This window comes from Modestobacter sp. VKM Ac-2984 (assembly GCF_026967985.1).
In the GTDB taxonomy this organism is placed as follows: Bacteria; Actinomycetota; Actinomycetes; order Mycobacteriales; family Geodermatophilaceae; genus Modestobacter.
The window spans coordinates 114174-342923 of the sequence record NZ_JAPVBJ010000004.1 but is presented as its reverse complement, the minus strand read 5'-3'; the positions used below and the strand labels follow the sequence as shown (position 1 = coordinate 342923).

Annotated in this window: 218 protein-coding genes and 5 tRNA genes (2 of these 223 running past the window's edge); 74 read left to right on the top strand and 149 right to left on the bottom strand. The window is 74.1% G+C overall.

Features of this window, described 5'->3' with window-relative positions; genetic code table 11:
- Together tsf and rpsB are read right to left on the bottom strand one after the other, a co-directional pair.
- On the bottom strand, positions 1-74 hold the 5' end (the start) of the coding sequence (tsf, locus tag O2W16_RS11410; protein ID WP_269158939.1) for a translation elongation factor Ts. Its footprint begins 742 nt before the window's first position; 74 of the gene's 816 nt are visible here — the first part of the coding sequence; its start codon is at positions 72-74; its stop codon lies beyond the left edge, outside the window.
- 126 nt (positions 75-200) lie between these two features.
- Positions 201-1232: a 30S ribosomal protein S2 gene (rpsB, locus tag O2W16_RS11405; RefSeq protein ID WP_269158938.1), complete on the bottom strand. Its 1032-nt coding sequence runs from the start codon at positions 1230-1232 to the stop codon at positions 201-203.
- Positions 1233-1571: 339 nt separating this feature from the next.
- Between rpsB and O2W16_RS11400 the strand changes: the two genes are divergently transcribed.
- On the top strand, positions 1572-2096 hold the full coding sequence (locus O2W16_RS11400) for a M23 family metallopeptidase (RefSeq protein WP_269158937.1): 525 nt from the start codon (positions 1572-1574) through the stop codon (positions 2094-2096).
- Positions 2097-2131: 35 nt separating this feature from the next.
- Positions 2132-2665, top strand: coding sequence for a DUF4262 domain-containing protein (locus O2W16_RS11395; protein ID WP_269158936.1), 534 nt, complete (start codon positions 2132-2134; stop codon positions 2663-2665).
- Positions 2666-2757: 92 nt separating this feature from the next.
- On the opposite strand, the gene whiG is transcribed toward O2W16_RS11395, so the two are convergent.
- The 15 genes from whiG to rpsP form a co-directional block, all read right to left on the bottom strand.
- Positions 2758-3555 carry an RNA polymerase sigma factor WhiG gene (whiG, locus tag O2W16_RS11390; RefSeq protein WP_269158935.1) on the bottom strand — a complete coding sequence of 266 codons (798 nt, stop codon included), beginning with the start codon at positions 3553-3555 and terminating at the stop codon, positions 2758-2760.
- A gap of 47 nt (positions 3556-3602) precedes the next feature.
- Entirely contained in the window at positions 3603-4562 is a 960-nt protein-coding gene (locus O2W16_RS11385; protein ID WP_269158934.1) for a tyrosine recombinase XerC, read from the bottom strand.
- A gap of 81 nt (positions 4563-4643) precedes the next feature.
- Positions 4644-5849 (bottom strand): DNA-processing protein DprA, encoded by a 1206-nt coding sequence (gene dprA, locus O2W16_RS11380; protein WP_269158933.1) that lies wholly within the window; start codon positions 5847-5849, stop codon positions 4644-4646.
- Entirely contained in the window at positions 5846-7366 is a 1521-nt protein-coding gene (locus tag O2W16_RS11375) for a YifB family Mg chelatase-like AAA ATPase (protein WP_269158932.1), read from the bottom strand. Before O2W16_RS11375 ends, dprA begins: the two co-directional genes overlap by 4 nt.
- Complete coding sequence (locus O2W16_RS11370) at positions 7366-7746, bottom strand: YraN family protein (protein ID WP_269158931.1); 381 nt, start codon at positions 7744-7746, stop codon at positions 7366-7368. Before O2W16_RS11370 ends, O2W16_RS11375 begins: the two co-directional genes overlap by 1 nt.
- A gap of 133 nt (positions 7747-7879) precedes the next feature.
- The gene (locus O2W16_RS11365) at positions 7880-8200 is read right to left on the bottom strand and encodes a DUF2469 domain-containing protein (RefSeq protein WP_036339823.1); all 321 of its coding nucleotides are present in this window, start codon (positions 8198-8200) and stop codon (positions 7880-7882) included.
- The gene (locus O2W16_RS11360; protein ID WP_269158930.1) at positions 8197-8961 is read right to left on the bottom strand and encodes a ribonuclease HII; all 765 of its coding nucleotides are present in this window, start codon (positions 8959-8961) and stop codon (positions 8197-8199) included. Before O2W16_RS11360 ends, O2W16_RS11365 begins: the two co-directional genes overlap by 4 nt.
- A 235-nt stretch (positions 8962-9196) precedes the next feature.
- Positions 9197-9907 carry a response regulator transcription factor gene (locus tag O2W16_RS11355; protein WP_269158929.1) on the bottom strand — a complete coding sequence of 237 codons (711 nt, stop codon included), beginning with the start codon at positions 9905-9907 and terminating at the stop codon, positions 9197-9199.
- Between the two features lie 184 nt (positions 9908-10091).
- Positions 10092-11153, bottom strand: a complete 1062-nt coding sequence (gene lepB, locus O2W16_RS11350) for a signal peptidase I (RefSeq protein WP_269158928.1) — start codon at positions 11151-11153, stop codon at positions 10092-10094.
- 135 nt (positions 11154-11288) lie between these two features.
- Positions 11289-11645 carry a 50S ribosomal protein L19 gene (gene rplS / locus O2W16_RS11345; protein ID WP_269158927.1) on the bottom strand — a complete coding sequence of 119 codons (357 nt, stop codon included), beginning with the start codon at positions 11643-11645 and terminating at the stop codon, positions 11289-11291.
- A 160-nt stretch (positions 11646-11805) separates the two neighbouring features.
- Entirely contained in the window at positions 11806-12306 is a 501-nt protein-coding gene (locus tag O2W16_RS11340) for an NUDIX hydrolase (protein WP_269158926.1), read from the bottom strand.
- Entirely contained in the window at positions 12303-13049 is a 747-nt protein-coding gene (trmD, locus tag O2W16_RS11335; protein WP_269158925.1) for a tRNA (guanosine(37)-N1)-methyltransferase TrmD, read from the bottom strand. The genes O2W16_RS11340 and trmD overlap by 4 nt, the downstream gene beginning before the upstream one ends.
- Positions 13046-13558 (bottom strand): ribosome maturation factor RimM, encoded by a 513-nt coding sequence (gene rimM, locus O2W16_RS11330; RefSeq protein ID WP_269158924.1) that lies wholly within the window; start codon positions 13556-13558, stop codon positions 13046-13048. Before rimM ends, trmD begins: the two co-directional genes overlap by 4 nt.
- Positions 13559-13605: 47 nt before the next feature.
- Entirely contained in the window at positions 13606-13842 is a 237-nt protein-coding gene (locus O2W16_RS11325) for an RNA-binding protein (protein ID WP_014742367.1), read from the bottom strand.
- A 3-nt stretch (positions 13843-13845) separates the two neighbouring features.
- Entirely contained in the window at positions 13846-14373 is a 528-nt protein-coding gene (gene rpsP, locus O2W16_RS11320; RefSeq protein ID WP_269158923.1) for a 30S ribosomal protein S16, read from the bottom strand.
- 154 nt (positions 14374-14527) lie between these two features.
- On the opposite strand from rpsP, the gene O2W16_RS11315 reads away from it, so the two are divergent.
- Positions 14528-14962 (top strand): VOC family protein, encoded by a 435-nt coding sequence (locus tag O2W16_RS11315; RefSeq protein ID WP_269158922.1) that lies wholly within the window; start codon positions 14528-14530, stop codon positions 14960-14962.
- Here O2W16_RS11315 and O2W16_RS11310 read toward each other — a convergent pair.
- The 8 genes from O2W16_RS11310 to O2W16_RS11275 form a co-directional block, all read right to left on the bottom strand.
- Complete coding sequence (locus O2W16_RS11310; RefSeq protein WP_269158921.1) at positions 14896-15261, bottom strand: ribonuclease E inhibitor RraB; 366 nt, start codon at positions 15259-15261, stop codon at positions 14896-14898. The genes O2W16_RS11315 and O2W16_RS11310 overlap by 67 nt on opposite strands.
- Before the next feature lie 7 nt (positions 15262-15268).
- Entirely contained in the window at positions 15269-17017 is a 1749-nt protein-coding gene (locus tag O2W16_RS11305) for a proline--tRNA ligase (RefSeq protein WP_269158920.1), read from the bottom strand.
- Between the two features lie 47 nt (positions 17018-17064).
- Entirely contained in the window at positions 17065-18159 is a 1095-nt protein-coding gene (locus tag O2W16_RS11300) for an amidohydrolase family protein (protein ID WP_269158919.1), read from the bottom strand.
- A gap of 4 nt (positions 18160-18163) precedes the next feature.
- Entirely contained in the window at positions 18164-19735 is a 1572-nt protein-coding gene (ffh, locus tag O2W16_RS11295) for a signal recognition particle protein (protein ID WP_036339798.1), read from the bottom strand.
- A 183-nt stretch (positions 19736-19918) separates the two neighbouring features.
- Positions 19919-20110 (bottom strand): hypothetical protein, encoded by a 192-nt coding sequence (locus O2W16_RS11290; protein ID WP_269158918.1) that lies wholly within the window; start codon positions 20108-20110, stop codon positions 19919-19921.
- A 95-nt stretch (positions 20111-20205) separates the two neighbouring features.
- Positions 20206-22617, bottom strand: a complete 2412-nt coding sequence (locus O2W16_RS11285; protein WP_269158917.1) for a [protein-PII] uridylyltransferase — start codon at positions 22615-22617, stop codon at positions 20206-20208.
- A gap of 104 nt (positions 22618-22721) precedes the next feature.
- On the bottom strand, positions 22722-23060 hold the full coding sequence (locus O2W16_RS11280; RefSeq protein WP_091066026.1) for a P-II family nitrogen regulator: 339 nt from the start codon (positions 23058-23060) through the stop codon (positions 22722-22724).
- Entirely contained in the window at positions 23057-24406 is a 1350-nt protein-coding gene (locus O2W16_RS11275) for an ammonium transporter (RefSeq protein ID WP_269158916.1), read from the bottom strand. Before O2W16_RS11275 ends, O2W16_RS11280 begins: the two co-directional genes overlap by 4 nt.
- Positions 24407-24783: 377 nt before the next feature.
- Here O2W16_RS11275 and O2W16_RS11270 point away from each other — a divergent pair, with 377 nt between their 5' ends.
- Genes O2W16_RS11270 through O2W16_RS11255 form a run of 4 tightly spaced genes read left to right on the top strand, consistent with a single transcriptional unit; the run spans position 24784 to position 27356 of the window.
- Positions 24784-25494, top strand: coding sequence for an energy-coupling factor ABC transporter permease (locus O2W16_RS11270; RefSeq protein ID WP_269158915.1), 711 nt, complete (start codon positions 24784-24786; stop codon positions 25492-25494).
- Positions 25491-25826 carry a PDGLE domain-containing protein gene (locus tag O2W16_RS11265; protein WP_269158914.1) on the top strand — a complete coding sequence of 112 codons (336 nt, stop codon included), beginning with the start codon at positions 25491-25493 and terminating at the stop codon, positions 25824-25826. Before O2W16_RS11270 ends, O2W16_RS11265 begins: the two co-directional genes overlap by 4 nt.
- A 1-nt stretch (position 25827) precedes the next feature.
- Positions 25828-26610: a cobalt ECF transporter T component CbiQ gene (gene cbiQ, locus O2W16_RS11260; RefSeq protein WP_269158913.1), complete on the top strand. Its 783-nt coding sequence runs from the start codon at positions 25828-25830 to the stop codon at positions 26608-26610.
- Positions 26607-27356: an energy-coupling factor ABC transporter ATP-binding protein gene (locus tag O2W16_RS11255; RefSeq protein WP_269158912.1), complete on the top strand. Its 750-nt coding sequence runs from the start codon at positions 26607-26609 to the stop codon at positions 27354-27356. Before cbiQ ends, O2W16_RS11255 begins: the two co-directional genes overlap by 4 nt.
- A gap of 97 nt (positions 27357-27453) precedes the next feature.
- Here O2W16_RS11255 and ftsY read toward each other — a convergent pair whose 3' ends face one another.
- On the bottom strand, positions 27454-28665 hold the full coding sequence (ftsY, locus tag O2W16_RS11250; protein WP_269158911.1) for a signal recognition particle-docking protein FtsY: 1212 nt from the start codon (positions 28663-28665) through the stop codon (positions 27454-27456).
- Between the two features lie 39 nt (positions 28666-28704).
- Here ftsY and O2W16_RS11245 point away from each other — a divergent pair, with 39 nt between their 5' ends.
- Positions 28705-30366 carry an alkaline phosphatase D family protein gene (locus tag O2W16_RS11245; protein WP_269158910.1) on the top strand — a complete coding sequence of 554 codons (1662 nt, stop codon included), beginning with the start codon at positions 28705-28707 and terminating at the stop codon, positions 30364-30366.
- Positions 30363-31136: an endonuclease/exonuclease/phosphatase family protein gene (locus O2W16_RS11240; protein WP_269158909.1), complete on the top strand. Its 774-nt coding sequence runs from the start codon at positions 30363-30365 to the stop codon at positions 31134-31136. Before O2W16_RS11245 ends, O2W16_RS11240 begins: the two co-directional genes overlap by 4 nt.
- A gap of 34 nt (positions 31137-31170) precedes the next feature.
- Here the strand turns inward: O2W16_RS11240 and smc are convergent, their stop codons facing one another.
- The 12 genes from smc to O2W16_RS11180 all read right to left on the bottom strand — a co-directional run bounded on the left by smc (position 31171) and on the right by O2W16_RS11180 (position 43923).
- A complete protein-coding gene (smc, locus tag O2W16_RS11235) occupies positions 31171-34737 on the bottom strand; it encodes a chromosome segregation protein SMC (RefSeq protein ID WP_269158908.1) in 3567 nt (1188 codons plus the stop codon).
- Between the two features lie 188 nt (positions 34738-34925).
- On the bottom strand, positions 34926-35117 hold the full coding sequence (locus O2W16_RS11230) for a hypothetical protein (protein ID WP_269158907.1): 192 nt from the start codon (positions 35115-35117) through the stop codon (positions 34926-34928).
- Between the two features lie 148 nt (positions 35118-35265).
- Positions 35266-35541, bottom strand: a complete 276-nt coding sequence (locus tag O2W16_RS11225) for an acylphosphatase (RefSeq protein ID WP_269158906.1) — start codon at positions 35539-35541, stop codon at positions 35266-35268.
- Entirely contained in the window at positions 35538-36416 is an 879-nt protein-coding gene (gene mutM / locus O2W16_RS11220) for a bifunctional DNA-formamidopyrimidine glycosylase/DNA-(apurinic or apyrimidinic site) lyase (protein ID WP_269158905.1), read from the bottom strand. Before mutM ends, O2W16_RS11225 begins: the two co-directional genes overlap by 4 nt.
- A 3-nt stretch (positions 36417-36419) precedes the next feature.
- Positions 36420-37238: a ribonuclease III gene (rnc, locus tag O2W16_RS11215; RefSeq protein WP_269158904.1), complete on the bottom strand. Its 819-nt coding sequence runs from the start codon at positions 37236-37238 to the stop codon at positions 36420-36422.
- 16 nt (positions 37239-37254) lie between these two features.
- Positions 37255-37434: a 50S ribosomal protein L32 gene (gene rpmF / locus O2W16_RS11210; RefSeq protein ID WP_081975594.1), complete on the bottom strand. Its 180-nt coding sequence runs from the start codon at positions 37432-37434 to the stop codon at positions 37255-37257.
- A 2-nt stretch (positions 37435-37436) separates the two neighbouring features.
- Positions 37437-38162: a YceD family protein gene (locus tag O2W16_RS11205; RefSeq protein ID WP_269158903.1), complete on the bottom strand. Its 726-nt coding sequence runs from the start codon at positions 38160-38162 to the stop codon at positions 37437-37439.
- Between the two features lie 144 nt (positions 38163-38306).
- A complete protein-coding gene (locus tag O2W16_RS11200) occupies positions 38307-38996 on the bottom strand; it encodes a hypothetical protein (RefSeq protein WP_269158902.1) in 690 nt (229 codons plus the stop codon).
- Positions 38993-39478, bottom strand: a complete 486-nt coding sequence (gene coaD, locus O2W16_RS11195; RefSeq protein ID WP_269158901.1) for a pantetheine-phosphate adenylyltransferase — start codon at positions 39476-39478, stop codon at positions 38993-38995. Before coaD ends, O2W16_RS11200 begins: the two co-directional genes overlap by 4 nt.
- Positions 39475-40029: a 16S rRNA (guanine(966)-N(2))-methyltransferase RsmD gene (rsmD, locus tag O2W16_RS11190; protein ID WP_269158900.1), complete on the bottom strand. Its 555-nt coding sequence runs from the start codon at positions 40027-40029 to the stop codon at positions 39475-39477. The genes coaD and rsmD overlap by 4 nt, the downstream gene beginning before the upstream one ends.
- Positions 40030-40096: 67 nt before the next feature.
- Complete coding sequence (gene recG, locus O2W16_RS11185; protein ID WP_269158899.1) at positions 40097-42298, bottom strand: ATP-dependent DNA helicase RecG; 2202 nt, start codon at positions 42296-42298, stop codon at positions 40097-40099.
- Positions 42298-43923 (bottom strand): DAK2 domain-containing protein, encoded by a 1626-nt coding sequence (locus O2W16_RS11180; RefSeq protein ID WP_269158898.1) that lies wholly within the window; start codon positions 43921-43923, stop codon positions 42298-42300. Before O2W16_RS11180 ends, recG begins: the two co-directional genes overlap by 1 nt.
- Positions 43924-44133: 210 nt before the next feature.
- Here O2W16_RS11180 and rpmB point away from each other — a divergent pair, with 210 nt between their 5' ends.
- A complete protein-coding gene (gene rpmB, locus O2W16_RS11175; RefSeq protein WP_036339964.1) occupies positions 44134-44325 on the top strand; it encodes a 50S ribosomal protein L28 in 192 nt (63 codons plus the stop codon).
- A gap of 136 nt (positions 44326-44461) precedes the next feature.
- On the opposite strand, the gene O2W16_RS11170 is transcribed toward rpmB, so the two are convergent.
- From O2W16_RS11170 to O2W16_RS11160, 3 genes are read right to left on the bottom strand one after another with little or no spacing between them, the layout of a single operon-like run.
- On the bottom strand, positions 44462-45088 hold the full coding sequence (locus O2W16_RS11170) for a cytidylate kinase-like family protein (RefSeq protein ID WP_269158897.1): 627 nt from the start codon (positions 45086-45088) through the stop codon (positions 44462-44464).
- Entirely contained in the window at positions 45076-45609 is a 534-nt protein-coding gene (locus O2W16_RS11165; protein WP_269158896.1) for a GNAT family N-acetyltransferase, read from the bottom strand. The genes O2W16_RS11170 and O2W16_RS11165 overlap by 13 nt, the downstream gene beginning before the upstream one ends.
- Positions 45593-46633 (bottom strand): thiamine-phosphate kinase, encoded by a 1041-nt coding sequence (locus O2W16_RS11160; RefSeq protein ID WP_269158895.1) that lies wholly within the window; start codon positions 46631-46633, stop codon positions 45593-45595. The genes O2W16_RS11165 and O2W16_RS11160 overlap by 17 nt, the downstream gene beginning before the upstream one ends.
- Before the next feature lie 122 nt (positions 46634-46755).
- Here O2W16_RS11160 and O2W16_RS11155 point away from each other — a divergent pair, with 122 nt between their 5' ends.
- Both O2W16_RS11155 and O2W16_RS11150 read left to right on the top strand, forming a co-directional pair.
- Positions 46756-46989, top strand: coding sequence for an Lrp/AsnC ligand binding domain-containing protein (locus tag O2W16_RS11155; RefSeq protein ID WP_014742398.1), 234 nt, complete (start codon positions 46756-46758; stop codon positions 46987-46989).
- Between the two features lie 5 nt (positions 46990-46994).
- Positions 46995-47612, top strand: coding sequence for a DUF3515 family protein (locus tag O2W16_RS11150; RefSeq protein ID WP_269158894.1), 618 nt, complete (start codon positions 46995-46997; stop codon positions 47610-47612).
- Positions 47613-47679: 67 nt separating this feature from the next.
- Here the strand turns inward: O2W16_RS11150 and O2W16_RS11145 are convergent, their stop codons facing one another.
- The 6 genes from O2W16_RS11145 to O2W16_RS11120 all read right to left on the bottom strand — a co-directional run bounded on the left by O2W16_RS11145 (position 47680) and on the right by O2W16_RS11120 (position 54846).
- Complete coding sequence (locus O2W16_RS11145; RefSeq protein WP_269158893.1) at positions 47680-48327, bottom strand: hypothetical protein; 648 nt, start codon at positions 48325-48327, stop codon at positions 47680-47682.
- Positions 48324-49487, bottom strand: a complete 1164-nt coding sequence (locus tag O2W16_RS11140; protein WP_269158892.1) for a D-alanine--D-alanine ligase family protein — start codon at positions 49485-49487, stop codon at positions 48324-48326. Before O2W16_RS11140 ends, O2W16_RS11145 begins: the two co-directional genes overlap by 4 nt.
- A gap of 10 nt (positions 49488-49497) precedes the next feature.
- Positions 49498-50658 carry a cystathionine gamma-lyase gene (locus O2W16_RS11135; protein ID WP_269158891.1) on the bottom strand — a complete coding sequence of 387 codons (1161 nt, stop codon included), beginning with the start codon at positions 50656-50658 and terminating at the stop codon, positions 49498-49500.
- Positions 50659-50697: 39 nt separating this feature from the next.
- The gene (locus O2W16_RS11130; RefSeq protein WP_269158890.1) at positions 50698-51693 is read right to left on the bottom strand and encodes an NAD(P)H-dependent glycerol-3-phosphate dehydrogenase; all 996 of its coding nucleotides are present in this window, start codon (positions 51691-51693) and stop codon (positions 50698-50700) included.
- Between the two features lie 187 nt (positions 51694-51880).
- Complete coding sequence (locus O2W16_RS11125; RefSeq protein WP_269158889.1) at positions 51881-53425, bottom strand: amidohydrolase; 1545 nt, start codon at positions 53423-53425, stop codon at positions 51881-51883.
- Positions 53422-54846, bottom strand: coding sequence for a serine hydrolase domain-containing protein (locus O2W16_RS11120; RefSeq protein ID WP_269158888.1), 1425 nt, complete (start codon positions 54844-54846; stop codon positions 53422-53424). The genes O2W16_RS11125 and O2W16_RS11120 overlap by 4 nt, the downstream gene beginning before the upstream one ends.
- Positions 54847-54974: 128 nt before the next feature.
- Between O2W16_RS11120 and cofC the strand changes: the two genes are divergently transcribed.
- The 3 genes from cofC to O2W16_RS11105 are packed head-to-tail and all read left to right on the top strand — an operon-like array spanning position 54975 to position 58643.
- Complete coding sequence (gene cofC, locus O2W16_RS11115; protein WP_269158887.1) at positions 54975-55604, top strand: 2-phospho-L-lactate guanylyltransferase; 630 nt, start codon at positions 54975-54977, stop codon at positions 55602-55604.
- 14 nt (positions 55605-55618) lie between these two features.
- Positions 55619-57691: an RNA degradosome polyphosphate kinase gene (locus O2W16_RS11110; RefSeq protein ID WP_269158886.1), complete on the top strand. Its 2073-nt coding sequence runs from the start codon at positions 55619-55621 to the stop codon at positions 57689-57691.
- A gap of 10 nt (positions 57692-57701) precedes the next feature.
- The gene (locus tag O2W16_RS11105) at positions 57702-58643 is read left to right on the top strand and encodes an NUDIX hydrolase (RefSeq protein WP_269158885.1); all 942 of its coding nucleotides are present in this window, start codon (positions 57702-57704) and stop codon (positions 58641-58643) included.
- A gap of 64 nt (positions 58644-58707) precedes the next feature.
- Here the strand turns inward: O2W16_RS11105 and leuD are convergent, their stop codons facing one another.
- On the bottom strand, positions 58708-59313 hold the full coding sequence (gene leuD, locus O2W16_RS11100; RefSeq protein ID WP_269158884.1) for a 3-isopropylmalate dehydratase small subunit: 606 nt from the start codon (positions 59311-59313) through the stop codon (positions 58708-58710).
- Positions 59314-59318: 5 nt separating this feature from the next.
- Complete coding sequence (gene leuC / locus O2W16_RS11095; protein WP_269158883.1) at positions 59319-60743, bottom strand: 3-isopropylmalate dehydratase large subunit; 1425 nt, start codon at positions 60741-60743, stop codon at positions 59319-59321.
- Between the two features lie 88 nt (positions 60744-60831).
- Here leuC and O2W16_RS11090 point away from each other — a divergent pair, with 88 nt between their 5' ends.
- From O2W16_RS11090 to O2W16_RS11080, 3 genes are read left to right on the top strand one after another with little or no spacing between them, the layout of a single operon-like run.
- Positions 60832-61494, top strand: coding sequence for an IclR family transcriptional regulator (locus O2W16_RS11090; RefSeq protein WP_269158882.1), 663 nt, complete (start codon positions 60832-60834; stop codon positions 61492-61494).
- Positions 61495-61535: 41 nt separating this feature from the next.
- Positions 61536-62051: a helix-turn-helix domain-containing protein gene (locus tag O2W16_RS11085; RefSeq protein ID WP_269158881.1), complete on the top strand. Its 516-nt coding sequence runs from the start codon at positions 61536-61538 to the stop codon at positions 62049-62051.
- A complete protein-coding gene (locus O2W16_RS11080; protein WP_269158880.1) occupies positions 62048-62851 on the top strand; it encodes a M23 family metallopeptidase in 804 nt (267 codons plus the stop codon). Before O2W16_RS11085 ends, O2W16_RS11080 begins: the two co-directional genes overlap by 4 nt.
- Before the next feature lie 77 nt (positions 62852-62928).
- Here O2W16_RS11080 and O2W16_RS11075 read toward each other — a convergent pair.
- From O2W16_RS11075 to O2W16_RS11025, 11 genes are all read right to left on the bottom strand, one after another.
- Positions 62929-63001, bottom strand: a tRNA-Glu gene (locus O2W16_RS11075).
- Between the two features lie 148 nt (positions 63002-63149).
- Positions 63150-63222 (bottom strand) — tRNA-Glu (locus tag O2W16_RS11070).
- A gap of 44 nt (positions 63223-63266) precedes the next feature.
- Positions 63267-63338, bottom strand: a tRNA-Gln gene (locus tag O2W16_RS11065).
- Between the two features lie 85 nt (positions 63339-63423).
- Positions 63424-64497 carry a CPBP family intramembrane glutamic endopeptidase gene (locus O2W16_RS11060; RefSeq protein WP_269158879.1) on the bottom strand — a complete coding sequence of 358 codons (1074 nt, stop codon included), beginning with the start codon at positions 64495-64497 and terminating at the stop codon, positions 63424-63426.
- Positions 64498-64742: 245 nt separating this feature from the next.
- Complete coding sequence (gene gltX, locus O2W16_RS11055; RefSeq protein WP_269158878.1) at positions 64743-66227, bottom strand: glutamate--tRNA ligase; 1485 nt, start codon at positions 66225-66227, stop codon at positions 64743-64745.
- Positions 66224-67033: a fumarylacetoacetate hydrolase family protein gene (locus O2W16_RS11050; RefSeq protein WP_269158877.1), complete on the bottom strand. Its 810-nt coding sequence runs from the start codon at positions 67031-67033 to the stop codon at positions 66224-66226. The genes gltX and O2W16_RS11050 overlap by 4 nt, the downstream gene beginning before the upstream one ends.
- 90 nt (positions 67034-67123) lie before the next feature.
- Positions 67124-68755, bottom strand: coding sequence for a benzoylformate decarboxylase (gene mdlC / locus O2W16_RS11045; protein WP_269158876.1), 1632 nt, complete (start codon positions 68753-68755; stop codon positions 67124-67126).
- A 2-nt stretch (positions 68756-68757) separates the two neighbouring features.
- Complete coding sequence (locus tag O2W16_RS11040) at positions 68758-69726, bottom strand: ABC transporter substrate-binding protein (RefSeq protein ID WP_269158875.1); 969 nt, start codon at positions 69724-69726, stop codon at positions 68758-68760.
- Between the two features lie 46 nt (positions 69727-69772).
- A complete protein-coding gene (locus O2W16_RS11035; protein ID WP_269158874.1) occupies positions 69773-70633 on the bottom strand; it encodes an ABC transporter ATP-binding protein in 861 nt (286 codons plus the stop codon).
- Positions 70633-71421 (bottom strand): ABC transporter permease, encoded by a 789-nt coding sequence (locus O2W16_RS11030; protein WP_269158873.1) that lies wholly within the window; start codon positions 71419-71421, stop codon positions 70633-70635. Before O2W16_RS11030 ends, O2W16_RS11035 begins: the two co-directional genes overlap by 1 nt.
- Before the next feature lies 1 nt (position 71422).
- Entirely contained in the window at positions 71423-72256 is an 834-nt protein-coding gene (locus O2W16_RS11025) for an ABC transporter permease (RefSeq protein ID WP_269158872.1), read from the bottom strand.
- Between the two features lie 222 nt (positions 72257-72478).
- Here O2W16_RS11025 and O2W16_RS11020 point away from each other — a divergent pair, with 222 nt between their 5' ends.
- Positions 72479-73285, top strand: a complete 807-nt coding sequence (locus O2W16_RS11020) for an IclR family transcriptional regulator domain-containing protein (protein ID WP_269158871.1) — start codon at positions 72479-72481, stop codon at positions 73283-73285.
- Between the two features lie 9 nt (positions 73286-73294).
- Here the strand turns inward: O2W16_RS11020 and cimA are convergent, their stop codons facing one another.
- From cimA to serA, 3 genes are all read right to left on the bottom strand, one after another.
- Positions 73295-74911 (bottom strand): citramalate synthase, encoded by a 1617-nt coding sequence (gene cimA / locus O2W16_RS11015; protein ID WP_269158870.1) that lies wholly within the window; start codon positions 74909-74911, stop codon positions 73295-73297.
- A gap of 232 nt (positions 74912-75143) precedes the next feature.
- Complete coding sequence (locus O2W16_RS11010; RefSeq protein ID WP_269158869.1) at positions 75144-76163, bottom strand: 3-isopropylmalate dehydrogenase; 1020 nt, start codon at positions 76161-76163, stop codon at positions 75144-75146.
- A 142-nt stretch (positions 76164-76305) separates the two neighbouring features.
- The gene (gene serA / locus O2W16_RS11005; protein WP_269158868.1) at positions 76306-77907 is read right to left on the bottom strand and encodes a phosphoglycerate dehydrogenase; all 1602 of its coding nucleotides are present in this window, start codon (positions 77905-77907) and stop codon (positions 76306-76308) included.
- Between the two features lie 160 nt (positions 77908-78067).
- Between serA and O2W16_RS11000 the strand changes: the two genes are divergently transcribed.
- A complete protein-coding gene (locus O2W16_RS11000) occupies positions 78068-79108 on the top strand; it encodes a hypothetical protein (RefSeq protein WP_269158867.1) in 1041 nt (346 codons plus the stop codon).
- 61 nt (positions 79109-79169) lie between these two features.
- On the opposite strand, the gene ilvC is transcribed toward O2W16_RS11000, so the two are convergent.
- From ilvC to O2W16_RS10965, 7 genes are all read right to left on the bottom strand, one after another.
- Entirely contained in the window at positions 79170-80195 is a 1026-nt protein-coding gene (gene ilvC, locus O2W16_RS10995; RefSeq protein ID WP_269158866.1) for a ketol-acid reductoisomerase, read from the bottom strand.
- 71 nt (positions 80196-80266) lie between these two features.
- Positions 80267-80791, bottom strand: coding sequence for an acetolactate synthase small subunit (gene ilvN / locus O2W16_RS10990; protein ID WP_036340025.1), 525 nt, complete (start codon positions 80789-80791; stop codon positions 80267-80269).
- 2 nt (positions 80792-80793) lie between these two features.
- Positions 80794-82752: an acetolactate synthase large subunit gene (locus O2W16_RS10985; protein WP_269158865.1), complete on the bottom strand. Its 1959-nt coding sequence runs from the start codon at positions 82750-82752 to the stop codon at positions 80794-80796.
- 248 nt (positions 82753-83000) lie between these two features.
- The gene (locus O2W16_RS10980) at positions 83001-85790 is read right to left on the bottom strand and encodes a putative bifunctional diguanylate cyclase/phosphodiesterase (RefSeq protein WP_269158864.1); all 2790 of its coding nucleotides are present in this window, start codon (positions 85788-85790) and stop codon (positions 83001-83003) included.
- On the bottom strand, positions 85787-88426 hold the full coding sequence (locus O2W16_RS10975; protein ID WP_269158863.1) for a putative bifunctional diguanylate cyclase/phosphodiesterase: 2640 nt from the start codon (positions 88424-88426) through the stop codon (positions 85787-85789). The genes O2W16_RS10980 and O2W16_RS10975 overlap by 4 nt, the downstream gene beginning before the upstream one ends.
- An 87-nt stretch (positions 88427-88513) precedes the next feature.
- Complete coding sequence (gene ilvD / locus O2W16_RS10970; protein WP_269158862.1) at positions 88514-90265, bottom strand: dihydroxy-acid dehydratase; 1752 nt, start codon at positions 90263-90265, stop codon at positions 88514-88516.
- A 13-nt stretch (positions 90266-90278) separates the two neighbouring features.
- On the bottom strand, positions 90279-91256 hold the full coding sequence (locus O2W16_RS10965) for a bile acid:sodium symporter family protein (protein WP_269158861.1): 978 nt from the start codon (positions 91254-91256) through the stop codon (positions 90279-90281).
- A gap of 123 nt (positions 91257-91379) precedes the next feature.
- Here O2W16_RS10965 and O2W16_RS10960 point away from each other — a divergent pair, with 123 nt between their 5' ends.
- Positions 91380-92207, top strand: a complete 828-nt coding sequence (locus O2W16_RS10960) for a helix-turn-helix transcriptional regulator (protein ID WP_269158860.1) — start codon at positions 91380-91382, stop codon at positions 92205-92207.
- 45 nt (positions 92208-92252) lie between these two features.
- Positions 92253-92615, top strand: coding sequence for a PH domain-containing protein (locus tag O2W16_RS10955; RefSeq protein WP_269158859.1), 363 nt, complete (start codon positions 92253-92255; stop codon positions 92613-92615).
- Positions 92616-92672: 57 nt separating this feature from the next.
- On the opposite strand, the gene O2W16_RS10950 is transcribed toward O2W16_RS10955, so the two are convergent.
- Positions 92673-93638 (bottom strand): 2-hydroxyacid dehydrogenase, encoded by a 966-nt coding sequence (locus O2W16_RS10950; RefSeq protein WP_269158858.1) that lies wholly within the window; start codon positions 93636-93638, stop codon positions 92673-92675.
- A 65-nt stretch (positions 93639-93703) separates the two neighbouring features.
- Here O2W16_RS10950 and O2W16_RS10945 point away from each other — a divergent pair, with 65 nt between their 5' ends.
- Positions 93704-94855 carry a PQQ-dependent sugar dehydrogenase gene (locus tag O2W16_RS10945; protein WP_269158857.1) on the top strand — a complete coding sequence of 384 codons (1152 nt, stop codon included), beginning with the start codon at positions 93704-93706 and terminating at the stop codon, positions 94853-94855.
- 25 nt (positions 94856-94880) lie between these two features.
- Here the strand turns inward: O2W16_RS10945 and gatB are convergent, their stop codons facing one another.
- Genes gatB through gatC form a run of 4 tightly spaced genes read right to left on the bottom strand, consistent with a single transcriptional unit; the run spans position 94881 to position 98423 of the window.
- Positions 94881-96389 carry an Asp-tRNA(Asn)/Glu-tRNA(Gln) amidotransferase subunit GatB gene (gene gatB, locus O2W16_RS10940; protein ID WP_269158856.1) on the bottom strand — a complete coding sequence of 503 codons (1509 nt, stop codon included), beginning with the start codon at positions 96387-96389 and terminating at the stop codon, positions 94881-94883.
- Positions 96386-96598: a hypothetical protein gene (locus O2W16_RS10935; protein ID WP_269158855.1), complete on the bottom strand. Its 213-nt coding sequence runs from the start codon at positions 96596-96598 to the stop codon at positions 96386-96388. Before O2W16_RS10935 ends, gatB begins: the two co-directional genes overlap by 4 nt.
- Positions 96595-98127 (bottom strand): Asp-tRNA(Asn)/Glu-tRNA(Gln) amidotransferase subunit GatA, encoded by a 1533-nt coding sequence (gene gatA / locus O2W16_RS10930; protein ID WP_269158854.1) that lies wholly within the window; start codon positions 98125-98127, stop codon positions 96595-96597. The genes O2W16_RS10935 and gatA overlap by 4 nt, the downstream gene beginning before the upstream one ends.
- Positions 98124-98423 carry an Asp-tRNA(Asn)/Glu-tRNA(Gln) amidotransferase subunit GatC gene (gene gatC, locus O2W16_RS10925; protein WP_269158853.1) on the bottom strand — a complete coding sequence of 100 codons (300 nt, stop codon included), beginning with the start codon at positions 98421-98423 and terminating at the stop codon, positions 98124-98126. Before gatC ends, gatA begins: the two co-directional genes overlap by 4 nt.
- A gap of 214 nt (positions 98424-98637) precedes the next feature.
- Between gatC and O2W16_RS10920 the strand changes: the two genes are divergently transcribed.
- Positions 98638-99282 (top strand): ACT domain-containing protein, encoded by a 645-nt coding sequence (locus O2W16_RS10920; RefSeq protein WP_269158852.1) that lies wholly within the window; start codon positions 98638-98640, stop codon positions 99280-99282.
- A 26-nt stretch (positions 99283-99308) separates the two neighbouring features.
- Here the strand turns inward: O2W16_RS10920 and ligA are convergent, their stop codons facing one another.
- Together ligA and O2W16_RS10910 are read right to left on the bottom strand one after the other, a co-directional pair.
- A complete protein-coding gene (ligA, locus tag O2W16_RS10915; RefSeq protein WP_269158851.1) occupies positions 99309-101492 on the bottom strand; it encodes an NAD-dependent DNA ligase LigA in 2184 nt (727 codons plus the stop codon).
- A gap of 69 nt (positions 101493-101561) precedes the next feature.
- Positions 101562-102854, bottom strand: coding sequence for a DUF222 domain-containing protein (locus O2W16_RS10910; protein ID WP_442928908.1), 1293 nt, complete (start codon positions 102852-102854; stop codon positions 101562-101564).
- A gap of 50 nt (positions 102855-102904) precedes the next feature.
- Here O2W16_RS10910 and O2W16_RS10905 point away from each other — a divergent pair, with 50 nt between their 5' ends.
- Positions 102905-103300: a hypothetical protein gene (locus O2W16_RS10905; protein ID WP_269158850.1), complete on the top strand. Its 396-nt coding sequence runs from the start codon at positions 102905-102907 to the stop codon at positions 103298-103300.
- 9 nt (positions 103301-103309) lie between these two features.
- On the opposite strand, the gene O2W16_RS10900 is transcribed toward O2W16_RS10905, so the two are convergent.
- The 8 genes from O2W16_RS10900 to O2W16_RS10865 all read right to left on the bottom strand — a co-directional run bounded on the left by O2W16_RS10900 (position 103310) and on the right by O2W16_RS10865 (position 111617).
- A complete protein-coding gene (locus O2W16_RS10900; RefSeq protein WP_269158849.1) occupies positions 103310-104368 on the bottom strand; it encodes a methionine synthase in 1059 nt (352 codons plus the stop codon).
- A 41-nt stretch (positions 104369-104409) separates the two neighbouring features.
- The gene (gene mnmA / locus O2W16_RS10895; RefSeq protein ID WP_269158848.1) at positions 104410-105507 is read right to left on the bottom strand and encodes a tRNA 2-thiouridine(34) synthase MnmA; all 1098 of its coding nucleotides are present in this window, start codon (positions 105505-105507) and stop codon (positions 104410-104412) included.
- 1 nt (position 105508) lies between these two features.
- Positions 105509-106699: a cysteine desulfurase family protein gene (locus O2W16_RS10890; protein ID WP_269158847.1), complete on the bottom strand. Its 1191-nt coding sequence runs from the start codon at positions 106697-106699 to the stop codon at positions 105509-105511.
- 198 nt (positions 106700-106897) lie between these two features.
- Complete coding sequence (locus O2W16_RS10885) at positions 106898-107860, bottom strand: electron transfer flavoprotein subunit alpha/FixB family protein (protein WP_269158846.1); 963 nt, start codon at positions 107858-107860, stop codon at positions 106898-106900.
- A gap of 46 nt (positions 107861-107906) precedes the next feature.
- Positions 107907-108686, bottom strand: a complete 780-nt coding sequence (locus O2W16_RS10880) for an electron transfer flavoprotein subunit beta/FixA family protein (protein ID WP_269158845.1) — start codon at positions 108684-108686, stop codon at positions 107907-107909.
- A gap of 117 nt (positions 108687-108803) precedes the next feature.
- Complete coding sequence (locus O2W16_RS10875) at positions 108804-109913, bottom strand: PLP-dependent cysteine synthase family protein (RefSeq protein ID WP_269158844.1); 1110 nt, start codon at positions 109911-109913, stop codon at positions 108804-108806.
- A gap of 43 nt (positions 109914-109956) precedes the next feature.
- Complete coding sequence (locus O2W16_RS10870) at positions 109957-110742, bottom strand: enoyl-CoA hydratase/isomerase family protein (RefSeq protein WP_269158843.1); 786 nt, start codon at positions 110740-110742, stop codon at positions 109957-109959.
- A 74-nt stretch (positions 110743-110816) separates the two neighbouring features.
- Entirely contained in the window at positions 110817-111617 is an 801-nt protein-coding gene (locus O2W16_RS10865) for an ABC transporter ATP-binding protein (RefSeq protein ID WP_269158842.1), read from the bottom strand.
- A 63-nt stretch (positions 111618-111680) separates the two neighbouring features.
- Here O2W16_RS10865 and glgX point away from each other — a divergent pair, with 63 nt between their 5' ends.
- On the top strand, positions 111681-113825 hold the full coding sequence (gene glgX, locus O2W16_RS10860) for a glycogen debranching protein GlgX (RefSeq protein WP_269158841.1): 2145 nt from the start codon (positions 111681-111683) through the stop codon (positions 113823-113825).
- 177 nt (positions 113826-114002) lie between these two features.
- On the opposite strand, the gene O2W16_RS10855 is transcribed toward glgX, so the two are convergent.
- Positions 114003-114971 (bottom strand): FHA domain-containing protein, encoded by a 969-nt coding sequence (locus O2W16_RS10855; protein ID WP_269158840.1) that lies wholly within the window; start codon positions 114969-114971, stop codon positions 114003-114005.
- A 155-nt stretch (positions 114972-115126) separates the two neighbouring features.
- Positions 115127-117682: an alpha-glucan family phosphorylase gene (glgP, locus tag O2W16_RS10850; RefSeq protein ID WP_269158839.1), complete on the bottom strand. Its 2556-nt coding sequence runs from the start codon at positions 117680-117682 to the stop codon at positions 115127-115129.
- A gap of 154 nt (positions 117683-117836) precedes the next feature.
- Here glgP and O2W16_RS10845 point away from each other — a divergent pair, with 154 nt between their 5' ends.
- The 5 genes from O2W16_RS10845 (at position 117837) to O2W16_RS10825 (ending at position 127966) form a co-directional block, all read left to right on the top strand.
- On the top strand, positions 117837-119843 hold the full coding sequence (locus O2W16_RS10845) for an alpha-1,4-glucan--maltose-1-phosphate maltosyltransferase (RefSeq protein WP_269158838.1): 2007 nt from the start codon (positions 117837-117839) through the stop codon (positions 119841-119843).
- A 100-nt stretch (positions 119844-119943) separates the two neighbouring features.
- A complete protein-coding gene (gene treS / locus O2W16_RS10840; protein ID WP_269158837.1) occupies positions 119944-121821 on the top strand; it encodes a maltose alpha-D-glucosyltransferase in 1878 nt (625 codons plus the stop codon).
- The gene (locus O2W16_RS10835; protein ID WP_269158836.1) at positions 121821-123188 is read left to right on the top strand and encodes a maltokinase N-terminal cap-like domain-containing protein; all 1368 of its coding nucleotides are present in this window, start codon (positions 121821-121823) and stop codon (positions 123186-123188) included. Before treS ends, O2W16_RS10835 begins: the two co-directional genes overlap by 1 nt.
- A 55-nt stretch (positions 123189-123243) precedes the next feature.
- Positions 123244-126324, top strand: coding sequence for a 1,4-alpha-glucan branching protein GlgB (gene glgB, locus O2W16_RS10830; protein ID WP_269158835.1), 3081 nt, complete (start codon positions 123244-123246; stop codon positions 126322-126324).
- Between the two features lie 205 nt (positions 126325-126529).
- On the top strand, positions 126530-127966 hold the full coding sequence (locus tag O2W16_RS10825) for a hypothetical protein (RefSeq protein WP_269158834.1): 1437 nt from the start codon (positions 126530-126532) through the stop codon (positions 127964-127966).
- Between the two features lie 47 nt (positions 127967-128013).
- Here O2W16_RS10825 and O2W16_RS10820 read toward each other — a convergent pair whose 3' ends face one another.
- The 3 genes from O2W16_RS10820 to O2W16_RS10810 form a co-directional block, all read right to left on the bottom strand.
- Complete coding sequence (locus O2W16_RS10820) at positions 128014-129006, bottom strand: tetratricopeptide repeat protein (protein ID WP_269158833.1); 993 nt, start codon at positions 129004-129006, stop codon at positions 128014-128016.
- Between the two features lie 69 nt (positions 129007-129075).
- Positions 129076-130767 (bottom strand): acyl-CoA mutase large subunit family protein, encoded by a 1692-nt coding sequence (locus tag O2W16_RS10815; RefSeq protein WP_269158832.1) that lies wholly within the window; start codon positions 130765-130767, stop codon positions 129076-129078.
- A 48-nt stretch (positions 130768-130815) separates the two neighbouring features.
- Positions 130816-131325, bottom strand: a complete 510-nt coding sequence (locus O2W16_RS10810) for a MarR family winged helix-turn-helix transcriptional regulator (RefSeq protein WP_269158831.1) — start codon at positions 131323-131325, stop codon at positions 130816-130818.
- Between the two features lie 159 nt (positions 131326-131484).
- On the opposite strand from O2W16_RS10810, the gene O2W16_RS10805 reads away from it, so the two are divergent.
- A complete protein-coding gene (locus O2W16_RS10805; RefSeq protein ID WP_269158830.1) occupies positions 131485-132357 on the top strand; it encodes an endonuclease domain-containing protein in 873 nt (290 codons plus the stop codon).
- Between the two features lie 92 nt (positions 132358-132449).
- Here O2W16_RS10805 and O2W16_RS10800 read toward each other — a convergent pair whose 3' ends face one another.
- The 3 genes from O2W16_RS10800 to O2W16_RS10790 are packed head-to-tail and all read right to left on the bottom strand — an operon-like array spanning position 132450 to position 136182.
- Complete coding sequence (locus tag O2W16_RS10800) at positions 132450-133925, bottom strand: phytoene desaturase family protein (RefSeq protein ID WP_269158829.1); 1476 nt, start codon at positions 133923-133925, stop codon at positions 132450-132452.
- A 23-nt stretch (positions 133926-133948) separates the two neighbouring features.
- Positions 133949-134980, bottom strand: coding sequence for a methylmalonyl Co-A mutase-associated GTPase MeaB (meaB, locus tag O2W16_RS10795; RefSeq protein ID WP_269158828.1), 1032 nt, complete (start codon positions 134978-134980; stop codon positions 133949-133951).
- Positions 134977-136182 (bottom strand): acetyl-CoA C-acetyltransferase, encoded by a 1206-nt coding sequence (locus O2W16_RS10790; RefSeq protein WP_269158827.1) that lies wholly within the window; start codon positions 136180-136182, stop codon positions 134977-134979. The genes meaB and O2W16_RS10790 overlap by 4 nt, the downstream gene beginning before the upstream one ends.
- A 216-nt stretch (positions 136183-136398) precedes the next feature.
- On the opposite strand from O2W16_RS10790, the gene mce reads away from it, so the two are divergent.
- From mce to O2W16_RS10765, 5 genes are all read left to right on the top strand, one after another.
- Complete coding sequence (gene mce / locus O2W16_RS10785) at positions 136399-136851, top strand: methylmalonyl-CoA epimerase (RefSeq protein WP_269158826.1); 453 nt, start codon at positions 136399-136401, stop codon at positions 136849-136851.
- Between the two features lie 100 nt (positions 136852-136951).
- Positions 136952-138283: a crotonyl-CoA carboxylase/reductase gene (ccrA, locus tag O2W16_RS10780; protein ID WP_269158825.1), complete on the top strand. Its 1332-nt coding sequence runs from the start codon at positions 136952-136954 to the stop codon at positions 138281-138283.
- A 78-nt stretch (positions 138284-138361) separates the two neighbouring features.
- On the top strand, positions 138362-139723 hold the full coding sequence (locus O2W16_RS10775; RefSeq protein ID WP_269158824.1) for a hypothetical protein: 1362 nt from the start codon (positions 138362-138364) through the stop codon (positions 139721-139723).
- Positions 139724-139803: 80 nt separating this feature from the next.
- Complete coding sequence (locus O2W16_RS10770; RefSeq protein ID WP_269158823.1) at positions 139804-140664, top strand: DUF4397 domain-containing protein; 861 nt, start codon at positions 139804-139806, stop codon at positions 140662-140664.
- A 10-nt stretch (positions 140665-140674) separates the two neighbouring features.
- Complete coding sequence (locus O2W16_RS10765; protein ID WP_269158822.1) at positions 140675-141313, top strand: class F sortase; 639 nt, start codon at positions 140675-140677, stop codon at positions 141311-141313.
- 64 nt (positions 141314-141377) lie between these two features.
- Here the strand turns inward: O2W16_RS10765 and O2W16_RS10760 are convergent, their stop codons facing one another.
- From O2W16_RS10760 to nucS, 3 genes are all read right to left on the bottom strand, one after another.
- Entirely contained in the window at positions 141378-141632 is a 255-nt protein-coding gene (locus O2W16_RS10760) for a hypothetical protein (protein WP_269158821.1), read from the bottom strand.
- 72 nt (positions 141633-141704) lie between these two features.
- Positions 141705-143486 (bottom strand): 3-hydroxyacyl-CoA dehydrogenase family protein, encoded by a 1782-nt coding sequence (locus tag O2W16_RS10755; protein WP_269158820.1) that lies wholly within the window; start codon positions 143484-143486, stop codon positions 141705-141707.
- Between the two features lie 137 nt (positions 143487-143623).
- Positions 143624-144310, bottom strand: coding sequence for an endonuclease NucS (gene nucS, locus O2W16_RS10750; RefSeq protein ID WP_269158819.1), 687 nt, complete (start codon positions 144308-144310; stop codon positions 143624-143626).
- A gap of 98 nt (positions 144311-144408) precedes the next feature.
- On the opposite strand from nucS, the gene O2W16_RS10745 reads away from it, so the two are divergent.
- From O2W16_RS10745 to O2W16_RS10725, 5 genes are all read left to right on the top strand, one after another.
- Positions 144409-145329, top strand: coding sequence for a hypothetical protein (locus tag O2W16_RS10745; RefSeq protein WP_269158818.1), 921 nt, complete (start codon positions 144409-144411; stop codon positions 145327-145329).
- Positions 145330-145513: 184 nt separating this feature from the next.
- Positions 145514-146164: a DedA family protein gene (locus O2W16_RS10740; protein WP_269158817.1), complete on the top strand. Its 651-nt coding sequence runs from the start codon at positions 145514-145516 to the stop codon at positions 146162-146164.
- A 4-nt stretch (positions 146165-146168) separates the two neighbouring features.
- Entirely contained in the window at positions 146169-146900 is a 732-nt protein-coding gene (locus O2W16_RS10735; RefSeq protein WP_269158816.1) for a YqjF family protein, read from the top strand.
- Positions 146901-146979: 79 nt separating this feature from the next.
- Entirely contained in the window at positions 146980-148161 is a 1182-nt protein-coding gene (locus O2W16_RS10730; RefSeq protein ID WP_269158815.1) for a sensor domain-containing phosphodiesterase, read from the top strand.
- Between the two features lie 55 nt (positions 148162-148216).
- A complete protein-coding gene (locus O2W16_RS10725) occupies positions 148217-149284 on the top strand; it encodes a Gfo/Idh/MocA family protein (RefSeq protein WP_269158814.1) in 1068 nt (355 codons plus the stop codon).
- A gap of 22 nt (positions 149285-149306) precedes the next feature.
- Here O2W16_RS10725 and O2W16_RS10720 read toward each other — a convergent pair whose 3' ends face one another.
- From O2W16_RS10720 to O2W16_RS10710, 3 genes are all read right to left on the bottom strand, one after another.
- Positions 149307-149552, bottom strand: coding sequence for a helix-turn-helix domain-containing protein (locus tag O2W16_RS10720; protein ID WP_269158813.1), 246 nt, complete (start codon positions 149550-149552; stop codon positions 149307-149309).
- Positions 149552-150046, bottom strand: coding sequence for a DUF2975 domain-containing protein (locus tag O2W16_RS10715; RefSeq protein ID WP_269158812.1), 495 nt, complete (start codon positions 150044-150046; stop codon positions 149552-149554). The genes O2W16_RS10720 and O2W16_RS10715 overlap by 1 nt, the downstream gene beginning before the upstream one ends.
- A 66-nt stretch (positions 150047-150112) precedes the next feature.
- The gene (locus O2W16_RS10710; protein ID WP_269158811.1) at positions 150113-152128 is read right to left on the bottom strand and encodes a methylmalonyl-CoA mutase family protein; all 2016 of its coding nucleotides are present in this window, start codon (positions 152126-152128) and stop codon (positions 150113-150115) included.
- A gap of 113 nt (positions 152129-152241) precedes the next feature.
- Here O2W16_RS10710 and O2W16_RS10705 point away from each other — a divergent pair, with 113 nt between their 5' ends.
- Entirely contained in the window at positions 152242-152562 is a 321-nt protein-coding gene (locus O2W16_RS10705) for a hypothetical protein (protein WP_269158810.1), read from the top strand.
- 1 nt (position 152563) lies between these two features.
- On the opposite strand, the gene murA is transcribed toward O2W16_RS10705, so the two are convergent.
- A complete protein-coding gene (gene murA, locus O2W16_RS10700; protein WP_269158809.1) occupies positions 152564-153859 on the bottom strand; it encodes a UDP-N-acetylglucosamine 1-carboxyvinyltransferase in 1296 nt (431 codons plus the stop codon).
- Positions 153860-153946: 87 nt separating this feature from the next.
- Between murA and O2W16_RS10695 the strand changes: the two genes are divergently transcribed.
- Positions 153947-154564 carry a cob(I)yrinic acid a,c-diamide adenosyltransferase gene (locus O2W16_RS10695; protein ID WP_269158808.1) on the top strand — a complete coding sequence of 206 codons (618 nt, stop codon included), beginning with the start codon at positions 153947-153949 and terminating at the stop codon, positions 154562-154564.
- Positions 154565-154586: 22 nt separating this feature from the next.
- Here O2W16_RS10695 and O2W16_RS10690 read toward each other — a convergent pair whose 3' ends face one another.
- The 23 genes from O2W16_RS10690 to argS all read right to left on the bottom strand — a co-directional run bounded on the left by O2W16_RS10690 (position 154587) and on the right by argS (position 179060).
- On the bottom strand, positions 154587-154991 hold the full coding sequence (locus O2W16_RS10690) for a DUF2550 domain-containing protein (RefSeq protein WP_269158807.1): 405 nt from the start codon (positions 154989-154991) through the stop codon (positions 154587-154589).
- Between the two features lie 50 nt (positions 154992-155041).
- Complete coding sequence (locus tag O2W16_RS10685; RefSeq protein WP_269158806.1) at positions 155042-155431, bottom strand: F0F1 ATP synthase subunit epsilon; 390 nt, start codon at positions 155429-155431, stop codon at positions 155042-155044.
- Between the two features lie 212 nt (positions 155432-155643).
- Positions 155644-155892 (bottom strand): hypothetical protein, encoded by a 249-nt coding sequence (locus O2W16_RS10680; RefSeq protein ID WP_269158805.1) that lies wholly within the window; start codon positions 155890-155892, stop codon positions 155644-155646.
- A gap of 293 nt (positions 155893-156185) precedes the next feature.
- Positions 156186-157631 (bottom strand): F0F1 ATP synthase subunit beta, encoded by a 1446-nt coding sequence (gene atpD / locus O2W16_RS10675; RefSeq protein ID WP_269158804.1) that lies wholly within the window; start codon positions 157629-157631, stop codon positions 156186-156188.
- Between the two features lie 90 nt (positions 157632-157721).
- Positions 157722-158690: a F0F1 ATP synthase subunit gamma gene (locus O2W16_RS10670; protein WP_269158803.1), complete on the bottom strand. Its 969-nt coding sequence runs from the start codon at positions 158688-158690 to the stop codon at positions 157722-157724.
- Positions 158691-158692: 2 nt separating this feature from the next.
- Entirely contained in the window at positions 158693-160330 is a 1638-nt protein-coding gene (atpA, locus tag O2W16_RS10665) for a F0F1 ATP synthase subunit alpha (protein ID WP_269158802.1), read from the bottom strand.
- Between the two features lie 65 nt (positions 160331-160395).
- Positions 160396-161226, bottom strand: coding sequence for a F0F1 ATP synthase subunit delta (locus tag O2W16_RS10660; protein WP_269158801.1), 831 nt, complete (start codon positions 161224-161226; stop codon positions 160396-160398).
- Positions 161226-161834, bottom strand: coding sequence for a F0F1 ATP synthase subunit B (locus tag O2W16_RS10655; RefSeq protein ID WP_269158800.1), 609 nt, complete (start codon positions 161832-161834; stop codon positions 161226-161228). Before O2W16_RS10655 ends, O2W16_RS10660 begins: the two co-directional genes overlap by 1 nt.
- A gap of 55 nt (positions 161835-161889) precedes the next feature.
- Positions 161890-162120 carry an ATP synthase F0 subunit C gene (gene atpE, locus O2W16_RS10650; RefSeq protein ID WP_014377627.1) on the bottom strand — a complete coding sequence of 77 codons (231 nt, stop codon included), beginning with the start codon at positions 162118-162120 and terminating at the stop codon, positions 161890-161892.
- Between the two features lie 112 nt (positions 162121-162232).
- Positions 162233-163060, bottom strand: a complete 828-nt coding sequence (atpB, locus tag O2W16_RS10645) for a F0F1 ATP synthase subunit A (protein WP_269158799.1) — start codon at positions 163058-163060, stop codon at positions 162233-162235.
- A gap of 334 nt (positions 163061-163394) precedes the next feature.
- Positions 163395-163865 (bottom strand): hypothetical protein, encoded by a 471-nt coding sequence (locus tag O2W16_RS10640; RefSeq protein ID WP_269158798.1) that lies wholly within the window; start codon positions 163863-163865, stop codon positions 163395-163397.
- Positions 163862-165112, bottom strand: a complete 1251-nt coding sequence (locus tag O2W16_RS10635) for a glycosyltransferase family 4 protein (RefSeq protein WP_269158797.1) — start codon at positions 165110-165112, stop codon at positions 163862-163864. Before O2W16_RS10635 ends, O2W16_RS10640 begins: the two co-directional genes overlap by 4 nt.
- A 3-nt stretch (positions 165113-165115) precedes the next feature.
- Positions 165116-166423, bottom strand: coding sequence for a serine hydroxymethyltransferase (glyA, locus tag O2W16_RS10630; RefSeq protein ID WP_269158796.1), 1308 nt, complete (start codon positions 166421-166423; stop codon positions 165116-165118).
- A gap of 346 nt (positions 166424-166769) precedes the next feature.
- Positions 166770-167411: an L-threonylcarbamoyladenylate synthase gene (locus tag O2W16_RS10625; RefSeq protein ID WP_269158795.1), complete on the bottom strand. Its 642-nt coding sequence runs from the start codon at positions 167409-167411 to the stop codon at positions 166770-166772.
- A 14-nt stretch (positions 167412-167425) separates the two neighbouring features.
- A complete protein-coding gene (gene prmC, locus O2W16_RS10620) occupies positions 167426-168277 on the bottom strand; it encodes a peptide chain release factor N(5)-glutamine methyltransferase (protein WP_269158980.1) in 852 nt (283 codons plus the stop codon).
- Positions 168278-168291: 14 nt separating this feature from the next.
- Entirely contained in the window at positions 168292-169371 is a 1080-nt protein-coding gene (prfA, locus tag O2W16_RS10615) for a peptide chain release factor 1 (RefSeq protein WP_269158794.1), read from the bottom strand.
- Positions 169372-169494: 123 nt separating this feature from the next.
- Entirely contained in the window at positions 169495-169725 is a 231-nt protein-coding gene (gene rpmE, locus O2W16_RS10610; RefSeq protein WP_269158793.1) for a 50S ribosomal protein L31, read from the bottom strand.
- A gap of 180 nt (positions 169726-169905) precedes the next feature.
- Entirely contained in the window at positions 169906-172272 is a 2367-nt protein-coding gene (gene rho / locus O2W16_RS10605) for a transcription termination factor Rho (protein ID WP_269158792.1), read from the bottom strand.
- Between the two features lie 234 nt (positions 172273-172506).
- The gene (gene thrB, locus O2W16_RS10600) at positions 172507-173472 is read right to left on the bottom strand and encodes a homoserine kinase (protein ID WP_269158791.1); all 966 of its coding nucleotides are present in this window, start codon (positions 173470-173472) and stop codon (positions 172507-172509) included.
- 15 nt (positions 173473-173487) lie between these two features.
- Positions 173488-174579, bottom strand: a complete 1092-nt coding sequence (gene thrC, locus O2W16_RS10595; RefSeq protein WP_269158790.1) for a threonine synthase — start codon at positions 174577-174579, stop codon at positions 173488-173490.
- A gap of 37 nt (positions 174580-174616) precedes the next feature.
- On the bottom strand, positions 174617-175912 hold the full coding sequence (locus tag O2W16_RS10590; protein ID WP_269158789.1) for a homoserine dehydrogenase: 1296 nt from the start codon (positions 175910-175912) through the stop codon (positions 174617-174619).
- The gene (gene lysA / locus O2W16_RS10585; protein ID WP_269158788.1) at positions 175909-177402 is read right to left on the bottom strand and encodes a diaminopimelate decarboxylase; all 1494 of its coding nucleotides are present in this window, start codon (positions 177400-177402) and stop codon (positions 175909-175911) included. The genes O2W16_RS10590 and lysA overlap by 4 nt, the downstream gene beginning before the upstream one ends.
- Positions 177399-179060 (bottom strand): arginine--tRNA ligase, encoded by a 1662-nt coding sequence (gene argS, locus O2W16_RS10580; protein WP_269158787.1) that lies wholly within the window; start codon positions 179058-179060, stop codon positions 177399-177401. The genes lysA and argS overlap by 4 nt, the downstream gene beginning before the upstream one ends.
- 213 nt (positions 179061-179273) lie before the next feature.
- Between argS and O2W16_RS10575 the strand changes: the two genes are divergently transcribed.
- The 3 genes from O2W16_RS10575 (at position 179274) to O2W16_RS10565 (ending at position 181030) form a co-directional block, all read left to right on the top strand.
- Positions 179274-180086, top strand: coding sequence for a DUF3105 domain-containing protein (locus O2W16_RS10575; protein ID WP_269158786.1), 813 nt, complete (start codon positions 179274-179276; stop codon positions 180084-180086).
- 37 nt (positions 180087-180123) lie between these two features.
- On the top strand, positions 180124-180837 hold the full coding sequence (locus O2W16_RS10570) for a DUF305 domain-containing protein (RefSeq protein ID WP_269158785.1): 714 nt from the start codon (positions 180124-180126) through the stop codon (positions 180835-180837).
- Between the two features lie 121 nt (positions 180838-180958).
- Positions 180959-181030: transfer RNA gene (locus tag O2W16_RS10565), tRNA-Arg, on the top strand.
- Between the two features lie 78 nt (positions 181031-181108).
- On the opposite strand, the gene O2W16_RS10560 is transcribed toward O2W16_RS10565, so the two are convergent.
- The 3 genes from O2W16_RS10560 to O2W16_RS10550 form a co-directional block, all read right to left on the bottom strand.
- Positions 181109-182746, bottom strand: coding sequence for an ABC-F family ATP-binding cassette domain-containing protein (locus O2W16_RS10560; RefSeq protein ID WP_269158784.1), 1638 nt, complete (start codon positions 182744-182746; stop codon positions 181109-181111).
- 59 nt (positions 182747-182805) lie between these two features.
- Complete coding sequence (locus O2W16_RS10555) at positions 182806-183828, bottom strand: adenylate/guanylate cyclase domain-containing protein (RefSeq protein WP_269158783.1); 1023 nt, start codon at positions 183826-183828, stop codon at positions 182806-182808.
- Positions 183829-183912: 84 nt separating this feature from the next.
- Positions 183913-184320, bottom strand: coding sequence for a universal stress protein (locus O2W16_RS10550; RefSeq protein ID WP_442928907.1), 408 nt, complete (start codon positions 184318-184320; stop codon positions 183913-183915).
- Between the two features lie 324 nt (positions 184321-184644).
- On the opposite strand from O2W16_RS10550, the gene O2W16_RS10545 reads away from it, so the two are divergent.
- From O2W16_RS10545 to O2W16_RS10520, 6 genes are all read left to right on the top strand, one after another.
- The gene (locus O2W16_RS10545; RefSeq protein ID WP_269158781.1) at positions 184645-185562 is read left to right on the top strand and encodes an ATP-binding cassette domain-containing protein; all 918 of its coding nucleotides are present in this window, start codon (positions 184645-184647) and stop codon (positions 185560-185562) included.
- On the top strand, positions 185562-186329 hold the full coding sequence (locus tag O2W16_RS10540) for an ABC transporter permease (protein WP_269158780.1): 768 nt from the start codon (positions 185562-185564) through the stop codon (positions 186327-186329). Before O2W16_RS10545 ends, O2W16_RS10540 begins: the two co-directional genes overlap by 1 nt.
- Positions 186330-186370: 41 nt before the next feature.
- Positions 186371-187198 carry an ankyrin repeat domain-containing protein gene (locus O2W16_RS10535; RefSeq protein WP_269158779.1) on the top strand — a complete coding sequence of 276 codons (828 nt, stop codon included), beginning with the start codon at positions 186371-186373 and terminating at the stop codon, positions 187196-187198.
- A gap of 184 nt (positions 187199-187382) precedes the next feature.
- Complete coding sequence (locus O2W16_RS10530) at positions 187383-191339, top strand: multifunctional oxoglutarate decarboxylase/oxoglutarate dehydrogenase thiamine pyrophosphate-binding subunit/dihydrolipoyllysine-residue succinyltransferase subunit (RefSeq protein ID WP_269158778.1); 3957 nt, start codon at positions 187383-187385, stop codon at positions 191337-191339.
- Positions 191340-191356: 17 nt separating this feature from the next.
- Entirely contained in the window at positions 191357-191542 is a 186-nt protein-coding gene (locus tag O2W16_RS10525) for a DUF6104 family protein (protein WP_269158777.1), read from the top strand.
- 68 nt (positions 191543-191610) lie between these two features.
- Positions 191611-192315 carry a metal-dependent hydrolase gene (locus O2W16_RS10520; RefSeq protein WP_269158776.1) on the top strand — a complete coding sequence of 235 codons (705 nt, stop codon included), beginning with the start codon at positions 191611-191613 and terminating at the stop codon, positions 192313-192315.
- A gap of 9 nt (positions 192316-192324) precedes the next feature.
- On the opposite strand, the gene O2W16_RS10515 is transcribed toward O2W16_RS10520, so the two are convergent.
- Positions 192325-192702, bottom strand: a complete 378-nt coding sequence (locus O2W16_RS10515; protein WP_269158775.1) for a S26 family signal peptidase — start codon at positions 192700-192702, stop codon at positions 192325-192327.
- A 50-nt stretch (positions 192703-192752) separates the two neighbouring features.
- On the opposite strand from O2W16_RS10515, the gene sodN reads away from it, so the two are divergent.
- The 6 genes from sodN (at position 192753) to O2W16_RS10485 (ending at position 197388) form a co-directional block, all read left to right on the top strand.
- Positions 192753-193157: a superoxide dismutase, Ni gene (sodN, locus tag O2W16_RS10510; RefSeq protein WP_269158774.1), complete on the top strand. Its 405-nt coding sequence runs from the start codon at positions 192753-192755 to the stop codon at positions 193155-193157.
- Between the two features lie 151 nt (positions 193158-193308).
- Entirely contained in the window at positions 193309-194541 is a 1233-nt protein-coding gene (locus tag O2W16_RS10505) for a PP2C family protein-serine/threonine phosphatase (protein WP_269158773.1), read from the top strand.
- Between the two features lie 76 nt (positions 194542-194617).
- A complete protein-coding gene (locus O2W16_RS10500; protein ID WP_269158772.1) occupies positions 194618-195283 on the top strand; it encodes a phosphatidylserine decarboxylase in 666 nt (221 codons plus the stop codon).
- Between the two features lie 11 nt (positions 195284-195294).
- The gene (gene pssA / locus O2W16_RS10495; protein WP_269158771.1) at positions 195295-196092 is read left to right on the top strand and encodes a CDP-diacylglycerol--serine O-phosphatidyltransferase; all 798 of its coding nucleotides are present in this window, start codon (positions 195295-195297) and stop codon (positions 196090-196092) included.
- A complete protein-coding gene (locus tag O2W16_RS10490) occupies positions 196089-196580 on the top strand; it encodes a GNAT family N-acetyltransferase (protein WP_269158770.1) in 492 nt (163 codons plus the stop codon). Before pssA ends, O2W16_RS10490 begins: the two co-directional genes overlap by 4 nt.
- Positions 196581-196605: 25 nt before the next feature.
- Positions 196606-197388 carry an HAD-IIA family hydrolase gene (locus tag O2W16_RS10485; RefSeq protein WP_269158769.1) on the top strand — a complete coding sequence of 261 codons (783 nt, stop codon included), beginning with the start codon at positions 196606-196608 and terminating at the stop codon, positions 197386-197388.
- Positions 197389-197444: 56 nt separating this feature from the next.
- Here O2W16_RS10485 and O2W16_RS10480 read toward each other — a convergent pair whose 3' ends face one another.
- Positions 197445-197927, bottom strand: a complete 483-nt coding sequence (locus tag O2W16_RS10480; protein ID WP_269158768.1) for a hypothetical protein — start codon at positions 197925-197927, stop codon at positions 197445-197447.
- A gap of 89 nt (positions 197928-198016) precedes the next feature.
- On the opposite strand from O2W16_RS10480, the gene O2W16_RS10475 reads away from it, so the two are divergent.
- On the top strand, positions 198017-198982 hold the full coding sequence (locus O2W16_RS10475; RefSeq protein WP_269158767.1) for a diacylglycerol/lipid kinase family protein: 966 nt from the start codon (positions 198017-198019) through the stop codon (positions 198980-198982).
- A gap of 288 nt (positions 198983-199270) precedes the next feature.
- Positions 199271-199522 carry a WhiB family transcriptional regulator gene (locus tag O2W16_RS10470; protein WP_269158766.1) on the top strand — a complete coding sequence of 84 codons (252 nt, stop codon included), beginning with the start codon at positions 199271-199273 and terminating at the stop codon, positions 199520-199522.
- Positions 199523-199650: 128 nt separating this feature from the next.
- Here O2W16_RS10470 and O2W16_RS10465 read toward each other — a convergent pair whose 3' ends face one another.
- Positions 199651-201132 carry a sensor histidine kinase gene (locus O2W16_RS10465; protein WP_269158765.1) on the bottom strand — a complete coding sequence of 494 codons (1482 nt, stop codon included), beginning with the start codon at positions 201130-201132 and terminating at the stop codon, positions 199651-199653.
- A gap of 88 nt (positions 201133-201220) precedes the next feature.
- On the opposite strand from O2W16_RS10465, the gene O2W16_RS10460 reads away from it, so the two are divergent.
- Complete coding sequence (locus tag O2W16_RS10460; protein ID WP_269158764.1) at positions 201221-201715, top strand: GNAT family N-acetyltransferase; 495 nt, start codon at positions 201221-201223, stop codon at positions 201713-201715.
- Between the two features lie 7 nt (positions 201716-201722).
- On the opposite strand, the gene O2W16_RS10455 is transcribed toward O2W16_RS10460, so the two are convergent.
- Positions 201723-201947 carry a biotin/lipoyl-binding carrier protein gene (locus O2W16_RS10455; RefSeq protein WP_269158763.1) on the bottom strand — a complete coding sequence of 75 codons (225 nt, stop codon included), beginning with the start codon at positions 201945-201947 and terminating at the stop codon, positions 201723-201725.
- Positions 201948-202050: 103 nt separating this feature from the next.
- On the bottom strand, positions 202051-203103 hold the full coding sequence (locus tag O2W16_RS10450) for a biotin carboxylase N-terminal domain-containing protein (RefSeq protein WP_269158762.1): 1053 nt from the start codon (positions 203101-203103) through the stop codon (positions 202051-202053).
- 252 nt (positions 203104-203355) lie between these two features.
- Here O2W16_RS10450 and O2W16_RS21675 point away from each other — a divergent pair, with 252 nt between their 5' ends.
- Positions 203356-203430, top strand: coding sequence for a 50S ribosomal protein bL37 (locus tag O2W16_RS21675; RefSeq protein WP_014742531.1), 75 nt, complete (start codon positions 203356-203358; stop codon positions 203428-203430).
- Between the two features lie 79 nt (positions 203431-203509).
- Here the strand turns inward: O2W16_RS21675 and rsrA are convergent, their stop codons facing one another.
- Complete coding sequence (gene rsrA, locus O2W16_RS10445) at positions 203510-203893, bottom strand: mycothiol system anti-sigma-R factor (protein ID WP_269158761.1); 384 nt, start codon at positions 203891-203893, stop codon at positions 203510-203512.
- The gene (locus tag O2W16_RS10440; protein WP_269158760.1) at positions 203890-204582 is read right to left on the bottom strand and encodes a sigma-70 family RNA polymerase sigma factor; all 693 of its coding nucleotides are present in this window, start codon (positions 204580-204582) and stop codon (positions 203890-203892) included. Before O2W16_RS10440 ends, rsrA begins: the two co-directional genes overlap by 4 nt.
- Before the next feature lie 232 nt (positions 204583-204814).
- On the opposite strand from O2W16_RS10440, the gene ybaK reads away from it, so the two are divergent.
- Complete coding sequence (gene ybaK / locus O2W16_RS10435; RefSeq protein WP_269158759.1) at positions 204815-205294, top strand: Cys-tRNA(Pro) deacylase; 480 nt, start codon at positions 204815-204817, stop codon at positions 205292-205294.
- 3 nt (positions 205295-205297) lie between these two features.
- Here the strand turns inward: ybaK and O2W16_RS10430 are convergent, their stop codons facing one another.
- Both O2W16_RS10430 and O2W16_RS10425 read right to left on the bottom strand, forming a co-directional pair.
- On the bottom strand, positions 205298-206851 hold the full coding sequence (locus O2W16_RS10430; protein ID WP_269158758.1) for a fused MFS/spermidine synthase: 1554 nt from the start codon (positions 206849-206851) through the stop codon (positions 205298-205300).
- A gap of 20 nt (positions 206852-206871) precedes the next feature.
- Positions 206872-207618 (bottom strand): SOS response-associated peptidase, encoded by a 747-nt coding sequence (locus O2W16_RS10425; protein WP_269158757.1) that lies wholly within the window; start codon positions 207616-207618, stop codon positions 206872-206874.
- A 142-nt stretch (positions 207619-207760) separates the two neighbouring features.
- Here O2W16_RS10425 and O2W16_RS10420 point away from each other — a divergent pair, with 142 nt between their 5' ends.
- The 4 genes from O2W16_RS10420 to rsgA are packed head-to-tail and all read left to right on the top strand — an operon-like array spanning position 207761 to position 212040.
- The gene (locus O2W16_RS10420; protein WP_269158756.1) at positions 207761-209230 is read left to right on the top strand and encodes an NAD-dependent succinate-semialdehyde dehydrogenase; all 1470 of its coding nucleotides are present in this window, start codon (positions 207761-207763) and stop codon (positions 209228-209230) included.
- A 55-nt stretch (positions 209231-209285) separates the two neighbouring features.
- A complete protein-coding gene (locus O2W16_RS10415; protein ID WP_269158755.1) occupies positions 209286-209741 on the top strand; it encodes a YdeI/OmpD-associated family protein in 456 nt (151 codons plus the stop codon).
- Positions 209738-211027: a 3-phosphoshikimate 1-carboxyvinyltransferase gene (gene aroA / locus O2W16_RS10410; RefSeq protein ID WP_269158754.1), complete on the top strand. Its 1290-nt coding sequence runs from the start codon at positions 209738-209740 to the stop codon at positions 211025-211027. Before O2W16_RS10415 ends, aroA begins: the two co-directional genes overlap by 4 nt.
- Positions 211024-212040 (top strand): ribosome small subunit-dependent GTPase A, encoded by a 1017-nt coding sequence (gene rsgA / locus O2W16_RS10405; RefSeq protein WP_269158753.1) that lies wholly within the window; start codon positions 211024-211026, stop codon positions 212038-212040. The genes aroA and rsgA overlap by 4 nt, the downstream gene beginning before the upstream one ends.
- An 84-nt stretch (positions 212041-212124) precedes the next feature.
- Here rsgA and O2W16_RS10400 read toward each other — a convergent pair whose 3' ends face one another.
- Together O2W16_RS10400 and O2W16_RS10395 are read right to left on the bottom strand one after the other, a co-directional pair.
- Positions 212125-212856, bottom strand: a complete 732-nt coding sequence (locus O2W16_RS10400; protein ID WP_269158752.1) for a peptidase E — start codon at positions 212854-212856, stop codon at positions 212125-212127.
- Positions 212857-212858: 2 nt separating this feature from the next.
- Positions 212859-213395, bottom strand: a complete 537-nt coding sequence (locus O2W16_RS10395) for a DUF2087 domain-containing protein (RefSeq protein WP_269158751.1) — start codon at positions 213393-213395, stop codon at positions 212859-212861.
- A gap of 52 nt (positions 213396-213447) precedes the next feature.
- Between O2W16_RS10395 and O2W16_RS10390 the strand changes: the two genes are divergently transcribed.
- The gene (locus tag O2W16_RS10390) at positions 213448-213630 is read left to right on the top strand and encodes a DUF2795 domain-containing protein (RefSeq protein WP_166755145.1); all 183 of its coding nucleotides are present in this window, start codon (positions 213448-213450) and stop codon (positions 213628-213630) included.
- A 61-nt stretch (positions 213631-213691) separates the two neighbouring features.
- On the top strand, positions 213692-214495 hold the full coding sequence (hisN, locus tag O2W16_RS10385; protein ID WP_269158750.1) for a histidinol-phosphatase: 804 nt from the start codon (positions 213692-213694) through the stop codon (positions 214493-214495).
- A 39-nt stretch (positions 214496-214534) separates the two neighbouring features.
- Here the strand turns inward: hisN and O2W16_RS10380 are convergent, their stop codons facing one another.
- From O2W16_RS10380 to O2W16_RS10370, 3 genes are all read right to left on the bottom strand, one after another.
- Positions 214535-214720, bottom strand: coding sequence for a hypothetical protein (locus O2W16_RS10380; RefSeq protein ID WP_269158749.1), 186 nt, complete (start codon positions 214718-214720; stop codon positions 214535-214537).
- Between the two features lie 101 nt (positions 214721-214821).
- On the bottom strand, positions 214822-216210 hold the full coding sequence (locus tag O2W16_RS10375; RefSeq protein ID WP_269158748.1) for an FGGY family carbohydrate kinase: 1389 nt from the start codon (positions 216208-216210) through the stop codon (positions 214822-214824).
- Positions 216211-216298: 88 nt separating this feature from the next.
- On the bottom strand, positions 216299-217000 hold the full coding sequence (locus O2W16_RS10370; protein ID WP_269158747.1) for a GAF and ANTAR domain-containing protein: 702 nt from the start codon (positions 216998-217000) through the stop codon (positions 216299-216301).
- Between the two features lie 354 nt (positions 217001-217354).
- Between O2W16_RS10370 and O2W16_RS10365 the strand changes: the two genes are divergently transcribed.
- Positions 217355-218761, top strand: coding sequence for a cystathionine beta-synthase (locus O2W16_RS10365; protein ID WP_269158746.1), 1407 nt, complete (start codon positions 217355-217357; stop codon positions 218759-218761).
- The gene (locus O2W16_RS10360) at positions 218758-219903 is read left to right on the top strand and encodes a cystathionine gamma-synthase (RefSeq protein ID WP_269158745.1); all 1146 of its coding nucleotides are present in this window, start codon (positions 218758-218760) and stop codon (positions 219901-219903) included. Before O2W16_RS10365 ends, O2W16_RS10360 begins: the two co-directional genes overlap by 4 nt.
- Before the next feature lie 70 nt (positions 219904-219973).
- Here O2W16_RS10360 and map read toward each other — a convergent pair whose 3' ends face one another.
- A complete protein-coding gene (gene map, locus O2W16_RS10355; RefSeq protein ID WP_269158744.1) occupies positions 219974-220531 on the bottom strand; it encodes a type I methionyl aminopeptidase in 558 nt (185 codons plus the stop codon).
- Positions 220532-220789: 258 nt separating this feature from the next.
- On the opposite strand from map, the gene O2W16_RS10350 reads away from it, so the two are divergent.
- Both O2W16_RS10350 and O2W16_RS10345 read left to right on the top strand, forming a co-directional pair.
- On the top strand, positions 220790-221053 hold the full coding sequence (locus O2W16_RS10350; protein ID WP_269158743.1) for a helix-turn-helix domain-containing protein: 264 nt from the start codon (positions 220790-220792) through the stop codon (positions 221051-221053).
- 71 nt (positions 221054-221124) lie between these two features.
- Entirely contained in the window at positions 221125-221988 is an 864-nt protein-coding gene (locus O2W16_RS10345) for a glycosyltransferase family 2 protein (RefSeq protein ID WP_269158742.1), read from the top strand.
- A 4-nt stretch (positions 221989-221992) separates the two neighbouring features.
- On the opposite strand, the gene O2W16_RS10340 is transcribed toward O2W16_RS10345, so the two are convergent.
- From O2W16_RS10340 to O2W16_RS10305, 8 genes are all read right to left on the bottom strand, one after another.
- Positions 221993-222181: a ferredoxin gene (locus tag O2W16_RS10340; RefSeq protein WP_269158741.1), complete on the bottom strand. Its 189-nt coding sequence runs from the start codon at positions 222179-222181 to the stop codon at positions 221993-221995.
- Positions 222178-223452 (bottom strand): cytochrome P450, encoded by a 1275-nt coding sequence (locus O2W16_RS10335; RefSeq protein WP_269158740.1) that lies wholly within the window; start codon positions 223450-223452, stop codon positions 222178-222180. The genes O2W16_RS10340 and O2W16_RS10335 overlap by 4 nt, the downstream gene beginning before the upstream one ends.
- Before the next feature lie 72 nt (positions 223453-223524).
- Entirely contained in the window at positions 223525-224397 is an 873-nt protein-coding gene (locus O2W16_RS10330; protein WP_269158739.1) for a polysaccharide pyruvyl transferase family protein, read from the bottom strand.
- 42 nt (positions 224398-224439) lie between these two features.
- A complete protein-coding gene (locus tag O2W16_RS10325; RefSeq protein WP_269158738.1) occupies positions 224440-224727 on the bottom strand; it encodes a GNAT family N-acetyltransferase in 288 nt (95 codons plus the stop codon).
- 49 nt (positions 224728-224776) lie between these two features.
- Positions 224777-225940, bottom strand: coding sequence for a galactokinase (galK, locus tag O2W16_RS10320; RefSeq protein ID WP_269158737.1), 1164 nt, complete (start codon positions 225938-225940; stop codon positions 224777-224779).
- Entirely contained in the window at positions 225937-227082 is a 1146-nt protein-coding gene (gene galT / locus O2W16_RS10315; protein ID WP_269158736.1) for a galactose-1-phosphate uridylyltransferase, read from the bottom strand. Before galT ends, galK begins: the two co-directional genes overlap by 4 nt.
- A 122-nt stretch (positions 227083-227204) precedes the next feature.
- Positions 227205-227281, bottom strand: a tRNA-Met gene (locus O2W16_RS10310).
- A 49-nt stretch (positions 227282-227330) separates the two neighbouring features.
- A protein-coding gene (locus tag O2W16_RS10305) for a DEAD/DEAH box helicase (protein ID WP_269158735.1) crosses the window boundary here: on the bottom strand, positions 227331-228750 show its 3' portion. Its footprint extends 746 nt past the window's final position; only the last 1420 of its 2166 coding nucleotides appear in the window; its start codon lies off the right edge, out of view; its stop codon occupies positions 227331-227333.

Below are 228750 nucleotides of genomic sequence, written 5' to 3'. Positions count from 1 at the left end.
TTCTTGGAGTCCATCATGCCGGCGCCGGTGGCGTCACGGAGACGCTTCACGTCGGCTGCGGTGAAAGCAGGCATGTCACTTCCTCTGATCGGTGGTGGTGCGGGGCGCGGACCCCGCGAGTGGAGGTGCCGGCCGGCGGCCGGACAGACGGCGGCGCCGCCACTCCCCGCACTCAGGCGGGGAGCAGCGGCGCCGACCGGTCAGCCGTTCTCGGCGCCCTGGGTACCGGTGGACTGGTCACCGGTGGCGGGGACGCCCTCGACCGGGGCGACCTCGTTGGCCGTGACGGCCGGCGGGTCGGCCGGGGTCTCGGGCAGCTCAGTGGCCGCAGCCGGAGCGGCCTCGGTGGCCACGGCGTCGGTTGCCACGGCGTCGGTTGCCACGGCGTCGGTTGCCACGGCCGGGACGGCCTCGGCAGCCGGGGTGGCGGCGTCAGCGGCACCACCGGTCAGCAGCTCGCGCTCCCAGTCGGCCAGCGGCTCGCCGCCGCCCACGGCCGGGGCCTCGGCGCCGTCCTCGCCACGGCCGGCGTTGGCCTGCGCGGCCGAGCGGGCCATCAGGCCCTCGGCGACCGCGTCGGCGATGACGCGGGTCAGCAGCGCGGTGCTGCGGATGGCGTCGTCGTTGCCCGGGATCTTGTAGTCGACCTCGTCGGGGTCGCAGTTGGTGTCGAGGATCGCGACGACGGGGATGCCCAGCTTCCGGGCCTCACCGACGGCGATGTGCTCCTTCTTGGTGTCCACGATCCAGACGGCGCTGGGCACCTTCTGCATGTCGCGGATGCCGCCGAGGGAGCGCTCGAGCTTGGCCTTCTCGCGAGAGAGGACCAGCTGCTCCTTCTTGGAGAGGCTGACCAGCGCGCCGGTCTGCTCGAGGTCCTCGAGCTCCTTCAGGCGGGCCAGACGCTTGTAGACCGTCTGGAAGTTGGTGAGCATGCCGCCCAGCCAGCGCTGGTTCACGTAGGGCATGCCGACGCGGGTCGCCTGCTCGGCGATGACCTCCTGCGCCTGGCGCTTGGTCCCGATGAACATGATCGAACCGCCGTGGGCGACGGTCTGCTTCACGAACTCGTAGGCCTGGTCGATGTAGCCCAGCGTCTGCTGGATGTCGATGATGTAGATGCCGTTGCGCTCGGTGAAGATGAACCGCTTCATCTTCGGGTTCCAGCGACGGGTCTGGTGCCCGAAGTGGACTCCGCTGTCGAGCAGGTTCTTCATGCTGACGACTGCCACGTGGCGCCGCCTTCCTTCTCGTGCGCGGGCGGCCAGGGGCCACGCCGCGCTGCTCGGTTGTCGCGGACGCACCGGGAGGTGCGCCGCCCTGGTGTCCAGCCGCGCCACCGAACCCGCCGGAGGAGGCGGGACCGAGGTGACGACTGCCCCGCTGAGCTCGCCAGGTGCACGAACAGCGGGAAGAGGACACGCGAAGTCGATCCGCCGGAGGCGGACCGCATCGATCAGCATACGCCCTGGGCAACCGCCGTCCGACCGGGTCGTCCCCAGCGGCCCTCGGCCTCCACAGGCGCTGGCTCCCACCGGTCCGGGACGCGCTCCGGCGGCACCCTCCTGTGGGTGTCCACACCCCGCGCCGTCCTCGCCGCACTGGTCGTCGCCGGCCTCCTGACCGGCGTCCCCGCAGCGGCGGCTGCTCCGGGCCCGTCCCCCGCGGGGTCCGGGCCACCCGCCGCGCTCTGGACCTGGCCGCTGTTCGACGCGCCCACGGTCAGCCGGCCCTTCGACGCCCCCGACACGCCGTACGCGGCCGGACACCGGGGCGTGGACCTGGCGAGCACGGTCGGCGAGCAGGTGCTCGCTGCCGGCGACGGGGTGGTGGCCTTCGCCGGGACGGTCGCCGGCCGGCCGGTGGTCAGCGTCGACCACACCGACGGGCTGCGGACGACGTACGAGCCGGTCAGCCCGGGGGTGGCCGCGGGTCAGCCCGTGGCCCGCGGCTCACCGCTGGGCGTGCTGGTGGCCGGGCACGCCGGCTGCCCGGTGGACGCCTGCCTGCACTGGGGCCTGCGTCGCGGGGACACCTACCTGGACCCGCTCCTGCTCCTGCGCCCGCCACGGGTGCGGCTGCTCCCGTGGCACTGACCCCGCGACGGCTGGGACGGCGCTACCGTCCGGGCGTGCGTTGGCGACGGAAGAAGGCCCCCGAACAGCCCATCGAGCAGCCGGCACCGGACCAGCAGGCCGCGGAGCAGGACGCCGGCCAGGTGCTGGCGGACCTGCAGCGGGTGGTCGACCGGTTCGGCTGGGCGGTGCTGCACGGCGGCGGGGGCAGCCCCGGTGACCCGCGGTGGTCGCACACCGTGGGGTTGACCGCGCTCGGCCACCCCGAGGTGATCGTCGTGGGCCTGCCGTTCCCGGCCGGGGAGAAGTACCTGAACCTGGTGGGCGAGGCGGTGCGCGGCGGTGCCCGCTTCGGCCCCGGCGCGGCCACGACCGGGCTGACCGACGCGGACTCCCCGGTGGTCTTCCTGGCGGTCGAGGACACCGCACGGCTCGCGGTCGCCGAGCAGTTCTACGGCTCCATCGAGGTGCTCCAGCTCGTCTGGCCGGACTCGACCGGCCGGCTGCCCTGGCAGGAGGGCCACCGCAACCCGCCGGAGGCCCAGCCGCTGCTGGGCCCGCTGCCGGGCGCGGAGCCGACCGGCGACTGAGCCGGCTCCCCCGCCGTCCCCGGCCCGTGCCCTGGACCAGCGCACGGTCTGGGGACGAGCAGCAGGGTCCCGCGAGCGGGACCCGAGCTCGGTCAGGCGATGTCGGCGAGCTTGGTGCGCAGGTGCAGCACGGCCTTGGTGTGCAGCTGGCAGATCCGGCTCTCGGTCACCCCGAGCACCCGGCCGATGTCGGCCAGGGTCAGGCCCTCGAAGTAGTAGAGGCTGACGACGACCTTCTCCCGCTCGGGGAGCTGCTCGACCGCCCGGGCCAGCAGCTGCCGGGCCTCGCCGTGCTCGGCCATGGCCTGCGGGTCCAGGGCGCTGGTGTCCTTGAGCGTGTCACCCAGACGCGGCGCGGAGCCGTCGTCGTCCACGAGCAGCTCGTCGAGGGCGACGACGTTGACCAGGGACAGCTGGCCGAGGAACTTGCGGACCTCCTCGACGTCCATGTCCATCTCGTCGGCGACCTCTTCGTCGGTCGGGCTCCGCTGGAGCTTGGCCTCCAGAGCCGCGACCGTGCGCTCGTACTGCCGGGCCTTCATCCGGACCGAGCGGGGGATCCAGTCCGTGGACCGGAGCTCGTCGATGATCGCGCCGCGGATCCGGGCCATCGCATAGCTCTCGAACTTGATCTCCCGCTCGGGCTCGAACCGGGTGATCGCGTCGATCAGCCCGAACGTCCCGTAGGAGACCAGGTCGGCCTGCTCCACGTGCGCCGGCAGCCCGCTGCCCACCCGGCCGGCCACGTACTTGACCAGCGGCGCGTAGTGCAGGATCAGCCGGTCGCGCAGCCCGGTGTCCCGGTCCTGCACGTACCGCGACCACAGCTCGATCACGTGGGCGTCAGGGTCCTCACTCGCACCGACCTGCCGGACCGTCGCCTCAGACACCTGCACTCCCCCGCTCGAACTCTGTTGTCCATGCACCGACGCCGTCCTCATGCCCGGGGATGGGCGCGGGCGTGGACCGCCCGGAGCCGCTCGACGGTCACGTGCGTGTAGACCTGCGTCGTGGCGAGGCTAGCGTGGCCCAGCAGCTCCTGGACGCTGCGCAGGTCCGCGCCGCCCTCCAGCACGTGCGTTGCCGCCGAGTGGCGCAGCCCGTGCGGGCCGATGTCCGGGGTCCCCGGCGCGGCGGCGACGGCCACGTGCACCACCCGGCGCGCCTCCCGCGGGTCCAGCCGGCCGCCGCGCACGCCGAGGAGGAGCGCGGGGCCGCTGCTGCTCGTCGCCAGCACCGGGCGACCGCGGGCCAACCACGCCTCGAGGGCGTCGGACGCCGGGGCGCCGAAGGGCACACTGCGCTCCTTGCGGCCCTTCCCCAGCACCCGCAGCAGGCGGCGGCCGCGGTCCACGTCGTCGACGTCGAGCCCGACGAGCTCGCCGACGCGCATCCCGGTGGCGTAGAGCAGCTCGAGGACGAGGACGTTGCGCGACCGCAGCGCCGCCTCGGCCGGGGTCTCCTCCTCGGCAGACGGGCGCGCCGCCTCCTCGAGCACCGTCCGGGCCTGGTCGGCGCCGAGCACCCCGGGCAACGTGCGGTGCGCGCGCGGGCTGGCCAGTCGCAGCCCGACGTCCTCGGCCACCTGCCCGCTGCGGCGCAGGTGGGCGGTGAACGACCGCGCCGACGCGGCCCGGCGCGCAGTGGTGGACCGGCTGTCCCCCCGGGTCCGTCCGTGGGCCAGCCAGCTGCGCAGCGTGGCGAGGTCCAGGTCGGCGACCGTCCGGCCGCTGCGCCGGGCCAGGTGGTCCAGCAGCGAGACGACGTCGCCGACGTAGGCGCGGACGGTGTGCTCGGAGAGGTCCCGCTGGAGGCGCAGGTGCTCCTCCCAGCCCGCCAGGGACTCCTCGAGCGCCGGCGGCAGGGCAGCGCGCAGCTCTGCGGTCCCGGTGGCCATGGGCGCAGCGTCCGTCGGCGGAGCGGGCCGGTCAACCGGGCGCGCCGCAGACCGGGGGTCGCGATCTCCCGGCAGACGACGTCACCCGGCCGGCTCACCCTTCCTCGACTGCCGACGCACCCGCCAGCCGGTGCCGGTCCACTCGACGAGGTCGGCGAGCTCCAGCGCCGGCAGCACCCGCAGCACGTCGACCACCGAGCACCCCGCGACCGCGGCCAGCCGTTCCGGCGGCACACCGACCCGGACCGGGCAGGCGTCCAGCACCCGCCGGGCGACGTCGGACAGCGAGTCACCCGGTGCGCTCGCCCGCTCCACCGGTGGAGCCAGGTCCTCCCCCACCCGGCCCACCGCCTCCAGCACCTCGGCCGCCGAGGTCACCAGCGCCACGGGGCGCTCGACCTCCCGCAGGAGCTGGTGACACCCCACCGACATCGCGCTGGTCACCGGGCCGGGAACGGCCATCACCGCCTTGCCGAGCTCCCGCGCCCGGTTGGCGGTGGCCTGGGCGCCGGAGCGGGCGGCCGCCTCGACCACCACGGTGCCCCGGGTGAGGGCGGCGATCAGCCGGTTGCGCACCAGGAACCGGTGCCGCAGCGGCGCGCAGCCCGGCGGCCACTCGCTGACCAGCAGCCCCTCGTCGAGGACCCGGGCGAACAGCGCCGAGTGCGCACCGGGGTACACCCGGTCGACCCCACACGCCAGGACGGCGACGGTCGGCGCCTCAGCGGCCAGCGCACCTCGATGTGCCGCGGCGTCGATGCCGAACGCGCCACCGGAGACGGTCGTCCAACCCCGCTCCCCCAGCCCGTGCGCCAGCTCACCGGCCACGTGCTCCCCGTAGGCCGTCGAGGCGCGCGACCCCACCAGCGCGACCGACCGGTCGACCAGCCCGGTCAGCGACGCTGCGCCGCGCACCCACAACGCCAGCGGCGGCACCAGCGTGCGCGTGCGGTCCGGCTGCCGGCCGTCCACCAGCCCGCGCCCGTCCTCGGTGGCCAGCGTCAGGCAGTGCAGCGGCAGCGCCGGCCACTCCGGGTCCTCGGGCACGACCAGCCGGCCCCCGCACCGGTCCGCCCGGTGCAGGTCCTCCAGGCTGGTGTCCTCTCCCGCCCGGGCCCCGGCCACCGCCTGGACCTCGGACGGGGCCGCACCGGCCTGCAGCGCGGCGGCCGCGGCGACCGGACCCGACTGCTCGACGAACCGCCAGGCCGCCACCGAACCCGGCTCCACGGCCCGGGACAACCACGCCCGCGCCCGCCGGACCTCCGGGTCGACGTCCCCGCTCATGCCGCCGCCCGCTGCAGCCGCATGCCCAGCGCCTCGGCCACCTGGTCGGTGCCGGGCACGGCCAGGCCGGCGAGGTCGGCCAGCGTCCAGGCGACCCGCACCACCCGGTCGAAGCCGCGCACCGAGATCGACCCGCGCTCCAGCGCCCGCTCCGCCAGCGCGAGCGCCGCGCGCGGCACCGGCCAGCGCTCCCGGAGCAGCCGCCCCGGGACCTGGCTGTTGAGCGCCAGGCCGCTGCCGGCCAGCCGCTCGGCCGCCACCGCCCGTGCGCCCTGCACCCGCGCGGCGACGGCGGCGGTCGACTCCGGCGCGCCCAGGCCGTCCAGCCAGGCGGCCCGGGTCACCGGCGGCAGAGTCACGCGCAGGTCGATCCGGTCCAGCAGCGGCCCGGACAACCGCGACTGGTAGCGCCGCCGTTCCAGGGCACTGCAGGTGCAGGCCGTGTCACCGGCCGCGCTGGCACAGGGGCAGGGGTTGGCGGCCAGGACCAGCTGCGCCCGGCACGGGAACGTCGCCGAGCCGTTGGCCCGGTGGATGGTCACCGTCCCGCGTTCCAGCGGCTGGCGCAGCGTGTCCAGCACCGACCGGGGGAACTCCGGCGCCTCGTCCAGGAACAGCACGCCCCGATGGGCGCGGCACAGGGCACCCGGGCGGATCTGGCCGGAGCCGCCGCCGACCAGCGCGGCCATCGTCGCCGAGTGGTGCGGCGCCTCGAACGTCGGCCGGGTCACCAGCGGGGCGCCGGGCGGGAGGGTGCCGGCGATGGAGGCGATGGCGGTCACCTCGAGGGCGGCGTGCTCGTCCAGCGGGGGCAGCAGCCCGGGCAGCCGTTCGGCGAGCATGGTCTTGCCGGCGCCCGGCGGGCCGCTGAGGAACAGGTGGTGGCCACCGGCGGCGGCCACCTCGACCGCCCGGCGTCCTGCGGCCTGCCCCACCACGTCGGCCAGGTCGGGCCCCGGTGGCGCCGGGGACGCCGCTGCCCGGACGTGCGGCAGGAGGGGCGCCTTCCCGGCGAGGTGGGCGACCACCTGGCGCAGGCTGCCGGCCGCCAGGACGGCGATGCCCTCGACCAGGCCTGCCTCGTCGGCGTTCTCCTGCGGCACCACCACCTCGCGATGACCGGCGCGCGCGGCGGCCAGCACGGCCGGCAGCACCCCACGGACCGCGCGCAACGACCCGTCCAGCCCGAGCTCCCCCAGCAGCACCAGCTCCCGGACGGCGTCCGCGGGCACCACCCGCGCACCGGCGAGGACGGCGACGGCCAGGGCGAGGTCGAACCCGCTGCCCTGCTTGGGCATCGCCGCCGGCGACAGCCCGATGGTCACCCGGCGCAACGGGAACTCGTGCCCGCTGTTGAGCAGCGCGGCCCGCACCCGGTCCACCGACTGGCGCACGACGGCGTCGGGCAGCCCGACCAGCGCCACGGTCGGCACCCCCGGCGCCAGGTCGACCTCCACCTCGACCATCGCCCCCTGGACGCCGGCCAACCCCACCGACCAGGTCTGCGCGAGCGCCATCAGAACGCGTTCCGCAGGTGTGTCACCCGGGCCGGCCCGGAGGACGGGACGTGCACCCCGACGACGTCGAAGCGCAGGTCCGGGGCGTGCTGGTCGTGGGCCGCCAGCCAGGCACGGGCGAGCACCCGCAGCCGGCGGCGCTTGCCGGCGGTCACCGCCTCGGCCGGGTGCCCGAAGCCGGTGCCGGTGCGGGTCTTCACCTCGCAGAACACCAGCGCCTGACCGTCTCGGGCGACGACGTCGAGCTCGCCGTCGCGGCAGCGCCAGTTGCGGTCGAGGACCTGGAAGCCGGCGTCGATGAGCGCCCGGACGGCGACCCGTTCGCCGTAGGCGCCGAGGGCGGCGCGGTGGCCGGGCGGGGACTTCTGCGGATTCGGCACCCGTCGACCGTCGCCGCCGCGGGCCGGCCGGACCAGGGCCTGCCCCGGTCTGTGGACGGAGGACACCGCTGTGGACGGCGGCCGGCGCACCCGCCTCAGCGCCGGCCGGTGTCCCCGGGGAGGGGGAGGTGGATCAGGGCAGGCGCGGGTTGTCCGGGAGCTCCAGGTCCGGCTTGTCGAGTTCCTCCACGTTGACGTCCTTGAACGTCACCACCCGGACGTTCTTCACGAACCGGGCCGGGCGGTACATGTCCCACACCCAGGCGTCGGAGAGGGTGAGCTCGAAGAACACCTCTCCCCCGGCGTCACGCACCTGCAGGTCGACGCTGTTGGCCAGGTAGAAGCGCCGCTCGGTCTCCACGACGTAGGAGAACTGGCGGACGATGTCCTTGTACTCGCGATAGAGCTGCAGCTCCATCTCGGTCTCGTACTTCTCGAGGTCCTCGGTGCTCATCGCGCGTGCTCCATAGGTGCCGGGGACATCAGTGCCGCGGCCGGGGCTCCGGGCGGCACCGGTCCATCATCGTGCATGCCCCCCACCACCGGCAGGGGTGGCGTCCGGGCGGCGTGTGCGGCCCGGGCCCGCGCGACGTTGACGAAGCGCATCCGGTGCTCCGGGCAGGGCCCGTGGTCGTCGAGGGCGGCGCTGTGCGCATCGGTGATGTAGCCCTTGTGCTCGGCGAAGCCGTACTGCGGGAAGCGCCCGTCCAGCTCCAGCATCGTCCGGTCCCGGGTGACCTTGGCCAGCACGGAGGCGGCTGCCACGCAGGCCGCCACCCGATCCCCCTTCCACACCGCGAGCGACGGCTGGGACAGGCCGCTGACCGGGAAGCCGTCGGTGAGCACGTAGTCGGGGCAGGGCTCCAGCACCCGGACGGCGCGGCGCAACGCCTCGATGTTGGTCACGTGCATGCCGCGCGCGTCGAGCTCACCGACCGGGATGGCGACCACCGACCAGCAGACGGCGCGGTCGACGACCTCGGCGTAGACCTCCTCCCGCGTGGCGGCGTTGAGGAGCTTGGAGTCGGCCAGCCCGGGCACCCGCCCGCGGCGACCGGCGGGGAGCACGCACGCCGCGGCCACGAGCGGACCGGCGCAGGCGCCGCGGCCGGCCTCGTCCGCACCGGCGATGGCGGCGAACCCCCGGCGGCGGAGCGATCGCTCCATCGCCCAGAGGTCGTCGGTGGGGTCTGCAGCACCAGGTCGAGCGGCCATCGCCTGCCGACCCTACGTCGCCCCGCCGCCCCCTGGAGGACCCCCGGCGAGTCCGGGCCGGTCGGACCCTGGGAACGCACCACGAGCCGATCCCTGGGGGAACAGGGACCGGCTCGGGGCGGCTGGTCAGCGGCGCGGACGCCGGCCCGACCGGCCTTGCCGGAGCGGAGTCCGTTCCGGCGGTCCATCCGGCCCGGGCCCTCGGGGGCGCGGACCGTGGTCGTACCGGTGGAGGTCACACCTCGGCGGTGGCCTCGGTGAGCCGGTGGGCCCCGCAGGAGCAGCCCGGGTTGCGCGCCGAGAGCACCAGGGAGACCGCGTGCGCCCGGTCCCGGGCACCCAGCTTGCGCAGGATCGCCTTCACGTGGGACTTCACCGTGTCCTCGGAGATGAACAGGTTCTTCCCGATCGCCCGGTTCGACTGCCCCTGGATCAGCTCGTCCAGCACGTCGGACTCCCGGCGGGTCAACGGCACCTCCGGGGTCAGCTCCCGCGACACCTGCTCCGCCGCCCCCTCACCGCGACGGATCTGCGGGTCCACCACCGTGCGCCCGGCCCGCGCAGCCAGCACCGCCCAGCCCAGCAGCGTCGGGGAGGTGTTCATCAGCAGGTAGCTGCGCACCCCGGCCGCCAGCGCCTCGTTCACCACACCCGGGTCCTCCGAGGTCGCCAGCGCCACCACGGCCAGCTGCGGGAACCGGCGACGCAGGTCCCGGACGGCGTTCAGGGTGGCCGCCCGGCCGGTGCCCAGCTCCACCACCACCGCGTCCGGGCGGGCGGACTCGGCCAGGGTCAGCGCGCGACGCGGCTCCCCCGGGGTGCCCACCGCCTGCATGCCGGCGGTCTCGTTGATCATGCCGACCAGCCCACGGCGCAGGACCGGGGCGTCGGCGAGGATCAGGACGCGGGTGACGCCGCGGGGGGTGCTGGCCAGGGGGGTAGACACGGGTGACTCTCCGTTCGAAGTCCGGTGACTCTCTGCTTGTCCATCGGACGAGTGAACGGAGAGCTTGAGCAACTTCTCGAGAAGAGTGCCGAAACGCGCACAGATCATGCCGAACCCAGCGGGACAGCTGGGCGGTGCACCCACGGCGCGGCGGCTCGACGACCACCTCCCGTGAGCCCCCGGTTCAGTCGGTCTGCGACTCCCGGCCGGGCCGGGTCTGAGCCGGGCGCCGGACCCGGCGCCAGCCGGTGCGCGGCGGACGACGGGACGGCCCGGTCAGCCGGGCGCCGCGGGAACGGTGCCGCCGGCGCCAGGCGGTGAGCGGCAGAGCGCCACCGAGCCCCAGCAGGTAGGGGGCCGCCAGCGCTGCGGTGTCCTGGACCGGTGTCGGCTCCGGCCCGACGGCGCCCGCCGCTTCGACCTGGCCCGGCTGGATGTCGGGGCTGTCCAGCAGGGTGAAGCGGTCCAGCGGCCACACGACCAGGGCCGCCTTGCCGATGACGTCGTCGACGGCGATGGTGCCGGCGTACTGGTCGTCCATGTGCTGCTTGGAGTCGGCCGAGGCCGAGCGGTGGTCGCCCATCACCCAGAGCCGCCCCTCGGGCACGGTGACCGGCCGGAACTCCCGCCCACCTGATCCACCGGTGTTCAGCGGGGAGTCCTGGTAGATGTAGGGCTCGTCGAGCGGCTCACCGTCGACCAGGACCCGCCCCTGCGGGTCGCAGCACTCGACGGTCTGGCCCTCGGTGGCGATGACCCGCTTGACGTAGTCGTCCTCGCTGGGCGGGGCCACGCCGATCGCCCGGCCCAGGGTCAGGGCAGCACCGGTGAACCAGTTGGTGGGCTCCTCCACGGCGATCTCCGGGGACCAGGTGTCCGGCCCCTGGAACACCACGATGTCGCCCGGCTCGGGCTCGCCGAACCAGTAGGGCACCTTGTTGACCAGCACCCGGTCGCCGGTGCAGCCGGTGCAGCCGTGCAGCGTCTGCTCCATCGAGCCCGACGGGATGAAGAACGCCTGCACCAGGAAGGTCTTCACCAGCAGGGCGAGCACGAAGGCGATGACCAGCAGCACCGGCAGCTCGCGCAGCAGGGACCCCTTCGTGGCCTGCTCGCGGCGGCGGCCCCGGCCGGCGGCCGCCGACCCGGTCGGGGCCGTTGCGTCGGCGGCGGTGGTGTTCTGGTCGGCGGAGGGACGCCCGGCATCGCCGGCGTCAGCGGCTTCAGCGGGCCCGTGCGTGCTCATCGGCACCAGCGTACGGTCCGCCGTCCGGCGCGTCCGGTGAACCGCTCAGCGGCCGGGGCGGCGGTACGGACAGCCCCACGAACGCGACCGGGCCGGCTGCGAGTGCAGCCGGCCCGGTCGTGGAATCGCTGGAGGTCAGCGGTTGACGACCTCGCGCTTCTCCTTGATCTTGGCTGCCTTGCCGCGCAGCTCGCGGAGGTAGTACAGCTTGGCCCGGCGGACGTCACCGCGGGTGAGCACCTCGATCTTCTCCACGACCGGGGTGTGCACCGGGAAGGTGCGCTCCACGCCGACGCCGAAGCTGACCTTGCGGACGGTGAAGGTCTCGCGGATCCCGCCACCCTGGCGACGGATGATCACGCCCTGGAAGACCTGGACACGCGCGCGGGTGCCCTCGATGACCCGCACGTGCACCTTCACGGTGTCCCCGGGCCGGAAGGTGGGGATGTCGTCGCGCAGCGACGCGGCGTCGAGGGCGTCCAGGGTGTTCATCGCAGCAGTCCTCAGTCCTAGCGGGAAAGTCGTCGTGGTACGGGCAGCGGTGTCCCGGTGCATCCGTACCGGGTGGCTGCGCTCCACGACCCGGTCCGGGTGCGGAGCCACCGTCGGGGTGAACCGACGGCCTGCAGCAGCTCACTACTGTGCCACACCTTCAGTCGATGATGCGTGGCGGCCCTGTCCACAGGCCGTGGAGCACTCTCGGCAGCGCCGCCGCGAGGTCCCGGGGCGCGAACGTCTCCGTGCTGTCGGCGATCTCGTCCAACGACCACCACCGGTGCGGCTCGTCCAGCTGCCGTTCGAGCTCGGTGCGTCCGCTCACGTCGACGTCGTGGACCACGTCGCGCAGCACGAAGAAGGTCTCCCGGGAGTCCAGCAGGGTGTCGCCCCACCGGCCCTGCCAGCGGCGGAGCCACACCGGGCCCTCCAGCACGGCCGGGTCGACCAGCAGGGCGGTCTCCTCGGCCAGCTCCCGCACGGCCGCCGCCCGCAGGTCCTCGCCGTCCTCGACGCCACCGCCGGGGGTGAACCAGTACTCCACGTCGCCGGGTCCGCTGCGCGGCTGCAGCCCGCGCCCACCGAACAGCAGCACCCGCTGCCGGCGGTCGAGCACCAGCACCCGGGCCGACGGGCGGACCCAGACGCCGGGGGTCACGCCTGGGGGTCCGCGTCCAGCGCCGTCCGGTCCGCGGCGGTCAGCGCCCCGTCCGGCAGCCCGGCGAGCAGGTCGGGACGGCGGTCGGCGGTGCGGCGCAGCGACTCGGCGCGCCGCCAGCGGGCGATCGCCGCGTGGTCACCGGAGAGCAGCACCGGCGGCACCTCGTGCCCGCGCCAGCTCCCCGGGCGGGTGTAGGACGGGCCCTCCAGCAGCCCGTCGGCGTGCGAGTCGAACTCGACGGACTCGGCGTTGCCCACGACCCCCGGCAGCAGCCGGGTGACCGCCTCGACCATCACCAGCACCGCAGACTCCCCACCGGCGAGCACGTAGTCGCCGATCGAGACCTCGGAGACCGGGCCGCCCTCGGCGGCCCAGTCGGCGACCCGCTGGTCGATCCCCTCGTAGCGGCCGCAGGCGAAGACCAGCCCGGGCTCGGTGGCCCACTGGGCGGCGACCGCCTGGGTGAACGGGCGGCCGGCCGGCGTGGGGACGACGAGCCGGGTGCCGGGAGGACGCACGGCCTCCAGCGCCCTCCCCCAGGGCTCCGGGCGCATGACCATGCCCGGCCCCCCGCCGTAGGGCGAGTCGTCGACCGTGCGGTGGACGTCGTCGGTCCACTGCCGCAGGTCGTGGACGCCGACGGAGACCAGGCCCCTGGCCGCCGCCTTGCCCAGCAGCGACTGGCCCAGCGGGGCGAGGTACTCGGGGAAGATCGTCAGGACGTCGATCTGGAACGTCACAGGTCGAGCAGCCCCTCGGGCGGGTCGATGACCAGCCGACCGGCGGCGAGGTCGACGGTGGGGACGATCGCGGCCACGAACGGCACCAGGAGCTCGCCGCCCTCGGGACGGCGCAGCACGAGCAGCTCGGTGCCCTCGTGCCGGACGCCGGTCACCTCACCGACCGGGGAGCCGTCGGGCAGCACAGCGGCCAGCCCGACCAGCTGGTGGTCGTAGAACGAGTCGGGGTCCTCCAGCTCCGGCAGGGCCGCGACCGGCACCAGGAGCATCGTGTTCCGCAACGCGTCGGCCGCCTCGCGGTCGGCGACCACGGTGCCGTCCGGCATCAGCAGGGTGAGCAGCAGCGTGCCGCTGTGCCAGCGGGCTGCCTCGATGGTCAGCGGCCCGCGCGTGGCGGGCTCGGTGAGCAGCGTGGCACCCGGGGTGAACCGCAGGTCGGGGTCGTCGGTGCGCACCTCGACGGTCACCTGACCACGGACACCGTGGGGTCGGCCGATGCGGCCGACCACCACGGTGTCGGTGGACTGCGGGGTGGCGCCGGAGGCGCCGGGAGTGCTCAGCGCCCGTCGGTGTCGACGACGTCGACCCGCAGGCCGCGCCCACCGACACCGGTCATCACCTGGCGCAGCGCCTTGGCGGTGCGCCCGCCACGGCCGATGACCTTGCCGAGGTCGTCGGGGTGCACCCGGACCTCGAGGGTCTTGCCGCGCCGGCCGTTGACCAGGTCGACCACGACGTCGTCGGGGTTGTCGACGATGCCCTTGACCAGGTGTTCGAGCGCTTCTTCGAGCACGTCTTACTCGGCGGTCTTCTCGGCCGCGGCGGGCTCAGCCGCAGCCGGCTCGGCTGCCGGGGCCTCGGTTGCGGGCGCCGCCTCGGCGGCGGGCGCCTCCTGCTCTGCGGCAGCAGCCTGGGGGGCGTCAGCAGCCGCGGCCTTGGGAGCGGCCTTCTTCTTCGGCGTGGTGGCCTCGGCGGACGGCTCGTTCATGGCGGCCCGCGCGGCCTCCTCGTAGATGGCCTTCTTGTCGGCCTTGGGGGCCGCGACCTTCATGGGGGCCGGAGCCGGCTCGCCCTTGAACTTCTGCCAGTCGCCGGTCACCCGGAGGATGGCCCGCACGGCCTCGGTCGGCTGGGCGCCGACGCCGAGCCAGTAGGCGGCGCGCTCGCCGTCGACCTCGATGAAGGACGGGTCCTCCTTCGGGTGGTACTTGCCGATCGTCTCGATCGAACGACCGTCCCGCTTGGTGCGGGCGTCGGCGACGACGATGCGGTAGTACGGCGCGCGCATCTTGCCCAGGCGCATGAGCTTGATCTTGGTGGCCACGAGTGTGGTGTGCTCCTCGAACGTGTGTGGTTGCTCGCCGGACGGACGCGTGGGGGTACGCCGGGGCGGAGCGCTGGACACGGGCGGGGATGGTGAGAGGGCCGCCCACCGCCGTGTTCGACAGACCATGATGCCAGACGCCAGGAGGAACGCGATGCCCAGCACCGGACCGCTGCACCACGTGGAGCTGTGGGTGCCGGACCTGGGCCGCGCCGAGGCCTCCTGGGGGTGGCTGCTCACCGCACTCGGCGCCGTGCCGTTCCAGGAGTGGGATCGGGGGCGGTCGTGGCGCTGGGGCGAGGACGGCACGTACGTGGTGGTGGAACAGTCACCGGCGCTCACCGGTGACCAGCACGAGCGACGAGCCCCCGGCCTCAACCACCTGGCGTTCTGGGTGGACGGCGACCTGGACGCGCTGGTCGCCGAGGCGCCCGCGCACGGCTGGCGACTGCTCTTCCCCGACCGGCATCCCTTCGCCGGCGGCCCGGAGCACCGGGCCGCCTACCTGGAGGACGCCGACGGCTACGAGGTGGAGCTCGTCCCCTCGGCGCCCCCGGGGGGCACCAGGAAGCCGCCCCAGCCGTCGTAGCGGCCACCGTGCCGGTCGACGATGCCCACGACCTCCCGGGTGAAGGCGGCCGCCGTCCCGTGGTCGACCGCGGTCATCGCGCTGAACTCGAGCCAGACCGTGAACAGCCGGCGGTACAGCCCGTCGACCCGGTAGCCGGCGGCGGTGAGCTCCTCCCCGGCCGCGGTGGCCGCCGACCGGGACCGGAAGGCGGCCAGGTGGTCGATCGGCCGGGGCGCGTGCACCTGGTCGCCGTGGCCGAGGTTGGCCTCGACCGTTTCGGTCGTGCGCCGGAGCTGGGAACCCAGGTCGCTGCGCACGACGGGGTCAGCCGCGGACGGCGGCGAGCACGGCGCCGGCAGCCTCGGCGACCGGCACCTCGGTGCGCTCACCGGTGGCCCGGTCCCGCACCTCGATGACGCCCTCGGCCAGACCGCGCCCGACCGTCACGATCGTCGGCATGCCGAGCAGCTCGGCGTCCTTGAACTTGACCCCGGGCGAGACCTTCGGCCGGTCGTCGTAGAGCACGGTCAGCCCGGCGGCGACCAGCTCCTCGGCCAGCGACTGCGCCGCCTCGAACACTGCGGCGTCCTTGCCGGTGGCGACCAGGTGCACGTCGGCCGGCGCGATCTCCCGGGGCCACACCAGGCCCAGCTCGTCGTGCGTGGACTCGGCGATCGCGGCCACCGCACGGGAGACCCCGACGCCGTAGGAGCCCATGGTGACGGTCACCAGCTTGCCGTTCTCGTCGAGCACCTTGAGGTCGAGCGCCTCGGCGTACTTGCGGCCCAGCTGGAAGATGTGCCCCATCTCCACGCCGCGGGCGAGCTCGAGCGGCCCGGAGCCGTCGGGGGCGGGGTCACCGGGCAGCACCTCGGCGGCCTCGATGACGCCGTCCCAGCTGAAGTCACGGCCGGCGACGAGGTCGAACACGTGCTTGCCGGGCTCGTTGGCCCCGGTGATCCACCGGGAGCCGGGGACGACGCGGGGGTCGACCAGGAACCGGATGCCGGACTTCCCCTCCGCACCGAGGACCTGCGGCCCGATGTAGCCCTTGACCAGGTCGGGGTGGGCGGCGAAGTCGGTGAACGGCTCGACCTCGGCCGGGGCGAGCTGCGCCTCCAGGCGCTTGGTGTCGACCTCGCGGTCGCCGGGCAGGCCGATCACCAGCGGCTCGCGGGTGCCGTCGGGGTGCACCAGGGTGACGACGACGTTCTTCAGCGTCGAGGCGCCGGTGTGCCCGGCCTCGGGGAACAGCTCGTTCGCCGCCGCGACCAGCGTCTCGATGGTCGGGGTGTCGGGGGTGTCCTCGACGTGCGCCTCGGGCAGTCCGTCGAACGGGATCGACTCGGGGACGACGGTCGAGACGGCCTCGACGTTCGCCGCGTACCCGCCGGGTGAGCGGACGAAGGTGTCCTCGCCGATCGACGTCGGGTGCAGGAACTCCTCGCTCTTGGACCCGCCCATCGCACCGGACATCGCCGAGACGATCACGTAGTCCAGGCCCAGCCGGTCGAAGATCCGGATGTAGGCGGCGCGGTGCGCGGCGTAGGAGGCGTCCAGCCCGGCATCGTCCACGTCGAAGGAGTAGCTGTCCTTCATGGTGAACTCGCGGCCGCGGAACAGCCCGGCCCGGGGCCGCGCCTCGTCCCGGTACTTGGTCTGGATCTGGTAGAGCGAGACCGGCAGGTCCTTGTAGGACCCGTAGAGGTCCTTCACCAGGAGCGTGAACATCTCCTCGTGGGTGGGGCCGAGCAGGAAGTCGTTGCCCCGCCGGTCCTTGAGCCGGAAGAGGTTGGGCCCGTACTCGGTCCAGCGGCCGGTCGCCTCGTAGGGCTCCCGCGGCAGCAGCGCCGGGAAGTGCACCTCCTGGGCGCCCATCGCGTCCATCTCCTCGCGGACGACGCGCTCGACGTTCCGGAACACCCGCCAGCCCAGCGGCAGCCAGGTGAAGCCACCCGGCGCAGCCCGCCGGATGTAGCCGCCCCGAGCGAGCAGCCGGTGGCTGGGGACCTCGGCGTCGGCGGGGTCGTCACGCAGGGTGCGCAGGAACAGGGAGGACATCCGAAGGAGCACGGGAGGAGTCTCCCAGGCGTCCGCGGGACGCCGTCCATCGGTTTGGCTCAGGCGACGACGACGCCGCGGAGGACCATCCGCTGCGGTCGCTGCAACGTGTCGAGGTCGGCCCGTGGGTCGGCCTCGTAGACCACCAGGTCGGCCGGGGCCCCCTCGGCGATGCCCGGCAGGCCCAGCCACTCGCGTGCACCCCAGGAGCCGGCGGCCAGCGCGGCCTCGGCGGGGAGCCCGGCAGCGTGCAGCGCCCGGATCTCGTCGGCGATGACGCCGTGGTCGATCCCCCCGCCGGCGTCGGTGCCGGCTAACACGGGGACGCCGGCCTCGAACGCCGCGCGCACCACGGCTCCGGAGCTCGCGTACAGCCGCCGCATCGTGGAGGCGTAGGAGGGGAACTTGGCCTCCCCCGCGGCGGCGAAGCCGGGGAAGTTCTCCACGTTCACGAGCGTGGGGACGACGGCCGTGCCCCGGCGGGCCATCTCCCCCACCAGCTCCTCGGTCAGCCCGGTGCCGTGCTCGATGCAGTCGATCCCCGCACCGATCAGCCCGGGCAGCGCGTCGGTGCCGAAGGTGTGCGCGGTGACCCGGGCGCCCTCCTCGTGAGCGGCGGCGATCGCCGCGGCCAGCACGTCGTCCGGCCACTCCGGCGCGAGGTCACCGACGCCGCGGTCGATCCAGTCACCCACCAGCTTCACCCAGCCGTCGCCGCGCTGGGCCTGCACCCGCACCTCGGCCACGAGGTCGGCCGACTCCCGCTCCACCGCGAGCCCGGGGATGTAGCGGCGGGGTGCCGCGATGTGCCGGCCGGCGCGGATGACGCGGGGCAGGTCCGGGTGCTCGTCGAGCACCCGGGTGTCGACCGGGGACCCGCAGTCGCGCAACGCCAGGACCCCGGCGGCCCGCTCCTGGAGCGCCTGCTCGCGCAGGTCCTCGACCCCGGTCGCGTGCACCCCACCTCCGCCGATGCCGACGTGGCAGTGCGCGTCGACCAGGCCGGGCAGCAGGAAGCCACCGCGGCTGACCGTCTCGGCGCCGGAGACCGGCTGGAAGGTGATCCGCCCCTCGCTGACCCAGAGATCGCGGTGCTCGCCCTCGGGGAGGACGACGCCGGACAGGTGCAGGACAGGCGCGACAGCGGTGGTCACCGGCTCAGCGGCCCTGCTGGTCCTTGAACTGGCTGAAGTCCAGCTTGCTCAGGTCGGGCATCGCCTGACCGGGCGGCAGACCGGGCACCCCGCCCGGCATCCCGCCGGGCAGCTGACCGGGCGCCCCGCCCATGCCACCGGGGGCACCGATCGGCCGGCGGGCCGGGCCGCCCTTCTTGCCGCCCTTGCCCTTCTTGCCCTTGCCGCGTGCCTGCACCTGGTTCTGCCGGCCGCGCTGCTTCTTCGACATCGGGCCCATGCCCGGCAGGCCCATGCTGCCGGCCATCTGGCCCATCATCTTCTGCGCCTGGGCGAAGCGCTCCAGCAGGTGGTTGACGTCGGTGACGCTCATCCCCGAACCGTTCGCGATCCGCACCCGGCGCGAGGCGTTGATGATCTTCGGGGTGGCGCGCTCGGCCGGGGTCATCGACCGGATGATCGCCGCGGTGCGGTCCAGGTCCCGCTCGTCGACCTGCGCGAGCTGCTCCTTCATCTGCCCGGCGCCGGGCAGCATGCCGAGCAGGTTCGCGATCGGGCCCATCTTGCGGATGGCCATCATCTGCTCGAGGAAGTCCTCGAGGGTGAAGCCCTCGCGGCTGGCGAGCTTGCCGGCCATCTTCTCGGCCTGGTCGGCGTCGAAGGCCTGCTCGGCCTGCTCGATCAGGGTCAGCACGTCGCCCATGCCGAGGATGCGCGAGGCCATCCGCTCGGGGTGGAAGACGTCGAAGTCGGCCAGCTTCTCACCGGTCGAGGCGAACATGATCGGCTGGCCGGTCACGTGCCGGACCGACAGCGCAGCACCACCGCGGGCGTCACCGTCGAGCTTGGTGAGGACGACGCCGGAGAAGCCGACGCCCTCCTGGAACGCGGTCGCCGTGGTGACGGCGTCCTGCCCGATCATCGCGTCGACGACGAACAGCGTCTCGTCGGGCTGCACGGCGTCCCGGATGCCGGCGGCCTGGGCCATCAGCTCGGCGTCGATGCCCAGCCGGCCGGCGGTGTCGACGACGACGACGTCGTGCTGGGTGCGGCGGGCGTGGTCGATGGAGTCCCGCGCGACGGCGATCGGGTCGCCCACGCCGTTGCCCGGCTCCGGCGCGTAGACGTCGACGCCGGCCTGCCCGGCCACCACCGACAGCTGCTGCACCGCGTTGGGCCGCTGCAGGTCACACGCGACCAGCAGCGGGGTGTGCCCCTGGGCCTTGAGCCAGCGGCCGAGCTTGCCGGCCAGGGTCGTCTTACCGGCGCCCTGCAGGCCGGCCAGCATGATCACCGTGGGCGACTGCTTGGCGTAGCGGATCCGGCGGGTCTCCCCGCCGAGGATGCCGACCAGCTCCTCGTTGACGATCTTGATGATCTGCTGCGCCGGGTTCAGCGCGGAGGAGACCTCCGAGCCGCGGGCCCGTTCCTTGACCGCGGCGATGAACGAGCGGACGACGGGCAGCGCGACGTCGGCCTCGAGCAACGCGATGCGGATCTCCCGCGCGGTCGCGTCGATGTCCTCGTCGGAGAGCCGGCCCTTGCCGCGCAGACCGGTGAAGACCTTGTCCAGGCGGTCGGAGAGGGTCTCGAACACAACACGTCCTCAGGCAGTCTGGCGTGCAGCCACCGGCCGGCCCACCAGGGAGTTCAGCGGGCCGAGCGGCACGGCTCGGGCTCCCGGGGCCACCCCGGGGCCGTCACGCCACTGCTCCCAGCGTAATGGCCCCTCGGCTGTGGCCCGCTAGGAAGTCGTGCGGGGTGCGGCGGAGAGCCCTCCTCAGGCCGCACGGTGCCAGGTCACGGCCACCGGACGGTGCACGTCGCCGCTGACCAGGGCGGTGCCGCAGGCGGTGCACGCCCACTCCGGGCACGCCCCGCCGTCCTCGGTGTGGCCGTCGACGCACTCCGGCTGCTCGAAGTCGGTGACGTGCTCGCACGTGGGGCAGGGCCACTGCTGGAGATCGGTCACGATCGCATCCCCTCTCGTCTCGGCGCCGGTCGTCGGGAGCGGGCTCCCGTCCGGCACCTCGAACGTCTCACGGGGGTACGACAGATCTGCGGACCTCAGCCGGACGGCGTGTCCCGCTTGACGCCCGGCCCGCCGGCCGTCGGGGCCGGGCCCGCCGCCTCGGGCGCGAAGCCGCGGGCGGCGGACACCAGAGCTGCCTCGATCTGCCTGCGTCGGCCGGCGTCCATCGTGGCGCCGCCGGGGTCGCAGACGTAGAACGAGTCGAGGGCGTCGGCACCGAGGGTCTCGATCCGTGCGGACGTCACGTCCAGTCCCTGCTCGGCCAGCGCCGAGGTCAGCCGGTAGAGCAGGCCGGCCCGGTCCCCGGCACGGACCTCCACGATGCTCGAGGCAGCGCCGTCCACCTCGTTGTCGTACCAAGAGATCCGCGGCCCCGCGGCACGGTCGCCGTGCTGGCGGTAGTCGATCTCCCGCTGCCGCAGCCGGTCGTCCAGGGGCAGCGTCCCCTCCAGGGCGGCGCGGACGCCGTCGGCCAGGATCTCCGGCACCGGCGCCCGGCCGAACCGCGGCCGCACGGCGAACACCGACGTCGCCCGGCCGCCCTCGACCGTGATGCTGGCCGCCCGGACGTCGAGCTGGTTCAGCGCCAGCACACCGGCGCACCGGCTGAACACGCCGGGCCGGTCCGGCCCCAGGAACGTCACCTGCTGACCGTCGGCCACGTCCTGCACGCCCACCGAGATGCGCTCGCCCTCCCCCGCCGCTCCCGTGCCCGAGGAGCTCACCTGCGGGACGGTCGGCACCAGCACCGGCCCGGGCGCCGGGGCGGCCACCAGGTGCGCCCGCACCCGGGCCACCAGCGCGGCGACCAGGTGCGCCTTCCAGGGTGACCAGGCCGAGCTGCTGGTCGCCGCGCCGTCCGCCTGCGCCAGCGCGTGCAGCAGCTCCAGGAGGGCGGTGTCCCGGCCGATCGTCTCGGCGACCCGGTCGATGGTGGCGTGGTCGTCGATGTCCCGCCGGGTGGCGGTCGCCGGCAGCAGCAGGTGGTGGCGCACCATCGCGGCCAGCGTGGCGACGTCGGGCGGCGAGAAGCCCATCCGGGTCGCCACCGCCGCGGCGATCGGCTCCCCGACGACGCTGTGGTCACCGGGCCAGCCCTTGCCGATGTCGTGCAGCAGGGCGCCGACCAGCAGCAGGTCCGGCCGGTCGACGTCCCGGGTCAGCTCGGAGGCCGCGGCGGCCGCCTCCACCAGGTGCCGGTCGACGGTGAACCGGTGCCACGGGTGCCGCTGCGGCAGCGACCGCACCCGGTCCCACTCCGGCAGCATCCGGGCCAGCAGGCCCTCCTGGTCCAGCTGCTCGATGACCGGGACGGCGCTGCGACCGCTGGCCAGCAGCCGGAGGAAGGACCAGCGGACCTCCGCGGGCCAGGGCTCCGGCAGCGCCGGCGCGTGCACGGCCAGCACCTTGAGCGTGTAGGGCGACAGCAGGAGGTCCGCACGAGCGGCCGCGGCGGCACCGCGCAGCACCAGGCCCGGGTCCACGGCCGGCCGGGCGTCCCGGGCCAGCACGACCTCGTCGCCCTGCCGGACCAGCCCCTCGGCCAGCGGTTCGCGCCGGACCCGTCGGTACCGGGCCCGCGGACGCCGCACCAGGGAGGCGTCGACCCGCCGCCAGGTCTCGTCCGCGACGAAGGCGAGCCGGCGCCCGGCCAGGCTGACCCGGCGCAGCAGCACGTCGTCGTCGGCCAGCCCGAGCGCCTCGGCCACCGCCGCCTGCTCCTGGCGGACCAGGGCGTCGCCGGCGCGCCCGGTGCTGCGACGCAGGGCGTCCCGCACGTCGAGCAGGAAGTCGTAGGCCTCACCGGCGTCGGCCGGGGGCTCGTCGGCCAGCTGGGCCGCGGCCAGCGCCCGCAGCACCTGGCCCTCACGCAGCCCGCCGTAGGCCTCCTTCAGGTCGGGCTCCAGGAGGAACCCGAGCTCCCCGACCAGCCGGGCCCGCTCCCGGCGGAGGTCGCGCAGCTGGGGCAGCAGCCGGCCGGCGTGCTGCCGCCAGGAGCCGAGCGTCGCCGTCCGCAGGCCCCCGGTCACCTCCGGGTCGCCGGCGACGTGCCGTGCGTCGAGCAGGCCGAGGCCCGCCTTGACGTCCTCGGCGGCCACGGAGACGGCCTCGGACACCGTCCGCACGGAGTGGTCCAGCCGCACCCCGGCGTCCCAGATCGGGTACCAGAGGGCGTCGGCAAGCGCCGCGACCTCGGCCCGGCCGTCGTGCACGAGAACCAGGTCCAGGTCGCCGTGCGGGGGCAGCTCCCGGCGGCCGAGGCTGCCCACGGCCACCAGCGCGACGCCGTTCTCCGCCGGCTCGGCCGGCGGACCGCCCCGGCGTCGGGTGGCTCGCGGCGTCCCGGCGAGCGCCTCGGCCAGCAGGCCGGCCAGCCAGTCGTCGAACGCCTGCACCCGCTCTGCGCGGGGCAGTGCGGTCAGGGCGGCGAGGTCGAGCACGGGCACCTCTCGGTCGTCCTGCGGGGAGAGACGGCGTCGGCCGGGGCAGCGGGTCTCCCCGCCACCCCGGCCGACGTCAGGTCACCAGGCCGGCGTCAGAGCGCCACCGGTCAGAGCGCGTCGGCGCCGCGCTCACCGGTGCGGACCCGGACGATCTCGTCGATCGTGGTCACCCACACCTTGCCGTCACCGATCTGGCCGGTGGAGGCGGACTCGACGACCGCGTCGACGACCCGGGCCGCGTCGTGCTCGCTGACGACGACCTCGATCCGCACCTTCGGCACGAAGTCCACCTGGTACTCCGCACCGCGGTAGACCTCAGTGTGGCCGCGCTGGCGACCGAACCCCTGCACCTCGCTGACGGTCAGACCGGCGATGCCGATCAGCTCCAGGGCGTTCTTGACGTCGTCGAGCTTGAACGGCTTGACGATGGCGGTGACGAGCTTCATGCCTGGCTCCCTTCCGTGTTGCGCGCCTCGGCGCGTGCCTGTCCACCCAGGGGCGCAGTGCTGCCACCGCCGCCCAGGGAGGCGAAGTCGTACCCGGACTCAGCGTGCACCACGGTGTCGATGCCGGTCACCTCGTCCTCCTCGGTGAGCCGGAAGCCGATCGTCTTCTGGATGAGCCAGCCGATGACCAGGGTGAGGACGAAGGAGTACGCCAGCACCGCGAGGGCACCGACGACCTGGCGCCACAGCTGGTCGACGCCGCCGCCGTAGAAGAGGCCGTCCACGCCGGCCGGCGCGGCCGCCGTGCCGACGAAGCCGATCAGGATGGTGCCGACCAGGCCACCGACCAGGTGGACACCGACCACGTCGAGCGAGTCGTCGTAGCCGAACCGGAACTTCAGCCCGACGGCCAGGGCGCAGAGCGCACCGGCGACGGCGCCGACGGCGATCGCCCCGAGCGGCGAGACCGCCGAGCAGGCCGGGGTGATCGCGACCAGCCCGGCCACGACACCGGAGGCACCGCCCAGCGAGGTCGAGTGACCGTCGCGGATCTTCTCCACCAGCAGCCAGGCGAGCGTCGCGGCGCCGGTGGCGACCAGGGTGTTCACCCAGGCGACGGCGGCGGTGTTGTTGGCGGCGAGGGCGGAGCCGGCGTTGAAGCCGAACCAGCCGAACCACAGCAGCCCGGCGCCGATCATCACCAGCGGCAGGTTGTGCGGCCGCATGGCGTCCCGGCCGAAGCCGCGGCGCTTGCCCAGGACCAGGGCCAGCGCCAGACCGGCCGCACCGGCGTTGATGTGCACCGCCGTGCCGCCGGCGAAGTCGATCGCGGCCAGTTCGTTCGCGATCCAGCCACCGGTGTGGGTGACCACGCCGTCGTCGTCGGTGAGGGTGAAGTCGAAGACCCAGTGCGCGACCGGGAAGTAGACGACGGTGGCCCAGATGCCGGCGAAGACCATCCACGAACCGAACTTGGCCCGGTCGGCGATGGCACCGGAGATCAGCGCGACGGTGATGATGGCGAAGACGGCCTGGAAGCCGACGAACGCCATGGTGGGCAGGCCGCCCTCCTCGGTGGTCAGGTCCTCCATCAGGCCGGCCAGGCCGAAGAACTCGGTCGGGTCGCCGAGCAGCCCCAGTCCGACGTCGTCGCCGAAGGCGAAGGAGTACCCGTAGAGGACCCACAGCACGCTGATCAGGGCCAGCGCGCCGAAGCTCATCATCATCATGTTCAGCACGCTCTTGGCGCGGACCATGCCGCCGTAGAAGAGCGCGAGACCTGGCGTCATCAGCAGCACGAGTGCGGCGCTGGTGAGGATCCAGGCGGTGTCGCCGGTGTTGACCACGGCAACCTCCTGAGGGTGTCGTCGGCCATCGGCCGCAAGCGGGGGCCCCGAGGGGCCTCGGGCGAGCCACCGCCGGAGGAGGCGGTGCGGAGAAGACGGTGCCGACACCGTGTTTCCGACGACGGCGTGGACGTGTTTCGCCGCGGTGAACTCCCCAGCGCGTGTCGGCCGGTTGTGTTCCGGACGTGTTGCCGACGCACCGCCCGCCCCGGTGATGTGTCAGCGGGCGTGCGCTCGGTCACGTCACCGGCCGTTCACGTGGGCTTCTTGCGAGCAGTGTGCAGGTGCCAACAAGGTGCAATAAGCTCGCCGGGCGCCCGACCGCGGCACCCGTCACCGGCCGCGCAGCTCAGTAACCCGAGGTCCCGGAGGTCCGTGTGCACGTCCCCGATGGCTTTCTCGACGCCACGACCAGCACCGGTACCGCCGCGGTCGCGGCCGCCGGCGTCGCCCTGGCGCTCCGCGGTTCGCGCCACGAGCTCGACGAGCGCACCGCCCCGATGGCCGGGCTCACCGCGGTCTTCGTCTTCGCGGTGCAGATGATGAACTTCCCGGTCGCCTTCGGCACCAGCGGCCACCTCATGGGCGGTGCGCTGGCCGCGGTCCTGGTCGGCCCGTGGACGGCGGTCCTGTGCCTCACCGTCGTCCTCATGGTGCAGGCCCTGGTCTTCGCCGACGGCGGCCTCACCGCCCTCGGCACGAACGTCACCCTGCTCGGCCTGGTGGCGATCGGCGTCGGGTACGGCGTGTTCCGCGGGTTACGAGCCGTGCTGCCGGCCACCCGCACCGGACTGCTGGCCTCCGCCGGGGTGGGCGCCTTCCTGTCCGTGCCGGTGGCCGCCCTGGTGTTCGTCGGCCTGTTCGGCCTGGGCGGGGTCGCTGACGTCGCGCTCGGGCCGGTCACCGCGGCCATGGTCGGTGTGCACCTGCTGATCGGTCTGGGCGAGGCGGTCATCACCGTCGCCGTCCTCGGCGCAGTGCTCACCGTCCGCCCGGACCTGGTCCGCGGCGGCCGCCACCTCCTGCGGGCCAGGGAACTGGCCCCCCGCCCGGACCTGGCCGGCGCGACCGCGGTGGACGCCCGATGACCCGCACCCGCACGTTCGTGCTGATCGGGACGGTGCTCGCGCTGCTCATCGCCGGCGTGGGCAGCTGGTACGCCAGCTCCGCACCCGACGGGCTGGAGGCCACCGCCGAGGAGCAGGGCTTCGGTTCCACGGCCCGGGACAGCGCGGCCGCCGACTCGCCGCTGGCCGACTACACCGCTTCCTGGATCGGTGACGACCGACTCTCCGGCGGCCTGGCCGGGGTCATCGGCGTGCTGCTGGTGCTGGCGCTGACCAGCGTCCTGGTCCTGCTGGTGCGCCGACGCCCGGCCGCGGACGACGCGGCCCCGCGGGCCGACGCCCCCCGGCGCTGACGTGGGCGCAGGACACGGCGGGGCGCTGGCCGCGGCCTACGTGCCCGGCGACAGCCCGGTGCACCGGCTGGAGCCGCACACCAAGCTGGTCGCCGTCCTCGGCTTCGCCCTGGTGGTCGTGGCGACCCCGGTGCACGCCGGCTGGGCCCCGCTGGCGTACGCCGGTTTCCTGCTCCTGCTGCTGACCGTGGCGGGCGTGGCCCGGGTGCGGCCGGGCCGGCTGCTGCGGGGCCTGGTGGTGGAGGTGCCGTTCGTCCTGTTCGCCGTGCTCCTGCCGTTCGTCTCCCGAGGCCCGCGCACCGACGTCCTGGGCCTGTCGTTGTCGGAGAGCGGGCTGGCCGCCGGTGGCAGCATCCTGGCCAAGGCGACCCTGTCGGTGCTGGCCGCGACACTGCTGGCCGCGACGACCGACGCCCGGGCCCTGCTGCGCGGGCTGGAGCGGCTGCGGCTGCCCACCGTGCTGGTGCAGATCCTCAGCTTCATGATCCGGTACACCGACGTCGTCGGCGGTGAGCTGCGCCGGATGCAGGTGGCCCGGGAGTCCCGGGGGTTCCGCGGCCGGCACCTGGGTGCGCTCAAGGTGCTCGGCCCGGCGGCCGGCTCGCTGTTCATCCGCTCCTACGAGCGTGGTGAGCGGGTGCACCTGGCGATGCTGTCCCGGGGGTACACCGGGCGACTGCCCGCCGGACCGATCGCAGTGGCCGGCGGGCGCGCGTGGGCGACCGCGCTCAGCCTCCCCCTGGCCGCGGTCGCCGTGCTGGCCGGGGGTTCACTGCTCGGGTGAGCACCCCCCTCCCCTCGCTGCTCGTCGACGACCTGGCGTTCGCCTACCCCGACGGGCACCAGGCGCTCTACGGCGTCGACCTCCGGTTGGAGCCCGGTGAGCGGGTCGCGCTGCTCGGGCCCAACGGGGCGGGCAAGACGACGCTGGTGATGCACCTCAACGGCATCTTGCGCGGCGGCCGCGGCCGGGTGGAGGTCGCCGGGCTGCCGGTCGAGGACCGGAACCTGCAGGAGGTGCGGCGCCGGGTCGGCATCGTGTTCCAGGACCCGGACGACCAGCTGTTCATGCCCACGGTCGGCGAGGACGTCGCCTTCGGCCCCCGCAACCTCGGCCTGCTCGAGGCCGAGGTCGCCCGGCGGGTGGCCGACGCCCTGGCCGCGGTCGACATGGCCGACGCCGTCGACCGCCCGCCCCACCACCTCTCCTTCGGCCAGCGCCGGCGGGTCGCCGTCGCCACCGTGCTGTCGATGCAGCCGGAGGTCCTGGTGCTCGACGAGCCCAGCAGCAACCTCGACCCGGCCGGGCGGCGGGAGCTGGCCGAGGTGCTCCAGGCACTGTCGATCACGCTGCTGATGGTCACCCACGACCTGCCCTACGCCCTGCAGCTCTGCCCCCGGTCGGTCGTGCTGGACGGCGGGGTCGTGGTCGCCGACGGCACGACCCGGGAACTGCTCGCCGACCCGGAACTGCTCGCCGCGCACCGACTGGAGCTGCCCTTCGGCTTCGACCCCCGCGCCGTGGGCTGAGCAGCTCCGGTCAGGCGTTCCCGACGACCACATGGGTCGGGCTGCCGCCGCGGTCCGCTCCTCGGTCGCTGGCGCTCCCTGCGATGCTCCCCCGGCGTCAGGCGTTCCCGACGAGGGCCTCGGCGAAGGCCTCCGGCTCGAACGGCGCCAGGTCGTCGGGCCCCTCCCCCAGCCCGATCAACTTCACCGGGATGCCCAGCTCACGCTGGACGGCGACCACGATGCCGCCCTTGGCGGTGCCGTCGAGCTTCGTGAGGACGACGCCGGTGACCTCGACCGCCTCGGTGAACACCCGGGCCTGCACCACCCCGTTCTGACCGGTGGTGGCGTCGAGCACCAGCAGCACCTCGTCGACCGGCCCGTGCTTCTCCACGACCCGCTTGACCTTGCCGAGCTCGTCCATCAGGCCGGACTTGGTGTGCAGCCGCCCGGCGGTGTCGATCAGGACGGCGTCCACCTCGGCCTCGGTGCCGGTGCGGACCGCCTCGAAGGCGACCGACGCCGGGTCACCGCCCTCGCGACCGCGGACGGTGAGCACCCCGACCCGCTCGCCCCAGGTCTCCAGCTGGTCGGCGGCGGCGGCGCGGAAGGTGTCGGCGGCCCCGAGGACGACGCTCTTGCCGTCGCCCACCAGCACCCGGGCGATCTTGCCGACCGTCGTCGTCTTCCCAGCGCCGTTCACGCCGACGACCAGGACCACGGCGGGGCGCCCCTCGTGCCGGGAGGTCCGCAGCGTGCGGTCCAGGTCCGGGCCCAGGACGGCGGTGAGCTCCTGCACGACCAGGTCGCGCAGCTGCGTGCCCGAGGCGGTGGCCAGCACGAGGCTCTGGGTGCGCAGCCGGGACACGATCTCGGTGGTGGCGGCGACGCCGACGTCGGCGGCCAGGAGCGTCTCCTCGACCTCCTCCCAGTCGTCCTCGGTGAGCTTCTCCCGGGCCAGCACGGTGAGCAGGCCGCGGCCCAGCGAGGACTGCGAGCGGGCCAGCCGGGAGCGCAGCCGGACCAGCCGGCCGGCCGAGGGCGGTGGGGTCTCGAAGACCAGGCCGGGCTCCGGCTCCGCCGGCGGCAGCTCGACGACGACGTCCGGCTCGGGCCCGGTCGGCGCCGGAGGAGCCGGAGGCCCGGTGTACTGGTCGGCCGCGGTGGCGCCCGACGTCGGGTCCGGGGCGATCGGCGGGCGGGTGAGCGTGGTGCCCCGCCCGGCGTCGGAGTCCAGCCGGGTGGTGCGCCGGCCACGGCCGACGAGCAGACCGATCCCGGCGATCAGGGCGACGACGAGGATCGCGATCGCGATCAGCACGAACTCCATGCCCACAGTCTCCCAGGATCATGGGGCAGGCTGTGCCCCATGCCCGAGACCGCCGGCGACCGACCGCTCCTGCTGCTCGGGCCGCTCCTGCGCCACGTCGACCCGGTGTCGGCCACCGTCTGGGTGGAGACCGACCGCGCCTGTGACGTGACGGTGCTGGACCAGCGGACCCGCACGTTCTGCGTCAACGGCCACCACTACGCCCTCGTGGTCGTCGAGGGCCTGGAGCCGGGCAGCACCACCCCCTACGAGGTGCACCTGGACGGCCAGCAGGTCTGGCCACCGGCGCACGCCACCACCCCGCCGAGCCGGATCCGGACGGCCGGGCGCCCGGGCCCCTTCCGGCTGGCCTTCGGCTCGTGCCGTTACGCCACGCCCACCTCCGTCGACGTCCGTGACGCCATCCCGCCGGACGCGCTGGACAGCTACGCCCGCCGGCTGCTGGACCTGCCCGAGGACCAGTGGCCCGACGCCCTGGTCCTGCTGGGCGACCAGGTCTACGCCGACGAGGTGACCCCGGCGACGAAGGAGTGGATGGCCTCCCGCCGGGACCTGTCCCAGCCGCCGGGTGCCCAGGCCGCGGACTTCGAGGAGTACAGCCGGCTCTACGCCGAGTCCTGGGGCGATCCGCAGGTCCGGTGGCTGCTGGCGACGATCCCGTCCTCGATGGTCTTCGACGACCACGAGATGATCGACGACTGGAACACCTCGGCCGCGTGGCGCGCAGAGATCACCCCGACCGACTGGTGGCGGAAGCGGATCTGCGGCGGGCTGGTCAGCTACTGGATCTACCAGCACCTGGGCAACCTGTCGCCGAAGGAGCTGGCGGAGAACGAGACCTGGCAGGCGATCCAGCAGCGCGCCGACGGCTCGGACGACGCCGGGCCGATGCTCGACGAGATGGCCCGGGCCGCCGACACGGAGCCGGAGACGGTCCGCTGGAGCTACGTGCGGCACTGGGGGTCGACCCGGCTGATCATGGTCGACACCCGGGCGGGCCGCGGGCTGGAGGAGCACAACCGCAAGATTGTCGACGACTTCGAGTTCGACTGGGTCGACGCCGCGGTGCGCCGGTCGGTCGAGGACGGCGTCGAGCACCTGCTCATCGGCACCTCGCTGCCCTGGCTGCTGCCGCACTCGGTGCACGACATCGAGCGGTGGAACGAGACGCTGTCGGTCCGTCACCACGGCAACCCGCTGGGCCGGTTGATGGAGAAGCTGCGGCAGGCGGCGGACCTGGAGCACTGGGCGGCGTTCGGGCAGTCCTTCGAGCGGCTGGGCCGGACCCTGGTGGCCACGGCACGCGGCGAGCTGGGGCACCCGCCGGCCACGGCGCTGGTGCTGTCCGGCGACGTCCACCACGCCTACGCAGCCGAACTGGTCAACCCCGGCGACCTGGACACCCGGGTGCACCAGCTGACCGTGTCGCCGCTGCACAACCAGGCGCCGCACGCCATCGAGATCGGCTTCAAGGTGGGCTGGAGCCGGTGGGCCCGGGTGCTGACCGGTGGGCTGCGGGCGCTGGCCAGGGTGGAGACCAGCCCGCTGCGGTGGCGCAAGCAGGCCGGCCCCTTCTTCGGCAACGAACTGGGCGAACTGGTGCTGGAGGGCCGGGACGCCCGGTTCCTGCTCTGGGCCACCAGCCGCGACGACGACGGCACCGAGCACTTCACCCAGGTGCTGGACACCCGACTGTCGTGACCGGACCCGTGCCGGTGCGGTTGGTCAGCTTCAACGTCCACCACGGCGTGGGGGGCGACGGCCGGCACGACCTGCCCCGGCTCGCCCGGGTGCTGGCGGCTGCCGACGCCGACGTCATCTGCCTGCAGGAGGTCGACCGGCACTTCGGCGACCGCAGCGAGCACGTCGACCAGGCGCTGCTGCTGTCCCGTGGGCTGGGCATGGAGCTGGCGTGGGGGCCGTCGATCGACGAACCGGGCACCGGCAGCGGACGCCGCCAGTACGGCAACGCGGTGCTGTCCCGACTGCCGGTGCTGGGCTCGGAACTGCACCGGCTGCCCGGGCAGGGTGAGCCGCGCACTGCGTTGCGGGCGCAGGTGCAGCTGGCCGACGGGGTGCTGGCGGTGACGACGACGCACCTGTCCAGCCGGTCGGCGGACGACCGGGCCGCGCAGGCCGCCGCGGTCGCCGCGCTGCACACCGACCCGGGGACGGCGGCCGTGCTGGTCGGCGACCTGAACGCCGACGCCGACGCCCCGGAGCTGGCGGTGCTGCGCGAATACCTCAGCGACGCCTGGGAGCTGGCGGCCGACCGCAGCGACCAGGCCGGGCGCTTCTCCGGGCACGCCCGCCAGGGGCTGACCCACCCGGCCAGCCGCCCGCGGGTGCGGATCGACCAGGTGTGGGTGTCCGCGGGTGTGACGGTGCGCGGCGCCCGGGTGCTGGACAGCGCGGGGGCGTCGGACCACCACCCCCTGCTGGTCGACCTGGCCGTGCCGTCGACCAGCTGACCAGGCCCGCCCGCCGCCCAGGCCGGCCCGCCGACTACGCCGGCTCGAGCTCGCGCAGCCGCTGGCTGATCACACCGGTGATGCCGTCGCCGCGCATGCTCACCCCGTAGAGGGCGTCGGCGATCTCCATCGTCCGCTTCTGGTGGGTGATCACGATCAGCTGCGAGGTGGCGCGGAGCTGCTCGATCAAGGTGAGCAGCCGGCCCAGGTTGACGTCGTCCAGCGCCGCCTCGACCTCGTCGAGGACGTAGAACGGAGAGGGCCGGGCGCGGAAGATGGCGACCAGCAGCGCCACGGCGGTCAGCGACCGCTCGCCACCGGACAGCAGGGACAGCCGCTTGACCTTCTTGCCGGGCGGCCGGGCCTCCACCTCGACGCCGGTGGTCAGCAGGTTCTCCGGGTCGGTGAGGAAGATCCGCCCCTCCCCGCCGGGGAAGAGGGTGGCGAAGACCTGCTCGAACTCCCGCTGGGTGTCGGCGAAGGCCTCGGCGAAGACCTGGTGGATGCGCGCGTCGACCTCGCGGACCACGGTGAGCAGGTCGCGGCGGGTGGCCTTGAGGTCCTCGAGCTGGGTCGCCAGGAAGGTGTGCCGCTCCTCCAGGGCCGCGAACTCCTCCAGGGCCAGCGGGTTGACCTTGCCCAGCGCGGCGAGGTCCCGCTCGGCGCGGGCGGCCCGGCGTTCCTGGGTGCCGCGGTCGTAGGGCACCGGCTGGGGCTCCGGCTCCCCCGCCGCCTCCGCCGCGGCCAGCTGCGCCTGGGTCGGGGCGACCGGCGCGGCCGGCCCGTACTCGGCGAGCAGGGTCGGCAGGTCGACGCCGTACTCCTCGGCCGCCCGGGACTCCAGCGCCTCGATCCGCAGCCGCTGCTCGGCGCGGGCCACCTCGTCGCGGTGCACCTCGTCGGTGAGCCGGTCGAGCTCTGCGGTGTGCTCCCGCACGCGGGCCCGGACCACCAGCAGCTCGGCCTCCCGACCGGTGCGTGCCTCGGCCAGGGCGTCCCGCTCGGCGGCCGCGCGGGCGAGGGAGGTCGCCAGGTGGGTCAGCGCCTCCTCCGCACCGGCCCGCACCTCCGCAGCCACCCGGGCGCCCCGCTCGCGGGCCACCCGGGCGGCCGCGGCCCGCTCGCGCGCCGCCCGCTCCTGCCGTGCCTGCCGGCGCAGCGACTCGGCGCGGCCGGCCAGCGACCGGGCCCGCTCCTCGGCGGTGCGCACGGCCAGCCGGGCCTCGGTCTCCGCCTGCCGGGCGGCGTTCGCCTCGGCGCGCAGCTGGTCGCGCTCGTCGGTCGAGGGCTCCTCCTCCATCGGCGCGGTCTCGGCTGCCGCCAGCCGCTCCTCCAGCTCGACCAGCCCGGCCACGGCCTGCTCGCGCGCCTGCTCGGCCCGCACCCGGGCGGCGTCCAGCCGTTCGGCCTCGGCCACGGCGGAGCGCGCCGCGGCACCGAGCTCGGCCAGCTCGGCGGCGGCCGCGGACCGCGCCCGGTCGCCGGCCTGCCGGGCGGTGAGCGCGGCGTCGACGTCGGCCGAACGGGCCGCGGCGTCCTCGCGGGCCCGGGCCAGCTCCTCGGCCAGCCCGGCGGCGTGCGCGGTCGCCCGGTCCAGCTCGGCGGCGGCCTCGTCGACACGCGCACGCACCTCCAGCCCCGAGGGCGCGTTCGCCTGGCCCCCCACCGACCAGTCGGCGCCCAGCAGGTCACCGGTGTCGGTGACCGCCCGGACCCGGGGGTGGGTGCGCACGAGGGAGACGGCGGCCGGCAGGTCGGGGACGACGGCGACCCGCTCCAGCGCCCGGGCCAGCGCGGGGGCGAGCTCGGCGGGGGCCGCCACCAGGTCGAGGGCCCACCGGGCGCCGGCGGGCAGTTCGGGCCAGCCGTCCCGTGAGACGGCCGGGAGCCCACCGGTCACCAGCAGGCCCGCGCGGCCACCGTCGGTGCTCGCCAGGTGGGTGAGCACGGCGGCCGCCTGCTCGACCCCATCGACCACGACGGCGTCGGCCAGCCCACCCAGGGCAGCGGCCAGCGCGACCTCCGCCCCGGGCTGGACGGCCAGCCGGTCGGGCACCGGACCGAGCACCCCGGGCAGCCCCGCGGCGAGCACCGCGGCGGCGCCGTCGGCCGGGGCCAGGCCCAGGGCCAGGGCGTCGCGGCGGGCCCGCCAGCCGGCCCGGTCCCGTTCGGCGGCGCGTTCAGCCGCGGTCAGCTCGGTGACCGCCCGGGCGGCCGCGGCGTGTGCGGTGACGGCGGCGGCGTGCTCGGCAGCCAGCCCCTCGTCGCCGCCGGCGTCCGCGCTCAGCTCGTCGCGCCGGGCCTCCAGCCGGTCGGCGGCCACCTGGGCGCGGTCCGCGGCCTCGGTCGCGGCGGCAGCGAGCCGCTCGATCTCGGCCTCGCCGGCCGCGGCTCGGGACCGGCCCGCAGCCACCTGCCCGGAGAGCCGGGCCAGCTGCTCACGCCGGTCGGCCAGCGCGCGGGCGGCGGCGACCAGCGCACGCTCGGCCTCGGCCAGCGCCGTCTCGACCTCGCCGCGGACGGCGACGGCGGTGGCCAGCCGGGCCCGCTCGGCCTCCAGGGAGGCGGCCAGCTCCCGCTCGGTGGCATCGACCCGGTCGGCCTCGGCGTCCAGCTGGTCCGGGTCCCGGCCACCGGGCGCGGCGGCGGGGACGGCGGCCAGGTGCCGGTGCCGTTCGGCAGCGAGCTGGGCCACGCTGCGGAACCGCTCGGCGAGGGTGGACAGCCGGAACCAGCTGTCCTGGGCCGCGGCCAGCACCGGGGCGTCGGCGGCGAGCTGCCGCTCCAGCGCCGACTCGCTGCCGGCGGCCTCGCCCAGCGCCGCCTCCACGGTGGCCCGCCGAGCGCGGGCGGCGGTCTCGTCGGCGATGTCGGCGTCCAGTGCGTCGCGCAGGTCGACCAGGTCGTCGGCGAGCAGCCGGAGCCGGGCGTCGCGCAGATCGGCCTGGACCCCGGCGGCACGGCGGGCGACCTCGGCCTGGCGGCCCAGCGGCTTCAGCTGGCGGCGCAGCTCGGCGGTCAGGTCGCCGAGCCGGTCGAGGTTGGCCTGCATCGCGTCGAGCTTGCGGAGCGCCTTCTCCTTGCGCTTGCGGTGCTTCAGGACGCCGGCGGCCTCCTCGACGAAGGCCCGCCGGTCCTCCGGGCGGCCGGACAGCACGGCGTCCAACTGCCCCTGGCCGACGATCACGTGCATCTCCCGGCCGATGCCGGAGTCGCTGAGCAGCTCCTGGACGTCGAGCAGCCGCACCTTGTCGCCGTTGATCTCGTACTCGCTCTCCCCGGAGCGGTACATGCGGCGGGTGATCGAGACCTCGGTGTAGTCGATCGGGAGGGCGCCGTCGGCGTTGTCGATCGTGAGGGTGACCTCGGCCCGGCCCAGGGCCGGGCGGCCGGCGGTGCCGGCGAAGATGACGTCCTCCATCTTGCCGCCGCGCAGGCTCTTGGCACCCTGCTCGCCGAGGACCCAGGCGATGGCGTCGACGACGTTGGACTTGCCCGACCCGTTGGGGCCGACGACGGCGGTGATCCCCGGTTCCAGGCGCAGCGTCGTCGGCGACGCGAAGGACTTGAAGCCCTTGAGCGTCAGGCTGGACAGGTGCACGGTGGAGAGGCTCCCGGGGAGGTACGACAGTCCTGCTCAGCGCAGGGCGGCCCCATCCTCACCCACGACACGCCGATCGCCCCTCCCGCTGTGCACGGGAGAGGTCCCTGGGATCAATGGGGCTCTTCCGGCCTCGCTGCAGGGGCCCGCCGCGAGCTTGCGAGCGGTGGGGGCAGCGAGGTCCTTCTTCAGGCGAGGACGGCGTCGGCCGACTCGTGGGCCATGGTGAGCAGCTCGCGGGCGATCGCCGCGTCGCGCTCCTCGCGGAGGACGGCGAGCTGCGCCTCGAGCCGGCGCACCTTCGCCCGCAGGGCGGCGTTCTCCTCGGCTGCTCGCAGCTCGTGGGGAGCGACGACGGAACCGAACAGGGCCTTGGCCATGGCTCAGCGGCCTTTCACTGCAGGAGGAGGTCCCGTCGCACCGCCGGGGGGCGGTCTGCGCGGGCTGGTGTCCTCAGGGTGACACCAGCTCCGACGTGGGTCAACGGCAGTACGGCGACGCCACCGTGTCGGGGGGATGTCGTCTTCGTCACCTGACGGTGAAGTCCGGCACCGCCTGCACGTCGTCGTCCCGGTGCTCCACCGAGGTGACCGAACCCGGGGCCCGCGGCCCGGAGAGCTCGGCGAGCACGGCGCGCACGTCGTCGTCCGGGCCCTCGAGGACGACCTCCACCCGGCCGTCGGGGAGGTTCGTCGCCGACCCGGTCAGGCCACGCCCGGTCGCCGCCTGCCGCACGAACCAGCGGTACCCGACGCCCTGCACCTGCCCGTCGACCAGGGCGACCACCCGCCGGGGCGCGCTCATCGGGCCGGACGGGGACGCGGGCGGGGCTGGCACTGCGGGCAGCTGTAGCTGGAGCGGTTCATGAACGACTCCCGGCGGATCGGGGTGCCACAACGGGGGCACGGGCGGTCGACCTGGCCGTACACGGCCAGGTGCCGGGAGAAGTACCCGCTCTGCCCGTTGACGTCGACGTAGAGCGAGTCGAAGGAGGTGCCGCCCTGCGCCAGGCTCTCGCCGAGCACATCCCGGACGCCCTCCAGCAGGTCGCTGACCTGGGCGCGGGTGAGCTTGTCGGTCGGCCGGGCCCCGTGCAGCCGGGCCCGCCACAGCGACTCGTCGGCGTAGATGTTGCCGACCCCGCCGATCAACGTCTGGTCCAGCAGTGCCCGCTTGACGTCGGTGTGCCGGCGGCGGAGGGCCGCACTGAAGGCGTCGACGTCGAACCCGGGGTCCAGGGGGTCGGTGGCGATGTGCGCCAGCCGCGCCGGGAGGCCGTCGGCCGGGGCCTCCTCCACCGCGAGCCCGCCGAAGGTCCGCTGGTCGACGAAGCGCAGCTCGCGGCCGCCGTCGGTGAACCGGAACCGGGCCCGCAGGTGCACCTCGTCGGGCTCGTCGGGCTTCTCGACCAGCAGCTGCCCGCTCATGCCCAGGTGGGCGACGAGGGCCTGCCCGGACGGCGCACCGTCGGGCTCGGCCAGCGGCAGCCAGAGGTACTTGCCGCGGCGGTGGGCGGCGGTGAGCGTCCGGCCGGTGAGCGCGGCGACGAAGTGGTCGGCCCCCTCCAGGTGCCGGCGCACCGCGCGGGGGTGGTGCACCTCGACCTGGCGGATCGTCCGGCCGGCGACCCAGCGCTCCAGTCCGCGGCGGACGACCTCGACCTCGGGCAGCTCCGGCACGACTCAGTCCTGCGTCGGTCCGCCGTCGGCCGACAGGGCGTGCCAGGCCGTCTCGGCGGCCTCCTGCTCGGCGGCCTTCTTCGTCCGACCGGCACCCGAACCGCGCACCTCGCCGGCCAGCAGCACGGCGGCGGTGAAGGTCTTGGCGTGGTCGGGGCCGTCGTCCTCGACCTCGTAGACCGGTGCGCCCAGGCCCAGGGAGGCGCCGAGCTCCTGGAGGCTGGTCTTCCAGTCCAGGCCGGCCCCACGGGTGGCCGACTCGGCCAGCAACGGGTCGAAGAGCCGGTGCACGACCGCCGAGGCGGTCTCCAGCCCCAGCCCGAGGTGGACCGCACCGATCAGCGCCTCGAGCGCGTCGGCGAGGATCGAGTCCTTCTCTCGGCCGCCGGTGGCCTGCTCACCCCGGCCCAGCAGCAGGTGGGGGCCGATGCCCCCCTCGCCCAGGGACCGGGAGACGCGGGCCAGCGAGGTCATGTTGACCACCGAGGCGCGCAGCTTCGCCAGCTGACCCTCGGGCAGGTCGGGGTGGCTGCGGTAGAGCTCGTCGGTGACCACCAGCCCGAGCACCGAGTCGCCGAGGAACTCCAGGCGCTCGTTGGTGGGCAGCCCACCGTTCTCGTAGGCGTAGGACCGGTGGGTCAGCGCCAGCCCGAGCAGGTCGCCGGGCAGCTCGAGGTCCAGTGCCCCGAGCAGCCAGCGGGCCGCCCGTTCGGCGTGTGCGGCACCGCCGGCGGGCACACGACCACCGGCGTCCTCGGCCCTGGGCTCCCCGGGGTGGGAGCTCAGCACCGAGGACGCCGGTGTGCCGGTCGGCTGCGCCACGCTCGAGCCGCGCAGGTCAGACCGAGAGGACCTGGCGGCCGTCGTGCTGGCCGCAGGTGGGGCACGCCTGGTGCGGCGGCTTGAGCTCACGGCAGGCCGCGTTGGGGCAGGGCGCCAGGGTGGGGGCCGTGGCCTTCCACTGCGACCGGCGGGCGCGGGTGTTGCTCCGGGACATCTTCCGCTTCGGAACGGCCACGGTCAGTTCTCCTCTGGGTTGGTGCGGTTGGTGGACCCCGGCTGGGGTCCGGCCGCGCTGTCGGTCGGATCGGCACTGTCGGCCGTCTCGGTGAAACGGGCGGCGAGCCCGGCCCACCGGGGGTCGAGCGCCTCGTGGGAGTGGTCGGCAGGGAGGTCGTCGAGCCGCTCGCCGCAGTCGACGCACAGGCCGGCACAGTCGGGCTGGCAGGTGGGCGACAGCGGGAGGGTCAGGACGACGGTGTCACGGACCAGCGGCGCCAGGTCGAGCCGGTCGCCGTCGATGCGGCGCACCTCGTCCTCGCCGCTGGTGGCCTCGGTGGTGCTGCCCGCGTAGGCGTAGAGCTCCTGGACGTCGAGTTCGACGGTGTCCTCGACCGGGTCGAGGCAGCGGGCGCACTGGCCGGTGACCGGGAGCTCGACCTGGCCGGTGACCAGGACGCCCTCCATCACCGACTCCAGGCGGAGGTGGAGCTGGACCGGGGCACCCTCGGGGACGCCGATCATCTCCACGCCCCAGCCGGCCAGGGCCGGGAGGGTCTTCTCCCACTCACGCATCGAGCCGGCGCGGCGGCCGAGTTCCCGGAGGTCGATCTTCCAGGCCTTCTCGGCGGCCTTCTCGGCCGGCGTGGGGAGCGGCTTGTCGACGGGGTCGCCGACCGGGCGCCGGGCGTCGGTGGACGCAGCGCCGGAGGACGGCCCCGTGGAGCGCGCGGAGGAAGCAGGCATGTCGGTACTCGTCGTCGTCGAAGGTGGGGGTGCCCGGCGGGAGGCCCGCGCCGGACGAGCACGCAGGACGGCAGCAGCCGGACAGACGTCCAGCCTACCCGATCCCTCCGTCCACACCTCCCGGTCAGGGGTGGGGCGGACCGGTCACGGGCTGCGGAGGTTGTCCCGGGCCTTCTCCACCGAACGTGCCATGTGCGCCAGGGTGTTCCCGAAGTCGGCCAGCCGGCTGTCGACGTAGTCGTCCACCTCGGCCCGCATCCGGGCCACCTCGGCCGCCGTCTGGGCGCCGAGCTCGTCGGCCCGGTCGACGGCGGTCCGGTAGACCTCGGTCTCGGTGAGCAGCCGCTCGTGCTCGACCTGACCCGCGGCGATCAGCTCGGCCCGCTGCTCCTGCCCGTCCCGCACCAGCTGGTCCCGCAGCCGGCGGGCCTCGACGAGCAGCTGCTCGGCCTCCTCCTCCGCGCCGGCGATCAGCTCGTCGGCCTGGGCCTGCGCCTCGGTGAGGATCTCGTCCCGCTGGCGGCGGGCGGTGCCGACCAGCTCCTCCCGCTGCCGGCGGGCGGCGACGACCACCTGCTCGCTCTCGCTGCGGGTGCGGCCGGTGAGCCGCTCGGCCTCCGCCTGGGCCTGCTGCAGGATCTCGGCGCGCTGCTCGACGATCGCCCCGGCCTGCTGGACCTCCTCGGGCAGGTTCTCCCGGAGGTCGTCGAGCAGGTCGAGCAGGTGGTCGCGCGGCACCATGCAAGAGCTGGACATCGGCACGCTGCGGGCGTTCTCGATCACCGTCGTCAGCTCGTCGACGGTCTCGTAGAGCCGGTACACGACCTCCGTCACGACTGCCTCCCCTTCGACTGGGCCACCAGTCGGTCGTTGACCGCCTTGGGCACCAGGGACGACACGTCGCCACCGAAGCGGGCGATCTGCTTGACCAGGCTGGAGGACAGGTGCCCCACCTGGGGTGCGGTGGGCACGAACAGGGTCTCGACGGCGGCGAGCTCCCGGTTCATCTGGGCCATCTGCAGCTCGTACTCGAAGTCGCCGACCGCCCGCAGGCCCTTGACGATGACCGGGATCTGCTGGGCCAGGCAGTAGTCGACGAGCAGCCCTTCGAAGCTGTCGACCGTGACGTTGGGCAGGTCGACGACAGCCTCACGCAGCAGCGCCATCCGCTCGTCGACGTCGAAGAGGCCGGCCTTGCCGGGGTTGACCAGCACCGCGACGACCAGCTCGTCGTACAGGCCGGCGGCGCGCGCGATCACATCGACATGGCCGTTGGTGACCGGGTCGAACGAACCGGGACAGACCGCTCGCCTCACGACAAGCGACCGTACCGGAGCACCGCCTCTCCGTACCGCCGATCACGCAGTCCGTCGAAGGGTGTCGGCCACGGGAAGGTCTTCTCGCGGCTGGACCGCTCCACCACCACGACGGCGTCCGGGGCCAGCCAGCCGTTGCCGGCCAGCGCCTCGAGCACGCCGAGCACCTCCTCGACCGGGGCGGCATAGGGCGGGTCGGCGAACACCAGGTCGAACTCCGCCGGCGCCGGCGCGGCCACCACGGTCTGGACGCTGCCCTGCACCACGCGCGCCCCGCGCAGGCCCACGGTCTCGATGTTGCCGCGCAGCACCGGCAGCACGCCGGCACCGGACTCCACGAAGACCGCCTCGGCCGCGCCGCGGGACAGCGCCTCCAGCCCGAGCGCCCCGGAGCCGGCGTAGAGGTCCAGCACGCGGGCGCCGTCGAGGTCCAGCAGCGAGCCGAGGGAGTTGAACAGCCCCTCCCTGGCCCGGTCACCGGTGGGGCGCACCCCGGCCCGGGGCACCTTGAGCCGACGGCCGCCGGCCACGCCGGCGATCAGCCGGGTCATCGGGGGCTCACGCCGGTCGGCTCCGTTCCGGGGCCGGCCTCGGACGGGCTGAGCCAGGACTGCTGCGTCATGCCTTCTCCAGGTAGGTGGCGCGCTCGTCCAGCGCCAGGGCGGCGACGGCGGCGGCCAGCTCAGGGTGGTCGGCGAGCCCGCGGCCCTGCTCGACCAGCGTCGTGGCCTCGACCCGGGCCTCGGCGATCAGTGCCTCGTCGTCCAGCAGGGACAGCAGCTTCACGTTCGACCGGCGGCCGGACTGCGCCGCGCCCAGCACGTCGCCCTCCCGGCGGGTCTCCAGGTCGAGCCGGGCGAGGGCGAAGCCGTCGGTGGTCGCGGCGACCGCGGCCAGCCGCTGCCCGGTCGGGGAGGTGCTGGGCGCCTCGGTGACCAGCAGGCACAGCCCGGCGTGCTTCCCGCGGGCCACCCGGCCGCGCAGCTGGTGCAGCTGGCTGACGCCGAACCGGTCGGCGTCCATCACCACCATCACCGTGGCGTTGGGCACGTCGACCCCCACCTCGACGACGGTGGTGGCGACCAGGACGTCGACCTCCGCGGCGGCGAAGGCCCGCATCCGCGCCTCCTTCTCCTCCGGCGGCATCCGGCCGTGCAGCACCTCCACCCGCAGCGCCGACAGCGGACCGGCACGCAGCCCCTCGGCGACATCGAGGACCGCGAGCGGCGGGCGCTTGTCGCTGGTGCCGCCCTTCTCCTCCGGCGGCGGTGCGCCGTCCGCGTCGTCCGGCCCGTCGTCGCCCTTGCCGCCGTCCTCGAGGTCGCCGATCCGGGGGCAGACGACGTAGATTTGTCGGCCGGCCGCCACCTCCTCGCGCACCCGCGCCCAGGCACGGTCCAGCCAGGCCGGCTTCTCCCCCACCGGCACGACCGAGCTGGACACCCCGCCACGGCCGGCCGGCAGCTGGCGCAGCGTGGAGGTCTCCAGGTCGCCGTAGACGGTCATCGCCACGGTGCGCGGGATCGGGGTGGCCGTCATGACCAGCACATGCGGCGGCCGGGTGCCCTTGGCGCGCAGCGCGTCCCGCTGCTCCACCCCGAACCGGTGTTGCTCGTCGACGACGACCAGCCCGAGGTCGGCGAACTCCACGCCCTCCTGCAGCAGCGCGTGGGTGCCCACCACGATGCCCGCGCTGCCGTCGGCGACCGCAGCCCGCGCCTCGCGGCGGACGGCGGCCTTCTGCGAGCCGGTGAGCAGTGTCACCCGGGTGCCCTCCGGGTCGCCGTCGAGCTCGCCCGCGCGCCCCAGCGGACCCAGGATCGCGGCCAGGCTGCGGGCGTGCTGCGCGGCGAGCACCTCGGTGGGCGCGAGCAGCGCGGCCTGCCCGCCGGCGTCGACGACCTGGGCCATCGCCCGCAGGGCGACGACCGTCTTCCCGGAGCCGACCTCGCCCTGCAGCAGCCGGTTCATCGGCTGCTCGCGGGCCAGCTCGGCGGCCAGCTCCTCGCCGACCTCGCGCTGGCCGTCGGTCAGGGAGAACGGCAGGGCCGCGTCGACCGCGTCCAGCAGCCCGCCGCGGCGCCCCGGTCGGGCGATGCCGGGCTCCAGCGCGGCGGCCCGGCGACGGGCGGCCAGCGTCGCCTGCAGCACCAGCGCCTCGTCCCACTTGAGCCGCTCGTCGGCGGAGTCGACCTGCTCCTGGTTCTCCGGCCGGTGCTTCTGCCGGAGTGCGGTGGCCAGGTCGACCAGGCCGTGCCGCTCCCGGACCGTCGCCGGGATCGGGTCGTCGAGCAGCTGCTCCAGGGAGTGGGCGTCGTCCAGCAGGAGCTTGACCGACTTCTGGATGACCCAGCTGGAGACGTCCTTGCTCGCCGGGTAGAGGGGCACCAGCGCCCGAGCCCAGTCGTCGTCGTCCCCGGTGATGATGTGGCAGTCGGGGTGGCTGAACTGCTTGTCCCCCCGCCACAGACCCACGGTGCCGGCGAACAGCCCCCACTCGCCGACGTCGAGGTGCGCGTGCCGGTTGTTGAAGAAGACCAGCCGCATGCTGCCCGCGCCGTCGCCGACGGTCACCTCGGTGAGCGTGCCGCGGCGCTGCTGCATCCGCCGGGTGCTGACGCTCTTCACCTGCGCGAGCACGGTCACGCGGTCGCCGACCTCCAGGCCGTCCAGCCGGGTCATCTCCCCGCGCCGGGCGTAACGGCGGGGGTAGTGCCGCAGCAGGTCGCGCACCGTGTGCAGCGCCAGCTGCTCGGCCATCACCTTCGCCGTCTTCGGGCCGAGGACCCGGGTCAGCGGCGTGTCCATGGAGATCGCCACTACTCGACCCCGATCAGCAGGGGCACGGCCCCGGCGCCGCCGGCGTAGCGGACCACCTCGACCGTCGGGTGCACCGCGGAGAGGTGGGCGCAGACCGCGTCGCCGAGGGCGGGCTCCTCCCCCACGACGACGGTGGCCATCTCCCCGCCGGCCGACAGCAGCCGGTCCAGCAGGTCGCGGGCGACGGTGACCTGGTCGGCGCCGATGACCACGACGTCGCCCTCCGCGCTGCCCAGCACGTCCCCGGGGGCGCAGCGGCCGGCCGAGGTGAGCGCCTCCTGCTCGGCGACGGTCACCTCCGCCCACCGGGTCGCGGCCGCGGCCTCGGCCATGGCGATGACGTCGTCCCCGAAGCGGCGGGCCGGGTCGGCGACGGCGAGCGCCGCCAGGCCCTGCACGGCCGACCGGGTCGGGACGACCACGACGTCCCGCCCCTCCTCGCGCGCCCGGTCGGCGGCGCAGGCGGTCACCGCGGTGACCTCCCAGTGGTTGGGCAGCACGACGACCTGCTCGGCCCCGGTGTCCAGCACCGCCTGCAGGACGGCGTCCTCGTCGACCGCGTCGACCGGTGCGGTCAGCACGGTGACGCCCTCGGCTCCGAAGAGCTCGGCGAGCCCGGCGGAGCAGGCCAGCGCGAGCACGGCGCGCACGCCCGCCGCGGCGGCCGGCGCCCGCACCGGGGCCAGCGGGGTCACCGAGATCCGGTGCGGCCGCCCCGCCTCGATCCCCGCCTCTACCGCGGCGCCGACGTCGCTCACGTGGACGTGGACGTTCCACTCCCGGCCGCCCGGGGTGTCGACGCCGACGACGACCAGGCAGTCGCCCAGCTCGGCCAGCCGCGCCTGCAGCCGGGAGACGGCGGCCTCGTCGGAGTCGGCGAGCAGGAACTGCACCTCGCTGCCCGGCCCGGGGGCGGGCGCAGCCGGCACCGGCCACGGTGACCGGCGGGGCCGGGCGGGCCGCCCGTCCAGCGGCGCGCGGACCGGCGTCGTGCCGGTGACCGTGCCGACCAGCGCATCGAGCACCAGGCACCAGCCGGCTCCCCCGGCGTCGACCACGCCGGCGTCGCGCAGCGCGGCCAGCTGGCCGGTGGTCGCCCGCAGGGCGGTGAGCGCACCCTCCGCGGCTGCCCGGACGACGTCGGCCAGACCGGCCTGCCCGGCGGCGACGGCGGCGGTGGCCGCATCGGCGCCGGCCCGGGCCACGGTGAGGAAGGTGCCCTCCTCCGGATCGGCGACCGCGGCGTAGGCGGTGCCGGCGGCCGAGGCCAGCGCCTCGGCGAGCACCGGCCCGTGGACGTGCTCGACGTCGGCCAGCCCGTCCGCGAGCCCGCGCAGCAGCTGGGCCAGGATCGCCCCGGAGTTGCCGCGCGCGCCGAGCACGGCGCCACGGGCCAGCACGTCCCAGGCGGACTCGGTGCCGTCGGCGCCGGTCAGCGCCGCGTGCGCGGCCTGGGCGGTCATCAGCAGGTTGGTGCCGGTGTCACCGTCGGGGACGGGGAAGACGTTCAGCTCGTCGAGCCGGCCACGCGCCTGCGTCAGCGTGTCGACGACGGCGGAGCTCCATCGGCCGACCGCGGCCTCGTCCAGCGCCTCCAGCACGTGCGGCAGGGTACCGGGGGCCACCGACACGACCGGGTGCCCACGACCTTCCCGCCCCCGCCCGGCCCCGAGGGACGGGGCGGTCCGACACGGCTCGCGGGCACCGGCTACAGTGGTCTCCAGTTGTGCGTGGCAGGACCATGCCCTGGGCTCCCGCCCGGGTCTCCGCCGCGCACTGCGACCTGACTTCAGGACCTGACTTCAGCTGGACCAATTCTCTGGGAGTGATCGACCGTGGCTGCCGTGTGCGATGTGTGTGGCAAGGGCCCCGGTTTCGGCATGTCGGTGTCGCACTCGCACCGCCGCACGCCGCGCCGTTGGAACCCGAACATCCAGTCCGTCCGCGCCGCGCTGACCGGTGGCGGCCGCCAGCGCATGAACGTCTGCACCTCGTGCATCCGCGCGGGCAAGGTCGCTCGGGCCTGAGAAAGGACCCCGTACCCCCCACGGTTCGCAAGCTCACCGCGGGACCCTGCAGGGGGCCGAAAAGCCTGGCAGTGCTGAGCTGAGAAGACCCCGGAGGTCCTGAGGACCTCCGGGGTCTTCGGCGTTCCCGACCGGCTCAGTGGCCGATCCCCCGCGCGCGGGCCGCGGCGACCACCAGGTCCACAACGGTGGCGTACGGCAGCGCGGTGCTGTCGACGACGAGGTGGTAGTGCCGGGCCTCCGCCGGGTCGCAGCGGTAGAAGTGCCGCACGTAGGCCGTCCGTGCGGCGTCGGCGGCCTCCTGCTCCCGGCGCACCTCCTCGACGGGCCCGCCGAGGTGTTCGACCGCGGCCGCCAGCCGCCGCTCCGGCGGCCCGTCCAGCCGGACGTGCAGGACGTCGGGCCGGTCGCGCAGCACCATCGCCCCCGCGCGCCCGAGCACGACGCCCCCGGACCCCGCCGCGATCTCGGTCACCACCCACTCGGTCTGCTGCCGGTAGGCCCGCTCGTCGGGCAGCGAACCGGTGGGCAGCACCCCGCCCACCGGGTCGGGCATCGTGCCCAGCGAGCTGACCAGCCGCCACAGCCCGCGGGCGATGGTCTCGTCGTTGGCCTCGGCCTCGGCCACCGGGACCCCGAGCCGACCGGCCACCTGCGCCGGGATGACCCGGTCGTGGAAGGGCAGGCCGAGCCGTTCGGCCACGGCCGGGGCGATCTCGGCGCCGCCGGCCCCGAAGGACGCCGAGAACGTCACGACGCCCATGCGTCCTCCTCCGCCACCGGCCGGTCGGCGACGAGCTCCTTGCCGAGGAAGACCGCCTCCGGCGAGTCCGCGTAGATGCCGTAGCCGGCCACCGGGGTGTAGCCCGCCCGGTCGTAGAGCGCCAGGGCCTCGGGCTGCCGGTCACCGGAGTTCAGCAGCAGCCGCACGGCCCCGGCCGCGGCCGCGGTGCGCTCCAGCTCGGCCAGCACCTGCGCGGCCAACCCCCGGCGCCGGAAGCCCGGCTCCACGTACATCCGCTTGAGCTCGGCCACCCCGTGCCCGTGTGCCCGCCAGCCACCGCAGCCGGCCGGTACCCCGTCGACCTCGGCGACCAGGAACAGCCCCAGCGGCGGGGAGAACTCGCCCGGGTCGACCACCGCGTCGTCCCGGCCGCCGTACCGGACGACGTACTCCTGCTGCACCCGCTCGATCAGGTGCTGCGCCACCGGGTCCGCGTAGCCGACGACGCGCAGCTGCGCCGGCCCGGACGCGACCCCCGGGACCTCAGCCGAAGTGGACATGCCCCGCACCCTCCCCCAGCTCCTCGGCCACCCGGGCCGCGGGGACCCCGTCCACCTGCACGCCGGGCCCGTCGCCACCGCTGGCGTGCACCGCGCCGACCACCGTCCAGCCGGGCGGCAGGTCGGTGCCGGCCGGGAAGGTCGCCACCAGCGCATGGTCCTCACCGCCGGTCAGCACCCACGCCATCGGGTCCCCACCCAGCGCCGCCGCGACCTGCGGCAGCGGCCCGGCGGGGTCGACGAACGCCTCCTGGAGCGCGGCCCGGTCCAGGTCGATCAGCACCCCGCTGTCGGCGGCCAGGTGACCGGCGTCGGCGAGCAGCCCGTCGCTGGTGTCGCACATCGCGGTGGCCCCGGCGTCCGCGGCGGCGGGGCCGGCGGCGTAGGGCGGCGTCGGCCGGCGGTGCGCGCGCACGGCGGCGATCGGTGAGGAGAAGCCCCGGCGCAGCACGGCCAGCCCGCAGGCCGACCAGCCCAGTCGCCCGGCGACGGCGACGACGTCCCCCGGACGGGCGCCGCTGCGCAGCACCGGTGCCCGACCACCCAGGTCGCCCAGCGCCGTCACCGACAGCACGACCGCCTGGGAGTCCGGCGCACTGGCCGAGGTGTCCCCGCCGACGACGGCGGCACCGAAGGGGGCGCACTCGGCGGCCATCCCGACCGCGACGTCCTCCAGCCAGGCGGTCGGGGTGCCCGCCGGGCAGGCGAGCCCGACCAGCAACGCGGTCGGCACGGCGCCCATGGCGGCGATGTCGGCCAGGTTCGCGGCGGCCGCCTTGTGCCCGACGTCCTCGGCGGAGGACCAGTCGCGGCGGAAGTGCCGCCCCTCCACCAGGACGTCGGTGCAGGCGACCACCCGGCCGTCGGGGGTGCGCAGCACCGCGGCGTCGTCGCCGGGGCCCACGTCGGCCACCGTGGCGGCGCCGGAGCGGGCCACGACCCGGCCGATGACGGCGAACTCCCCGACCGCGCCGACGCTGTCGTCCGGGTCCGGCTGGAGGCCCAGGGGGCGGGGCCGAGTCATCGGTCACTCCCCCCGGCTGGGGTACGTTGCCGATCGGCCCGCTGCTCGGCAGGCCGGTCGCACCCCCCGCCGCTGCCGACGTGGCAGCCGGCGTCGAGGCACTGCCCGAGGAAGGTCAACCCGTGGTCCACGCCTACATCTTGATCCAGACCGAAGTCGGCAAGGCAGCCGCGGTCGCCGCGAGCATCAGCGAGATCGCCGGCGTGACCAAGGCCGAGGACGTCACCGGCCCCTACGACGTCATCGTGCGCGCCGAGGCGAACACGGTCGACGAGCTCGGCCGGCTGGTGGTGGCCCGGGTGCAGTCCGTCGACGGGATCACCCGCACGCTGACCTGCCCCGTCGTCAACCTCTGAGCCGCTTGAGCACCCCCGCGCCCGACCAGGCCACCCCGCCGCCCGCGGACCCGTTGCGGCGGGCGGCGCTGATCGCCACCGCCGTCCTGGTGCCGCTGGTCGTCGTGCTGCTCGTGCTGGTCAACGTGGTCGGCCGCAGCACCGAGGCCGAGGAGGAGCCGGACGCGGTCGCGGAGATCTCCGGCACCAGCTCGGCGCCCCGCGCCGAGCTGCCGGCGCTGCCCGTCGACACCCCGGACATCACCCCGGAGGCCGATCTCGCCTGCCCGGCGCTGATGAGCCAGCTGCCGCTCGAGCTGGCCGAGGAGACCTCGCGCCGGGTCGACTCCGACAGCCCCTTCGCCTACGCCTGGGGCGACCCGGCGACCGTGCTGATCTGCGGCGCCGAGCCGCCGGCCGGCTACGTCGTCGGCGGCCCGCAGACGCTGCTGGTCTCCGGCGTGGAGTGGTTCGTCGACACCACCGACCCCGACGTCTACGTGTGGACGACGGTCGACCGCAACGTCCCGGTGCAGGTGCGGGTGCCGGCCAGCTCCGACAGCGCCGCACCCACCGCGTTGAGCCCGCTCATCGCCGGCGCGATCCCCTACACCGCCCCGACCCCGGCCCCGCTGCCCGACTGAGGAAGGACCCCCGTGCCCCCCGCCACTCGCAAGCTCGCGGCGGGACCCTGCACGGGGGCCAGCTCGATCACTCGGGGAGCCGGTCGAGCTGAGCGGTGGTGACCGCCTCCAGCTCGCGGCGCGCCGCCTCGGGGGTATCGGCGACGGCTGCGACCGCGACGGTGAAGACCCCGGCCGAGCACCACGCGAAGACCGCCGGGCCGGACATCTTGGTCTCGGGCGCCGGGTCGTCCTGGGCGAGCAGCACACAGTCGTCCGGCAGCCCCCCGGGCGAGCGGTCCAGGTCGCCGCCGTAGTGCTCGGCGTCGTTGCGGGCGAGGTCGTCGGCGTAGGTGACCGCGCCGGCCGGGTCGGCGAACTGGTCGATGAAGACGCTGGTCAGCTCCTCGCCCGACCGCCAGAAGCGTTCCCAGCCGCGGGTGTACCCGTAGTCGGCGAGCACCTCCTGCTGGCGCTGCGCGTCCTCCCCGTACCGGGCGACGTCGTCGATCGTCTTCTCCCCCGCCGGCGGGTCCAGCTCGTCGTCGGACACCCGTGGCAGCCCGGAGGGCACCTCCTCGACCAGCAGCGCCTCCAGCTCGGCCGCGCTGGTCGGGGTCGCCACCGACGCCGCCGCCTCCGGTACCGGCTCGGCGTCGGAGGACGCGCAGCCGGTGCACACCGGGGAGACGAGCAGCACTGCGGCCGCGGCGCCCCGCCGCAGCCGGGAGGTCATCCGGCGCCCAGCACGGCGCCGTCCCGCAGGCTGCCGTCCGGGACCCGGCCGGCCAGGGCGCTGGCCACCAGCCGGTCGACCAGCTCCGGGTAGCTGACCCCGGAGGCGGCCCACATCCGCGGGAACATCGAGATCGGGGTGAAGCCGGGCATCGTGTTGACCTCGTTGACGACCCACCGGTCGGCACCGGTCGCCGGGTCGGTGGTCAGGAAGAAGTCGACCCGGGCCAGGCCGGCACAGTCCAGGGCCAGGTAGGCCCGGCGGGACGTCTCCTGCACCGCCCGGACCTGCTCGGGGGTGAGGTCGGCGGGCACGTCGAACTCGACGGCGTCCTCGAGGTACTTGGCGTCGAAGTCGTACCAGTCGGTGCCCGGCCGCAGCCGGATCTCCGCCGGCAGGCTGACGTCGGGCAGCCCCGCGCCGGGCGCGGCGAGCACCCCGCACTCGATCTCCCGGCCGGGCACCGCGGCCTCGACCACCACCTTCGGGTCGACCGCGGCCGCCGTCGCGACGGCGGCCGGGAACTGCGCCCAGTCGGTGACCTTGGTGATGCCGATGCTGGAGCCGGCGCGGGAGGGCTTGACGAAGACCGGCAGCCCGAGCCGGGCCCGGGCCGCCTCGTCCAGCAGCGCCGGGTCGGCGCAAAGCGCACCGGAGGCGTCGCGCAGCACCACGTGGTCACCCTGCGGGATGCCGGCGGCGGTGAGCAGCTTCTTGGTGAACTCCTTGTCCATCGACGCAGCGCTGGCGAAGACCCCGGAGCCGACGTAGGGCAGCCCGGACATCTCCAGCAGGCCCTGGATGGTGCCGTCCTCGCCGTAGGCGCCGTGCAACACGGGGAAGACGACGTCGACCTCGGTGAGCCGGCCGATCGCCTGCCCGGCGTCCAGCACCGCCAGCCCCCGGCCGGCCGGGTCGCCCACGAGCGACACCGCGGTGCCGTCGACGACCTCGGGCAGCTGCCCGTCGTCGATGGCCAGGGCCTTGCCGTCGTGCAGCAGCCAGCGGCCGTCCCGGGTGATGCCGACGGGCACCACCTCGTACCGCGCCGGGTCCAGCGCGGCCAGCACGCTCCCGGCCGACACGCAGGAGATCGCGTGTTCCGCGCTCCGCCCGCCGAAGACGACAGCGACCCTGGTCTTGCGCGCCTTCCCGGTCATCGCGCCGACCCTAGCCGAGGGTCCCGAGCGCGGAAGTCAGGTCGGCCACCAGGTCGGCGGTGTCCTCGATGCCGCAGGAGAACCGCACGAACCCGGCCGGGACGGCGTCCCCGCCCCACTGTGCCCGCCGGTCCACGGTGGTGTGGATGCCACCGAAGCTGGTCGCGGCCGCGATCAGCCGGCTGCCGCGCACCAGGCGGGCCACGGCGGCCTCGTCGGCGAGCTCGGCGGAGACCACGCCGTTGGGGCGCAGCATCTGCCGGGTCGCCAGCGCGTACGACGGGTCCTGCGGCCGCCAGGGCCACCGGACGCCGCTGACCGCCGGGTGCCCGGCCAGCAGCTCCGACAGCGCGGCCGCGTTGGCGGCCTGCCGGGCCAGCCGCAGGTCCAGGGTGCCCATCGACCGGTGCGCCAGCCACGCCTCGAACACCCCGGGGGTGTTGCCGGTGGTCTTGCGCCAGGCGGCGATCCGGGTGTGCAGCTCCCGGCCGCGCTCGGTGCGGGCCGTGCTGACGTGCCCGAGCAGGACGTCGCTGTGCCCGGTGAGGGCCTTGGTGTCCGAGCCCACGGTGACGTCGGCACCCAGCGACAGGGGGCGCTGCCCGATCGGGCTCGCCGTGGTGTTGTCCACCACCAGCACCGCGCCGGAGGCCTGGGTGGCCCGGGCGACGGCGGCGATGTCGCAGACGTCCAGCTGCGGGTTGCTGGGGGTCTCCAGCAGCACCAGCCGCGCCCCGTCGAGGTCCCCGCGGGCGGCGACGTCCTCGATCTCCAGGGTGGGCACGAGCTGCACCTGCACGCCGAAGCGGGCCAGCTCGTCGCGGGCGAGCACCCGGGTCGCGTAGTAGCCGTCCGCCGGCAGCACGACCCGGTCGCCGGGGCCGACCAGTGCCAGGACGGCGGAGCTGATCGCCGCCATGCCCGTGGCGAAGGACAGGCAGTCGCCGCCGTCCAGCTCGCCGACCGCACGTTCGAACACCCGCAGCGTCGGGTTGTCCGGGCGGGCGTAGCCGTCGGCGCCCTGCCAGCCGGGGGCCTCGTCCCCGAGGTGGTACGGCGCGGCGAAGACCGGCGACGGACGCAGGGGGGCGCCCGGCACCGCCGGGTCGTCACCGGCGTGGACCAGCCGGGTGCCGTCGCCGAGGTCGGCGGGCAGGTCAGGAGTGGTCACGGACGGTCCTCCACGGGTGTGCGACGGCGCCCCGGGGAGCTACTCCGGCTTGGCCTCTCGGGACATCATCTCGCGCACCATCTGGGCGGCGGACTCGCCCTCGTGGCAGACCCGGACCACCGCCTCGGTGATCGGCACGTCGACCCCGTGGGCGCGGGCCAGGTCCAGCACCGAGCGGCAGCTCTTCACGCCCTCGGCGGTCTGCTTGGTGATCTGCTCGGCCTCGGCGACCGACATCCCCTGGCCGAGGTGCTCACCGAAGGTGCGGTTGCGCGACAGCGGCGAGGAGCAGGTGGCCACCAGGTCGCCCAGCCCGGCCAGCCCCGCGAAGGTGGTGACGTCGGCACCGAGCGCGATGCCCAGCCGGGCGGTCTCGGCCAGACCGCGGGTGATCAACGAGGCCCGCGTGTTGTCACCGAAGCCGAGGCCGGCGGCGACCCCGCAGGCCAGCGCGATCACGTTCTTGACCGCACCGCCCAGCTCGCAGCCGACCAGGTCCGGGTTGGTGTACGGCCGGAAGTAGCGGGTGTGGCAGGCCGCCTGCAGCGCTGCGGCCCGGTCGGCGTCCACGCAGGCGATGACCGTGGCCGAGGGCTGCTCCTCGGCGATCTCCCGGGCCAGGTTGGGCCCGGACAGCGCCGCCACCCGGTCGGCGCCGGCGCCGGTGACCTCGCAGATCACCTCGCTCATCCGCTTGGTCGTGCCGAGCTCCACGCCCTTCATCAGCGACAGCAGCGAGGAGCCGGCGGGCAGCAGCGGCGCCCAGCCGGTGAGGTTGGCCCGCAGCGTCTGGCTGGGGACGGCCAGCACGACGACGTCGGCACCGTCGAGCGCCTCGGCCGCGTCGCCGGTGGCCCGCACCGCGTCGGGCAGCCGCACGCCCGGCAGGTAGTCGGCGTTCTCGCGGGTCGCGGTGATCGTCGCGACCAGCTCGGGACGGCGGGCGTGCAGGGTCACCGAGCACCCGGCGTCGGCGAGCACCTTGGCGAAGGTGGTGCCCCACGAGCCGGCGCCCAGCACGGCGGCGCGGGTCATGCGGCGGCCCCGGTACGTGGGGCGGGCACGGTGGCCGCGCGCGGTGACAGGTGCTCGGACACCGGGCCCCCTTCCGTCTCGTGGCCCGCCGGCGCTGCACCGACGACCCAGCCCATGATCGTGCCCCCCGGCCCGGATCGGCCGGCACGCGCCCCCGGGTGTCGGGCGGCGACCTCCCGCGCGCCCGTCAGCCGAGCCCGGGTGCGCGGTGGGTGAACCGGCCGCCGACCAGGGTGGCCAGCACCTGCGTCGCCCGGAGTCCGTCGGCACCGTCCCGGGCGAGGACGGTCGCGGGCGGCTCCGCCACGACCACCAGGTCGGCCACGTCCCCGACCCGGACGACGCGGCGTCCACCACTGGCCGCGGCCAGTGCGGTGTCCAGGTCCAGGTGCTGCTCGGGGTGCCAGGCCGGGCGGTCGTCCAGGGACCGGTGGACGGCGCTGGCGATGCCGTCCCAGGGGTCCAGCGGGGCCACCGGCGCGTCGGACCCCAGCACGATCTCTGCCCCGGCGTCGACCAATGACCGGTAGGGGAAGGCCCGCGCCGTCCCCTCGGCCCAGTGCTGGTCGGCGGCATCCCGGTCGTCGAGGGCGTGCCGGGGCTGGACGCTGGCGACCACACCGAGCTGGGCGAAGCGCGGCAGGTCCGCGTCGTGCACCTGCTGGGCGTGCTCGATCCGGCCGGTGCAGCCGGCGGCGGCGAACCCGTCCAGGGCGACCGCGGCGGCCCGGTCGCCGATGGCGTGCACGGCGAGGTCCAGCCCGGCCGCGGCCCCCCGGCGCAGCAGCCGCTCCAGCTCGGCCGGCGGGGTGCGCAGCACCCCGTGCGCGTCCTCCCCCGCCGCCCCCGGGTAGGGGTCGTGGCAGAAGGCGGTGCGGGTGCCGAGCGAGCCGTCGACGAACACCTTCAGCGGGCCCATCCGCACCCGGTCGGCGGCGACCGGGTCGCTCACCCCGGGCAGCGGGTCGCCGCTGCGCAGCCCGGCGGCGATCGCCTCCTCCAGCCGGTCGATCCAGACCCCGGCCCGCACGCGCAGCGCAGGACCGCCCTCCCGCAGCCCGGCCCGCCGGGCCCAGGAGCTGACCAGGTCCCCGTACTCGAGGTCGACGACGGAGGTGAGGCCACGCGCCGCCGCCACGACCATGGCGTCCAGCACCCAGCCGTCCAGGACGGCCGGGTCGACGCGGGCGGCCCGGGCCACGACGTCCATCGCCTCCTGCTCCAGCACCACCCCGGTCGGGTCGCTCAGGCCGAAGCGCCGCGTGGCGGCGGTGTTCGCCCAGGTGGTGTGCAGGTCGCCGCTGACCAGGACGACGCTGGTGTCCGGCGGCGCCACCCCGGCCAGGGCGTCGTCCAGGACGGCGGCGGTGGCCGGCTCGGCCCACAGCGCGTCCCGGAAGCCGTGGCCCAGCACCACCGCTGCCGGTGCGGGCGGCGCGGCCTGCAGCGCGGCGGCCATCAGGGCGGCGGCCTCCTTCGCCGACTGCGCCCCGGAGACGTCGACCCGCCGCTGGGTCGCGGCCCACTGCTCCAGGTGGGTGTGCGCGTCCTGCAGGCCGGGCAGCAGCACGGCGCCGGCCAGGTCCACCACCTCCAGCGGGACGGGGAGCCGGTCGAGCCCCGGGGCACCGGAGGACAGGTCGTCGGCGATCGCCCGCACCCGCCCCTCGGCGACCAGGACGTCGCGGGTCCGGCCGTCCAGCCACGCCGACCGCAACAGCAGGGCGGTCATCGGCCGGCCCCGCCGGCGCGGACCTGGGCGGCCCGCTGGGCCCGGAAGACCTCGGCCGGCCAGGCCGAGATGCCACCGAACCGCACCGCGGCGGCGGTGCCGTCGTCGGCCCAGGTGTACTCCACCGTCTCCCCGGCCGCACCGAACCCGGCGACCGCCTCCTGGCGCAGCGTGTCCGGGCCCTCCACCGTGAGCTCGAGGTGGTCCTCCGCCGGCTCGGGGGCGCCGGGGTGCAGCAGCACCAGCCGGCCGCCCAGCAGCGCGACGTCCGTGGCCCCCCAGAGGTTCACGAAGCGGCCGGCGTAGCGGGCCAGCTCCGCCGCCGGGCGCTGCGGCTCCCCGGCAGGCGCGGCCAGCGCCAGGTCGAGGAGGCCGAACAGGCCACGGGCCAGCACGTCGGCCGGCCCGTCCACGGCGTTGGTCAGCACGGTCACGACGACCTGGGCCTCCGGGTCGATCCAGGTGCGGGTGATGTGCCCCGGGAAGCCGCCGCTGTGCCCCACCAGCCGGCGTTCCCCGACCGTCCGCAGGTCCAGGCCCAGCCCGTAGTGCCGCGGCGGGGCGCCGTGCGCGCGGATCTCGGACTCCGGCCGGCGCATGAGCCGCTTGGTGTCCTCCCGCAGCAGCCGGGTGTCGCCGGTGGTCAGGGCCGTGCCGAAGACGGTGAGGTCGCGAGCGGTCGACCAGAAGCCGGTCGCGGCGGCCATCGCCCGGGTGTCCACGGCCGGGATGGTCAGCCGGGTGTCGTCCCCGTCCAGCAGGCCGGTGTGCCCGGTGGCGTGCTCGCCGGCCCGGGCCGGGTCCCACTCCGGGCCGGTGTCGGCCAGGCCCAGGGGGTCGATCACCGCACGCTGCACGTGCTCGGCGTAGGAGGTGCCGGTGACCGCCTCGATCGCCGACCCGAGCAGCGAGTAGCCGATGTTGGAGTACTTGAAGTGCTCGTTGCGCCCGAGGACCGCGCCCTCCTCGACCGCGATGCGCAGCAGCAGCTCCGCGTCCGGGAAGGGCCGGCCCAGCTGCCAGTGGTCGTTGTCCCGGCCGTCCCGGATGACCCCGCCCTGGTGACCGAGCAGTTCCCGCACGGTGACCACGGCGAGCGCCGACCCCTCGAGCGCCGGCACCCACTGCCCGATCGGGTCGTCCAGCCGCATCCGCCCGGCCTCGACCAGCTGCAGCACCGCGGTGGCGGTGAAGGTCTTGGAGTGCGAGGCGATCCGGAACAGGTGGCCGGGGGTCAGCGGCGCCCCGCTGTCGGAGTCGGCGACCCCCAGCGCGCTGTCCAGCACCAGCTCGCCACCGACCCGGACGGCGGCCTGCACGCCCGGCACCCGCAGCCGACGGCGCTGGTGCTCCAGCCACGACTCCAGGTGGCCCGCCGCGGCGGCGGCGACCTCGGCGGTGCGGTCGGGGGTGGTGCTCATCGACGCGGGCTCCTCGGGGCCGGAGGACTGTGGTGGGGGGAGCAGATCACCTTCCCCGGTGACCGGTGCAGCGGCCCCCCGCCACCGGCCGTGCACCTCACCCGGACCCGGTGTGTTGAGCTTGACCGGTGCAGCGGTGGTCGGTCGTCGTCCCGGCCAAGCGGCTCGCCGCGGCGAAGACCCGGCTGGCACCGCTGACCACCGGCACCCCGGCCGTGCACGAGGAGCTGGTGCTGGCCCTGCTGGGCGACACCGTGGCCGCGGCGCTGGCCAGCCCCGCCGTCGGCCTGGTGCTCGTGGTCACCGACGACCGGCAGGCCACGGCCGTGGTCACCGGCCTGGGCGCCCGCGCGGTCGAGGACCGGCCCGGCCGCGGCCTCAACGCCGCGGTGGAGCACGGTGCCCGCGTCGCCCGGGCCGCCGGCGCCGGCCCGCTGGCCGCGCTGCACTCCGACCTGCCCGCCCTGCGGACCGACGAGCTGTCCGGCGCGCTGGCCGAGGCGGCCGGCCGGCCACGCAGCTTCGTCTCCGACACCGCGGGCACCGGGACGACGCTGCTGGCCGTGTCCGCCGGGGAGCTCGACCCGCGCTTCGGGCCCGGGTCCGCCGCCGCCCACACCGGGAGCGGAGCGGTCTCCCTGACCGGGGCCTGGCCCGGGCTCCGTCAGGACGTCGACACCCCCGCCGACCTGGCGGCCGCCCGGCAGCTCGGGGTCGGGCCCCGGACGACGGGGTTCCTCTCCTCCACCGCCAGGTGAGGCAGGATCGACCCGTGCCCGCTGCCTCTCCACCGCTGCCCGCCGACCGCTTCCTCAATCGCGAGCTCTCGTGGCTGGACTTCAACTCCCGGGTCCTCGAGCTGGCCGAGGACGACGCGCTGCCGTTGCTCGAGCGGGTCAAGTTCCTGTCGATCTTCGCGAGCAACCTCGACGAGTTCTACATGGTCCGCATCGCGGGGATGAAGCGGCGGCAGAGCACCGGGCTGACCGTCCGCTCCCCCGACGGCCTGACCATCCGGGAGCAGCTGGCCCGGGTCACCGAGCGCACCCAGGACCTGGTGCACCGGCACGCCAGCGTCTTCGACAAGGACGTCGCCCCGCGGCTGGCCGAGCAGGGCATCCGGATCATCCACTGGTCGGACCTGGCCGAGGCCGACGCGATGCGGCTGCGGGAGTACTTCCGGGACCAGGTCTTCCCCGTGCTCACGCCCCTGGCGGTCGACCCCGCGCACCCCTTCCCCTACATCAGCGGGCTCTCGCTGAACCTCGCCGTCTCGGTGCGCGACCCGGACACCGGCGCCCCCCGCTTCGCCCGGATCAAGGTGCCCAACAACGTGCCGCGCTTCATCCCGATCGGGGCGAGCACGCACAGCACGGACGCCGAGGCGGTGTTCCTCCCGCTGGAGGACCTGATCGCGGCCCACCTCACCGCGCTGTTCCCCGGCCTGGACGTCATCGACCACCACCTGTTCCGGGTCACCCGCAACGCCGACCTGGAGGTCGAGGAGGACCGCGACGAGGACCTGCTGCAGGCCCTCGAGCGGGAGCTGGCCCGGCGCCGGTTCGGTCCGGCCGTGCGGCTGGAGGTCACCGAGACGATGGACCCGCAGATCCTCGACGTCCTGGTGCACGAGCTGGAGATCAGCCCGGCCGACGTCGTCTCGGTGCCCGGGCTGCTCGACCTCGGGTCGCTGATGGCGCTCTACGACCTGGACCGGCCCGAGCTCAAGGACGAGCCGTTCGTCCCGGCCACGCACCCCCGGCTCAGCGAGGGCGAGACCCCCAAGAGCGTGTTCGCCACGCTGCGGGAGGGGGACGTGCTGGTGCACCACCCCTACGACTCCTTCGCCACCAGCGTGCAGCGCTTCATCGAGCAGGCCGCCGCCGACCCGCACGTGCTGGCGATCAAGCAGACGCTGTACCGCACGTCGGGTGACTCCCCGATCGTCTCGGCGCTCATCGAGGCGGCGCAGGCGGGAAAGCAGGTCGTCGTCCTGGTCGAGATCAAGGCCAGGTTCGACGAGGAGGCCAACATCAGCTGGGCCCGCTCGCTGGAGCGCGCCGGCTGCCACGTCGTCTACGGGCTGGTCGGCCTGAAGACCCACTGCAAGACCGCGCTGGTCGTCCGGATGGAGCACGGCGTCATCCGCCGGTACTGCCACATCGGCACCGGCAACTACAACCCGAAGACCGCCCGGATCTACGAGGACCTCGGCATCCTCACCGCCGACCCCCGGGTGGGCGCGGACCTCACCGACCTGTTCAACACCCTCACCGGCTACTCCCGGCAGACCACCTACCGCTCGCTGATGGTCGCCCCGCACGGGATCCGCACCGGCCTGGTGGAGAAGATCCGCCGCGAGGCCCGGCACGCTGCGGAGGGCAAGCCCTCGGGCATCCGGATCAAGGTGAACTCGCTGGTCGACGAGCAGATCATCGACGCGCTGTACGAGGCGTCGCTGGCCGGAGTGCCGGTGGAGCTGGTCATCCGCGGCATCTGCGCCCTGCGCCCCGGCGTGCCCGGGCTGAGCGAGAACATCCGGGTCCGCTCGATCGTCGGCCGGTTCCTGGAGCACTCCCGGGTGGTCAACTTCGCCAACGACGGTTCACCGGAGTGGTGGCTGGGCAGCTCCGACCTGATGCACCGCAACCTGGACCGGCGGGTCGAGGTGCTGCTCCGGGTCAACGACCCGGCGGCCGCCCGCCAGCTGAAGCGCATGTTCGACGAGGCGATGGCCCCGGACGTGCGCAGCTGGCAGCTGGCCGGCGACGCGACCTGGACCCGCACCGGTGAGCGCGACAACCAGAAGGAGCTGCTGGCGCTACGGGGTGAGAACGCTGGCTGAGGACGACCGGTTGATCCCCGCCGCCGGCGGCGTGGTCTGGCGCACCGGGGACGGCGGCGCGGTCGAGACCGCGGTGGTGCACCGGCCCAAGTACGACGACTGGTCGCTGCCCAAGGGCAAGCTGGACGCCGGTGAGCACCCGCTGGTCGCCGCCGTCCGGGAGGTCGGCGAGGAGACCGGCCTGCAGGTGGCCGTCGGCCGGCGCAGCGTGCAGACCCGGTATGCGCACCGGCTGGGCCCCAAGCGGGTCGACTACTGGGTCATGGAGGCCGTCGGCGGGGCGTTCGCCCCCAACGACGAGGTCGACGAGCTGCGCTGGCTGCCGGTGGCCGAGGCCGTCGAGCTGGTCAGCCACAGCCACGACCGGGCGGTGCTCGAGGACCTCGCCCGCACCGACGCGCCCCGGTCGCCCCGGGTGCTGCTGGTGCGGCACGCCTCGGCCGGCGACCGGTCGGACTGGGAGGGCCCGGACGACCAGCGCCCGCTGGACCGGCGGGGCCGCGCGCAGGCCGCGACGCTGGCCGCCGTCCTGCCGGTCTTCGGGCCGACCCGGCTGCTGGCCGCCCCGCCGGTGCGCTGCGGGCAGACCCTCGCCCCGCTGGCCCGCGAGCTCGGGATGACCGTCGGGACGGTGCCCGAGCTGGGCGAGGAGGGGTTCGACGCCGACCCGCAGGCCGGCGTCGAGCTGGTGACCCGACTGCTGGCCGACGCCGACGCGGACGGCCCGGTGGTCATCTGCAGCCAGGGCGGCGCCATCCCCGCGGTGCTGCTCGCCCTCGGGGTGCGGTGGCACGGCACCGCTGGGGCGCTGTGGCCGCCGTCGGCCAAGGGCAGCGTGTGGGCGCTCGGCGGCCGGCCCGGTGCCCTCGTCGCCGACTACTACCGCGACTTCAGCGCCGACCCCGCGGCCCCGGCCGGCACGCTGACGCCGAGCGCCGCCGGCCGGAGCTGACCCAGGCCCCCTCTCAGGGGCCCGCCCCGAGCCTGCGAGGGGTGGGGGGAGAGGGGGTCCTTCGTCAGGCGGGGAGCGCCGGCAGCGAGCGGGGCAGCCAGGACGGGCGCTGCGCCTCGAACGTGGTGATGTCGTCGAGGTGCCGCTCGGTGAGGCCGACGTCGTCGAGCCCCTCGAGCAGCCGCCAGCGGGTGTAGTCGTCGGTCTCGAACGGCACCGTGACCGAGCCGTAGGTGACCTGCTCAGCCCGCAGGTCCACGGTCACCGGGGTGGCCGGGTCCGCCTCGATCGCGGCCCACAGCGCCTCGACGTCCGGCTCGGTCATCAGCACGGTGAGCAGCCCGGACTTGGTCGAGTTGTTCTTGAAGATGTCGGCGAACCGGGAGCTGATCACCACCCGGAAGCCGCCGTCCAGCAGGGCCCAGACCGCGTGCTCCCGGGAGGAACCGGTGCCGAAGTCCGGCCCGGCCACCAGGATCGAGGCGCCGGCGTACTGCGGCTGGTTGAGCACGAAGTCCGGCTCGTTGGTGCGCCAGGCGACGAACAGGCCGTCCTCGAACCCCGTGCGGGTGATCCGCTTGAGGTACTCGGCCGGGATGATCTGGTCGGTGTCGACGTTGCTGCGCCGCAGCGGGGCGGCGGTGCCGGTGTGCGTGGTGAAGGCGTCCATGTCGGTCAGACTCCCGCGGGGATCGAGGCGTCGGGCAGGTCGGCGGGCGCGGTGAGCCGGCCGGTGAGCGCGGTCGCCGCGGCGACGGCCGGGGAGACCAGGTGGGTGCGCCCGCCCTTGCCCTGCCGGCCCTGGAAGTTGCGGTTGCTGGTGGAGGCCGAGCGCTCACCCGGCTTCAGCTGGTCGGGGTTCATGCCCAGGCACATCGAGCAACCCGCGCCCCGCCACTCGGCGCCGGCGTCGAGGAACACCTGGTCCAGCCCCTCGGCCTCGGCCTGCAGCTTCACCTGCACCGAACCGGGGACGACCAGCATCCGGGTGCTGGCGTCGACGTGCTTGCCCTTCAGCAGGGCGGCGGCGACCCGGAGGTCCTCGATCCGGCCGTTGGTGCACGACCCCAGGAAGACGGTGTCGACGTCGATCTCGCGCAGCGGGGTGCCAGCGGTCAGGCCCATGTACGCCAGCGCCGACTCGGCGGCCAGCCGCTCGTTCTCGTCGGCGATCGTGGCCGGGTCGGGCACCGCGGCGTCGATCGGCAGCCCCTGGCCCGGGTTCGTGCCCCAGGTGACGTAGGGGGTGAGTGAGGCCGCGTCGATGTGCACCTCGTGGTCGAAGACGGCGTCGTCGTCGGTGGTGAGCGTCGACCAGTGCGCGACGGCGGCGTCCCAGTCAGCGCCCTGCGGGGCGTGCGGGCGGCCCCGCAGGAAGTCGAACGTCGTCTGGTCGGGGGCGATCAGCCCCGCGCGGGCGCCCGCCTCGATCGACATGTTGCAGATCGTCATCCGGGCCTCCATCGACAGCCCCCGGATCGCGCTGCCCCGGTACTCGATGACGTGCCCCTGGCCGCCGCCGGTGCCGATCTGGGCGATGACGGCGAGGATGACGTCCTTGGCCGAGACGCCCGGGGGCAGCTCGCCGTCGACGGTGACCGCCATCTGCTTGGCCGGCAGCTGCGGCAGCGTCTGGGTGGCCAGCACGTGCTCGACCTCGCTGGTGCCGATGCCGAAGGCCAGCGCGCCGAAGGCGCCGTGGGTGGAGGTGTGGCTGTCGCCGCAGACAATGGTCATGCCCGGCTGGGTGAGGCCCAGCTGCGGGCCGATGACGTGCACGATGCCCTGGTCGCGGTCGCCCATCGGGGCCAGCCGGATGCCGAACTCGGCGGCGTTGCGCCGCAGCGCGTCCACCTGGGCCCGGCTGATCGGGTCGGCGATCGGCGACAGGATGTCCAGCGTCGGGACGTTGTGGTCCTCGGTGGCCATGGTGAGGTCCGGCCGGCGCACGGTGCGCCCGGCGGCCCGCAGCCCGTCGAAGGCCTGCGGGCTGGTCACCTCGTGCACGAGGTGGAGGTCGATGTAGAGCAGATCGGGCTCTCCCGCCGTCCGCCGGACGACGTGCTGCTCGTACACCTTCTGCGCCAGGGTCCTGCCCACGGGGTCCTCCTCGTTGCCATCTCACATGTTGGGATGCGAGTATTGCTGCGTGGGACAGCCTAACCCCGTCGCGGTCCTGGACAAAGCCGTGGCCATCCTCCGCGCGGTCTCGGCCGAGCCGGCCAGCCTCGCGGAGCTGGTGGCCCGCACCGAGCTGCCGCGGGCGACCGCGCACCGGCTCGCCACGGCGCTGGAAGCACACCGGCTGCTGCGGCGGACCGACACCGGGACCTGGGCCCCCGGCCCGGCGCTGGCCGAGCTCGGGCGGGGCGGTGTCGACCTCGGCGACCTCGCTGGTCGACACCTGGCGGTGCTGCGCGACAGCACGGGTGAGAGCGCCCAGTTCTACGTCCGGGACGGCGGCAGCCGGGTGTGCATCGCCGTCGCCGAGCGCGCCAGCGGGCTCCGCGACACCGTGCCCCTGGGCGCACGCCTCCCCCTGACCGCCGGGTCCGCGGCGCACGTGCTCCTGGCCTTCTCCCCCGCCGAGGAGGTCACCGCCCTGCTGCCGGCGGCCAGCTTCACCGCCCGCACCCTGCTCGACGTCCGCCGCCGCGGCTGGGCGCACAGCGTCGCCGAGCGGGAGGCCGGGGTTGCCTCGCTGTCCGCCCCGGTGCGCGACAGCACCGGCGGCGTCCTGGGGGCCGTCTCGATCTCCGGGCCGGTCGAGCGGCTGGGCCGCCGCCCCAGCACCGAGGTGGTCGCCGCCGTCCTGGACGCCGCCGTGGCGATCTCCCGCGCCGCCCGCTGACTCGATTGTTCGTTGGTACGTAGTTACGTATCATCGGACGGGTGGACGACGCACGGCTGACCCGGATCGAGGAACGGCTCGCGGCGATCGAGGAACGGCTGGGCCACCCGCCGACCGACCGCCCACCCGGTCCCCCGACACCGGAGCGGTTCTGGTTGCTGCAGGCACTGGCCGCCGAGGCGGCCGAGCTGCCGGGCGGTGCGATCGCCTACGGCGGCCAGGTCCGCCTGCCCGGCGGCGAGGAGTACGCCTGGCAGCGGACGCACGACGCCGAGGAGCTGCGCACCGCGGGGCCCGACGACGAGACCCTCGCCGCCGCCCTGTCGGCGCTCGCCCACCCTGTCCGGCTCCGGCTGCTCCGGGAGGTGCTGGGCGGGCACACCACCACCGCCGCGCTGGCCGCACTCGACGGGCTGGGCACCACCGGCCAGCTGCACCACCACCTGCGCCAGCTGACCGCCACCGGCTGGCTGCGCACGGCCGGCCGGGGCAGCTACGGCGTGCCGGCGGAGCGGGTCGTCCCGCTGCTCGTCGTCCTGGCGGCGGTGGCCCCGTGACCGGCGCGACCGCCCGCCGGCTGGTGGCCCGCTCCCGCCCGCCGCTGCCCGCCCTGGGCGTGCTGCTGATCCTGGCCGACGTCGCCGGTCTCCTGCCCTGGAGTGCGCTGGCCGGCGTCGTCGTCCTGGTCGGGTCCGGCCTGCTCGACCGGGTGACGCCGCCCGCGGCCCCGGTGCGGGTCGTCGAGCCGCCGGTGTGCGGCCCCTGGCGAGCACTGAACTCCCCTGCCACGAAGGTCCCCTCGCACGGGGTCAACGGCCTCGGCCAGACCTACGCCGTCGACCTGGTGCTGGACCCGCCCGGCGGCGGCCGCCCGGAGTTCGGGTCCGGCGGGCAGTGGCGCCGGCCCGGCGAGTACGCGGCCTTCGGGCAGCCGGTGCTGAGCCCGGTCGAGGGCGTGGTGGTCCGCGTGCACCAGCGGCGACGCGACCACCGGGCCCGCAGCGGCTGGCTGTCGATCCTGTACCTGCTGGTCGTCGAGGGCTTCGTCCGACAGGTCGGCGGCACCCGTTGGCTGGCCGGCAACCACGTCGTCGTCCGCGCCGACGACGGTGCACACGCGGCCCTGGTCCACCTGCGACGGGGCTCGGCCCGGGTGCGCCCCGGCGACCGGGTGACCGCCGGGCAGCAGCTCGCCGAGTGCGGCAACTCGGGGAACAGCAGCGAACCGCACCTGCACGTCCAGCTCTGCGACTCCGCGGGGCTGGCCGGGGCCGTCGGCCTGCCGATGGCCTTCCGGGCCGGAGCCGCCGACGGGCGCGACGGCGTGCCGGCCGACGGCGAGCTGCTGTCCACCTGAGGCCAGCCTCAGGGCGGTGCCTCACCCTGGGATGACGAGAGCCCCCGACCCGGGTGGGTCGGGGGCTCCGCCAGGTGTAGCCCCGAAGGGATTCGAACCCTCGCTACCGCCGTGAGAGGGCGGCGTCCTGGGCCGCTAGACGACGGGGCCAGGTGCTGCGGCGCCGATTCTGCCAGACGGTCCGACCGCCCTCGCGAGACCCCTCCCGGTGGCGCCGCCGGGCCCAGGCCCCGGCCCGGGGAGTGCGCAGAGACGACGAGAGCCCCCGACCCGGGTGGGTCGGGGGCTCTGCCAGGTGTAGCCCCGAAGGGATTCGAACCCTCGCTACCGCCGTGAGAGGGCGGCGTCCTGGGCCGCTAGACGACGGGGCCAGGTGGTGCTGTGGTGCGGTCGTGCTGAGGAGCTGTGCTCCTCGCTGGGGTACCAGGACTCGAACCTAGACTAACGGAACCAGAAACCGTCGGGCTGCCAATTACCCCATACCCCAATGGCCGTTCAGCACCTTGCGGCGCCGGGAAGAAACAATACCCGATCCCGACGGAGCAGGCGCAGGCACCCCCTCCGTCGGCGGGTCAGCCCCCCGGCGGCCGACCCCAGCCGCCCGCCGGCGGACCCGCCGCCCACGGCGTCGGCGCTCCGCCGCCACCCCACGGCGGCGGACCTGACGAGCCACCCCACGGCGGCAGAGCCGGCGGCCCGCCCCACCGCGGCTGAGCTGGTCCGGCCGACGCCGTCAGCTGCAGCGCGGGGCTGAGCAGCTCCGGGCGCAGCCGCCGGCTGGCGACGGCCACCCAGACGACGAAGGCCACCATGCCCGTCATCCCGAGGACGGTCGTCGCCAGGCTCAGCGCGCCGCCGGGGTCGGCCGAGGCGAGCTCCTCCCCCAGCGCTCCGGCCATGATGAAGATCACCACGTTGTTGACCGAGTGCAGCGCGATGGCGGCCTCCAGCCCCCCGGTCAGCCAGACCGCTGCCGACAACACCAGGCCGATGACGAACCGGTAGAGGAACGACTCGACGTCCGGCGGCGCGTGCGCGGCAGAGAACAGCGCGGCCGTCAGCACCCCCGCGACCACCGCACCGGCCTGCGGACGGCCCACCCAGCCGGCGATCGCCTGACTCAGGTACCCGCGGAAGAAGTACTCCTCGGCCGCGCACTGCAGCGGCGTCGTCAGCAGGACGACGAGGAGCAGCCAACCGAAGGACGAGGTCGGCCCGGTGATCGACAGGTCGGTGGCCGCGATGGTGAGCAGCAGGCCGACGGCGACCGCGAGCCCGAGGGTCGCCAGGGCACGCCAGGTCCAGGGCAGCAGCATCCGCCAACGCAGCCGGCCCAGCACCGAGGACGACCAGCCGATCCGCAGCCCGTGCGGCACCAGCCAGCACACCCACACGATCGGGATGGCCACGATCAGCGAGGCGTTGGTGACCAGCAGCACCCTGATGTCGGTGAGGTCCTGCATGGCGAGGTCCGGCACCACCCCGGTCAGCACGACGACCAGCACCAGCACCACGGCGGCCACCCCGTAGAGCACGGTGAACAACAGCAGGCCCAGCACCGGACGCCACCACGCCCAGTCCCGCGTCCGCATCAGCAGGAAGTAGGGCTGGGGGGTGTCGTGCGGGGGTGCCCCGGGCGGGGCCACCGGTCGAGGCGGTCCCGACGGCGGCTGCGCGGGAGGCGGATGGGGGTGCTGCGCCGCAGGCGGGTACGGGCCGGACGCCGCAGGCGGGTACGGGCCGGACGCCGCAGGCGGGTACGGCGGCGCCCAGCCGGGACCGCCCGGCGGAGGGCCGAGGGGCACCCGGGGCGGGGCGCCGTACCGGCCGGTCGGCGGCGGGCCGGTGTACGGCGGCTCCGCCCGGGCCCAGGCGCCGTCGCCCCATCCGGTCATCCGGTCGCGATCCCGCGGCCCGCAGCCAGCCGGGCGAGGGTGCGCTCCCGGCCCAGCAGCTCCATCGACTCGTACAGCGGCGGGGAGACCGTGCGGCCGCTGACGGCCACCCGCACGGGACCGAACGCCTGCCGCGGCTTGCGTCCGAGCCCCTCGACGAGGGCCTCCTTGAGCGCCGTCTCGATCGCGGCGGTCGTCCACTCCGGGAGGGCCTGCAGCGCCGCGGTCGCGGCGTCCAGCACCTCACCGGCGCCGGCGCCCAGCTGCTTCTCCGCCGCCGCGGGGTCGATCTCGACGTCCTCGGTGAACAGGAAGCCGAGCAGCCCGACAGCGTCGGAGAGCACGATCATCCGCTCCTGGGCCAGCGGGGCGATCGCCGCGAGCGTGGCGGCCTGCTCGGCGGTGGGCGGGTCGCCGACCAGCCCGGCGCTCGCCAGGTACGGCGTCACCGCGGCGAGGAACTCCTCGACCGGCAGCGCCCGCAGGTGGGTGGCGTTGATCGCCTCGGCCTTCTTCAGGTCGAAGCGGGCGGGGTTGGCGCTGACGCTGTCCACGTCGAAGGCTGCGGCCAGCTCTGCCGGCGAGAAGATGTCCCGGTCCTCGGCGATCGACCAGCCGAGCAGGGCCAGGTAGTTGACCAGCCCGGCGGGCAGGAAGCCGCGGTCCCGGTAGACGTCGAAGTTCGACTGCGGGTCACGCTTGGACAGCTTCTTGTTGCCCTCCCCCATCACCAGGGGCAGGTGCCCGAAGCGCGGGGTGCCCGTGGCGACACCGATGTCGGTGAGCGCCCGGTACAGCGCGATCTGCCGCGGGGTCGAGGGGAGCAGGTCCTCTCCCCGCAGCACGTCGGTGATGCCCATCAGGGCGTCGTCGACCGGGTTCACCAGCGTGTACAGCGGGGTGCCGTTGCCGCGGACGAGCACGAAGTCGGGGACGGCGCCGGCGGCGAACCGGACCTCTCCGCGCACGTGGTCGGTCCAGGAGAGGTCCTCGTCCGGCATCCGGAGCCGGAGCACCGGCTCGCGGCCCTCGGCCCGGAACGCGGACTTCTGCTCGTCGGTCAGGAACCGGTCGGCGTTGTCGTAGCCGAGCTTGGGGTCCTGACCGGCAGCCCGGCGACGGGCGTCGACCTCCTCGTTGGTGGAGAACGACTCGTACGCGTGCCCGGAGGCGAGGAGCTTCGCTGCCACGTCCTGATAGAGCTCCGACCGCTCGGACTGCCGGTAGGGGCCGTGCGGACCGCCCACCTCCGGGCCCTCGTCCCAGTTCAGCCCGAGCCACCGCAGGCAGTCCAGCAGGTGCCGCTCGGACTCCAGGGTGTTGCGGGCCGGGTCGGTGTCCTCGATCCGGACGACGAACTGGCCACCGGTGTGGCGGGCGTAGGCCCAGTTGTAGAGCGCCGCCCGCATCACGCCCACGTGGACCGTGCCGGTCGGGGACGGGCAGAACCGGGTGCGGACCGGACCGGCCGGGGCGGTCATCGGACGCCGGCCGTGGAGGTCGGGTCGGCGCCGGCGACCGTGCTGGTCAGCGTGCCCAGGCCCTCGATCGTGCACTCGACGCGCTGCCCCGGCGCGATCGGGCCGACGCCGGCCGGGGTGCCGGTCAGCACCACGTCACCGGGCAGCAGGGTCATCACCTGGGAGATGTGCGAGATCAGCGTCGGCACGCCGAAGAGCAGCTGGCTGGTCCGGCCGGACTGGCGCAGCTCGCCGTCCACGCTGCAGGTGATCTCCAGGTCCGCCGGGTCCTTGCCGAGACCGGCCAGGTCGGTCTCGATCCACGGGCCGAGCGGGCAGAAGGAGTCGAAGCCCTTCGCCCGCGTCCACTGCCCGTCGTTGCGCTGCATGTCCCGCTCGGTCACGTCGTTGCCGATCGTGTAGCCGAAGACGCTGGACAGCGCCTGCTCCGGGCTGACCTGGCGGGCACCGCGCGCCCCGATGACGACGGCGAGCTCGACCTCGTGGTGCACGTTCGTGCTGCCGGCCGGGATGCGGATCGCGTCACCCGGGCCGATCACCGTGGTGGACGGCTTGAGGAAGACCAGCGGCTCCTTCGGCGCGTCCCCGGTCGCCATCTCCTGCACGTGGTCGGCGTAGTTCTTGCCGATGCCGACCACCTTGCTGGGGAGGATCGGTGAGAGCAGCCGGACGTCGGCCGCGGCGTACCGCTGACCGGTGAAGGAGATCTGACCGAACGGGTGGCCTTCGATCTGGGCGACCTGGCCGTCCCCGTCGAGGACCCCGAAGGACATGCCGGCTGGGTGGGCGAAGCGGACGATGCGCACCACCCGAGGTTAGCCGGGCCCACCGCCGGGCCCCCGGTCGCCACCGCATCCCGCCCCGGGCGGGCTGGCCGGCCGGCACGGTCCTGCCGCTCAGGGGGTGAACTCGGCCTCCGGTGCCACGTCGACGTCCAGCAGCAGCGGGGCATCGAGCTCCCGCAACCGGGGCAGCACGTCGTCCAGCACCTCCAGCAGCTCCTCGTGGCTGCTGATCCGCCGGGCCGGGCAGCCCAGCGCGGTGGCCAGGGCGGAGAGCCGGACCTCCGGGAAGCTCGGCCACGGCGCCGTGCCGGCCCCCTGCCGCTCGACCAGCTTGTCCATGATCGCGTAGCCGCCGTTGGCGAGGACGAGGAAGAGGACACCGACCCCGTAGCGGGCCGCCGTCCACAGCGACTGGACGGCGTACATCGACGAGCCGTCGCCGAGGACGGCGACCACCGGCCGGTCCGGGCGGGCCATCCGGACACCGATGGCGGCCGGCATGCCGAACCCCAGGCCGCCCATCGCCACGCCCAGGTAGCCCAGCGGCTGCCGGGACGGGACCATCTCCTCCAGCACCTGGCGGGTGGACGGCGACTCCTCCACCACCACCGTGTCCGGGTCGAGGCGCCGGGCGAGCTGGGCGTAGACGTGCGGCGCCCGCAGCGGCTCCCCCGGCGCCGGCGGCGGCACGGTGCGCGGCGTCCGCGGCGGGCCGGGCGGCAGGCCGCGGTCGGTCACCCGCTCGGCCAGGGCGGCGCAGAAGACGCCGGGGTCGGTCAGCACGGCCAGGTCGGCCGGGCTCCGGTGCACCTCGGCCGGGTCCTGGCTGACCTGCACGATCCGGGCATCGGGGTCCACGAAGGGCCCGGGCTCGTAGGGGTACTGCCGGAAGGCCGGGGCACCGACCACGAGCACGAGGTCGTGGCCGGCCAGCACCCGGCGCAGCCGCTCCCGGCCGGCGGGCAGCAGCCCCTGGTACTGCGGGTGGTCCTGCGGGAAGCCCGCCCGGGCGCCGAACGCCTCCTGGCGCACCGGCGCCGCGAGCCGTTCGGCCAGCTGCACCAGCGCAGCCCGGGTGACGACGGTGTCCGCACCGGCGCCGACCACGAGCACCGGCGACCTGGCACCGTCGAGCAGCTCGGCGACCTCGTCGACCGTCGCCTCGTCGACCCCGACCGGGCGCCGCACCACGGCCGCCGCGGCCAGCGGGCCGGGGTCGGACATCTCCTGCGCCCAGTCGTCCATCGGGACGACCACGATCGCCGGGCCCCGCCCGGTGACCGCCTCGTGGTGGGCCCGAGCGATCGACCCGGGCACGTCCTGGGCGCGCACCGGCTGGTCGACCCAGACCGGGTAGTCACCGGCCAGGCCGGCGAGCCGGCCGGCGAGGAAGGGCTCCAGCGCCAGGTGCCGCCGGTCCTGCTGACCGACCACGACCACCAGCGGCGCCCGGTTGACCCGGGCGGTGGCCAGCGCGCCGACGGCGTTGCCCAGCCCCGCCGTGGTGTGCAGGTTGACCAGGGCCGGCCGGTCGTGGGCGATGGCCCAGCCGGTGGCGATGCCGACCACCGACCCCTCGTGCAGCGCGAGCACGAACTCGATGTCGTCGGGCAGCCCGGCGAGGAAGGGCACCTCGGTCGAGCCCGGGTTGGCGAACATCGTGGTCAGGCCCAGCCGGCGCAGCACGTCGAAGGTGACGTCCCGGACGGTGCGCGCCGCAGGAGGGGTCGTGGGGTCGGGCACGGTCAGTCGGTCGCGAGCAGCGCGTCGACGTCGGCGGTCTCCTCGGTGATCCCGTACTCCGCCATCAGCTCCGCGATCGTCTCCATCGACTCCACGTCGATCTCCTCCGGGAAGGCCGGGAGGGCGATCTGCTCGGCGGTCTCCGGGGAGATGCTGGTGTAGGTGGTGATGATCCGGCGCAGCTCCTCCGGGTTGTCCTGGGCGTACTGCAGCGACTCGGCCATCGCTGCCTGGAAGTCGTCGACCAGGTCGGGGTTCTCGGCGAGCATCTGCTCGGTGGTGAAGTAGGTCGCCACGGTGAGGTCCTCGACCGGCTCGGCGAAGTTGCGCACCACGGCCCGGGCGCCCTGGCCGGTGGCGACGGTGACGAACGGCTCGACCACCCAGGCGGCGTCCACGTTGCCGTTGGCGATCGCGGCCGGCATGTCCGGGAAGGGCAGCTCGACGAACTCGACCGTCGAGGAGTCACCGCCGGCGTCCTCGACCGCCTTGCGGATCGTGACCTCACCGATGTTCTTGAAGTTGTTCACCGCCACGGTCTTGCCGGCCAGGTCGGCGGCGGTCTGCACCGGGCTGTCGGCGGGCACGACGACGGCGGAGAAGTCGGTCGCCGGGTCACCGGTGGAGGCGGTCCCGTTGGAGACGATCTGCAGCGGCAGCCCCTGGGTCTGGGCCAGCAGCAGGGACGTCACGTTGCCGAACGCGAAGTCGAAGTCCCCGGCGACCACGCCGGGCACCGCCGCGGCGCCGCCGGACCCGGGCACCAGCTCCAGCTCGATGCCCCGCTCCTCGAAGAAGCCCTGCTCCTGCCCGAGGTAGATGGGCGCGACGTCGATGATCGGGATGATGCCGACGGTCACCTGGGCCAAGCCGCCCTCGGTCTCGGTGGTCGGCTCGTCGGCGGAACCGCCGCAGGCGGTGGCGGTGGTCAGCAGCGTGAGGGCGGTGATCGGGGCGAGCAGGCGGCGCATGGGGGCTCCTTTGCCGACGTACGGAGATGGTGGGACGGAACCGGGCTCAGGAGTCGTGCTGGGCGGCGACCGTGGCGCCGTGGGCGGTGCGCGCAGGCGTCACCTCGTCGCGCTGGTGTTGGTCGCCCTTGCGGTGCTTGGCCAGCTGGATCTGCTCGTAGACGTGCCCGCGCAGCTCGGCGAACCGCGGCGAGGACCGGGTCTCCAGCTGGGTGCGCTCGTCGGGCAGGTCGATGGCGAGGTCCTCCATGATCACCGTGGGTGAGGAGGACAGCACGAGCACCCGCTGCCCCAGGTAGACCGACTCGTCGATGTCGTGGGTGACGAAGAGGATGGTCACCCCCAGCTTGTGCCACAGCGAGCGGATCAGGTCCTCGAGGTCGGCCCGGGTCTGGGCGTCGACGGCGGCGAACGGCTCGTCCATCAGCAGGACCTTGGGCTCGTAGGCCACCGCCCGGGCGATCGCCACGCGCTGCTGCATGCCGCCGGACAGCTGCCACGGGTAGGCGCTGTGCACGTCGGCCAGGCCGACGGCCTCCAGCGCGTCGCGCACCAGCTCCCGTCGGCGGGCCTTGTCCAGCTTCTTCTGCTTCAGCGGCAGCTCGACGTTGCCCTCGACGGTCATCCACGGGTACAGGCTGCGGCCGTACTCCTGGAAGACCACCGCCATCGCCTCCGGCGGCCCGTCGACGCGGGCGCCGGCGAGGGTGACCGTGCCGGCGGTGGGCTCCAGCAGCCCGGCGATGCACTTGAGCAGCGTCGTCTTGCCCGCACCCGAGGGGCCCACGATGCAGACCAGTTCGCCGTCCCCGACGGAGAAGGTCAGGTCGCGGACGGCCTCCACGGTGCGGCCCGAGCCGGTGTAGGTCTTCTGCACGCCGGCGACGTCGAGCAGCGGCTGGGTCATCAGTTCTCTCCTCGCTGAGATCGGCGCAGGCCGTGGTACCAGCGCAGGCTGCGCCGTTCGAAGAGCTGGAACAGCAGGGACAGGACGAACCCGAGCAGGCCGAGCAGCAGGATGCCGCTCCACATCTCCGGGATGGCGAAGCTGCGCTGGAACTGGATGACGCTGAACCCCAGCCCGTTGGTGGAGGCGAACATCTCGCTGATGACCATGAGGATGATCGAGATCGAGAGTGCCTGGCGCATGCCGGCGACGATCTGCGGGCTGGCCGCCGGCAGCACCAAATGGCGCAGCCGGGCCGCGCCGGTGACGCCGTAGGACCGCGAGGTGTCGGACAGGACGTCGTCGACCGCGCGCACGCCCTCGACGGTGTTCAGCAGCACCGGCCAGACCGCACCGGAGATGATCACGATGACCTTGGCGGTGTCCCCGATCCCGGCGAACAGGAACAGGATCGGGATCAGCGCCGGCGGTGGGATGGCCCGGAAGAACTCCAGCACCGGCTCGGTCACCCGCCGCAGCGTGCGGTTGGCCCCCAGCAGCACTCCCAGCCCGACCCCGACCACGACCGCCCCGGTGTAGCCGATCGCCAGCCGGGTGACGCTGGGCAGCACGTCGGCGCGCAGGCGCTCGGAGAACCAGACGTCACCGAACGTGGTGAGGATGGTCTGCAGCGGCGGCGCGTAGTAGTTCGTGCTGTCCGCCGACCACACCCACCACAGCGTGACCAGGATGACGGGCAGGGTGAGCGCGAAGCCCAGCGTCCTGCCCCAGCGCAGCACCGGGTTCACGTCAGCCCCCCACGTCCGCGCGCACCGACGAGTGCCACGCCAGGGTCCGGCGCTCCAGCGCGCGGGCGACCAGGTTGACCACCACGCCGAGCAGGCCGGTGAAGATGACCAGGCCGTACACCAGTGGGACGGCGTTGGACGACTGTGCCAGCGCGATCTCCGCACCGAGCCCGGTGCCGATGCCGACCAGGCCGGCGGTCACGGCCAGGATCAGGGCGACCGCGGCGCCCAGCCGGACGCCGGTCATCACGTAGGGCAGCGCGGTCGGCCAGATCAGGTACCGCACCCGGGCCCAGCGGCCCAGGTGGTAGGACCGCGCCGTCTCCCGGGCGACCGGGTCGACGTCCTGCACCCCGTAGACGACCTGGATCAGGATCTGCCAGAACGAGGCGTACACGACCAGCAGCAGCGTCGACTGCAGGCCCAGGCCCAGCAGCAGCACCGCCAGCGGGATCAGCGCGACCGACGGCACCGGCCGCAGGAACTCGATCGTCGAGGCGGTGAACCGGCGCAGCAGCTCGACGCTGCCGATCAGCAGCCCCAGCCCGATGCCGGCCACGAGCGCGATCCCCAGCCCGATCCCCCACGCCTGGACCGTCTCCGCGGTCGCGGCCCAGAAGCGGTCGGTGCCGGCCGCCTCCACCAGTGCCCGAACCATCTCGCTGAACGGCGGGAAGTAGTCCGCCGACACGATGCCGGTGCGGGGCAGCAGCTCGAGCAGCGCGGCGAACACGACCAGCCCGCCCAGGCCGAGGACCGCGGACGGGAGCTCGGGACGGCGCCGGCGGACCGGCTCGGCACCCGCGTGGGCGGGGCGCACCTCCGTCGTGCTCATGGCGCTGCCTGGATGAGCAGGTGCATCAGGTCCCTGTCCTCCACGGTGAGGGCGAGTGGTCGAACCTGTCCGCCGACGGGTGGCGGTCCACCCGGATCCCGCTACGGTGTGCGGCATCCGAACGTGCGTTCAGGTGACGAACGTAGGTCGTGAGGCCAGTCACGTCAACGCTCGTGCTGGAACCGTGATCGGGCGCCGAGGCAGCCGCCCAGGAGGAGTTCGATGGACGCGATGGCACCCGCCGGCGACGAGGGCGGCAGCGAGCGACCGGAGGCCTTCGTCCAGTCACTGGCGCGCGGACTCGCCGTCATCCGGGCCTTCGACGCCGAGCACACCCAGCTGACCCTCAGCGAGGTCGCCCGGGAGACCGGGCTCACCCGGGCGGCTGCCCGACGGTTCCTGCTCACCCTGGTCGAGCTGGGGTACGTCCGCTCCGCCGGCCGGCTGTTCGAGCTGCGTCCGCGGGTGCTGGAGCTCGGCTACGCCTACCTGTCCGGGCTCTCCCTGCCCGAGGTGGCCCGCCCGCACATGGAGCAGCTGGCCGCCGAGGTGCACGAGTCGTGCTCGCTGTCGGTGCTGGACGGCGACGAGATCGTCTACGTCGCCCGGGTGCCGACCAAGCGGATCATGACCGTCGCCATCAACGTCGGCACCCGGTTCCCCGCCCACGCGACGTCCATGGGCCGGGTGCTGCTGGCCACCCAGCCGGAGGCCGAGCGCGCGCGCTACCTGCAGACCGCGCAGCTGACCGCGCTGACCCGGTTCACCGTCACCGACCCCGACCGGCTCCGCCAGGCCCTGACCGAGACCCGGGACCAGGGCTGGGCACTGGTGGACCAGGAGCTCGAGGAGGGGCTGCGCTCGATCGCGGTGCCGGTACGGGACGGCGACGGCGCCGTGCTCGCGGCGATGAACATCTCCGCCTCCGCCCGACACAGCACCCCGGACGCGGTCCGCGACGACCTGTTGCCCGCGCTCCAGGCCGCCGCCCGGGAGATCGAGCTGGACCTGCGCCGCGGCCCCGGCTGACCGGGTCCCTCAGCGGCGCCGCACCGCGTAGGTGAAGGCGTCGACCAGGGCGTGCCAGGACGCCTCGACGATGTTGTCGTGCACCCCGACGGTGGTCCACTCCCCCACCCCGTCGGTGCTGTCGACGAGCACCCGGGTGGTGGCGCTGGTGCCGCCGTTCCAGCCCAGGATGCGCACCTTGTAGTCGGCCAGCGAGACGTCGGCCAGGTGCGGGTACCGGCTGACCAGGGCCTGCCGCAGCGCGTTGTCCAGCGCGTTGACCGGGCCGTTGCCCTCACCGGTGCTGATCACCCGCTCCGTCGTCCCGTCCTCCTTCGGCACGTGCACCTTGACGGTGGCCTCGCTGACGACCACCCCGTTCCCCCAGTGCTCGACGGAGGTCCGGTAGCTCTCCAGCTCGAACAGCGGCGCGGGGGCCCCGGGCAGCTCGGCGCGCAGCAGCAGCTCGAAGGAGGCGTCGGCGGCCTCGAAGGACCAGCCGTCGGCCTCCAGCACCTTGACCTGGTCGACCACCCGGCCGATGGCGTCGGCCTGCCCGGCCAGGTCCACCCCCAGCTCGCGCCCCTTGAGCTCGATCGAGGCCCGGCCGGCCATCTCGGTGACCAGGATGCGCATGTCGTTGCCGACGACGGCCGGGTCCAGGTGGTTGTACAGCTCCGGGCGCACCTTGATGGCGCTGGCGTGCAGGCCGGCCTTGTGCGCGAAGGCCGAGGCGCCGACGAACGGCTGGTGGTCGTCCGGGGCGATGTTGGCCAGCTCCGCGATGGCGTGGCTGACCCGCTTCAACTCGGGCAGGCACTCGGCCGGCACGACCGGCAGCCCCATCTTGGTGACCAGGTTGCCGATCAGCGAGAACGTGTCGGCGTTGCCGGCCCGCTCGCCGTAGCCGTTGGCGGTGCCCTGCACGTGGGTCACGCCGGCCTCGACGGCGGCCAGGCTGTTGGCGACCGCGCACCCGGTGTCGTCCTGGCAGTGGATGCCGAGCTTCCCGGTGGTCCGCGCGCGGACGTCAGCGACCACCCGGCCCACGCCCATCGGCAGCATCCCGCCGTTGGTGTCGCACAGCACGCCCACCTCGGCCCCGGCGGCGAAGGCGGCCTCCAGCACCGCGACGCCGTGCTCGGGGTCGGCGGCGTAGCCGTCGAAGAAGTGCTCGCAGTCGACGAACACCCGCCGTCCGTGCGCCACCAGGAAGGCGACGGTGTCGGCGACCATCGTCAGGTTCTCCTCCGGCGTGGTGCGCAGCGCCTCGCGCACGTGCCGCACGTCGGACTTGGCCACCAGGCACACCACCGGGGTCTGCGCGTCCAGCAGCGCGCGCACCTGGGGGTCGTCCTCGACCCGGACGCCGACCTTGCGGGTGGCGCCGAAGGCCACCAGCTGCGCGTGCCGGAGGTCCAGCTCGGTGCGGGCCCGGGCGAAGAACTCCGTGTCCTTGGGCAGTGCCCCCGGCCAGCCGCCCTCGATGAAGCCGACGCCGATCTCGTCGAGCAGCCGGGCGACGGCGAGCTTGTCCGCGACGGACCAGCTCACGCCCTCGCGCTGGGCGCCGTCGCGCAGGGTCGTGTCGAAGACGTGGAAGTCGGTCGGGTCGAGGTCGAGCTCGGTGGCGGGGTGCGTGGCCACGGTGTCTCCCGGGTCGGTTCGGTACTGGGCCCAGACACGAAAAAACCTCCCGGGGTACGGGAGGTTGCGCGCAGTCCGGGGAGGTGACTGCGCGCTAGCTGATGATGATCGTGCGGGTGGCGTCCATCACCACCAGTGAAGCACGGCGAGTCCGTTCTCGGAACGAGCCGTCCACTGTGCGGGACGGGTGCCCCTGTGGGGCGCGGCGGGCAGGCCGCGCCCCGCAGGGTCCTCAGCCGGACAGTGCGGCCAGCCGGTCGCCGATCTCGGTGGTGCGGATCGTCGCCTTCGGGTCCCGGGTGGAAAGGTCGAAGGCGACCGCCGCGTTGACCTTCTTGGCCAGCTCGGGCCGGCCCAGGTGCTCCAGCAGCAGCCCGACCGACAGCACGGTCGCCGTCGGGTCGGCGATGCCCTGCCCGGCGATGTCCGGCGCGGAGCCGTGCACCGGCTCGAACATGCTCGGGTTGGTCCCCGACACGTCGAGGTTGCCGCTGGCGGCCAGCCCGATCCCCCCGGTGACGGCGGCGGCCACGTCGGTGACGATGTCGCCGAAGAGGTTGTCGGTGACGATCACGTCGTAGCGCCCCGGGTCGGTGATGAAGAACATCGCCGCGGCGTCGACGTGCTGGTAGGCCACGCTGACCTCCGGGAACTCGGCGGAGAGCTCCTCGACGGTGCGCGACCACAGCGACCCGGCGTGGGTGAGCACGTTGGTCTTGTGGATGAGCGTGAGGTGCTTGCGCGGCCGGGCGACCGCCCGCTCGAAGGCGTACCGGACGACGCGCTCCACCCCGAAGGCGGTGTTCAGGCTGACCTCGGTGGCCACCTCGTGCGGGGTGTCCCGCCGCAGCACGCCGCCGTTGCCGACGTAGGGGCCCTCGGTGCCCTCGCGCACGCACAGCATGTCGATCTCACCGGGCTCGGCCAGCGGGCTGCGCACGCCGTCGAACAGCCGCGCCGGGCGGAGGTTGACGTGGTGGTCGAGCTCGAAGCGCAGCTTGAGCAGCAGCCCGCGCTCCAGGATGCCGCTGGGCACGCCCGGGTCACCGACGGCGCCGAGCAGGATCGCGTCGTGCTGGCGCAGCTCCTCCAGCACCGAGTCCGGCAGCAGCTCACCGGTGCGGTGCCAGCGGGCGGCCCCCAGGTCGTAGGGGGTGCTCTCGATGTCCGGGGCGACCGCGCCCAGGACCTTGAGGCCCTCGGCCACCACCTCGGGACCGATGCCGTCTCCAGGTACCACTGCCAGGCGCATGAGGCCAGAGGTTAGTGGGCGCCCGGCCCCGGCCTCACACCCGCACCCGCCACCTGCACCCGCCGGATCGACCCCGGGCACGACGAGGCCGCGCCGTCCCGGTGGGACGGCGCGGCCGGTGGTCGCGCTGGGTGCGGGTGGGTCAGCTCGGGTTGAGGTCGGCAGCCCGGACCTGCCGGGCGCCGATCCGCTGGCCGATGTCGGCCAGCAGCTCCCCGCTGACCGGGCTGTCGACGGTCACGGCCATCAGTGCCTCGCCGCCCTGGGTGGTGCGGCTGACCTGCGCCCCGGCGATGTTGACCCCGGCCTCCCCGAGGGCGGCTCCGACCGTGCCGACGACCCCGGGGCGGTCGGCGTAGACGAAGAACAGCAGGTAGCCGTCGGCGGCGAGGTCGATCTCGAAGCCACTGACCTCGGTCAGCTTGGGCACCTGGTTCTTGCCGTAGAGGGTGCCCGAGACGGTCACCTCGGCGCCGTCGGCCATCGCCCCCCGCACGGTGATCAGGTTGCGGTAGTGCGGGCTCTCCGTGCTGCTGGACAGCGTGACGTCCAGGCCCCGCTGGTCGGCCAGGAGCGGTGCGTTGACGTAGGTGACCGGCTCCTCGACGACGTCGGAGAAGACGCCGCGGAGCACCGCCAGCTGGACGACGGAGACGTCGAACTCGGCGATCTTGCCCTGCACCTCCACGTTCACCGACTGGGCGAGCCCGCCGGCGACCGCGGTGAACACCCGGCCGAGCTTCTCGGCCAGCGGCAGGCCGGGGCGGACGTCCTCGGCGACGATGCCGCCGGCCTGGACGTTCACCGCGTCGGGCACGAAGTCGCCCTGCAGCGCCAGGCGCACGCTGCGCGCCACGGCGGTGCCGGCCTTGTCCTGCGCCTCGGTGGTGGAGGCGCCCAGGTGCGGGGTCACGACCACGTTCGGCAGCCCGAACAGCGGGCTGTCGGTGCAGGGCTCCTTGGCGTAGACGTCGATGCCGGCGGCACCCACCTGGCCGGACTGCAGCGCCTCGGCGAGGGCGGCCTCGTCGACCAGCCCGCCGCGGGCGGCGTTGACGATGATCACGCCCCGCTTGGTGGCGGCGAGCTGGTCGGCACCGATGAGACCGAGGGTCTCGGGGGTCTTGGGCAGGTGGACGGTGATGAAGTCCGACTCGCGCAGCAACTCGTCCAGGGACACCAGGCGGACACCGAGCTGAGCGGCCCGGCCGGGCTGGATGTAGGGGTCGTAGGCGATCAGGGTGACACCGAAGGCGGCCAGCCGCTGGGCGACCAGCACCCCGATCCGGCCCAGCCCGACGACGCCGACGGTCTTCTCGGTGACCTCCACGCCGGTGAACTTCGACCGCGCCCACTTCCCCTCCCGCAGCGAGGCGTCGGCGGCCGGGATGTGCCGGGCCGCAGCCAGCAGCAGTGCGACGGCGTGCTCGGCAGCGCTGACGATGTTGGAGGTCGGCGCGTTGACGACCAGCACACCGCGCTCGGTGGCGGCGGGGACGTCGACGTTGTCCAGGCCGATCCCGGCCCGCGCGACGACCTTGAGCCGCGGCGCCGCCGCGAGCGCCTCGGCGTCGATCTGGGTGGCCGACCGGATCAGCACGGCAGACGCATCGGCCAGGGCGGGCAGGAGGGCGTCTCGGTCGGCGCCGTCGACGTGCCGGATCTCGACGTCGCCTCCGAGCACCTCCAACACGCTGGGCGCGAGCTCTTCGGCGATCAGGACGACGGGCGTGGTCGTGGTCACGGCTCCACAGCGTAGGGACGCCGTCGGCCCCGCGACGCGCCGGTGTCCGCTGGTCCCACTGGGTGGACACGGCGGGTGGACCCCCGTGCTTGCCCGGCCCTCCCGGCACCGCCAAGCTGGCGGCGAAGCGCCGGTGCCACCGGCCTCGTCGGAGGAGATCATGAGCAGCGACCGGGACGACGCCCAGGGCCGTCACGAGACGACCCCGTTCGGCCAGCAGCCGGAGGACGGAGCGCAGCCCCCGGCTCCCGGGTCCACCGGCTCGACCGCCTTCGGTCAGAGCTCCGAGCCCGGGGAGCAGCCGGCCCAGCTCCCCTACAGCCAGCCCTCGTACAGCCAGGAGCAGCAGGGGCAGGAGCAGTACGGCCAGCAGGCAGGGTCCGGTCAGCCCGCGTACGGCCAGGACCCGTACGGCCAACCGCAGTACGGCCAGCCCCAGTACGGGCAGCCGCAGTACGGGCAACCCCAGTACGGGCAACCCCAGTACGGGCAGAGCCAGTACGGCCAGCCCCAGTACGGGCAGCCCCAGTACGACCAACAGCAGTACGGACAGAGCCAGTACGGCCAGCCCCAGTACGGGCAGCCCCAGTACGGGCAGCCCCAGTACGGGCAGCAGGCGTACGGCCAGTACGGGCCCTACGGCCAGCAGCAGTACGGCCAGCCCGACCCGTACGGCCAGCAGGGGCAGTCCTACGGGCAGTACGGCTACGGGGAGTCCCCGGCGACCGCCCGCCCCGGCGGGGTGATCACCGCCGCCGTCCTGGGCTTCGTGCTGGCCGCGTTCGGCGTCCTGGTCGGCTTCTTCCTGATCGTCTTCGGCGCCGCGGCCCTCGCCGGCGCCGAGGGGTTCGAGGGCTTCGAGGAGGAGCTCGTCCCCGGCGTCGGCGGCGGGCTCGGCGCCGTGGGCGGGATCGCGCTGGCCTTCGGGTTGATCACGGTCCTGTGGACGGTGCTGATGATCTGGGGCTCGGTCTGGGCGCTGACCGGCCGCAGCCGGGTGCTGCTGATCATCGGGGGGTCGATCGCCATCGCGTTCACCGGCCTGACGCTCCTCGGCAGCCTCGGCGACGGCGCCCCGGGCGGCATCGTGTTCTCCCTGCTGCTGGTCGCCGCCGCCGTGTCGACGGTCCTGCTGGTCTGCCTCAAGCCGGCCAGCCGCTACTTCGCCGCCCGCCGGGCCCAGCGGGCAGCCACCCGCTGACCTCCCCCGCAACGCGACACGACCCCCGCAGCAGGCGCTGCGGGGGTCGTGTCGTCTCGCCTCAGCGGGCGGCGGTGCCGGTGTAGTCGTCGCTGGCGCTGACCCAGCTCATCAGGCCACGGAGCTTGCGGCCGGTCTCCTCGATCGGGTGCGCCTCGGCCGCGGCCCGCTTGGCCTTGAAGTCCGGCGCCCCGGCGTCCTGGTCGGCGATGAAGGCAGCGGCCCACGAGCCGTCCTTGATCGCGGCGAGGACCTCCTGCATCGACTCCTTGACGCGGGCGTCGACCACCTTCGGGCCGGAGGTGTAGTCGCCGTACTCGGCGGTGTCGCTGACCGACCAGCGCTGCTTGGCGATGCCGCCCTCGTACATCAGGTCGACGATCAGCTTCAGCTCGTGCAGGCACTCGAAGTAGGCGATCTCGGGCTGGTAGCCGGCCTCGGTGAGGGTCTCGAAGCCGGCGGCCACCAGCGCGGACATGCCGCCGCAGAGCACGGCCTGCTCGCCGAACAGGTCGGTCTCGGTCTCCTCGGCGAACGTCGTCTTGATGACGCCGGCGCGGGTGCCGCCGATGCCCTTGGCGTAGGAGAGCGCGAGGGCCTGCGCGCTGCCGCTGGCGTCCTGCTCGACGGCGATGAGGCAGGGCACGCCCTTGCCGTCGCTGAACTCGCGGCGGACCAGGTGCCCGGGGCCCTTGGGAGCGACCATGGCGACGTCGACGCCGGCCGGGGGCTTGATGTAGCCGAAGCGGATGTTGAAGCCGTGGCCGAAGAACAGCGCGTCGCCGTCCTGCAGGTTGGGCTCGACCGACTCGGCGTACAGCGTCCGCTGCACGTGGTCCGGGGCGAGGATCATGATCAGGTCGGCCTCGGCGGACGCCTCGGCGGGGGTGACCACGCGCAGGCCCTCGGCCTCGGCCTTGGCCCGGCTCTTGGAGCCCTCGGGCAGGCCGACCCGGACGTCGACGCCGGAGTCACGCAGCGACAGCGCGTGGGCGTGGCCCTGGCTGCCGTAGCCCAGGACGGCGACGGTGCGCCCCTGGATGATCGAGAGGTCGGCGTCGTCGTCGTAGAAGATCTCGGCGGCCATCTGGTGGTGCTCTCCTTTGTTCAGCGGAGGGCCAAAATCGCGACTTTGGCCCCTGATCTGGGGGTGCTCGTTCAGGCGGAGCGCTCGACCGGGCGCAAGGTACCGGCGCCGCTCATCGACCGCGGTCCGCGGCCCAGTGCGACGGTGCCGGACTGGGCCATCTCCTTGATGCCCAGCGGCGCGAGGACGGCCAGCAGCGCCTGCAGCTTGTCCGGCGTGCCGGTGGCCTCGAGGGTGACGGTGTCGGTGTTGACGTCGATCACCCGGGCCCGGAAGAGCTCCGCGGTCTGCAGCACCTGGGCGCGGTCGGCCAGCGGTGCACGCACCTTGACCAGCAGCAGCTCGCGCTGCACCGCGGCGGTGTCCAGCTCGACGATCTTGATCACCTCGATCAGCTTGTTCAGCTGCTTGGTGATCTGCTCCAGCGGCTGCGCCTCGGCGTCGGCCACGATCGTCATCCGGGACAGGTCCGGGTTCTCCGTCGGCCCCACGGCGAGGGACTCGATGTTGAAGCCGCGCCGGCTGAACAGTGCCGAGACCCGGGCCAGGACGCCGGACTTGTTCTCCACCAGGACCGAGAGCGTGTGACGCGTCATCCCTACACCTGTCCCTCTCCGAAGACCGGGCGCACGTCGCGCGCGGCCAGGATCTCGTCGTTGCTGGCCCCGGCCGCGACCATCGGCCACACCTGGGCGTCGGAGCCGACGATGAAGTCGATGACGACCGGGGCGTCGTTGATCGCCATGGCCTTCTCGATGACCGCGTCGACGTCGTCCTTGGACTCGCAACGCAGCCCCACGCAACCCAGCGCCTCGGCGAGGGTGACGAAGTCGGGGATGCGGACCTGCCGGGGCGCCCCCTCCTTGCCGCCGTGGGTGTTCAGGTGGGTGTTGGAGTAGCGGCCCTCGTAGAACAGGGTCTGCCACTGCCGGACCATGCCGAGGTTGCCGTTGTTGATGACGGCGACCTTGATCGGGATGCCCTCGATCGCGCAGGTGGCCAGCTCCTGGTTGGTCATCTGGAAGCAGCCGTCGCCGTCGATCGCCCACACCGTGGTGCCGGGCATGCCGTACTTGGCGCCCATGGCGGCCGGGACGGCGTAGCCCATCGTGCCGAGCCCGCCGCTGTTGAGCCAGGTGCCCGGCTTCTCGTAGGAGATGAACTGGGCGGCCCACATCTGGTGCTGCCCGACCCCGGAGGCGTAGATCGCGTCCGGGCCGGCGATCGCGCCCAGCCGCTCGATCACGTACTGCGGGGACAGCATCCCGTCCTCGGGCCAGTCGTAGCCCAGCGGGTAACGGGTGCGCCAGTCCTCCAGCTGCTCCCACCAGGCGTCCAGGTCCGGGGTCCGGCCGGCCTCGTGCTCGGCGCGCAGCGCGGTCAGCAGCTCGACGATCGTCGCCTTGGCGTCCCCCACGATCGGCACGTCGGCCTTGCGGTTCTTGCCGATCTCGGCCGGGTCGATGTCGGCGTGGACGACGGCGGCGTTCGGGGCGAAGCTCGACAGCTCGCCGGTCACCCGGTCGTCGAAGCGCGCGCCCAGGGCGACCAGCAGGTCGGCCTTCTGCAGCGCGGTGACCGCGGTGACGTTGCCGTGCATGCCCGGCATGCCCAGGTTCTGCCGGTGGCTGTCCGGGAAGGCGCCCCGGGCCATGAGGGTGGTGACCACCGGGGCGCCGGTCAGCTCGGCCAGCTCGGCCAGCTCCTCGGCGGCACCGGCCTTGAGGACGCCGCCGCCGACGTAGAGGACCGGCTGGCGGGCGGCGGCGATGAGCGCCGCGGCCTCGCGCACCTGCTTGCCGTGCGGGCGGGTGGTCGGCTTGTAGCCGGGCAGGTCGATCCGCGGCGGCCAGCTGAAGTCGGTGGTGGCCTGCAGGACGTCCTTGGGGATGTCGACCAGCACCGGCCCGGGGCGCCCGGTGCTCGCCAGGTGGAAGGCCTCGGCGATCTTCTGCGGGATCTCCGCCGCGTCGGTGACCAGGAAGTTGTGCTTGGTCACCGGCATGGTGATGCCGCGGATGTCGGCCTCCTGGAAGGCGTCGGTGCCGATGGCGGCGGTCGGCACCTGCCCGGTGATCGCGACCATGGGCACCGAGTCCATGTAGGCGTCGGCCAGCGGGGTGACCAGGTTCGTGGCGCCGGGTCCGGAGGTGGCCATGCAGACCCCCACCCGGCCGGTGGCCTGGGCGTACCCGGTCGCGGCGTGCCCGGCGCCCTGCTCGTGCCGGACCAGCACGTGCCGCAGCGCGGAGTCGAACAGCGGGTCGTAGGCCGGCAGGATCGCCCCGCCCGGGATGCCGAAGACCACCTCGACACCGACCGCCTCCAGCGACCGGACGAGGCTCTGCGCACCGGTGATCCCGGAGACCGGCTCGGCGGCTGCCTCGGCCATCGAGCGGGCGGTCGTCTCCACCCCGAGGGTGGCCTGGGCGGCGGCCTCGCTGGGGGCGACGGCCGTGGCCGGCGCGGGACCGGCGCCAGGGGCCGGGCCGGCCGAGGGGCCGGCTGCGGACGAGGGGTGGGCCGCGGCGGTGCGGCCGGTGTTGGTGGTGCTCATCTCGACGATCTCCCTGGGCGCGGGGTGGGGTGCTGCGGCGGACGCCTGTCGGTGGGCGGGGAGTCGGCCAGGCGGTGCCCGGCCAACAAAAAACCCCTCGTGCCGGCTGGCACGGAGGGGTGGCGCGTCGGTCGGGAGGGACCGGCGCGCTAGTGGATCGCTACGAGCAGACGAGTGCGTGGCACGAGGACACTGTGCGCCCCGCAGCACGACCCGTCAACCGCGTCGTCCCACGTCGTGGGAATCGGCTACACGGTTCCTGGGACGGCGACCGCCGAGGACGCCTGCCCGGACACGACGTCGAGCAGGTCCGGGTCGAACGCGTCGATGACCGCCGGCAGCTCCGCGGGGCTGGTCGGGCGGCCCAGCAGGAAGCCCTGCAGGTACCGGCAGCCCAGGTCGCGCAGCGCCGCCAGCTGCCCGGAGGTCTCCACGCCCTCGGCGACGACGTCGATGGACAGCCGCGCCCCGAGCTCGATCACGCTGTGCACGAGCGCCGCGCTGCGTGTGTCGTCGGCGATGCCGGCGAGGAACTCGCGGTCCATCTTCAGCACGTCGACCGGCAGCCGGGCCAGGTAGGCGAAGGTCGAGTACCCCCGGCCGAAGTCGTCGAGGGAGATGACGCAGCCCATGTCGTGCAACGTCTGCAGGTCACCGTCGGCCCGGTCCGGCTGACCGATGAACAACGACTCGGTCACCTCCAGCATGAGGCGCTGCGCCGGCAGCCCGGCGCGGGCCAGGGCGGCGGCGACGTCGGGCACGAGGCTGCCCGACTGCAGGTGCCGCACGCTGATGTTCACGCCCACACGCAGGTCACGCCCCTGGCGGACCAGCCCGGCGAGCTCGGCGGTGGCCTGTTCCAGCACCCACCGCTGCAGCGGGACGATCAGCCCGTCGTCCTCGGCCAGCGGCACGAACTCCTCCGGCGACACCTCGCCGAGCACCGGGTGGTCCCAGCGCACCAGCGCCTCGACGCCGAGCACCCGGCGTTCGGCGACGCCGACGACGGGCTGGTAGACCAGCCGCAGCTCCCCCCGGGACAGCGCGTCGGGCAGGTCCCGGGCCAGCCGGGTGCGCCGGACGGTGGCGCTGTCGGCGGTCTCGCCGTGGCGGCGGACGCACCCCTTGCCGGCCGCCTTCGCCGCGCGCAGCGCCAGGTCGGCGTTCCGGATCGCCACCGGGACCTCGTCGGCCGGGTTGAGCTCGGTCACCCCGATGCTGCAGGAGACGTCGAACACCAGGTCCGGGTCGGCGCCCGGGGTGGGCACCGAACGGTGGACGCCGGCCAGCTCGACGATGATCCGCTCGGCCAGCGCCGTGGCCTCGTCCAGGTCGGCCCGGACGACGACGGCGAACTCGTCGCCACCGAGCCGGCCGACCAGGTCACGGTCCCGGACCGAGGCGCGGAGCCGGTCGGCGACCTCGGTCAGCAGCAGGTCGCCGGCCTCGTGACCGGCGATGTCGTTGACCGCCTTGAAGCCGTCGAGGTCCAGCAGCAGCACGCAGGAGACCTCGCCCTCTGTGGCCCGGCTCCGGGCGCCGGCCAGGGCGGCCATCAGCCGGGCCCGGTTGGGCAGCCCGGTGAGGTAGTCGGTGTAGGCCATCCGTTCCAGCTCGCGCTCGCTGTGCCGGCGCGCGTCGACGTCGCGCAGGTGCAGCACCAGGCCCGCGGCGTCGTGGGCCCCCGGCGCCGCGCTCGGCAGCGCGTCGAGCGTCCTCGAGGGCACCACCCGCACGGTCTCGTACGGCCGCCAGCTGCCGTCCTTGCCCCGCAGCCGGAACACCCGCCCGCGGCCCTGCCCCAGGTCGCCCCCAGCGGCGAGGGCCGCCACCAGCTCCGCCCGGTCGTCGGCGTGGACGAACTCCACCAGCTGCCGGCCCTCGAGGTCCCGCGCCGTCCAGCCGTGCGGGTGGTGACCTGCGGTGGAGTCCCAGGTGATCCGACCGCGGTGGTCCAGCACGATGGCGATGTCGGCCGCGTTGTGGACCAGCGTCCGGAAGTAGGCCTCGGTGCGCAGCACCTGCCTGGTCAGCCGCGCGCCGTCCGCCGCCCACACCAGGGTGCGGGCGAAGGTGAGCAGCAGCAGCAGGGCTGCGGCGGCCGCCTCCACCGGCAGGATCGACCGCCCGGCGATCCGGCCGACCAGCAGGAGGAGGACCACGCCGAAGGCGGCGCAGTAACCGATCACGACGCCCAGCAGGGGCACCTCGGGGGGCTCGTCCGGGTCGGCGGACCGCCCCGGGTCGGCGGCGATGGCGAGGGTGCCGAAGGCCAGCATGGCCAGCCAGGCGGTGCCGCTGACCACGTCGCCGAGGACGGAGGGGACGGCCACGGCGATGGCGCCGCTGACGGCCACCACGGCCACCGAGGCGAAGCAGGCCAGCAACCACCCGGCGGCGGCCCGGCGAGCCTGGCCCACCCCCGCGAAGGTGACCAGCCCGACGGTGCACAGCACCACGCCGGCGGCGGGGTAGCCCCGCGCCATGAGGTCGTCGACGGAGTCGGCTGTGCGACCCAGCGCCGTGCCGATCACCACCTCGGCCAGCGCGGACAGGGCGACCAGGGCGACGGCGGCGTCCAGCGCCACCCGCGCACCGACCCCGACGGCGGCCGACCGGATCATCCGGGCGCAGCCGATCAGGGCGAAGGGGACCGCGGCCACCAACGGGACGTCCTGCGGCCCGGCGGTCACCGGGTTCACCCCGGCGCCGCGGACGGCGGCGATCGCCTCGCCCAGGGCCAGCAGGCCGGCGAGGACGGCGAACGCCCGCCAGGGCCCTGCCGACTCCCGGTCCAGCCGCTTCGCATGCCGCACCACGAGCACGCCGATGGCCAGCGACGCTGCGCTGAGCACCGCCGGCGCCGAGTGCGCCGAGGCCGCGGGCCACAGCGTCTCCACCACGGCGAGGCCGGCGGCGACCGCGACCAGCAGGGACAGCACCACGGCCCGGGGCCAGTGCGCCACCGCGGGCACGAGAGGCAGCGCCGGGACGGCGGACGACGGGGCGGCGGACGACGGGGCGGGCAGCGTGGTCACGATGCACCCACCCGGCCGGCCACCCCGGGCCACAGCCGCCCGGTGCCGGACTCCAGCAGCTGCACCAGCCCGGCCAGCCCGATCGGACGGGCGAGCAGGAAGCCCTGGGCGTACCCGCAGCCGAGGGTGCGCAGCGCCGTCAGCTGACTCGTCGTCTCCACGCCCTCCGCCACGACGTCGATGCCCAGGGTCGCGGCCAGCGAGACCACGGCCTGGCAGACGGCCCGGCTGTACGGGTCCCGGTCGACCCGGGACAGCAGGCTCCGGTCCAGCTTGATGATGTCGATCGGCAGTCCGCCGAGGGCGGGCAACGAGGAGCGCCCGCTGCCGAAGTCGTCCAGGGCCAGGCGCACGCCCATCAGCCGCAGCGCCGCCACGTCGTCGGCGAGCGCGCCGACCTCGAGGCTGGACTCGGCGATCTCCACGACCAGGCGCTCCGGCGGCAGGCCGCTGTCCCGCAGGGCAGCCGTCACGTCACCGACCAGCGTGCCGGCCGCGAGGTGGGCGGCCGAGACGTTGACCGCCAGCTTGAGGGCTACGCCGTCCCGGGGCAGGGTCACCGCGGCGGCGGTCGCCTCGCGCAGCACCCAGCGCTCCAGGTCGACCACCAGGCCGGCCCGCTCGGCGACCGGCAGGAACTCCTCCGGCGGCACCTCCCCGTACCCCGGGTGCTGCCAGCGCAGCAGCGCCTCGACGCCGGTGACCCGCTGGTCCCCCAGGTCGACGATCGGCTGCCAGGCGAGGGCGAGCTCGCCGCGCTCCCGGGCGCCGACCAGGTCCTCGCGCAGCTGCTCCCGTCGGTCGCGGGCTGCGGACAGCTCGGACCGGTACCGGCGCACCGAGCCGCTGCCGGCCGCCCGGGCGGCCACGACGGCGAGCTCGGCCCGGTCGACCGCCTGGCCCTCGGACAACCCCGGGTCCAGCGGGACGAGCCCGACCGCGCCGGACAGGTCCACGATCCCGGCGTCGGTCACGATCGGTGCCTCGATCGCCGCCAGGCAGCGGGCGGCGAGCCGATCGAGCTCGTCCCCGGTCCCGTGCGCCAGCACGCTGAACAACTCGGTGCCGATCCGGGCCACCTGGTCCTCGCCGCGCACCGTCGCGCGCAGCCGGCGGGCGACCTCGGTCAGCGTCGTCTCGGCGACCTCGCTGCCGGCGTTCTCCAGGGCCTCGCGCAGGCCGTGCAGCTCGACCAGCAGCAGCGCCGCGTCGGTCGGTCCGTCGTCCTCGCCGGCCAGCAGCTCGGCCAGGGCCAGCCGCTGGGCTGCCCGGTTCGGCAGCCCGGTGAGCGGGTCGACGAAGGCCAGCGAGCGCAGCTCGAGCTCCCGGTCGAGCCGGGCGGTCACGTCGCGGCAGTGCAGCACGAGCGCTGCCACGTCGGCGTCCCCGCGCAGGTCGGTGACCCCGGCCTCGAAGACCCGCCAGGTACCGGTGCGGTCGGCCAGCCGGAAGCTGCGCAGGCCGACGACGTCCCCGTCCGGCCCCTCGCCGGTGAGCCACGCGGCCACCTCGACCGCGTCCTCCGGGTGCACGACCTCCGGCAGGAACCGGCCCCGCAGGCCCGGCCCCCCGGCCGGCTCCACCGCGGGAGCCACCCAGCTGATCCGCAGGTCGCCGTCGAGGATGAGCACCGCGTCGCTGCTGGAGCGGACCAGGGAGCGGAAGTAGGCCTCGCTGCGCCGGAGCCGGGCGGCGACCCGGTGCTCGTCCCGGGCGGCGGCGGCGCGGTGGACGGCGGTGAGGGACAGGCAGCTGAGCAGGGCGACCGTGGCGGCCGGGGACGGGGCGGCGCCGAGCAGCGGCGCACCCAGGTAGGCCACCCCGGCGGCCACGGTCACCAGGTGCGGGAGCAGCTGGCCGACCACGTTGAGCCGGGCGCTGGCCCGGGTCGGGGGTGCCTCGTCGTGGGCGCCCGGGTCGCGCAGCGCCGCGAGGCAGAGCAGCAGCAGGCTGACGAGCTCACCGGCGGGTGCGGCGCCGCCCAAGGCGGCGAGCTGCAGGTCCTCCCCGGCGATCGCCAGGCCGTGCGTGGTGGCCCAGGTCGCGGCGGCGAGCAGCAACAGCGCCCCGGCGCCCCGCCGGGGTCCCGGGGACGCAGCGATCAGCAGCAGGACGGCGGACAGCACCGAGGCGGTCACCAGGCAGGCGACCTCCAGGACGACCCGGTCCGCACCCTCCAGCGGCTGGGTCCGCAGCGCCGGTCCGACCACGAGCACCTGGGCCAGCACGAGGGAGGCGCAGAAGAAGAGGGCGGTCTCGGTGGCCAGCCGAGCACCGCCGCGGCGCAGCCGCCCCGGGGACAGCAGGGTGAGCACCGCGACCAGCGCGAGCAGCCCGGCCGGCAGCTGGACCAGCTGACCGGTGGCGTCGAACAGGCCCTCGGGCGGCGGGTCGGTCAGCAGCCCGGCGAGCAGGCTGGTGCCCAGCCCGAGGAGCACGGCGAGGGAGAGCAGGCGCCAGCCGCGCATGCCGCCGGAGCCCCGGCCCCCGATGCGCCACAGCAGCCCGGCGGCGACCAGCGCGGCAGCGAACAGCACGAGGTCGGCAGCCAGCGGGGCGGCACCGCCCGCGGCCCCGGTGAGCACCGGGACGGCGAGCAGCCACCCACGGGTCCGCCACCGGCGCGTCTGCTGCACCTCAGGACTGTCGACGCAGGAGTGCGCCGGGAACAGGGCGGACGGCCCGGCCTCACCCGTTCGGGCGGGGCCGGGCCGGTGCGGACGTCAGCCGCAGACCGCGCCCTGGGCCGCGGAGCCGACCAGCTTGGCGTACTTGGCGAGCACCCCGCGGGTGTAGCGCGGCGCGGGCGGCGCCCAGCCCTCGCGGCGGCGGGCCAGCTCCGCGTCGTCCACCAGCAGCTCCAGCGTGCGGGCGGCCAGGTCCAGCCGGATCCGGTCACCCTCGCGGACGAAGGCGATCGGGCCGCCGTCGGCCGCCTCCGGCGCGATGTGCCCCACGCACAGGCCGGTGGTGCCGCCGGAGAACCGGCCGTCGGTGAGCAGCAGCACGTCCTTGCCCAGCCCGGCGCCCTTGATCGCACCGGTGACGGCGAGCATCTCCCGCATGCCGGGGCCACCGCGCGGGCCCTCGTAGCGGATCACCACGACGTCGTCCTTGCCCAGGGTGCCCTCGGTGACGGCGTCCATCGCACCCTGCTCGCCGTCGAAGACCCGGGCGGTCCCCTCGAAGACGTCGGCGTCGAAGCCGGCGGACTTCACCACCGCGCCCTCCGGTGCCAGCGACCCGCGCAGCACGGTGAGGCCGCCGGTCTTGTGGATCGGGTCGGACATCGCGCGGATGATCGCGCCGTCGGGGTCCGGCGGGCTGAGCTCGGCCAGGTTCTCGGCCAGCGTCCGGCCGGTCACGGTCAGCACGTCGCCGTGCAGCAGGCCGGCGTCCAACAGGGCGCGCATGACCACCGGGACGCCGCCGATCCGGTCGACGTCGGTCATCACGAACCGGCCGAACGGCTTCACGTCGGCCAGGTGCGGCGTGCGGTCACCGATCCGGTTGAAGTCGTCGAGGGTGAGGTCGACGTCGGCCTCGTGGGCGATCGCCATCAGGTGCAGGACGGCGTTGGTCGAGCCACCCAGCGCCATGGCCACGGTGATGGCGTTCTCGAACGCCTCCTTGGTCATGATCTGCCGGGCGGTGATGCCCTTGCGGAGCAGGTTCACCACGGCCTCGCCGGAGGCGATCGCGATGGCGTCCCGGCGGGCGTCGGGAGCGGGCGGCGCCGCACTGCCGGGCAGGGCCATGCCCAGCGCCTCGGCCACGCTGGCCATCGTGTTCGCGGTGTACATGCCGCCGCAGGAGCCCATCCCCGGGCAGGCGGCCTTCTCGATGGCGGTCAGCTCGTCGCGGGTGATCTTCCCGGCGGCGCAGGCGCCGACACCCTCGAAGACGTCGATCAGGGTGAGGTCCTTGTCCCCGAGCTTCCCCGGCAGAGTGGAGCCGGAGTAGACGAACACGCTGGCCAGGTCGAGCCGGGCGGCGGCCATCAGCATGCCGGGCAGCGACTTGTCGCAGCCCGCCAGCAGCACCGACCCGTCGAGCCGCTCGGCGAACATGACGGTCTCGACCGAGTCGGCGATGACCTCGCGGGAGACCAGCGAGGCCCGCATCCCCTCGTGGCCCATCGAGATGCCGTCGGAGACGGAGATCGTGCCGAACTCCAACGGGTAGCCGCCGGCGGCGAACACGCCCTCCTTGGCCCGCTTGGCCAGCCGGTCCAGCGACAGGTTGCAGGGGGTGATCTCGTTCCAGGACGAGGCGACGCCGATCTGCGGCTTGGCGAAGTCGTCGTCGCCCATGCCCACCGCGCGGAGCATGGCCCGGGCCGGGGCCTTGGCGTCCCCGTCGGTGACCTCGCGGCTGCGCGGCTTGACGTCGACGCTGCGGTCGTTGTTGGTGGGGCGGTCCTCGACGGTCGTCACGACCGGCGATGGTAGGCCGGTGGCCTGGGTGGTCGTCATGGCGTGCTCCTGATCAGGGACGGGGGCCGGGGGCACCGGCCGGGAGGGTGGGCTCGGACTCGGGCGCGGCGCTCCGGCGCGCCCAGTGGCCGGCCAGCAGCGAGCCCGAGACGTTGTGCCAGACCGAGAAGAGCGCCGCGGGCAGCGCCGCCGCGGCGGAGAAGTGCGCGGTGGCCAGCGCCGCGGCCAGGCCGGAGTTCTGCATGCCGACCTCGATGCTGACCGCCCGCCGGCCCTGCTCGTCGAAGCCGCAGGCCCGGGCCACCGCGTAGCCCAGCCCCAGGCCCAGCAGGTTGTGCGCGATGACCGCCACCACCACGAGGAGCCCCACCGACAGCAGGGTGTCCGCGCTCGCCGCGACGACGATCGCCACCACGGCGGCGATCCCGGCGACCGAGACCAGCGGGAGGAGGTCCAGCAGCCGCTCGATCAGCCGCGGGACGAGCCGGCGGAGCAGCAGCCCGAGCAGGACCGGCACCAGCACGATCTGCAGGATCGAGGTGAACAGCCCGGCGCCGTCGACCGGGAGGTACTGGCCGGCCAGCCACAGCACCAGCAGCGGGGTGAGCACCGGGGCCAGCAGGGTGGAGACCGACGTCATCGCCACCGACAACGCCGTGTCGCCGCGGGCCAGGTAGACGATCACGTTGGACGCGGTGCCGCCCGGCGCCGAGCCGACGAGCACCATGCCGGCCGACAGCGCCGGCGACAGGTCGAGCACCTGGGCGATCCCGAACGCCAGCCCGGGCATGACGACGAACTGGGTGGCCACCCCGGCCAGCAGCGCCCAGGGGCGGCGCGCCACGATCGCGAAGTCGACCGGCCGCAGGGTCATGCCCATCCCGAGCATGATCACCGCGAGCAGCCACGGGACCGCCGCCGTGCCCCCGGCGAACGCCCCGGGGACCGCCAGCGCCAGCGCGCCCGCGAGCACGACGATGACGGCGAACCAGCGCCCGACGAACGCGCTGACGACCCTGACCTGGTCCACTCCTGATCCCCCTTCGCGAGCAGCGGTGCGCCGGCCCAGCCTGCGGGCCGGTGGACGGGGGCACAAGAGAGCGTTGATGCTGGTACTGACACCACCACCCACCCGGACCGAGGAGGTCGGCGCATGACCGGTTCCCCGCGCACCGAGCTGGCGGCGTTCCTGCGGTCCCGGCGGCGGCAGGTGGCGCCGGCCTCGGTCGGGCTGCCCGGGCACGGCGCCCGGCGCGCCCCCGGGCTGCGCCGGGAGGAGGTCGCCCTGCTGTCCGGGGTCAGCCACACCTGGTACACGTGGCTCGAGCAGGGCCGTGACATCTCGCCGTCCCGGCAGGTGGTGGACGCCGTCGCCCGCACGCTGCAGCTCTCGCCGGCCGAGCACCAGTACGTGCTGCGGCTGACCGGGCACGCTGCGACGTCGCCGGCCGAACCCGGTCCGGCGGAGCTGCCGGCGCACGCCGTGCGGCTGCTGGACGCGCTGGGCCCCTCCCCCGCCTTCGTCCTCACCCACAGCTGGTCGATCCTCGGGTGGAACACCGCCTACGAGCGGCTGTACCCCGGGGTGGCCACGGCGCCGGAGGACGCGCGGAACCTGCTGTGGGTGGTCTTCACCGACCCCGCCGTGCGGAACCTGCTCGGCGACTGGGCCACCGACAGCCGGCGCTTCCTCACCCAGTTCCGCGCCGAGGTCGGCAGCCGGGTGCACGACCCGGCCGTCGTCGACCTGGTCACCCGGCTGCAGGAGGCCAGCGCGCACTTCCGGGCCGGCTGGGCGAGCCACGACGTCGAGTCGTTCAGCTCCAGCGAGCGCCGCTTCGAGCACCCCCGGGTGGGCAGCCTGCTGCTGGAGCACCACCAGCTCACCCTGGCCGACTCCCCCGACCTGCACCTGGTCGTCTACACGGCGGCCGCGGGCACCGACAGCGCCGCCCGGCTGGCCCGGCTGAGCCGCGGCTGAGGCGTCCCCGGCCGGCCGGGGTGCCGGATCTGGGAACATCGCCACGTGGCTGTCGCCCGGATGCGGATGAGCCGGATCTCGCTCGTCCCCGTCCTCTTCCTGACCATCTGCGTGCTGCCGGTGACCGTCGCCGGCCCGTGGGCGTTCCTGCTCCTGCTGGTGCCGTTGGCGTTGGCGGTCTGGGTCCTCCGGGTCGGCGTCGACGTCGGGGACGACGGGATCACCGTGCGGTCGCCGGTCGCCCGCCGCACGGTCGCCTGGGACGACCTGGCCGGCGTCCGGGTCGGCGAGCGCGCCGACCTGTGGCTGGTCACGACCGCCGGGACCCAGGTGCAGCTGCCCGTGCTCCGGGCCCGCGACCTGCCCCGGCTCGCCGCCCTCTCCGGCGGCCGCATCCCCGCCCCCTGACGGCCCCGTCCAGAGGCTCGCCCCGAGCCTGCGAGGGGTGAGGAGGACGGGGTCCTCTCAGTAGTCGGCGACGACGTTGCGCAGCGGCTCGCCGGCCAGCACGCGGGTCAGCTGCTCGGTGACGGCGGCGGTGGCGCGGGCGTTGGTGTCGGGCACCGCACCGGCCACGTGCGGGGTGAGCAGCAGGTTGGGCGCCGACCACAGCGGGTGCCCGGCGGGCAGCGGCTCGGGGTCGGTCACGTCCAGCGCGGCGCGCAGCCGGCCCGAGGTCAGCTCGGCCAGCAGCGCGTCGGTGTCCACGACCACCCCGCGGGCGGCGTTGACCAGGAGGGCGTCGTCCTTCATGGCGGCGAGGAAGGCGGCGTCGACGAGGCCGGTGGTCTGCGGGGTCACCGGCACGATGAGCACCACGACGTCGGCATCGGGCAGCAGCTGGGGCAGCTCCTCGAAGCCGCGCACGCCGTCGCGGGCGGTCCGGCCGACATAGGTGAGGTCGACGTCGAAGCCGGCCATCATCCGGCCGATCGTGCGGCCGATGTCGCCGGCGCCCACCATCAGCACCTTGGCGCCGATCAGCGAGTGCTCGGTGCGGAAGTCCCAGTGGCCGGCGTCCTGCGCGCGGGTGAAGTGCGGGATGCCCCGCTGCGCGGCCAGCGTCGCGGCGACCGTCCACTCCGCGGTCGAGGGGGTGTGCGCACCACGGGCGTTGCAGAGCGTGACCCGCTCGGGCAGCCGGCCGACGAACTTCTCCGCACCGGCGCTCATCAGCTGGACCAGCCGCAGCCGCGGCAGGGCGTCCAGCACCTCGGCGGGGATCTCCCCGCCACCGCGCGGCACGAGCACCTGCGCCTGCGTCGCCTCCCCGGTGGGCAGCCCCTCGTCGGGGAGCCGGTGGGCACGGATGCGGGGCGAGACGGCCGCGACCGCCTCGGCGAGGGCCCGGGACGGGACGAGCACGTGCAGCGCCTCCTCCGGGCCCAGGGGCAGCGTGGGGGCGGTGTCGGGACCGGTGACGTCGGGCACGGGTCCCGACCCTAGGGGGGTCGGTCGGCGGCGGCGCGACGGGCAGCCGCCGTACTGTTGCCGGGGTGGGACGGCGGACGGCGGCACCCGGTGCCCGGCGACGGACGGCGCTGTTCCTGGGCGGGCTGCTGCTGGCCGGCTGCGGCGGCGGCTACGAGCCGGCCGGCCCCTTCCGCGACGTCCCGCAGGGGCAGCTACCGCAGGTCGCCCCGCCGCCGACGAGCCCCGCGATCCCGGCCCCCGGCCAGCCGTCCACCCCGGGCGCCGACGACGACCAGGCCGGTGACCCGAACGTGGTCGCCACCGACCTGGCCGTGCCCACCGGCCTGGTGCTGCTGCCCGACGGGACGGCGGTGGTCGGTGAGCGGGACACCGGGCGGCTGCTGCAGGTCTTCCCCGACGGCGCCGAGCCCCGGGAGCTGATGACCGTGCCCGGCGTCGACACCGGCGGGGACGGCGGGCTGCTCGGGCTGGCCCTGTCGCCGACGTTCCTCGAGGACGGGCTGTTCTATGCCTACGTCTCCACTGCGACCGACAACCGGGTGGTGCGCTTCCCGATCGGCGGCACCCCCAACCCGGTGCTGACCGGCATCCCACGCGGCGAGGTGCACAACGGCGGCGGGCTGCTGTTCGGACCGGACGGCGTGCTGTACGTGGGCACCGGCGACGTCGGGGACCCGGCGCTGGCAGCCGACCCGGCATCGCCGGCCGGCAAGGTGCTGGCCATCGACGTGTTCGGTCAGCCGGCCGGCGCCGGCCCGCTCGTCACCCGCGGGCACCGGGACGTCACCGCGCTGTGCCAGGGCGGGGACCAACAGCTCTACGCCACCGACGACGCGCTGCAGGGGCCCGACGAGTTCAACGCCCTCGTCGGCGGCGGCGACTTCGGCCCCGGCGGCATCCCACCGGTGCTCGAGGTGCCCGGGGAGGAGGGCGGGCTGGGCGGCTGCGCGGTCACCGGCCCCTACGTCTTCCTGGGTGCGCTCGACGGGCAGCAGGTGCACGTCGCCGAGCTCGACGGCGGGCGGGTCCCGGTCGAGGAGCCGACCGCGTTCCTGGACGAGGACTACGGGCGGCTGCGCTCGGTGGCCGTGGACGCCGAGGGCGCGCTGTGGATCACCACCTCCAACCGCGACGGGGTGGGCACCCCGACCGAGGACGACGACAAGGTGCTGCGGGTGCTCCCACCGACGTCCTCGGCGGGCTCCCCGCTCTGAGCTGCCCCGCCCCGCCGCCGCGGGGCTAGGAGCCCAGCACCCGCTCCTCCAGCATCCGCTTCACGGTGGGGGCATCGGCCTTGCCGCGGGTGGTCTTCATGACCGCCCCGACGAGCGCACCCAGCGCCTGCACCTTGCCGGCCTTGACCTTGGCGATGACGTCGGGGGCACCGGCGATCGCGGCCTCGACGGCGGCGACGAGCTCGTCGGACTCCCCCATCACGGCCAGCCCCTGCGCCTCGACGACCTGCGCCGGGTCGCCCTGGCCGGCCAGCACGCCGTCGAGCACCTGGCGGGCCAGCCCGTCGTTGATGGTGCCCTCGTTGACCAGCCGGACCAGCTCGGCCACCTGGGCCGGGGTGACCGCCAGCTCACCGAGCTCGGTGCCGGCCTCGTTGGCCCGGCGGGCCAGGTCGCCCAGCCACCACTTGCGGGCGTCACCGGGGCTGGCGCCGGCGGCGACGGTCTGCTCGACCAGGCCCAGGGCACCGGCGTTGGCCAGCCAGGTCATCTCCGTGCCGGAGATGCCCCACTCCTGCTGGAGCCGGGTGCGCCGGGCGGCCGGCAGCTCGGGGAGCTCGGCGCGCAGCTTCTCGATCCAGTCGGCGTCCGGCGCCAGCGGCACCAGGTCGGGCTCGGGGAAGTACCGGTAGTCGGTCGCCTCCTCCTTGCTGCGCCCGGAGGAGGTGGTGCCGGTGTCCTCGTGGAAGTGCCGGGTCTCCTGCACGATCCGGCCACCGGAGTCCAGGACGGCGGCCTGCCGACGCATCTCGAAGCGGACGGCGCGCTCGACCGACCGCAGCGAGTTCACGTTCTTGGTCTCGGTGCGGGTGCCCCACTCCAGGTCGCCGACCGGGTTGAGCGAGATGTTCACGTCGCAGCGCAGGCTGCCCTGCTCCATCCGGACGTCGGAGACGCCGAGGGCCTGGACGATCTCGCGCAGCTCGGTGACGTAGGCGCGGGCGACCTCGGGGGCCAGCCGGCCGGCGCCGGGCACCGGGCGGGTGACGATCTCCACCAGCGGGATGCCGGCCCGGTTGAAGTCGATCAGCGAGTGGTCGGCGCCGTGGATGCGCCCGGTGGCCCCACCGACGTGCAGGTTCTTGCCGGTGTCCTCCTCCAGGTGCACCCGCTCGATCTCCACGCGGTGCGTCGTCCCGTCGACCTCGACGTCCAGGTGGCCGGCGACGCACAGCGGCTCGTCGTACTGGCTGGTCTGGAAGCCCTTGGGGATGTCGGGGTAGAAGTAGTTCTTCCGGGCGAACCGCGACCAGTTCGCGATCCGGCAGCCCAGTGCCAGGCCGATCTTGATCGTCGCCTCGATGGCGGCGGCGTTGGCCACCGGCAGCGAGCCGGGCATGCCCAGGCACACCGGGCAGGTGTGGGTGTTGGGCTCGGCACCGAAGGTGGTGGCGCAGCCGCAGAACATCTTGGAGGCGGTGCCCAGCTCGACGTGGGTCTCCAGCCCGATGACCGGCTCGTAGCGGGTCAGGACCTCGTCGAACTCGACCAGCCGGTCGGCGGTGCTGGTCATGGCTTCTCCTCCGGGTGGTCGATCGGGCCGGACGTCGTGGTGCGGCCGGCGGTGGCGCTGCGGGTGGTGAACCAGGCGCCGATGGCGGTCAGCACGCCGAGGACGATGAAGACGGCGAAGATCGCCTGGCCGGTCACGGCCCACAGCACCGCGCCGGCGACGATCACGAAGACCGTCAGCCCCCAGGCTGCCTTCATGGGCCCGTTCACGCGGCACCCGCCGGGGTGCCCAGCTCGTCGAGCAGCCGGTGGCCACGGGCGGCGTCCTGCGCGGCCTCCAGCGCGGCGGCGACCCGGTAGCAGCGCTCGTCGGCCAGCGCCGGCGCCATGACCTGCAGGCCCACGGGCAGCCCGTCGGACAGGCCGCTCGGCACCGAGATCGCCGGGAGCCCGGCCAGGCTGGCCGGCAGCGTGCACAGGTCCGCGGCGTACATCGCGATCGGGTCGTCGACCCGGGTGCCGATCGGGAAGGCGACCGTCGGGGTGGTCGGGCTGACCAGCACGTCGACGTCGGCGAAGGCGGCACCGAAGTCGCGGGTGATGAGCGTCCGCACCTTCTGCGCCTGGCCGTAGTAGGCGTCGTAGTAGCCGCTGGAGAGCGCGTACGTGCCCAGGATGATCCGCCGCTTGACCTCCGGGCCGAAGCCCTGCTCCCGGGTGATGGCCATGACCTCGTCGAGGTCGCGGCTGCCGTCGTCACCGGCCCGCAGGCCGAACCGGACGCCCTCGTAGCGGGCCAGGTTGCTGGAGGCCTCGCTCGGCGCGATCAGGTAGTAGGCCGGCAGCGCCAGGTCGAAGGACGGGCAGGAGACCTCGGTGACCTCGGCGCCCAGGCTGGCCAGGACCTCGATCGCCTCGCGGGTGCGGACCAGGACGCCGGGCTCGTAGCCGTCGGTGTGGCCCTCGCCGCCGAGCTCGCGCACGACCCCGACCCGCACGCCGCGCAGGTCGCCGGCCGCACCCTCCCGGGCGGCGTCGGCCAGCCGGGCCAGCGGGGTGTCGATGCTGGTGGAGTCGCGCGGGTCGTGGCCGCCGATGACCTCGTGCATCACCGCGGCGTCCAGCACCGTGCGGGCCATCGGCCCGGCCTGGTCCAGGCTGGAGGAGAAGGCGATCAGGCCGTAGCGGGAGACCGAGCCGTAGGTCGGCTTGTGCCCGACGAGCCCGGTGACGGCGGCCGGCTGCCGGATGGAGCCGCCGGTGTCGGTGCCGATCGACCAGGGTGCGAGGTGCCCGGCGACCGCGGCGCTGGATCCACCGGAGGAGCCGCCGGGGATGCGGTCGGTGTCCCAGGGGTTGCGGGTCACCTGGTAGGCGGAGTTCTCGGTGGAGGAGCCCATCGCGAACTCGTCCATGTTGGTCTTGCCCAGCAGCACGGTGCCGGCCTCGGCGAGCCGGGTGGCGACCGTGGCGCTGTAGGGCGGGCGCCAGCCCTCGAGGATCTTCGAGCCGCTCGTGGTCGGCACACCCTCGGTGACCACCAGGTCCTTGAGGGCCACCGGGACGCCGGCCAGCGGACCGAGCTCGGCGCCGGTGGCGCGCGCCTGGTCGACCGCGGCGGCCGCGGCGAGCGCGGCGTCGTCCTCGACGTGCAGGTAGGCGCCGAGCCGGCCGTCGTCGGCGGCGATCCGGTCCAGGTGCGCGCGGGTCACCTCGACGGCGCTCACCTCCCCGGAGCTCAGCAGCCGGGAGAGCCCGGCGACGTCGACGCGGGTCAGGTCACTGCTGGTGCCGGTCACTCGGCGTCCCCCAGGATGCGCGGCACGCGGATGCGGCCGTCCTCGGCGGCGGGCGCACCGGCCAGCACGACGTCGCGGGACAGGCTCGGGGTCACCTCGTCGGGGCGGAGCACGTTGGTCAGCGGGACGGCGTGGGTCATCGGCGGCACGTCGGCCACCGCGGCCTCACCCACCCGGGCGACGGCGGCGAGCACCTGGTCGAGCTGCCCGGCGAACCGGTCCAGCTCCTCGTCGGTGACGGCCAGGCGCGACAGACGCGCCAGGTGTGCGACGTCCTCACGGGAGATGCTGCTCATGCTGCGCTGGGACCCCACTTCGGCGGCCGGACGGGCCCGGCCTCGACTCGCTCCACGACCCAGCCACTGTACGTGGGACGCCGTGGCCGCCCGACCGCGAGCCGGGGTTGGTCCGAGAGCCCTCCATGGTGGAGGCTGCCCCCTGTCCGCGATCGACGGCGATCGACCAGCTGCAGCACGCCGTCCGGGGGAATCCGTGTCCTACCTTCTGCGATTGGTCGTCCCCGACCGGCCCGGCACGCTCGGTGCCGTCGCCACGGCCCTCGGCCAGGCCGGCATCGACATCGTCTCCGTCGACGTCCTCGAGCGCGGGAACGGCGTGGCCGTCGACGACATCGTGGTGGAGCTCCCCGCCGACCGGGTCGCCGACAGCCTGATCACCGCGGCGACCGCCGTGCCGGGCGTGCAGGTCGAGTCGCTGCGCCCGTTCGCCGGTCCGATGGACACCCACCGGGAGCTGGAGCTGCTGGAGGCGCTCGCCCCGGCCGGGGACGGGACCGCCAAGGTGCTCGCCACGGAGCTCCCCCGGGTGTTCCGCAGCGGCTGGGCGGTAGTGCTCGCCGGTGGTGCCGACCAGCTGACCGTGCTGGCCGCTTCGGACGCCGCGCCGTCGCTGGAGGGCGTCCGCACCCCGTGGCTGCCGCTGACCACGCCCCTGCTGCTGCCCAGCGAGGGCGAGTGGGTGCCACGCCGCTGGCAGGAGATGGCGGTGGAGATGATGGCCGCGCCGCTGGACCCCGGCACCGCAGTGCTGCTGGGCCGGTCCGGCGGCCCGGTGTTCCGCCGCTCGGAGCTGCTGCGGCTGGCCCACCTGACCGGGCTCGCCGCGACGGTCACCCGGCTCCCACCGGCCGACTGAAGGAGCGCCCCGCTGCAGCGGGGCCGTCAGGCGCCGGCGGGATCGGCGGCCGCCGTGCCGTCGCCGATGGTGGCCACCTCGCGGGCGGCGTCCGGCCCCTGCTCGAGCAGCACCGTGAAGCCGTCGTCGTCCAGGACCGGCGCCTTCACCGCGATCGCCTTGTCGTACTTGCTGCCGGGGTCGGCGCCGACGACGACGAAGCCGGTCTTCTTCGACACCGAGCCGGTGACCTTGCCCCCGCGCTCCTGGATGGCGGCGATCGCCTGGTCCCGGCTGTGGTCACGCAGCGAGCCGGTGACGACGACCGTGATCCCGGTGAGCGGGCCGGGCCCGGAGTCGGACTCGGGGTCGGCCATCCGGACGCCGGCGGCCCGCCACTTCTCCACCACGTCCCGGTGCCAGTCGACGGTGAACCAGTCGCGCACCGCGGTGGCGATGGTCGGCCCGACGCCCTCGGCGGCGGCGAGCTCCTCCTCGGTCGCGTCCATCAGCCGGTCGATCGAGCGGAACTCCCGGGCGAGCGCCTGCGCCGCCGTGGGGCCGACGTGCCGGATGGACAGCGCCACGAGCACCCGCCACAGCGGGACGTCCTTGCGGGTCTGCAGGTTGGCCAGCAGCCGCTTCCCGTTGGCGGAGAGCGTGCCGTCCTTCCTGGTGAAGAAGTCGGTGCGGCACAGCGCCTCCTCGTCGAGGGTGAAGACGTCGCCCTCGTCGGTGAGCAGCCGGCTCTCCAGCAGTGCGGTCGCCGCCTCGTAGCCGAGCACCTCGATGTCGAAGGCGCCGCGGCCGGCGACGTGGAAGACCCGCTCCCGGAGCTGCGCCGGGCAGGACCGGGCGTTCGGGCAGCGGATGTCGGCGTCGCCCTCCTTCTCCGGCCGCAGCTCGGTGCCGCACTCGGGGCAGTGGGTGGGCATCACGAACTCGCGTTCGGAGCCGTCACGGGCCGCCACGACCGGACCGAGCACCTCCGGGATCACGTCGCCGGCCTTGCGGATCACGACGGTGTCGCCGATCAGCACGCCCTTGCGCTTGACCTCGCTGGCGTTGTGCAGCGTGGCCAGCTGGACGGTGGACCCGGCGACCTTCACCGGCTCCATGTAGGCGAAGGGGGTGACCCGCCCGGTGCGGCCCACGTTGACCCGGATGTCGTGCAGCGTGGTGGTCGCCTCCTCCGGGGGGTACTTGAAGGCGATGGCCCACCGGGGCGCCCGGCTGGTCGAGCCGAGCCGGCGCTGCAGGGCGACCTGGTCGACCTTGACGACGACGCCGTCGATCTCGTGCTCGACGGAGTGCCGTTGCTCCCCGTAGCGCTCGATGTAGGCCCAGACGCCGGTGAGGTCCTCGACCACCTCGTACCGGGCGCTGACCGGCAGCCCCCAGGCGCGCAGCTGCTCGTAGGCGTCGGACTGGCGGGCGGGCTCGAAGCCGCGGCGGGCGCCGATGCCGTGCACCACCATGCTGAGCGGGCGCTTCGCCGTCTCGCGGGCGTCCTTCTGCCGCAGCGAGCCGGCCGCGGCGTTGCGCGGGTTGGCGAACGGCGGCTTGCCCGCCTCCACCAGGCCGGCGTTGACCTCGGCGAACGCGGCGACCGGGAAGTAGACCTCCCCGCGGACCTCGAGGAACTCCGGCACGTCGTGCCCGGTCAGCTGCTGCGGGACGACGGCCATCGTGCGGACGTTGGCGGTGACGTCCTCCCCCGTCGTCCCGTCGCCGCGGGTGGCGGCCCGGACCAGCCGGCCGCGCTCGTAGACCAGGTCGATGGCCAGCCCGTCGACCTTCAGCTCGCAGAGGTAGCCGGCGCCGGCGGCACCGTCCCGCTCCGCGCGGGCGGCCCAGGCGGAGAGCTCGTCGGAGGAGAAGGCGTTGTCCAGGCTCTGCATGCGCTCCGGGTGGGTGACCGGGGCGAAGGTGGCACCGAAGCCGCCGTTGACCTTCTGGCTGGGCGACTCCGGGGTGACGAGCGCCGGATGAGCCGCCTCCAGCGCCTTCAGCTCGCCCATCAGCTCGTCGTACTGACCGTCGCTGACCAGCGGGGCGTCCTGCACGTAGTAGGCGAAGGCGTAGCGGTCGAGCTCCTCGGAGAGGTCGCGGTGCCGGGTGCGGGCCTCGTCGGGGACCTCGGTGACGTCCTGCCGGTCGACGGGCGCCTCGACCGTGGGCTGGTCCGCCGCGTCCACCGTGTCCCGCTCCACCTCAGCCTCGCTGCTCACGCACGAGACGGTATCCGCCGCGTCGGACGGGAAACGGCGGCCCAGGCAGCCCGATGCGCCGCAACAGCACTACAGCGGTGCGCCGATGCGGATCTCGGTGTCGTCGGGCCGGTAGGTGCGCCATCGACCGTCCGGTTGTCGCTCGACCCGGAAGCCGTGGTGGACCTTGGTGTGGTGCCGTTCGCACAACAACGCTGAGTTCTCGAGGTTGGTCTCGCCGCCATGCAGCCAGTGGATGAGGTGGTGGACGTCGCACCACCAGCTCGGGGCACCACAGCCGGCGAACACGCAGCTCTTGTCGCGGCGTTCCACCGCCTTGCGCAGCCCGGGGGTGACCACCCGGTGATCCCGCCCGAGGTCGAGGGGCACACCGTCGGGGCCCATCACGATCCGGGAGATGCTGCCGTCACAAGCGAGGTAGCGGGCCCGCGCCGCGGAGATCGTCGCCCCGAAGCCCATCTCCCCGGCACCGGCGCCGGTAGCGGGGTCGACCAGGTCGTCCAGGTCGATGCCGACGACGACGTGCGGCTTGACCGTGCGCAGGACCGGCAGGTTCCCCGACGCCAGTTGGTTGTCACACAGCTGCACCAACGCATCGGCGTTCTGCTGGGTGCGGGTCCGCTCATCACCCTTCGGGCGGTCGGCCTGCACGATCGACTCGAGCGCCGCCTGCACTTTCTCCCCACCCACGACATCGAGGTCGGCCCGAAGGCTGATCGACCCGTCGGCGTGCTTGACGATCGTCAACCGACGACCCTCCGTGGGATCCGGCTCCGCTCCATCGGGATCGAGGGCGTCTTTGAAGGCCTGCACCGCCGCGGCCAGCGACTCGTGCGGGGAATCCGCGGCCACCCGCGCCCACGCCTGGTCGAAGGCACCCAGGTCGATGCCCTGCTCCGCGACCCGGGCCACCTCACCGGCCCCGATCTTCTCCGCCACCACGTTCACCTGCGCCGCGGTCACCACACCCTGCGCGAACCCGGCCGCCAAGGCCGGGAAGTGCTCCAGCACCCGCCCCGACCGCACGACCCGGGACGCCTCCGTCTGCGACAACCGGACGTGCCCGATCAGCCACGACCGCATGCTCTTCAGCCCGTCGCGCTCGGCGGCCTGCGTGGTCTCCGCCCGGCGCACCGTGCGCGTCAACTCCGCCGACGCACGGTTGACCAGCTGCACCAGGAACGCCGTCCGGTCCAACACCTGCGCATCAGACAGCACGTAAAGGTCATCAGCCGCCAAGGAATCCAGAGCCGACTGCAACTCGCTCACAGACACCTCCCGACGCATTCGAACGTGTGTACGAATACTACTTGCACAGAAGGACCAGCACAACGCGAATCTCCAGCTCAGGAGCCTGTCCACAGTCGTCCAAAGCTCCTTGACAGCGACCGCCGAGACGACACCATGGCCGTGTGCACCCCGACCTCGAGCGCGCTCTCCAGCCGGTCTTCGACGACCTCCGCGCCACGTCGGGCCCACTCCCCCACCGGGTCGACGACGACTGGCCCGGCACCGGCCAGGACGCCGGCGGACCACCCACGGCCCGGGCGATCCTGTGGGGCCGCGCCAGCGGTCAAGGCGTCGTCGTGGAGCTCCACCTCCCGCTGCCGCACCAGGTCGCACAGGTGGCCGACGGCGTGCAGGAGTGGGTCGTCGAGGAGTTGTGGGGGTCAGCTCCGACCAACTGGCCGCGCTGCCCGCGGCACCCCGACACCCATCCCCTCGAGGCGCGGGTGCGGGACGCCGCCGCCTGGTGGACGTGCCTGCGTGACGACGTCCCGGTCAGCGAGGTCGGGAGCCTCCGCTGAACCGGGCCGTCACTCCGGCAGGAGGTACTTCGCGGCCTCGCGGACGTGCGTCATCGCCGTCCGGGCGTAGGCCTCGCTCGCCCCGGCCAGGCCGCAGGACGGCGTGAGCGTCACGGCGCCGGCCAGCTCCTCGGCCGGGAACCCCAGCTCCCGCCACCAGGCCTGCACGCGGCTGGCGGTCGCCTTCGGGCGGCCCAGGTCGGTGTCGGTGCCGGGGACGACGCCGACGAACAGGTGGGTTCCTGCCTCGATGGCGGTGCCGACGGCGTCGAGGTCCTGCACCAGCCCCAGGTCGAAGGACAGCCCCTGCGCGCCGGCGGCCCGGAACAGGTCCAGCGGAGCGCGCTGGGCACAGCAGTGCAGGACGACCGGCGCCGGCACCCGCTGGACGAGGCCGGTCAGCTGCTCCTCCACGACGTGGGACTCCACTGCCGACAGCTTCCCGAAGCCGCTGACGGTGGGCAGCCCGCCCTGCAGCACGGCGGGCACCGACGGCTCGTCGAACTGGACGAGGACCGAGGCACCCGGCACCCGTGCGGAGACGGCGGCGACGTGGGCAGCGATCCCCTCGGCGAGGGACTGCGCCAGGTCGCGGCGCGCCCCCGGGTCCACCACGGCGCGGTCGCCGCGGGTGCGCTCCAGCCCGGCGGCCAGGGTCCACGGTCCGGCCACCTGGATCTTGAACGGCCCCACGTACCGCTCGGCCACCTCGTAGAGGGCGTCCAGGTCGCGGGCCATCGCCTCCTGTGCCCGGCGCAGGTCGGCGCCGGGGCGGGGCACCAGCCGCCAGCCCGCCGGGGTCAGGTCGACGTAGAGGTCGACGAGCAGCGCGGCAGCGCGGCCGATCAGGTCCGAGCCGGGGCCACGGCCGGGCAGCTCGGGGAGGTGCGGGAGGTCCGGCAGCTCACCGACGACCAGCCGCATCGCCTCGACCGGGTCGCTGCCGGGCAGGGACCCGACGCCGGTGGCCGGCCCCCAGACGGGGAGCGCCGGTCGTACGTCGTCGCCGGTGCCGGACTCACGGCCGGCCCTGGTGCTGTCGTCCGGGAGATCCGTCGCCGAGGTCACGTGCCGACCGTAGCCCGCCGTCCCGCCGACACCGGGGACGGTCAGTTCAGCGCGGGCTCCGGTCGTTCCCGGGCGCCCAGCACCGTGCCCTGACCCAGCACCAGGTCACCACGCTCGGCGTCGGGGGCGTAGAGCACCGCCGACTGTCCCGGCGCGACCCCGCGCTGCCGTTCGCCGAGCACCAGGCACAGCCCGCCGTCCTCGGCGAGGGAGACCTCGCAGGCGACCGGCACGGCGTGGGCGCGCAGCTGGACCTGCGCCCGGAACGGCAGGTCGGGCACCGGCCCGGTCCACGTGGGGGCGCCGGTGCGCACCTCGTCGACCTCCGCCTGCTCCGCGGTGCCGATGGTCACGGTGCGGCTGACCGGCTCGATCCCCAGCACGTACCGCGGGCGCTGGTCACCGGCCGTCACCCCCAGCCCGCGACGCTGGCCGATGGTGAAGCCGTGCGCGCCGGCGTGCGTGCCGACGGTCTGACCGGTGGCGGCGTCGACGACCGGACCGGGCTGCTCGCCCAGCCGCCGGGCGAGGAAGCCGCGGGTGTCGCCGTCGGAGATGAAGCAGATGTCGTGCGAGTCGGGCTTGGTGGCCACCGCGTAGCCGCGCTCGGCGGCCAGCTCCCGCACCCGCTCCTTCGTCATCGAGCCGAGCGGGAAGACCGCACCGGCCAGCTGCTCGGCGGTGAGCACCCCGAGCACGTAGGACTGGTCCTTCGCCGGGTCGACCGAGCGGCGCAGCTCCCCGCCGGCCAGCCGCGCGTGGTGACCGGTGACGACGGCGTCGAAGCCGAGTGCCCGGGCCCGATCGAGCACGGCGGAGAACTTGATCTTCTCGTTGCAGCGCAGGCACGGGTTCGGCGTCCGCCCGGCGGCGTACTCGGCGACGAAGTCGTCGATGACGTCCTCGCGGAACCGGTCGGCCAGGTCCCAGACGTAGAACGGGATGCCCAGCTCGTCGGCGACCCGCCGGGCGTCGTGGGAGTCCTCGACGCTGCAGCAGCCCCGGGCGCCGCTGCGCAGCGTCTGCCGGTCGGGCGAGAGCGCCAGGTGCACGCCGGTGACGTCGTGCCCCGCCTCGACGGCCAGCGCGGCGGCCACCGCGGAGTCCACTCCCCCGCTCATGGCGGCGATCAGTCGCATCTCAGTGCCGCCCGGTCCCGGCCCGGCGGGCCCGCTCCACGACCGGGCCGATCACCTCGAGCAGCGCGTCGACGTCGGCGTCGGTCGAGGTGTGGCCCAGGCTGAACCGCAGCGAGCTGCGGGCCCGAGCAGGGTCGGCGCCGGCGGCCAGCAGCACGTGGCTGGGCCGGGCGACCCCCGCACTGCAGGCCGACCCGGTGGAGCACTCGATCCCCCGCGCGTCCAGCAGCATGAGCAGCGCGTCGCCCTCCGCACCGGGGAAGGACAGGTGGGCGTTGCCCGGGAGCCGCCCGGGACCCTCTGCCACCACCTCGTCCAGCGGCGGGCCGTTGAGCTGGGCGTCGGGCACCTCGGCGACCACCCCGGCGACCAAGCGGTCGCGCAACGCGGCCACCCGGGCGGTGCGCTCGGCCCGGTCGGCGACGGTGGCCTGGGTGGCCGCGGCCAGCCCGACGATCGCCGCGACGTCCAGGGTGCCGGACCGGACGTCGCGCTCCTGCCCGCCGCCGTGCAGCAGCGGGGTGCACTCGGCGTCCCGGCGCAGCAGCAGCGCGCCGGCCCCCATCGGGCCGCCCACCTTGTGCCCGGTCATGGTCAGCGCGTCGACACCGCTGGCGGCGAAGTCCAGGGGCAGCTGGCCGATCGCCTGCACCGCGTCGGTGTGCAGCGGCACGCCGGCCTCGTGCGTCAGCGCGGCGAGCGCGGTCAGGTCACTGACGGCGCCGATCTCGTTGTTGGCCCACATGACCGTGGCCAGGGCGACGTCCCGCCCGTCGCCGAGGGCCTCGGCCAGCGCCTCGGCGGTGACCCGGCCGGTCGGTTCGACGCGCAGCCAGGTGACCTCGGCGCCCTCGTGCTTCTCCAGCCACTCGACGCTGTCCAGGACGGCGTGGTGCTCCGCGGGACTGGCCACGATCCGCCGGCGGCCCTGGTCAGCCGTGCGGCGGGCCCAGTACAGCCCCTTGACGGCGAGGTTGTCGCCCTCCGTGCCACCGCCGGTGAACAGCACCTCCGACGGTCGCGCCCCCAGGGCTGCGGCCAGTCGCTCCCGTGACTCCTCGGCGACCCGCCGGGCCTCCCGGCCACTGGCGTGCAGGGAGGAGGCGTTGCCCACCCGGGCCAGCTGCTCGGTCATGGCCGCGAGCGCAACCGGCAGCATCGGGGTCGTCGCCGCGTGGTCGAGGTAGGTCATGGCAGAGCCAGCGTAGGCCTCGCCCGCCGAGGGCAACCCGATCGTGTCCGACAGGTGGAAGTGCGCACGGCCTCCCCGCCTCCTCGTGCCTGTGGCCGCGACGTGCGTCGAGCGCCGACCCGGAGGCCGGCGCCCGACGCGACGCGCTCGATCACCCCTCCTGCAGCCCACCGAGGGAGCGCAGGAGGGCCCTCGGTGCTACTTGCGTGCGCTGATCTGCTCGGTGGCCGCCGGGACGACGGTGAACAGGTCGCCCACCACGCCGAAGTCGGCGAGCTCGAAGATCGGCGCCTCGGGGTCCTTGTTGACCGCGACGATCGTCTTCGACGTCTGCATCCCGGCCCGGTGCTGGATCGCCCCGGAGATGCCCACCGCGATGTACAGCTGCGGCGAGACGGTCTTCCCGGTCTGCCCGACCTGGAAGGAGTGCGGGTAGAAGCCGGAGTCGACGGCGGCGCGTGAGGCACCGACGGCGCCACCGAGGGAGTCGGCGAGCCCCTCGATCACCGAGAAGTTCTCGGCACTGGCCACCCCGCGACCGCCGGAGACGACGATCGCGGCCTCGGTGAGCTCCGGCCGGTTGGACTTCTGCTCCACGACCCGGTCGAGCACCCGGGTCTGCTTGGCGGCCTCGGAAACGGCGACCTGCACCGCCTCCTCGGTGCCGGCGGCCGGGGCCGGCTCGGGGGTGACCGAGTTGCCGCGCAGGGTGTAGATCGGCGTGCCGACGGTGACCTGCGAGTGCACGATCGTCGCCCCGGCGAACGCCACCTGGGTGGCGGTGCCGTCGGCGGCGATCTCGGTGACGTCGGTCAGGAAGCCGCTGCCGGTCTTGATCGCCAGCCGGCCGGCGATCTCCTTGCCCTCCGGGGAGGACGGGATCACGACCGCGGCCGGGGACTTCTCGGCGACCAGCTGTGCCAGCACCTCGGCCTTGGGTGCCACCAGGTAGGCGTCGACGTCGTCGGACTCGGCGACGTAGACCTTCGCCGCGCCGTACTCGGCCAGCACGTCCTTGATGCCCGCGGCGGTGCCGGGGACACCGAGGACGACCGCGGAGGGCTCACCAAGCACACGCGCGGCGGTCAGCGCCTCCAGCGTCGACTTGCGGGGCCCACCGTCGGCGGGGTTGAGCTCGGCAAGGACCAGGACCTCTGCCATGTCTGTTCTCTCCTCAGCTCTGAGTGTTCAGCGGGGCCACAGCCGGTCAGACGATCTTCTGGGCGGCCAGGTAGCCGACCAGCTTGTCGGCACCGTCGCCCTCGTCGGCGACCTTCACGCCCTCGCCCTTGGGCGGGCGGCCGGCGAAGTCGACGACCTTGCTGGTGGCGGTGGCCAGGCCCACGGTCGACGCGTCGATGCCCAGGTCGGCGAGGGTCTTGGTCTCCACCGGCTTCTTCTTGGCGGCCATGATCCCCTTGAAGGAGGGGTAGCGCGGCTCGTTGATCGTGTCCCAGGTGGAGACGATCGCCGGCAGCGGCGCCTCGACCTCCCAGTAGCCGCCGTCGGTCTGCCGCTCGATCTTGGCCATCGAGCCCTCGATCGTGAGCTTGCGGGCGCCGGACAGCTGCGGGATGCCCAGCCGCTCCGACAGCAGCGCCGGCATCACCGAGACCTGACCGTCGGTGGACTCGGCGCCGCACAGCACCAGGTCGTACTCCAGCTGCGACAGCGCGGCCGCGATGACGGCGCTGGTCTGCACGGCACAGGAGCCGTGGATGGCCGGGTCGCTGACGTGCACGGCCTTGTCCGCACCCATCGACAGGGCCTTGCGGATGGCGTCGGTGGCGGTGTCGGGGCCGACGGTCAGCACCGTCACCTCACCGCCCTGCGCCTCCTTGACGGTGAGCGCCTCCTCGATGGCGTACTCGTCCATCTCGTTGATCACGTTGTCGGCGGTGGCCCGCGCGACGGTGTTGTCCGACGGGTCCAGCTTCCGCTCGCTGCCGGAGTCGGGGACCTGCTTGACCAGAACGACGATGTTCATCGTCAGACCAACCTCCGCGGTGGTTCGGGTGGGCGCGGGCGAAGCCCGCCTCGTGCCGATCATCGAGGCTACTTGCGGGTAACACCCGGCGCGCAGGGAGGGGCCGGGTGACCTGGCTCACTGGGCGGCGGTCCACTCCCCCGTGCGGGCGAAGTGCTCGAGGACGGCGGTGTGCGGAGCCAGGTCCAGGCCCTGCGCGCTCACCCAGGCGTCGTCGTAGTACGTGCAGGCGTAGCGCTCCCCGCCGTCGCACAGCAGCGTGACGACGCTGCCGGTGCGGCCGGCGGCGAGCATCTCGGCGATGAGCCCGAACGCGCCCCACAGGTTGGTGCCGGTGGACCCGCCGGCCCGGCGCCCGGTCACCTGCTCCAGGTGGCGCATCGCGGCCAGCGAGGCGGCGTCGGGCACGCAGACCATCCGGTCGACGATGGTCGGGACGAACGAGGGCTCCACCCGGGGGCGGCCGATGCCCTCGATCCGCGAACCCCGCCCGACGGTGGCCGGGTCGGCGTCGCGCCAGCCGGGGAAGAACGCCGATCCCTCCGGGTCGACGACGGCCAGCCGGGTGGGCAGCCGGCGGTACCGGACGTACCGGCCGATCGTGGCGCTGGTGCCACCGGTGCCGGCGCCGACGACGACCCACTCCGGCACCGGGTGCCGCTCCCGGCTCAGCTGCTCGAAGACCGACTCGGCGATGTTGTTGTTCCCGCGCCAGTCGGTGGCCCGCTCGGCGTTGGTGAACTGGTCGAGGTAGTGACCGCCCGTCTCGGCGGCGATCCGTCGCGCCTCGTCGTAGACGGTCCCCGCGTCGGCCACCAGGTGGCAGCGGCCACCGTGGAACTCGATCAGGGCGATCTTCTCCGCGCTCGTCGTCGCCGGCATCACCGCCACGAAGGGCAGCCCCAGCATCCGGGCGAAGTAGGCCTCGCTGACCGCCGTCGACCCGCTGGAGGACTCCACCACGGTGCTGCCCTCGTGCAGCTGCCCCGAGCACAGCGCGTAGAGGAACAGCGAGCGCGCCAGCCGGTGCTTGAGGCTGCCGGTGGGATGGGTCGACTCGTCCTTCAGGTACAGGTCGACGCCCCACTCGGGCGGCAGCGGGTAGACCAGCAGGTGGGTGTCGGCGGACCGGTGCGCGTCGGCCTCGACCAGCGCGACGGCCTGCTCGGCCCAGGCCCGCCCGCCGGGGTCGGAGCGGTCGAGGTCGGTGGGGCGCACGGCGGTCACCGGGGCATGCTCCCGCACCGCCGACGCCGGCACCCCGGGGTGGTCACCGACCGGTGAAGGTGGCCTTGCCGGGGCCGTGCTCCAGGAACGAGCGCATCCCGGTCGCCTGGTCCTCGGTGTCGAACAGCTCGGCGAACAACCGGCTCTCCAGCTCCAGCCCGGCGGCCAGCGTGCCGTCCAGCCCCTCGTCGATGGCCCGCTTCGCCGCGGCGAGCGCCAGCGGCGGGCCGGCCGCGAACTTGCGGGCCATCGCCACGGCGGTCGCGTGGACCTCCTCGTCCGGGACGACGGCGTCGGCCAGCCCCATCTCCAGGGCCTCCTCGGCGCCCACGTGCCGGCCGGTGAACACCAGGTCCTTGGCCTTGGCCGGGCCGACCAGGCGGGCCAGCCGCTGGGTGCCGCCGGCACCGGGGATGACGCCGAGCTGGATCTCCGGCTGCCCCACCTTCGCGCCGCGGCCCATGATCCGGAAGTCCGCGCACAGCGCCAGCTCGTAGCCGCCGCCGAGGGCGTAGCCGGTGATGGCGGCGATCACCGGCTTCGGGATGTGGGCGACCGTGGTGAACGAGGAGGTCAGCTCCCGGCCCCACGCCACCATGCTCGCGCCGGTCAGCTGCGACATGGCCTTGATGTCGGCCCCGGCGGCGAAGACCCGTTCGCCGCCGTAGAGGACGACGGCCCGCACGTCGGCGCGCTCCCCGGCCTCCAGCGCGGCGGCCCGCACCTCCCAGTGCAGCTGCTCGTCGATCGCGTTCATCTTCGGCCGGTCGAGCCGGATGGTGCCGACGCCGTCCTCGACCTGCAGCGTCACGAACTCTGGCTGAGTCATGACGGCACACTAGTGGCCCCGTCCCGGGTCCCGCCCTGAGCTCGCGAAGGGTGGGGAGGACGGGGTCCTTCTGCCTAGGTGGCGCGGCGCGCGCTGAACCGCCCGTTCTCGCGCTGCACCTCCAGCGGCAGGCCGAAGGCGTCCGACAGCAGCGGTGCGGTCAGCACCTCCTCCACCGGACCGGACCCGACCACCTCACCGCCACGCAGCAGCAGCGCGTGGGTGTAGCCCGGCGGGATCTCCTCGACGTGGTGGGTCACCAGCACCTGCGCCGGCGCGTTCCCGTCGCGGGCCAGGTCCGACAGCCGGGTGACCAGGTCCTCCCGACCGCCCAGGTCCAGCCCGGCGCCGGGCTCGTCCAGCAGCAGCAGCTCCGGGTCGGTCATCAGCGCGCGGGCGATCTGGGTGCGCTTGCGCTCGCCCTCCGACAGCGTGCCGAAGGGCCGGTGCGCCATCCGGGCCACGCCCCACTGCTGCATGAGCAGCGCCGCCCGGGTCAGGTCGTGCACGCCGTAGCGCTCCCGCCAGCGGCCGACGACGGCGTACCCGGCGCTGACCACGACGTCACCGACCCGCTCGCCCGGGTCGATCCGCTGCGCCAGCGCCGCGCTGGTCAGCCCGATCCGGGTGCGCAGCTCGAAGACGTCGACCGCGCCGAGGGTCTCCCCGAGGATCCCCACCTCCCCGCGGGTGGGGTGCAGCTGCGCGCCGGCCAGCTGCAGCAGCGTCGTCTTCCCCGCCCCGTTGGGGCCCAGGAGCACCCAGCGTTCGTCAGGTCGGACCGTCCAGTCGACCGCGCGCAACAAGTGCGCCTGGCCCCGGACGACGTCCACTCCGCGGATCTCGACGACCGGCTCAGTCCACACACCTGCCATCCAACCAACCCGCCGCGCGTCGTGGTCACCGGGCTGGGGGCCGTCGTCGGGCACGATGCCGGGGTGACCGCGTGGACGAGTGACCGACCGGTGGAGGTGTGGCCCGGCTCCCCGGCGCCGCTGGGGGCCCACTGGGACGGCACGGGCACCAACTTCGCCCTGTGGTCGGCCGGCGCGTCGGCGGTCGACCTGTGCCTGTTCGACCCCGACGGCACCGAGCACCGGCAGCGGCTGCGGGAGACCACCCACCAGGTGTGGCACGGCCGGCTGCCGGGCGTGGGCCCGGGGCAGCGCTACGGGTACCGGGTGCACGGCCCGCACGACCCCGCCTCCGGCGCCCGGTACAACCCGGCGAAGCTGCTGCTGGACCCCTACGCCCGTGCCGTGGACGGCGAGCTCGTGCTCGACGACGCGCTCTTCGGCTGGTCCCGGCACGACCCGTCCGCCGCCGACCCCACCGACTCGGCGCCGTTCGTGCCCCGCGGGGTGGTCATCCACGACTCGTTCCCGTGGGACGGCGACCGGGTGCTGCACACCCCGTGGACCGACACGGTCATCTACGAGGTGCACGTCAAGAGCGCCACGATGACGCACCCCGACGTCCCCCCGGCGCTGCGCGGCACCTACGCGGGCCTGGCGCACCCGGCGTTCGTCGAGCACCTGGTGTCCCTGGGCGTGACCGCGGTCGAGCTGCTGCCGGTGCACCACTTCGTCAGCGAGCCGCACCTGCTCCGCCGCGGGCTGACCAACCACTGGGGCTACAACACGCTGGGCTACTTCGCCCCGCACGCGGCGTACAGCTCGGCCGGCACCGGCGGTGAGCAGGTCACCGAGTTCAAGGCGATGGTCAAGGCGATGCACGCCGCGGGCATCGAGGTGATCCTCGACGTCGTCTACAACCACACCGCCGAGGGCGACCACATCGGCCCGACGCTGTCCCTCAAGGGCATCGACAACGCCGGGTACTACCGGCTCGACGGGGAGGACCGCTCCCGCTACACCGACTACACCGGCTGCGGGAACACCCTGGACGTCCGCCGGCCGGCGGTGCTCGGCCTGCTGATGGACTCGCTGCGCTACTGGGTCACCGAGATGCACGTCGACGGCTTCCGCTTCGACCTCGCCTCCGCGCTGGCGCGCTCGATGCACGACGTCGACCGACTGTCGGCGTTCTTCGACGTGGTCCACCAGGACCCGGTGGTCAGCACGGTGAAGCTGATCGCCGAGCCGTGGGACGTCGGCGAGGGCGGCTACCAGGTGGGCAACTTCCCGCCGCCGTGGACGGAGTGGAACGGCAAGTACCGGGACACCGTGCGCGACGTCTGGTCCGGCGCCCGGGTGGGCGTGCGCGACCTGGCCTACCGGCTCACCGGCTCCTCCGACCTCTACCGCTCCGACGGCCGCCGCCCCTTCGCCTCGGTCAACTTCGTGACCGCCCACGACGGCTTCACCCTGGCCGACCTGGTCAGCTACGAGCACAAGCGCAACGAGGCCAACGGCGAGGAGAACCGGGACGGCGAGAGCCACAACCGGAACTGGAACTGCGGCGTGGAGGGCGACACCTCCGACCCGGCGGTGCGCGAGCTACGGGCCCGGCAGGTGCGCAACCACCTGGCCACCCTGCTGCTGTCGACCGGGGTGCCGATGCTGACCGCCGGTGACGAGCTGGGCCGCACCCAGGGCGGCAACAACAACGCCTACTGCCAGGACAACGAGGTGTCCTGGCTCGACTGGGGTGCGATCGACCCGGACCTGTGGAGCTTCGTGGCCACCCTGGTCGGGCTGCGTCGCGACTCCCCGGTGCTGCGGCAGGAGGCGTTCTTCGAGGGCACCGAGATCGCCGGGACCGGCGGCACCCGGGACCTGGCCTGGTTCGCCCCCGGCGGGCACCAGCTCACCAGCAGCGACTGGTTCGACACCGGCCTGCAGACGCTCGGGATGTACCTGGACGGCCGGGGCATGCGGCACCGCGACCAGCGGGGGCGCCCGGTCATCGACGACTCGTGGCTGATCTGGTTCCACGCCGGCGCGGCACCGGTCGACGTCGTCCTCCCCGGCCCGCCGTGGGGGGACGGCTACGAGCTGGTGCTGGCCACCGAGTACCCGACCGGCACTCCCCCGCGGCCGACCGCGCTGCCCCCGGGCCCGGCACAGCTGCCCGGCCACTCCGTCTGGGCGATGCGGGTGGTCCGTACCCCGCGCCCCTGACGGCGCCGCACCGGCGCCGCATCGGGACCGCATTGCACGGGTTCCCTCTGCACTGCTCGTGCCGGAGCACGAGCAGTGCAGAGGGACGGCGTGCAATGCCGAGGCCCTCGTCGCCGGGACGACGCAGCCCGCCGCCGGCGGACCGGGGCGGGCTGCACGTCGAGCGTCGGGCTGCGGCTACTCCGCGGCCTGCTCGAAGGTGATGACGGTCCAGCCGAGCAGCAGCCGGTCGCCGTCGGCGAGCGGGTGCGGCACACCGGGCTCCAGCTGGGTCCACTCGGTGGCCTCCGGGCCGGCGACGTGGGTGCCGTTGAGCGACCCGAGGTCGGTCAGGGAGACCTCGCGGCCTGCGCGCTGGATGGCGGCGTGGGCCGAGGAGAGCACGTTCTGGGTGTCGGCGATCGGCACCGGCCGGGCGTTGCCGGCGGTCACCAGGTCGTGGCCGTCGGGACGGCGACCGAGCACCAGGTCCTCGTCGACGGTGACGACCAGACCGTCGTCGAAGCGCAGCACCGGCGCGGCCGGCGGCTCGGGCCGCCAGAAGGCGGTCTGCTCCCCGCCCTGCCCGACCGGGGCACTGGCGATCCGGCCGGAGCTGCCGAACCCGGCGTCGGAGGCCGCGGTGAAGGACTCCCCGGTGGGCAGCGAGGTGGCCGGCGGGACGGCGACGGACGGCGAGGCGGCCGCCGCGAGCTGCAACAGGGCGCCGGAACCGGGCACGGTGCCCTCGACGAGGTCCAGCGCGACCCCCGGGGGCATCGCCGCGGCGGGCTGGCCGGGGCCGACGTAGAGGGTCTGCCCGAGCGCGAACCCGGAGGCGAGCGTGCAGCCGTCGACCGCGGAACCGGAGACCGGGACGCCGTCCACGGCCGGCTGGCCCTTGCCCGACCAGAGCGCGACGCCGGCTCCGGTGCCACCGGAGGTGTCGGCGAGCACCAGGGCGAAGGACGCCGGTCCGTCGGCGAGCCGGGACACCTGGGCGGCGACCGCGCCGAGCACGCGTTCAGCCCCGGGGCCGGCGACCCCCAGACAGGCGTGCAGGGCCGCCACCAGCGCCGGCGACCCGGGGGCGTCGACCCACAGCAGGCCACCGCCACGGCGGGCGACGACAGAGTCTCCGGGGAGGACCTCACAGCGGTCGGGCATGACGGCCAGCCTAATGACCGGACCGGGATCCCGTGACCCACGGGCGCATGGCACGCCGCGACGTCGGTCCATCGCACACGACCCGCCCCAGTGGCCACGGCAGTCCCACCCGGATGGTCACCGACCGGGGCGGGCGACCAGCGCGTGCGCCCCGCTCAGGCGTTGACGACGACGCCGAGCTCCGCCGGCACCACGAGGTGCGCCGAGTGCGGGAGCACCCGCACGGTGTACCCGAACGCGCCGGTGCGCATCAGCGGCACGGTGCCGGTGAACCAGTGCCGGGAGCCGTCCACGCTCTCGTGCCGCAGCGCCAGCGTGGTGATCTCGTGCAGCCCGTCGGCGTCGTCCACCCGGCCGTAGGCCGCCTCGACCAGGACGTCGGACGGGGCCAGCCCGGGCAGCTCCACCTCGGCCCGCAGGTCGATGCCCCCGCCGATCTCCGGCGTCTCGCCCACCCCGGTCGCCTCGACGTGGGCCACGCGGACACCGGGCCAGTGCTCCAGCAGCTTCGCCCGCCAGGCCGCCTCGGCGCGGGCCGGCTCGTACCCGCCGGTGGCCATCGAGCGGGCGGCGCCGGCGGCCGGCACGTAGAGCCGCTGCACGTAGTCCCTGACCATCCGGGTGGCCAGCACCTTGGGTCCGGTCTCCCGCAGGGTGTCCCGGACCATCTCCACCCAGCGGGTGGGCAGGCCGTCGGCGTCCACCTCGTAGAAGCGCGGAACCACCTGCCGGTCGAGGAGGTCGTAGATGGCCTGCGCCTCGACGTCGTCCCGCCGCTCCGGGTCCTCGACGCCGTCGGCCGTCGGGATCGCCCAGCCGTTCTGGCCGTCGAACCACTCGTCCCACCACCCGTCGCGGATGGAGAGGTTGAGCCCGCCGTTGAGCGCGGACTTCATCCCCGAGGTGCCGCAGGCCTCCAGCGGCCGCAGCGGGTTGTTCAGCCAGACGTCGCAGCCCCAGTAGAGGTAGCGGGCCATGCCGATGTCGTAGTTGGGCAGGAAGGCGATCCGGTGCCGGATCTCCGGGTCGTCGGCGAACTTCACCATCTGCTGGATCAGCTGCTTGCCGCCGTCGTCGGCCGGGTGGCTCTTGCCGGCGATGACCAGCTGGACCGGACGCTCCTCGTCCAGCAGGAGCGCCTTGAGCCGATCGGGGTCGCGGAGCATCAGCGTCAGCCGCTTGTAGGAGGGCACCCGCCGGGCGAAGCCGATGGTCAGCACATCGGGGTCGAACGCGGTCTCGGTCCAGTCGAGCTCGGCCTCGGCCGCCCCACGGGACAGCGCCGTGGCCCGCACCCGGCGGCGCACCTCCTCGACCAGCCGGCCGCGCAGCAGCCGACGGGTGCGCCACAGCTCCGCGGCCGGGATCCGGTCGACGCCGTCGAAGTGCACCTCGCCGTCCACCTCGAGCGGATCGCCCTGGCTGGTCGTCTGGGTGCCGAGCTCCACCAGCTCGCGCGCGGTCCAGGTCGGGGCGTGCACCCCGTTGGTGATCGACCCGATCGGGACGTCGTCGGGGTCGAAGCCCGGCCACAGCGGGCCGAACATGTCGCGGCTGACGTGCCCGTGCAGCTGGCTGACCCCGTTGGCCCGCTGGCCGAGCCGCAGCCCCATGTGGGCCATGTTGAACTTGCTCGGGTCCTCCTCCGCGCCCAGCGGGAGGAGCTGGTCGACCGGGACGCCGAAGCCGGCGAAGTAGCGCTCGATCAGCGCCTTGGGGAAGCGGTCGATGCCCGCGGGGACCGGCGTGTGCGTGGTGAACACCGTGCCACCGCGCACGGCCTGCAGCGCCTCGGTGAAGGACAGGCCGTGGGACTCGGTGAGCTCCCGGATCCGCTCGACGCCCTGGAAGCCGGCGTGACCCTCGTTGGCGTGGAAGACCTCCGGCGCCGGGGTGCCGGTCAGCGAGCAGAAGGCCCGCAGGGCACGCACCCCACCGATGCCCAGGAGCATCTCCTGGCGGAGCCGGTGGTCCTCGCCGCCGCCGTAGAGCCGGTCGGTGACCCCGCGCTCGGCCGGGCTGTTCTCCTCGATGTCACTGTCGAGCAGGAGCAACGACACCCGGCCGACCTGGGCCCGGTAGACGTGCGCGTACAGCGTGCGCCCCTCGGGCAGCGGCACGGCGATCACCACGGCGTTGCGGTCGGCGTCGCGCACCAGCTTCAGCGGCAGGCCGTGCGGGTCCAGCGCCGGGTAGTGCTCCAGCTGCCACCCGTCGGCGGACAGGCCCTGGGAGAAGTAGCCCGACCGGTACAGCAGGCCCACGCCGATCAGCGGGACGCCGAGGTCCGAGGCGGCCTTGAGGTGGTCCCCGGCCAGGATGCCCAGCCCGCCGGAGTACTGCGGCAGCACCTCGGTGATGCCGAACTCGGCGGAGAAGTAGGCGATGGTGGCCGGCGCGTCGGTACCCAGGGACTGGTACCAGTGCGGTGCGTCGAGGTACTCGCGGAGGTCGGCGGCGACCGTCGTCAGCTGCTCCAGGAAGACCGGGTCGTCGGCCAGGGCGGCCAGCCGGTCGGCGCTGACCTCGCCGAGGACCTTGACCGGGTCGCCACCACAGCTGGCCCAGAGCTCGGGGTCCAGCGCCTCGAAGAGGTCGCGGGTCTCCGGGTGCCAGGACCAGCGCAGGTTGGTGACCAGCTGCGACAGCGGCATCAGTGCCTCGGGGAGGGAGGCGCGGACGGTGAGTCTGCGGAGGGCTCGCACCTCCATGACCCTAGCGTGACGACGCTCACGCACAGTGGGGGACGGCGATGGACCCGGGCCCCTCCGGGACCGCTCCGACCCCACCCGTCGCTCCCCCTCCCGGTTGAGCCCGTCCCCCGCCGACGTGTGCGCAGCTCATGATCTGGATAGCGTTGCCCCGATGACTGGCCGCGCTGACCTCCGCCTCGGCATCTCTGATGTCGCCCCCGTCGTGTCCTGCGGGTCGTTCTCGACCCGCGCCGTGGTCGGTGAACACCTGCCGATCACCGCCACCGTCTTCCGCGAGGGCCACGACGCCGTGGCCGCCAACGTCGTCTTCACGCCCCTGGGCGAGGAGCCGACGGCGGTGCCGCTGCTCCGGATGACGGAGTTCGGCCCCGAACCCGACCGCTGGACCGCCACCGTCGTGCCCGACCGCGAGGGGCTGTGGACGTACCAGGTCGAGGCCTGGGACGACCCGCTGAGCACCTGGCACCACGACGTCGAGGTCAAGGTCGAGGCCGGCCAGGGCCCCGAGGAGCTGGCCAACGACCTGGAGTCCGGCGCCCGACTGCTCGAGGAGGTGGCCGCCGCCGCACCCGAGGAGCACCGCGAGGCGCTCACCGGCGCGGCCGGCGCGCTGCGCGACGAGTCGCTGGAGCTGACCGCCCGGATCGCCCCGGCCCTCTCCCCCGCCCTGCAGCAGGTGCTGCACGACCACCCGGTGCGCCGGCTGGTCACCGGGTCGCAGCGGCACGAGCTGTGGGTCGACCGCTCCCGCGCCCTCTACGGCTCCTGGTACGAGTTCTTCCCCCGTTCGGAGGGCCCCGTCGTCGGTGGCACCCCGACGCACGGGACGTTCGCCCAGGCCGCCGAGCGGCTGCCGGCGATCGCCGAGATGGGCTTCGACGTGGTCTACCTGCCGCCGATCCACCCGATCGGCCAGGTCAACCGCAAGGGGAAGAACAACACCCTCGTGGCACAGCCCGACGACGTCGGCTCACCGTGGGCCATCGGCAGTGACGAGGGCGGCCACGACGCGGTCCACCCGCAGCTGGGCACCCTCGACGACTTCAAGGCCTTCGTCGGCCGCACCCGCGAGCTGGGCATGGAGGTCGCCCTGGACCTCGCGCTGCAGGCGGCGCCGGACCACCCCTGGGTGACGTCGCACCCCGAGTGGTTCACCACCAAGCCCGACGGCACGATCGCCTACGCGGAGAACCCGCCGAAGAAGTACCAGGACATCTACCCGATCAACTTCGACAACGACCCCGAGGGCATCTACGCCGAGGTGCTGCGGGTCGTGCGGCACTGGATGGACGCCGGGGTCCGGGTGTTCCGGGTGGACAACCCGCACACCAAGCCGCTGAACTTCTGGCACTGGCTGATCTGGGAGGTCAAGCGGACCGATCCGGACGTGCTCTTCCTCGCCGAGGCGTTCACCCGGCCGGCGATGATGCACCAGCTGGCGCGGATCGGCTTCACCCAGAGCTACACCTACTTCACCTGGCGCACCGAGCGCTGGGAGCTGGAGGAGTACGGCCGGGAGCTGGCCGAGAACGCGCACTACATGCGGCCGAACTTCTTCGTGAACACCCCGGACATCCTGCATGAGAGCCTGCAGGTGGGCGGCCCGCCGATGTTCAAGATCCGCGCGGTGCTGGCCTCGATGATGAGCCCGACCTGGGGCGTCTACTCCGGGTACGAGCTGTTCGAGCACGTCGGCCTGCGTCCGGGCAGCGAGGAGTACCTGGACACCGAGAAGTTCCAGCTGCGACCGCGTGACTGGGCCGCCGCGGACTCCTCCGGACGATCCCTGGCGCCCTACCTGCGCCGGCTGAACGAGATCCGGCGCGCACACCCGGCCCTCCAGCAGCTCCGCACCCTGCGGTTCCACGCGATCGACAACCCGAACGTGCTGTGCTTCTCCAAGACCGACCCCGGGTCCGACGACTGCGTGCTCGTGGTGGTGTCGCTCAACAGCACCTACACCCAGATCGGCACCACCGCGCTGGACATGCCGGCACTGGGCCTGGACTGGTCGGACCGCTTCTCGGTCACCGACAACATCACCGGGGCCCACTACGACTGGGGCCAGGCGAACTACGTCGAGCTGGACCCCTACCGGGAGCCCGCGCACGTCTTCACCGTCCACCGCAGCCTGTCCACCGCACCGTCGCCGCAGTGAAGAAGGGCCTGCCTGCAACCCACCGCTCGCCAGCTCGCGGCGGGCGCCTGCAGGCAGGCCGCACCCCGCCAGCCCAGCTCAACCTCTAGGACTCCCCCACATGACCCTCCCCGTCCCCGCACAGTCGACCCCCGGCACGGGCGAGCAGTCGGCCAACCAGTCAGCGCTGCCGCCCCCCGGGAGCGACCCCGAGTGGTTCAAGCGCGCCGTGTTCTACGAGGTGCTCGTCCGCGGTTTCGCCGACAGCAACGCCGACGGCATCGGCGACCTGCGCGGCATGCTGGGCAAGCTGGACTACCTGCAGTGGCTCGGTGTCGACTGCCTCTGGCTGCCCCCGTTCTTCGCCTCTCCGCTGCGCGACGGCGGTTACGACGTCAGCGACTACACCGCGGTGCTCCCCGAGTTCGGGGACATCGAGGACTTCAAGGAACTGATCGGGGCCTCCCACTCGCGTGGGATGCGGATGATCATCGACTTCGTCATGAACCACACCTCGGACCAGCACCCCTGGTTCCAGGCCAGCCGCAGCGACCCCGACGGGCCCTACGGCGACTTCTACGTCTGGGCCGACGACGACACCGGCTACGCCGACGCCCGGATCATCTTCGTGGACACCGAGAGCTCGAACTGGACCTTCGACCCAGTCCGCAAGCAGTACTTCTGGCACCGGTTCTTCAGCCACCAGCCCGACCTGAACTTCGAGAACCCGAAGGTGCAAGAGGCGATCATCGACGCCCTGCGCTTCTGGCTGGACCTGGGCATCGACGGCTTCCGGCTCGACGCCGTCCCCTACCTCTTCGAGGAGGAGGGGACCAACTGCGAAAACCTCCCTCGCACCCACGAGTTCCTCAAGAAGGTGCGGAAGATCGTCGACGCCGAGTACCCCGACCGGGTGCTGCTGTGCGAGGCGAACCAGTGGCCGGCCGACGTCGTCGAGTACTTCGGCGAGAACGGCGACGAGTGCCAGATGGCCTTCCACTTCCCCGTGATGCCGCGCCTGTTCATGGCCGTCCGCCGGGAGCAGCGCTTCCCGATCTCGGAGATCATGGCGCAGACGCCGGACATCCCGGACAACTGCCAGTGGGGCGTCTTCCTGCGCAACCACGACGAGCTGACCCTGGAGATGGTCACCGACGAGGAGCGCGACTACATGTGGGGGGAGTACGCCAAGGACCCCCGGATGAAGGCCAACATCGGCATCCGCCGGCGGCTGGCGCCCCTGCTCGACAACGACATCGACACCCTCGAGCTCTTCACCGCCCTGCTGCTGTCCCTGCCGGGCTCGCCGGTCATGTACTACGGCGACGAGATCGGCATGGGGGACAACATCTGGCTCGGTGACCGGGACGGCGTCCGCACCCCGATGCAGTGGACCCCGGACCGCAACGGCGGGTTCTCCACCGCCGACCCGCAGCGGATGCACCTGCCGCTGGTGGCCGACCCGGAGTACGGCTTCCAGGTCACCAACGTCGAGGCCCAGCTGCGGAACTCGAACTCGATGCTGAACTGGATCCGCACGATGATCTCGGTGCGCAAGCAGCACCCGACCTTCGGTGTCGGCAGCTACGCCGAGATCGGCTCGCGGAACCCGACGGTGCTCTCCTTCGTGCGCGAGTTCGGGGACGACGTGGTGCTCTGCGTCAACAACCTGTCCCGGTTCCCGCAGCCGGTGGAGCTCGACCTCCGCCGCTTCGAGGGCTACACCCCGGTCGAGCTGACCGGTCGGGTGCAGTTCCCGCAGATCGGCGTCCTGCCCTACATGCTCACGCTCGGCGGGCACGGCTTCTACTGGTTCGAGCTCTCCAAGCCCGCCGCCCCGGCGGTCGAGGAGGAGGAAGAGGACTGGGAGACCACCGCCAGCAGCAGCGTGGCGCAGTCGCTGCTCGAGGCCGGGGTGGTCGGCCCCGCCGACAGCTCCTCCGGCAGCGGCGGCCTCGGCGCCGAGGCCCCCACGAACCCGACCCACGGAGAGTCCTGATGAGCGCTCTGACCGACATGCTGGCCGACTGGATGCCCGGTCAGCGCTGGTTCGGCGGCAAGGGCCGCGAGTGGGCGGGGGTGACCGAGGAGGGCTTCTTCCTGGACCAGTCCGACCCGGCGCTCTCGGTGCACCGCGTCCGTGTCCAGTACACCGACGGGGCCAGTGACACCTACCTGGTGCCGCTGTCCTGGCGCAGCGCGCCGGCCGAGGAGCTCGCCGGCGCCTTCGTCGGCGCGGTCTCCGGCTCCCACGGCGAGAACTACGCCTACGACGCCATGCGGGACCGGGACGCGACCGTGCCGTGGCTGACCCACCTGGTGGCGGCCTCCACCGTCGGGCCCATGCGCTTCCACCCGGCCGGCGTCGCCTACATCCCCGAGGGGCTGCCCGGGGACGTCATCTCCACCGAGCAGAGCAACACCTCGCTGGTCTACGGCGAGAGCGCGATCCTCAAGCTGTTCCGCCGGCTGGAGCCCGGGCTCAACCCCGACGTGGAGATCCACGACGCGCTGCGGCAGGCGGAGAACCAGCACATCGCCGGGTTGCTCGGGTACATCGAGATCGACGACCCGAACGGGCTGGAGCCGGCCACCGTCGCGATGCTGCAGACCTTCCTGCCCAACGCCAGCGACGGGTGGCGGCTGGCCACCTCCAGCGTCCGCGACCTGTACGCCGAGGCCGACCTGCACGCCGACGAGGTCGGCGGCGACTTCGCCGGGGAGAGCGAGCGGCTGGGCGAGGCGACCGCTTCGGTGCACGCCGACCTGGCCAGCGTGCTCCCCACCGAACCGGCCGACCGAGACTGGTACGCCGCCGTCGCCGGGCAGATGACCGCCCGGCTGGAGGCGGCCCTGGCCATCGTCCCCGACCTCGCCGAGCACGCCGACGCACTGCGCAACCTGTACGCCGCGGTGGCCGAGACGACCGAGCCGGTGGTGCGCCAGCGGGTGCACGGCGACCTCCACCTGGGCCAGGTGCTGCGGACCACCACGGGCTGGATCGTGCTGGACTTCGAGGGTGAGCCGGCCCGCCCGCTGGCCGAGCGGCGCGAGCTGGACACCCCGCTGCGCGACATCGCGGGGATGCTGCGTTCCTTCGACTACGCCGCCCGGCACATGCTGGTCGAGCAGCCCGACGACCCGCAGCGGGTCTACCGGGCGCACGAGTGGGCCGAGCGCAACCGGCGCGCCTTCTGCGAGGGCTACTCCGCCGCAGGGGGCCTCACCCTGTCCAGCGACTCCGCGCTGCTGCGGGCCTTCGAGGCCGACAAGGCGGTGTACGAGTGTGTGTACGAAGCGCGCAACCGACCGCACTGGCTGATGATCCCGCTCAGTTCGCTGTCCCGGCTGACGGCCGGCCGATGACGACCCCCGGCCGGACGACCAGCACGACACCGATTCGGACCTGGAAGGACAACCGATGAGCACCGACGACGCCACTCCGCAGGGCACGGACACCACCCGCGAGCCCGCCGACAAGGCGGAGCTCATGCGCCGGGTCGAGGAGAAGACCGAGGAGGTCCGCGAGGCGAGCGCGACCGACGATGCGCCTGCACCCGCGAAGAAGGCCACCCGCAAGGCCGCTGCGAAGAAGGCGCCGGCGAAGAAGGCCGCCGCTGACGCTCCGGCCAAGAACGCTGACGCTCCGGCCAAGAAGACGACGGCCCGCAAGGCACCGGCGAAGACCGCGATCGCCGCCGAGGCGCCCGCCGATGGCCAGACGAGCATCGCCGACGACGGCGCGGAGGCCGCACCCGCGGCTCGCGCGACCGCCCAGCGCGCGGCGAAGAAGGCCGCGCCGGCCGAGGCCGGGGACGCCCCGGCCAGGCGGGCACCGCGCAAGGCGACCAAGAAGGTCACCGCCGCGCCGGTGATCGCACCGGCGCCGGTCGCCGAGCCGGGCGACCCCTCGGCTCCCTCCGCCCCCCAGCCGGAACCGCCGAGCCCCGACCCGGCCGAGCCGAACACCCCGCAGGCCCCCGAGGACGGCCAGCAGGGTGGCACCGGTGGCAGCTCCCCGGCGCAGACCTCTTCCGAGCCCGGCGCGGCGGCCACCACCACCGCCGACCTGGCCACCAACGTGGTCGCCGACCTGCCGCCGGCGCCGGACGAGGCGCCCGAGCCGGCTGCCGCCGGCCTCGTGGAGGCACTCCCCGAGGGCGAGGTCCCGGTCAGCACCTCGGTGCCCGCCGAGGCCACCCCGTCCGTTCAGGAGGTGAGCCAGGAGGAGCTGGCCGCGGTCGTCGACGGCTGGTCCTTCGACCCGCACGGCGTGCTCGGCGCGCACCGCCTGCCCGAGGGCTGGGCCGTGCGCACGCTGCGCCCGGACGCCGAGGCCGTCGCGGTCGTCGACCAGGACGGCAGCCGCCACGAGGCCCGCCAGATCTTCCGCGGCGGTGTCTACGAGGCCCGGCTCCCCCAGCAGCCCGGCGACTACCGGATCGAGGTCGTCTACCCCAACGGGCAGGGCGGCACCGACACCTTCACCGTCGACGACCCGTACCGCTGGCTGCCCACGCTGGGCCAGCTCGACCAGCACCTCATCCGGGAGGGCCGGCACGAGAAGCTGTGGACCGTCCTCGGTGCGCACGTGATCGGCTACGACACCCCCGGCGGCCGCGTGGACGGCGTCTCCTTCGCCGTCTGGGCGCCCAACGCCCGGGGCGTGAAGGTCACCGGCGACTTCGACTACTGGCAGGCCCGCGCCTACCCGATGCGGTCGCTCGGCTCCTCCGGCGTCTGGGAGATCTTCGTGCCCGGCGCCCAGGTCGGCACCCGGTACCGGTTCCACGTCCTCGGCGCCGACGGGCAGTGGCAGGTCAAGAGCGACCCGATGGCCTTCGCCACCGAGGTGCCGCCCGCCAACGCCTCCGTGGTGACGGCGTCCACCCACGAGTGGAACGACGCCGAGTGGTTGGCCCAGCGCGCCGAGACCAAGTGGCACGAGCAGCCGATGAGCGTCTACGAGGTGCACGCGGCCTCCTGGCGGCAGGGGCTCTCCTACCGCGAGATGGCCGACGAGCTGGTCGCCTACGTCAAGGACGCCGGGTTCACCCACCTGGAGTTCATGCCGCTGGCCGAGCACCCCTTCGGCGGCTCGTGGGGCTACCAGGTGACCTCGTACTACGCCCCCACGTCGCGCTTCGGCTCCCCCGACGACCTGCGGTACCTCATCGACGCCGCCCACCAGGCCGGCATCGGCGTCATCGTCGACTGGGTGCCCGCGCACTTCCCGAAGGACGACTGGGCGCTGGCCCGCTTCGACGGCACGCCGCTGTACGAGCACGCGGACCCCAAGCGCGGCGAGCAGCCCGACTGGGGCACCTACGTGTTCGACTTCGGCCGCCCCGAGGTGCGCAACTTCCTGGTCGCCAACGCGCTGTTCTGGGCGCAGGAGTTCCACATCGACGGCATCCGCGTCGACGCGGTCGCCTCGATGCTCTACCTGGACTACTCGCGCAACGACGGCGAGTGGACGCCCAACCAGTACGGCGGCCGGGAGAACCTCGACGCCGTGGCCTTCCTGCAGGAGATGAACGCCACCCTCTACCGCGAGGTGCCCGGCATCATCTCGATCGCCGAGGAGTCGACCGCGTGGCCGGGCGTCACCCGGCCCACGTACCTCGGCGGGCTGGGCTTCGGCTTCAAGTGGAACATGGGCTGGATGCACGACTCGCTGGGCTACATGGCCAACGAGCCGGTGTACCGCAGCTACCACCACGGCCAGTTGACGTTCTCCATGGTCTACGCGTACTCGGAGAACTACGTGCTGCCGATCAGCCACGACGAGGTCGTGTACGGCAAGGGCTCCATGCTCGGGAAGATGCCCGGCGACCGCTGGCAGCAGCTGGCCAACCTGCGCGCCTACCTGGGCTACATGTGGGCCCACCCGGGCAAGCAGCTGCTGTTCATGGGCTCGGAGTTCGGGCAGCTGTCGGAGTGGGCGGAGAGCCGGTCGCTGGACTGGTGGCACCTCGACGACCCGGCGCACCGGGGCGTGCTGGAGCTGGTGACCGACCTCAACACGGTCTACCGGGACAGCGAGGCGCTCTGGAGCCAGGACGTCGACCCGGCCGGGTTCCAGTGGATCGACGCCAACGACGCCGGTGGCAACGCCCTCACCTTCCTGCGCGTGGGCAAGGGCGGGCAGCTGCTGGCCTGCGTGGCGAACTTCTCCGGCCAGCCGCACGAGCAGTACCGGATCGGGCTGCCTCGCGGTGGACGCTGGCGCGAGGTGATCAACACCGACTTCGAGGGCTACGGCGGCTCCGGGGTGGGCAACCTCGGCGGCATCGACGCGGTCGCGCAGTCCTGGCACGGGCAGCCGTGGTCGGCGACGCTGACCGCACCGCCGCTGGGCACCGTGTGGTTCGTGCACGAGGGCCCGGAGCCCGAGCGCCCGGACGAGGGCGCACCGGCCGACCAGGCGGAGATCGCCGCGGCCGAGGCCTCCGGCGCGGCCGAGGGGCCGGGCAGCGGGCTGGAGCCGACCGAGCGTTGAGCTGATCGGCGGGGCTGATCGGCGGGGCTGATCAGCCCGGTGCGACCGGGAACGGGGCGGGGACCTGCGAGGGTTCCCGCCCCGTCGCCGTCCCGGCGGCCCGACCGGCGCTCACCACCGGGCTGCCCTGCCTGCCGGACCCGGCACGGTCCGGCAGGATGGGGCCGGTGCTGCCGCCGCGGGCGGCCTGAACGGATCGGAACACATGTCCTCCTCGCCCCGCCGGCTCCTCGCCGGTGCCGTCGCGAGCGCGCTCCTCGGGTCGGCCCTGCTCTCCGGCTGTGCGGTGACCGTGATCGAGGGGCGCGCCAGCCCCGCAGCCGGGCCGCTGGGCGACGTCACGCCCGAGGAGTTCCCGATCATCGGCGCGACCGACGACGAGGTCGACCGCCTCGCCCGGAACGCGCTCGCCGACCTCAGCACCTACTGGACCGCGCAGTTCACCCCGACCTTCGGCCAGGCCTTCACCCCGCTGGCCGGCGGCTACTACTCCGTCGACCCGGGCGACCCCGACCCCGCGCAGTACCCGAACGGGCAGGTGGGCTGCGGGGAGACGCCGGACTCCGTCCTGGACAACGCCTTCTACTGCCCGCCGGGGACCGAGTACGCCAACGGTGACGCGATCCAGTACGACCGCGCGTTCCTGGGCGCCCTGGCCTTCGGCTCGGTCGGCACTGAAGGGTACGGCCGGTTCATCCCCGCCCTGGTCATGGCCCACGAGTTCGGCCACGCCGTCCAGGGCCGGGTGGGCTACCCGCTGCCGGCGTCCATCGCGATCGAGACCCAGGCCGACTGCTTCGCCGGCGCCTGGACGGCCTGGGTCGCCGCAGGCAACGCCGCGCACAACTCCATCCGCCCGGCCGAGCTGGACGACGTGCTGCGCGGCTACCTGCTGTTGCGCGACCCGGTGGGCACCGGGCTCGACGAGGGCGAGGCGCACGGGTCCTACTTCGACCGGGTGTCGGCCTTCCAGCAGGGGTTCGACGACGGGCCGGAGGTCTGCCGCGACTCGTTCGGCGCCGACCGGCCCTACACCCAGGGTGCCTTCCAGAGCGACCTCGAGTTCGCCACCGGCGGGGACGCCCCCTACGACCAGACGGTCGGCGCCTTCCTGCCCGAGGGGCTGGGTGAGTTCTGGCAGCGGGCCTTCGACGAGCTGGGCGAGGAGTTCACGCCGCCGGACATCGAGCCGTTCTCCGGGGTGGCCCCCGACTGCGCGGGCGAGGACGTCGAGGTCGACCTGCTCTACTGCCCCGCCGACGCGACCGTGCGCTACGACGAGGTCGACCTGACGTTGCCGCTGTACGCCGCCGAGGAGGGCGGGGACTACGCCGTGCTGACCGCGGTGGCGATCCCCTACGCGCTCGCCGCCCGCGACCAGCTGGGCCTGTCCGTCGACGGCGAGGACGCGCTGCGGTCCGCCGTCTGCCTCTCCGGCGCGTTCACCGCAGCGGTGCTCGGCGAGGAGAGCACCGTGCTGAGCATCTCCCCCGGCGACGCCGACGAGAGCGTCTCCTTCCTGCTCGAGCACGCCACCGACCCGGCGGTGCTGCCCGGCGTCGAGCTGACCGGCTTCCAGCTGGTCGACGTCTTCCGCAGCGGGGTCGTCGAGGGCCTGGCCGCCTGCGACATCGGCGCCTGAAGCGCTCCGGCCGGGCCCCTCGACGAGGAGCCCGGCCGGAGGAGGGCTCAGAAGAGGGCGGTCATCAGCGCTCGGCGGGCCGGGCCGACGCGCGGGTCCTCGTCGCCCACGATCCCGAACAGCTCCACCAGGTGCTGCCGGGCTGCGTCGCGCTCCTCGCCCGCCGTCCGCCGGACGACGTCGAGCAGCCAGGAGAAGGCAGCGTCCACGTCACCGGTGCCGAGCAGGAAGTCCGCCGCCCGGGTCTGCGCAACGATGTCGTCCGGCGCGGCCTCGGCGGCGGCCAGGGCGTTCGGCCCGGCCTCCTCGGCCCGGCGGAACAGCTGGACCTGGCGCAGGGCCAGCCCGGCCACCGGGTGCTCGGGCTCGGTGTCCAGGATCGACTGGTAGGCCGCCTCGGCGGCGGCGAGGTCACCCCGGTCGAGGGCGGCCTCGGCCGCGTCCAGCCGCGGGTCCTCCGGCTCCTGCGCCTCGTCCTCACCCTCACCCTCGGCGGCGCCGGGCACCGCACCGCCGCTGGTGGCGGCCACCAGCTCGGTCACGAACTGCCGGGCCTCCTGCTCGGGGATGGCGCCGGTGAACTCGGCGACCAGCTGGCCCTGCCAGACGGCCTTGACCGCCGGGATGCCCTGCACCCGCAGGCCCTGGGCGAGCGCCGGGTTGGCGTCGACGTCGACCTTGGCCAGCACCCAGGAACCGGCACCCTCGGCGGCGAGCCGCTCGAGCACCGGGGACAGCTGCTTGCACGGCCCGCACCACTCGGCCCACAGGTCCAGGACGACGGGGACCTGGAAGGAGCGGTCGAGGACCTCGCTCTGGAAGGTCGCCTCGGTGACGTCGACGACGGCGCTGCCGGGCGCACCGGCGGGCGCGCTGGCGCTCGGCGGCGGGGCGGCCTGGGCGCGGGCCGCGGCCTCGTTGCGGGCCTGGATCGCGGCGAGGTCGACCGCGCCGGCCAGCGAGGCCGCCATCTGGGCCTGCTGGGCAGCGGCTCGCGGGTCGACGCGCGGATCGGGTCGAGCGGGACGGTTCGGCTGCATGACCTCATTGTCGCCCCCGCGGGCCGGGCTCCGGGCAGCGGCCCGGCCAGCCGCCGCCCGGCCCTCCGCTCAGAACCGGGCGGTCTCGGTGTAGGTGCCCCACTCGGCGCGCAGGGCGTCGCAGATCTCGCCCAGCGTCGCCTCCGCCCGGGCGGCCTCCAGCATCGCCGGGACCATGTTCTCCTCGGTCCGGGCCACCTCGACCATCCGGGCGACGGCGGCGCGCGCCGCGGCGTCGTCCCGGCTCTGCCGCCGGCCGGCCAGCTCGGCCCGCTGGTCGGTCTCCACCTGGTGGCTCACCCGGAGGATCTCCAGGTCGTCGGCCGCGCTGCCGGCACCGGTGAGCGTGTTCACGCCGACGACCTTCTTCTCGCCCTTCTCCAGCGCCCGCTGGTACACGAACGCCGCCTCGGCGATCTCCCCGGTGAACCAGCCGTCCTCGATGCCACGCAGGATGCCGGCGGTCATCGTGCCGTCGCCGCCCATCTCCCGGACCCGGGTGAACACCTCCTCCGCCAGGCGTTCCAGCTCGTCGGTGAGCGCCTCGACGTACCAGGAGCCACCGAGCGGATCGGCCACGTTGAGCACCCCGGTCTCCTCGGCGATCACCTGCTGGGTGCGCAGCGCGATCTGCGCGGCCTTCGCACTCGGCAGGGCGAGCACCTCGTCCAGGGCGTTGGTGTGCAACGAGTTGGTGCCACCGAGCACCGCGGCCAGCGCCTCGACCGCCGTCCGCACGATGTTGTTGTCCGGCTGCTGGGCGGTGAGGGAGACGCCGGCGGTCTGGGTGTGGAAGCGCAGCTGCTGGGCCTTGTCGGTGCGGGCGCCGTAGACGTCGCGCAGCCAGCGGGCCCAGATCCGCCGGGCGGCCCGGAACTTGGCGATCTCCTCGAAGAAGTCGATGTGCGCGTCGAAGAAGAACGACAGGCCCGGGGCGAAGACGTCGACGTCCAGCCCGCGGGAGAGGCCCAACTCGACGTAGGCGAAGCCGTCGGCCAGCGTGTAGGCCAGTTCCTGCGCGGCGGTCGAGCCGGCCTCCCGGATGTGGTAACCGGACACCGAGATCGGCTTGTAGGCGGGGATCTCCTGCGCGCAGTACTCCATCAGGTCGCCGATCAGCCGCAGGTGCGGCTCGGGGGCGAACAGCCACTCCTTCTGCGCGATGTACTCCTTGAAGATGTCGGTCTGCAGCGTGCCGTCGAGTTGCGCGAGGTCCGCCCCCTGGCGCTCGGCAGCGACCAGGTACATGCAGAACACCGGGACGGCGGGGCCGCTGATCGTCATCGACGTCGTCGTCCGGTCCAGCGGGATGCCCTCGAAGAGCACGTCCATGTCCGCCGCGGAGTCGATCGCCACCCCGCAGTGCCCGACCTCGCCGAGCGCGAGGGGGTCGTCGGAGTCCCGCCCCATGAGGGTCGGCATGTCGAAGGCGACCGACAGCCCTCCCCCACCCTCGGCCAGCAGCGACCGGAACCGCTCGTTGGTCTGCCGGGCGTTGCCGAAGCCGGCGAACTGGCGGATCGTCCAGGCCCGCCCGCGGTAGCCGGTGGCGTGCAGCCCGCGGGTGAACGGGAACTCGCCGGGATAGCCGATCCGCTCGAACCCGGGGACGGCGGCCTCGTCGGCCGGGCCGTAGGCGGGCTGCACCTCCATCCCGGAGAGCGTGCTGAAGTCGGCGTCCCGCACCCGGCCGGCGGCCAGGGCCGCGTCGTAGCGCTGCTGCCACCGACTGCGGGCCTCGTTGCCCGGGGGATGCGTCATGCCCAGATGCTAGGACGTCCAACTACTTTGCGGCCACCCCTGCACGGGTCAGTCGCCGGCGACGTCCCCCGCGCCGAGGCGGACCTTCTTGAGCACGTCGAACAGCACGTCCAGCTCCGCCTCGGGCAGGTCGGCGAGCCCGAAGTCCTGGCTGGTCAGCGCCTCGGTCGCGCGCGGGACGACGTCCCGCCCGGCCGCGGTGATCGCGGCCAGCACCCCGCGGCCGTCGGCGGGGTTGGGCCGCCGCTCGACGTACCCGGCCGCCACCAGCCGCTCGATCGCGTTGGTGACGCTGGTCGGGTGCACCATCAGCCGGCTGCCGATCACCTTCAGCGGCAGCTGCCCGGTGCGGGAGAAGGTCAGCAGCACCAGCACCTCGTACCGGGCGAAGGTGAGCCCGTGTGGCTTGAGCGCCTCGTCGAAGCGGGCCAGCAGGATCTGCTGCACCCGGAACACGCTCGTCGCCGCCCGCATCGAGGCGGCCGGGCCGAAGTGCTGCGCCCAGCTCTCGGCGGCGCGCTCGATCGGGTCGAACGGCAGGCCCAGCGGTCGCACCATGACCGGGAGGCTAGTTCTCCGCCGGCGCACCCGGCCGCCACCGCCGAGATGCGCCCGATCGCGGCATCCGGTGAGACTGACACCGCGCCGGACCGCGTCTCGCCGGCCGCCTGTGGACGACGTCAGCGCGGGACCTCCACCGGGCGGCAGGCTGCGGCCGTGCCACCTCAGCCCACCCGACCGACCGCCCTGCGCGGGCGCCTGTTCCGCGGATCGGCGGCCGTGCGCGACGGCCACCTGACGCCCGCCCAGCTGCGCAGTCGCGCGTGGGTCCGGCTCTTCCCGGACGTCTATGCCTGCGCCTCCCTACTCGTCACCCACGACCTGCGGGCGAAGGCCGCGGCACGCCTGTTGCTGCCGGGATCCGTGGTCTGCGGACGCAGCGCAGCCACCTGGTGGGGCGTCCCCGTGGCCGAGACCGACGACGACGTCGAGCTCGTGCTGCCGGCCGCCTGCCGGGCCGGCGCGACCCACGGACTCCGGGTACGACGCGGTGCGGTCGACCCGTCGGAGGTGCGGCTGCTGCGTGAGGTGCCAGTGACGTCACCGGTCCGGACGACCCTCGACCTGGCCCGGACCCGCCCGGTCGCCGAGGCGGTGGCGCTGGTCGACCGGTTCGCCGCTGCCGGGATCGTCGACCTGGGAGCTGTCCGAGCGTCCGCCGCGACGGCGACCGGACGCGACTGCCGCACCGTCCGGGAGGTGCCGCGTCTGGCCGACGGACTCGCTGGGTCTCCCCAGGAGACGCGGGTGCGGCTGCTCATCGGCGGCTCGTCGCTCCCCCCGCCGGTCGCACAGTTCACGGTGCGTCACCGGGGTCGCTTCGTGGCCCGGGTCGACTTCGCCTGGCCGGCGCACCGGCTGGCCCTCGAGTACGACGGGATGTGGCACGCCGAGCCCGGCCAGTTCGCCGCCGACCGCCAGCGGCTCAACCGGCTGCTCGCCGCAGGCTGGCGGGTGCTGTTCGTGACCGCAGCCGACCTGCACCGACCGGACCAGCTGCTCGACCGCATTGCGGCGGCCCTCACCTGATGACGCCGAGGAACGCCTGGACGCGGTGTCACCGCGGGCGGACACCGCGGCCAGTCGCATCTCGCCGCCCGGGGGCGAGGAGCGGCCGCGGGTCAGGTGGGCGGGGCGGGGCGGAGCGCCGGGGCGTCACGGATGCCGAAGACCTCGCGCAGGGCGACCCGGGCGGCGTTGTCGCCGCAGTGGCCGTGCACCGCGGGCCCGGGCGGGGTCGCCGAGGACGCCAGGTAGGTGCCGCGGACCGGGGTCTTGTAGGTGTTCCACCGCGGCACCGGCCGGGCGAGCATCTGCCGCAGCGACGCCTCGCCGTTGGAGATGTCCCCGCCGACGTCGTTGGGGTTCCAGTGCTCCATCTCCCCGGCGTGCATGGTGCGCCGGGCCAGGATCGTGTCGCGGAACCCCGGGGCGAACCGCTCGACCTGCGCCTCGATCGCCTCGGTCATGTCGACGGTCGAGCCGTGCGGCACGTGCACGTAGGCCCAGAAGACGTGCCCGCCCTCGGGCGCACGGGAAGGGTCGACGACCGTGGGCTGGACGGCGAGCACGTAGGGCTGGTCGGAGATCCGCCCCGCGGCCGGCGCCGCCTCCCCGGCGATCGTCTCCTCCATCGTCCCGGCGACGTGCACCGTCCCGGCCCGGCGGACGTCGGGGTTGGTCCACGGCACCGGCTCGGACAGCGCCCAGTCGACCTTGAAGACCCCCGGCCCGTGCTTGTACCGCTTCACCCAGCGCCGGTAGCCGTCGGAGACCTGGTTGCCGGCCATCGCGACGAACGCGCTGGGCGAGGTGTCCAGCAGCACGGCCGGGACGCCGTCGAACTCGCGCAGGTCGGTGACCTCGTGGCCGGTGACCACCTCACCGCCCTGCTGCTCCAGCGCGGTGACCATCGCGTCGGCCAGCTGCTGCGAGCCGCCCTCGACCAGCGGCCAGCCGCGGTGGTGGCTCATCATCCCCAGGAACATGCCGAGCGCTGCGGTGAGCGGGCGGCTGAGGTCGAGCATCCCGTGGGCGGCCGCGCCGGCGATCAGCGCGCGGGCCGCATCGTCGTCGAAGTGCCGGCGGGCCAGCCAGCCGACGCTGGGCAGCCCCTGCAGCCCGAAGCCGGCGATCCCGGCGAACCCCTTGACCGGCGGCAGCCGCCGGAACGCCGACGTCAGGAAGAAGTCGGTGATCTCGTCCGCCTGGCGCAGCAGCGGACCGAAGAGCCGGCGGTAGCCGCGCCCGTCCCGGCCCAGCCCGGCCGCGGTCTGCTCCAGCGAGTGGTGGGAGAGGGCAGCGCGGCCGCCGTCCAGCGGGTGGGCGAAGTTGATCTCCGGCTGGAGCAGCCGGACCCCCCGGGAGGCGAGGTCGAACTCGCGGAAGAACGGTGCGGTCGCGGCCATCGGGTGCACCGAGGCGCAGATGTCGTGCCGGTACCCGGGCAGCGTCACCTCCTCGGTGCGCAGGCCACCACCGGCCCGCTCGCCGCGCTCCACCACCCGCACCGAGAGCCCGGCCGCGGCCAGCCGCAGCGCACCCGCCAGTCCGTTGGGTCCGGCTCCGACGACGACGGCATCCGGGGTCCCGTTCACGCCGCCATCCTGCCCGCCGCCTCCTACAGCTGCGCGATGAGCTCGTCGGCCGCGCGGTAGGGGTCGGTCTCCCCCGCCACCACCTGCTCGGCCAGCGCGCCGAGCGCCGCCGACCCGGAGACGTCGCCCATCCGCTCCCGCAGCCCGGCGACCGCGATCGCCTCGACCTCCCGGGCGGCGCGCTCGACCCGGCGCCGGCGCCCCTCGCCCGAGGAGGCCAGCCAGTCCGCGTGCTCGTCGAGCCGGGCCATGACGTCGGCGACCCCGTTGTCGGTCTCGCGGGAGGCGACCGTCTTCACGATCGGCGGGCGCCAGGCACCGGACTCGGTGTGCCGGCCGCCGAGGGAGAGCATCGCCCGCAGGTCGCGCACCGTGGTGTCCGCGCCGTCCCGGTCGGCCTTGTTGACGACGAAGACGTCGGCGACCTCGAGGATGCCGGCCTTGGCGGCCTGGATCCCGTCGCCCATCCCCGGCGCCAGCAGCACCAGCGTCGTGTCCGCGAGCGAGGCGACCTCCAGCTCCGACTGCCCGACCCCGACGGTCTCCACCAGGACGACGTCGCACCCGGCGGCGTCGAGCACCCGCAGCGCCTGGGGGGTCGCCCAGGCCAGCCCACCGAGGTGGCCGCGGGAGGCCATCGAGCGGATGAAGACGCCGCTGTCCCCGGCGTGGTCCTGCATCCGCACCCGGTCGCCCAGCAGTGCCCCGCCGGAGAACGGGGACGACGGGTCGACCGCCAGGACCCCGACCCGCTGGCCGGCGTCCCGGAAGGCGCGCACGAGGGCGGTGGTCGTCGTCGACTTGCCCACGCCGGGCGGCCCGGTGAGCCCCAGGACCCGGGCCCGCCCGGTGTGCGGCGCCAGCGCGGCGGCGACCTCACGCAGCAGCGGGCTGGCGTCCTCGACGAGCGAGATCAGCCGGGCCACCGAGCGGGCGTCCCCCTCGCGGGCCCGGGAGACCAGGGTGCCGACGTCGGCCGCCCGGCGACCCCGCCGCCCGGACGGGACCACGGCGGCCGGCGTCTGGACGGCGGTGCCCTCGGGCTGGGACGTCACGCCCGGGCGGGCACGTGCAGGATCAGCGCGTCGCCTTGGCCGCCGCCGCCGCACAGCGCCGCGGCACCGACCCCGCCACCGCGGCGGCCCAGCTCCAGCACCAGGTGCAGCACGAGCCGGGCACCGCTCATCCCGATCGGGTGGCCCAGCGCGATGGCGCCGCCGTTGGGGTTCACCTTCTCCTCGTCGACCGCCAGCTCGCGGGTGGAGACGATGCCCACGGCGGCGAACGCCTCGTTGAGCTCGACCAGGTCCAGGTCGGCGGGGTCGATCCCCTCCCGGGCGCAGGCCTTGGCGATCGCCCGCGCGGGCTGGCTCTGCAGCGTCGCGTCCGGCCCGGCGACCACGCCGTGCGCACCGATCTCGGCGAGCACGGTCAGCCCCAGCTCCTCGGCCTTCGCCGCGGACATGACCACGACCGCGCAGGCGCCGTCGGAGATCTGCGAGGAGGTGGCCGCGGTGATCGTGCCGTCCTTCGAGAAGGCGGGCTTCAGCCGGCCCAGGCTCTCCGCGGTGGTGTCCGGGCGGATGCCCTCGTCCTCGCGGAACTCGATCGGGTCGCCCTTGCGCTGCGGGATGAGCACCGGGGTGATCTCGTCGTCGAACAGGCCGTTCTTCTGGGCGGCGGCGGCCTTCTGGTGGCTGGCGGCGGCGAACGCGTCCTGCTCCTCGCGGGTCAGCCCGTAGCGGCTGTTGGCCTGCTCGGTGAGCGCCCCCATGGCCACCTGGTCGAAGGTGTCGGTGAGCCCGTCGTGCGCCATCGCGTCGACCAGCGTGGCGTCGCCGTACTTGGTGCCGGTGCGCGAGGTGGGCAGCAGGTGCGGCGCCTGGGTCATCGACTCCATGCCACCGGCCACCACGACCTCGAACTCACCGGCCCGGATCAGCTGGTCGGCCAGCGCGATCGCGTCCAGGCCGGACAGGCACACCTTGTTCAGGGTGAACGAGGGCACCGACATCGGGATGCCACCGGCGACGGCGGCGGGCCGGGCGGGGTTCTGGCCGGCCCCGGCCTGGATGACGTGGCCCATGATCACGTAGTCCACCTGGTCGCCGGTGACGCCGGCGCGCTCGAGCGCCGCCTTGATCGCCACCCCGCCCAGGTCGGCGGCGGAGAAGTCCTTCAACGAGCCGAGCAGGCGGCCCATCGGGGTGCGAGCACCCCCGACGATGACGGAACGGGTGGATGCGGGCTGGCTCATCGAGGCTCCAGTGACTCCCGGTCACCGCCGTTGGCGACCGTCTCGGCAGGACACCGCGTGGTCCCTCGGGGCGGGCCGTCGGGACACCACGGGCTGTGGTCAGGATAGGGCTCACGCCGCCCAACGGGTCCGGACCGGCGACCGAGGCCATCGACAGGACGTGAAGCCGGTCACAACCGACTGCCCCCGGGCGATCGGCAGCGGCAGGATGCGCGCATGACCTCCGCCGTGCCCGACGACGCGCACACCGGCCTGTTCACCACGATCGACCATGTCGGCATCGCCGTGCCCGACCTGGACGAGGCGATCGCCTTCTACGCGGCGACCTTCGGCATCCACTCGGTGCACGAGGAGACCAACGAGGAGCAGGGCGTGCGCGAGGCGATGCTCGCGGTCGGCGACGGCGAGACCCGGGTCCAGCTGCTCGCCCCACTGACCCCCGAGTCGACGATCGCGAAGTTCATCGGCCGTTCCGGCCCGGGCCTGCAGCAGCTGGCGTTCCGGGTCGCCGACGTCGAGGCGGCGAGCGCGACGCTGCGCGAGCGCGGCATGCGGCTGCTCTACGACGAGCCCCGGCGCGGCACGTCGGGCAGCCGGGTCAACTTCGTGCACCCGAAGGACGCCGGCGGGGTGCTCGTCGAGCTGGTCGAGCCCGCCGCGCAGGGATGAGTTGCGTGGGTCACACGACCTGGTCAGCCGGAGCTACCAGCCAGTAACCTCCGGCCACCGCACTGCCCCTCCGAGCCAATGACGACCCGGGAGCGCACGCATGGACCAGATCAGAGACGCCGTCCTCGCCGACCAGCTCGACGCGATCGGAGGACTCCCGACACCGGAGTCCTACCGTGCCGTGCTGGTCCGCCGCGACGAGCAGGACATGTTCGAGGGCCTGCCCACCAAGGACAAGGACCCCCGCAAGGCACTCCACGTGGAGGAGGTGCCGACCCCGGAGATCGGGCCGGGCGAGGCGCTGATCGCGGTGATGGCCTCCTCGGTGAACTACAACACCGTCTGGACGTCGATCTTCGAGCCGGTCTCCACCTTCGGGTTCCTCGCCCGGTACGGCCGGCTCAACGAGCTGACCAAGAAGCACGACCTGCCCTACCACGTGGTGGGCTCGGACCTCTCCGGCGTCGTGGTGCGGGTCGGCCCCGGCGTCAACAGGTGGAAGCCCGGCGACGAGGTCGTCGCCCACTGCCTGTCCGTCGAGCTCGAGGACCCGGCCGGCCACGACGACACGATGATGGACCCCCAGCAGCGGATCTGGGGCTTCGAGACCAACTTCGGCGGCCTGGCCGAGCTCTCGCTGGTGAAGAGCAACCAGCTCATGCCCAAGCCGGCGCACCTCACGTGGGAGGAGGCGGCCTGTCCCGGGCTGGTCAACTCCACCGCCTACCGTCAGTTGGTCAGCCACAACGGCGCCAACATGAAGCAGGGCGACGTCGTCCTCATCTGGGGCGCCTCCGGCGGGCTCGGCTCCTACGCCACCCAGATGGCGCTCAACGGCGGGGCCATCCCGGTGTGCGTGGTGAGCAGCCCGGAGAAGGCCGAGATCGTCCGCCGGATGGGCGCCGAGCTGGTCATCGACCGCTCCGCGGAGGGCTACCGGTTCTGGAAGGACGAGGAGACCCAGGACCCGAAGGAGTGGCAGCGGCTCGGCGCGAAGATCCGCGAGCTGACGGGCGGGGACGACTCCGACATCGTCTTCGAGCACCCCGGGCGGGAGACCTTCGGCGCCAGCGTCTACGTCGCCAAGAAGGGCGGCACGATCGTCACCTGCGCCTCGACCAGCGGCTTCCTGCACCAGTACGACAACCGCTACCTCTGGATGAACCTCAAGCGGATCGTCGGCTCGCACTTCGCCAACTACCGCGAGGCCTGGGAGGCCAACCGGCTGATCGACCGCGGGCTGATCCACCCGACGCTGTCCAAGACCTACGCCATGGACGACGTGGGCCAGGCCGCCTACGACGTCCACCGCAACCTGCACCAGGGCAAGGTGGGCGTGCTGACCCTCGCCCCGGAGGAGGGCCTGGGCGTCAAGGACCACGCCAAGCGGGAACGGCACCTCACCGCGATCAACCGCTTCCGGGACGTCTGACGAGGGGCTACCTGGGAGTTCGCTGGGTGCGGCCCTCGACACGCTGACCACACCTTCGATCAATGCGAGGATGACGCCATGAGCGACCCCCGCGACGACGAGTTCGGTTACCGCGACGGCGGCCCCACCTTCGACGTGGTGCGCAAGGGGTACGACCGCGACCAGGTCGCCGAGACGCTGGCCGGTCTCGACGCCGACCTGCACGTGGCGCTGGCCGACCGGGACGCCGCCGTGTCCCGGTCGGCCGACCTCGCCCGCCAGCTGCAGGCGCTGCACGGCGAGGTCGAGTCGCTGCGACGCCGGGCCGCCAGCGCGAGCGCCCCCACGTTCGAGAACATGGGCGAGCGCATCTCCAACATGCTGCAGCTCGCGCAGGACGAGGCGGCGGAGATCCGGCGTTCGGCCGAGGAGCAGGCCGCCCAGCTGCAGGCGGCCGTGGCCGCCGAGGCGGAGGCGATCCGCGAGCGGATCGCCGGTGAGGAGCGCGCGCTCGGGGAGCGCTCGGCCGCCAGCCGGGCCGAGGCCGAACGCCTGGTCGCCGAGGCACGGCAGCACGCCGAGCAGATCGCCGCGGTCGCCCAGGCCCGCGCCGACGACCTGGTCACCAAGGCCCAGGAGCGGGTGACCCGGCTCGACAACGACTCCCAGGCCCGCCGCGCCAAGGCCGAGCAGGACTTCGAGATCGCCCAGCGCGCCCGCCGGAGCGAGGCCGCCCGGCTGGAGCAGGAGCGCGAGCAGGCCTCGGTCGCCACCGCCCAGCAGCGGGTCGCCGAGGCCGACGAGCGGGCCCACCGCACGGTCGCCGAGGCCGAGGCCGCCGCGGCCGCGATCGGGAAGGTCCGGGACGACCTGACCCGCCGGCTGGCCGACGTCCGGACCCTGCTCGGCCGGCTGCCCGACCTGTCCGACCAGCCGCAGCCGGCCGAGGACGCCCAGCCGGCGGCTCCGGCCGAGCAGCGTGCGGCAGCCCGGTCGCCGCAGCCCGCCCCGGCGGAGTCCGCGCAGCAGGAGCAGCCGACCGAGGAGCAGTCGGGTGCGGACCAGCGCCCGGCGGCGCCGGCCACGCAGCCCACCCCGGAGCCGGCGGCCGCCCAGACCCAGGCGGTCCCGGTGCAGGCGGTCCGGACCGAGTCGGTACCGGCCCAGCCGGCACCCGCGGCCGGCGTGCAGCAGCCGGTCCGGACCCCGGCGCCGGCACACCCGACCCAGAGCACGCCGGCCCAGCAGGCTCCGGCCCAGCAGCCTCCGGTCGAGCAGGCTCCGGTCGAGGACCGGACGACGGCGGAGCAGCCGGCGGCCGAGCAGGCACCTCAGCAGCGACCCCAGCCCGGCGTGCGGCAGACGCCGCCGGTCCCTGCCCGCGGTCCGGCCACCCGGGTCCAGCCGACCCCGGCCGTGCCGGCCGGGCAGGGCGGTCCTCCCCCGGCGAACCGGGGCTGACCGCCGCCCTGTTCCTCGACGGACCCGTCCGGAGCACCGGGCCGGGCGTGGGTGATCGACCACCACCGGAGAGGACCACCGTGCCCGGGTCGTCTCGGACCGCGCTGATCGCCGTGCTCGGCGCCGCCCTGTGCGCCGTCGGGTTGCTGGCGGCCCCGGCGGCGTCCGCCGCACCCGCGGAGGACACCGGTCTGGTGCGGATGATGCACCTCTCCCCCGACACCCCGTCGGTCGACGCCTCCATCGACTCGGTCGCCGCCCCGGAGGCCCAGGTCCTGCTGCCCGCGGTCGGCTACGGCGACGTCTCGGCCTACCAGCGGGTCCCCGCCGGCAGCTACACCGTGAGCGTGCGGGCGGCCGGCGCCGACCAGGCCAGCCCCCCGGTGCTCGCCACCACCGTCACCGTGGCGCCGGGAACCGCGACCACGGTCGCCGGCGTCGGGCTGTTCGCCGACCTGGGCCTCGCCGTCGACACCGACGACCTCACCCTCCCGCCGGCCGGTGCCGCCCGGGTCCGGGTGGTCAACGCCGCGGCGACCGGCTCCCCACTGGACGTCGCTCTGGGCGGAGGCACCGTGCTCGCCTCCGACCTGGCGTTCGCCGACTCCACCGAGCCCGTCGACGTGCCCGGCGGCCCAGGGACGCTCGTCGTCACCGACTCCGGCGGCACCCCGGTCGAGCTCCCGGTCGACCTCGCCGCCGGATCGGTCCGCACCGTGCTCGTCCTGGACCGCCCGGACGGCGGGCTCACCGTGACCACCACCCTGGACGCCGCGGCCCCCGGCGTCGTGCCGGTCGGCGGCGTGGAGGCCGGCGCCGGCGGTACCGCCACGGACGACGGCCCCCCGGTCGGCCGCGCAGCTCTCGCCGCCCTGTCCCTCACCGCACTGCTGCTGGCCGTCGGCCTGCGCCGCCCCCGTCCCGGGTCCCCGACGTCCTGACCTGCCGACGATGACGACCTCGACCCTCTCCCGACCGGGCCGCCACCGGCTGACGGCGCTGCGGGCGGGGCTGCTCGCGGTGGCCGTCCTCGCCGGTGGGATGGCCCTGGTGGACCGCCCCGCCGACGCCGTCCACAGCACCGCGGTGGCGTCTCCGCCCGCCGCGGTGCCCCTCGGCCCCGCTGCGGCGGTGCGGGCGGAGCCGACCGTGGCGCCCCCGGTCGGGCTGCGCATCGCCGCGATCGGCGTGGACGCCGACCTCGTGCCGATCGGCGTGGACGACGCAGGCGCCCTCGTGCCCCCGACCGACGTCCAGCAGGCGGGCTGGTTCACCGCCGGCCCGGCGCCCGGCGAGGTGGGGCCGGCGGTGCTGGCCGGGCACGTCGACGACCACACCGGCCCCGGGGCGTTCGCCCGGCTGGAGGAGCTCGCCGCCGGGGACCAGGTGGTCGTCACCGGCGGGGACGGCCGGCCGGTGACGTTCACGGTGACCCGGGTGTCCGCCCACCCCAAGGGCGACTTCCCGGCCGAGGAGGTCTACGGGCCGACCACCGGCGCCGAGCTCCGGCTGATCACCTGCGGCGGGGCCTTCGACCGCAGCCGCCGCAGCTACACCGACAACGTCGTCGTCCACGCATCCGCAGGATGATGGAACGGCCCCGCTGCAGGGTCCCGCCGCGAGCTTGCGAGTGGTGGGGGGGCAGTGGGGTCCTTCACCTGCGGCGGTCGCGGGCCCGCCAGCAGGCGGTGTGCCAGTGCCGCCGCCAGTCGGAGGCGGAGTCGGTGTCCCACGGGTCCAGGTCGGAGTCCCGGGCGTAGGCCGGCCAGCTGACCACGTGCGGGGTCCGCGGCGGGATCATCTGGTCACAGCCCGGGCAGCGGTAGCTCTTGTCGCTGCCGGCCCCGGTGAGCGGCCGCACCACCCAGTCGCCGTCCGCGGCCTCCTCGACCGGCTGCCGGGCCGCCACCGGCCCACGCCCCGGCTGCGCGGACCGGGCGCGCCCAGGACCACGCCGTGAGCCACCTCGGCGGGGCACCGGCTACCGGTTCGCGTGGTCGCGGAAGCCGCGCCCGGCCTTGCGGCCCAGGTAGCCGGCGGTCACCAGGTGCTCGAGCAGCGGCGCCGGGGCGAAGCCGGGCTCGCGGAACTCGGTGTACAGCTCGCGCTCGATCGCCAGGGCGACGTCCAGACCGACGACGTCCAGCAGCTCGAAGGGGCCCATCGGGTAACCGCAGCCGACCTTCATCGCCGCGTCGATGTCGTCGGCGGTGGCGTAGTGCGCCTCGAGCATCTTGACCGCGTCGTTGAGGTAGGGGAACAGCAGCGCGTTGACGACGAACCCGGCCCGGTCGGTGCAGGAGACCGCGTGCTTGCCCACCTGCGCGCACAGCGCGTGCGCGGTGGCGGCGACGTCGGGCTCGGTGGCGATCGTCGAGACGACCTCGACCAGCTTCATCACCGGCGCGGGGTTGAAGAAGTGCAGGCCGACGACGTCACCGGGACGCTCGCTGGCCTTGGCGCACTCGATGACCGGCAGGCTGGACGTCGTGGTCGCGAGCACCGCGCCGGGCTTGGCGATCTCCCCGAGCGCGGCGAACAGCGCCTGCTTGACCCCCAGGTGCTCGACCACGGCCTCGATGACCAGGTCGGCCCCGGCGAGGTCGTCCAGCTGCGCGGAGCCGGTGACCCGGGCCAGGGCGGCGTCCCGTTCGGCCTCCTCCAGCCGGCCGCGGGCGACCTGCTTGTCCAGCGACCGGGTCAGCGCGTGCTGCACGGCCTCGACCTTGTCCAGCGTCCGGGCCACGAAGGTGACGTCGTACCCGCCCTTCGCGACGACCTCGATGATGCCGACGGCCATCGTCCCGGAGCCCACCACGCCGACGCTGCGGATCGGGCGGGCCCCCTCGGTGACCCCGCCGGTGGTCGGCGTCGCAGCGTCGGGCACGACCTCGGCGGAGTCGCGGCCGGCGTAGGTGTAGAAGCCGCGGCCGGTCTTCCGGCCCAGCAGCCCGGCGGTCATCATCTGCTTGATGATCGGCGCGGGCGCGTGCAGCCGGTCCCGGGACTGCTGGTACATCGTCACGAGGATCTCGTAGGCGGTGTCGATCCCGATGAGGTCCATCAGCGCGAGCGGGCCCATCGGCAGGCCGCAGCCCAGGCGCATCGCGGCGTCGATGTCCTCGCGGCTGGCGTAGCGGTTCTCGAACATCGAGACGGCGTGGTTGAGGTAGCCGAACAGCAGGGCGTTGGCGATGAACCCCGCCTTGTCGCCGATCGTCACGTCGATCTTGCCCAGCCGCGCGGCCAGCGCCTCGACGTCCTCGACCACCGACGGCTCGGTGACCACGGTGCGCACGATCTCGACCAGCTTCATCACCGGTGCGGGGTTGAAGAAGTGCATCCCGATGACCTTGCCGGGGCGGCCGGTGGTGACCGACAGCTCGGTGACCGACAGGCTGGAGGTGTTGGTCGCCAGGATGGTGTCCGGCGGGCAGATCGCGTCCAGCTTGGAGAACAGCTGGGCCTTGAGCTCCATCCGCTCCGGGATGGCCTCCACGACCAGCTCTGCGACGGCGAGGTCCTCCATCACCGTGGTGAACCGGATCCGGGACAGGATGACGTCGCGGTCACCGGCCTCGAGCTTCCCGCGGGCGACGGCCTTGCCGGTGGACTGCTCGACGTGCGCCCGGCCGCGCGCCAGCGCCTCGTCGGTCACCTCGACCGCCGTCACCGACAACCCGGCCCGGGCGAGCACCTCGGCGATGCCGGCACCCATCGTGCCCAGCCCCACCACGCCGACCTCGGTCAGTTCTCTGGCCACGTTGCCGTCCCTCCACCGTCGGTGATCCCGAGCAGTTTCGCACCACCCGGCCGCCAGGTCGCTACCGGCCGGTAGTCGGGCCCCGTCGCAGGGGCCCGCCGCGCGCGGAGCGGGTGGTGGGGGGCGACGGGGCCCTTCTAGAAGAGGCGCTGCGACGGGTCGTCGGTGCCCTTGAGGACGGCGTAGTCGACGGTCAGGCAGTCGATGCCCCGGTCGGCGGCCAGCACCCGGGCCTGCGGCTTGATCTCCTGCGCCGCGAACACGCCCTTGACCGGGGCCAGCCGCGAGTCGCGGTTGAGCAGCTCCAGGTAGCGGGTCAGCTGCTCGACCCCGTCGATCTCGCCGCGGCGCTTGATCTCCACGGCCACCGTCGTGCCACTGGCGTCCCGGCAGAGCAGGTCGACCGGGCCGATCGCGGTCGGGTACTCCCGGCGCACCAGCGACCACCCCTCGCCGAAGGTCTCCACGTGCAGCGCGAGCAGTCGCTGGAGGTCGGCCTCCACGCCGTCCTTCTGCAGGCCGGGGTCGACGCCGAGGTCGTGCCGGGAGTCGTGCTCGACCGACTCGATGGTGATGATCAGCTGCTCGCCGGCCTTGTTGGTGACCGTCCAGGTGCCCGCTGTGCCGCCGTCCGGAGAGTCCGTCAGCTCCTCCGTGACCGAGCACGGCGGGCTCATCCAGTTCAGCGGCTTGTAGGCCCGGTCGTCGGCGTGGATGGACACCGAGCCGTCGGCCTTGACCAGCAGCAGCCGGGTGGCCGGCGGGAGGTGGGCGGTGAGCCGCCCGATGTAGTCCACGGAACAGCGGGCAATGACCAGGCGCACGGACGACGACGCTACCGGCTGTCCGACCCGCGCTCCGCACCGGCGGGACCGCGCAGGACCCGGTGGAACCCCGTGGGCCGCCGAGCCGTGTACTCCCCGTGCGGAACTCACCTGTCCTCCGTCCCGCCGTCGGCCTGGCGCTGGCGACCCTGCTGCTGACCGCCTGCGCCGAACGGGGCGGCACCGGAGCCGCGCCACCCGGCCCGTCCGGCGAGACGCCGACGGAGTCGGAGACCGTCTCGCTGCCGGAGGGCGAGGACGCGCTGGTGCTCCAGGTCGCCGATGTCGGCGGCTTCACCACGCCGGAGATGCTGGCCGCGCGGCTGCCGATCGTGACCGTCTACGCCGACGGCCGGGTGATCACCCAGGGGCCGGTGCCGGACATCTACCCCGCGCCGGCCTGGCCCAACGTGCAGGTGCAGCAGGTCGACCAGGCCACCGTGCGGGAGCTCGCCGAGCGGGCGCTGGACGCCGGCATCGCCGAGACGGCCGACCTGGGCTCCCCGCCACTGGCCGATGCCACCTCCACCCGGTTCACCCTCAACACCGCGGAGCGCAGCCTGCAGCGAGAGGTCTACGCGCTCCGGGAGAGCACCGGGGGGCTCCCCGGGGAGCCGGACGCCGGTGGGATCACCGAGGAGCAGGAGGAGGCGCGGGCGCAGCTGCAGGACCTGCTCGACGACCTGACCGACCTCTCGCAGACCCTCTACAGCGAGGGTCAGACGCCGGAGTCGTACCGCCCGGAGGCGGTCGCCGCGCTGGCCAGGCCGTGGACGGAGCCGGGCGACGAGCTGTCCCACCCGGAGCTGCCCTGGCCGGGGCCGGCCCTGCCGGGCGAGCCGATCGCGCCCGGGGTGACCTGCGTGACGGCGACGGGCGACCAGGCGCAGGCCGTCGCCGACGCGGCCCGGGACGCCACCGCCCTGACCCCCTGGGTCGGTGCGGAGGGCGAGCGCTGGTCGATCACCTTCCGCCCGCTGCTGCCACACGAGTCCGGCTGCGCCGACCTCACCGGCTGAGGCGGTCCGGCGCCCGCCCGGAGACCCCGCCGGGAGAACCGGCATCCGCCCGGAGACGGGCCTGCGTCGGCCAGGAGACGTGCGGCCGTAGTCCTCTCGGGGGATGTGAGGGGGGACCTGAGGGGGATGTGCGCGACTCTCCGGCCGAGCAGGCTCGGGGCATGCCGTTCCCGGGGAGCCGACCGTGACCGACGCCGTGCTCGGCTGGGTGCAGGAGCTGATGGCCTCCCCGTGGGTGTACCTGGTCCTGTTCTCGCTGGCCGCCCTCGACGGCTTCCTGCCCGTCGTGCCCGGCGAGAGCGTGGTGATCACCGCCGGCGTCTTCGCCGCGACCGGGCAGCCCGACCTGGCGGCGGTCGTCGCCGTGGCCGCACTGGGCGCCTTCGCCGGTGACCACGCCTCCTACCTGATCGGGCACCGGGCCGGCCCCCGGCTGCGGGCCTGGGCCCGGCCGGGCGGCCGGCGCCGGGCGGCGCTCGACCGGGCGGCCCGGTTGCTGGCCGCCCGCGGCGGGGTCCTGCTGGTCACGGCCCGGTACGTGCCGGGCCTGCGGACGGCGGTGACGCTGACCGCCGGGGCGGTGGGCTGGCCACTGCGCCGGTTCACCCCCTTCGCCGCGCTGGCCGCCCTGACCTGGGCCGGCTGGTCCGCCGGGATCGGGTACGTGGGAGGACTGGCCTTCGAGCGCGACCCGCTGCGCGGCCTGCTGCTGGGCCTCGGCCTGGCCCTGGTCCTGGCCGCACTCGGCGAGGGCGTCCGCCTCCTCGTCCACCGCCGCCGGCCCCCCGTCGACGCGGTGGCCGAGCGCGCGCCGGCCGAGGTGGGGGCAGGCTGACCGGGTGAGCACCGTCGAGGACGTCACCCCCACCTCCCCGCGACCGGTGCGCCGCACCGTCTTCACCCAGGGCTGGCGGGACGCCACCTTCCTGCACTGGGCGGTCGACCCGGCCCTGGTCGCCCCGCTGCTGCCGGCCGGCGCCCTGCCCGACGTGCTGGACGGCGTGACCTACGTCGGCCTCATCCCCTTCCGGATGCGCCGGATCGGCCTGCTCGGGGCGCCGGGGCTGCCCTACCTCGGCTCGTTCGCCGAGACGAACGTGCGGCTCTACTCGGTCGACGAACAGGGGCGGCGCGGCGTGGTCTTCCGGTCGCTGGAGGCCGACCGGCTGCTGCCGGTGCTGGCCGCCCGCTGGGTCGCCCACCTGCCCTACCTGTGGTCCCGGATGCGCATCGCCCGCGACGGCGACCGGATCACCTATCAGGCAGCCCGCCGGTGGCCCGGCCCCCGCGGCGCCGGCGGGCGCATCACCGTCCGGGTGGGGGCCCGGCTGGCCGACCCCGGCCCGCTGCCGCGGTTCCTCACCAGCCGCTGGGGCCTGCACCAGACCACCCTGGGTCGGCTGGCCTACTGGCCGAACGAGCACCCGGAGTGGCCGCTGCACGCCGCCGAGCTGCTGGAGCTGGAGGACGACCTGGTCGCCGCCGCCGGCCTGCCCACGGTCGGCGGCGCCCCGGACAGCGTGCTGTTCTCCCCCGGCGTCGACGTCCGGTTCGGCCCGCGGGTGCCGTGACCCGGGCCGATCGGGCGACCCGCCGACGGATCGAGACGAGGTGGTTCCGCCGGCGCACGTCCTGGGCGAGACTGCCGGGGTGACCGGGAGCCCGACGTCGCCGACCCCGCCGTCCGTCGCGCTCTCCCCCGCCTGGCTGCACCGGGTGCTGGACGCGGCGCGCACCCGGCTGGGGATGGACGTCGCCTGGATGTCGACGTTCACCGAGAGCACCCAGCAGATCCGCGCCGCCACCGGCGCACTGGACGCCATGCACGTGCGTCCGGGGATGGAGCCCTCCCTGGAGGGGTCCTTCTGCGTACGGGTGCTCAGCGGGCAGCTCCCCCCGGTGGTCACCGGCGCCCGCCGGCACCCCGGCACCCGTGACCTGGCGGTCACTGCCGACCTGGGCATCGGCTCCTACGTGGGCGCCCCGGTCCGGGCGCCGGACGGCCGCCCGGTCGGGATGCTGTGCTGCGTGAGCCGGGACGACGGGGCACACCTGGACGGCGCGGCCGCCCGAACCCTGGAGCTGCTGGCCGACGTCATCGCCGACCGGTTGGCCGAGCCGCTGCCCGAACCGCCGACCGACCCCGCTGCCCGGGTGCGCGACGTGCTGAGCGAGGGGGCGGTCGTCACCCACGTCCAGCCGATCGTCGACCTGGCCACCGAGGAGGTCGTGGCCTACGAGGCGCTGGCCAGGTTCCCGGGCATCGCCGACGGGCCGGAACGGCTGTTCAGCGCCGCCGCGGCCGCGGGGCTCGGCACCCAGCTGGAGGAGCTGGCCGCGCGCGCCGCGCTCGCCGTGGCACCGCGGCTCCCCGCGGGGCGCCCGCTCGGGATCAACCTCTCCCCACCGGCGCTGCTGTGCGCGTCGGTCACCGACCTGCTGCTCGACCACCGGCACCTGGACGTCGCGGTCGAGGTCACCGAGCACAGCCCGGTGGACGACTACGACGCCCTGGACCGTGCCCTGACCTGCCTCCGCGACGCCGGCATCGGCCTGACCGTGGACGACGCCGGTGCCGGGTACGCCAGTTTCCGGCACGTGCTGCGACTGCGCCCCGACGCGATCAAGCTGGACCTCGCACTGGTCGCCGGCGTGCACACCGACCCGGCCAAGCAGGCGATGGTCACCGCGATGGTCAGCTTCGCCGGCGCGACGGGCGCCCGGCTGGTGGCCGAGGGGATCGAGGACCCCGCCGAGGTCCGCACGCTCCGCTCCCTGGGCGTGTGCCAGGGACAGGGGTACCTGTTCGGCCGTCCGGCGCCGCTGCTCTGACGCGCTGCGCCGGTCCCCCGCCGAGCCGCGCGATGCCGCCGACGGTGGGCAGGGGATGATCCGGCCACGCGTCGTCGAGGTGGGGAGCACCGTGGTGGAGCCCGTTCGGTTCGGACTGGTGGGGTACGGCTTCGGAGGGCGGTACTTCCACGCCCCGCTGCTCGCTGCCGCGGTGGAGTGCGACCTCGTCGCGGTGGCGACCTCCTCGACCGAGCGGCGCGAGCTGCTCCGCCAGGAGCACCCGGGCGCGACCGCCGTCGGGTCCCTGCCCGAGCTGGCGGCAGCCGGCGTCGAGGCCGTGGCGATCTCGACGCCCGCCGACACCCACAGCGCGCTCACCGACCAGGCGCTCGACCTCGGCCTGGCCGTCGTCTGCGACAAGCCGTTCGCGCTGGACGCCCCGGCCGCGCAGGCCAGCGTCGAGCGGGCCCGCCGGCTCGGCCTGCCGCTGGCGCCCTACCAGAACCGCCGCTGGGACTCCGACTTCCGCACCGTGCAGGCGCTCGCCGAGGCGGGGACGCTGGGCACGATCACCCGGTTCGAGTCCCGCTTCGAGCGGTTCACCCCCGACCCCGGCCCGGCGCCGTCCGGTGGTGGCACGCTGCTGGACTTCGGCAGCCACCTGGTCGACCAGGCGCTGGTGCTGCTCGGCCCGGTGTCCTCGGTCTACGCCGAGTGGCGGGTGCGCGCGAGCGGGCTGGACGACGACGTCTTCGTCGCCCTCACGCACGCCGGCGGCGCCCGGTCGCACCTGGCCGGCAGCTGGAGCGAGGGCGCACCGGGCAACCGGTTCCGGGTCACCGGCACGGCCGGCAGCTACGTCGTCGGCGGGCCGATGGACGGCCAGGAGGAGGCGCTGATCGCCGGGGAGAGCCCGGCGACCCGCGGTCCGGAGTGGGGCGCCGAGCCGGAGGCCCGCTGGGGCCGGGTCCGGCGGGGGGACCACGAGTACCGGGTGCCGACCCTGTCCGGCGCCTGGGACACGTTCTACCCGGCGTTCGCCGCCGCCGTCCGCGGCCTGGGCGCCGTGCCGGTCGAGCCGCAGGACGCGGTCGCCTCGCTCACCGTGCTCGACGCCGCCCGCCGCAGCGCGACCGAGGGCGTCGTCGTCCGGCTCGGGTGACGGCCGGGGCGACCCGGCCCGGTCACCGGTGGGCCGCCTGCACGGTGAGCGGCTCGGCGTGGTCGTCCTCGACCCACTCGAGGAGGTCGCCGGGCTGGCAGCCGAGCACCCGGCACATCGCCTCCAGGGTGCTGAAGCGGACGGCCTTGGCCCGGCCGTTCTTCAGCACTGCCACGTTGGCCGGGGTGAGCCCGACCCGTTCGGCGAACTCGCCGACGCTCATCTTCCGCTTGGCCAGCTCGACGTCGATGCGCACGACGATCGGCATCAGATGACCGCCTCCATGTCGCTGCGCAGCGTCGTGGCCTGCAGCAGCAGCGTGCGCATGACCGCCATCAGCAGCCCCACCACGGCCCCCACCAGCAGCAGCACCAGCAGGAGGGCCGGCGGCCCCGGGTCGTCACTGACCTCGTCGATGACGAAGTAGTACGAGCTGACGAAGGCGCCGAGCAGCATCAGCCAGCCGACGACCATCGCCACGACGATCGCGTCCACCCATGGCAGCGCGCTGGTGCTGAAGATGCAGTCCCGCCGGACCATGGTCAGGAGCTTCCAGGTGCAGACGACGACGACCTGCACGCATGCCAGCCCCACGATCGAGGCCACGAACATCGTCCCCCGCACCAGCGACTGCTCCAGCGACGGGTCGACCAGGTCCGGCAGCATCCCGGGCGCCACCCAGATCTGAGCGGCGACCAGGGCGGCGAACAGCAGTGCGAGCAGGAACCTGATCGGCAGCACCAGCGGACGTACGTGCGGCATGGATCGACGATCACCTGTCATCTATCGAGAGTCAACAGGTGAGGCTGTCGAACCACCCGCCGTCCCTCAGACGGGCACGGGAGCCTCTTCGGCGAGGCCGTTCGCCTCCCGGACGACGGCGACCACCTCGGCCATGATGTCGGTGATCCCGAAGTCCTTGGGCGTGAAGACCCGGGCCACCCCGAGGTCCCGCAACCGCCGGGCGTCGGCGTCGGGGACGATCCCGCCGACGACCACCGGGACGTCGTCCAGACCGGCCGCCCGCAGGCCGGCCAGCACCGCCGGCACGACCTGCAGGTGCGACCCGGAGAGGACCGACAGGCCGACCACGTGCACGTCCTCCTCGACGGCCGCGGAGACGATCTGTGCCGGGGTCAGCCGGATCCCCTGGTAGACCACCTCGAACCCGGCGTCCCGCGCCCGCACGGCGATCTGCTCGGCACCGTTGGAGTGCCCGTCCAGACCTGGCTTGCCGACCAGGAAGCGGAGCCGGCCACCCAGCTCCGCGCCGGTGCGCCGGACCAGCTCCCGCACCTCGGTCAGGGTGGCGTCGGCCGCACCGGCGCTGGCCCCACCGACGCCGGTCGGGGCCCGGTACTCGCCGAACACCGCACGCAGCGCGCCGGCCCACTCCCCCGTGGTCACGCCGACCCGCGCGCAGCGCAGCGTGGCGGCCATCAGGTTCTCGTCGGTGGCCGCGGCCGCGCGCAGGTCGTCGAGTGCCGCGGCCACCGCCCCGGGCTCGCGCTCCTCGCGCCACCGCTGCACCGCCGCCTGCGCCGCCGCCTCGACCGCCGGGTCGACGGTCTGGATCGCGGTCTCGAGGTCGGCCAGCAGGGGGTTGGGCTCGCTCGTCGTGTACCGGTTCACGCCGACGACGACGTCCTCGCCGCTCTCCATCCGCCGCCGGCGCTGGGCCAGCGAGGCCACCAGCTCGCTCTTCATGTAGCCGGACTCGACCGCGGCCACCGCGCCGCCCAGCTCCTGCACCCGGGCGATCTCCACCCGGGCCCCCTCGACCAGCTCGGCGACCTTCCGCTCGACCACCACCGAGCCGGTGAACAGGTCCTCGTACTCCAGCAGGTCGGTCTCGAACGCCAGCACCTGCTGCAGCCGCAGCGACCACTGCTGGTCCCAGGGCCGCGGCAGGCCGAGCGCCTCGTTCCAGGCCGGCAGCTGCACCGCCCGCGCCCGGGCGTCCCGGGAGAGCGTGACCGCGAGCATCTCCAGCACGATCCGCTGGACGTTGTTCTCCGGCTGCGCCTCGGTCAGGCCGAGGGAGTTGACCTGCACCCCGTACCGGAAGCGCCGCTGCTTCGGGTCGGCGACGCCGTAGCGCTCCGCGGTCAGCTCGTCCCAGAGCTGGCCGAAGGCGCGCATCTTGCACATCTCCTCGACGAACCGGACCCCGGCGTTGACGAAGAAGGAGATCCGGGCGACGACGTCGCCGAAGCGCTCCGGCGGCACCTGCCCGGAGTCGCGCACCGAGTCCAGGACGGCGATCGCGGTGCTCATCGCGTAGGCGATCTCCTGCACCGGCGTGGCCCCGGCCTCCTGCAGGTGGTAGCTGCAGATGTTGATCGGGTTCCACCGCGGCATCGCTGTCACCGTGTAGGCGACCATGTCGGTGATCAGCCGCATGCTCTGCGCCGGCGGGAAGACGTAGGTCCCCCGCGACAGGTACTCCTTGATGATGTCGTTCTGCGTCGTCCCGGCCAGCTGCGCGACGTCGTGGCCGTGCTCCTCCGCGACCGCCTGGTAGAGCGCGAGCTGCCACATCGCGGTCGCGTTGATCGTCATCGACGTGTTCATCTCGTCCAGCGGGATCCCGTCGAACAGCGCACGCATGTCACCGATGTGCGTCACCGGCACCCCGACCTTGCCGACCTCCCCCACGGCCAGCTCGTCGTCGGGGTCGTACCCGGTCTGGGTGGGGAGGTCGAAGGCGACCGACAAGCCGGTCTGTCCCTTGGCGAGGTTCCGCCGGTAGAGGGCGTTGGACTCCGTGGGCGAGGAGTGACCGGCATAGGTGCGCATGACCCAGGGACGGTCGCGGTCCTTCGGCGCTGAAGGGAACGGCATGCCAGCGGAGTGTAGGGCGGTTACTGACCAGTAGCCACGGGCATCCCCCTGCGGTGGCACACTCGGGACCGGGCTCGCGACCGGACGGCCGCCCCCGCCGCAGGGAGGTCAGCGTGCCGATCGACGCCGGGAGCCTGCACTACGCCGTGGGGCCGGTCATCGCCTTCCTGATGCTGGTGCTGATCGGGCTGTTCCTCCGCTGGGCCTTCGCCTCGGACTCCTCCTCGGGCACGCCGGTGCAGCGCGAGGAGCTGCTGACCCCGGTGGCCACGCTCACCCGCCGGGAGTCGGCGCTGGCCCTGCGGGCCGTGCTGAGCGACGCCGGCATCCGGTCCACGATCCGCGAGCCGGCCGCGCACCGGGCCGACGTGCTCGTCTTCCCCGAGGACCTCCAGCGCGCCCGTGCGCTCGCGCTGTCCTTCGGGGGCCGCTGACTCAGCCCGGCCGCTGGGTCCGCTCGATCTGCACGCCCACACCGCGCAGCTGCTCGGTGAAGTCCGGGTAGCCGCGGTCGACGTGGTGCACGTCCTGCACCTCGGTGACGCCATCGGTCAGCAGCCCGGCGAGCACCAGCCCGGCGCCGGCGCGGATGTCGGTGGCCAGCACCGGGGCGCTGGAGAGCCGTTCCCGGCCCCGCACGACCGCGTGGTGGCCGTCGATGCGCACGTCGGCCCCGAGCCGGACCAGCTCGTTGACGAACATGAACCGGCCCTCGAACACGTTCTCGGTGATCAGCGCGGTGCCGCTGGAGACCGCAGCCAGCGCCACGGCCATCGGCTGCAGATCGGTCGGGAAGCCGGGGAACGGCAGCGTGACGATGTCCATGCCCCGCGGCCGGTCCGCCATCGCCACCCGGATGCCGTCGTCCAGGGACTCCACGGTCGCGCCGGCGTTGACGAGCTTCTCCAGCGGCACGCTCAGGTGCTCGGCCACCGCCCGCTCGATCACCAGGTCGCCCCGGGTCATCACCGCCCCGATCGCCCACGTGCCCGCGACGATGCGGTCCGGGACCGTCGAGTAGGCCACCGGCCGCAGCTCCCGGACGCCCTCCACGGTGATGGTGGAGGTGCCGGCGCCCTCGATCTGGGCGCCCATCGCGACCAACATCCGGCACAGGTCGACGATCTCCGGCTCGCGGGCGGCGTTGTCCACGATCGTCGTCCCCTGGGCGAGGGCGGCGGCCATCACCAGGTTCTCGGTGGCGCCCACGGAGGGGAAGTCGAGCCAGATCGAGGTGCCGACGAGCTTCGGGGCGGTCGCGATCAGGAAGCCGTGCTCGTTGACCACGGTCGCGCCGAGCCGCTCCAGGCCGGCGATGTGCATGTCCAGCCCGCGCGAACCGATGGCGTCGCCGCCGGGCAGGGCCACCTTGGCGGTGCCCAGCCTGGCCACCAGCGGGCCGAGCACGCTGATCGACGCGCGCATCCGGCGGACCAGGTCGTAGTCGGTCTCGCTGGAGGGCCGCTCGGGGACGTCGATCAGCACCCGACCGCCGCCGCTCGGGCTGCCGCCCGGATCCAGCGGGTAGCGCTCGAAGGTCACGCCGCAGCCCAGGCGACGCAGCACCTCGCTCATGATCGTGACGTCGAGGATGTCGGGCACCTCGTCCAGCGTCGTCCGGCCCGGGGCGAGCAGCGCTGCCGCCATGAGCTTCAGCGCGCTGTTCTTGGCGCCGGTGACCCGGACGCGGCCGCGCAGGGAGGCCCCGCCGGTCACCTCGAAGCAGTCCACCCGCCCAGCCTAGAGGCGCGTGCCGGCGTCGCCCGACCGGGCGCGGGAGTGGCGACGCGCTGCCCGGTCCGGCCTAGGCTCGGGACCATGACCGTCCGGCTGACCCGCATCTACACGCGCACCGGTGACGCCGGGCAGACCCACCTCGGGGACATGTCCCGGGTGGCCAAGACGGATGCGCGGCTGATCGCCTACGCCGACGTCGACGAGACGAACAGCGCGATCGGGGTCGCCATCGCGCTGGGCGGGCCGTCGGCCGAGGTCACCGAGCTGCTCCGCAGCGTGCAGAACGACCTCTTCGACGTGGGCGCCGACCTCTCCACCCCGATCCAGGAGGCGCCGGAGCACCCGCCGCTGCGGATCACCGCGGCGTACACGGAGCGACTGGAGGCGGCCTGCGACACGGCCAACGCCGAGCTCCCGGCGCTCACCTCGTTCGTCCTCCCGGGAGGCACCCCGCTGGCCGCGCTGCTCCACACGGCGCGCACGGTCGCCCGGCGGGCAGAGCGCAGCGTCTGGGCGTTGCTGGCGGACGACGCGGAGCGGACCAACACCGAGACCGCCCGGTACCTCAACCGGCTGTCGGACCTGCTCTTCATCCTCGCCCGCGGCGCCAACCCCGACGGTGACGTGCTCTGGGAGCCCGGCGCGCACAGCGGCGTGCACGCCCAGCGGGCCGCCCGCACCGCTCAGCCGGAGGCCTGAGCCGGACGACGGGCTGGACCGCTCAGCGGTCGATCGGCGGTGCGGACTCGATCCAGGACAGGAAGCCGGTCACCGTCGAGGAGTCCATCGCGAGCTCGTGGGGCCCGGCTCCGGTGCGCACGGTGAGGATCACGCTGTCGTCGGGCAGCGACAGGTCCTCAGCTGTGGGGCGACGCCGGGCGTCGACCTGGAACTGGGCGCGGCAGAGCCGCCGGTTCGGGCGGACCGACAGGGACAGCGCGCGGTACCAGAGCAGCATGTCGCCGGAGTACCAGGCGACGCCGACGGCCCAGCGGGACGTGCCGGGGGCGCGGAGCCACATGGTGACCGCCCCCAGGCCGGAGAGCAGGAACCGCCGGCGCAGCAGGAAGGCGGCGACCAGGGCGACCAGCAACAGCCCGACGAGGACCAGGACGGCGGTGGTCACCGGGCGGGGCTCGTCAGCCGAGGCGGGTCAGGAACGGACTCGGTCGGCGGTCAGGCGTCCTGGCCGGCGGCGCGGATCCGGGACTGGGCTCGCCGGGCCGCGGCGAGCGCCTCCGGGTCGTCCCCGGCCTGCTCTGCGCGGCGGAGCGCCTCGCGGGCCCGCTCCACGTCGATGTCGGTGGCGATCTCCGCCGTCTCGGCGAGGATCGAGACCCCGCGCTCGGTCACCGACAGGAAACCGCCGTGCGCGGCGACGACGAGGTCCTCGCCGGACTCGGTGCGGATGGTCACGACGCCCCCGGGGGCCAGCTCTCCCAGGAGGGGCGAGTGGCCGGGCAGGACACCGAGCTCACCCTCGGTGGTACGGGCGATGACCATGCTGGCCTCACCGGACCAGAGCATCTTCTCCACGGCCACGAGCTCGACCTGCAGGGTCGCCACGTATGTCCTCCTGGGTCATCGACCGCCCGAGCCAGGCCGGTGATGCGGGCCGCCGGTCCGGTCGGAGCGGCAGCGGGTCTCCCCCACTGTACCGGCGGCGTGGCCCCGGTCCCGCCACAGGTTGGCACTGGTCCCCCGGGCACACCCCGGAGGGGGAGGCTCCTGCCCAGCGCGCCGCCGCGAGCCGGTGAGCGGTGCGGGCAGGGGGCCGGTCAGCAGCCGGTGCGGCGGTAGACCACGGTCCAGCGCCCGAGCCTCAGCTGGGGGTGCCAGACCACCGACGGCGGCGCCCACTCGGTCGTGTCGAACGGTTCACCCTCGACGGCCACCGGTGCGTACGGCGGCCAGCTCCACTCCATCGCGTCGTCCGGTGCTGCGTCGTGCCGGGTCGTCCCGCTCATCGGGGTCGCCGTCATCGTCGTCCCGCTGCGCAGCGCCGCTGCCAGGTGCCAGGTGTGCACGAGTCGAACTCCTGTGCATGACGCCCGCCGCTCGGACGTTCCGATGGACATGTTCGTCACCCGGCCGCCCGAACTTGAGGTCCTCGCCTGCGGCCCACCCGATCGGATGGCGCGCCGCCAGCGCACGGGCGCCACCCGCGCGCGGACCGTCACCGGCCCTGCCCTGGATCGGCGCAGGACGCCGGAGAACGCCACGGCCGGGCACCCCCGAAGGGGTGCCCGGCCGTGGACGCGGTGCTGGGACGACCCCTCGCCGGGCCCCGTCGCGAGCGACGGGGGCGAGGGGTCCTCGATCAGCTCTTCTTGAGCTTGTCGTAGTTCCGCTCGAGGTCCTCGAGGCCACCGCACATGAAGAAGGCCTGCTCGGGGACGTGGTCGTACTCGCCGACGGTCAGCGCCTTGAAGGCCTGCAGGGTCTCGGTGAGCGGGACGTAGGACCCCGGCTGCCCGGTGAACGCCTCGGCGACGAACATGTTCTGCGAGAGGAACCGCTCGATGCGACGGGCCCGGTTGACGGTGAGCTTGTCCTCTTCGCCGAGCTCGTCGATGCCGAGGATCGCGATGATGTCCTGCAGCTCCTGGTAGCGCTGCAGGATCCGCTGGACCTCGCGGGCGATGTCGTAGTGCTCCTGCCCGATGTACTGCGCGTCGAGGATCCGACTGGTCGAGTCCAGCGGGTCGACGGCCGGGTAGATGCCCTTCTCCGAGATCGGCCGGGAGAGCACGGTCGTCGCGTCAAGGTGGGCGAAGGTGGTGTGCGGCGCCGGGTCGGTGATGTCGTCGGCGGGCACGTAGATGGCCTGCAGCGAGGTGATGGACCGGCCCCGCGTGGAGGTGATCCGCTCCTGCAGGGTGCCCATCTCGTCGGCCAGGGTCGGCTGGTAGCCGACCGCGGAGGGCATGCGCCCCAGCAGCGTGGAGACCTCGGAGCCGGCCTGGGTGAACCGGAAGATGTTGTCGATGAAGAGCAGCACGTCCTGGTCCTGCTCGTCGCGGAAGTACTCCGCCATCGTCAGGGCCGAGAGGGCCACCCGGAGCCGGGTGCCCGGCGGCTCGTCCATCTGGCCGAACACCAGGGCGGTCGAGTTGATGACGCCGGACTCGGTCATCTCGGTGATGAGGTCGTTGCCCTCACGGGTGCGCTCGCCGACGCCGGCGAACACCGACACGCCACCGAACTCCTGGGCGACGCGGCGGATCATCTCCTGGATGAGCACCGTCTTGCCCACGCCGGCACCGCCGAACAGGCCGATCTTCCCGCCGCGGACGTAGGGGGTCAGCAGGTCGATGACCTTGATCCCCGTCTCGAGCAGCTCGGTGCGGCCCTCGAGCTGGTCGAACTTGGGTGCGTTGCGGTGGATCGACCAGTGCAGGGCGTCTTCGGCGTAGCCCGGCGTGTCCAGGCACTCGCCCAGGGCGTTGAACACGTGCCCGGTCACCACGTCGCCGACGGGCACCATGATCGGGGAGCCGGTGTCGCTCACCGGGGCGCCGCGGACCAGACCGTCGGTCGGGGCCATCGAGATGGTGCGGACCACGTTGTCGCCCAGGTGCTGGGCGACCTCGAGGGTCAGCGTCTTGCCCAGGTCGGCGAGGGTGACCTCGACCTTGAGGGCGTTGAAGAGCTCGGGCATCGCGTCGCGGGGGAACTCGACGTCGACGACCGGGCCCGTGACCCGGACGACGCGGCCTGCGCCGACGGTCTCCTGGCTGGACGGACGTTCCTCGGTGACGGTCATCTGTGCTGCTCTCCTGCCCTCGGGCTCGGTGGTCTCGCGTGTTGAGTGTCCCCGTCCGCGGCGGTTGACGCCGCGGACGGGGCGGTTGGCTCAGTCGTCGGCGTTGGCCGACACGAGCGCGTCGGCGCCGCCGACGATCTCGCTGATCTCCTGGGTGATCTCTGCCTGACGGGCCGCGTTGGCCTGCCGGGAGAGGTTCTTGGCCAGCTCCTCGGCGTTGTCCGACGCCGACTTCATGGCCCGGCGGCGCGACGCCGACTCCGAGGCAGCTGCCTCGAGCAGCGCCGCGTAGATCCGGGTCGTCACGTACTTCGGCAACAACGCGTCCAGCAGCTGCTCGGCCGACGGCTCGAACTCGTAGGCCGGGGTGATGTCGCTGCTGCGGGACTCCTCGGCCTGGACGTCGCGATCGTCGCGCAGTTCGTCGACCTCCTCCACGACCAGCGGCGCCATCCGGTTGGCCACCGGCACCTGGGAGAGCAGGGAACGGAACTCGGTGTAGACGATGTGCAGTTCGTCCACGCCGAGCACGTCATCGGCACCCCCGCCGGTCTCGTCGTCGTCCTCACCGGCGGTGAAGGCGGTGATGAGAGTCCGACCGATCTCCTGGGCGTCCTCGTACCCCGGCTGCTCGGAGAACCCGGTCCAGGTCTCCTCGACGTCCCGGTCACGGAACCGGTAGTACGTCTCGCCCTTGCGGCCGACGACGTAGAGCAGCGGCTCCTTGCCCTCGTCGCGGAGCAGGGCGAGCAGCTCCTCTGTCCGCCGCAGCACGTTGACGTTGTAGGAGCCGGCGAACCCGCGGTCGGAGGTGACCACCAGCACGGCGACCCGCCGGGGGTTCTCCCGGTCGGTCAGCAGCGGGTGGTCCAGGCTCGCCGAGCCCGCCAGGGCCGACAACACGCGGGTGATCTCCCGGGCGTAGGGCTTGGAGGCCTCGACCCGGGCCTGGGCACGCACGATGCGCGCGGCCGCGATCAGCTCCTGAGCCGAGAAGATCTTCTTCGTCGACTGGGTGGAGCGGATCCGGCGGCGCAGCGCGCGGAGGGAACCAGCCATCGTCAGCCGGCCCGCTTGACCTGGACGGTCTCCTGGCCCCGCTCACGAGCGTCCATGGCTTCGACCTCGGGCTCGTTGCCCTGCAAGGACTCACCCTCGGAGGTGGTGAACTGGCCGTAGAACTGCTCGACCGAGGACTCCAGGCTGGAGACGGTGTCGTCCTCGAGCTTCTTCGACGTCCGGATCGAGTCGAAGGCGATGCTGTCGCCCCGGTCCAGGAAGTCCAGGAACTCGGCCTCGAAGCGACGCACGTCGGGCACCGGCACCCGGTCCAGCTTGCCGGTGGTGCCCAGCCACAGCGAGACGACCTCGCGCTCCACCGGGTACGGCGAGTACTGGCCCTGCTTGAGCAGCTCCACCAGACGCTGACCGCGCTCCAGGGTCGCCCGGCTGGAGGCGTCCAGGTCCGAGGAGAACGAGGCGAACGCCTCGAGCTCACGGAACTGGGCCAGGTCCAGCCGCAACCGGCCGGCGACCGACTTCATCGCCTTGATCTGTGCCGAGCCACCGACCCGGGACACCGAGACGCCGACGTTGATCGCCGGGCGCACACCGGAGTTGAAGAGCCCGGTCTCCAGGAAGATCTGACCGTCGGTGATCGAGATGACGTTGGTCGGGATGTACGCCGAGACGTCGTTGCCCTTGGTCTCGATCAGCGGCAGCCCGGTCATCGAGCCCGCGCCCAGCTCGTCGTTGAGCTTGGCGCAACGCTCCAGCAGCCGGGAGTGCAAGTAGAAGACGTCGCCGGGGTAGGCCTCGCGACCCGGCGGACGGCGCAGCAGAAGCGAGACGGCGCGGTAGGCCTCGGCCTGCTTGGACAGGTCGTCGAAGACGATCAGGACGTGCTTGCCCTCGTACATCCAGTGCTGGCCGATGGCCGAGCCGGTGTAGGGGGCGATGTACTTGAAGCCGGCGGCCTCCGAGGCAGGGGCGGCGACGATGGTCGTGTACTCCATCGCGCCGGCGTCCTCGAGCGCGGCCTTGGTCGCCGCGATGGTCGAGCCCTTCTGACCGACCGCCACGTAGATGCAGCGAACCTGCTGCGCCGGGTCACCGGTCGCCCAGGCCTGCTTCTGGTTGATGATCGTGTCCAGCGCGATCGCCGACTTGCCGGTCTGCCGGTCACCGATGATCAGCTGACGCTGGCCACGGCCGATCGGCGTCATGGCGTCGATGGCCTTGATGCCGGTCTGCATCGGCTCGTGCACCGACTGCCGCTGGACCACGCTGGGCGCCTGCAGCTCGAGGGCGCGCCGGGTGGTGCTCTCGATCGGGCTGCCACCGTCGATGGCGTTGCCCAGCGGGTCGACGACCCGGCCGAGGAAGCCGTCGCCGACCGGCGCCGAGAGGACCTCGCCGGTCCGGCGGACCGTCTGGCCCTCCTCGATCCCGGAGAAGTCACCCAGGATGACGACGCCGACCTCGCGCACGTCCAGGTTCAGCGCCAGTCCCCGCACGCCGCCCTCGAACTCGAGCAGCTCGTTGGTCATGACCGAGGGCAGGCCCTCGACCCGGGCGATGCCGTCGCCGGACTCGGTGACGACCCCGACCTCTTCCCGGGAGACGTCCGGGGTGTAGTCGGAGACGTAGTTCTGGATCGCACTGCGGATCTCGTCCGCGGAGATCGTCAGCTCGGCCATGGCTCTGCGTCCTCTTCCTGCTGGTGTCTGTGGTGGTGCGGTGCCGCGGTCGCGGTCGAGCTGGTTCAGCCGGCGAGTCGCCGGCCGCTGGCCTCGAGTCGCGCAGCGATGCTGCCGTTGATGATCTCGTCGTCCACCCGGACGACCAGGCCACCGAGCACGTCGGGGTCGACCTGGACCTGTAGGCCCATCGTCCGCCCGTAGAGCCGGCCGAGCACGTCGGTCAGCCGCTGTTCCTGCGCAGCCGTCAACGGGACGGCGGAGGTCACGTGGGCGACCGAGCGCCCCCGGCGCCGGGCGGCCATCGTGGAGAGCCGCTCGACCTCGTTCTCCGGGTTGTGGACGTGCGGGCTGGTCAGCGCGTTCCGCACCAGCCGCTCGGTCACCGGGCTGACCCGGCCCGCCAGCAGCCGGTCGAGGAGGGCCGTCTTGCCCTCCCGCGGTGCGGACCGGTCACCCAGGATGCGGGCGAGGTCGTCGTCCCCGGCCACGATGCGGCCGAACCGGAACAGCTCGTCCTCGACGCCCTCCAGCTCGCCACGCGCGTCGGCCGCGTCCAGTGCGGCTTCGGTGGCGAGGGTCTCGGTGGCCTCCACCAGGTCCCGCGGTCGCGACCAGCGCTGCCGCACGACCGTCTCGACCACCGACATGGTGTCGGCACCGAGCTGACCGGAGAGCAGCCGCCGAGCCAGCCCGGCGCGGTCGTCGGGTCGCACGGAGGCGTCCGACAGCGCCCGCCGGAGCGACGGCTGGCTCTGCAGGAGCTGCGCCACGGCGAAGAGCTCGTCGGCCAGGGTGAGCAGGACGTCACCGTGGTTGCGGCTGCGAGCTCCCTGCGACTTCTCCTGCAGGCTCGCCCGCGACTCCTCCATCGCAGCCCGACTGGACGCGTCCATCAGCGGTTGCCCTCAGGGACGTAGACCGTGCTCCCGGTCGTGGCGCCCGAGGTCGGCTGCGCCCCGCCGTTGCCGGCGGGGTTGCTCGCGGCCATCTCGTCCAGCTCGTCGAGGAACCGGTCGACGGTCCCGCTGCGGCGGGCGTCGTCGGCCAGCGACTCGCCGACCACGCGGCCGGCCAGCTCCACGGCGAGGGCGCCGATCTGGCCGCGCAGCTCGGCCACGACCTGCTGGCGGGAGGCAGCGAGCTGCTCCTCGCCACGGGCCACGATCCGGGCCGACTCCTCCTGGGCCTGGGCGCGCAGCTGCTCGATGATCTGCTGCCCCTCGGCTCGGGCGGAGTCCCGGATCTGGGCGGCTTCGTTCCGGGCCTCGGCGAGCTGGGCCCGGTACTGCTCCAGCGCGGCCTTGGCCTCGGCCTGCATGGCCTCGGCCCGCTCGATGCCGCCCTCGATGGCCGCACGGCGCGCCTGGAAGACCTGCTCGAACCGCGGGGCGACGAACTTGACCACCACGAAGAGCAGGACCGCGAAGGCGATCAGTCCGACGATGATCTCGCCGACGGGCGGGAGGAGCGGATTCGCGCTCTCCGCAGCCAGGATGCTCATGCTCTCAACGTCCTCGTCTGGGTGTCAGTGACCGAACTCGTCCGACGAGTGCGGATCAGGTGCCGTAGACGAGGGGAGCGACGAAGCCGATCAGTGCCAGCGCCTCGGCCAGGGCGAAGCCCAGGAAGGCGTAGGTACGGGTCAGGCCGGCCGACTCGGGCTGGCGCGCGGTGGCCTGGATGTAGGCGGCCCAGACGAGGCCCACACCGATGCCGGGGCCGATCGTGGCGATGCCGTAGCCGACCGAACCGATGCTGCCCTCGAGCTCTGCGAGTACCTCGATCATTGCGCGGTGTTCCTCCTGTGTCGTCGCCCGGTGGTCACCGGGCGGCTGGCGGGGTCGTACGGGTGGTGCAGTTCATGGGAGCGGCCCGGCGTGCGGGCCACCGTGGTGCGGCTCAGTGGGCCGCTTCGACGGAGCCGTTGAGGTAGGTGCCCATCAACATCGTGAAGACGTAGGCCTGCAGGAAGATGACCAGCAGCTCGAAGAACGTCATCACGATCGCCATCAGCGCCGAGATCGGCCCGAACACGGCCGAGAAGTTGCCGACCGTGAGCAGGTAGGTCGCGCCCAGCGCGAACGTCACCAGCAGCATGTGGCCGGCGAACATGTTCGCGAAGAGCCGGATCGCCAGCGTGAACGGGCGCACGATGAAGTTCTGCAGCAGCTCCAGCGGCGTGATCAGCAGGTACATCGGCTTGGGCACGCCGGGCAGGAACATGATGTCCCGGAAGTACGGCCACAGCCCCTGGTTCTTGATGCCGACCACGATGTAGACGACCCAGCAGATCAGGGCCAGCACCAGCGGGAAGGCGAACTTCGACATCGGCGAGATCTGGGCGAGCGGGATGATCGCCATCAGGTTGTTCGCCAGGATGAAGAAGAACAGCGAGGCGAGGAACGGGGCGAACGGCAGGCCCTTGGGGCCCACCACGTCGCGGGCGATCCCGTCGCGGATGAACGAGTAGCTGGTCTCGCCGATGAACTGCATCTTGCCGGGGACGATCTGCGGCTTGCGGACCGTGGCCACCAGGAAGGCGATCATGGCCAGCGTGGCCACCCAGGCGATGATCGTGATCCGGGTGATCTCGAAGCCGACACCGAGCACGGAGAAGCTGGTCAGAACCTCGGGGTAGAACTCACCGATGCCCGGGGGCGTGAAGCCGCCGCCGGGGTCGCTCTCCACAGCGAGCACGTCGCCGAGCGCGTGGGCGCTGGAGGTCACCGTTGTCCCTTCTGCGTCCTGGGCCGGCTCCGTCGTCCGCCCGGGGGGTGTCCGGCAGCCCGCCCGGGAGCCGGGTCGGGTTCGCCGTAGGTCTTGACCACCACGTAGATGGCCACTGCCACGCCGAGGATGATCCCGACCGGGAAGAACACTCGCGTGTCCAGCCACTGGTCGATCAGCCACCCGACCCCGCCCCACACAGCCATCCCGGACAGGAGCGTCCCGGTGACCGCCCAGCCCATGTCAGCCCCGCTGGGCTGACGAGCTGCGCGCGCAGGTCGTGGTCGTGCGCCCCCAGGTTCGGAGGTGTCCTCGGCCATCGGTTCGGACACTATCAGCCGGGTGGGGCCGGGTTTTCCGGGGAATGCCGCCGACCCCCCGGTGGGGTGGGTGGCGGGACGTAGAACAGCTGCCGCGTCCACACCCAGCGCAGCTGCACCCCACTCCACAGCAGCGCACCGGCGACGACGGTCCAGGCCAGCACCTGGCGGTCCGGCCACCCGTCGGCCGGCAGGCCGGTCAGCAGCGGGAACAGGACCAGTGCCTTGAGCCCGAACGTGCCCAGCGCCGCCGGCATCGTCCAGGTGTCGTCCACCTTGCCGGCCCAGGCCACGACCAGCCCCGAGACGCAGAAGAAGGCCGTGACGACGGCCGCGCCGATGAGCACGGTGAGCGCATCCGCCCAGGTCAGCGCCACCCCGACGACGAGGGCGGCGACCGCGGTCACCGCGCCGGTGGCGAGCAGACCGATCCGCAGGAACGACAGGTCCCAGGGGGCGTCCCCGGTCGTCCGGACGCCGCTCACCGGCGCACCCCGGCCGGGGTGGACGGTGCGGCAGCAGAGGGCGGACGCGGCGTCCCGGCGCCCTGCCGGACCGCCCGGCTGGCCGGGTGGGCGGCGCGGCTGCGGTCCTTCAGCGCCGCGAGCTCGGCCTCGCGCGCGGCGATCGCCGCGCGGCGGGCGCGGGGGCTCAGCACCACGACGACGCCCACCACGAGCAGCGCGCCGACGATGACCAGGACCTCGACGGTGCCACCGGTGATGGACAGGGCGACGGCGCCGAAGCTGAGCAGGGCGGCCCAGAAGTACATGATGAGCACCGCCCGGCGGTGCGAGTGGCCGATCGACAGCAGCCGGTGGTGCAGGTGCATCTTGTCCGGGCTGAACGGCGACCGACCGCGCCGGGTGCGGCGCACCACGGCCATCAGCAGGTCGATGAACGGGATGAAGAGCACCGCGATCGGCACGAGGAGCGGCAGGGTCAGCGGCAGCAGGCTGGCCGCCGAGCCGAGGGTCTGCGAGTCGGTCTGCCCGGTGGCCGAGACCGCCGCGGCCGAGAGCATGAGCCCGACCAGCATCGAGCCGGAGTCGCCCATGAAGATCCGGGCCGGGCTGAAGTTGTGCGGCAGGAAGCCCAGGCAGGCCCCGGCGAGCACGGCGGTGATCAGGGCGGGCGCGCTGGCCACGTCGTCGAAGCCGACCAGGCCCAGGTTGTAGCTGTAGGCGAAGAAGGCCAGCGCCGCGATCGCCGAGACCCCGGCGGCCAGCCCGTCCAGCCCGTCGATGAAGTTGAGCGCGTTGACCGTGAGGACGGTCAGCAGGATCGTCGCCGGCACCCCGACGTCCGGGCCCAGGGACAGGGTGCCGATGTCGGCGACCGGCAGGAACACGTACGCCAACTGCACGCCGAGCAGCACCATCACCCCGGCCGCGGCGATCTGGCCGGTGAGCTTGGTGAGCGCGTCGAGGCCGAAGCGGTCGTCCAGCACCCCGAGGGCGCAGATCAGCCCGCCGGCCACCAGGACGGCGATCGTCTGGGTGCTGAACTCGAAGCTCCGCTGCAGCGAGGGCAGCTGCGAGGCGACCAGGACGCCGGCCGCCACGCCGAGGTACATCGCCACTCCCCCGCCCCGCGGGGTCGGGATGACGTGCACGTCGCGGTCACGGACCGCCGCCATCACCCGGAACCGGACCGCCGCCACCCGCACCACCGGCGTGGCCAGGAAGGTGACCAGCGCGGCGGCGAGGAGGACGACGGCGTACTCGCGCACGGCTCAGCCGACGCGCGAGGGCTCGGGGTAGGCAGGGTGGGCGCCGACCAGCTCGCGCACCCCGGCCGCGACCTCGGTCGTCCGGGAGCCGTCGGCGTCCCGGATGGCGGTGCCGATGAGCGAGGCGATCGACTTCATGTCGCTCTCCACCATGCCCTGGGTGGTGACCGAGGGGCTGCCGACCCGGACGCCGGAGGCGACCGAGGCCGGCTGCGGGTCGAAGGGGATGGCGTTCTTGTTGAGCACGATGCCGGCCGCGTCGCAGCGGGCCTCGGCCACCTTCCCGGTGACCGGCTCGCCGGCGGTGTCGGTCACCTTGCGCAGGTCCAGCAGCGCCAGGTGGGTGTCGGTGCCGCCGGCGACGGGGCGCAGGCCCTCGGCGGCCAGGCCCTCGGTCAGCGCCTGGGCGTTGGTGATCACCTGGCGGGCGTAGGTCTGGTACTCAGGCTGCAGGCACTCCTTGAGGTTCACCGCCTTCGCCGCGATGGCGTGCATCAGCGGGCCGCCCTGCATCATCGGGAAGGCCGACTTGTCGATGGCCTTGGCGTGCTCGGCCTTGCAGACGATCGCCCCACCGCGGGGGCCGCGCAGCACCTTGTGCGTGGTGAAGGTGACGACGTCGGCGTAGGGCACCGGCGAGGGGATCGCCTTGCCGGCCACCAGGCCGATGAAGTGGGCCGCGTCGACCATGAAGATCGCGCCGACCTCGTCGGCGATCTCCCGGAAGGCGGCGAAGTCGATCAGCCGCGGGATCGCCGATCCACCGGCGACGATGAGCTTGGGCCGGTGCTCGCGGGCCAGGTCGCGGACCTGGTCGTAGTCGATGTGCTCGGTCTTCTCGTCGACGCCGTACTGCACGGCGTTGAACCACTTGCCGGAGAAGGAGACCTTGGTGCCGTGGGTCAGGTGCCCGCCGTGCGGCAGCGCCATGCCCAGCAGGGTGTCCCCGGGCTGCAGGAAGGCGCCGTAGGCCGCCAGGTTCGCGCTGGCACCGGAGTGCGGCTGCAGGTTGACGTGTTCGGCGCCGAACAGCTCCTTGCCGCGGGCGATGCCGATCTCCTCGGCCCGGTCGACGACCTCGCAGCCGCCGTAGTACCGCCGTCCCGGGTAGCCCTCGGCGTACTTGTTCGACAGCGTGCTCCCCAGCGCGGCCAGGACGGCGGGGCTGGTGAAGTTCTCGCTGGCGATCAGCTGCAGCCCACCTCGCAGCCGGTCGAGCTCGTCGAGGACGACGCCGGAGATCTCCGGGTCGAAGTCGGCCAGGGCGTCGAAGTCGGGGCCCCAGTAGGGGGTGGTGGCCGGGGTGCTCATCGCGGGTGCACTCCTGCTGCTCGGTGCGGTGCCCGCGTGCACTCGTCGAGGAGAGGCGCGCGGCTGTCGCACCACGGTATCGCTGCGCCGAGGCGATGCTGCGCATCGCACCGCTGTCCACCGTGCGATCCTGCCGGGCCGCAGCGCAGCCGGATGCCGTTCCCCAGCCCGATCGAGCCGTCTCGTGCCCCTTCACGACGCGCCGAGACCGGACCACCACGGCGTCGCCGGAGGGCGACTGTGGGAGGCCGGCGCGGGCCCGGAGGGTCCCGCCGGCATCGCACGAAGCGGCTCCGCACAGCCGGGGACGGCCGCTGGCCGCGGTGCGGCCCGTCAGGGTCGCGATCTAGTCCGTGATCTCCGGGACGACCTCGCGGAGCTGCTCCAGGCTGATCGCGCCCAGCCGCAACACCCGGGGGGTGGGAGCCGTGCAGTCGACGATGGTGCTGGGCGCCGACCCGGTGCGCGGTCCGCCGTCCAGGACCACCGCCGCGTGCTCGCCGAGCTGGTAGGCCGCCTCCGCCGCGGTCGTGCCGGCCGGCCGGCCGGAGCGGTTGGCACTGGAGACCGCCAGCGGGCCGGTGCGGCGCAGCAGGTCCCGGGTGACGTCGTCGTCCGGCAGCCGGACGGCGACCGTCCCCTCGGCATCGCCGAGGTCCCACGCCAGCGACGGCGCGTGCTCGACCACGAGGGTCAGCCCCCCGGGCCAGAAGGCCTCGGCGAGCTGGTGGGCGACCGGGGGCACGACGACGACCAGCCCGGCCAGCGTCGACGCCTCCCCCACCAGCACGGGGACCGGCATGTTCCGGCCCCGGTTCTTGGCCGCCAGCAGCCGGGTGACCGCGGCCGGGGTGAAGGCGTCGGCGGCCACGCCGTAGACGGTGTCGGTCGGGAGCAGGACCAGCTCACCGCGGGACAGCGCCATGGCGGCCTCGGTCAGCCCGGCCTCGCGCTGGTCGGGGTCACTGCAGTCGAACACGTCAGCCACGGGTCGGGAGTCTGTCACTGCCCCAGAGTCGACGACCGGGCGGTCGTGTAGCGCGGCCGGTCGGCCAGGTCGCGGTGGTCGGCGACCTCGGTCCAGCGGCCGTGGGCGCGCACCAACGCCGGCAGGGCGCTCCCCTGCTGGTCGGCGTGCTCGATGCCCAGCCAGCCGCCCGGGCGCAGCAGCCGGGCGGCCGTGCCCAGCAGCCCGCGGACGACGTCGAGCCCGTCCGGCCCACCCCACAGCGCCAGCGGCGGGTCGTGCTCGGTGACCTCGCGCGGCAACCGGGCACCGTCGGGCACGTAGGGCGGGTTGGAGACGACGACGTCCACGCTGCCGTCCAGCTCGGCCAGCAGCGCCGGGTCGGTCATGTCCCCGGCCAGCACCTCGACCGGGGTGTCACCGGCAGCCGCACGGGCGGCGGCGTTGTGCCGGGTCCACTCGATCGCCGCGGCGTCCCGCTCGACCGCCACGACCCGGGCCCCGGGGTGCTCGTTGGCCACCGCCAGCGCGATCGCGCCGGACCCCGCACCCAGGTCGACGACGGTGGGCGCGGTCAGCCCGGCGATCCGGGTCAGCACCCAGCCGGCGACGAGCTCGGTCTCCGGCCGCGGGACGAAGACCCCGGGACCGACCGACAGCTCGAGGTGGCGGAAGGGCGCCGAACCGGTCAGGTGCTGCAGCGGGACCCGGGCGGCGCGCTCGTCGACCAGCGCGGCGTACCGGGCCGCCTGCTCGGGGGGGACCTCGCCGAGGGTGAGCAGCGCCGTGCGCGTCACCCCGAGGACGGCGGCGAGCAGCAGCTCGGCGTCCACCCGCGGCGACTCCACCCCGGCCTCGGCGAGCCGCCGCGCGGCGTCGGCGAGCAGGGTGCGGGCGGCGGTCAGGAGCCGGCCGCCAGCAGCTCGGCCGTCGCGGCCGCGGTCAGCGCGTCGAGCACCGGGTCCAGGTCGCCGTCCAGCACCTGGTCGAGGTTGTGCGCCTTGAACCCGACCCGGTGGTCGGCGATGCGGTTCTCCGCGAAGTTGTAGGTGCGCACCCGCTCGCTGCGGTCGACCGTGCGCACCTGGCTGCGCCGCTGGTCCGACGCGGTGGCGGCGGCCTCCTCCCGGGCGGCGGCGAGCAGCCGGGAACGCAGCACCCGCAGCGCGGACTCGCGGTTCTGCAGCTGGCTCTTCTCGTTCTGCGAGCTCACCACGATCCCGGAGGGCAGGTGGGTGATCCGCACCGCGGAGTCGGTCGTGTTGACGCTCTGCCCGCCGGGTCCGGAGGAGCGGAAGACGTCGATGCGCAGGTCGTTCGGGTCGACGCTGACGTCGACCTCCTCGGCTTCGGGGAGCACGAGCACCCCGGCTGCCGAGGTGTGGATCCGCCCCTGGGACTCGGTGACCGGGACCCGCTGCACGCGGTGCACCCCGGCCTCGAACTTCAGCCGGGAGAAGATGCCCTCGTCGGTGCGTGACTTGATCGCCACGGCGACGTCCTTGTACCCGCCCAGCTCGGCCGGGACGGCATCGAGCACCTCGGTCGCCCAGCCGCGCCGCTCGGCGTAGCGCAGGTACATCCGCAACAGGTCGCCGGCGAACAACGCCGACTCCGCCCCGCCCTCCCCCGCCTTGATCTCGAGGATGACGTCCTTCTCGTCGTCGGGGTCCTTGGGCAGCAGCAGCTCGGTGAGCCGGCCGGTCAGCTCACCGACGCTGCCGGCCAGCTCCTCGGCCTCGGCGGCGAAGGAGGGGTCCTCCCCCGCGAGCTCCCGGGCGGCGGCGAGGTCGTCGGTCGCGGCGTCGAGGGCGCGTGCGGTCTCCACGACCGGCGCGAGCTGGGCGTACCGCCGCCCCAGCCGGCGCGCGCGTGCGGCGTCGGCGTGCACCGCCGGGTCGGCGAGTTCGGCCTCCAGCTCACGGTGCTCGGCGAGCAGGCCGGCGAGCCGGTCGCTGCCGGCTCCGGTGCTGCTGCTCACGGGCACTCCTCCTGGTCGTCGGTCCCGCTGGTGGTCGATCCCGCGGGCCCCGGCCGGGGTGCGGACACGACGACGGCGCCTGTGCCGCCCTGGTGCAGGGCGGCGCAGGCGCCGTCGGGGGTGCTACTTGTCGGCCGGGGTGCCGGCAGCGCGCTTGCCGAACCGCTTCTCGAAGCGGGCGACGCGGCCACCGGTGTCCAGGATCTTCTGCTTGCCGGTGTAGAAGGGGTGGCACGCCGAGCAGACCTCGACGGTCAGCTGACCGGTCGGCGAGGTGCTGCGGGTGGTGAACGTGTTACCGCAACCACAGGTCACCTCGGTGACGTTGTACTGCGGGTGGATGTCGGCCTTCATGCCGGTACACCCTCTCTCTGGTCTCGTGGTCTGCTGGTCAGTCTGCTGGTCTGTCGCCTGGTCGTGGCACCGCCGGGGAACTGGACGACCCCTGACGGCGGAGGCTCGATCGCCCAGTGTACGGCCCCCCTGCCGGCTCCTGTCGCGAGCTGGCACGCGACGGGGAGCAGGGGGCCTTCGTCAGTCTTTCTCGTTCACGCCCAGCGTCGTCTTCTGCACCTGCATCAGGAACTCGATGTTGTTGCGCGTCTTGCGCATCCGGTCGAGCAGCAGCTCCAGGGCCTGCTGGGGCTCCAGGGCCGACAGCACCCGGCGCAGCTTGATGATGATGGCCAGCTCGTCGGGCGAGAGGAGGATCTCCTCCTTGCGGGTGCCCGAGGCGTTCACGTCGACCGCCGGGAAGACCCGCTTGTCGGCCAGCCGCCGGTCCAGCTTGATCTCGGCGTTCCCGGTGCCCTTGAACTCCTCGAAGATGACCGTGTCCATCGTCGAGCCGGTCTCGACCAGCGCCGAGGCGATGATCGTCAGCGAGCCGCCGTTCTCGATGTTGCGGGCCGCACCGAGGAAGCGCTTCGGCGGGTAGAGCGCCGTGGAGTCGACACCTCCGGAGAGGATGCGCCCGCTGGCGGGGGCCGCCAGGTTGTAGGCGCGACCCAGCCGGGTGATCGAGTCGAGCAGGACGACGACGTCGTGGCCCATCTCGACCAGGCGCTTGGCCCGCTCGATCGACAGCTCCGCGACCGTGGTGTGGTCTGCCGGCGGCCGGTCGAAGGTCGAGGCGATGACCTCGCCCTTCACCGAGCGCTGCATGTCGGTGACCTCTTCGGGCCGCTCGTCGACCAGCACCACCATGAGGTGGACCTCGGGGTTGTTGGTCGTGATCGCGTTCGCGATCGACTGCAGGACCATCGTCTTGCCGGCCTTCGGCGGGCTGACGATCAGCGCCCGCTGGCCCTTGCCGATCGGCATGACCAGGTCGATGAGCCGGGTGGTCATCAGGTGCGACTCGGTCTCCAGCCGCAGGCGGTCCTGCGGGTAGAGCGGGGTCAGCTTGGTGAACTCGGGGCGGTTGCGCGCCTGCTCCGGGTCCAGCCCGTTGACCGAGTCCAGCCGGACGAGGGCGTTGTACTTGTCCTTCTTCTCGCCCTCCCGGGGCTGACGGACGGCCCCGGTGATGGCGTCGCCGCGACGCAGGCCGTAGCGCCGCACCTGGGACAGCGAGACGTAGACGTCGTTCGGGCCGGTCAGGTACCCCGACGTGCGGACGAACGCGTAGCTGTCCAGCACGTCCAGGATGCCCGCCACCGGCAGCAGGACGTCGTCCTCGCTGACGGTGGGCTCGCCCTGGTCGAAGCGCTCGCGCCCACCGGCGCTGCTGCCGCGCCGGTTGCGGTCGCGGTACCGGCGACCGCGGCGACCGCGGCCGCCCTCGAAGTCGTCGTCGTCCTCGTCGTTCCGGGCCTCACCGCGGGAGTCGCCACGGGTGTCGGCTCGCGTGTCGTTGCGGTTGGCGCCCGCATCGCCGCGGTTGCCGGGGGCGTCGGTGCGGTTGCCGTCCCGGTTGTTGCGGCCCGGTCGACCGGACTCGCCGTCGGTGCGGTTGCGCCCGCCGCGCGGCTCGCCGTCACGGTCGGCGCCGTCGCGGTTGCCCCGCTCGTCCCGGTTGGAGTCCCGGTTGCGGTCCTCACGGCCGGAGTCGCGGTTGCCCCGCTCGTCCCGGTCGGCGTCGCGGCTGCCGGTGTCCCGGGTCCGGTCCTCGCGGGGGCCGGCGTCGCGGCCGCCCCGCTCGTCACGGGTGCCGGCGTCCCGGTTGCGGTCCTCGCGCGGGCCGCGCTCCTCGCGCTCGCCACCCTCCCGGGGGCCGCGCTCGGCCCGGTCCCGGTTGCGGCTGCGCTGTGGCCGGTCGCCGCCGGTGCGGGTGTCGGCCGGCGGTGCCTGGTCGGTGTCCGCAGCAGTCCCCTCGGCGGGGGTCGGCTGGGCGACCTCGTCCGCAGCGGCCGCGGTCGCCGGTGCGTCGGGGGTGCTGGTCACGGCGTCGCCGGTGGGCGCACCCGCCGGACGGCTGGCCGCACGGCGGCGACGGCCCGTCGGGGCAGCGTCGGTGGGGGCGGCATCGGTGGGGGCGGCGTCGGTGCGGGCGGCGTCGGTGGGGGCGGCGTCGGTGCCGGTCACCGGGCCGCTGTTGGCGCCTCCGCTGACGGGGGCCTCCAGGGGTGCGGCCGGGGCAGCGGCACCACCGGTGACGGCCTCGTCGGCGCGGGGGGCCGGCACGTCCGGGGCGGTGGCCGGCGCGGTGGCCGGCGCCGCGGCGGCGGGAGCGCCGCCGACCTGGCGCTCGGAGATCGCGGCGACGAGGTCGCTCTTGCGCATCTTGCCGGTACCGGGGATGCCCAGTTCGCCGGCCAGGCGCTGCAGCTCGGGCAGCAGCATGCCGGACAGTCCGCTGCCACGGCGGCGCGAACGGGGAGCCGTCGCGCTCTCGGCAGCTGCCTCGTCGGACGGGCCGGCGTCGGGCGTGCCGTCGATGAGGTCGGTGCTCTCGCTCACGTACAGGTCCTTCCCTGCGGTGACCTGCGCCTACCAGCGCAGGAGGTGACCCGGCCCCGGAACGCGAGAGCCCAGTGGAGGACTCGTCGGATCGATCGGGAGTGCGCGGGTCTGTGGATGCGAGGGGTTCAGCGGTGACGGATCGACCGTCTGCAACGCCTCGCGTGAGGCTCGCCCGGGGGCGGCTACGTCATCAGCCTAGACACAGGCCGACAGTGCTCACAACACAGTCCGTCACGGGTGTGTTCCGAGCGCTGAGGACGATACCGCATCGTGATCACCGGGCCGCGGGGTGACGACCGCACCGGTGGGGTCGACGGCCATCGGGCGGCACTCCCAGCCGGCCGGCGTCAGCGCCTGCAGCGCGCTGACCTGCGCCGCAGCCGCCGGCGCGACCGCGTCCTCGCCCGGGCCCAGCACCGCCAGCGCCAGCACGCACGGGCCGGCGCCGGAGACGACGGCCGCGTGCCCGTCGCTCCGCAGCCGGGCCAGCAGCGTGGCGCTCTCCGGCATGGCGGGTGCCCGCTGCGTCTGGTGGAGCCGGTCCTCGGTCCCCTCCAGGAGCAGCGCCGGGTCGCGGGTGAGCGCGTGCACCAGGAGCGCGGAGCGGCCGGCGGCGTGGACGGCGTCGGCGTGCGGCACGGACTCCGGCAGCAGCCCCCGGGCCAGGTGGGTGGACAGCGTGGTGGCCGGCACGAACAGCACCGGGACGATCCGCGGGTCGACGGCCAGTCGTGCGGCGCGCGCACCCGCGGCCGTCGTCCAGGACAGCGTCGCCCCACCGAGCAGGCACGGGGCCACGTTGTCCGGGTGGCCCTCGAGCTCCGAGCACAGCCGCAGGACGGCGTCCTCGTCGACCTCGGCGACGTCGGGGCACAGCGCCCACGCCGCCAGCACCCCGGCGGTCACCGCGGCGGCGGAGGAGCCCATCCCCCGCCCTTGCGGGATGGTGTTGTGCGCGGACAGCCGCAGCCCCGGCGGCGTCCAGCCCAGCTCGGCCGAGGCGGCGCGGAACGCCCGCACCACCAGGTGCGACTCGTCGGTGGGCAGGTCACCGGCCCCGGCGCCCGCCACCTCGACGGTCAGCCCGCCGTCGGTGACGGCGACGTCGACGGAGTCCCAGCAGGACAGCGCCAGGCCGGCGCAGTCGAAGGCCGGGCCGAGGTTCGCGCTCGTCGCCGGGACGCGGACGCGGACCACGGGGAGCTGCGCCACTCAGAGCCCCAGCTGCGCCGCCGCGGCGGCGGCGTCGACCGGGACGGTGACCGGGACGGGGGCACCGGAGATCGCCCACTCCGGGTCCTTCAGGCCGTTGCCGGTGACCGTGCAGACGACCCGCTGGCCCGGCTCCAGCCCGCCGGCCTCGGCGACCTGCAGCAGCCCGGCCACCGATGCGGCCGACGCCGGCTCGACGAAGACGGCCTCGCTGCGGGCCAGCAGCCGGTAGGCGGCGAGGATCGCCCGGTCGGTGACCGCGTCGATCCGGCCACCGGAGGTGTCCCGGGCGTCCAGCGCCTTGGTCCAGGACGCCGGGTTGCCGATCCGGATGGCGGTGGCGATGGTGCTCGGCTGCTCGACGACCCTGCCGGTGACGATCGGCGCGGCACCGGCGGCCTGGAAGCCCCACATCCGGGGGGTGTGGGTGGCCGGGCCGTCGGCGGCGTACTCGCGGTAGCCCTGCCAGTAGGCGGTGATGTTGCCGGCGTTGCCGACCGGCAGGCAGTGCACGTCGGGGGCGTCGCCGAGCACGTCGACGATCTCGAACGACGCCGTCTTCTGGCCTTCGATGCGGTACTGGTTGACGCTGTTGACCAGGCTCACCGGGTAGTCGATCGCCAGCTTGCTGGCCAGCGTCAGGCAGTCGTCGAAGTTGCCCTCGACCTGCAGCAGCTTCGCCCCGTGCACCAGCGCCTGGGCCAGCTTGCCGGTGGCGATCTTGCCCTGCGGCACGAGCACCGCACAGACCAGACCGGCCCGGGCGGCATAGGCCGCGGCGCTGGCGCTGGTGTTGCCGGTGGAGGCGCAGATCACCGCCTGTGCGCCCTCCTCCACCGCCTTGGAGATGGCCATGGTCATGCCGCGGTCCTTGAACGACCCGGTGGGGTTGGCCCCCTCGACCTTCAGCCAGACCTCGCACCCGGTGCGGCGGGACAGCTCCGGCGCCGGCAGCAGCGGGGTGGCGCCCTCCTGCAGCGTCACCACCGGGGTCGCGGCGCTCACCGGCAGCCGGTGCCGGTAGGCCTCGATCAGACCCGGCCAGTACGGCGAGACCGGGGCGCGCAGCCCCGTCGGGAGTCCTGCACTCATGACCACATCACCCGTTCGCCTCCGCAGCACACCCCGGTCACAGCCCCTCCACCCGCAGCACGCTGGTCACGCCCCGGACGGCCGACATCTCCCGCAGCCGGGCGACCGTCGTGGCCAGCGCCGCGTCCGGGGCCCGGTGGGTCACGATCACGAGCGTGGCGGCGTCGCCGTGCCCGTCCTGGCGGACGGTGGCGATGCTCACGCCCTGCGCCGCGAACTCGTGCGCGACGGTCGCCAGCACGCCCGGCTTGTCCGCGACGTCGAGGCTGACGTGGTAGCGGGTGGGGGTGTCCGCCATCGGCCGCACGGTGAGACCGGCGTAGCCCGTCGTCCCCGGCCCGGCGACGCCGGCGACCCGGTTGCGGGCCACCGCGACCAGGTCGCCCAGCACTGCGCTGGCGGTGGGCTGCCCACCGGCGCCCTGGCCGTAGAACATCAGCTCACCGGCCGCCTCCGCCTCGACGAAGACGGCGTTGAACGCACCACCCACCGCGGCCAGCGGATGGGTGGTCGGGATCATCGCCGGGTGCACCCGGACGGCGACGGAGTCGTCGGCGCCGTCACTGCCCGCGACCCGCTCGCAGATCGCCAGCAGCTTGACCGTGCAGCCGATCTCGGCGGCCCGGGCGACGTCGGCCGCGGAGACCGCGGAGATGCCCTCGCGGTACACGTCGGCGGCGGTCACCGGGGAGTGGAAGGCCAGCGAGGCCAGGATCGCGGCCTTGGCGGCGGCGTCGAACCCGTCGACGTCCGCGGTCGGGTCGGCCTCGGCGAACCCGGCCTCCGTCGCCTCGGCCAGCGCCTCGCCGAAGCCGGCACCGGTCTCGACCATCCGGGACAGGATGTAGTTCGTCGTCCCGTTGACGATGCCGACCACCCGCCGGAGCTGGTCACCGGCCAGCGACTCGCGCAACGGACGCAGCAGCGGGATCGCCCCGGCGACCGCGGCCTCGTAGTAGAGGTCGACCCCGGCCTCGGCGGCCGCGGCGTGCAGCGCGACGCCGTCCTCGGCCAGCAGCGCCTTGTTGGCGCTGACCACCGACTTCCCGGCGCCGATCGCGGCCAGCAGCAGGGTCCGCGCGGGCTCGATGCCCCCGATCACCTCCACCACCAGGTCGACGTCGGGCCGGGTGACCAGCCCCTCGGCGTCGGTGGTCAGCAGCTCGGCGGGCACCTCGGGGTGCCGGTCGGGGCGGCGGACGGCCACCCCGACGACCTCGACCCGGCGGCCGATCCGGGCGGTCAGGTCGTCGGACTGCTCGGACAGCAGCCGCAGGACGGCGCCACCCACGGTGCCGCAGCCCAGCAGGGCCACCTTCAGGGAATCGCTCACGACTGGGCTCCTGCGGCGTGCTCGGGCGCCGGCTGGTCGATCGCCGGGCTGGGGGCGGGCACGTCGGCGAGGACGGCATCGAGGGCGAACACGTCGGACAGTGTCTGACGCCGCACGATCTCGGTCGCCACCCCGTCCCGCACGGCGACCACCGGCGGCTTCAACAGGTAGTTGTAGTTGCTCGCCATCGACCAGCAGTAGGCGCCGGTGGCGGCGACCGCCAGCAGGTCGCCGGGCTGCACGTCCGACGGCAGCCACAGGTCACGCACCAGCACGTCGCCGCTCTCGCAGTGCTTGCCGACCACCCGGCAGAGCGCCGGCGGGGCGTCGGAGCTGCGGTTGGCCAGCACGCAGGTGTAGCTGGCGTCGTAGAGGGCGGTGCGGATGTTGTCGCTCATCCCGCCGTCGACCGACACGTAGTTGCGCACCAACGGGGTGCCCGGTGCGCCGCTCGCCCCGAGCCGCACCGGCTTGATCGTGCCGATCTCGTACAGCGTCACGGTGCCCGGCCCGGCGATCGCCCGGCCCGGCTCGACGGCCAGCCGGGGCACCGGCAGCCCGAGGGCCGCGCACTCGGCGGCGATGACCGAGCGCAGCTTCACCGCGACGTCCTGGGGGCTGACCGGGTCGTCCTCGGCGAGGTAGGCGATGCCGAACCCCCCGCCGAGGTTGAGCTCGCCGAGCACCTCGCCGGTGGCCTGGTGCACCTGGCCGAGCAGTCCGACGACTCGGTGCGCGGCGGCCTCGAAGCCGGCCGTGTCGAAGATCTGCGAGCCGATGTGGCTGTGCAGGCCGGCCAGGTGCAGCCCCGGCTCCCGGATCACCCGGACGGCCGCGGTGAGCGCGTCGCCGGTGGCCAGCGAGAAGCCGAACTTCTGGTCCTCGTGGGCGGTGGCGATGAACTCGTGGGTGTGTGCCTCGATGCCCACCGTCGACCGGATCAGCACCGAGACCGGCGCGCCACCGGCGGCCACCCGGGCCTCCCCGAGCGGCACCAGCCGGTCGATCTCGTCGAAGGAGTCCAGCACCACGTGGCCGATCCCGGCCTCGACCGCGAGCTGCAGCTCGATCAGCGACTTGTTGTTGCCGTGCAGCGCGATCCGCTCGGCCGGGAAGCCGGCGGCCAGCGCGACCGCGAGCTCGTTGCCGCTGCAGGCGTCCAGGTGCAGCCCGTCGTCGGCGATCCAGCGGGCGACCTGCCCGCAGAGGAACGCCTTGGAGGCGTAGTGCACGTCGGCGTCGACGAAGGCGTCGGCGAAGTCGGCGGCCCGGCCGCGGAAGTCGCCCTCGTCCAGCACGAACAGCGGCGTGCCGTGCTCACGGGCCAGGTCGGTCACCCGGCGGCCACCCAGCTCCAGCTCGCCGTCGACCCGCCGGGCCGACCGCGGCCAGACCTGCGGGTCCAGCACGCCCAGGTCGGCCGGTGCCGGGCCGGCCGCCGGGGGCGGCGCGATGTTCCCGTGCAGCGGACCGGCCGGGTGCGCCCTCACATCCGCTCCGGGGCGGAGACGCCGAGCACGGCCAGGCCGTTGCGCAGCACCGTCGCGGTCGCCGCGCACAGCCACAGCCGGGCGGTGGTCACCGGCGTGGCCTCCTCGTCACCGCGGGGCAGCACGCGGCAGGAGTCGTAGAACCGGTGGTAGGTGCCGGCCAGCTCCTCCAGGTACCGGGCCACCCGGTGCGGGGCCCGCAGCTCCGCGGCCGAGGCGATCACCCGGGGGAACTCCCCCAGCGCCCGCAGCAGGTCGCCCTCCCGCTGGTGGGCCAGGGCCGCGGTGTCCACGTCGCCGGCCTCGCCCAGCGGCAGGCCGAGGTCGGCCGCGCCGCGCAGCAGCGAGGAGATCCGGGCGTGGGCGTACTGGACGTAGAAGACCGGGTTGTCGTTGGTCTGCCGGCTCCACAGGTCCAGGTCCAGGTCGATCTGCTGGTCGACCGAGGCCCGGGCCAGGGCGTACCGGGCCGCGTCGGCCCCGACGGCGGCCACCAGGTCCTCCAGCAGCACCACCGTGCCGGCGCGCTTGCTCATCCGCAGCGGCTCGCCGTCCCGGACCAGGTTCACCAGCTGGCCGATCAGGATCTCCAGGTTGGTGTCCGGGTCGTCGCCGAGTGCGGCGACCAGCGCCTTGTACCGGCCGATGTAGCCGTGGTGGTCGGCGCCGAGCATGATCACGACCTTGTCGAAGCCACGCTCGCGCTTGTCCAGGTAGTAGGCGCAGTCGGCGGCGAAGTAGGTCGTCTCGCCGTCGCTCTTGACCAGCACCCGGTCCTTGTCGTCCCCGAACGTCGTCGTCCGCAGCCAGACGGCGCCGTCGGCCTCGTAGACGTGCCCCTGCTCGCGCAGCCGGGCCACCGCCTTCTCCAGCGCACCGGTCTCGTGCAGCGTGCGCTCGCTGAAGTAGACGTCGAAGACGACGCCGAAGTCGGCCAGCGTGCGCTTGATCTCGGCGAACATCAGGTCGACGCCGAGCACCCGGAACCGCTCCTGCTGGTCGGCCTCGGGCAGCTCCAGCACGCCGGGCTCGGCGGCCACCACCTGGGCGGCGATCTCACCGATGTAGTCGCCGGCGTACCCGTCCTCCGGCACCGGCCGCCCGTGCGCCGCGGCCAGCAGGCTCAGCGCGAAGCGGTCGATCTGCGCGCCGGCGTCGTTGAAGTAGTACTCCCGGGTCACCTGCGCGCCGCTGGCGGTCAGCAGCCGGCCCAGGGCGTCACCGACGGCGGCCCACCGGGTGCCGCCGATGTGCACCGGCCCGGTCGGGTTGGCCGACACGAACTCCAGGTCCAGCCGCTGCCCGGCCAGCACCTCGGTGCGGCCGTAGGCCTCCCCTGCGACGACCACCCGAACGGCGATCTGCCCCAGCGCGTCCTTGGCCAGGGTGACGTTGAGGAAGCCGGGCCCGGCGACGTCGACGGCGGAGACGCCCTCGACGCCGCGCAGCTCACCGGCGAGCACCTCGGCGACCTCGCGCGGCGGGCGGCCGGCGGTCTTGGCGAGCCGGAGCGCCACGTTGGTGGCGTAGTCGCCGTGCTCGGGGTTCTTGGGGCGCTCGATCACCACCTCGTCGGGGACGGCGACCGAGAGCACGCCGCGCTCCACGGCCGCCGCGACTGCGGACCGGACGACGTCGCTGAGCTGCTCGGGTGTCACCGTTCGATCGTACGGAGCGGGGCATCCCCGTTCCGACCTGCCCGCCGACTGTGTGCCGGGACACCTCCGCGGCGACCGCCGACGGTCAGGGACCACACAGGTCCGCGACCTAGACTCGCAGCCGCCGGACGGGAGCAGCCCGGGACGGACGCGAGCGTGCGCGGCTCCCACGGGACGGCGCAGCTCACGACGCACAGCGAACGAGGAGCGGCAGTGGCCAAGGACCCCAAGCCCGAGAACAGCCGCGCGACCGGCGGCGCTTCCCGTGGAGGGTCCGGTGCCGCCAGCCAGCGGGTGCCCGGCAAGGGCTCCGGCGGCCGCGGGCGGACCCGTCCGCCGGCCACCGTGGTCACCAAGCAGAAGCCCTGGGGCCTGATCGCCGCGGCCCTCGCGGTGGTCGTCTTCGCCGCAGCCATCATCGGCTACGCCGTCGTCCAGGTGAACGAGTCGAACGCGAACCAGGTCACCGAGGCCAGTGAGATCACCGGCCTGGAGACCTTCGACTACGCCGCGGGCCAGGAGCACGTCACCACGCCGGTCAGCTACACCGAGAGCCCGCCGGTCGGTGGGCCGCACGACGGCGAGTGGGCCGACTGCACCGGCACCGTCTACGACGTGGACATCCGGCACGAGAACGCCGTCCACTCCATGGAGCACGGCGCCACCTGGATCACCTACGACCCCGAGCTGATCACCGACGGCGACCTCGCCACGCTGGAGGAGCTGGTCGAGGGCACGTCCGGGCTCATGCTCTCGCCCTACGTCGGCCTGGGCTCACCGATCAGCCTGCAGTCGTGGAACCACCAGCTGACCGTCGACTCCGCCGACGACATCCGGGTGCAGCAGTACGCCGACTTCATGACCTACAACGCCGACTTCTACCCCGAGGTCGGGGCGAGCTGCGAGAACCCGCTGTTCATCACCGACCCGGTCGTGGAAGACGGCAGCAGCCGGGGCACCGACGCGATGGTCACCGACGCGCCGACGACGTCGACCCCGGCGCCCGAGACGACCTCGGCGCCCTGACCGGCCGCCTGCCCGGCACGCCACCTGAGAGGACCCGATGACCGATCCCGCGACCGAGGACGACCGCGGTGCGACGAGCTCCGGCCGGCCCCGCAGCTGGCTGACCGGCGTCCTGGTGGCGGTGATCGCCCTGGGCCTGCTGGTGGCCGGTGGCGGGCTGGCCGTCGCACTGGGCGTCGGCCGGGACTCCCAGCCCACCACGGACTCGGTGGCCGCCGGGTTCTCCCGGGACATGTCCCGGCACCACCTGCAGGCCGTGGAGATGGCGAACCTCGCCCTCACGCAGACCGAGGACCCGGAGATCCGCCAGCTCGCGTTCGACATCTCGGCCACCCAGACCAACCAGCTGGGCCGGATGCAGGGCTGGCTGGCGCTGTGGGACCTGCCGTTCACCGGCGGGGAGACCATGGCCTGGATGTCCGAGGGCGCGATGTCGGACGGGGAGATGGCCGGGCACGACATGGCCGGCCACGACACCGCCGGCGGCGCGCTCATGCCGGGGATGGCGACCGAGGCCGAGCTCGCCGAGCTGCGCTCGCTGTCCGGGACGGCGTTCGACGCGATGTTCCTGCAGCTGATGATCCGCCACCACCAGGGCGGGCTGGCCATGGCCGAGTACGGCCGGGAGCACTCCGACGTGGACGTCGTGGAGCGCCTGGCCAGCTCGATCGCGGAGACCCAGGACGCCGAGACCACCACCATGGCGACGATGCTCCGAGCCCGTGGCGGGGAGCCTCTCCCGGCACCCTGACCCGCTCGGCGGGGTCGCCGGGGCCCCTGCCGGTGCGCCACCCGCGGGCTGGTAACGTGCCATGGGCGCCGAGCGGGAGCAGAGCGCAGCACGATCGCAGGACAGCACCACACGTGGACGAGCCCCCGTAGCTCAGGGGATAGAGCACTGCCCTCCGGAGGCAGGGGCGCAGGTTCGAATCCTGCCGGGGGCACACCAGCCCAGCTCGCACCACGACCCCCGCCCGCCCAGGACATCACGTCCGGGCGGGCGGCGTCGTCTCCGGGCCCGATCAGCTCTGCTGGACCCCGCCGTCGGCCACCGCGAACCGCCGGGTGGTGCGCACCGCCTCGAGCATCCGGCGGTCGTGGGTGACCAGCAGCAACGTGCCGGTGTAGTCGGCCAGCGCCTGCTCCAGCTGCTCGATCGCCGGCAGGTCCAGGTGGTTGGTCGGCTCGTCGAGCACCAGCACGTTGACCCCGCGGGCCTGCAGCAACGCCAGGGCCGCGCGGGTCCGCTCCCCCGGTGACAGGGTGCCGGCCGGACGCACCACGTGGTCGGCGCGCAGCCCGAACTTGGCCAGCAGCGTGCGCACCTCGGCATCGGGCAGGTCGGGCACCTCCGCGCCGAACGCCGCGGCCAGCGGCTCCGCGCCCAGGAAGCTGCCCCGCACCTGGTCGACCTCGCCCAGCCGCACCCCCGAGCCCAGCGACGCCGTCCCCTCGTCCAGCGGCAACCGGCCCAGCAGTGCGGCGAGCAGGGTGCTCTTCCCCGAGCCGTTGGACCCGGTGATCGCCACCCGGTCGCCCCAGTCGACCTGCAGGTCCACCGGCCCGAGGGTGAACCCGCCACGGCGCACGACCGCGCCGTGCAGCGTGGCGACCACGGCGCCGGCCCGCGGGGCCGCGGCGATCTCCATCCGCAGCTCCCACTCCTTGCGCGGCTCCTCCACCACCTCCAGCCGCTCGATCCGCCGCTCGGTCTGCTTCGCCTTCGCCGCCTGCTTCTCCGACGAGGACCGGTTGGCCGCCTTGATGTGCTTGTCGCCGTCCTTGGACTTCTTGATCGAGTCGCGGACGCCCTTGGCCATCCAGTTGCGCTGCATCCGCGCCCGCGACTCCAGCGAGGCCTTGGTGTCGGTGAACTCCTCGAACTCCTCGCGGGCGTGCCGGCGGGCCACCTCCCGCTCGACCAGGTAGGCCTCGTAGCCGCCGTCGTGGACCCGAACCAGCTGCTGGGCCAGGTCCAGCTCCACCACCCGGGTGACGGTGCGGGCGAGGAACTCCCGGTCGTGGCTGACCAGCACCACCCCGGTGCGGAGACCGGCGACGAAGCGCTCCAGCTGCTCCAGCCCGGCCAGGTCGAGGTCGTTGGTGGGCTCGTCGAGCAGCAGGACGTCGTACCGGCTCAGCAGCAGCGACGCCAGCCCGACCCGGGCGGCCTGCCCGCCGGAGAGCCCGATCGTCGCCGCGTCCAACGGGACACCGGGGGCCACCGAGTCGACCACCGCCTCGGCGCGCTCGGCCAGGTCGGCGCCACCGAGGGCCAGCCAGCGCTCCAGGGCGTCGCCGTACCGGTCGTCGGCGCCGGGGGCACCGGCGGTGAGCGCCTCCGTGGCCTCCTCCATCGCCCGCTCGGCGGCGGCGACCCCGGTGCGGCGGGCCAGCAGGTCCAGCACGGTCTCCCCCGGCCGCCGGTCGGTCTCCTGCGGGAGGTACCCGACCGTCGCCGACGGCGGGCTGAGGGCGATCTCCCCGGACTCGGCCGGCAGCACCCCGGCGAGGGTCTGCAACAGGGTGGACTTGCCGGCGCCGTTCACCCCGACCAGGCCGACGACGTCGCCGGGGGCGACGACCAGGTCGAGGTCGGCGAACAGGACCCGGGCGCCGTGACCGGCGGCCAGTCCTCGGGCGAGCAGCGTGGCGGACACCCGCTCATGGTGCCGCCCGGCGGCCGGGGGACCGGTGAGCGGCCCCGGCGCGGACCTGCTCAGTCGGCGAAGGGACCGGCTCCGCCGGGCAGCTCGTCCTCCTCGGGCGCCGCGAGCACGTCGTCGGCGATCTCGTCGAGCAGCTCCTCGAACGCCGCCACCCCCGGCGCCTCGTCACCCGTGGCGCTCCGCCGCACCAGCCACGGGCGCAGGTTGTCGTAGCCGCGCACCGACACCCGGCGCAGCGGCCGTACCCGGTACTCCCGGACGCCGCGCAGCTCGCGCGCCAGCTGCTGGTCGACCAGGACGGTCGAGGGCCGGGCGATCGAGGTGAGCCGGCTCGCCAGGTTGACCACCGGTGAGTACACGTCCCCGAGCCGGGTGAGCACCGGGCCGTAGGCGGCGCCCACCCGCAGCGGTGGACGGTCCGCGGCGGTCCACTCGTCGGGGAGCAGCAGGGCGATCTCCACGGCGTCCACGGGGTCGGCGCAGGTGAACAGCACGCCGTCGCCGACCGTCTTCACCACCCGGCCGCGGAACCGGGCGATGACGTCGGCGGCCAGCCCCTCGAAGTCCTCGACCATCGCGCCCAGCTCCCGGCCGCCCATGCCGCGGCTGCGCGAGGTGTAGCCGACGAGGTCGGCGAAGCCGACCGCCAGCTCCCGCCGGTCCCCGCCCCCCGGGGCGGCCAGGAACAGCCGCCCGGCGTTCGCGGCCAGGTGCCGCCGCCAGACGTAGTCCTGCAGCTCGCGCATGAGCGGCAGCAGCCGCTCGGTGGACCGGACTGCCTCGGTTTCCACCGCCGCACGGTCCGCCGACGCGGCGTCGGGGGCGGTGAGGAGGGTGGCCAGCATGTCGGTCTGCCAGTCGGCCAGCCGGGCCAGCGACTGCCCCATGGCGCGGGCGATGGACGCCTCGGCGCCGGGCGCGACGAAACCCGAGTCGATCAGCGCCGACAGCCGGGCCAGGGCGGTGACGTCGGCGTCGGTGAACGCAGGGTGGTCGTCGGGGACGTCGGCGAAGCCCAGTGCCCGCCACAGCCGCTGGGTGCGCTCGGGTGGCATACCGGCCAGCTCGGCCACCTGCCGGCGGGTGTACCGACGGGGCCCGCCGAGCAGCAACTGCTCGAGGTCGTCGCGCGGGTCGTGGCCGCTCTCCGACAGCGGTCAGTCCGTGGTGTGCACGACGAGCACGTCGACGGTCGCCCGCCGGGTGACGTCGGCCGGCACCGAGCCCAGGAGCCGCCCCCGGAGCCCGGAGAGCCCGCGGTTGCCCACCACCAGGAGGTCGGCGTCCTCCCGGCGGACGATGTCCAGCAGCGCCTCGACCGGGGCGCCGACGGCGGCCACGGTGTCCACGGAGCGCGCACCAGCCGCCCGCGCGCGGTCCCCCGCCCGGCGGACCGCGTCCTCACCTGGAGCCGCTCCGAGGGCGAGGTGCGCCTCGGAGCCGAGCGCGGCCCGGGCGTCGGCTGCGGTCCCCTCGTCGACCGTCCGCGGCTGGTGGGCCAACGCGACGACCAGCCTGGCCTGGCAGGCACCTGCCAGTTCGGCGGCCCGGTCGACGGCTCGCATCGAGGACTCCGAACCGTCGGTCCCCACGACGACACACCGGTACGCGCTCACACTTCCCCCTCGCCCGTGACTCGACCATCGAGCCCTCGGCCTGGGCGCAGTGCACCCGGGCCGAAACCTAGCGCGATGCCTGCGTCCCCGACCCCACGGGGCACGGCGTGCCGCCCGGCGACCGTTCCACGAGGGCCCGCGCGGGCGTCCACGGACCTGGCCACAGGGCAGGCCTGTGCGCTTGGATGGCCGCGGTGCCGGACCGGCCGGCGGAACGAGGAGGGCGAGATCAGCAGCGTCAGATCGGCCGCCGTCGACCCCGTCCGGGTCGAGGTGAACGGCCTCACGAAGACGTTCGGCAAGGTGCGCGCGGTCGACGACCTGAGCTTCACCGTCGAGCCGGGACAGGTGACCGGCTTCCTGGGCCCCAACGGCGCAGGGAAGACGACCACGCTGCGGATGGCCCTGGGCCTCATCACCCCCGACACCGGCACGACCACCTTCAACGGCGTCCGCTACGCGGGGCTGCCCGAGCCGATGCGCCAGGTCGGCGCGGTGCTGGAGACCGCGTTCCACCCCGCCCGGAGCGGCCGCGACCACCTGCGGGTCTACTGCCGCGCGACCGGCCTGCCGGTCCGCCGCGCCGACGAGGTGCTCGAGCAGGTCGGGCTCGGCACCGCCGGCGGACGCCGGGCCGGGGGCTACTCCCTGGGCATGCGCCAGCGCCTCGGCCTGGCCACGGCACTGCTGGGCGACCCGGCCGTGCTGGTGCTCGACGAACCGGCCAACGGCCTGGACCCGGAGGGCATCCAGTGGCTGCGCGGCTTCCTCCGCCACCTGGCCCACGCCCAGGGCCGCACCGTGCTGGTCTCCAGCCACCTGCTGGCCGAGGTCGAGCAGACCGCCGACCGGGTGGTGATCGTCGGCGCCGGGAAGCTCGTGCGGGAGGGGACGCTGGCCGAGCTGCGCTCGGGCAACGCCGGCAGCGTGCTGGTGCGCAGCCCGCAGAGCACCGCCCTGGCCGACCTGCTGCGCAGCACCGGGACGACGGTGGCCCCGACCGACACCATCCCCGACGGCCTGACCGTGACCGGGCTGAGCACCGACGAGATCGGCCGGCGGGCCTTCGCCGGCGGGATCGAGCTGCACGAGCTGCGGTCGCACACCAGCGGGCTGGAAGAGATCTACTTCCAGCTCACCGCCGGCCAGGAGCAGTACGCCGCCGCCCACGCCGAGCAGGGAGCTGCCTGATGGCCACGGTCGTCGCACGGCTGGTCCGTGCGGAGTGGACGAAGCTGTTCACCACCCGGGTGTGGATCGGGCTGCTGCTGGGAGCCTGCGTGCTCTCCGGTGCGTTCGCGGCGCTGTTCACCGCCTTCGCCGGCGACCAGGAGAGCGGACTGCCACCGCTGGACTCGCCCGAGTACGCGCGGCTGGCCTTCTCCATCGCCACGAACGCCACGGTGATCTCCGTCGTCCTCGGGATCATCGGGATCACCCAGGAGTACCGGCACCGCACCGCGACGCCCACCTTCCTGGCCACCCCGCAGCGTGGCCGGGTGGTGATCGCCAAGCTGCTGGCCTACGCCCTGGTGGCGATCCCTTACGCGGTCCTCGTCTGCGCGGTCACGGTGTCGGTGGTGCTGGTCTACGGCAACGCCCGCGGGAACACGCCCGAGCTGACCGGGGAGAACCTGGAGGTGCTCGCCTTCGCCGGTCTGGCGCTGGTCGTCTACACGGTGATCGGCGTGGGGCTCGGTGCCCTGCTGAAGAACCAGGTGGGGGCCATCGTCGCCGCCCTCGTCTACCTCTACGTCGTCGAGCCGCTGCTGCGGAGCATCCCGGCGACCTCGGGGGCCTACAAGTGGCTGCCCGGCGGCGCCCTGGAGGCGACGACCGCCACCTTCCAGGGCCCGGACCTCCTCGAGCAGTGGCAGGGCGTGCTCCTGCTGCTGGGCTACGGGCTGACCGCCGCCCTGCTCGGCACCCTGCTGGCCGTCCGCCGGGACGTGGTCTGAGTGCGCACACACCGGGACCCGACGACGCCGGGAGCCGCTGCGTGACCAGCCGGATGACCGCCCAGCGACTGGGCCGGCTGGTCACCGACGGCGACCTGGCCGCCGTCCGGACGGCGGTGCAGGAGCAGCCGCAGCTGCTCTCGGCCGCCATCGAGCGGGACGGCGCCGACGGCTGGACCCCCCTGCACCTGGCCGTGGCCGCCGGGCACGCACGGATGGTGACCGCGCTCGTGGCGGCCGGGGCCGACACCGGCGCCCGCACCGAGGACGGCCGCACCCCGCTGCACCTGGCGCTGGCGCACACCCCGCACCTGGTCGAGGTGCTCCGCGAGCTCGGGACACCCGTCGACGCAGCCTCGGCGGCGTTCCTGGGCGAGCTGGAGACGCTGTCCCGGGCACTGGACGAGGGCACGCCGCTCACCGACCCGGACACCGACGTCGACCTGCTGAGCTGGGCGGCGGCCGGCGGCCGGCCGGACGCCGTCGCGCTGTTGCTGCGGCGCGGCGCGGCACCCGGCCCCGCACTGCACCCCGCAGCCGCCGCCGGTGCACCGGCGGTCGTGCAGGCGCTGCTCGACGCCGGCGCGGACGTCGACCGCCGTGACCCGGCCACCGGCCGCACCGCCCTGCACGCCGCCGTCGCCGGCTCCGGGCACGCGGCCGTCGCCGGCCCCGGGCACGAGGCCCCGGCGGTGGTGCGGCTGCTGCTCGACGCCGGGGCCGACGTGGACGCCACCACCCACGACGGCGCCTCCGCACTGGACATCGCCCGGGTGGCGGCCGCACGGCAGCGGGCCGCGGCCACCGGGGACGCGCCGGAGGCCGATGCACTCGTCGAGCTGCTGGTCGCCGCCGGCGCCACCGGATGAGACCGACTCCGCGCCGCAGATCGGACCGCGCGGTGTCGGTTCTCCCCCGTCTCGAGGGGCCGGTGACCCGGGACACGTGCGGCAACTCACGGAGCATCACAGCACCGCCGGAGCCGGGGCGTAAAGTCGGCACCCGGTCCAACGACGTCCCTCGACGAAGAAGGCACTCGACCCCGTGTCAAGCGTGAGCTCATCCCAGCCGTCCCCCGCCCACTCCGCCAACCCGGTGGCGGGCTTCGGTACCAACGAGTGGCTGGTCGAGGAGATGTACCAGCAGTACCTCGCCGATCCACGGAGCGTGGACCAGGCCTGGCACGACTTCTTCGCCGACTACCGGCCCGGCAGCCCGGTCGCCGACGGACAGGACCGCACGACCGAGCCGGCCGAGCCGGCCGAGCCGGCCCCGTCGCCGGAGCCGTCCGAGTCCCGGAGCGCCCAGGCAGCGTCGACGCCGTCGGCCACCACCTACGCCTCCCCCGCGCCCAGCCGAGAGGTCGCACCGCAGATGACCCAGTCGGGTCCCGCCGCGCCGAAGCCGGCATCCGCCAGCACGAGCTCCTCCGACGAGAGCGCCCAGGGCGCCTCGGACAAGGACTCCTCCGACAAGAGCCCGGCCGACAAGGGCTCCTCCGACAAGAGCCCGGCCTCCCGCGCCGCCGAGAGCGACGCGCGGTCCGAGGGCACCGTCGTGGCCCGCCCCGCCGAGCGTGCCTCCCAGCAGAAGCCCGCGACGCCGGCCAAGCCGGTCGTCAAGCCGGGGCCCGGCCGCGCCGAGGACGACGACGCCGGCCCGAAGCGCACCCCGCTGCGCGGCGCCGCCGCGAGCGTCGTGAAGAACATGAACGCCTCGCTGACCGTGCCGACGGCGACCAGCGTGCGGGCCGTGCCGGCCAAGCTGATGGTCGACAACCGCATCGTCATCAACAACCACCTGGCCCGCGCCCGGGGCGGGAAGATCTCCTTCACCCACCTGATCGGCTACGCGTTGGTCCGGGCGCTGGACGACTTCCCGAACATGAACAGCGCCTTCGCCGAAGTCGACGGCAAGCCGGTCCACGTCCAGCCCGAGCACGTCAACTTCGGCCTGGCCATCGACCTCCCCAAGCCCGACGGGACGCGCTCGCTGGTGGTCGCCTCCATCAAGGCCGCCGAGGAGATGGACTTCGCCGCCTTCTGGGGCGCCTACGAGGAGATCATCCGGCGGGCCCGGGCGGGCAAGCTGACGATGGAGGACTTCTCCGGCACGACGATCAGCCTCACCAACCCCGGCACCATCGGCACCAACCACTCGGTGCCGCGGCTGACCACCAACCAGGGCACGATCGTCGGCGTCGGCGCGATGGACTACCCGGCCGAGTTCCAGGGGATGAGCCCCGAGGCGCTCGCCGAGATGGCCGTCTCCAAGATCATCACGCTGACCTCGACCTACGACCACCGGGTCATCCAGGGTGCGGAGTCCGGCGACTTCCTGCGCCGGATGCACGGGCTGCTGCTGGGCCAGGACGGCTTCTACGACGACGTCTTCCGCTCGCTGCGCATCCCGTACGAGCCGGTCCGCTGGGTGCCGGACAAGCGGGTCAGCCACGAGGGCCAGATCGACAAGGAAGCCCGGGTCATCGAGGTCATCGAGGCCTACCGGCGCAACGGCCACCTCATGGCCGACACCGACCCGCTGGAGTTCAAGGTCCGCACCCACCCCGACCTGGACATCGTCCAGCACGGGCTGACCCTGTGGGACCTCGACCGCCCCTTCCCGGTCGGTGGCTTCGCCGGCGAGCGGACGATGCTGCTGCGCGACATCCTCGGCGTGCTGCGCAACTCCTACTGCCGCACCGTCGGCATCGAGTACATGCACATCACCGACCCCGAGGAGCGCGGCTGGCTCCAGGAGCGCATCGAGGTCAAGCACGACCAGCCCGGCCGGGACAAGCAGAAGCGCGTGCTCGGCCGGCTCAACGCCGCCGAGGCGTTCGAGACCTTCCTGCAGACCAAGTACGTCGGTCAGAAGCGGTTCAGCCTCGAGGGCGGCGAGTCGGTCATCCCGCTGCTGGACGAGGTGCTGGTGAGCTCCTCGGAGCACGGGATCGAGGAGGTCGCGATCGGCATGGCCCACCGCGGCCGGCTGAACGTGCTGGCCAACGTGCTGGGCAAGAGCTACGCCAAGATCTTCGGCGAGTTCGAGGGCAACATCGACCCGGGCACCGTGCAGGGCTCCGGCGACGTGAAGTACCACCTCGGCGCCGAGGGCAGCTTCGAGCACGAAGGCCGTTCGGTGGCGGTGTCGCTGGCCAGCAACCCCAGCCACCTGGAGACGGTCAACCCGGTGCTCGAGGGCATCGTGCGGGCCAAGCAGGACATGATCGACAAGGGCGAGGGCGGCTTCACCGTGCTCCCCCTCCTGCTGCACGGCGACTCGGCGTTCGCCGGCCAGGGCGTGGTGCAGGAGACCCTGAACCTGTCCCAGCTGCGCGGCTACCGCACCGGCGGCACGGTGCACGTCGTCATCAACAACCAGGTCGGCTTCACCACGAGCCCGGCGGCCGCACGGTCGAGCCTCTACTCGACCGACGTCGCGCGGATGATCGGCGCCCCGGTCTTCCACGTGAACGGCGACGACCCCGAGGCCTGCGTCCGGGTGGCGAAGCTGGCGGTCGACTACCGCCAGGAGTTCAAGAAGGACGTCGTCATCGACTTGGTCTGCTACCGCCGCCGCGGGCACAACGAGGGCGACGACCCGTCGATGACCCAGCCGCTGATGTACGACATCATCGACCGCAAGCGCTCCGTCCGGAAGCTGTACACCGAGGCGCTCGTCGGCCGTGGCGACATCACGCTGGCCGAGGCAGAGGAGGCCCTGAAGGACTATCGCGGGCAGCTCGAGCGAGCCTTCGCCGAGACCCACGACGCTCGTGACTCCTCCGCGCCCGAGCCGGTCATGGACCCTCGCTCGCCGCAGGAGGCGACGGTCGACACGGCGATCACGCCCGAGGTGCTCAAGACCATCGGCGACGCACACGTCTCGCTGCCCACCGACTTCACCGTGCACCCGAAGCTGCAGCGGATGCTGGAGCGCCGGGCGGCGATGGCCAGCGAGGGCGGCGTCGACTGGGCGATGGGCGAGCTGCTGGCCTTCGGGTCACTGCTCATGCAGGGCGTGCCGGTGCGGCTGGCCGGGCAGGACTCCCGCCGTGGCACGTTCGTCCAGCGGCACTCGGTGCTCATCGACCGGGAGACCGCCAGCGAGCACACCCCGCTGCTGAACCTCACCGAGGACCAGGCGAAGTTCTTCGTCTACGACTCGCTGCTGTCGGAGTACGCCGCGCTCGGCTTCGAGTACGGGTACTCGGTGGCCAACCCCAAGGCCCTGGTGCTCTGGGAGGCCCAGTTCGGTGACTTCGTCGACGGCGCCCAGATGGTCATCGACGAGTTCATCAGCTCCGGCGAGGCGAAGTGGGGCCAGCGCTCCGGCGTCGTCCTGCTGCTCCCCCATGGGCTGGAGGGCCAGGGGCCCGACCACTCCAGCGGCCGGATCGAGCGGTTCCTGCAGCTGTCGGCCGAGAACAACATGACGGTCGCCAACTGCTCCACGCCGGCGAACTACTTCCACCTGCTGCGCCGCCAGGCGCTGTCGGAGGTGCACCGCCCGCTGGTCGTCTTCACGCCCAAGTCGCTGCTGCGCGCCAAGGCCGCGGTCAGCCCGGTCGGCGACTTCACCGAGCAGCGGTTCCGCCCGGTGCTGCCCGACCCGGGTGTGGGCGGGGAGGCCCTGGACGCCTCCGCGGTGCGCCGCGTCCTGCTGTGCAGCGGCAAGATCAGCTACGAGCTGCTCGCCCAGCGGGAGAAGGACGGCACCGCCGACACCGCGATCCTGCGCGTCGAGCAGCTGTACCCGCTGCCGGCCGAGGAGATCGCCGAGGCGCTGGCGGGCTACCCGGAGGCGAACGACGTCGTGTGGGTGCAGGAGGAGCCGGCCAACATGGGCGCAGCCCAGTTCATGGCCGTCAACCTGCCCGAGCACCTGCCGGCCGGGCGCACGCTGCGCCGGGTGTCCCGGAAGGCCTCGGCCAGCCCGGCCGTCGGTTCGGCCAAGGTGCACGAGGTCGAGCAGCGCCAGCTGGTCGCTCGGGCCTTCGCCGACTGACGCGACGGGGCCCGACGATGTACTTCACCGATCGCGGCATCGAGGAGCTGGCCGGCCGGCGGGGCGAGGAGCAGGTCTCGCTCTCCTGGCTGGCCGACCAGCTCCAGGCCTTCGTCGACCAGCACCCCGACTTCGAGGTGCCGGTCGAGCGGCTGGCCACCTGGCTGGCCAGGGGTGGCACGGACGACGTCGACGAGGACTGAGGAAGGGCGGCCAACCTCTCCTAGCGCGCCTCCTGGGCAGCGGGCCGCCGTGGCGGCACGCTGCGTAGGTGCTCGGTCACTCTCACGCCCTCTCCGGCCTGGCCGCCGGCGCCGCGACGCTCCCCTGGGTCCCGGTGCACGGCACGGTCGCCCAGGTCGCCTGGGTCTCCGCCGTCGGCGGGTTCGCCATGCTCCCGGACCTGGACCAGCGGGGCTCGACGATCTCCGGGATGTGGGGCCCGTTGACCGATCTCCCGTCCGGGCTCGTCAACACGATCGCCCGGGGACACCGCTGGGGCACCCACGACGCCGTCCTCGGCTCGCTGGCCTTCGGGCTCCTGGCCACCGCTGCGACGTGGCACCGCTGGTCCACCCTGCTGCTGCTGGCGCTCGCGATCGGGCTGGCGCTGCGGGCGCTGCACTTCGTCATCCCCGGCCGTGCGGAGAACACCGTGATCGGCAACCTGGCGCTCTCCTGGGGCGGCGCGTGGTTGCTGCTCGAGCACAGCCCGGCGCCCGGGTGGCTCCCGCTGGCCGTCGTCCTCGGCACGCTGACCCACATCGCCGGTGACTGGCTGACCAAGGAGGGGGTGCCCGTCCCGGTCTTCTGGCTCGTCCGGCGCAGCCGGCTGGCGCCCGTGCACCTGCGCACCGGTGCGATCGTGGAGAAGGCGGTGCTCGTCCCGCTGTTCCTGGTGGCCACCGTCGTCCTGCTGTACCTCAACACCGCGGCGCACGACCTCGTCGCGCCCTTGCTGGACCGCCTCGGCTGAGCCGGCCCGTCAGCCCGGCGGGGCCGGGTGCAGCCGCCCCGGCCGGGGCCACAGCCGGCCCACCGCCCTGCCCACGACGACGGCCGTGCCGAAGGCCCGGGAGTCGTCGGTGACCAGCGGGTTGTCCCCCTCCACCCAGTGCCCGCCGGGCACCGCGCGGCGCACCCTCTTGACCACCAGCAGCTCCGGCCGCGCCGGGAAGCGGGCGAGCACGACCGTGCCGTTCGGCACGGACGCCCCGACCGCCACCCGGCGCACCAGCAGCCGGTCGCCGTGGCGCACGGTCGGGGTCATCGAGGGCCCGGTCACCCGGGCCGAGACCCAACGGGTCGGCAGCCCGGGCAGGTCGTCCGGGCCGTGACTTCTCGACGTGTCCTCGTTGATCACCGCGGGTAGGGTCGCAGAAGACCCATCCCCGCGAACCCGGAGGCACACCCATGCGTCTGTTCCGCATGTTCTCCGCCGTGGAGGCCACCGCGCACTGCGACCTCCCCTGCGGCGTCTACGACCCGGCCCAGGCCCGTATCGAGGCCGAGAGCGTCAAGGGCATCCAGGAGAAGTACCAGGGCAACGAGGACCCGGTCTTCCGGACCCGCGCCATCCTGATCAAGGAGCAGCGGGCCGAGCTGGTCAAGCACCACCTGTGGGTGCTGTGGACCGACTACTTCAAGCCCCCGCACTTCGAGAAGTACCCGCAGCTGCACGAGCTGTTCAACAAGGCGACCAAGCAGGCCGGCGCCGCCGGCGGCAAGGGCAGCATGGACCCCGCCGAGGGTCAGAAGCTGCTCGACTACATCGCCGAGATCGACAAGATCTTCTGGGAGACCAAGGCCGCTTCCTGATCGAGGACCTCGTCCTGCTCACCCCTCGCAGGCTCGGGGTGAGCCTCGGGACGGGGCCGACTGCCGGGTCACCCCTCGCGGGTGGCCCGGCAGTGTCGTACCTGCCGCCGGTCCGGGGTGGCAGCACCCCCCAGCCAGGAGACCCCATCCCGTGAGCCCCCGTTTCGACCTGCGCTCGTTGCTCGAACGGGTGGAGGCAGCCGCGCCGATCGACGCCGTCACCGCGGTCACGGCCGAGCTCGCCACCCTGTCCGGGGCCACCGAGGTCTCGTTCCTGATTGCCGACTTCAGCGGGCAGGCCCTGGTCCGGCTCGGGACGGAGACCCGAGCGCCCGACGGCTCCCGGGTCCGCGGCCCCGAGCACGCCGCGACCCTCGCGCTGGCGGGCACGGTGCACGAGCAGGTCCTGCGCACCCAGCAGGCCGTCGTGCAGCCCGGGGACGAGGGTGCCTGCGTGATCGTCCCGGTCACCGACCGCGGGGACGCCATCGGCGTCCTGGAGCTGGTGCTGCCCGAGCTGCCCGACGAGCAGGAGATGGCCGACATCTCCGCGGCCGGCCACGCGCTCGCCTACGTGATCATCGCCAACCGGCGGCACACCGACCTCTTCGAGTGGGGCCAGCGCACGACGCCCTTCTCGCTGGCCGCGGAGATCCAGCGCCGACTGCTGCCCAGCGCCTTCACCTGCGAGGCCGGTCAGTTCACCCTGGCCGGGTGGCTGGAGCCGGCCGCCACCGTCGGCGGGGACACCTTCGACTACGCCCTGGACCGGGACTCCCTCCAGGTCTCGGTCAGCGACGCGGTCGGACACGAGGTCGGCGCCGCCCTGCTGGCCACCCTGCTGGTCGGCAGCCTGCGCAACGAACGGCGCCGCGGGCTCGGCCTCGGCGATCAGACCCGCAACGCCAACGACGCCGTGACCGCGCACTCGGCGCCCGGCGAGTTCGTCACCGGTCAGGTCATGCGGGTCGACCTGCACACCCAGGAGGCCCAGATCGTGAACGCCGGGCACCCCTTCCCGCTCCGGCTCCGCGACGGCCGCGTCGAGGAGGTCGAGCTGGCCATCGACCTGCCCTTCGGCGTCCAGGCCGGCACCGAGTACCGCCTGCAGCGCTTCCCCCTGGAGCCCGGCGACCGGGTCGTGTTCGTGACCGACGGGATGCAGGAGCGCAACGCGGCCTCCCTCGACGTGGCGGCCGCACTGGCCGCCACGGCGGCACTGCATCCGCGCGAGGTCGTGCACGAGCTCGGCCAGGCGGTCCTGCGCGCCACCGGTGGCGTGCTCCGGGACGACGCCTCCGTCGTCTGCCTCGACTGGTACGGAGGCCCGCCGAGGGAACGAGACAGCCGGTCCGGGGCCAGCGACCTGCTCGCCTCCGACTGAACCGCCTGGCGTCGTGCCCGCCGCGACGCGGCCGACGGCAGGCGTTCGGGCCCGGTCCCGGTAACCTCGGTCTGCGATGCGCATCGACCGGGCCGGCTGGCCCTTCCTCGCCGTTCCCCTGGCCTCTGCGGCGGTGTCCACCGCCCTGGGCCGGGGCAGCGGTCCCCGTGCGGCCCGTGCCCTGACGTGGCCCTTCCTCGCCCTGTCGGCGTACATGGCCGTCTTCTTCCGCGACCCCGACCGGCGGTGCGACTCGACCCCGCCCCCGGCCGACGACGTGCTCTCCCCGGCCGACGGCGTGGTCATGGTCGCCGGCGACCCCCAGCCGGGGGTGGCCCCCGAGGGCGACTGGCAGCAGGTGAGCGTCTTCCTGTCCGTCGTCGACGTGCACGTGAACCGGGCCCCCTACGGCGGCCGGATCACCTCCTCCACGTACACGCCGGGCAGCTTCCTGGCCGCCTACCGCGCGGAGAGCGCGCACCGCAACGAGCACAGCGAGCTGTGGGTGCGCGACGGCGACCGCACGGTCGTCTTCCGTCAGATCGTCGGCGTGCTGGCCCGCCGGATCGTCACCCGCGTGGTGCCGGGACAGCAGGTGTCCACCGGTGAGCGGGTCGGGCTGATGAAGTTCGGGTCCCGGATGGACGTCTTCGTCCCCCCGGAGTGCACCGTCACCGTCACGAAGGGGCAGCGGGTGCGGGGCGGGGAGACCGTCATCGCCCGCTGGTCCCACCCCAGCTGAGGAGCCGGCGGATGCCAGGCAGGCGCACCACCACCGTCGAGTTCGTCCGGGGGTCCGTGCGCGGCGGGCGGCGGCGGGCTCGCTCATGGCTGCCCAGCCTCTTCACCCTCGCCAACATGATGTGCGGCTTCGGCGCCATCCTGGTCGCGTTCCGCGGCGAGTACCGGCTGGCCTGCCTGCTGATCGCGTTGTCGGTCGTGTTCGACATCGCCGACGGCGCGGTGGCCCGGCTGGTCGGCGCCGTCTCACCGTTCGGCCTGCAGTTCGACTCGCTGGCCGACCTGGTCTCCTTCGGCCTGGCCCCGTCCCTGCTGGTCTTCGCCCTCTTCTCCGACGGCCGGGACGAGCTCGATGCCCTGGGCTGGGTGGCCTGCTTCCTCTGGGTGGCCTGCGCGGCCATCCGGCTCGCCCGCTTCAACACCACGATCGACCCGACGGCCGACAAGCGCTTCTTCACCGGCCTGCCCAGCCCCGGCGCGGCAGGGGTGGTGCTGGCCAGCGTGTACGCCTTTGCCGACCTGATGCAGGGCCGCGACCGGCTCTGGGTGCTGCTGGTCGTCGTCGTCCCCGGACTGCTGATGATCAGCAACATCCGCTACCGCTCGTTCCGGTCCCTGGTCAGCCCGAAGAGCGGCAAGCCCTACGGCCTGATCGCCTCGGTCGTCCTCGTCGTCGTCGGCCTGCTCACCGTCCCGACCGTGACCAGCCTCGTGGTCGCCTACAGCTACCTCGTCTCCCCGCTGGTCATGCCGGTGCTGACCCCGCTGGGCCGGCTGGTCCCCGACCGGGTGAAGGAGGCGTTGTCGTGAGCGTGCGCCGGGTCCGGCCCGACGACGTCCCGACGGTGCTGCGGCTGGTCCGTGAGCTCGCCGCCTACGAGGAGTCCGCGCACGAGGCCCAGATGACCGCCGACCAGCTGCACGCCGCGCTGTTCGGGGAGTCCCCGGCGCTGTTCGGGCACGTGGCCCTGACCGGTGCGGAGGACGACGCCGAGATCGCCGGGTTCGCCCTGTGGTTCCTCAACTTCTCCACCTGGCGTGGCACCCACGGGCTGTACCTCGAGGACCTCTACGTCTCCCCCGCGCACCGCGGCACGGGGCTCGGCCGGGAACTGCTCCGGACGCTGGCCGACGAGTGCGTGGCCCGCGGCTTCGCCCGGCTGGAGTGGTCCGTCCTGGACTGGAACACCCCGTCCATCGACTTCTACAGAGCCGCCGGTGCGGTGCCGATGGACGGGTGGACGGTCTTCCGGCTCACCGATGACGCCCTGACCCGGTTCGCGGCCGACCGTCGTTGACCCACCCGACCGACAGGAGAACGGCGTGACCACCGAACGCGGCGAGTCCGAGTGCTGGCTGACCGACATGGACGGCGTCCTCGTGCACGAGGGCAAGGCGCTGCCCGGCGCCGCCGACTTCCTGGCCCGGCTGGTCGAGCGCAACCGCCGGTTCCTGGTGCTGACCAACAACTCGATCTTCACCCCGCGCGACCTCTCCGCCCGGCTCTCCCGCAGCGGCCTGGAGGTGCCCGAACAGGCGATCTGGACCTCCGCGCTCGCCACGGCGGACTTCCTGGCCTCCCAGCTGCCCGGCGGATCGGCCTACGTCATCGGCGAGGCGGGCCTGACCACCGCGCTGCACGAGGCCGGGTACACCATGACCGACACCGACCCGGACTACGTCGTCCTCGGCGAGACCCGCACCTACTCGTTCGAGGCGATCACCCAGGCGGTCCGGCTGGTGGGCGCCGGCGCCCGGTTCATCGCGACCAACCCCGACGTCACCGGCCCCTCCCCCGAGGGCCCGCTGCCGGCGACCGGCTCGGTGGCGGCGATGATCACCAAGGCCACCGGCGCCGAGCCCTACTTCGTCGGCAAGCCCAACCCGATGATGTTCCGCAGCGCGATGAACCGGATCGAGGCGCACTCGGAGTCCACCACGATGATCGGCGACCGGATGGACACCGACGTCGTGGCCGGCATCGAAGCGGGCCTGGACACGATCCTGGTGCTCACCGGCTCGACCCGGGCCGAGGACGTCAGCCGGTTCCCGTTCCGGCCCAGCCGGGTGCTGCCCTCGATCGCCGAGGTCATCGAGCTGATCTGAGGGAGGAACCCCTCCCCCCACCACTCGCGGGCTCGCGGGGGGACGCAGCGAGGGGCCTAACGCTCGAGGAAGGCCAGCCGGGCCTCGGGGGTGGCCAGCAACCAGAGCTCGGTCGCCACCAGGGCCAGCACCGGCAGGCCGATCAGCGGCTGCTGCGCCGGGAACGCGGCGTTGTAGGCGAGCAGGCCCAGCAGCAGCTGCAGCACGATGACCGGGCCGCGCGCCCAGCCGGACACCCGCCACAGCCCGACCGCGGCGGCCGCCAGCAGCGCCGCCCCCAGCCCCACGTAGACCACCTCGGCCAGCGCCCGGCTGACGCTGTCCGGCGAGCCGGTCACCGTCAGCACGAGCAGCGTGAGCGCGAGCGCGGTCAGCGCGAGCGCCTCCACGGCGACCACCAGGGCAGCCCGCCGGACGGCGGTCGGGGCTCCCGCACGCGGCCGCGCAGGGCGCGGGGCGGTGGGCTCGGCCGCCCTCCCGAGCAGGCCCTCCGCCCGCGGCCGACGACGGCCCGGGGTCTGTCCGTCCTGACCTGACACGCCGCCGAGGTTACGCGCGGGCACCCCGCCTCCCGGTGCACCGGACGTGCCGCGCGGTCGCCGCGGGGCCGGTCGATATGTTGAGCGGCATGCGTGCGCTGCTGGTGGCGAACCCGGCGGCCACGACCACCACCCGCAAGGTGCGCGACGTGCTCGTCCGGGCGCTGTCCAGCGAACTGCGGGTCGAACTGGCCGAGACCGCGCACCGCGGTCACGCGCGCGAGCTCGCCGCCCAGGCCGCGGTGGACGGCGTCGACGTCGTCGTGACCCTCGGGGGCGACGGAACCGTCAACGAGGCCGCCAACGGGCTGCTGAGCGCCGGCCCGGGGCCCCGGGTGCCGATGCTCGCCGTCGTCCCGGGCGGGTCGACCAACGTCTTCGCCCGCGCCCTCGGCCGCTCCCGCGACCCGGTCGAGGCGACCGGGGAGATCCTCGACTCGCTGCGCGCCGGCCGCACCCGCCTGGTGTCCCTCGGCACCGCATCCGCCCGGACCGGCGAGGAGGGGACGACGGAGGGCTGGACCACGCCCCGCTGGTTCGTCTTCGCCGCAGGCATGGGCTACGACGCCGACGTGGTCTCCCGGGTCGAGGCCCAGCGCGCCCGGGGACGGCGGTCCACCGGCAGCCTCTACATCGGGGCCGGGGTCAACGCGTTCCTGTTGGGCCGCGACCGGCGTCGTCCGCCGATGACCCTGGACCTGCCCGGCGAGCCCCCCGTCGACGGGCTGTTCCTCGCCCTGGTCTCCAACGTCAGCCCGTGGACCTACCTGGGGGCCCGCCCCATCGACCCCAGCCCCGACGCGTCCTTCGACACCGGCGTGGACGTCTTCGCGATGGGCCGGGTCGGCGTCGTCCGGATGCTGCACCACCTGCGCCAGACCATGGCCGCCCGGCCGGACGCCCGGGGCCGCGGGGTGCACCGCTGGCACGACCTCGGGGAGCTCACCCTGACGTCCACCCGCCCCCAGGGCTGGCAGCTGGACGGTGACCACCTGGGCACGGCCACCGGGCTCCGCGTCCGGTCGGTCCCGAAGGCGCTGCGCGTCGTCGTGTGACCGAGCGCTCGGTCTCGGCCTCCGCTGGGTGATGCACGGACGCGCCGAGTGGGGTAGGACGGAGTGGCGAGGTCCTGCGGGGCGTGGTGAGGTTGCTCACGAGCGCCGCTGAACGCCCGGCGAACTGCTTGACAGTGCGTCCACTCGTGAAAGCATCACAAGCAAGCAACCTGCTGGTAACACAGCAGGCGGTCGTCGTTCTTCGTGCTGACACCAGCGCACGGACCTGCGGGGGCGGTCTTCGGACCGACGACCGGACACCCTGACGAGATCGAGGAGTACACCGCCATGGACTGGCGCCACCGCGCGCTCTGCCGGGACGAGGACCCGGAGCTCTTCTTCCCGATCGGGACGACGGGCCCGGCAGTCGTCCAGATCGAGCAGGCCAAGGCTGTGTGCCGCCGCTGCCCGGTCGTCGAGTCCTGCCTGGACTGGGCCCTGACCTCCGGTCAGGACTCCGGGGTCTGGGGCGGTCTGTCCGAGGACGAGCGCCGTGCCCTGAAGCGTCGGACCGCACGCACCCGGGTCCGCACCGCCTGACGAAGGACCCCGTCCTCCTCACCCCGTGCACGCGCGGGGCGAGCCTCTGGACGGGCCGAGTGCAGCAAGGGTCGCTCCGTACCGGAGCGGCCCTTGCTGCGTTCACCGGCTGCGTTCACCGGCTGCGTTCACCGGCGAGGGCGGCCGGCACCCGGGAGGCTGAGCACCGCCTCGGTCCCCGGGCCACCGTCCGCCGGCGGGCCCATCTCCAGCGTCCCGTGCAGCTCGCTGGTCACCAGCGTCCGGACGATCTGCAGCCCGAGCCCCGTGCTGGCCGCCGGGTCGAACCCCGGTGGCAGACCGCGGCCGTCGTCGCGGACCCGGACCACCAGGTCGTCACCCGTCCGCTCGGCGGCGAGCACGATCGTCCCCGGCTCGCCGTCCTCGAACGCGTGCTCGGCGGCGTTGTGCAGCAGCTCGGTCACCGCCATCACCAGCGGCGTCGCACACGCCGCGGGCAGCTCCCCGATCGCGCCGGCGCGGGTGATCCGCGCCGCCGGTCCCACCGAGGTCACGTCGCCGAGCATCGGCAGCACCTGGTCCAGGACGTCGTCGACCTCGACGACGTCCTCCCGGCTGCCCGCCAGGGTCTCGTGCACCACCGCGATCGAGGCGACCCGGCGCACCGACTCCTCCAGCGCCGCCCGGGCCGCCGGCTCGGTCATCCGCCGGGCCTGCAGCCGCAGCAGCGCCGCCACGGTCTGCAGGTTGTTCTTCACCCGGTGGTGGATCTCCCGGATGGTGGCGTCCTTCGTCATCAGCGCACGGTCCCGGCGGCGCACGTCGGTGACGTCCCGGACCAGCACCAGTGCCCCCGCCTCCCCGCCGGGGGCCTGCAGCGGCAGCGCGCGCACCAGCATGGTGGCGGCGTCGTTCTCCACGTCCATCGGCTCGGGGAACCGGCCGGCGACCGCGGCGGCGATGCTCGCGGCCACGGCCTCACCGGCGACCCGGTCCGCCGAGACCTGGCGCGTCACCTCCGCCAGGTCGGCGCCGACGACGTCCCCGGTCAGCCCCATCCGGCGGTAGGCCGACAGCGCGTTGGGGCTGGCGTAGACCGCGTGCCCGGTGCCGTCCAGCCGGACCAGCCCGTCCCCCACCCGCGGGCTCATCTCCGCGTCGTCCAGCATCCGCGGCGGGAAGGTGCCGGCCGCCACCATCAACGACAGGTCGGCGGCGATGTCGAGGTAGGTCAGCTCGAGGGTCGACGGGGACCGGGTCGCCGCGAGGTTGGTGTCCTTGGCCAGCACCGCCACCACCGCGCCGTCGTGCCGCACGGGGATGACCTCCCGGTGGCGGAGGCTGGTCCCCGACGGATCGGGCTCCCCGTCGGTGATCGGCTGGCCGCCCCGCTGGGCACGCAGCAGCGGCTCGGCGTCGGCCCCGGTGGCCTCGCTGCCCACCAGGTCCTCCGGCTGGCTGGTGGGCGCCGTCAGCGGGCGGACCTGGGCCACGCACCACCAGGCACCGCTCTGCAGCGGCACCCACAGGGTGAGGTCGGCGAAGGACAGGTCGGCCAGCAGCTGCCAGTCGGCCACCAGCCGGCGCGCGTGGTCGACCTGGGACGGGCTCGCCGAGCCGCGGGTGAGACGTTCGGACAGGCTGCTCATCGTGAGCCGGAGCCTACGGCCCTGTCCGGAGGCTCACCCGAGCCTGCGAGGGAGGAGTGGGACAGGGTCCTGTGTCTACCCTGCTCCGGTGGTCTCCCCCGCACCCGTCGTCGGTCCGGCCGGGCCCGGGGACTTCGCCCGCATCGCCGAGCTGACCGTGGCCGCCTACGCCGCCGACGACCTCGCGCCCGCCGAGTACCTGCCCCAGTTGGCCGACGTGGCGGGCCGGGCGGAGCGGGCGGAGCTCCTGGTGGCGCGCGACCAGGACGGGTCCATCGTCGGCAGCGTGGCGCTGGTCCTGTCCGGGGACTTCGGCGAGGTCGTCGAGTCCGCGGACGAGGCTGGGTTCCGGATGCTCGCCGTCGACACCGCGGCGCGCGGGCAGGGCATCGGGGCAGCGCTGGTGCGGGCCTGCCTGGACCGGGCCCGGGCGGCCGGCAAGCGGCGGATGGTGCTGTCCACCGGCGACCGGATGGCCGCGGCCCACCGGCTCTACGGGCAGCTGGGCTTCACCCGGCTGCCCGAGCGGGACTGGACGCCGGTGCCCGGTGTCGACCTGCGGGTCTACTCGCTCGACCTCTGAGCGACCGTCAGCCGGGGACGACGGTGGCGATCAGGTCGCCCTCCTGGAGGACCTCGCCCTCCACCACGTGCAGCTCGCCGACCGTGCCGGCGCGCTCACTGAGCACCGGGATCTCCATCTTCATCGACTCGAGGATGACCAGCGTGTCGCCGGCAGCGACCTCCGTGCCGGGTGCCACGAGCACCTTCCACACGCTGGAGACCATCTCGGCGTGGATCTCCTCGACCGCCACCGGCGCCCCCCCTGTTGCCTGACCTGCGCCGACCCACCTGAACCGACGGTGTGCACATGAAAGCAGACGGAGGGCCGACCACCGCATCGTGCCGAACGCCGGCTCAGCTGCAGTCGGGGACGAGCGCACCGGCGATCCGGCGCAGCACGCTGCAGACGGCCGCCCCGTCGTGCGGGACGCCGGTCTCCGGGAGACTGGTGAGCAGCTCCGTCGCCGCCTGTGCCGCACTCGCCGCGTCCGGGCCCGCAACGCTGACCGTGGCCAGCAGCGCGTCGTACCAGCCGTCCAGCCGGTCGCCTTCGTCGTAGCCGCTCACCGCGATCAGCTCGGTGTCCCCGACACCTCGCCCGCCGGGGCGCAGGACGTCGGGCAACCGGCCGGTGACGCGCCCCTCGGTCCCCGGCGGCAGCGTCGACCGCAGCTGGACGGCCAGCCCGGCGTACGGCGGCCCCGCGGCGTCGTCCGGGCGCCCTGCCACCGGCGCACCGGACACACTGCCCAGCGCGAGGGCGACGGCGTCCAGCCCGTGCGCCCGCTCCAGCACGGCGATGTCGAGGGAGAAACCGGCCGCGACCTCGGCGAGCTCACCGCCGGGGTCGATGCCCACCGTGACCAGCCCCCGCCAGCCGAGCTCCGGGAGCCGCCGGGCGGCTGCGGGCAGCGACCCCAGCCCGTCAGGAGGCGTCCAGGAGACCCGTGGGGTGCCCCCCGCACGGTCACGCAGCACCGGGGTGACGTGGTGCAGCCCCTCGGCGCTGACCCAGGCCAGGAAGCCCCGCTCGCTGGCCGGCTCGACCCCGTCACCGCCGAGGCGCTCCAGCACCCCGGCCTCCGGGCCGACCCAGCCCAGTCCGGCGTCGGCGACCGCGGCGGCCAGCCGCGCGTTCCCGGCGAGGGCGGGGGGAACGGGGAGCACCGCGTCGACCCGGGTGCGCCGGGCGGCCTCGACCAACCGGCGGACGTCGAGGTAGGACTCGGCCGCCGGAGCCGGACCCAGCAGGACGGACTCGTCGGCCATCCGCACGTGCCGGGCGTTGCGCTCGGCCTCCGAGTGGACGGCCACGGCCTTCACGCCCAGCTGACCGCACGCCCGGATCACCGCGCAGGCCATCGGCCCGCGACCGGCCACGAGCACGCTGTCGACTGCCTGGACCACGTCGTCCTCCTCTTCCCGGCTGCGCCGGGGTCGTGCGGGCACCGGCGGTGCCGCCATCCTGCCGGTGGCCCGGCCCGCCACCGGCCACGACCGCGCACCAGCGCACGGTGCCCGGCCCACCCGTGAGAGCCTTGCAGGGTCAGCTTGGCCGGTGACGGGGTGCCCCGCAGCTCACGACAGGGCACCCCGTCACCGGGACCGGTCCGCACCCGGGCGTCCTGCCCGGGTGGAGCACAGAGAGGAGGGGCAGCGATGTCCAAGCGTGGACGCAAGCGGCGCGCCCGCAAGAAGAGCGGCGCCAACCACGGCAAGCGCCCCAACGCCTGAAGAAGGACCCCCTTGCCCCCCACCACTCGCAGGCTCGCGGTGGGTCCCTGCAAGGGGGCCGGAGAGCGCTCCGCCGCCGTCAGGCGGTGGGGCGCTCCCCCGGCGACTGCTCGCCGTACAGGTGCGTGGTCGTCGACTCGATGCTGGCCTTCTCCACGCGCACCTGGGTGCCGTCCTCCTCGAAGGAGACGGTGGTCAGCTGCACCTTGATCCGGTCCCGCAGGCCCATCGGCGTGGGGTCACCGCCACAGCGGCGGCGCACCAGCGCCTTGAACTCCTGCTCGATGCCGAACTGGCGCAGGCACGGCGAACAGTCCTCGAGGTGCTCGGCGATGACCGCCCGCCGGGCGTCGTCGGTCTCGTGGTCGAGGAACTCGAAGACGTGCGAGAGCACGTCGTCGCAGGACGCGACGTCGTCACCGTGGAGGTCGTGCCGGGCGCCGTCGTGAGCGTCGGTGCTCATGAGCGCGTCGCCTCCTCAGCAGCGCCGGCCGCGACGAAGCCGCGTTCCCGGGCGTAGTCGGCCAGCAGCTTCTGCAGGCCGCGCCGACCGCGGTGCAGGCGGGACATCACCGTGCCGATGGGCGTGCCCATTATCTCGGCGATCTCCTTGTAGGCGAACCCCTCGACGTCGGCGAGGTAGACCGCCAGCCGGAAGTCCTCCGGCAGCTGCTGCAGCGCGTCCTTGATGTCGGTGTCGGGGAGGTGGTCCAGCGCCTCCATCTCCGCGGAGCGCAGGCCGCTGGAGGTGTGCTCCTCGGCGGCGTAGAGCTGCCAGTCCTGCACCTGTTCGGTGGGGTACTGCTGCGGCTGCCGCTGCTTCTTGCGGTAGCTGTTGATGTAGGTGTTCGTCAGGATCCGGTACAGCCACGCCTTGAGGTTGGTGCCCTCGGCGAACTGGTGGAAGGCGGAGTACGCCTTGACGAACGTCTCCTGCACCAGGTCCTCGGCGTCGGCGGGGTTGCGGGTCATCCGCAGCGCCGCCGGGTACAGCTGGCCCAGGTAGGGCAGGGCGTCGCGCTCGAAGCGGGCGTCGCGCTGGGCCCGGGTCTCGGCGAGCTCGGCACGACTGCCGTCGGCGCGCGCCTCCGGCGTCTCATCGGGCTTCCCCGTCTCGACGACGGGGCTGTCGCTCGCGGGCTGCTCGGGCACCGACCGTCCTCTCTGCGGCGCCCGGGAACGGGCGACCACGTCGCTCGATCCTAGCCGGGTGCGGCCGGGGTGGCCGGGGGGACGGCGGGCGGGCGCGGAACCGCGCGCGATGCGCGCCGGGGCGCCCGGGACTGTGCTGCTCACGGTCGGTGCAACGGCTCGCACCCGGGCTCGATTCCCTGCGGGGGAAACCGCTCCCGACGCCGGTGGGTCCGGCCTAGGCTGCTGCGCCGTGGCGGCGACACCGGCGGTGCGGACCCTGGACCAGGCGCGGGCCGACTACTCCCTGCACGAGTACGACCCGGCCGACGGCGCGGACGGGCACGGCTACGGCGAGGTGGCGGTGGCCGCCCTGGGCGCCGATCCGGCCCAGGTGTTCAAGACCCTGGTCACCCGGGTCGACGGTGCGCTCACCGTCGCCGTCGTGCCGGTCAGCGGCCAGCTGGACCTCAAGGCGCTGGCCGCCGCCGCCGGCGGCCGGAAGGCCACCATGGCCGACCCGGCCGACGCCGAGCGGAGCAGCGGCTACGTGCGGGGCGGGATCAGCCCGCTGGGCCAGCGGAAGGCGCTGCCGACCGTGGTCGACGACAGCGCGCTGGCCTTCCCGACGGTGCTGGTCAGTGCAGGGCGGCGCGGGCTGCAGGTGGAGCTGTCACCGGCGGACCTGGTGCGGCTGACCCGGGCGCGGACCGCCGGGATCACCCGCAGCTGACGTTCAGCCGTAGGGCGTCAGCAGCTGGTCGACCGGCGCGAAGTCGTCGGTGAGGACGCCGGCGTCCCCGATGAACCGGTCGAGCTCGGGCCCCTCGGCCACCTGCCAGGCCAGCCCGCGCTCCTCCAGTGCGGCAGCGATCTCCGTCGCCGGCAGCGGGCGCTGCGAGGCGACCGCGACCACGTTCCCGCCGGCCTCGCCGGCCAGCACCGGCGCCCGGGCCAGCAGCAGCACGTGGTCGAAGACCTGCCGCATCGTCGCCAGCTCCGCGCGCACGAAGGACAGCGGCGGGTGGTCGATGAGGTTGACCGCGTAGACGCCGTCCTCGGTCAGGGCGTCGTCGACCAGGCGCAGCGCCTCCACGGTGGTCAGCTGCCACGGCACCGACAGCCCGCCGAAGGCGTCACCGACGACGAGGTCCCGCTCCCCGGCGGTCTCCGCCCCGAGCCCGACCCGGGCGTCGCCGACCTGGACCTCCAGCTCGTCGGAGGTCTCCAGCCCCAGCTCCTGCTCGTCGATCGCCACGACGCCGGGGTCGACCTCCAGGACGAGGCTCTGCGTGCCCGGCCGCACCTCGGCCAGGTAGCGGGGCAGGGTCAGCCCACCGCCCCCGACGTGCAGCGCGGACAGCGGTTCGCCCGCCGGTGCCAGCGCGTCGGTGACCGAGGCGATCGCCTGGACGTACTCGAACTCCAGGTACGTCGGGTCGGCCAGGTCGACGTAGGAGTGCCGCAGGGTGTCCAGCACCAGCACCCGGCCGGTGTCGCGCGCCGGGTCGGTGACCACCCGGGCGCAGTGGTAGGCGGTCTCCCGCTCGCAGGGCGTCGGCGCCACCGCGGCCAGCACCGGGGCGGCCACGGCCAGGGCCAGCAGCCCGACCGGGAGCCGGCCGGCCACCCCGGGGGTCCGGCGGCGCAGCAGCACGGCCAGCGCCACCCCGACGACGACGACGAGCAGCCCGGTGCCGACCAGGATCACGCTGCTGGGCAGGACCGCGACCAGCAGGAACCCGGTGGCGAACGTCGCCACGATGCCCCCGATCGTGCCGATGCCCGACAGCCGGCCGACGACCGAACCGGTCCGGGCCAGGTCGCCCAGCTGGAGCGCGACCACCATCGGCGGGACGGCGGAGAGCAACGCGGCCGGGACGACGACGGCGACCGCGGCCAGCAGCAGCACGTTCCCGGCTGCGGCGCCGGTGAGCAGCTCCCCGGCGAACCGGACCAGCGGCAGCACCGCCACCACCAGGGCCCCGCCGGCGACCATCAGCGGCGCGATCAGCCGCCGCGGGTCGGTGCGGTCGGCGGCGGCCCCACCGGCCCAGGCGCCGATCGCGATCGCCGCCAGCGCGAACCCGATGATCGCGGTGCTTGTCTGCAGCGTGATGCCGACGTAGGGGGCGATCAGCCGCAGGCCGACGACCTCCATCACGAGCACCGCCCCGGAGGACAGGAAGGTCACGCCCGCGGCGATCCAGTCGGGCAGCGCCCGGGAGGGGACCTGGACGTGCTCGGGGTCGGTCGACGCGGTGGTCGGGTGCGGGTCCAGCGGGCTCACCTCGGGGTTCGGGGGGGCGGTCAGAACAGGGCAGGTTGGTCGGCGGGCTCGCTGACCGACTCCACCCGCGCGGTGAGCTGCGCCCCGTTGTGGGCCACGTTGCCCACGGCCGCGCCGACCGGGCGGATCTCCAGTCGCTCGACGAGCTCCGGAGGCGTCGGGCCGGCGACCTCGGTGACGTCCTCGCGGGCCGGGTCCAGCCACTCCGCCCAGCGGTCGGGCGGCAGCACCAGCGGCATCCGGGGGTGCACCTCGGCGAGGGCACCGACGGCGGGTGCGGTGACCACGGTGCAGGTGTACAGCCGGTCCTCCCCCCGGCCCCACACCTCCCAGAGCCCGGCGAAGGCCAGCCCGGACCCGTCCTGCGGGGTCACGTAGTACGGCTGCTTGCCGGGGCGGTCCTGCCGGGGCGCCCACTCGTACCAGCCGTCGGCCGGGACGAGGCAGCGCCGGCTCGCCGCCGCGGTGCGGAACGCGGGCTTCTCGGCCAGCGACTCGACCCGGGCGTTCAGCATCCGGTTGCCGACGGAGACGTCCTTGGCCCAGGAGGGCACCAGGCCCCAGCGCACGACCCGGAGCTCGCGGTGCCCGCCGCCGGTGAGCGCCCCCTCGGCGTCCCGCTCCTTCTTGTGCCGCACCACGTACACGTCCTTGGTGGGGGCGACGTTGTGGTCGGCCGGCAGCGGGGCCTGCCCCTCGGCCGGGACCGCCTCGAACTCCAGCGCGAGGTCCTCAGGACGGCGGCTGGCGGCGTACCGACCACACATGACGGGCTCCTCCCGGACGACGACGTCCCCGAGCGTAGGTGCGGGCACCGACGACCCGCCGTGCGTCGCCGGCGCGGAGAGGGGTAGGACGGAGGACGCAGACCCGACGCACCGCGACGAAGCACGACGGAGGGCACAACACGTGACGACCACCCAGGCTCCCTCGACCGAGCAGCCGAAGACCGCCAGCGACGCAGGCGCACGCCCGTACGCGACGGTGAACCCCTACACCGGGAAGACGGAGAAGGAGTTCCCCTTCCTGGAGACCGACGCCATCGACGGCGTGGTCTCCCAGGCCCACACCGCCTTCGGTGAGTGGCGCCGCCGGTCGGTGGAGGAGCGCGCCGCCGTCGTCGGCCGGGCCGCCGAGCTGATGCGCGAGCGGCAGGACGAGCTCGCCGCCCTGATCACCCGGGAGATGGGCAAGCGGATCCAGGAGGCCGCCGGTGAGGTCCAGCTGGCCGCCAGCATCCTCGAGTACTACGCCACCAACGGCCCGCGGTTCCTGGAGCCGAAGCCGATCGACGTGATGGGCGGCGGCGAGGCCGAGGTGGTGAACGAGCCGATCGGCGTCCTGCTGGCGATCGAGCCGTGGAACTACCCGCTGTACCAGGTGGTGCGGGTGGCCGGCCCCAACCTGACCCTGGGCAACACCATCCTGCTCAAGCACGCGGAGAACAACCCGCAGTGCGCCCTCGCCCTGGAGCAGCTGTTCCGGGACGCCGGGGCCCCCGAGGGCGTCTACACCAACCTGTTCCTGCGGATCGCCGACGTCGAGCAGGTCATCGCCGACCGGCGGGTGCAGGGCGTGACGCTCACCGGCAGCGAGCGGGCCGGGGCGAGCGTGGCCCAGCTGGCCGGCAAGCACCTGAAGAAGTCGGTGCTGGAGCTGGGCGGCAGCGACCCGTTCATCGTGCTGGACGCCCCGGACCTCGGCCGCACGGTCAAGGCCGCGACCATGGCCCGGATGGCCAACACCGGCCAGGCCTGCATCGCCGCCAAGCGGATCATCGTGCTCGACGAGGTCTACGACGACGTCGTCGCCGGCCTGCAGCAGGCCTTCGGCAGCTTCGCCCCCGGCGACCCGGCCGACCCGGCCACGACGCTGGGCCCGTTGTCGACCGAGCGGGCCGCGCAGGACCTCGCCGCGCAGATCCAGGACGCCGTGGACAAGGGCGCCACCGTGCTCGCCGGCGGCAGCCGCCCCGAGCACGACGGTGCGTTCGTCCAGGCGACGCTGCTGGCCGACGTCACCCCGGAGATGCGGGCCTACCACGAGGAGCTCTTCGGGCCGGCCGCCGTCGTCTACCGGGCGAAGGACGCCGACGAGGCCGTCGCGCTGGCCAACGACAGCGACTTCGGGCTCTCCGCGGCCGTCTACAGCGGCGACACCGAGCGGGCCCGCGAGGTGGCCGACCGGCTGGAGTCCGGGATGGTCTGGATCAACCAGCCGTCGGGCTCCTCCCCCGAGCTGCCCTTCGGCGGGGTGAAGCGGTCCGGCTACGGGCGCGAGCTCTCCGAGCTGGGCATGTTCGAGTTCGCCAACCGCCGGCTGGTGCGCACGATGCCGCCGAAGAAGCAGGCGGCACCGGCCCAGCACGTCGGCGGCTGAACCCCCGCTCCGGGCACTGTCGCGGCAGTGCCCGGAGCTGCCATCCTCCTGGCCCATGAGGTTCACGACCACGGTCGAGCTGCACGGCAGGACGGCCACCGGCATGCCCGTGCCGCCGGAGGTGGTCGAGGCGCTCGGCGGCGGGCGGAAGCCGGCGGTGTCGGTCACCGTCGGCGGGCACAGCTACCGGACGTCGATCGCCAGCAGGGGTGGACGCTTCCTCATCCCGCTCAGCGCGGAGCGTCGCTCCGCGGCCGGGGTCGCCGCCGGCGACCAGGTCGAGGTGGACGTCGTGCTGGACACCGAGCCGCGCGAGGTCGACGTCCCGCTCGAACTGGCGGCAGCACTGGACGCCGAGCCGGCTGCCCGGCAGCGCTTCGAGTCCCTCTCCCACAGCGCCCGGCTCCGACACGTGCTCGCCGTCGAGGGCGCGAAGGCGGAGGCGACCCGGCAGCGTCGGGTCGCGGCCATCGTCTCGGCGCTGGCCGAGGAGGCCGGCAGGGCAGGATGAGCGGCATGACCGAGGTCTGGACGACGCCCGCCCGCCGCACCCCGGTGGACGCCGTGGTGACCCTGCCCGGGTCCAAGTCGATCACCGCCCGTGCCCTCGTGCTGGCCGCGATCGCCGACGGGCCCAGCCGGCTGGTGCGCCCGCTGCGCGCCCGCGACACCGACCTGATGGCCGCCGGGCTGCGGGCGATCGGCGTCGGCATCGACTCCGACGGTGCGGACTGGCTGGTCACGCCCGGGTCCCTGCGAGGGCCGGCCGAGGTGGACGCCGGGCTGGCCGGCACAGTGCTCCGCTTCCTGCCGCCGGTGGCCGCGCTGGCCGCCGGGCCGGTCCGGCTGGACGGCGACGCCCGGCTGCGCGACCGGCCCAACGCCGGCCTGATCGCCGGCCTCCGGGACCTCGGCGTCCGGGTCGACGACGACGGCCGCGGCCGGGCCCCGTTCACCGTGCACGGCACCGGCGCGGTGCGTGGCGGTGCGGTCACCGTCGACGCCAGTGAGTCCAGTCAGGTGGTGTCCGGGCTGTTGCTGGCCGCGGCCCGCTTCGACCGCGGCATCGAGCTGACCCTCGCCGGGAGCCTGCCGTCGCTGCCGCACGTGGAGATGACCGTCCGGACGCTCGCCGAGCACGGGGTGCAGGTGAGCCGGACCGACGGCGGGTGGCGCGTCGCCCCGGGCCCGGTCGCGGCGCTGGACCGCGTCGTCGAGCCCGACCTGTCCAACGCGGCGCCCTTCCTGGCCGCCGCCCTCGTCACCGGTGGCCGGGTGACCGTGCGCGACTGGCCGACCGACACCACCCAGCCCGGCGCCCAGCTCGACACGCTGTTCACCGCGATGGGCGCCGCGGTGACCCGCACCCCCGCCGGGCTCCAGGTGAGCGGGGGCGCCCGGATCGCCCCTCTCGAGGCCGACCTGGGTGAGGTGGGTGAGCTGACCCCGGTGCTGGCCGCACTGTGCGCCCTGGCCGACGGGCCCTCCCGGCTCACCGGCATCGCCCACCTGCGCGGCCACGAGACCGACCGGCTGCAGGCGCTGGACGAGGTGCTCAGCGCCGTCGGCGCCCGCGTGGAGCAGCTGCCCGACGGGCTGGTCATCACCCCCGGGCGACCCCGCCCGGCCCGGCTGGACTCCTACGCCGACCACCGGATGGTGCACGCGGCGGCGGTGCTCGGCCTGGCGGTCGACGGCATCGAGGTCACCGACCCGGGGGCGGTGACCAAGACGCTGCCGGACTTCCGGGAACGCTGGGCCGGTCTGCTCGGCGAGGACGCCGGGGTGCCCGCGTGAGCCGGAAGATGGACAGCCGGTCCGACGAGGACGACGTCCGCGTCCGGGCCTCACGGCACGGCTCCCGTCCGCGCACCCGCACCCGCCCCACGCACGAGGAGGCCGTGCCCGGGCTGGTGATCGCGGTGGACCGCGGCCGGATGACCGTCCGGGTCGAGGGCCCCGGGGGCACCCCCGTCGACGTCACCTCGATGCGCGCCCGCGAGCTCGGCAAGCACGGCGTCGTCGTCGGGGACCGGGTGCGGCTGGTGGGCGACACCTCCGGACGCACCGACAGCCTGGCCCGGATCGTGACGATCGCCGACCGGGTCACCTCGCTGCGCCGCACCGCCGACGACACCGACCCCACCGAGCGGATCGTGGTGGCCAACGCCGACCAGCTCGTCGTCGTCACCTCGATCGCCGACCCCGAGCCGGCGCTCGGCTTCCTGGACCGATGCCTGGTCGCCGCCTACGCCGGGGGGCTGTCGCCACTGCTGGTGCTGACCAAGTCCGACCTGGCCAGCCCGCAGCCACTGCTGGACCGGTACGCCGGACTGGAGGTCGACGCGGTCCCGATGTCCCGCGAGGCGCCGCTCGATGAGCTGGTGACCCGGCTGCGGGACCAGATGAGCGTGCTGGTCGGCCAGTCCGGGGTCGGCAAGTCGACGCTGTTCAACCGGCTGATCCCGGGCGCCTTCCGGGCCATCGGCGACGTGAGCAAGATCGGCAAGGGCAGGCACACGTCCTCCTCGGCGGTGCTGCTGGACCTGCCCGGGGGCGGCACCCTGATCGACACCCCGGGCATCCGCTCCTTCGGGCTGGCGCACGTGACCCCGCAGGACGTGCTGGCCGCCTTCGACGACCTCGCCGAGGCCGCGGTCGACTGCCCGCCCGGCTGCGGGCACACCGCCGAGGACCCGGAGTGCGCCCTGGACCCCTGGGCCGCCGGGGGCACCCCCGCCGCGCGGGAGCGGCTGGCCAGCTTCCGCCGGCTGATCACCGCCGTCGGCCACGTCACCCCCGGCCACTGAGGAAGGACCCCGTCCTCCTCATCCCTCGCGAGCTCGGGACGAGCCTCGGGACGGGGCCGTCGGGAAGGGGCGGGACCTCGCGGGTCAGATCTCGCGGGGGGTGATCGCGCGCTCGGTCCAGCCGCCGCGGTCGTCCGGGTCGACCCGCCACGCCCGGGCCCCGGGCCGCACCGTGACCGCCTCGGCGAGCTCGGAGCCCACGTAGTGCAGCCCCACGCCGTCCTCGGTCGCGTAGCCGGCGGGCAAGGTCCCGGCGGCGACCAGCCGGCGGTAGGTCTCCCGGCGCGGCTGGTCGGTCAGGTCGTCGTGCACGCCGTTGCTGTACGGCAGGAACCCGAGCCCCTCGGTGAACGGGTCGAGCCGGTCGGACCACGAGTCCGTGGGCCCGCCCACGTGCCAGCACAGGCTGCCCGCGCTCGGCCCGGCGAGCACCACCCCGGCCTCCCAGCACTCGCGCAGCACCGTGTGCAGCCCGTGCGCCCGCCAGACCGCCATCAGATTCACCACGCTGCCGCCCTCGACCAGCACGACGTCCTGGGTGAGCAGGTGGCTGCGCACGTCGGGGACGCTGGGCTGCGGGAACAGCCGCAGCACGCTCAGGACGACGTCGTCCCGGCCCCCGAACACCCGCTGGTAGGCCCCGACGGCGGCCGGGTCGTCGCCCACCGCGGTCGGGACGTAGCACAGCCGCACCGGCCCGCCGTCCGTGCGCCGGGCCGCACCCAGCGCCAGCACGTGCTCCAGGAGCGGCCGGTTGCCCCGCTCCCCCGGCCGCGGCTGGATCACTCCTGAGAACGCGAACACCTGCCGTCGCACCGTCACACCTCCACGTAACCGCCGCTGCGCCAGTAGACCCCTGACTCCCGGGTCAGCAGCGCCTCGTCCACCAGGTATCGGCGGAGCGCGGCCACATCCGGGTGCCAGGCGGCCAGCAGTGCGTTGACCTCCCGTTCCGGGTAGCGGACACCCGGCTCGAAGACGTGCACGAGGTGCTCGAGCACGACCCGGCGCTTGCTGTGCTGCGCGGGGACGGAGACCAGCCTGCCGTCCCGGACGAAGACGCGCAGCACGGCGTCCGCCCCGGGATCGGCGGACAGCTGCGGTGCCGGCGGAGCGGTGGCGGCCGCTGCCCGGGCCGCCTCCCCGAAACGCACGGTGTGCAGCGTGAGGGCGTGACCGTCGCGGTGCACCAGGCCGGCCCGGGCCAACCGCCGCGCGGCCAGGGCGACCTCCTTCAGGGACAGCCCCGACGTCCCGGCGACGTCCTCGATCGTGCCCGCACCGAGAGCCAGGGCGGCGACGACCTTCAGCCGCACCGGATCGGCCAACAGCCCGACGATGGTCCCGGCCTCCACACCACGACGGTATCCGTGCATCGCCGGCGGAGCTCCGGGTACCCAGCGGCCCATGGTGAGCCCGATCGACATCCAGAAGGCCCTGTCCGGCATGGACTACCCGGCGAAGAAGGACGACGTGGTGAAGCACGCGGAGTCCCAGGGAGGCAGCGAGGAGGTCCTCGACGCCCTCAAAGGGATCGACGACCAGGAGTACGACACCCCGGCGGCGGTCAGCAAGGCCGTCTTCAACTGAGCAGGACCCCCTCGCCCTCGGCGGGCGGGGCTCTGCGGACCCCGCCCGCTAGGTTCGGGCCATGACGGCTGGCCAGCGGGGATACAACGAGGACATGCGCCTGGCGCACGTACTGGCCGACCAGGCCGATGCGATCAGCCTGGACCGGTTCCGGGCGCAGGACCTGCGGGTCGACACCAAGCCCGACCTCACCCCGGTCACCGACGCCGACCACGCGGTCGAGGAGCAGCTGCGCAGCACGCTGGCCCGCGCCCGCACCCGGGACGCGGTGCTCGGCGAGGAGTTCGGCAGCACCGGCCGCGGTGACCGCCGGTGGGTGATCGACCCGATCGACGGCACCAAGAACTTCGTCCGTGGCGTCCCGGTGTGGGCCACCCTCGTCGCCCTGCTCGACGGCGACCTGCCGGTGGTCGGGCTGGTCTCGGCACCGGCACTGAACCGACGGTGGTGGGCCGCGGCGGGCACCGGCGCCTGGACCGGACGCCGGCTGGAGAACGCCACCCGCTGCACGGTCTCGCAGGTGGGCGCCCTGGCCGACGCGAGCCTGTCCTACTCCAGCCTCTCCGGCTGGGAGGAGCAGCGTCGGCTCGAGCCGTTCCTTGACCTGACACGTTCGGTATGGCGGACCCGTGCGTACGGCGACTTCTGGAGCTACATGATGGTCGCCGAGGGCGCCGTCGACGTCGCCTGCGAGCCCGAGGTGTCCCTGTGGGACCTCGCCGCCCTCGACGTCATCGTGCGCGAGGCCGGGGGCGCGTTCAGCGACCTGGCCGGCAACGCCGGGCCGGCCGGCGGCAGCGCGGTGGCCAGCAACGGCGTCCTGCACGCCGACGTGCTGACGGCGCTCGCCCCCCGGGGGGAGTGAGCGCCGCCGGCCTGGGTCGAACGGGTCAGTGCCTGCGGGTCAGTGTGTGGTGCCTGAGCCGGAGCCGCCGCGGCCGCCCTGCACCCGGCGCCGGACGTCCTCGATCTTCGCCCGGGTCTTCGGGTCGTTGGCCAGCTGCTGGGCCTTCTCCGTCGCCTGACGGACCACCTGCTTGCCCTTCGGGCTGTTCGCGAACTGCATGACCTTGTTCATCAGCGACGCCATGGTGCGCCCACCCCCTTGCACTCCTGCGGCTCCCGGTCGGGCCCGCTCGTCGACCACAACGGTGCCAGCAGCGCCGGCGTTCCGCGCGGGGCGACCGGGGGTCAGCGCCGGGCCGCGGCCCAGCGTTCGCGGACGGCGGCGAACGCCGCCGCCTCCCTCGGTCCGACGACCGGCCCGCCCGCCCGCCCGGGCTCCACGGCCAGGCCCACGCCGCGGGCGGCCAGCACCGCGGCACCGGCCGCCGATGCGCTCCGGACCTGCACGTGCTGCACCGGCCGGTCGAGCACGTCGGCGAGGAGCTGCTGCACCCCGGCGTCCCGCCCGCCCCCGCCGGTGAGCACGACCGGCCCACCGGCCTCCGGTCCGAGCAGGTCCAGCGCTGCCGCCACGGCGCACGCCACGCCCTCCAGCGCCGCGCGGGCGAGGTCGGCCCGGGTGGTGTCGGCCGACAGCCCCGTCCAGCCGCCGCGGTCGGCCGGCCCGGCCACGCCGCCCCGCTCACCGGTCAGGAACGGGGAGAACACCACGCCGCCCGCGCCCGGCCGGGTGGCGGCCAGGCTGGCGGTGAGGGCCGGCCAGTCCAGGCCCAGCACCTCGCGGACCCAGGTCCACGCGGTGCCGGCGTTCTGCAGCGCGGCCATGGCGTACCAGCCGCCCTCGACGTCGGCGTAGCAGTGCACGGCGGGGTCGGCAGCCGGCTGCGGCGACACCTGCGGCCGGATGACCTGGGCGCCCGAGCCGAGGTTGACCTGCACACCGGTGGTGGTGCCGGTGGCCAGCAGCGCGAGCGGGGTGTCGGCGCCACCGACCACCACCGGCACTCCCCCACCGAGCACGGGCGCGACCCCGACGACGGTCGTCCCCGGCAGGACGGCCGGGAGCAGGGCCGGGTCGGCGCTGGCGGCGGCGGTGGCCGCGGTCGACCAGCGGTCGCCGGGCACGTCCCACAGCAGCGTCGCCGACGCGTCGCTGCGGTCGGTGACGGCCGGGTCGGCGCCGGGCACGAGGGCGGCCCGGACGGCGTCCTTGGGCAGCAGCACCGTCGCCGCCCGGGCGACCAACTCCGGGTGCTGCACACCGAGCCAGGCCAGCAACGGCCCGGTCATCCCGGCGGCCAGGGGGTTGGCCAGCGCGGCGCGGTCGGGTCCGGAGAGCTCCCGCCAGCGCTGCAGCTCCCCGGTCGCACGCTGGTCCGGCCACAGCAGTGCCGGGGCCAGCGCCGCGCCGGCTCCGTCGACGAGCACAGCGCCGTGCATCTGGCCGGAGAACCCGAGGGCAGCCACCGGCCGGTCGCCGAGCGTCCCGGCCACCGCGGCGAGGGCGTCGTCCAGTGCCCGCAGCCAGACGGCGACATCCGTCTGCGCCCAGCCCGGCCGCGGGCGGTCGACCGCGTAGCCGACCTCGCTCTCCGCGACGACCGCGCCGTCGAGGTCCAGCGCGGCGAGCTTGAGCCCGCTGGTGCCGAGGTCGGCGCCGAGCACGACGGTCATCGGGCGCCCGGCACCGCGGCCGGCCGGGGCCGGGTCTGTCGCATGCCCTGATCCTGGCCCCGCCCCCGAGCAGGGCGCCAGCCGCCGGTCAGCTGCCGCGCAGCAGCCCGGTCGCGGCGAGCTCCTCGGCGATGTCGCGCAGCTTGACGTTGGTGCGCTGCGACGCGTGGGTGAGCAGCGTGAACGCCTGCTCGGGCGTGATCTTGTAGCGCTCCATCAGGATGCCCTTGGCCTGCTCGATCGCCGCGCGGGAGGCCATCGCCTGACGCATGTTGGCCACGTCGTTGGTGGCCCGGGCAGCGGCCTCGGCGTTGCCGACGGCGATCGCGACGAAGGCCGCCACCTCCTCGCCGATGGTCACGTCGGCCACGCCGAAGGCCCCGGGGTGGCGGGCGTAGTTGTTCAGCGCGCCGATGTTCGCGCCCTGGAAGGGCAGCGGGATCGACAGCGAGCTGAGCACCCCCAGCCCCGCGACCTGCTGTGCGTACTCGGGCCAGCGCTCCTCGTGGCGCATGTCCTCCACGAGGAAGACCTCCCCGGACCGCCCTGCGTCGACGCACGGGCCGTACCCGTACGCGTACTGCAGCTCGTCGGCGTCCATGGCGATCTGCCCGTCGAAGGCAGCGGTGAAGGGGCGGTCGTCACGGATGAGCGTGATCGAGGTGGCCTCGGCACCGGGGATCGCACGGTGGGAGATCTGGACGATCTCGGTCAACACCTCAGGCAGCTCCCGCCCCACGAGGACGACGCCCGCCAGCTCCTGGTGCAGTGCGCCCAGACTCTCGGTCATCGTCTCGGGGGTCCCTCTCCAGTGCGGCGGGTGAGCCGTGGGTTCGACGTCCGCCTGACCGGGGGGTGACGCCCCGGCGGACCGAGGGTATACGCCGTAAATCGACGGTCAGCGCGCCCGGGCAGAGGACCTGGTCGTCGTCGGTCACCGACGACGGGTTGGGTCCGGTGGTCGCCGGTGGACGGCTGCAGGACGTGCACCGCGGCCGGGACGCCGACCTCCACGAGGCGCTCTGCCGCCCGCTGCACGCGTACCACCTGCCGTACTGACGCGCGTTCGCGGCGTCTGGTGGGATGGTCGGGTACGCCGGTGCGCGTGATCCGCCGCCGGCCCACCCGCAGAGCAGGAGACCCCGTGCAGTACGCCGAGTCCGTCGTCGAGCTCATCGGCGACACCCCGCTGGTCCGGCTGAACTCCGTGACCTCCCACCTCGGCCCGGACGCACCGCTGGTGCTGGCCAAGGTCGAGTACGTCAACCCCGGCGGCTCGGTGAAGGACCGGATCGCGCTGCGGATGATCGAGGCAGCCGAGGCGGCCGGCGACCTCCGGCCGGGCGGCACCATCATCGAGCCCACCAGCGGCAACACCGGCATCGGGCTGGCGCTGGTGGCCCAGACCCGCGGCTACAAGTGCATCTTCGTCTGCCCGGACAAGGTGGGCCAGGAGAAGATCAACGTGCTGAGGGCCTACGGCGCCGAGGTGCACGTCTGCCCCACCGCCGTCGACCCGGCCGACCCGCGGTCCTACTACTCGGTCTCCGACCGGCTGGCCAAGGAGACCCCGGGCGGCTGGAAGGCCGACCAGTACGCCAACCCGAACAACCCGCGCTCGCACTACGAGACCACCGGGCCGGAGATCTGGACGCAGACCGAGGGGAAGATCACCCACTTCGTCACCGGGGCGGGCACCGGCGGCACCATCTCCGGCGTCGGCCGCTACCTCAAGGAGGCCAGCGAGGGCCGGGTCCAGGTCATCGGCGCCGACCCGGAGGGCTCGGTCTACTCCGGCGGCACCGGCCGGCCGTACCTGGTCGAGGGCGTCGGTGAGGACTTCTGGCCCGAGGCCTACGACAAGTCGATCGCCGACGAGATCGTCGCGGTCTCCGACGGCGACTCCTTCGCGATGACCCGGCGACTGGCCCGCGAGGAGGGCCTGCTGGTCGGCGGCTCCTGCGGGATGGCCGTGGTGGCGGCCCTGCGGGTGGCCGAGCGGCTGACGAAGGACGACGTCCTGGTGGTGCTGCTGCCCGACGGCGGCCGCGGCTACCTGAACAAGATCTTCAACGACGAGTGGATGGCCGACTACGGCTTCCTGGACGCCGGCGGCGGCGAGACCGTGGGCGAGCTGCTGGACGCGAAGTCCGGCAGCACCCCGACGCTGGTGCACACGCACCCGAACGAGACGGTGCGCGACGCGATCGACATCCTGCGCGAGTACGGGGTGAGCCAGCTGCCGGTCGTGAAGGCCGAACCGCCGGTGACCGCCGGTGAGGTGGTCGGCTCGGTCGCGGAGAAGACCCTGCTCGACGCGCTGTTCACCGGCCGGGCCACGCTGGCCGACCCGGTGGAGCGGCACATGTCCGCCCCGCTGCCGATCATCGGCTCCGGGGAGCCGGTCTCGGCCGCGGTCGGGGCCCTCGGCGACGCCGATGCGCTGCTGGTGCACGTGGACGGCAAGCCGGCCGGCGTCGTCACCCGGCAGGACGTGCTGGGCCACCTCGTCGGGCTCCCGGCTGCGGTCGCCCCTACGGTCGAGGCATGAGCAGCCCCGGCTTCAACACCCGCGCCATCCACGCCGGGCAGGAGCCCGACCCCGCCACCGGCGCGGTCATCCCGCCGCTGCACCTCACCACCACCTACAAGCAGGACGGCGTCGGCGGGCTCCGCGGCGGCTACGAGTACAGCCGCAGCGCCAACCCCACCCGGGACACCCTGCAGACGGCGCTGGCCGCGCTGGAGCAGGGCACCCGCGGACTGGCGTTCGCCTCCGGGCTCGCCGCGGAGGACACCCTGCTGCGCACCGTGTGCCGGCCGGGTGACTCGATCGTGCTCGGTGGCGACGCTTACGGCGGGACCTACCGGTTGATCTCGCGCGTGCTCGCCCCATGGGGCATCAGCCACCAGCCGGTCGACCTCAACGACCTGGACGCCGTCCGGGCCGCCGTCGCACCCGAGACCGCACGGGTGATCTGGTGCGAGACGCCGAGCAACCCGCTGCTCAACGTCTCCGACATCGCGGCGCTGGCCGAGATCGCGCACGCCTCGGGCACGCTGCTGGTCGTCGACAACACCTTCGCCAGCCCCTACCTGCAGCAGCCGCTGACGCTGGGCGCCGACGTCGTCGTGCACTCCACGACGAAGTACCTCGGCGGGCACTCCGACGTCGTCGGCGGGGCGCTGGTCGTCGCCGACACCGATCTCGGTGAGCGGCTGGCCTACCACCAGAACGCGATGGGCGGGGTGGCCGGCCCGTTCGACGCCTGGCTGGTGCTGCGCAGCCTGAAGACCCTCGGCGTCCGGATGGACCGGCACAGCGCCAACGCCGGCCGGATCGCCGAGTGGCTGCTCGCGCACCCGGCGGTCGGGGACGTGCTGTACCCGGGGCTGCCGCAGCACCGCAACCACGAGATCGCGGCGAAGCAGATGTCCGGCTTCGGCGGGATGGTCTCCTTCCGGCTGAAGGGCGGCGAGGAGGCCGCCCTGCGGGTCTGCGAGCGGACCACGCTGTTCACCCTGGCCGAGTCGCTGGGCGGCGTGGAGTCGCTGATCGAGCACCCGCACCGGATGACCCACGCCAGCGCCGCCGGCTCCCCGCTGGAGGTGCCCGCCGACCTGGTCCGCCTGTCGGTGGGCATCGAGGACCTCGACGACCTCCTCGCCGACCTGGACCACGCCCTCAGCTGAGGACGCTGCCGTTGGTCACCCAGCGTCGTCTCCCGCTCCGGGAGACCGCGCTGGGTGACCGACGACGCGCTCAGGCCGGGGCGGTCAGGATGCGGGGGCCGTCGGCGGTGACGGCCACGGTGTGCTCGACATGGGCGGCGCGGCTGCCGTCGGCGCTGCGCAGCGTCCAGCCGTCGGCGTCCACCCGGTAGTCGTCGCTGCCGCCGGCCAGGAACCACGGCTCGATCGCGATCACCAGGCCCGCCCGCAGCGGCAGCCCGCGCCCGGCCCGGCCCTCGTTGGGCACGTGCGGCGCCTCGTGCATGGTGCGCCCCACCCCGTGCCCGCCCTGGTCGGTGTTGATGCCGCAGCCACCGGCCCGGCCGACGGCGGCGATCGCCGCGGAGATGTCACCGACCCGGTTGCCGACCACCGCCGCGGCGATCCCGGCGGCCAGCGCCCGCTCGGTGGTCTCCACGAGCTCGAGGTCCTCCGGCCGGGGCCTGCCGATCGGGTAGGTGCGGGCCGCGTCGCCCACCCAGCCGTCGAGCGTGGCGCCGGCGTCGACGCTGAGCAGGTCGCCGTCCTCGAGCTGCTGGGCGGTGGGGATGCCGTGCAGCGCCACGTCGTTGACCGACAGGCAGACCACACCGGGGAACGGCGGGGTCTGTGGGCGAGGGCGCGTAGCCGAGGAACGGCGAGGTGGCGCCGGCGTCGGCGAGGACGTCGCGGGCGACCTGGTCGAGCTCGGTCAGCCGGACGCCGGGGGCCGCCGCAGCGTGGACGGCGGCGTGCATCTGCGCCACCACGGCTCCGGCTGCCCGCATCGCATCGATCTCGCCGGGGGTCCGTAGCTCGATCATGATGATCCTTCCGGTATTGGTATCCCGGTATTAGTATCACGGGCATGGTGCGCCCTCCGCTGACCCCCGCCGAGCGCGACCGCGGCCGCCGGCTGGGCGCCGTGCTGCGCGCCGCCCGCGGTACGCGCTCCCCCGGCGAGGTCGCCGCCGCCTCCGGCGTGAGCCTCGAGGCGCTGCGCAAGATCGAGTCCGGCCGGGTGCCCACCCCGGCGTTCTTCACCGTCGCCGCCCTCGCCCGCGCCGTCGACCTCCCGCTGGACGAGCTCGCCGGCGCGCTGGAGCACCCCAGCACCGCGCTCTCCGCCTGACCGCGGCCGGGTGACCCGCGCCTCAGCGCGACCAGCGGTGCGGGCGCCGCGCCGCGGGTAGGGGCCTCGTCGTGAGCGAGCTCCGGGTCAGCGTCGTCATCGCCACCAGGGACCGCCGGGCGTCCCTGCTGCGGTCCCTGGCCCGACTCGACGAGCCGGCCGGCCCGCCGGTGGTCGTGGTGGACAACGGCTCTGCGGACGGCACGGTGGCCGCGGTGCGCGCCACCCACCCACGGGTCGAGGTGCTGGCGCTGGCGGCCAACGCCGGCGCGGTCGCCCGCACCCACGGCGTACAGCGGGCCACCACCCCCTACGTGGCCTTCGCCGACGACGACTCGTGGTGGGAGCCGGGCGCGCTGGAGACGGCGGCCGACCTGCTGGACGCCCACCCGGACGTCGCCGTGGTCGTCGGCCGGGTGCGGATGGCCCGGGACGGCAGCGAGGACGCCGTCACCCGCAAGCACCGCGCCGCCGTCCTGGGCCGTTCCGCCGCCGGACCCGACGTGCTGAGCTTCCCGGCGTTCGCCGCCGTGGTCCGCCGAGACGCCCATCTGGCGGTGGGCGGCTTCTCCCCGCTGCTGTTCTTCGGCGGCGAGGAACACCTGCTGGCCCTGGACCTGGCGGCGGCCGGGTGGCAGCTGGTGTTCAGCGAGGACGTCGTCGCCTGGCACGACCCCGCCGGCCCGGACGCACCCAGCACGGCCCGGTGGGCGCTGCAGACCCGCAACGACGTGCTCGTCGACTGGCTGCGCCGCCCACTGCCGGTGGCGCTGGCCGCGACCGGCCGGCTGGCCCGGCGGGCGACGGCGGACGCAGCTGCCCGCCGGGCACTGGCCGGCGTGCTGCGCCGGCTGCCCGCGGCGGTGCGGCAGCGGCGGCCCGTGCCGGCCCGGCTGGAACAGCGGTTCGCCACCGCCCTGCGCCCGCTGGGGTGAGCAGTCAGTCCTCCTCGACCAGCGAGAGCGCCCCGGTCGGGCACGCGCGCACCGCGGTCTCCACCGCCGTGAGGTCGGTCGGCTCACCGACCTGCAGCCGGCCGGCGGTGTCCAGCTCGAAGACCTCCGGCGCCTCCAGCTCGCACACCCCCGCGCTCATGCAGACCTCGCGGTCGACCACCACCCGGGTCATCGCACCCCCGTCAGCCGCGCCGGCAGGCGCTTGAGCCCGTTGACGAACGAGGACTCCAGCCGGGCCGGTGGGCCGGTGACCTCCAGGTCGGGCAGCTGGTCGGCGAACGCCCGGAAGGCCACGCCGATCTCCCGCCGGGCCAGGTGCGCGCCCAGGCAGAAGTGCGGGCCGCGGGAGCCGAACCCGACGTGCGGGTTCGGGTCCCGGGAGAGGTCGAACCGGTGCGGGTCGGCGAAGACGGCGGGATCGCGGTTGGCCGCCCCGTAGAACAGCAGGAACTTCGACCCGGCCGGGAACGACTGCCCGGAGAGCTCGACGTCCTGGGTCGCCGTCCGCCGCATCCAGGTGATCGGGCTGGTCCAGCGCACGATCTCCTCCACCGCGGTGCGGGTGAGCCCGGGGTCGGCGGCCCACCGCTCCCGCTCCGCCGGGTGCTCCGAGAGGGCCAGCACGCCCTGGGAGATCGCGTTGCGGGTCGTCTCGTTGCCGGCGACCAGCAGCAGGATGAAGAACGAGGCGATCTCCTGGTGGGTCAGCCGCTCACCGTCGACCTCGGTGGTGACCAGGGCGGTGGTCAGGTCGTCGGCCGGGTGCGCGTGCCGCTCGGCGGCCAGCCGCGCCATCAGGCCGGCGAGCTCCTCCCCCGCCTTCAGGAAGGCGGTGACCATCTGTTCCTCGTCCTCGACGAGCTCCGGATCACCGCCGGAGAGGATGACGTTCGACTGCCGCAGCACCAGGGCCCGGTCGCCCTCCGGGACGCCCATCATGTCGCAGATGACCCGCAGCGGGATCGGTGCGGCCAGGTCGGCGACCACGTCGATGGTGCCGTCGCCGTCCTCGGCGGTGCGCCGGGCGCGGGCGACCACGTCGTCGGCCACGGCCTGCACGTTGCCCACGAGCTTCTCCAGCACCCGCGGCGTGAACGCCTTCGCCACGATCCGCCGGATCTTGCCGTGCCGGGGGTCGTCCATGCTGATCAGCGACCCGTAGAACTCGTTGAGGTCCGGGGGCATGTCGGCGATGGACACCGCCCCGGCCCCGGAGGAGAACAGCGCCGGCTGGCAGCTGATCGCCTCGACGTCGGCGTACCGGGTGACCGCGTGATACCCGGGCCCGGGCTCGATGTAGGGGACCACCGGCTCGGCGAAGAACGCGAACGGACGCTCGCGGCGCAGCTGGTCGTAGACCGCGTGTCGCTGCTCCGGCGGAGCACCCCAGAACCTCCGGTCGGACAGGTCGACGGCGTCCAGGTCCAGCGTCGGTGAGCTCACGGTCGGCCTCCAGGCGGACGGGGACAGCACCCCGACGCTAGCCCAGCCGTGACCGGAGTCACAGACCCGACCTCACCCGTCGGTGAGCTCCCGGAGGAACCACTCGCGCGCCGCCGCGTTGCCGGCCGCGCCCCGGCGCCGGGCCTCGGCGAGCTCCTCGGTCAGCGTGCCCGACAGGGCGTGCTCCAGCGCCGCGTCCAGGGCGTTGGCGGCCACCTGCTCGGCGGGCAGCACGACCGGCCAGCCGAGCACCGCGGCCTGCGCGGTGACCTTCGCCCCGCCGACGACGGCATCGCAGGCGACCACCGGGACGCCGTGCGCCAGACCGAGCACCAGGGCGTGCAGCCGCATGCTCACCACCACGTCCGCCCGGCGGACCAGCGCCTCCACCTGCAGCGGGAACCGCTCGTGCGGCTTCTCGTACAGGTCCATGGTCAGCTCGAACCAGGGGATCGCCCGGGCACCCAGCCAGCCCTCGATCGCGCCCCGCACCTGGGCGGCCCGGCTGCGGTCGCCGTACTCCTCCTGCGGCGGCGCGAAGGCGACGGCGACCACCGGGACGTCGGGGGTGGTGGTGCCGATCGCGAAGTCCGGCCGGGCGATGCCGGGGGCGTCCCGCTCCCAGACTCGGTGGAAGAGCCCACGCCCGGCCTCGGAGACCACCGAGACGTTCACCGCCCACCGCTGCGCGTCGGCGAAGGCCGCGGTCAGCTCCCGCAGCAACGGGGTGTCCGACAGTGGACCGCTGACGAAGACCAGGTGGGTGTAGTCGGCCGGGTCGACGTCGCGCCAGTTCGCGCCCCGCTGGAGGTAGGGCGCCCAGGCGACGTCGTGGTCGATGCCGGCCTCGGTGAGCCAGCCGACCACCGCATCGGCGCCCAGTTCGTCGCCGATGGTGGCGATCACCTCGTCGAAACTGAACCAACCGGTGACCAGGGCACGCATGTCCCCAGCCTCTCAGGCGCGCGCCGCGCGCCCGCAGCGGCCTCAGGCCTCGTCGGCGACCAGGTCCCGGTACTCGGGGTGGCGCTCGATCCAGCCCCGCACGAACGAGCACATCGGGACGACGGTGCCGCCCTTGCTCCGCACGTCGTCCAGGGCGGCGCGGACCAGGGTGCTGCCCAGCCCCGACTGCCCGGCGTCGCTGTCGACCTCGGTGTGGGTGAAGACCACCTGGTCGCCGCGGCGCTGGTAGGCGGCCTGGCCGAGCAGCTGGTCGCCGTCCCGGATCTCGTAGCGGCTGTCCTCGGGGGCGTCGGTGACGGTCGGCTCCATGCTCTGCGGAACCCCCGTCGCGGCCGGGGTGTTCCCCGGCCGCGACGGGTCAGGACAGCCGGCGGGCCGCCGGACCGGAGGTGACGGTGAGGATGCCGGGCAGCGTCAGGCCCCGGTCGCGGCAGGCGGCCGTGACCGCGTCCCCGACCGCCTGGGCGTCAGTGGACCGGATGAGGGCGATGGCCGAGCCCCCGAAGCCGCCGCCGACCATCCGAGCGCCGAGCGCGCCGGCTGCCCGGGCCGCCACCACGACCACGTCGAGCTCCACCGCCGAGACCTCGTAGTCGTCGCGCAGCGAGGTGTGCGAGCCGTCGAGCAGCGCTCCGATCTCGGCGACCCGGCCGGCCCGCACCAGCTCGACGACCTCGTCGACCCGCTGGTTCTCGGTGACCACGTGCCGGGTGCGCGCCTGCAGCCGCGGGTCGCCCAGCCGCGCCACGTCGGCCGGGGTGGCGTCGCTGAGCCACTCCAGGCCGAGCTGGCGGGCCGCCTCCTCGCAGTCGGCCCGGCGCTGGGCGTACTGGCCGTCGGCCAGGGTGTGGGAGACCCGGGTGTCGATGACCATCAGCTCCAGGCCGGCCTCGGCCAGCCCCAGCTGCACCGGCTCGGTGCGGGAGTCCCGGGTGTGGATGAGCAGGGCCGAGCCCCCCTCGGCCAGCAGCGCGACGGTCTGGTCCATCCCACCGGTGCCGGCGCCGACGACCTCGTTCTCCGCCCGGATCGCGGCCTGGATCAGCAGGTGCCGCAGCTCGCGGTCGTCGGCCCGACCGGCCAGTTCGGCCGCCGACAGCGCCACCGCCGCCTCCAGCGAGGCCGAGCTGGACAGCCCCGCGCCCAGCGGCACGTCGCTGCTCACCGCCACGTCCAGGCCGGGCACCTCGACGCCGGCCTGCTGCAGCGACCACAGCGTCCCGGCGGCGTAGGCGGCCCAGCCGGAGACCTGGCCGGGGCCAAGGTCGGCCAGGGTGCCCTCGAACGGTGCGGCGTCGGGGTCGGTGCTGCTGATCCGGACCCGGTCGTCGTCCCGCCGGCGGACGGCCGCGGCCGTCACCCGGGTCAGCGCCATCGGCAGACACCGCCCGCCGGTGTAGTCGACGTGCTCGCCGATCAGGTTGACCCGGCCCGGTGCGGTCCAGACGCCGTCCGGCTCGCTCCCCCAGGTGGTGCGCAGCTCGGCGACCGCGAGCTCGGCCTGGGCCCGCCCGCCGCTCACGACGCCACCTCGCGCAGCCGCTCGGCGATCCGCTCCGGCGTGGTGTCGTTGATCCAGGCGCCCATCCCGGACTCCGAGCCGGCCAGGTACTTCAGCTTCCCGGGGGCCCGCAGCAGCGAGAACAGCTGCAGGTGCAGGCGTCCGAGGTCGCGCTGCTCGCCGGTCGGTGCCTGGTGCCAGCCGGAGATGTAGGGCACCCGCTCGACGCCGGGGTGGAAGCGGTTCACCCGGCGCAGCAGCTCCTGGTAGAGCCCGGCCAGCTCGGCGCGCTCGGCGTCGTCCAGGGCGGCCAGGTCGGGCACGTCGCGGTGCGGTGCCAGGTGCACCTCCACCGGCCAGCGGGCGGCCCTCGGCACGTAGGCGGTGAAGTGCTCGCCGGCCAGCACGACGCGGGTGCCCTCGGCCTGCTCGGCGGCCAGCACGTCGGCCAGCAGGTTGCCGCCGGTCGCGTCCCGGTGCCGGCGGGCCTGCTCGAGCAGCTGGCCGGTGCGCGGCGCGACGACGGGATAGGCGTAGACCTGCCCGTGCGGGTGGGTCAGCGTGACCCCGATCTCCTGGCCGCTGTTCTCGAACACGAAGACCTCGGCGACACCGGGATCGGCCGAGTGCGCCGCCGTCCGCTGCGCCCAGGCCTCCACGATCGTGCGCATCCGGGCAGCCGGCAGGTCGACGACCGCGGCGTCGTGGTCACTGGAGAACACCACCACGTCGCAGTGGCCGTGGGCGGGGGCGTCGGGCGGGCCGAACGGGACGGCGGGCGCCCCCTCGGCCGGTCCCGCGGTCAGCGGCGCGAAGCTCGGGAAGCGGTTGGCGAAGACGGCGACGTCGTACTCGCTGTCGGGCACCTCGGTCGGCCGGGACGGGTCGCGGGTGGGGTCGAGCGGGCAGTCGGCCGCGCTGGGCAGGAACGTGCGGTTCATCCGGTGCCCGGCGATGGTCACCCATTCACCGGTGAGGACGTCGTAGCGGACCTCTCCCGCCCGCGGCGCCTCCAGCAGGGGACGGGCGTCGGCCGTGGCGTGCACCGGGCCGTCGGTCGCCTCGTCGTCGAAGTAGAGGATCGGCCGCCCGTCGGCCAACGTGCGCTCGGTGACCTGCCCCGGCCATCGCCGTGCCCGGTCGGCGATCGGTCCCGCGTCCATCTGGAGGTCCTCCTGTCGCACGGCGCTGCCGGGTCCTGCTGCAGCAGCCAGAGTCTGCACAACCGGCTGGGCGCACACAGACGGAGGGCCCGGTCACCATGACGGTGACCGGGCCCTCCGGTTGGTAGCGGGGACAGGATTTGAACCTGTGACCTCTGGGTTATGAGCCCAGCGAGCTACCGAGCTGCTCCACCCCGCGTCGCAAGGAGAACGTTACCCCACGCCGCGGACCACTTGCACCGGGGGGGTCAGAGGGTGATCTCAGCGGCGGGGACCGGCTCGGCCGCCGCCTCCAGCGCCTCGGTCAGCAGGGCGACCAACGCCTCGAGCTGCACGTCGGTCGAGGAGCCGACCTCCTCGTCCGACCCGTCCAGTGCACGGGCTGCGAGACCGGCCTTGCTGTCGATCAGCTCGGCGATCCGGGCGTCGATCGTCTGCGCGGCGATGATCCGCCAGGCGGTGACCGGCTCGGTCTGGCCGATCCGGTGGGCGCGGTCGATGGCCTGGGTCTGCTCGGCGTCGGTCCAGGAGAGCTCGGCGAGCACCAGGTTCGAGGCGACCTGGAGGTTGAGCCCGACGCCGGCCGACGTCAGGGAGCAGACCGCGACGGAGACGCCCGGGTCGTTGACGAACGCGTCGATGTTCCGCTGCCGCGCCCCCGGCGTCTGGTCGCCGCGGATCGAGGAGAAGCGGACCCCCTGCTTGGTGAAGACCTCCTCGGCGGTGTCCATGACGTCGATGTGCTTGGCGAAGAAGACGACCTTGCCGGCGCTGCGGGCGAGCTGCGCGGCGTAGTCGGCGGCGAGGCCGGCCTTCGCCTCGCCGATCCGCCGCATCATGCTGAAGACGTTCTCCCCGGCCTTGGTCGAGGTCGCGTCCTTCAGCTCCCAGCGGGCCACCTGGCGCACGAGGCCGGCGTCGATGCCCTCGACGACGGTGGCGGACTCGCGGGCCGCGAGCGCGGACTCGTACCGCTTCACCAGCCGGCGGGAGAGGTCGCGTTCCGCCGCCCGGATCGACCGGCCGGCCGCCCCGTCGAGCTCGACGGGCAGATCGGCGATCCGGCGTGCGGGGATGTCGGCGGCCACGTCGACCTTGCGACGCCGGACGATGCCCAGGTCGATGACGCACCGGCGGGCCGTGCCGTAGAACCCGGCGTCGGCGGGCGTGAGACCGGTCTCCTCGAGGGTGTCCATCAGCTCTGCGAGCGGCTTGGCGTCGTCGATCCAGCCGAGGAACTGCCAGATGGCCCGGAAGTCCTCGATGTCGTTGATCAACGGCGTCCCGGTGAGCGCCATGAGCAGGGGGCGGGGGTTGCGGGTGCGGATCCGCTCGGAGAGCTCCAGCACGTGCTGCGAGCGCTGGGAGGTCTTGTTCTTGATGAAGTGCGCCTCGTCGACGACCATCCCGCCGAAGCCGAAGTCGCCGAGCCAGCCCACGTGGCGGTCCAGGACCTCGTAGTTGACGACCACGATGTCCGCGAAGCCGTCGATCGTCTCCCCGTTGCCGTGGATCACGGTCGCCGTGCGGTGCGGCGTCCAGAGCCCGGCCTCGCGTGCCCAGTTGGTCTTGACGACGTTCGGCACGACGACGAGCAGCGGGTAGGCGTCCGCCGCCTCTGCGGCGAGCAGCGCCTGCGCCGTCTTCCCCAGCCCGGGCTCGTCGGCC

What these genes read in the sequence shown, in the direction of transcription:
- O2W16_RS10370 (WP_269158747.1), bottom strand. Translation starts at nt 217,000, where the DNA reads ATGACCGAGAGTCTGGGCGCACTGCACCAGGAGCTGGCGGGCGTCGTC.
- O2W16_RS10655 (WP_269158800.1), bottom strand. Translation starts at nt 161,834, where the DNA reads ATGAGCATCCTGGCTGCGGAGAGCGCGAATCCGCTCCTCCCGCCCGTC.
- gatC (WP_269158853.1), bottom strand. Translation starts at nt 98,423, where the DNA reads ATGAGCAGCATCTCCCGTGAGGACGTCGCACACCTGGCGCGTCTGTCG.
- O2W16_RS10500 (WP_269158772.1), top strand. Translation starts at nt 194,618, where the DNA reads ATGCGCATCGACCGGGCCGGCTGGCCCTTCCTCGCCGTTCCCCTGGCC.
- ilvC (WP_269158866.1), bottom strand. Translation starts at nt 80,195, where the DNA reads ATGGCCGCCGAGATCTTCTACGACGACGACGCCGACCTCTCGATCATC.
- O2W16_RS11385 (WP_269158934.1), bottom strand. Translation starts at nt 4,562, where the DNA reads ATGGCCACCGGGACCGCAGAGCTGCGCGCTGCCCTGCCGCCGGCGCTC.
- O2W16_RS10340 (WP_269158741.1), bottom strand. Translation starts at nt 222,181, where the DNA reads ATGACCCGGGTGGTGGTCGACCGCGAGGTCTGCATGAGCGCGGGGGTG.
- O2W16_RS10470 (WP_269158766.1), top strand. Translation starts at nt 199,271, where the DNA reads ATGGACTGGCGCCACCGCGCGCTCTGCCGGGACGAGGACCCGGAGCTC.
- gltX (WP_269158878.1), bottom strand. Translation starts at nt 66,227, where the DNA reads ATGACCGCCCCGGCCGGTCCGGTCCGCACCCGGTTCTGCCCGTCCCCG.
- O2W16_RS10550 (WP_442928907.1), bottom strand. Translation starts at nt 184,320, where the DNA reads ATGCGAGCCGTCGACCGGGCCGCCGAACTGGCAGGTGCCTGCCAGGCC.
- O2W16_RS10775 (WP_269158824.1), top strand. Translation starts at nt 138,362, where the DNA reads ATGAGCGACCCCCGCGACGACGAGTTCGGTTACCGCGACGGCGGCCCC.
- gatB (WP_269158856.1), bottom strand. Translation starts at nt 96,389, where the DNA reads ATGACCAGCACCGCCGACCGGCTGGTCGAGTTCGACGAGGTCCTGACC.
- O2W16_RS11225 (WP_269158906.1), bottom strand. Translation starts at nt 35,541, where the DNA reads ATGAGCGCGCCCCGGCGGGTGGTCGCCCTGGTCGACGGGCAGGTGCAG.
- O2W16_RS11360 (WP_269158930.1), bottom strand. Translation starts at nt 8,961, where the DNA reads ATGGCCGCTCGACCTGGTGCTGCAGACCCCACCGACGACCTCTGGGCG.
- O2W16_RS11165 (WP_269158896.1), bottom strand. Translation starts at nt 45,609, where the DNA reads ATGTCCACTTCGGCTGAGGTCCCGGGGGTCGCGTCCGGGCCGGCGCAG.
- galT (WP_269158736.1), bottom strand. Translation starts at nt 227,082, where the DNA reads ATGGACGCGGGACCGATCGCCGACCGGGCACGGCGATGGCCGGGGCAG.
- hisN (WP_269158750.1), top strand. Translation starts at nt 213,692, where the DNA reads ATGACGGCTGGCCAGCGGGGATACAACGAGGACATGCGCCTGGCGCAC.
- O2W16_RS10765 (WP_269158822.1), top strand. Translation starts at nt 140,675, where the DNA reads ATGACGACCTCGACCCTCTCCCGACCGGGCCGCCACCGGCTGACGGCG.
- O2W16_RS11120 (WP_269158888.1), bottom strand. Translation starts at nt 54,846, where the DNA reads ATGAGCACCACCCCCGACCGCACCGCCGAGGTCGCCGCCGCCGCGGCG.
- O2W16_RS10695 (WP_269158808.1), top strand. Translation starts at nt 153,947, where the DNA reads ATGACCGTCCGGCTGACCCGCATCTACACGCGCACCGGTGACGCCGGG.
- O2W16_RS10725 (WP_269158814.1), top strand. Translation starts at nt 148,217, where the DNA reads ATGATCCGGCCACGCGTCGTCGAGGTGGGGAGCACCGTGGTGGAGCCC.
- O2W16_RS10855 (WP_269158840.1), bottom strand. Translation starts at nt 114,971, where the DNA reads ATGCCCGACCGCTGTGAGGTCCTCCCCGGAGACTCTGTCGTCGCCCGC.
- O2W16_RS10660 (WP_269158801.1), bottom strand. Translation starts at nt 161,226, where the DNA reads ATGGACGCGTCCAGTCGGGCTGCGATGGAGGAGTCGCGGGCGAGCCTG.
- leuD (WP_269158884.1), bottom strand. Translation starts at nt 59,313, where the DNA reads ATGGACGCCTTCACCACGCACACCGGCACCGCCGCCCCGCTGCGGCGC.
- O2W16_RS10845 (WP_269158838.1), top strand. Translation starts at nt 117,837, where the DNA reads ATGACTGGCCGCGCTGACCTCCGCCTCGGCATCTCTGATGTCGCCCCC.
- O2W16_RS10350 (WP_269158743.1), top strand. Translation starts at nt 220,790, where the DNA reads ATGGTGCGCCCTCCGCTGACCCCCGCCGAGCGCGACCGCGGCCGCCGG.
- rpmE (WP_269158793.1), bottom strand. Translation starts at nt 169,725, where the DNA reads ATGAAGGCCGACATCCACCCGCAGTACAACGTCACCGAGGTGACCTGT.
- O2W16_RS10325 (WP_269158738.1), bottom strand. Translation starts at nt 224,727, where the DNA reads ATGGAGCCGACCGTCACCGACGCCCCCGAGGACAGCCGCTACGAGATC.
- O2W16_RS11170 (WP_269158897.1), bottom strand. Translation starts at nt 45,088, where the DNA reads ATGGGCGTCGTGACGTTCTCGGCGTCCTTCGGGGCCGGCGGCGCCGAG.
- O2W16_RS11020 (WP_269158871.1), top strand. Translation starts at nt 72,479, where the DNA reads ATGGACGCGATGGCACCCGCCGGCGACGAGGGCGGCAGCGAGCGACCG.
- O2W16_RS10865 (WP_269158842.1), bottom strand. Translation starts at nt 111,617, where the DNA reads ATGGCAGGTGTGTGGACTGAGCCGGTCGTCGAGATCCGCGGAGTGGAC.
- O2W16_RS11125 (WP_269158889.1), bottom strand. Translation starts at nt 53,425, where the DNA reads ATGACCGCCCTGCTGTTGCGGTCGGCGTGGCTGGACGGCCGGACCCGC.
- O2W16_RS10375 (WP_269158748.1), bottom strand. Translation starts at nt 216,210, where the DNA reads ATGACCGTCGTGCTCGGCGCCGACCTCGGCACCAGCGGGCTCAAGCTC.
- lepB (WP_269158928.1), bottom strand. Translation starts at nt 11,153, where the DNA reads ATGAGCACGCACGGGCCCGCTGAAGCCGCTGACGCCGGCGATGCCGGG.
- O2W16_RS10720 (WP_269158813.1), bottom strand. Translation starts at nt 149,552, where the DNA reads ATGCCGATCGTCGTGCGCATCGACGTCGAGCTGGCCAAGCGGAAGATG.
- O2W16_RS10835 (WP_269158836.1), top strand. Translation starts at nt 121,821, where the DNA reads ATGAGCGCTCTGACCGACATGCTGGCCGACTGGATGCCCGGTCAGCGC.
- dprA (WP_269158933.1), bottom strand. Translation starts at nt 5,849, where the DNA reads ATGAGCGGGGACGTCGACCCGGAGGTCCGGCGGGCGCGGGCGTGGTTG.
- O2W16_RS11035 (WP_269158874.1), bottom strand. Translation starts at nt 70,633, where the DNA reads ATGACCCAGCCGCTGCTCGACGTCGCCGGCGTGCAGAAGACCTACACC.
- O2W16_RS10390 (WP_166755145.1), top strand. Translation starts at nt 213,448, where the DNA reads ATGGTGAGCCCGATCGACATCCAGAAGGCCCTGTCCGGCATGGACTAC.
- mnmA (WP_269158848.1), bottom strand. Translation starts at nt 105,507, where the DNA reads ATGCGACTGATCGCCGCCATGAGCGGGGGAGTGGACTCCGCGGTGGCC.
- rplS (WP_269158927.1), bottom strand. Translation starts at nt 11,645, where the DNA reads ATGAACACCCTGGACGCCCTCGACGCCGCGTCGCTGCGCGACGACATC.
- treS (WP_269158837.1), top strand. Translation starts at nt 119,944, where the DNA reads ATGACCCTCCCCGTCCCCGCACAGTCGACCCCCGGCACGGGCGAGCAG.
- O2W16_RS11130 (WP_269158890.1), bottom strand. Translation starts at nt 51,693, where the DNA reads ATGACCCGCGCCGCCGTGCTGGGCGCCGGCTCGTGGGGCACCACCTTC.
- rsrA (WP_269158761.1), bottom strand. Translation starts at nt 203,893, where the DNA reads ATGAGCACCGACGCTCACGACGGCGCCCGGCACGACCTCCACGGTGAC.
- glgP (WP_269158839.1), bottom strand. Translation starts at nt 117,682, where the DNA reads ATGGAGGTGCGAGCCCTCCGCAGACTCACCGTCCGCGCCTCCCTCCCC.
- rsmD (WP_269158900.1), bottom strand. Translation starts at nt 40,029, where the DNA reads ATGACCCGGCTGATCGCCGGCGTGGCCGGCGGCCGTCGGCTCAAGGTG.
- sodN (WP_269158774.1), top strand. Translation starts at nt 192,753, where the DNA reads ATGCGTCTGTTCCGCATGTTCTCCGCCGTGGAGGCCACCGCGCACTGC.
- O2W16_RS10475 (WP_269158767.1), top strand. Translation starts at nt 198,017, where the DNA reads ATGCGTGCGCTGCTGGTGGCGAACCCGGCGGCCACGACCACCACCCGC.
- O2W16_RS11245 (WP_269158910.1), top strand. Translation starts at nt 28,705, where the DNA reads ATGCCCGAGACCGCCGGCGACCGACCGCTCCTGCTGCTCGGGCCGCTC.
- O2W16_RS10810 (WP_269158831.1), bottom strand. Translation starts at nt 131,325, where the DNA reads ATGGTGCGACCGCTGGGCCTGCCGTTCGACCCGATCGAGCGCGCCGCC.
- O2W16_RS10465 (WP_269158765.1), bottom strand. Translation starts at nt 201,132, where the DNA reads ATGAGCAGCCTGTCCGAACGTCTCACCCGCGGCTCGGCGAGCCCGTCC.
- O2W16_RS10670 (WP_269158803.1), bottom strand. Translation starts at nt 158,690, where the DNA reads ATGGCTGGTTCCCTCCGCGCGCTGCGCCGCCGGATCCGCTCCACCCAG.
- ilvD (WP_269158862.1), bottom strand. Translation starts at nt 90,265, where the DNA reads ATGACGACCACCCAGGCCACCGGCCTACCATCGCCGGTCGTGACGACC.
- O2W16_RS10540 (WP_269158780.1), top strand. Translation starts at nt 185,562, where the DNA reads ATGGCCACGGTCGTCGCACGGCTGGTCCGTGCGGAGTGGACGAAGCTG.
- O2W16_RS11280 (WP_091066026.1), bottom strand. Translation starts at nt 23,060, where the DNA reads ATGAAGCTCGTCACCGCCATCGTCAAGCCGTTCAAGCTCGACGACGTC.
- ilvN (WP_036340025.1), bottom strand. Translation starts at nt 80,791, where the DNA reads ATGACGCGTCACACGCTCTCGGTCCTGGTGGAGAACAAGTCCGGCGTC.
- O2W16_RS10820 (WP_269158833.1), bottom strand. Translation starts at nt 129,006, where the DNA reads ATGCAGCCGAACCGTCCCGCTCGACCCGATCCGCGCGTCGACCCGCGA.
- aroA (WP_269158754.1), top strand. Translation starts at nt 209,738, where the DNA reads ATGAGCGGCATGACCGAGGTCTGGACGACGCCCGCCCGCCGCACCCCG.
- O2W16_RS10815 (WP_269158832.1), bottom strand. Translation starts at nt 130,767, where the DNA reads ATGACGCATCCCCCGGGCAACGAGGCCCGCAGTCGGTGGCAGCAGCGC.
- O2W16_RS11315 (WP_269158922.1), top strand. Translation starts at nt 14,528, where the DNA reads ATGCCCAGCACCGGACCGCTGCACCACGTGGAGCTGTGGGTGCCGGAC.
- O2W16_RS10715 (WP_269158812.1), bottom strand. Translation starts at nt 150,046, where the DNA reads ATGCCGCACGTACGTCCGCTGGTGCTGCCGATCAGGTTCCTGCTCGCA.
- atpE (WP_014377627.1), bottom strand. Translation starts at nt 162,120, where the DNA reads ATGATCGAGGTACTCGCAGAGCTCGAGGGCAGCATCGGTTCGGTCGGC.
- O2W16_RS11000 (WP_269158867.1), top strand. Translation starts at nt 78,068, where the DNA reads ATGAGCAGCGACCGGGACGACGCCCAGGGCCGTCACGAGACGACCCCG.
- atpA (WP_269158802.1), bottom strand. Translation starts at nt 160,330, where the DNA reads ATGGCCGAGCTGACGATCTCCGCGGACGAGATCCGCAGTGCGATCCAG.
- O2W16_RS10360 (WP_269158745.1), top strand. Translation starts at nt 218,758, where the DNA reads ATGAGCAGCCCCGGCTTCAACACCCGCGCCATCCACGCCGGGCAGGAG.
- O2W16_RS11160 (WP_269158895.1), bottom strand. Translation starts at nt 46,633, where the DNA reads ATGACTCGGCCCCGCCCCCTGGGCCTCCAGCCGGACCCGGACGACAGC.
- O2W16_RS11140 (WP_269158892.1), bottom strand. Translation starts at nt 49,487, where the DNA reads ATGACCGGGAAGGCGCGCAAGACCAGGGTCGCTGTCGTCTTCGGCGGG.
- O2W16_RS10525 (WP_269158777.1), top strand. Translation starts at nt 191,357, where the DNA reads ATGTACTTCACCGATCGCGGCATCGAGGAGCTGGCCGGCCGGCGGGGC.
- atpD (WP_269158804.1), bottom strand. Translation starts at nt 157,631, where the DNA reads ATGACCGTCACCGAGGAACGTCCGTCCAGCCAGGAGACCGTCGGCGCA.
- O2W16_RS10790 (WP_269158827.1), bottom strand. Translation starts at nt 136,182, where the DNA reads ATGAGCCAGCCCGCATCCACCCGTTCCGTCATCGTCGGGGGTGCTCGC.
- glgB (WP_269158835.1), top strand. Translation starts at nt 123,244, where the DNA reads ATGAGCACCGACGACGCCACTCCGCAGGGCACGGACACCACCCGCGAG.
- ccrA (WP_269158825.1), top strand. Translation starts at nt 136,952, where the DNA reads ATGGACCAGATCAGAGACGCCGTCCTCGCCGACCAGCTCGACGCGATC.
- O2W16_RS11025 (WP_269158872.1), bottom strand. Translation starts at nt 72,256, where the DNA reads ATGAGCACGACGGAGGTGCGCCCCGCCCACGCGGGTGCCGAGCCGGTC.
- O2W16_RS10570 (WP_269158785.1), top strand. Translation starts at nt 180,124, where the DNA reads ATGACCGATCCCGCGACCGAGGACGACCGCGGTGCGACGAGCTCCGGC.
- O2W16_RS11230 (WP_269158907.1), bottom strand. Translation starts at nt 35,117, where the DNA reads ATGGCCAAGGCCCTGTTCGGTTCCGTCGTCGCTCCCCACGAGCTGCGA.
- O2W16_RS10985 (WP_269158865.1), bottom strand. Translation starts at nt 82,752, where the DNA reads ATGAGCACCACCAACACCGGCCGCACCGCCGCGGCCCACCCCTCGTCC.
- O2W16_RS10330 (WP_269158739.1), bottom strand. Translation starts at nt 224,397, where the DNA reads ATGCGTGCCCTGGTCACCGGTTGGTTCAGTTTCGACGAGGTGATCGCC.
- pssA (WP_269158771.1), top strand. Translation starts at nt 195,295, where the DNA reads ATGCCAGGCAGGCGCACCACCACCGTCGAGTTCGTCCGGGGGTCCGTG.
- O2W16_RS11365 (WP_036339823.1), bottom strand. Translation starts at nt 8,200, where the DNA reads ATGAGCACCGAGGACCTCGAGAAGTACGAGACCGAGATGGAGCTGCAG.
- O2W16_RS10885 (WP_269158846.1), bottom strand. Translation starts at nt 107,860, where the DNA reads ATGGCAGAGGTCCTGGTCCTTGCCGAGCTCAACCCCGCCGACGGTGGG.
- thrC (WP_269158790.1), bottom strand. Translation starts at nt 174,579, where the DNA reads ATGAGTGCAGGACTCCCGACGGGGCTGCGCGCCCCGGTCTCGCCGTAC.
- mce (WP_269158826.1), top strand. Translation starts at nt 136,399, where the DNA reads ATGACCTCCGCCGTGCCCGACGACGCGCACACCGGCCTGTTCACCACG.
- ftsY (WP_269158911.1), bottom strand. Translation starts at nt 28,665, where the DNA reads ATGGAGTTCGTGCTGATCGCGATCGCGATCCTCGTCGTCGCCCTGATC.
- O2W16_RS11040 (WP_269158875.1), bottom strand. Translation starts at nt 69,726, where the DNA reads ATGCGCCGCCTGCTCGCCCCGATCACCGCCCTCACGCTGCTGACCACC.
- O2W16_RS10825 (WP_269158834.1), top strand. Translation starts at nt 126,530, where the DNA reads ATGTCCTCCTCGCCCCGCCGGCTCCTCGCCGGTGCCGTCGCGAGCGCG.
- O2W16_RS10890 (WP_269158847.1), bottom strand. Translation starts at nt 106,699, where the DNA reads ATGACCTACCTCGACCACGCGGCGACGACCCCGATGCTGCCGGTTGCG.
- O2W16_RS10425 (WP_269158757.1), bottom strand. Translation starts at nt 207,618, where the DNA reads ATGTGTGGTCGGTACGCCGCCAGCCGCCGTCCTGAGGACCTCGCGCTG.
- O2W16_RS10870 (WP_269158843.1), bottom strand. Translation starts at nt 110,742, where the DNA reads ATGACTCAGCCAGAGTTCGTGACGCTGCAGGTCGAGGACGGCGTCGGC.
- O2W16_RS10415 (WP_269158755.1), top strand. Translation starts at nt 209,286, where the DNA reads ATGAGGTTCACGACCACGGTCGAGCTGCACGGCAGGACGGCCACCGGC.
- O2W16_RS11375 (WP_269158932.1), bottom strand. Translation starts at nt 7,366, where the DNA reads ATGGCGCTCGCGCAGACCTGGTCGGTGGGGTTGGCCGGCGTCCAGGGG.
- O2W16_RS11145 (WP_269158893.1), bottom strand. Translation starts at nt 48,327, where the DNA reads ATGACCTCCCGGCTGCGGCGGGGCGCCGCGGCCGCAGTGCTGCTCGTC.
- O2W16_RS10380 (WP_269158749.1), bottom strand. Translation starts at nt 214,720, where the DNA reads ATGGCGTCGCTGATGAACAAGGTCATGCAGTTCGCGAACAGCCCGAAG.
- O2W16_RS10960 (WP_269158860.1), top strand. Translation starts at nt 91,380, where the DNA reads ATGACCGGTTCCCCGCGCACCGAGCTGGCGGCGTTCCTGCGGTCCCGG.
- O2W16_RS11265 (WP_269158914.1), top strand. Translation starts at nt 25,491, where the DNA reads ATGACCCGCACCCGCACGTTCGTGCTGATCGGGACGGTGCTCGCGCTG.
- O2W16_RS11205 (WP_269158903.1), bottom strand. Translation starts at nt 38,162, where the DNA reads ATGCCTGCTTCCTCCGCGCGCTCCACGGGGCCGTCCTCCGGCGCTGCG.
- O2W16_RS10710 (WP_269158811.1), bottom strand. Translation starts at nt 152,128, where the DNA reads ATGCCGTTCCCTTCAGCGCCGAAGGACCGCGACCGTCCCTGGGTCATG.
- O2W16_RS11010 (WP_269158869.1), bottom strand. Translation starts at nt 76,163, where the DNA reads ATGCGCCTGGCAGTGGTACCTGGAGACGGCATCGGTCCCGAGGTGGTG.
- O2W16_RS10880 (WP_269158845.1), bottom strand. Translation starts at nt 108,686, where the DNA reads ATGAACATCGTCGTTCTGGTCAAGCAGGTCCCCGACTCCGGCAGCGAG.
- glyA (WP_269158796.1), bottom strand. Translation starts at nt 166,423, where the DNA reads ATGAGCACCCCGGCCACCACCCCCTACTGGGGCCCCGACTTCGACGCC.